Annotated in this window: 198 protein-coding genes, 6 pseudogenes and 2 riboswitches (2 of these 206 only partly in view); of the genes and pseudogenes, 91 read left to right on the forward strand and 113 right to left on the reverse strand. The window is 59.9% G+C overall.

Features of this window, described 5'->3' with window-relative positions; genetic code table 11:
• The 6 genes from K4O48_RS08850 to K4O48_RS08875 all read right to left on the reverse strand — a co-directional run.
• Nucleotides 1-135, reverse strand: the 5' end (the start) of a protein-coding gene (locus K4O48_RS08850; protein WP_222911643.1) for a peptide ABC transporter ATP-binding protein. The gene continues 861 nt to the left of window position 1, outside the view; 135 of the gene's 996 nt are visible here — the first part of the coding sequence; its start codon is at nucleotides 133-135; its stop codon lies beyond the left edge, outside the window.
• Nucleotides 125-1,153, reverse strand: coding sequence for an ABC transporter ATP-binding protein (locus K4O48_RS08855; RefSeq protein ID WP_222911644.1), 1,029 nt, complete (start codon nucleotides 1,151-1,153; stop codon nucleotides 125-127). Before K4O48_RS08855 ends, K4O48_RS08850 begins: the two co-directional genes overlap by 11 nt.
• A 52-nt stretch (nucleotides 1,154-1,205) precedes the next feature.
• Nucleotides 1,206-2,117 (reverse strand): ABC transporter permease subunit, encoded by a 912-nt coding sequence (locus tag K4O48_RS08860; RefSeq protein WP_222911645.1) that lies wholly within the window; start codon nucleotides 2,115-2,117, stop codon nucleotides 1,206-1,208.
• 12 nt (nucleotides 2,118-2,129) lie between these two features.
• Nucleotides 2,130-3,140, reverse strand: coding sequence for an ABC transporter permease subunit (locus K4O48_RS08865; RefSeq protein WP_222911646.1), 1,011 nt, complete (start codon nucleotides 3,138-3,140; stop codon nucleotides 2,130-2,132).
• Between the two features lie 178 nt (nucleotides 3,141-3,318).
• Entirely contained in the window at nucleotides 3,319-4,920 is a 1,602-nt protein-coding gene (locus tag K4O48_RS08870) for an ABC transporter substrate-binding protein (protein ID WP_222911647.1), read from the reverse strand.
• Nucleotides 4,921-5,169: 249 nt separating this feature from the next.
• Entirely contained in the window at nucleotides 5,170-5,733 is a 564-nt protein-coding gene (locus K4O48_RS08875; RefSeq protein WP_222911648.1) for a cupin domain-containing protein, read from the reverse strand.
• Between the two features lie 162 nt (nucleotides 5,734-5,895).
• On the opposite strand from K4O48_RS08875, the gene K4O48_RS08880 reads away from it, so the two are divergent.
• From K4O48_RS08880 to K4O48_RS08890, 3 genes are all read left to right on the forward strand, one after another.
• The gene (locus K4O48_RS08880) at nucleotides 5,896-7,125 is read left to right on the forward strand and encodes a Xaa-Pro peptidase family protein (protein WP_222911649.1); all 1,230 of its coding nucleotides are present in this window, start codon (nucleotides 5,896-5,898) and stop codon (nucleotides 7,123-7,125) included.
• A 115-nt stretch (nucleotides 7,126-7,240) separates the two neighbouring features.
• Nucleotides 7,241-8,146 carry a drug/metabolite exporter YedA gene (gene yedA, locus K4O48_RS08885; protein WP_222911650.1) on the forward strand — a complete coding sequence of 302 codons (906 nt, stop codon included), beginning with the start codon at nucleotides 7,241-7,243 and terminating at the stop codon, nucleotides 8,144-8,146.
• Nucleotides 8,147-8,316: 170 nt separating this feature from the next.
• On the forward strand, nucleotides 8,317-9,504 hold the full coding sequence (locus K4O48_RS08890; protein WP_222911651.1) for an MFS transporter: 1,188 nt from the start codon (nucleotides 8,317-8,319) through the stop codon (nucleotides 9,502-9,504).
• A gap of 39 nt (nucleotides 9,505-9,543) precedes the next feature.
• Here the strand turns inward: K4O48_RS08890 and K4O48_RS08895 are convergent, their stop codons facing one another.
• From K4O48_RS08895 to K4O48_RS08920, 6 genes are all read right to left on the reverse strand, one after another.
• Nucleotides 9,544-10,041: a MarR family winged helix-turn-helix transcriptional regulator gene (locus K4O48_RS08895; protein ID WP_222911652.1), complete on the reverse strand. Its 498-nt coding sequence runs from the start codon at nucleotides 10,039-10,041 to the stop codon at nucleotides 9,544-9,546.
• Nucleotides 10,042-10,082: 41 nt separating this feature from the next.
• Nucleotides 10,083-11,222, reverse strand: coding sequence for a cyclohexanecarboxyl-CoA dehydrogenase (aliB, locus tag K4O48_RS08900; RefSeq protein ID WP_222911653.1), 1,140 nt, complete (start codon nucleotides 11,220-11,222; stop codon nucleotides 10,083-10,085).
• 59 nt (nucleotides 11,223-11,281) lie between these two features.
• Complete coding sequence (locus tag K4O48_RS08905) at nucleotides 11,282-12,064, reverse strand: enoyl-CoA hydratase-related protein (RefSeq protein WP_073299610.1); 783 nt, start codon at nucleotides 12,062-12,064, stop codon at nucleotides 11,282-11,284.
• 13 nt (nucleotides 12,065-12,077) lie between these two features.
• The gene (locus tag K4O48_RS08910; protein WP_222911654.1) at nucleotides 12,078-12,845 is read right to left on the reverse strand and encodes an SDR family NAD(P)-dependent oxidoreductase; all 768 of its coding nucleotides are present in this window, start codon (nucleotides 12,843-12,845) and stop codon (nucleotides 12,078-12,080) included.
• A 35-nt stretch (nucleotides 12,846-12,880) separates the two neighbouring features.
• Entirely contained in the window at nucleotides 12,881-14,548 is a 1,668-nt protein-coding gene (locus K4O48_RS08915; protein WP_222911655.1) for a cyclohexanecarboxylate-CoA ligase, read from the reverse strand.
• A gap of 505 nt (nucleotides 14,549-15,053) precedes the next feature.
• Entirely contained in the window at nucleotides 15,054-15,224 is a 171-nt protein-coding gene (locus tag K4O48_RS08920) for a hypothetical protein (protein ID WP_222911656.1), read from the reverse strand.
• A gap of 440 nt (nucleotides 15,225-15,664) precedes the next feature.
• Here K4O48_RS08920 and K4O48_RS20705 point away from each other — a divergent pair.
• The 3 genes and pseudogenes from K4O48_RS20705 to K4O48_RS08930 form a co-directional block, all read left to right on the forward strand.
• Nucleotides 15,665-15,796 (forward strand): annotated as a pseudogene (locus K4O48_RS20705) (general stress protein); the annotation flags it as partial.
• Between the two features lie 15 nt (nucleotides 15,797-15,811).
• A pseudogene (locus K4O48_RS20710) lies at nucleotides 15,812-15,976 on the forward strand (general stress protein); the annotation flags it as partial.
• A 316-nt stretch (nucleotides 15,977-16,292) separates the two neighbouring features.
• Nucleotides 16,293-16,886 (forward strand): exopolysaccharide biosynthesis protein, encoded by a 594-nt coding sequence (locus K4O48_RS08930; RefSeq protein WP_222911658.1) that lies wholly within the window; start codon nucleotides 16,293-16,295, stop codon nucleotides 16,884-16,886.
• 44 nt (nucleotides 16,887-16,930) lie between these two features.
• Here K4O48_RS08930 and K4O48_RS08935 read toward each other — a convergent pair whose 3' ends face one another.
• Both K4O48_RS08935 and K4O48_RS08940 read right to left on the reverse strand, forming a co-directional pair.
• Nucleotides 16,931-18,199: a cation:proton antiporter gene (locus tag K4O48_RS08935; RefSeq protein ID WP_222911659.1), complete on the reverse strand. Its 1,269-nt coding sequence runs from the start codon at nucleotides 18,197-18,199 to the stop codon at nucleotides 16,931-16,933.
• 62 nt (nucleotides 18,200-18,261) lie between these two features.
• The gene (locus tag K4O48_RS08940) at nucleotides 18,262-19,353 is read right to left on the reverse strand and encodes a DUF1615 domain-containing protein (RefSeq protein ID WP_222911660.1); all 1,092 of its coding nucleotides are present in this window, start codon (nucleotides 19,351-19,353) and stop codon (nucleotides 18,262-18,264) included.
• Nucleotides 19,354-19,631: 278 nt separating this feature from the next.
• Between K4O48_RS08940 and K4O48_RS08945 the strand changes: the two genes are divergently transcribed.
• From K4O48_RS08945 to K4O48_RS08955, 3 genes are all read left to right on the forward strand, one after another.
• Nucleotides 19,632-20,594, forward strand: a complete 963-nt coding sequence (locus tag K4O48_RS08945; RefSeq protein WP_222911661.1) for a hypothetical protein — start codon at nucleotides 19,632-19,634, stop codon at nucleotides 20,592-20,594.
• Between the two features lie 127 nt (nucleotides 20,595-20,721).
• Nucleotides 20,722-20,910 (forward strand): hypothetical protein, encoded by a 189-nt coding sequence (locus K4O48_RS08950; protein ID WP_222912183.1) that lies wholly within the window; start codon nucleotides 20,722-20,724, stop codon nucleotides 20,908-20,910.
• Nucleotides 20,911-21,157: 247 nt separating this feature from the next.
• Nucleotides 21,158-22,003: an AraC family transcriptional regulator gene (locus tag K4O48_RS08955; RefSeq protein ID WP_260523714.1), complete on the forward strand. Its 846-nt coding sequence runs from the start codon at nucleotides 21,158-21,160 to the stop codon at nucleotides 22,001-22,003.
• 33 nt (nucleotides 22,004-22,036) lie between these two features.
• Here K4O48_RS08955 and K4O48_RS08960 read toward each other — a convergent pair whose 3' ends face one another.
• A complete protein-coding gene (locus tag K4O48_RS08960; protein ID WP_222911662.1) occupies nucleotides 22,037-22,624 on the reverse strand; it encodes a LysE family translocator in 588 nt (195 codons plus the stop codon).
• Between the two features lie 227 nt (nucleotides 22,625-22,851).
• Here K4O48_RS08960 and K4O48_RS08965 point away from each other — a divergent pair, with 227 nt between their 5' ends.
• The 6 genes from K4O48_RS08965 (at nucleotide 22,852) to K4O48_RS08990 (ending at nucleotide 32,311) form a co-directional block, all read left to right on the forward strand.
• Nucleotides 22,852-23,523, forward strand: a complete 672-nt coding sequence (locus K4O48_RS08965) for an HAD family hydrolase (protein WP_222911663.1) — start codon at nucleotides 22,852-22,854, stop codon at nucleotides 23,521-23,523.
• Nucleotides 23,524-23,616: 93 nt separating this feature from the next.
• Nucleotides 23,617-24,879 (forward strand): DUF2254 domain-containing protein, encoded by a 1,263-nt coding sequence (locus K4O48_RS08970; RefSeq protein WP_222911664.1) that lies wholly within the window; start codon nucleotides 23,617-23,619, stop codon nucleotides 24,877-24,879.
• Nucleotides 24,880-25,149: 270 nt separating this feature from the next.
• Nucleotides 25,150-26,556 (forward strand): DegQ family serine endoprotease, encoded by a 1,407-nt coding sequence (locus tag K4O48_RS08975; RefSeq protein WP_222911665.1) that lies wholly within the window; start codon nucleotides 25,150-25,152, stop codon nucleotides 26,554-26,556.
• Between the two features lie 142 nt (nucleotides 26,557-26,698).
• Nucleotides 26,699-27,049 (forward strand): hypothetical protein, encoded by a 351-nt coding sequence (locus K4O48_RS08980; protein ID WP_222911666.1) that lies wholly within the window; start codon nucleotides 26,699-26,701, stop codon nucleotides 27,047-27,049.
• Between the two features lie 421 nt (nucleotides 27,050-27,470).
• Nucleotides 27,471-30,590 carry an ATP-binding protein gene (locus K4O48_RS08985; protein WP_222911667.1) on the forward strand — a complete coding sequence of 1,040 codons (3,120 nt, stop codon included), beginning with the start codon at nucleotides 27,471-27,473 and terminating at the stop codon, nucleotides 30,588-30,590.
• A gap of 201 nt (nucleotides 30,591-30,791) precedes the next feature.
• Nucleotides 30,792-30,889, forward strand: a riboswitch (glycine riboswitch).
• Between the two features lies 1 nt (nucleotide 30,890).
• A riboswitch (glycine riboswitch) is annotated at nucleotides 30,891-30,992 on the forward strand.
• Between the two features lie 53 nt (nucleotides 30,993-31,045).
• The gene (locus tag K4O48_RS08990; RefSeq protein ID WP_222911668.1) at nucleotides 31,046-32,311 is read left to right on the forward strand and encodes a D-amino acid dehydrogenase; all 1,266 of its coding nucleotides are present in this window, start codon (nucleotides 31,046-31,048) and stop codon (nucleotides 32,309-32,311) included.
• A gap of 105 nt (nucleotides 32,312-32,416) precedes the next feature.
• On the opposite strand, the gene K4O48_RS08995 is transcribed toward K4O48_RS08990, so the two are convergent.
• From K4O48_RS08995 to K4O48_RS09015, 5 genes are all read right to left on the reverse strand, one after another.
• The gene (locus K4O48_RS08995; RefSeq protein ID WP_260523715.1) at nucleotides 32,417-35,380 is read right to left on the reverse strand and encodes a PAS domain-containing protein; all 2,964 of its coding nucleotides are present in this window, start codon (nucleotides 35,378-35,380) and stop codon (nucleotides 32,417-32,419) included.
• Nucleotides 35,381-35,554: 174 nt separating this feature from the next.
• Entirely contained in the window at nucleotides 35,555-35,896 is a 342-nt protein-coding gene (locus tag K4O48_RS09000) for an FKBP-type peptidyl-prolyl cis-trans isomerase (protein WP_222911669.1), read from the reverse strand.
• A 28-nt stretch (nucleotides 35,897-35,924) separates the two neighbouring features.
• The gene (locus tag K4O48_RS09005) at nucleotides 35,925-36,278 is read right to left on the reverse strand and encodes a YkgJ family cysteine cluster protein (protein ID WP_222911670.1); all 354 of its coding nucleotides are present in this window, start codon (nucleotides 36,276-36,278) and stop codon (nucleotides 35,925-35,927) included.
• A 75-nt stretch (nucleotides 36,279-36,353) separates the two neighbouring features.
• Complete coding sequence (locus K4O48_RS09010) at nucleotides 36,354-36,650, reverse strand: GNAT family N-acetyltransferase (RefSeq protein WP_222911671.1); 297 nt, start codon at nucleotides 36,648-36,650, stop codon at nucleotides 36,354-36,356.
• 57 nt (nucleotides 36,651-36,707) lie between these two features.
• On the reverse strand, nucleotides 36,708-37,019 hold the full coding sequence (locus K4O48_RS09015; protein ID WP_222911672.1) for a hypothetical protein: 312 nt from the start codon (nucleotides 37,017-37,019) through the stop codon (nucleotides 36,708-36,710).
• Between the two features lie 356 nt (nucleotides 37,020-37,375).
• Between K4O48_RS09015 and K4O48_RS09020 the strand changes: the two genes are divergently transcribed.
• The 3 genes from K4O48_RS09020 (at nucleotide 37,376) to K4O48_RS09030 (ending at nucleotide 42,243) form a co-directional block, all read left to right on the forward strand.
• Nucleotides 37,376-38,563, forward strand: coding sequence for an acetyl-CoA C-acyltransferase family protein (locus tag K4O48_RS09020; protein ID WP_222911673.1), 1,188 nt, complete (start codon nucleotides 37,376-37,378; stop codon nucleotides 38,561-38,563).
• A gap of 109 nt (nucleotides 38,564-38,672) precedes the next feature.
• The gene (locus tag K4O48_RS09025) at nucleotides 38,673-39,581 is read left to right on the forward strand and encodes a chemotaxis protein CheV (protein WP_222911674.1); all 909 of its coding nucleotides are present in this window, start codon (nucleotides 38,673-38,675) and stop codon (nucleotides 39,579-39,581) included.
• Between the two features lie 298 nt (nucleotides 39,582-39,879).
• The gene (locus K4O48_RS09030) at nucleotides 39,880-42,243 is read left to right on the forward strand and encodes a DNA polymerase II (RefSeq protein ID WP_222911675.1); all 2,364 of its coding nucleotides are present in this window, start codon (nucleotides 39,880-39,882) and stop codon (nucleotides 42,241-42,243) included.
• A gap of 16 nt (nucleotides 42,244-42,259) precedes the next feature.
• Here the strand turns inward: K4O48_RS09030 and K4O48_RS09035 are convergent, their stop codons facing one another.
• Nucleotides 42,260-42,994, reverse strand: a complete 735-nt coding sequence (locus K4O48_RS09035; RefSeq protein WP_222911676.1) for a hypothetical protein — start codon at nucleotides 42,992-42,994, stop codon at nucleotides 42,260-42,262.
• Nucleotides 42,984-43,664 (reverse strand): DUF2064 domain-containing protein, encoded by a 681-nt coding sequence (locus tag K4O48_RS09040; protein ID WP_222911677.1) that lies wholly within the window; start codon nucleotides 43,662-43,664, stop codon nucleotides 42,984-42,986. The genes K4O48_RS09035 and K4O48_RS09040 overlap by 11 nt, the downstream gene beginning before the upstream one ends.
• Before the next feature lie 136 nt (nucleotides 43,665-43,800).
• On the opposite strand from K4O48_RS09040, the gene arsS reads away from it, so the two are divergent.
• The 4 genes from arsS to K4O48_RS09060 all read left to right on the forward strand — a co-directional run bounded on the left by arsS (nucleotide 43,801) and on the right by K4O48_RS09060 (nucleotide 46,345).
• Nucleotides 43,801-44,778 (forward strand): arsenosugar biosynthesis radical SAM (seleno)protein ArsS, encoded by a 978-nt coding sequence (gene arsS / locus K4O48_RS09045; RefSeq protein WP_222911678.1) that lies wholly within the window; start codon nucleotides 43,801-43,803, stop codon nucleotides 44,776-44,778.
• Nucleotides 44,779-44,964: 186 nt separating this feature from the next.
• A complete protein-coding gene (locus K4O48_RS09050) occupies nucleotides 44,965-45,366 on the forward strand; it encodes an MbcA/ParS/Xre antitoxin family protein (protein WP_222911679.1) in 402 nt (133 codons plus the stop codon).
• On the forward strand, nucleotides 45,366-46,040 hold the full coding sequence (locus tag K4O48_RS09055; RefSeq protein WP_222911680.1) for an RES family NAD+ phosphorylase: 675 nt from the start codon (nucleotides 45,366-45,368) through the stop codon (nucleotides 46,038-46,040). Before K4O48_RS09050 ends, K4O48_RS09055 begins: the two co-directional genes overlap by 1 nt.
• A gap of 95 nt (nucleotides 46,041-46,135) precedes the next feature.
• Nucleotides 46,136-46,345 carry a DUF3079 domain-containing protein gene (locus K4O48_RS09060; RefSeq protein WP_222911681.1) on the forward strand — a complete coding sequence of 70 codons (210 nt, stop codon included), beginning with the start codon at nucleotides 46,136-46,138 and terminating at the stop codon, nucleotides 46,343-46,345.
• A 27-nt stretch (nucleotides 46,346-46,372) separates the two neighbouring features.
• On the opposite strand, the gene K4O48_RS09065 is transcribed toward K4O48_RS09060, so the two are convergent.
• Genes K4O48_RS09065 through K4O48_RS09090 form a run of 6 tightly spaced genes read right to left on the reverse strand, consistent with a single transcriptional unit; the run spans nucleotide 46,373 to nucleotide 51,810 of the window.
• Nucleotides 46,373-48,334 carry a response regulator gene (locus K4O48_RS09065; RefSeq protein ID WP_222911682.1) on the reverse strand — a complete coding sequence of 654 codons (1,962 nt, stop codon included), beginning with the start codon at nucleotides 48,332-48,334 and terminating at the stop codon, nucleotides 46,373-46,375.
• The gene (locus K4O48_RS09070) at nucleotides 48,324-49,196 is read right to left on the reverse strand and encodes a sensor histidine kinase (RefSeq protein WP_409518930.1); all 873 of its coding nucleotides are present in this window, start codon (nucleotides 49,194-49,196) and stop codon (nucleotides 48,324-48,326) included. The genes K4O48_RS09065 and K4O48_RS09070 overlap by 11 nt, the downstream gene beginning before the upstream one ends.
• Nucleotides 49,189-50,199 (reverse strand): ATP-binding protein, encoded by a 1,011-nt coding sequence (locus tag K4O48_RS09075; protein WP_222911683.1) that lies wholly within the window; start codon nucleotides 50,197-50,199, stop codon nucleotides 49,189-49,191. The genes K4O48_RS09070 and K4O48_RS09075 overlap by 8 nt, the downstream gene beginning before the upstream one ends.
• Nucleotides 50,196-50,600 carry an anti-sigma regulatory factor gene (locus K4O48_RS09080; protein WP_222911684.1) on the reverse strand — a complete coding sequence of 135 codons (405 nt, stop codon included), beginning with the start codon at nucleotides 50,598-50,600 and terminating at the stop codon, nucleotides 50,196-50,198. Before K4O48_RS09080 ends, K4O48_RS09075 begins: the two co-directional genes overlap by 4 nt.
• Nucleotides 50,597-50,959, reverse strand: coding sequence for an STAS domain-containing protein (locus K4O48_RS09085; protein ID WP_222911685.1), 363 nt, complete (start codon nucleotides 50,957-50,959; stop codon nucleotides 50,597-50,599). The genes K4O48_RS09080 and K4O48_RS09085 overlap by 4 nt, the downstream gene beginning before the upstream one ends.
• Nucleotides 50,959-51,810 carry an STAS domain-containing protein gene (locus K4O48_RS09090; protein WP_222911686.1) on the reverse strand — a complete coding sequence of 284 codons (852 nt, stop codon included), beginning with the start codon at nucleotides 51,808-51,810 and terminating at the stop codon, nucleotides 50,959-50,961. Before K4O48_RS09090 ends, K4O48_RS09085 begins: the two co-directional genes overlap by 1 nt.
• A 553-nt stretch (nucleotides 51,811-52,363) precedes the next feature.
• Between K4O48_RS09090 and K4O48_RS09095 the strand changes: the two genes are divergently transcribed.
• Nucleotides 52,364-54,481 carry a putative bifunctional diguanylate cyclase/phosphodiesterase gene (locus K4O48_RS09095; protein WP_222911687.1) on the forward strand — a complete coding sequence of 706 codons (2,118 nt, stop codon included), beginning with the start codon at nucleotides 52,364-52,366 and terminating at the stop codon, nucleotides 54,479-54,481.
• Nucleotides 54,482-54,509: 28 nt separating this feature from the next.
• Here K4O48_RS09095 and K4O48_RS09100 read toward each other — a convergent pair whose 3' ends face one another.
• Both K4O48_RS09100 and K4O48_RS09105 read right to left on the reverse strand, forming a co-directional pair.
• Entirely contained in the window at nucleotides 54,510-55,187 is a 678-nt protein-coding gene (locus K4O48_RS09100) for a TIGR04211 family SH3 domain-containing protein (RefSeq protein ID WP_222911688.1), read from the reverse strand.
• A gap of 337 nt (nucleotides 55,188-55,524) precedes the next feature.
• A complete protein-coding gene (locus K4O48_RS09105; protein ID WP_222911689.1) occupies nucleotides 55,525-55,833 on the reverse strand; it encodes a hypothetical protein in 309 nt (102 codons plus the stop codon).
• A 209-nt stretch (nucleotides 55,834-56,042) separates the two neighbouring features.
• Between K4O48_RS09105 and K4O48_RS09110 the strand changes: the two genes are divergently transcribed.
• Nucleotides 56,043-56,369, forward strand: coding sequence for a hypothetical protein (locus K4O48_RS09110; RefSeq protein WP_222911690.1), 327 nt, complete (start codon nucleotides 56,043-56,045; stop codon nucleotides 56,367-56,369).
• 10 nt (nucleotides 56,370-56,379) lie between these two features.
• Here K4O48_RS09110 and K4O48_RS09115 read toward each other — a convergent pair whose 3' ends face one another.
• The 4 genes from K4O48_RS09115 to nirB all read right to left on the reverse strand — a co-directional run bounded on the left by K4O48_RS09115 (nucleotide 56,380) and on the right by nirB (nucleotide 61,993).
• Nucleotides 56,380-58,101 (reverse strand): bifunctional protein-serine/threonine kinase/phosphatase, encoded by a 1,722-nt coding sequence (locus tag K4O48_RS09115; protein WP_222911691.1) that lies wholly within the window; start codon nucleotides 58,099-58,101, stop codon nucleotides 56,380-56,382.
• 42 nt (nucleotides 58,102-58,143) lie between these two features.
• On the reverse strand, nucleotides 58,144-58,962 hold the full coding sequence (locus tag K4O48_RS09120; protein WP_222911692.1) for a formate/nitrite transporter family protein: 819 nt from the start codon (nucleotides 58,960-58,962) through the stop codon (nucleotides 58,144-58,146).
• An 80-nt stretch (nucleotides 58,963-59,042) separates the two neighbouring features.
• Entirely contained in the window at nucleotides 59,043-59,420 is a 378-nt protein-coding gene (gene nirD / locus K4O48_RS09125; RefSeq protein ID WP_222911693.1) for a nitrite reductase small subunit NirD, read from the reverse strand.
• Nucleotides 59,420-61,993 (reverse strand): nitrite reductase large subunit NirB, encoded by a 2,574-nt coding sequence (nirB, locus tag K4O48_RS09130; RefSeq protein ID WP_222911694.1) that lies wholly within the window; start codon nucleotides 61,991-61,993, stop codon nucleotides 59,420-59,422. The genes nirD and nirB overlap by 1 nt, the downstream gene beginning before the upstream one ends.
• A gap of 607 nt (nucleotides 61,994-62,600) precedes the next feature.
• Between nirB and K4O48_RS09135 the strand changes: the two genes are divergently transcribed.
• Nucleotides 62,601-63,425 (forward strand): aldo/keto reductase, encoded by an 825-nt coding sequence (locus tag K4O48_RS09135; RefSeq protein WP_312846504.1) that lies wholly within the window; start codon nucleotides 62,601-62,603, stop codon nucleotides 63,423-63,425.
• Between the two features lie 270 nt (nucleotides 63,426-63,695).
• Complete coding sequence (locus K4O48_RS09140) at nucleotides 63,696-64,952, forward strand: esterase-like activity of phytase family protein (protein WP_260523717.1); 1,257 nt, start codon at nucleotides 63,696-63,698, stop codon at nucleotides 64,950-64,952.
• Between the two features lie 162 nt (nucleotides 64,953-65,114).
• Here the strand turns inward: K4O48_RS09140 and K4O48_RS09145 are convergent, their stop codons facing one another.
• The 3 genes from K4O48_RS09145 to K4O48_RS09155 form a co-directional block, all read right to left on the reverse strand.
• Nucleotides 65,115-66,149, reverse strand: a complete 1,035-nt coding sequence (locus K4O48_RS09145; RefSeq protein ID WP_222911697.1) for an NADP-dependent oxidoreductase — start codon at nucleotides 66,147-66,149, stop codon at nucleotides 65,115-65,117.
• A 193-nt stretch (nucleotides 66,150-66,342) separates the two neighbouring features.
• Entirely contained in the window at nucleotides 66,343-66,663 is a 321-nt protein-coding gene (locus tag K4O48_RS09150) for a hypothetical protein (protein ID WP_260523718.1), read from the reverse strand.
• Between the two features lie 81 nt (nucleotides 66,664-66,744).
• On the reverse strand, nucleotides 66,745-67,098 hold the full coding sequence (locus tag K4O48_RS09155; protein WP_222911698.1) for a hypothetical protein: 354 nt from the start codon (nucleotides 67,096-67,098) through the stop codon (nucleotides 66,745-66,747).
• A gap of 389 nt (nucleotides 67,099-67,487) precedes the next feature.
• On the opposite strand from K4O48_RS09155, the gene rfbD reads away from it, so the two are divergent.
• Together rfbD and K4O48_RS09165 are read left to right on the forward strand one after the other, a co-directional pair.
• Complete coding sequence (gene rfbD, locus K4O48_RS09160; protein WP_222911699.1) at nucleotides 67,488-69,566, forward strand: dTDP-4-dehydrorhamnose reductase; 2,079 nt, start codon at nucleotides 67,488-67,490, stop codon at nucleotides 69,564-69,566.
• A 116-nt stretch (nucleotides 69,567-69,682) separates the two neighbouring features.
• Nucleotides 69,683-70,849 (forward strand): NAD(P)-dependent oxidoreductase, encoded by a 1,167-nt coding sequence (locus K4O48_RS09165; protein WP_222912048.1) that lies wholly within the window; start codon nucleotides 69,683-69,685, stop codon nucleotides 70,847-70,849.
• A gap of 213 nt (nucleotides 70,850-71,062) precedes the next feature.
• Here K4O48_RS09165 and K4O48_RS09170 read toward each other — a convergent pair whose 3' ends face one another.
• Together K4O48_RS09170 and K4O48_RS09175 are read right to left on the reverse strand one after the other, a co-directional pair.
• On the reverse strand, nucleotides 71,063-71,278 hold the full coding sequence (locus tag K4O48_RS09170; RefSeq protein WP_222911700.1) for a hypothetical protein: 216 nt from the start codon (nucleotides 71,276-71,278) through the stop codon (nucleotides 71,063-71,065).
• 252 nt (nucleotides 71,279-71,530) lie between these two features.
• Nucleotides 71,531-71,914: a YgaP-like transmembrane domain gene (locus tag K4O48_RS09175; protein WP_222911701.1), complete on the reverse strand. Its 384-nt coding sequence runs from the start codon at nucleotides 71,912-71,914 to the stop codon at nucleotides 71,531-71,533.
• A gap of 556 nt (nucleotides 71,915-72,470) precedes the next feature.
• On the opposite strand from K4O48_RS09175, the gene hppD reads away from it, so the two are divergent.
• Nucleotides 72,471-73,550 (forward strand): 4-hydroxyphenylpyruvate dioxygenase, encoded by a 1,080-nt coding sequence (gene hppD / locus K4O48_RS09180; protein ID WP_222911702.1) that lies wholly within the window; start codon nucleotides 72,471-72,473, stop codon nucleotides 73,548-73,550.
• A gap of 80 nt (nucleotides 73,551-73,630) precedes the next feature.
• Here hppD and K4O48_RS09185 read toward each other — a convergent pair whose 3' ends face one another.
• A complete protein-coding gene (locus K4O48_RS09185) occupies nucleotides 73,631-74,761 on the reverse strand; it encodes a hypothetical protein (protein WP_222911703.1) in 1,131 nt (376 codons plus the stop codon).
• Nucleotides 74,762-74,829: 68 nt separating this feature from the next.
• Entirely contained in the window at nucleotides 74,830-76,722 is a 1,893-nt protein-coding gene (locus tag K4O48_RS09190) for a pyruvate kinase (protein WP_222911704.1), read from the reverse strand.
• 190 nt (nucleotides 76,723-76,912) lie between these two features.
• Between K4O48_RS09190 and K4O48_RS09195 the strand changes: the two genes are divergently transcribed.
• Complete coding sequence (locus K4O48_RS09195; protein WP_222911705.1) at nucleotides 76,913-77,353, forward strand: GFA family protein; 441 nt, start codon at nucleotides 76,913-76,915, stop codon at nucleotides 77,351-77,353.
• Here K4O48_RS09195 and K4O48_RS09200 read toward each other — a convergent pair.
• On the reverse strand, nucleotides 77,319-78,104 hold the full coding sequence (locus tag K4O48_RS09200; RefSeq protein WP_222911706.1) for an IclR family transcriptional regulator: 786 nt from the start codon (nucleotides 78,102-78,104) through the stop codon (nucleotides 77,319-77,321). The genes K4O48_RS09195 and K4O48_RS09200 overlap by 35 nt on opposite strands.
• A gap of 101 nt (nucleotides 78,105-78,205) precedes the next feature.
• On the opposite strand from K4O48_RS09200, the gene hmgA reads away from it, so the two are divergent.
• Nucleotides 78,206-79,510: a homogentisate 1,2-dioxygenase gene (gene hmgA, locus K4O48_RS09205; RefSeq protein ID WP_222911707.1), complete on the forward strand. Its 1,305-nt coding sequence runs from the start codon at nucleotides 78,206-78,208 to the stop codon at nucleotides 79,508-79,510.
• A gap of 1 nt (nucleotide 79,511) precedes the next feature.
• On the forward strand, nucleotides 79,512-80,813 hold the full coding sequence (fahA, locus tag K4O48_RS09210) for a fumarylacetoacetase (RefSeq protein WP_222911708.1): 1,302 nt from the start codon (nucleotides 79,512-79,514) through the stop codon (nucleotides 80,811-80,813).
• Between the two features lie 71 nt (nucleotides 80,814-80,884).
• Here the strand turns inward: fahA and K4O48_RS09215 are convergent, their stop codons facing one another.
• The 4 genes from K4O48_RS09215 to K4O48_RS09230 are packed head-to-tail and all read right to left on the reverse strand — an operon-like array spanning nucleotide 80,885 to nucleotide 85,688.
• Nucleotides 80,885-81,952 (reverse strand): hypothetical protein, encoded by a 1,068-nt coding sequence (locus tag K4O48_RS09215; protein WP_260523719.1) that lies wholly within the window; start codon nucleotides 81,950-81,952, stop codon nucleotides 80,885-80,887.
• A 3-nt stretch (nucleotides 81,953-81,955) separates the two neighbouring features.
• The gene (locus K4O48_RS09220) at nucleotides 81,956-82,204 is read right to left on the reverse strand and encodes an acyl carrier protein (RefSeq protein ID WP_073299672.1); all 249 of its coding nucleotides are present in this window, start codon (nucleotides 82,202-82,204) and stop codon (nucleotides 81,956-81,958) included.
• Complete coding sequence (locus K4O48_RS09225) at nucleotides 82,201-84,120, reverse strand: HAD-IIIC family phosphatase (RefSeq protein WP_222911709.1); 1,920 nt, start codon at nucleotides 84,118-84,120, stop codon at nucleotides 82,201-82,203. Before K4O48_RS09225 ends, K4O48_RS09220 begins: the two co-directional genes overlap by 4 nt.
• 29 nt (nucleotides 84,121-84,149) lie before the next feature.
• Nucleotides 84,150-85,688 carry an MBOAT family O-acyltransferase gene (locus K4O48_RS09230; RefSeq protein ID WP_222911710.1) on the reverse strand — a complete coding sequence of 513 codons (1,539 nt, stop codon included), beginning with the start codon at nucleotides 85,686-85,688 and terminating at the stop codon, nucleotides 84,150-84,152.
• A gap of 823 nt (nucleotides 85,689-86,511) precedes the next feature.
• Between K4O48_RS09230 and K4O48_RS20715 the strand changes: the two are divergent.
• Both K4O48_RS20715 and K4O48_RS20720 read left to right on the forward strand, forming a co-directional pair.
• Nucleotides 86,512-87,150 (forward strand): annotated as a pseudogene (locus K4O48_RS20715) (cache domain-containing protein); the annotation flags it as partial.
• Between the two features lie 309 nt (nucleotides 87,151-87,459).
• Nucleotides 87,460-88,056: pseudogene (locus K4O48_RS20720) on the forward strand (methyl-accepting chemotaxis protein); the annotation flags it as partial.
• A gap of 365 nt (nucleotides 88,057-88,421) precedes the next feature.
• Here the strand turns inward: K4O48_RS20720 and K4O48_RS09240 are convergent.
• The 4 genes and pseudogenes from K4O48_RS09240 to K4O48_RS09255 form a co-directional block, all read right to left on the reverse strand.
• Nucleotides 88,422-89,761, reverse strand: a pseudogene (locus K4O48_RS09240) (short-chain fatty acid transporter).
• Between the two features lie 134 nt (nucleotides 89,762-89,895).
• Nucleotides 89,896-91,077, reverse strand: coding sequence for an acetyl-CoA C-acetyltransferase (locus K4O48_RS09245; RefSeq protein WP_222912050.1), 1,182 nt, complete (start codon nucleotides 91,075-91,077; stop codon nucleotides 89,896-89,898).
• A 100-nt stretch (nucleotides 91,078-91,177) separates the two neighbouring features.
• Entirely contained in the window at nucleotides 91,178-91,834 is a 657-nt protein-coding gene (locus tag K4O48_RS09250) for a CoA transferase subunit B (RefSeq protein WP_073299678.1), read from the reverse strand.
• Between the two features lie 24 nt (nucleotides 91,835-91,858).
• Complete coding sequence (locus K4O48_RS09255; RefSeq protein ID WP_222911712.1) at nucleotides 91,859-92,557, reverse strand: CoA transferase subunit A; 699 nt, start codon at nucleotides 92,555-92,557, stop codon at nucleotides 91,859-91,861.
• Between the two features lie 165 nt (nucleotides 92,558-92,722).
• Between K4O48_RS09255 and K4O48_RS09260 the strand changes: the two genes are divergently transcribed.
• The 18 genes from K4O48_RS09260 (at nucleotide 92,723) to pcaD (ending at nucleotide 112,089) form a co-directional block, all read left to right on the forward strand.
• Nucleotides 92,723-93,622, forward strand: coding sequence for a LysR family transcriptional regulator (locus K4O48_RS09260; RefSeq protein WP_222911713.1), 900 nt, complete (start codon nucleotides 92,723-92,725; stop codon nucleotides 93,620-93,622).
• 230 nt (nucleotides 93,623-93,852) lie between these two features.
• A complete protein-coding gene (locus K4O48_RS09265; protein ID WP_222911714.1) occupies nucleotides 93,853-94,806 on the forward strand; it encodes an AraC family transcriptional regulator in 954 nt (317 codons plus the stop codon).
• Between the two features lie 146 nt (nucleotides 94,807-94,952).
• Nucleotides 94,953-96,884, forward strand: a complete 1,932-nt coding sequence (locus K4O48_RS09270; protein ID WP_222911715.1) for a PAS domain-containing sensor histidine kinase — start codon at nucleotides 94,953-94,955, stop codon at nucleotides 96,882-96,884.
• Nucleotides 96,885-97,131: 247 nt separating this feature from the next.
• Nucleotides 97,132-98,493 carry a benzoate 1,2-dioxygenase large subunit gene (benA, locus tag K4O48_RS09275; RefSeq protein WP_222911716.1) on the forward strand — a complete coding sequence of 454 codons (1,362 nt, stop codon included), beginning with the start codon at nucleotides 97,132-97,134 and terminating at the stop codon, nucleotides 98,491-98,493.
• Nucleotides 98,493-98,981, forward strand: a complete 489-nt coding sequence (gene benB / locus K4O48_RS09280; protein ID WP_222911717.1) for a benzoate 1,2-dioxygenase small subunit — start codon at nucleotides 98,493-98,495, stop codon at nucleotides 98,979-98,981. Before benA ends, benB begins: the two co-directional genes overlap by 1 nt.
• Nucleotides 98,982-98,991: 10 nt before the next feature.
• Nucleotides 98,992-100,002 carry a benzoate 1,2-dioxygenase electron transfer component BenC gene (gene benC, locus K4O48_RS09285; protein WP_222911718.1) on the forward strand — a complete coding sequence of 337 codons (1,011 nt, stop codon included), beginning with the start codon at nucleotides 98,992-98,994 and terminating at the stop codon, nucleotides 100,000-100,002.
• A 286-nt stretch (nucleotides 100,003-100,288) separates the two neighbouring features.
• The gene (locus tag K4O48_RS09290; protein ID WP_222911719.1) at nucleotides 100,289-101,068 is read left to right on the forward strand and encodes a 1,6-dihydroxycyclohexa-2,4-diene-1-carboxylate dehydrogenase; all 780 of its coding nucleotides are present in this window, start codon (nucleotides 100,289-100,291) and stop codon (nucleotides 101,066-101,068) included.
• 105 nt (nucleotides 101,069-101,173) lie between these two features.
• Nucleotides 101,174-102,517, forward strand: a complete 1,344-nt coding sequence (locus K4O48_RS09295; protein WP_222911720.1) for an MFS transporter — start codon at nucleotides 101,174-101,176, stop codon at nucleotides 102,515-102,517.
• Between the two features lie 29 nt (nucleotides 102,518-102,546).
• Nucleotides 102,547-103,668: a muconate cycloisomerase family protein gene (locus tag K4O48_RS09300; RefSeq protein WP_222911721.1), complete on the forward strand. Its 1,122-nt coding sequence runs from the start codon at nucleotides 102,547-102,549 to the stop codon at nucleotides 103,666-103,668.
• Nucleotides 103,669-103,684: 16 nt separating this feature from the next.
• Nucleotides 103,685-103,975, forward strand: a complete 291-nt coding sequence (gene catC / locus K4O48_RS09305) for a muconolactone Delta-isomerase (RefSeq protein WP_222911722.1) — start codon at nucleotides 103,685-103,687, stop codon at nucleotides 103,973-103,975.
• A gap of 71 nt (nucleotides 103,976-104,046) precedes the next feature.
• Entirely contained in the window at nucleotides 104,047-104,985 is a 939-nt protein-coding gene (gene catA / locus K4O48_RS09310) for a catechol 1,2-dioxygenase (protein WP_222911723.1), read from the forward strand.
• 25 nt (nucleotides 104,986-105,010) lie between these two features.
• Nucleotides 105,011-105,220 (forward strand): hypothetical protein, encoded by a 210-nt coding sequence (locus tag K4O48_RS09315; RefSeq protein WP_222911724.1) that lies wholly within the window; start codon nucleotides 105,011-105,013, stop codon nucleotides 105,218-105,220.
• A 403-nt stretch (nucleotides 105,221-105,623) separates the two neighbouring features.
• Nucleotides 105,624-106,850 carry a benzoate/H(+) symporter BenE family transporter gene (locus K4O48_RS09320; protein WP_222911725.1) on the forward strand — a complete coding sequence of 409 codons (1,227 nt, stop codon included), beginning with the start codon at nucleotides 105,624-105,626 and terminating at the stop codon, nucleotides 106,848-106,850.
• Between the two features lie 135 nt (nucleotides 106,851-106,985).
• Nucleotides 106,986-107,828 carry an IclR family transcriptional regulator C-terminal domain-containing protein gene (locus K4O48_RS09325; RefSeq protein ID WP_073299691.1) on the forward strand — a complete coding sequence of 281 codons (843 nt, stop codon included), beginning with the start codon at nucleotides 106,986-106,988 and terminating at the stop codon, nucleotides 107,826-107,828.
• 162 nt (nucleotides 107,829-107,990) lie between these two features.
• Entirely contained in the window at nucleotides 107,991-108,860 is an 870-nt protein-coding gene (locus tag K4O48_RS09330) for a CoA transferase subunit A (protein WP_222911726.1), read from the forward strand.
• Nucleotides 108,860-109,654 (forward strand): CoA-transferase subunit beta, encoded by a 795-nt coding sequence (locus tag K4O48_RS09335; RefSeq protein ID WP_222911727.1) that lies wholly within the window; start codon nucleotides 108,860-108,862, stop codon nucleotides 109,652-109,654. Before K4O48_RS09330 ends, K4O48_RS09335 begins: the two co-directional genes overlap by 1 nt.
• A complete protein-coding gene (gene pcaF / locus K4O48_RS09340; RefSeq protein WP_222911728.1) occupies nucleotides 109,651-110,856 on the forward strand; it encodes a 3-oxoadipyl-CoA thiolase in 1,206 nt (401 codons plus the stop codon). The genes K4O48_RS09335 and pcaF overlap by 4 nt, the downstream gene beginning before the upstream one ends.
• A 447-nt stretch (nucleotides 110,857-111,303) precedes the next feature.
• The gene (pcaD, locus tag K4O48_RS09345; protein ID WP_222911729.1) at nucleotides 111,304-112,089 is read left to right on the forward strand and encodes a 3-oxoadipate enol-lactonase; all 786 of its coding nucleotides are present in this window, start codon (nucleotides 111,304-111,306) and stop codon (nucleotides 112,087-112,089) included.
• 91 nt (nucleotides 112,090-112,180) lie between these two features.
• On the opposite strand, the gene K4O48_RS09350 is transcribed toward pcaD, so the two are convergent.
• Nucleotides 112,181-113,908, reverse strand: coding sequence for a tannase/feruloyl esterase family alpha/beta hydrolase (locus K4O48_RS09350; RefSeq protein ID WP_222911730.1), 1,728 nt, complete (start codon nucleotides 113,906-113,908; stop codon nucleotides 112,181-112,183).
• A gap of 528 nt (nucleotides 113,909-114,436) precedes the next feature.
• Between K4O48_RS09350 and K4O48_RS09355 the strand changes: the two genes are divergently transcribed.
• Entirely contained in the window at nucleotides 114,437-116,077 is a 1,641-nt protein-coding gene (locus K4O48_RS09355; RefSeq protein WP_222911731.1) for a Na+/H+ antiporter, read from the forward strand.
• 69 nt (nucleotides 116,078-116,146) lie between these two features.
• On the opposite strand, the gene K4O48_RS09360 is transcribed toward K4O48_RS09355, so the two are convergent.
• Both K4O48_RS09360 and K4O48_RS09365 read right to left on the reverse strand, forming a co-directional pair.
• The gene (locus tag K4O48_RS09360) at nucleotides 116,147-116,539 is read right to left on the reverse strand and encodes a hypothetical protein (RefSeq protein WP_260523721.1); all 393 of its coding nucleotides are present in this window, start codon (nucleotides 116,537-116,539) and stop codon (nucleotides 116,147-116,149) included.
• A gap of 373 nt (nucleotides 116,540-116,912) precedes the next feature.
• Nucleotides 116,913-117,809 (reverse strand): alpha/beta hydrolase family protein, encoded by an 897-nt coding sequence (locus tag K4O48_RS09365; RefSeq protein WP_222911733.1) that lies wholly within the window; start codon nucleotides 117,807-117,809, stop codon nucleotides 116,913-116,915.
• 585 nt (nucleotides 117,810-118,394) lie between these two features.
• On the opposite strand from K4O48_RS09365, the gene K4O48_RS09370 reads away from it, so the two are divergent.
• Nucleotides 118,395-119,267, forward strand: coding sequence for a helix-turn-helix domain-containing protein (locus tag K4O48_RS09370; RefSeq protein WP_222911734.1), 873 nt, complete (start codon nucleotides 118,395-118,397; stop codon nucleotides 119,265-119,267).
• A gap of 104 nt (nucleotides 119,268-119,371) precedes the next feature.
• Here K4O48_RS09370 and K4O48_RS09375 read toward each other — a convergent pair whose 3' ends face one another.
• The 3 genes from K4O48_RS09375 to K4O48_RS09385 form a co-directional block, all read right to left on the reverse strand.
• Nucleotides 119,372-121,645, reverse strand: coding sequence for an MHYT domain-containing protein (locus K4O48_RS09375; RefSeq protein ID WP_222911735.1), 2,274 nt, complete (start codon nucleotides 121,643-121,645; stop codon nucleotides 119,372-119,374).
• 140 nt (nucleotides 121,646-121,785) lie between these two features.
• Nucleotides 121,786-123,132, reverse strand: coding sequence for an NTP/NDP exchange transporter (locus K4O48_RS09380; protein ID WP_222911736.1), 1,347 nt, complete (start codon nucleotides 123,130-123,132; stop codon nucleotides 121,786-121,788).
• A gap of 68 nt (nucleotides 123,133-123,200) precedes the next feature.
• Nucleotides 123,201-124,169, reverse strand: a complete 969-nt coding sequence (locus tag K4O48_RS09385) for an oxidoreductase (protein ID WP_404441588.1) — start codon at nucleotides 124,167-124,169, stop codon at nucleotides 123,201-123,203.
• A gap of 248 nt (nucleotides 124,170-124,417) precedes the next feature.
• On the opposite strand from K4O48_RS09385, the gene K4O48_RS09390 reads away from it, so the two are divergent.
• A complete protein-coding gene (locus tag K4O48_RS09390) occupies nucleotides 124,418-125,323 on the forward strand; it encodes a LysR family transcriptional regulator (RefSeq protein ID WP_222911738.1) in 906 nt (301 codons plus the stop codon).
• A 149-nt stretch (nucleotides 125,324-125,472) separates the two neighbouring features.
• Here K4O48_RS09390 and K4O48_RS09395 read toward each other — a convergent pair whose 3' ends face one another.
• From K4O48_RS09395 to K4O48_RS09415, 5 genes are all read right to left on the reverse strand, one after another.
• Nucleotides 125,473-126,768 (reverse strand): TRAP transporter large permease, encoded by a 1,296-nt coding sequence (locus K4O48_RS09395; protein ID WP_222911739.1) that lies wholly within the window; start codon nucleotides 126,766-126,768, stop codon nucleotides 125,473-125,475.
• On the reverse strand, nucleotides 126,758-127,234 hold the full coding sequence (locus K4O48_RS09400) for a TRAP transporter small permease (protein WP_222911740.1): 477 nt from the start codon (nucleotides 127,232-127,234) through the stop codon (nucleotides 126,758-126,760). The genes K4O48_RS09395 and K4O48_RS09400 overlap by 11 nt, the downstream gene beginning before the upstream one ends.
• Before the next feature lie 47 nt (nucleotides 127,235-127,281).
• Nucleotides 127,282-128,277, reverse strand: a complete 996-nt coding sequence (locus tag K4O48_RS09405; protein WP_222911741.1) for a DctP family TRAP transporter solute-binding subunit — start codon at nucleotides 128,275-128,277, stop codon at nucleotides 127,282-127,284.
• Nucleotides 128,278-128,566: 289 nt separating this feature from the next.
• Nucleotides 128,567-128,968, reverse strand: coding sequence for a hypothetical protein (locus K4O48_RS09410; RefSeq protein WP_222911742.1), 402 nt, complete (start codon nucleotides 128,966-128,968; stop codon nucleotides 128,567-128,569).
• A gap of 120 nt (nucleotides 128,969-129,088) precedes the next feature.
• Complete coding sequence (locus tag K4O48_RS09415; RefSeq protein WP_222911743.1) at nucleotides 129,089-129,493, reverse strand: DoxX family protein; 405 nt, start codon at nucleotides 129,491-129,493, stop codon at nucleotides 129,089-129,091.
• Nucleotides 129,494-129,809: 316 nt separating this feature from the next.
• Here K4O48_RS09415 and tig point away from each other — a divergent pair, with 316 nt between their 5' ends.
• From tig to K4O48_RS09445, 6 genes are all read left to right on the forward strand, one after another.
• Nucleotides 129,810-131,120, forward strand: a complete 1,311-nt coding sequence (gene tig / locus K4O48_RS09420; protein WP_222911744.1) for a trigger factor — start codon at nucleotides 129,810-129,812, stop codon at nucleotides 131,118-131,120.
• A gap of 88 nt (nucleotides 131,121-131,208) precedes the next feature.
• Nucleotides 131,209-131,847, forward strand: coding sequence for an ATP-dependent Clp endopeptidase proteolytic subunit ClpP (gene clpP / locus K4O48_RS09425; RefSeq protein ID WP_222911745.1), 639 nt, complete (start codon nucleotides 131,209-131,211; stop codon nucleotides 131,845-131,847).
• A gap of 104 nt (nucleotides 131,848-131,951) precedes the next feature.
• Nucleotides 131,952-133,232 carry an ATP-dependent Clp protease ATP-binding subunit ClpX gene (gene clpX / locus K4O48_RS09430; RefSeq protein ID WP_222911746.1) on the forward strand — a complete coding sequence of 427 codons (1,281 nt, stop codon included), beginning with the start codon at nucleotides 131,952-131,954 and terminating at the stop codon, nucleotides 133,230-133,232.
• A 126-nt stretch (nucleotides 133,233-133,358) separates the two neighbouring features.
• On the forward strand, nucleotides 133,359-135,755 hold the full coding sequence (gene lon, locus K4O48_RS09435) for an endopeptidase La (RefSeq protein WP_222911747.1): 2,397 nt from the start codon (nucleotides 133,359-133,361) through the stop codon (nucleotides 135,753-135,755).
• Between the two features lie 134 nt (nucleotides 135,756-135,889).
• Nucleotides 135,890-136,162, forward strand: a complete 273-nt coding sequence (gene hupB / locus K4O48_RS09440) for a nucleoid-associated protein HU-beta (RefSeq protein ID WP_003282502.1) — start codon at nucleotides 135,890-135,892, stop codon at nucleotides 136,160-136,162.
• 208 nt (nucleotides 136,163-136,370) lie between these two features.
• The gene (locus K4O48_RS09445) at nucleotides 136,371-138,230 is read left to right on the forward strand and encodes a SurA N-terminal domain-containing protein (RefSeq protein WP_222911748.1); all 1,860 of its coding nucleotides are present in this window, start codon (nucleotides 136,371-136,373) and stop codon (nucleotides 138,228-138,230) included.
• A 62-nt stretch (nucleotides 138,231-138,292) separates the two neighbouring features.
• Here K4O48_RS09445 and fabI read toward each other — a convergent pair whose 3' ends face one another.
• From fabI to K4O48_RS09475, 6 genes are read right to left on the reverse strand one after another with little or no spacing between them, the layout of a single operon-like run.
• Nucleotides 138,293-139,087 (reverse strand): enoyl-ACP reductase FabI, encoded by a 795-nt coding sequence (gene fabI, locus K4O48_RS09450; RefSeq protein WP_222911749.1) that lies wholly within the window; start codon nucleotides 139,085-139,087, stop codon nucleotides 138,293-138,295.
• Nucleotides 139,068-140,717 carry an ABC transporter ATP-binding protein gene (locus K4O48_RS09455; RefSeq protein WP_222911750.1) on the reverse strand — a complete coding sequence of 550 codons (1,650 nt, stop codon included), beginning with the start codon at nucleotides 140,715-140,717 and terminating at the stop codon, nucleotides 139,068-139,070. Before K4O48_RS09455 ends, fabI begins: the two co-directional genes overlap by 20 nt.
• A gap of 1 nt (nucleotide 140,718) precedes the next feature.
• Nucleotides 140,719-141,738, reverse strand: coding sequence for an ABC transporter permease (locus K4O48_RS09460; RefSeq protein ID WP_222911751.1), 1,020 nt, complete (start codon nucleotides 141,736-141,738; stop codon nucleotides 140,719-140,721).
• A 1-nt stretch (nucleotide 141,739) separates the two neighbouring features.
• Nucleotides 141,740-142,813, reverse strand: coding sequence for a microcin C ABC transporter permease YejB (locus K4O48_RS09465; protein ID WP_222911752.1), 1,074 nt, complete (start codon nucleotides 142,811-142,813; stop codon nucleotides 141,740-141,742).
• Nucleotides 142,814-142,816: 3 nt separating this feature from the next.
• Entirely contained in the window at nucleotides 142,817-144,697 is a 1,881-nt protein-coding gene (locus K4O48_RS09470; protein ID WP_222911753.1) for an extracellular solute-binding protein, read from the reverse strand.
• Nucleotides 144,687-146,522 carry an extracellular solute-binding protein gene (locus tag K4O48_RS09475; protein ID WP_222912051.1) on the reverse strand — a complete coding sequence of 612 codons (1,836 nt, stop codon included), beginning with the start codon at nucleotides 146,520-146,522 and terminating at the stop codon, nucleotides 144,687-144,689. The genes K4O48_RS09470 and K4O48_RS09475 overlap by 11 nt, the downstream gene beginning before the upstream one ends.
• A 140-nt stretch (nucleotides 146,523-146,662) precedes the next feature.
• Here K4O48_RS09475 and K4O48_RS09480 point away from each other — a divergent pair, with 140 nt between their 5' ends.
• Nucleotides 146,663-148,108, forward strand: a complete 1,446-nt coding sequence (locus tag K4O48_RS09480) for an HDOD domain-containing protein (RefSeq protein ID WP_222911754.1) — start codon at nucleotides 146,663-146,665, stop codon at nucleotides 148,106-148,108.
• 29 nt (nucleotides 148,109-148,137) lie between these two features.
• Here K4O48_RS09480 and K4O48_RS09485 read toward each other — a convergent pair whose 3' ends face one another.
• Both K4O48_RS09485 and gloB read right to left on the reverse strand, forming a co-directional pair.
• Complete coding sequence (locus tag K4O48_RS09485) at nucleotides 148,138-149,688, reverse strand: LysM peptidoglycan-binding domain-containing protein (protein ID WP_222911755.1); 1,551 nt, start codon at nucleotides 149,686-149,688, stop codon at nucleotides 148,138-148,140.
• A 100-nt stretch (nucleotides 149,689-149,788) separates the two neighbouring features.
• On the reverse strand, nucleotides 149,789-150,568 hold the full coding sequence (gene gloB, locus K4O48_RS09490; protein WP_222911756.1) for a hydroxyacylglutathione hydrolase: 780 nt from the start codon (nucleotides 150,566-150,568) through the stop codon (nucleotides 149,789-149,791).
• Between the two features lie 112 nt (nucleotides 150,569-150,680).
• Between gloB and K4O48_RS09495 the strand changes: the two genes are divergently transcribed.
• The 7 genes from K4O48_RS09495 (at nucleotide 150,681) to nudC (ending at nucleotide 158,606) form a co-directional block, all read left to right on the forward strand.
• Nucleotides 150,681-151,436, forward strand: coding sequence for a class I SAM-dependent methyltransferase (locus K4O48_RS09495; RefSeq protein WP_222911757.1), 756 nt, complete (start codon nucleotides 150,681-150,683; stop codon nucleotides 151,434-151,436).
• A 17-nt stretch (nucleotides 151,437-151,453) separates the two neighbouring features.
• Nucleotides 151,454-151,906, forward strand: coding sequence for a ribonuclease HI (gene rnhA / locus K4O48_RS09500; RefSeq protein ID WP_222911758.1), 453 nt, complete (start codon nucleotides 151,454-151,456; stop codon nucleotides 151,904-151,906).
• A gap of 12 nt (nucleotides 151,907-151,918) precedes the next feature.
• Complete coding sequence (gene dnaQ, locus K4O48_RS09505; protein WP_222911759.1) at nucleotides 151,919-152,680, forward strand: DNA polymerase III subunit epsilon; 762 nt, start codon at nucleotides 151,919-151,921, stop codon at nucleotides 152,678-152,680.
• Between the two features lie 113 nt (nucleotides 152,681-152,793).
• A complete protein-coding gene (locus tag K4O48_RS09510; protein ID WP_222911760.1) occupies nucleotides 152,794-155,046 on the forward strand; it encodes an arginine/lysine/ornithine decarboxylase in 2,253 nt (750 codons plus the stop codon).
• 194 nt (nucleotides 155,047-155,240) lie between these two features.
• Nucleotides 155,241-156,053, forward strand: coding sequence for a crotonase/enoyl-CoA hydratase family protein (locus K4O48_RS09515; RefSeq protein WP_222912052.1), 813 nt, complete (start codon nucleotides 155,241-155,243; stop codon nucleotides 156,051-156,053).
• A gap of 37 nt (nucleotides 156,054-156,090) precedes the next feature.
• Entirely contained in the window at nucleotides 156,091-157,773 is a 1,683-nt protein-coding gene (locus K4O48_RS09520; RefSeq protein WP_222911761.1) for a ferrous iron transporter B, read from the forward strand.
• On the forward strand, nucleotides 157,773-158,606 hold the full coding sequence (gene nudC / locus K4O48_RS09525; protein ID WP_222911762.1) for an NAD(+) diphosphatase: 834 nt from the start codon (nucleotides 157,773-157,775) through the stop codon (nucleotides 158,604-158,606). Before K4O48_RS09520 ends, nudC begins: the two co-directional genes overlap by 1 nt.
• Here the strand turns inward: nudC and K4O48_RS09530 are convergent.
• Entirely contained in the window at nucleotides 158,574-159,356 is a 783-nt protein-coding gene (locus K4O48_RS09530; protein WP_222911763.1) for a TSUP family transporter, read from the reverse strand. The two genes, nudC and K4O48_RS09530, sit on opposite strands and share 33 nt — an antisense overlap.
• Nucleotides 159,357-159,581: 225 nt before the next feature.
• On the opposite strand from K4O48_RS09530, the gene K4O48_RS09535 reads away from it, so the two are divergent.
• Nucleotides 159,582-160,229, forward strand: a complete 648-nt coding sequence (locus K4O48_RS09535) for a hypothetical protein (protein WP_222911764.1) — start codon at nucleotides 159,582-159,584, stop codon at nucleotides 160,227-160,229.
• A gap of 54 nt (nucleotides 160,230-160,283) precedes the next feature.
• Here the strand turns inward: K4O48_RS09535 and K4O48_RS09540 are convergent, their stop codons facing one another.
• The 4 genes from K4O48_RS09540 to K4O48_RS09555 all read right to left on the reverse strand — a co-directional run bounded on the left by K4O48_RS09540 (nucleotide 160,284) and on the right by K4O48_RS09555 (nucleotide 163,476).
• Nucleotides 160,284-161,051 carry an SDR family oxidoreductase gene (locus tag K4O48_RS09540; protein ID WP_222911765.1) on the reverse strand — a complete coding sequence of 256 codons (768 nt, stop codon included), beginning with the start codon at nucleotides 161,049-161,051 and terminating at the stop codon, nucleotides 160,284-160,286.
• Nucleotides 161,052-161,079: 28 nt separating this feature from the next.
• A complete protein-coding gene (locus tag K4O48_RS09545; RefSeq protein WP_222911766.1) occupies nucleotides 161,080-162,147 on the reverse strand; it encodes a phosphotransferase family protein in 1,068 nt (355 codons plus the stop codon).
• 242 nt (nucleotides 162,148-162,389) lie between these two features.
• A complete protein-coding gene (locus tag K4O48_RS09550) occupies nucleotides 162,390-162,704 on the reverse strand; it encodes an SCP2 sterol-binding domain-containing protein (RefSeq protein ID WP_222911767.1) in 315 nt (104 codons plus the stop codon).
• A gap of 58 nt (nucleotides 162,705-162,762) precedes the next feature.
• Nucleotides 162,763-163,476 (reverse strand): histidine phosphatase family protein, encoded by a 714-nt coding sequence (locus tag K4O48_RS09555; RefSeq protein WP_222911768.1) that lies wholly within the window; start codon nucleotides 163,474-163,476, stop codon nucleotides 162,763-162,765.
• 177 nt (nucleotides 163,477-163,653) lie between these two features.
• Here K4O48_RS09555 and sohB point away from each other — a divergent pair, with 177 nt between their 5' ends.
• Nucleotides 163,654-164,679, forward strand: coding sequence for a protease SohB (gene sohB, locus K4O48_RS09560; RefSeq protein ID WP_222911769.1), 1,026 nt, complete (start codon nucleotides 163,654-163,656; stop codon nucleotides 164,677-164,679).
• Between the two features lie 11 nt (nucleotides 164,680-164,690).
• The gene (locus tag K4O48_RS09565) at nucleotides 164,691-165,683 is read left to right on the forward strand and encodes a YhdH/YhfP family quinone oxidoreductase (protein ID WP_222911770.1); all 993 of its coding nucleotides are present in this window, start codon (nucleotides 164,691-164,693) and stop codon (nucleotides 165,681-165,683) included.
• A 261-nt stretch (nucleotides 165,684-165,944) separates the two neighbouring features.
• Here K4O48_RS09565 and K4O48_RS09570 read toward each other — a convergent pair whose 3' ends face one another.
• From K4O48_RS09570 to K4O48_RS09625, 12 genes are all read right to left on the reverse strand, one after another.
• Nucleotides 165,945-166,445, reverse strand: coding sequence for a DUF934 domain-containing protein (locus K4O48_RS09570; RefSeq protein ID WP_222911771.1), 501 nt, complete (start codon nucleotides 166,443-166,445; stop codon nucleotides 165,945-165,947).
• On the reverse strand, nucleotides 166,429-168,087 hold the full coding sequence (locus tag K4O48_RS09575; protein WP_222911772.1) for a nitrite/sulfite reductase: 1,659 nt from the start codon (nucleotides 168,085-168,087) through the stop codon (nucleotides 166,429-166,431). The genes K4O48_RS09570 and K4O48_RS09575 overlap by 17 nt, the downstream gene beginning before the upstream one ends.
• Nucleotides 168,088-168,447: 360 nt before the next feature.
• Complete coding sequence (locus tag K4O48_RS09580; protein WP_222911773.1) at nucleotides 168,448-168,666, reverse strand: DUF2970 domain-containing protein; 219 nt, start codon at nucleotides 168,664-168,666, stop codon at nucleotides 168,448-168,450.
• A 403-nt stretch (nucleotides 168,667-169,069) separates the two neighbouring features.
• On the reverse strand, nucleotides 169,070-169,828 hold the full coding sequence (tcyN, locus tag K4O48_RS09585) for an L-cystine ABC transporter ATP-binding protein TcyN (RefSeq protein WP_222911774.1): 759 nt from the start codon (nucleotides 169,826-169,828) through the stop codon (nucleotides 169,070-169,072).
• Nucleotides 169,828-170,496 carry a cystine ABC transporter permease gene (tcyL, locus tag K4O48_RS09590; RefSeq protein ID WP_222911775.1) on the reverse strand — a complete coding sequence of 223 codons (669 nt, stop codon included), beginning with the start codon at nucleotides 170,494-170,496 and terminating at the stop codon, nucleotides 169,828-169,830. The genes tcyN and tcyL overlap by 1 nt, the downstream gene beginning before the upstream one ends.
• The gene (tcyJ, locus tag K4O48_RS09595; protein ID WP_222911776.1) at nucleotides 170,493-171,290 is read right to left on the reverse strand and encodes a cystine ABC transporter substrate-binding protein; all 798 of its coding nucleotides are present in this window, start codon (nucleotides 171,288-171,290) and stop codon (nucleotides 170,493-170,495) included. The genes tcyL and tcyJ overlap by 4 nt, the downstream gene beginning before the upstream one ends.
• A gap of 63 nt (nucleotides 171,291-171,353) precedes the next feature.
• Entirely contained in the window at nucleotides 171,354-172,355 is a 1,002-nt protein-coding gene (locus K4O48_RS09600; protein WP_222911777.1) for a D-cysteine desulfhydrase, read from the reverse strand.
• 229 nt (nucleotides 172,356-172,584) lie between these two features.
• A complete protein-coding gene (locus K4O48_RS09605) occupies nucleotides 172,585-173,061 on the reverse strand; it encodes a hypothetical protein (protein ID WP_222911778.1) in 477 nt (158 codons plus the stop codon).
• A 313-nt stretch (nucleotides 173,062-173,374) separates the two neighbouring features.
• On the reverse strand, nucleotides 173,375-173,827 hold the full coding sequence (locus tag K4O48_RS09610) for a 3-phosphoshikimate 1-carboxyvinyltransferase (protein WP_222911779.1): 453 nt from the start codon (nucleotides 173,825-173,827) through the stop codon (nucleotides 173,375-173,377).
• A gap of 47 nt (nucleotides 173,828-173,874) precedes the next feature.
• Complete coding sequence (locus tag K4O48_RS09615; protein ID WP_222911780.1) at nucleotides 173,875-175,218, reverse strand: leucine-rich repeat-containing protein kinase family protein; 1,344 nt, start codon at nucleotides 175,216-175,218, stop codon at nucleotides 173,875-173,877.
• 76 nt (nucleotides 175,219-175,294) lie between these two features.
• Nucleotides 175,295-176,380: an RNA methyltransferase gene (locus K4O48_RS09620; protein WP_222911781.1), complete on the reverse strand. Its 1,086-nt coding sequence runs from the start codon at nucleotides 176,378-176,380 to the stop codon at nucleotides 175,295-175,297.
• Between the two features lie 65 nt (nucleotides 176,381-176,445).
• Nucleotides 176,446-177,597, reverse strand: a complete 1,152-nt coding sequence (locus tag K4O48_RS09625) for an MFS transporter (protein WP_222911782.1) — start codon at nucleotides 177,595-177,597, stop codon at nucleotides 176,446-176,448.
• Nucleotides 177,598-177,696: 99 nt separating this feature from the next.
• On the opposite strand from K4O48_RS09625, the gene K4O48_RS09630 reads away from it, so the two are divergent.
• Together K4O48_RS09630 and K4O48_RS09635 are read left to right on the forward strand one after the other, a co-directional pair.
• Nucleotides 177,697-178,047 carry a DUF1883 domain-containing protein gene (locus tag K4O48_RS09630; RefSeq protein ID WP_222911783.1) on the forward strand — a complete coding sequence of 117 codons (351 nt, stop codon included), beginning with the start codon at nucleotides 177,697-177,699 and terminating at the stop codon, nucleotides 178,045-178,047.
• Nucleotides 178,048-178,130: 83 nt separating this feature from the next.
• Nucleotides 178,131-178,997, forward strand: coding sequence for a DMT family transporter (locus tag K4O48_RS09635; RefSeq protein ID WP_222912053.1), 867 nt, complete (start codon nucleotides 178,131-178,133; stop codon nucleotides 178,995-178,997).
• Between the two features lie 81 nt (nucleotides 178,998-179,078).
• Here K4O48_RS09635 and K4O48_RS09640 read toward each other — a convergent pair whose 3' ends face one another.
• Genes K4O48_RS09640 through metH form a run of 3 tightly spaced genes read right to left on the reverse strand, consistent with a single transcriptional unit; the run spans nucleotide 179,079 to nucleotide 183,520 of the window.
• Nucleotides 179,079-179,492, reverse strand: coding sequence for a DUF6968 family protein (locus tag K4O48_RS09640; protein WP_222911784.1), 414 nt, complete (start codon nucleotides 179,490-179,492; stop codon nucleotides 179,079-179,081).
• 3 nt (nucleotides 179,493-179,495) lie between these two features.
• Nucleotides 179,496-179,816, reverse strand: a complete 321-nt coding sequence (locus tag K4O48_RS09645; protein WP_222911785.1) for a DUF5629 family protein — start codon at nucleotides 179,814-179,816, stop codon at nucleotides 179,496-179,498.
• An 11-nt stretch (nucleotides 179,817-179,827) separates the two neighbouring features.
• Entirely contained in the window at nucleotides 179,828-183,520 is a 3,693-nt protein-coding gene (gene metH / locus K4O48_RS09650) for a methionine synthase (protein ID WP_222911786.1), read from the reverse strand.
• Nucleotides 183,521-183,784: 264 nt separating this feature from the next.
• Here metH and nfuA point away from each other — a divergent pair, with 264 nt between their 5' ends.
• The 3 genes from nfuA (at nucleotide 183,785) to K4O48_RS09665 (ending at nucleotide 186,449) form a co-directional block, all read left to right on the forward strand.
• A complete protein-coding gene (nfuA, locus tag K4O48_RS09655) occupies nucleotides 183,785-184,369 on the forward strand; it encodes a Fe-S biogenesis protein NfuA (RefSeq protein WP_222911787.1) in 585 nt (194 codons plus the stop codon).
• A 140-nt stretch (nucleotides 184,370-184,509) separates the two neighbouring features.
• Nucleotides 184,510-185,493, forward strand: coding sequence for a response regulator (locus K4O48_RS09660; protein ID WP_222911788.1), 984 nt, complete (start codon nucleotides 184,510-184,512; stop codon nucleotides 185,491-185,493).
• Between the two features lie 2 nt (nucleotides 185,494-185,495).
• Entirely contained in the window at nucleotides 185,496-186,449 is a 954-nt protein-coding gene (locus K4O48_RS09665; RefSeq protein WP_222911789.1) for a sensor domain-containing diguanylate cyclase, read from the forward strand.
• A gap of 18 nt (nucleotides 186,450-186,467) precedes the next feature.
• Here the strand turns inward: K4O48_RS09665 and K4O48_RS09670 are convergent, their stop codons facing one another.
• From K4O48_RS09670 to K4O48_RS20730, 8 genes and pseudogenes are all read right to left on the reverse strand, one after another.
• Nucleotides 186,468-187,571 (reverse strand): DNA topoisomerase IB, encoded by a 1,104-nt coding sequence (locus tag K4O48_RS09670; RefSeq protein ID WP_222911790.1) that lies wholly within the window; start codon nucleotides 187,569-187,571, stop codon nucleotides 186,468-186,470.
• Between the two features lie 106 nt (nucleotides 187,572-187,677).
• Nucleotides 187,678-187,842, reverse strand: a complete 165-nt coding sequence (locus K4O48_RS09675; RefSeq protein ID WP_222911791.1) for a hypothetical protein — start codon at nucleotides 187,840-187,842, stop codon at nucleotides 187,678-187,680.
• Between the two features lie 101 nt (nucleotides 187,843-187,943).
• Nucleotides 187,944-188,636: a DUF421 domain-containing protein gene (locus K4O48_RS09680; protein WP_222911792.1), complete on the reverse strand. Its 693-nt coding sequence runs from the start codon at nucleotides 188,634-188,636 to the stop codon at nucleotides 187,944-187,946.
• 25 nt (nucleotides 188,637-188,661) lie between these two features.
• A complete protein-coding gene (locus tag K4O48_RS09685; RefSeq protein WP_222911793.1) occupies nucleotides 188,662-188,949 on the reverse strand; it encodes a hypothetical protein in 288 nt (95 codons plus the stop codon).
• A 22-nt stretch (nucleotides 188,950-188,971) separates the two neighbouring features.
• Complete coding sequence (locus K4O48_RS09690) at nucleotides 188,972-189,253, reverse strand: hypothetical protein (protein WP_222911794.1); 282 nt, start codon at nucleotides 189,251-189,253, stop codon at nucleotides 188,972-188,974.
• A 166-nt stretch (nucleotides 189,254-189,419) separates the two neighbouring features.
• Nucleotides 189,420-189,689 (reverse strand): hypothetical protein, encoded by a 270-nt coding sequence (locus K4O48_RS09695; protein WP_222911795.1) that lies wholly within the window; start codon nucleotides 189,687-189,689, stop codon nucleotides 189,420-189,422.
• 378 nt (nucleotides 189,690-190,067) lie between these two features.
• Nucleotides 190,068-190,802 (reverse strand): methyl-accepting chemotaxis protein, encoded by a 735-nt coding sequence (locus K4O48_RS20725; RefSeq protein ID WP_409518945.1) that lies wholly within the window; start codon nucleotides 190,800-190,802, stop codon nucleotides 190,068-190,070.
• Between the two features lie 171 nt (nucleotides 190,803-190,973).
• Nucleotides 190,974-191,702, reverse strand: a pseudogene (locus tag K4O48_RS20730) (cache domain-containing protein); the annotation flags it as partial.
• A 280-nt stretch (nucleotides 191,703-191,982) separates the two neighbouring features.
• On the opposite strand from K4O48_RS20730, the gene K4O48_RS09705 reads away from it, so the two are divergent.
• From K4O48_RS09705 to K4O48_RS09715, 3 genes are all read left to right on the forward strand, one after another.
• Nucleotides 191,983-192,813, forward strand: coding sequence for an undecaprenyl-diphosphate phosphatase (locus K4O48_RS09705; protein WP_222911797.1), 831 nt, complete (start codon nucleotides 191,983-191,985; stop codon nucleotides 192,811-192,813).
• Nucleotides 192,814-192,846: 33 nt separating this feature from the next.
• On the forward strand, nucleotides 192,847-193,815 hold the full coding sequence (locus K4O48_RS09710) for an alpha/beta fold hydrolase (protein WP_222911798.1): 969 nt from the start codon (nucleotides 192,847-192,849) through the stop codon (nucleotides 193,813-193,815).
• A 68-nt stretch (nucleotides 193,816-193,883) separates the two neighbouring features.
• Complete coding sequence (locus tag K4O48_RS09715; protein ID WP_222911799.1) at nucleotides 193,884-194,591, forward strand: DUF1294 domain-containing protein; 708 nt, start codon at nucleotides 193,884-193,886, stop codon at nucleotides 194,589-194,591.
• Between the two features lie 83 nt (nucleotides 194,592-194,674).
• Here the strand turns inward: K4O48_RS09715 and K4O48_RS09720 are convergent, their stop codons facing one another.
• The 4 genes from K4O48_RS09720 to K4O48_RS09735 form a co-directional block, all read right to left on the reverse strand.
• A complete protein-coding gene (locus tag K4O48_RS09720) occupies nucleotides 194,675-196,261 on the reverse strand; it encodes an ABC-F family ATPase (protein ID WP_222911800.1) in 1,587 nt (528 codons plus the stop codon).
• A gap of 340 nt (nucleotides 196,262-196,601) precedes the next feature.
• The gene (locus K4O48_RS09725) at nucleotides 196,602-197,573 is read right to left on the reverse strand and encodes a TAXI family TRAP transporter solute-binding subunit (protein WP_222911801.1); all 972 of its coding nucleotides are present in this window, start codon (nucleotides 197,571-197,573) and stop codon (nucleotides 196,602-196,604) included.
• A 123-nt stretch (nucleotides 197,574-197,696) separates the two neighbouring features.
• Nucleotides 197,697-198,050, reverse strand: a complete 354-nt coding sequence (locus tag K4O48_RS09730; RefSeq protein WP_222911802.1) for a RidA family protein — start codon at nucleotides 198,048-198,050, stop codon at nucleotides 197,697-197,699.
• A gap of 28 nt (nucleotides 198,051-198,078) precedes the next feature.
• Nucleotides 198,079-199,323, reverse strand: coding sequence for a D-amino acid dehydrogenase (locus K4O48_RS09735; protein WP_222911803.1), 1,245 nt, complete (start codon nucleotides 199,321-199,323; stop codon nucleotides 198,079-198,081).
• A gap of 122 nt (nucleotides 199,324-199,445) precedes the next feature.
• On the opposite strand from K4O48_RS09735, the gene K4O48_RS09740 reads away from it, so the two are divergent.
• Nucleotides 199,446-200,357 carry a LysR family transcriptional regulator gene (locus K4O48_RS09740; RefSeq protein ID WP_222911804.1) on the forward strand — a complete coding sequence of 304 codons (912 nt, stop codon included), beginning with the start codon at nucleotides 199,446-199,448 and terminating at the stop codon, nucleotides 200,355-200,357.
• Nucleotides 200,358-200,432: 75 nt separating this feature from the next.
• Nucleotides 200,433-201,560, forward strand: a complete 1,128-nt coding sequence (zapE, locus tag K4O48_RS09745; protein WP_222911805.1) for a cell division protein ZapE — start codon at nucleotides 200,433-200,435, stop codon at nucleotides 201,558-201,560.
• A 6-nt stretch (nucleotides 201,561-201,566) separates the two neighbouring features.
• Here zapE and K4O48_RS09750 read toward each other — a convergent pair whose 3' ends face one another.
• Nucleotides 201,567-201,845: a peptidylprolyl isomerase gene (locus K4O48_RS09750; protein WP_222911806.1), complete on the reverse strand. Its 279-nt coding sequence runs from the start codon at nucleotides 201,843-201,845 to the stop codon at nucleotides 201,567-201,569.
• 245 nt (nucleotides 201,846-202,090) lie between these two features.
• Here K4O48_RS09750 and K4O48_RS09755 point away from each other — a divergent pair, with 245 nt between their 5' ends.
• From K4O48_RS09755 to K4O48_RS09770, 4 genes are all read left to right on the forward strand, one after another.
• Nucleotides 202,091-203,179, forward strand: a complete 1,089-nt coding sequence (locus K4O48_RS09755; RefSeq protein ID WP_222912054.1) for a gluconokinase, GntK/IdnK-type — start codon at nucleotides 202,091-202,093, stop codon at nucleotides 203,177-203,179.
• Between the two features lie 40 nt (nucleotides 203,180-203,219).
• Nucleotides 203,220-204,497: a TRAP transporter large permease gene (locus K4O48_RS09760; protein WP_222911807.1), complete on the forward strand. Its 1,278-nt coding sequence runs from the start codon at nucleotides 203,220-203,222 to the stop codon at nucleotides 204,495-204,497.
• A gap of 75 nt (nucleotides 204,498-204,572) precedes the next feature.
• Entirely contained in the window at nucleotides 204,573-205,589 is a 1,017-nt protein-coding gene (locus K4O48_RS09765; RefSeq protein WP_222911808.1) for a TRAP transporter substrate-binding protein, read from the forward strand.
• Nucleotides 205,590-205,653: 64 nt separating this feature from the next.
• Nucleotides 205,654-206,673, forward strand: a complete 1,020-nt coding sequence (locus tag K4O48_RS09770; RefSeq protein WP_222911809.1) for a LacI family DNA-binding transcriptional regulator — start codon at nucleotides 205,654-205,656, stop codon at nucleotides 206,671-206,673.
• A gap of 36 nt (nucleotides 206,674-206,709) precedes the next feature.
• Here the strand turns inward: K4O48_RS09770 and K4O48_RS09775 are convergent, their stop codons facing one another.
• Nucleotides 206,710-207,624: a LysR family transcriptional regulator gene (locus K4O48_RS09775; protein WP_222911810.1), complete on the reverse strand. Its 915-nt coding sequence runs from the start codon at nucleotides 207,622-207,624 to the stop codon at nucleotides 206,710-206,712.
• Between the two features lie 146 nt (nucleotides 207,625-207,770).
• Here K4O48_RS09775 and K4O48_RS09780 point away from each other — a divergent pair, with 146 nt between their 5' ends.
• Nucleotides 207,771-208,997 (forward strand): acyl-CoA dehydrogenase, encoded by a 1,227-nt coding sequence (locus K4O48_RS09780; protein ID WP_222911811.1) that lies wholly within the window; start codon nucleotides 207,771-207,773, stop codon nucleotides 208,995-208,997.
• A 297-nt stretch (nucleotides 208,998-209,294) separates the two neighbouring features.
• On the opposite strand, the gene xylB is transcribed toward K4O48_RS09780, so the two are convergent.
• The 10 genes from xylB to xthA form a co-directional block, all read right to left on the reverse strand.
• Nucleotides 209,295-210,818: a xylulokinase gene (gene xylB, locus K4O48_RS09785; RefSeq protein ID WP_222911812.1), complete on the reverse strand. Its 1,524-nt coding sequence runs from the start codon at nucleotides 210,816-210,818 to the stop codon at nucleotides 209,295-209,297.
• Nucleotides 210,819-210,829: 11 nt separating this feature from the next.
• Nucleotides 210,830-212,308, reverse strand: a complete 1,479-nt coding sequence (locus K4O48_RS09790; RefSeq protein WP_222911813.1) for a mannitol dehydrogenase family protein — start codon at nucleotides 212,306-212,308, stop codon at nucleotides 210,830-210,832.
• Between the two features lie 97 nt (nucleotides 212,309-212,405).
• Nucleotides 212,406-213,509: an ABC transporter ATP-binding protein gene (locus K4O48_RS09795; RefSeq protein WP_222911814.1), complete on the reverse strand. Its 1,104-nt coding sequence runs from the start codon at nucleotides 213,507-213,509 to the stop codon at nucleotides 212,406-212,408.
• Nucleotides 213,510-213,557: 48 nt separating this feature from the next.
• Nucleotides 213,558-214,391, reverse strand: coding sequence for a carbohydrate ABC transporter permease (locus K4O48_RS09800; RefSeq protein WP_216706840.1), 834 nt, complete (start codon nucleotides 214,389-214,391; stop codon nucleotides 213,558-213,560).
• A 10-nt stretch (nucleotides 214,392-214,401) separates the two neighbouring features.
• On the reverse strand, nucleotides 214,402-215,211 hold the full coding sequence (locus tag K4O48_RS09805) for a carbohydrate ABC transporter permease (RefSeq protein WP_409518946.1): 810 nt from the start codon (nucleotides 215,209-215,211) through the stop codon (nucleotides 214,402-214,404).
• A 231-nt stretch (nucleotides 215,212-215,442) separates the two neighbouring features.
• Nucleotides 215,443-216,711 carry a sugar ABC transporter substrate-binding protein gene (locus K4O48_RS09810; protein WP_248497348.1) on the reverse strand — a complete coding sequence of 423 codons (1,269 nt, stop codon included), beginning with the start codon at nucleotides 216,709-216,711 and terminating at the stop codon, nucleotides 215,443-215,445.
• A 351-nt stretch (nucleotides 216,712-217,062) separates the two neighbouring features.
• Entirely contained in the window at nucleotides 217,063-217,968 is a 906-nt protein-coding gene (locus tag K4O48_RS09815; protein WP_222911817.1) for an AraC family transcriptional regulator, read from the reverse strand.
• A gap of 68 nt (nucleotides 217,969-218,036) precedes the next feature.
• Complete coding sequence (locus tag K4O48_RS09820; protein ID WP_222911818.1) at nucleotides 218,037-218,972, reverse strand: carbohydrate kinase family protein; 936 nt, start codon at nucleotides 218,970-218,972, stop codon at nucleotides 218,037-218,039.
• Between the two features lie 107 nt (nucleotides 218,973-219,079).
• On the reverse strand, nucleotides 219,080-220,453 hold the full coding sequence (locus K4O48_RS09825; protein WP_222911819.1) for a substrate-binding domain-containing protein: 1,374 nt from the start codon (nucleotides 220,451-220,453) through the stop codon (nucleotides 219,080-219,082).
• A gap of 128 nt (nucleotides 220,454-220,581) precedes the next feature.
• A complete protein-coding gene (gene xthA, locus K4O48_RS09830; protein WP_222911820.1) occupies nucleotides 220,582-221,394 on the reverse strand; it encodes an exodeoxyribonuclease III in 813 nt (270 codons plus the stop codon).
• 166 nt (nucleotides 221,395-221,560) lie between these two features.
• Here xthA and K4O48_RS09835 point away from each other — a divergent pair, with 166 nt between their 5' ends.
• From K4O48_RS09835 to K4O48_RS09850, 4 genes are all read left to right on the forward strand, one after another.
• Nucleotides 221,561-222,199: a GNAT family N-acetyltransferase gene (locus K4O48_RS09835; protein WP_222911821.1), complete on the forward strand. Its 639-nt coding sequence runs from the start codon at nucleotides 221,561-221,563 to the stop codon at nucleotides 222,197-222,199.
• Nucleotides 222,200-222,401: 202 nt separating this feature from the next.
• The gene (locus K4O48_RS09840; protein ID WP_260523735.1) at nucleotides 222,402-224,072 is read left to right on the forward strand and encodes an autotransporter assembly complex family protein; all 1,671 of its coding nucleotides are present in this window, start codon (nucleotides 222,402-222,404) and stop codon (nucleotides 224,070-224,072) included.
• Nucleotides 224,073-224,080: 8 nt separating this feature from the next.
• Entirely contained in the window at nucleotides 224,081-227,761 is a 3,681-nt protein-coding gene (locus K4O48_RS09845; RefSeq protein ID WP_260523722.1) for a translocation/assembly module TamB domain-containing protein, read from the forward strand.
• A 401-nt stretch (nucleotides 227,762-228,162) separates the two neighbouring features.
• Nucleotides 228,163-229,215, forward strand: the 5' portion of a protein-coding gene (locus K4O48_RS09850) for an alanine/glycine:cation symporter family protein (RefSeq protein WP_222911823.1). It continues 300 nt past the right edge of the window; 1,053 of the gene's 1,353 nt are visible here — the first part of the coding sequence; the start codon lies at nucleotides 228,163-228,165; its stop codon lies beyond the right edge, outside the window.

The following is a 229,215-nucleotide window of genomic DNA, read 5'->3' on the forward strand; positions in this document are numbered from 1 at the left end:
GGCTTGCAGCTCGAACGAGACGCCGTTGAGGGCCCGTACGGTGGCATTTGGTTTGAAAAGTCCGCGCGAGATGTCGTAGTGGCGGGTCAGCTCGCGTGCGGACAGCACACTTCCGCTCGATGACTCAGTAGACATGGCGATCTCCCGGCGGCTGGCTCTTACGTTGCGCTTCCGGCAGCACCTCGGGTGTCTCGCCAGGCAACACGTTGCGTGGAAAAAAGCAGCGCACTTCGCCGCGGTCATAGGGCTCCAGCGCTGGTCGCTCCTGACAACGCGGCTGCGCATAGGGGCAGCGCGGGGATAGCAGACATCCAGCGGGACGGTCGTATCGGCCCGGTACGATGCCAGGCAGTGTCGCCAGCCGACGGCTATTGGAATGCTCAGGGATCGACGCCAGCAGCGCCTCGGTGTAGGGATGCGCGGGCGTGTCGAACAGCTGTGGCACTCGCCCGGTTTCGACCGCCTGGCCCGCATACATCACGCAGACGCGCTGAGCCGTTTCAGCCACTACGGCCAGGTCGTGGGTGATCAGGATGAGCGCCATGTTCTGGTCGCGCTGCAAGCTCAGCAGCAGATCCATGATCTGCGCCTGGATGGTCACGTCGAGTGCCGTGGTCGGCTCGTCGGCGATCAACAGCTGTGGCTCGCCTGCGATAGCCATGGCGATGGCCACCCGCTGGCTCATGCCGCCGGAAAGCTGATGAGGGAAGGCGTCCAGACGGCTGGCGGCACCGGGGATTTCCACCCGTTCGAGCAGCTCGAGCGCGCGCTGCCGAGCGGCTTTGCCCTTGAGGCCCAGATGCTGGCGCAGCACTTCCTCGATCTGAAAGCCCACGGTGTAGCTGGGATTGAGCGCCGTCATCGGGTCCTGGAAGACCATAGCCAAGTCCTTGCCGATCAGCCGCCGCCGTTGGCGCCCCTTGAGTGTCAGCAAGTCCTGACCAGCAAACTGAAGGCGGTCGGCCGTCACTTTTCCCGGAGCATCGACCAGCCCCATCAGCGCCATCATGGTGACCGATTTGCCGGAGCCCGACTCACCGACGATTGCCAGCACTTCACCTTTGTCTACATTGAGATCGAGCCCGTCGACCACGGGCGGTGCGCCATCGTCTCCGAAACGTACCGACAGGTTCTGAATTTCGAGGAGGCTCATGAGCGATTGTCCCTCGCTTGGGTAAAGCGTTGATCTGGCATCGATGGGTTCCTCATGCGGCGTTCTTCAATTTCGGGTCAAGCGCGTCGCGCAGGCCGTCGCCGAACAGGTTGATCGCCAGAACGCTGAGCAGAATCGCCAAGCCAGGAAGGGATACGACCCACCAGGCGCGCTCGATGTAATCGCGTGCCGAGGCCAGCATCGTGCCCCACTCGGGTGTAGGCGGCTGCACGCCAAGGCCGAGAAAACCCAGCGCGGCGGCATCGAGAATCGCCGAGGAAAAACTCAGCGTGGCCTGGACGATCAGCGGCGCCATGCAGTTCGGCAGTACGCTGATGAACATCAAGCGCAAGGTGCCGGCGCCGGCCAGTTTCGAGGCTGTCACGTAGTCGCGGTTGAGCTCGGTCATCACCGCTGCGCGGGTCAGCCGCACGTAGGAGGGCAGGGAGACGATGGCGATGGCGAAGATGGTATTGATCAGGCCTGGGCCGAGAATCGCCACGATCGCCACCGCCAACAGCAACGAAGGCAGCGCCAGCATGATGTCCATCAGGCGCATGATGAACGGGCCGAGCCGCGTCGGGGAGAAGCCTGCAAGCAGACCGAGCAGGATCCCAGGCACCAGGGAGAAGACCACCGAGGCCAGGCCGATCAGGAGGGAAAGACGGGCGCCGTGGATCAGGCGCGAGAGCATGTCCCTACCCAATTCATCGGTGCCCAGTAGGAATTGCGAGGTTCCGTCGTCCTGCCAGGCAGGAGGCGTAAGCAGGAAGTCACGGAACTGTTCGGTAGGGTTGTACGGCGCCAATGCCGGAGCGAACACCGCGCAGGCGATCAGCAGCAGCATGAAGATCAGGCCGCCCAGCGCGCCCTTATTGCGGCGAAAAGCCGTCCAGAATTCACCCAGCGGCGACGGGTAATAGGTTGCTGGCTCAGCGGCCGGCAGGGTCTCGATGCTGTTCATGCCTCGACCTCCTTAACGCTGGTGGCGAATACGGGGATTGGCCAGGCCGTAGAGAATGTCCACGGTGAAATTGACCAGGATGACCAGGCAGGCGACCAGCAGGATGCCGTTCTGCACCACTGGATAATCGCGTGCGCCAATGGATTCAATCAGCCACTTGCCGATGCCCGGCCAGGAAAAGATGGTTTCGGTCAGCACGGCCCCGGCCAGCAGGGTGCCAATCTGCAGACCAAATACCGTCAGTACCGGGATCAACGCATTGCGCAGGCCATGCACGAATACCACGCGATTGGGGGAAAGGCCCTTTGCCCGCGCGGTACGTACATAATCTTCGCGCAATACCTCGAGCATGGCTGAGCGCGTCATGCGCGCGATAACCGCCAGAGGAATCGTCGCCAGCACAACCGCAGGGAGGATCATGTGGTGAAGGGCATCCAGAAAGGCGCCTTCTTCACCGCTTAGCAGGGTGTCGATCAGCATGAAGCCGGTCACCGGCGGGACGTCGTAGAGCAGGTCGATACGTCCCGAAACGGGCGTCCAGCCGAGGCCGACCGAAAAGAACATGATGAGGATCAGACCCCACCAGAAGATCGGCATCGAATACCCGACCAGCGACACGCCCATGACGCCATGGTCGAACAACGAGCCGCGTTTCAATGCCGCCACTACACCCGCGAGCACCCCGAGCACGCCGGCGATGATGAGCGCAGCGAGTGCGAGCTCCAGTGTGGCGGGAAACAGGGTGGTGAATTCTTTCCAGACGCTGGTGCGGGTACGCAGCGACTCGCCAAGATCGCCTTGCACCAGATTGCCGATATAGTCGAAATACTGCAGGTAGAGCGGCTTGTTCAAACCCAGCCGCTCCATGGCCTGCGCATGCATTTCCGGATCGACTTTGCGCTCTCCCATCATCACTTCCACCGGGTCACCCGGAATCATGCGAATCAGGGCAAAGGTGAGCAGCGTGATTCCAAAAAAGGTCGGAATCAGCAGACCCACTCGGCGGGCTATGAAGCTGAACATGGTGGCAAAACTCCTGGTCAAGCCGCGGCTGCACCGTGCGCGCAGCCACTTGGAACGGCGTACACAACCTGGTAACTGACCGCCTTATATCGACGTCGGGTTGTGCAAAATTTGCGCATTGGAAGCGTCTGATGCCGACGTGCCAGGCGAGCGTGATGCTCGCCTGGCGTCGTCTGCATCAGCGCTTGTTTTCTACGCCGTAGAAGGAGTTGCGGCCGAACGGACTGATTTCGAAGCCCTCGACGCTATTGCGCATTGGCTGGTAGACGGTTGAGTGCGCGATGGGTGTGATCGGCAGCTGCTGCTGGATGATCGCCTGGGCCTTTTTGTAAAGCTCGGTGCGCTCACCCTGATCGGTGATGCGCTTAGCGTCCTTGACCACCTTGTCGTATTCAGCGTCGCACCATCTGGACCAGTTGTTGCCATTTACCGCATCGCAGCCATACAGGGTGTTCATCCAGTTGTCCGGGTCGCCATTGTCCCCGGTCCAGCCGATCAGCATGGCGTCGTGTTCGCCCGCATGGCCACGCTTGATGTACTCGCCCCATTCGTAACTGACGATGCGGGCCTTGATCCCGATCTTGGCCCAGTCGGACTGGATCATCTGAGCCATCAGCTTGGCGTTGGGGTTGTACGGGCGCTGCACCGGCATTGCCCATAGGGTGATTTCGGTGCCTTCCTCAATGCCAGCCTGTTTAAGCAGCTCGCGCGCTTTTTCCGGGTTGTGCTCAGTGCCCTTGATGCTTTCGTCGTAAGACCACTGAGTGGGAGGAAGGGCGTTCACAGCCAATTGGCCGGCTCCCTGATAGACGGCCTCGATGATGGACTTCTTGTCGATCGCCATGTCCAACGCCTTGCGCACCTCAAGCTTGCCCAGTGGCTCATGCTCAACGTTGTAGGCGATATAACCGAGGTTAAAGCCGGGTTGGCTCGGTACGTCGATGTTGGGATCTTTCTGCAGCGCTTCAATATCCGCCGGGCGCGGGTTGAGCGTGATCTGGCACTCACCGGCGCGCAGCTTCTGCGCACGTACCGACGCATCGGTGGTGATCGCGAAGATCAGGTTGTCGATCTTCACATCCTCTGGATTCCAGTAGTCCTTGTTGCCTTTGAAGCGGATCTGCGCGTCCTTCTGATAGCGACTGAAGACGAACGGGCCGGTGCCGATCGGCTTCTGGTTGATCTGGTCGGCTTGCCCAGCTTGGAGCAACTGATCCGCGTACTCAGCAGAATGGATCGCCGCGAAGTTCATTGCCAGGTTTTGAATGAACGCCGCGTCCACATGATTCAGGGTGAAGCGCACGGTCAGATCATCAAGCTTCTCGACCTTGGTGATGTTCTTGTCCATGCCCATATCAACGAAGTAGGGGAATTCGCTGGGGTACGCCTTGCGGAAAGGATGCCCTTTGTCGAGCATTCGTTCGAAGGTAAAAAGCACATCGTCGGCATTAAACTCACGGCTGGGCGTGAAGTAATCAGTGGTGTGGAACTGAACACCGGGGCGCAGATGAAAGGTATAGGTGAGGCCGTCATCGCTGACGTCCCACTTGGTCGCCAACGCGGGGAGGGCGCGGGTGCCGCCTCGCTCGAATTGGGCAAGACGGTTGAAGACGGTTTCCGAAGCAGCGTCGAAGTCGGTGCCGGTGGTGTACTGGCCGGGATCGAAACCGGCGGGGCTGCCTTCGGAGCAATAGACCAGGTTGCTGGCGGCGAAGCTGAGGGGGGAGCCGAGGATCAAGCCCGCGGCGAGCAGCGCTCTAATGGATGTGTTGTTTCGCATGCAAACCTCATTCTTTTTTATGTTCATCGAGGGTTGGTCTCGTGGACCGAACAGTGGCTCACTGCACGCCGGTGTCGCCGTCAGGGGTTGCCCGCTCGGCGCAGAACACTGTTGGCAGCCGGCTCCGTAGAGACCAGCCTAGCCTGCCTCGAAATTAAGTCATGCTGAAAACACGGTCAACCGAAATTAAGCGCTGCTAAATTCGGAAGAAGTGCTTCAACTGACGAGGCCAAGCAATAGAGGTGCCAGCTAGCGAGTGGCCAGATCGTCGAACAGGCCCATGGTTGTCACGGTAAGGACTTCAGCGATCTGGTCGCCTACATTTGCCAGGTGATGCGGTTTGCCCGCATCGAAATGGATGGAATCTCCGCTCGATAGCGGATAGTCGCGACCGTCCACGGTGTAGACGATTCTGCCGGAGAGTACATAGGCGAATTCAGCCCCCTCATGGGCGATGAGCTCGGACTGGTATCCCACTGGCATTGTCACCTTGACAGCGTTGAGCAGATTGCCGGGAAAGCTCGTGGACAAGCGCTCGTAGGCCAATGGCTGGCCCTCGATGGTATAGCGCACTCGCTCGCCCTGATGAGAATCGGGTTGAGCCTGGCTGGGTTGGTCAAACAGGGAATTGAGCGGTACGCCGAGCGATTTTGCGATGTTTGCCAAGGACGAAATCGAGATGCCCGTGAGGTTGCGCTCGGCCTGGGAGAGAAAGCTCGCCGTCAGTCCCGATTCCTGTGCCACCTGGCTTAGGGTCTTGTTCGCAGCACGCCTGTGGCGGCGCAAACGTTCGCCGATGCGATCAACTGTCATGGATGTCTGCCTCGTCAAATGAAGGCCAGTATACGGCCAGCTCTGTAGCGTCACGCCAGCCTCGCCTCTGGCATTTCACGGTGACTTTGAAAAAAAAGTTTTGCTTGAGAAATTAAGCTGTACTTAAATTCGGCTGGGTTTTCGTTCAACAGGGGAACAGGCATGACCATCGGCGTCGGCGGTAGCAGTCAGGAAGAGGCGTTGGGACGTCTGAGCAACATGCTGAATGGTGTCGAGCCGATATCCCTTGCTGAATACACCGCGCGTATCGAGAAAGCCCAACGGCGCATGGCGCAACTGGGGCTCGATGCGATGTTCCTCAGTGCGGGCGCCAATCTGGAGTACTTCACGGGGGTACGTTGGAACCCGAGTGAGCGCATGGTTGGTGCAATCCTGCCCGCAAAGGGTGCGCTCGAATACCTGGCGCCGGCGTTCGAGGAGGGCACCATTCGCGATTTCATGGTCGTGGAAGGTCCCGTCAACGGCTGGCAGGAGCACGAGAGTCCCTATCGTCTGCTGTTGGACTGCCTGCGCCGTATGGGCATCAAACCCAACACCAGCTTGCGCCCGTGTATTGGCCTGTGCCCGTCGTTGCCATTTTTTATGTTCGATGGCTTGCGTCTGCTCAACACCGGTTACGCGTTCACTGATGCGAGTGCAGTGACGAGCCACTGCCGTCAGCGTAAATCCACGGCCGAAATTGCCCTGATGCAGCGGGCGAAAAACCTGACGTTGGAAGTGCACAAAGCGGCTGCGAGCATTCTGCAAGAGGGCATCAGCACGACCGAAGTAGTCCAGTTCATCGAGAAAGCGCATCGGGTGGTCGGCGCGTCAGGGTCGACGTTCTGCATCGTTCTGTTCGGCCAGGCGAGCGCGTTTCCCCATGGGGTGAAGTACCCTCAGACGCTTAAACGTGGCGACATGGTGCTGATCGACACCGGCTGCCGCGTTCATAGCTACCTGTCGGACATCACGCGCAGTTATGTCTTTGGCGAACCGAACGAGCATCAGCGAGCCATCTGGAATTTCGAGAAGGAGGCTCAGCTCGCCGCCTTTGCAGCTGCGCAATTGGGTGCCCGTTGCGAAGAAGTGGATGAAGCCGCACGAAGCTCGCTCGAGGCGTGTGGCCTTGGTCCCGGCTATCAGCTGCCGGGCCTGCCGCACCGCACCGGTCACGGGATTGGACTGGAGATACACGAGGGCCCCTACCTGGTACGAGGTGATCAAACACCACTGGACGTGGGGATGTGTTTCAGCAACGAACCGATGATCTGTGTGCCCGGCGAATTCGGCGTGCGTCTGGAAGATCATTTCTACATGACCGAGGGCGGCCCGCGCTGGTTTACCCAACCAAGCCACAGTATTGACGACCCCTTTGGTCTGGATGCGTGATTAACGGAGACGATGCGAAGAACTGCACCGGCGAACAAATCGCCGACTGTGCTTATCGCCGCTTTCGCGGCCTGCCTAGAATGACTGATCCATTTCCTGCTTTCGGGCTTGTCTCATGTCTTCGCGCCGCTTTCCGTTGCTGCTCGTTGGCGCTTTTCTTGCGCTCTATTTGATCTGGGGTTCAACCTACTTCGTGATCAAGCTTGGCGTCCAGGCGTGGCCGCCTATGCTGCTGGCAGGGCTGCGGTTTCTCATTGCCGGTAGCCTGATGTTTGCCTGGCTGCGCTTGCGCGGTGTGCCAATGCCCACCGCAGAGGAATGGCGATCGTGCGCCATCGTAGGTTTTCTTCTGCTCAGTTGTGGGAATGGCGGGGTGACCGTCGCCGAGCACCTCGGGGTTGCGTCGGCGGTGGCGGCGTTGGCGATTGCAACGGTGCCGCTTTTTGCGTTGCTGTTCGGCTTGATCTGGGGCCAGCGAACCGCGGGGCTGGAGTGGGGCGGAATCCTGTTGGGACTGGCCGGCATCGGCTTGCTCAACCTCGGGCATAACCTGCAGGCCAGCCCGCTGGGCGCGGTGATCGTATTGCTCGCGGCCGCAAGTTGGGCACTCGGATCGATGTGGAGTCGCCAGCTCAGGTTGCCCGACGGCGCAATGGCGAGCGCAGCGCAAATGCTTGTCGGCGGCGCCGTGCTTCTATTGGGTAGCGTGATCAGCGGAGAACGGCTGCAGCAGATGCCGAACTTGGCAGGCTGGCTTGCGTTGCTCTATCTGACATTGCTCGGCTCCATTGTTGCCTTCAGCGCCTATCTCTACTTGCTCAAACACGTGCGCCCGGCCGCGGCCACCAGCTACGCCTACGTGAATCCTGTAGTGGCCGTACTGCTGGGCATTACCTGCGCAGGCGAGCGCATTGGCGCCGAGGAATGGCTGGCGATGACGGTGATCGTCAGTGCGGTGGTATTGATCGGGTTGCCACAATGGCGCCGGCCAAAAGCGCCTGCCGCAGCGAAGCCGGTCTGAGCCGCTGTTCTGAACTGCCGTGTAGCTACTTTCGGTTGTATGATGACTTGCCTTGGGGTGATCAAACCAGTCGGCTCGAGGTCTGAATGCTAGTCAGTCCATGCCACGCGCTGGACGCCACGCTCGGTTAACGCATCTCCCTTACCGTTCCCCACTCCACAGGCGACCCGATGTCTGCTGCGAAACAACCGGCTTCAAACGACACTTTTTTCATCCTGTCGCTGGTGGTGTTCAACTTCATTTCGTTCATCTCCATCGGAATTCCCCTGGCTTCGTTGCCGGGGTTTATTCATGAAAATCTCGGGTTCACCACTGCTGTTGCTGGGATCGTAATCGGCGCTCAGTACCTCATTACCTTGCTGTGTCGCCCGCTTGCCGGAAGGCTTGCGGATGAGCGGGGCGCAAAGAAGACTGTGTTGATCGGGATGGTGTCCGGCTTGCTAAGCGGGCTGTTGCTACTCGCTTCAGCGCTGTTGGAATCCTGGCCGATGGCGAGTATCGCCGTGATGGTGGGCAGCCGGGTGATTCTCGGCTTCGCTCAGAGCCTGATCGGCATTTCCGCAATCAGCTGGGGCATCAGCCGGTTAGGCGCGGAAAGCACGGCGCGCATGATTTCCTGGAATGGCGTGGCGGCGTATGGCGGCGTCGGTATTGGCGCACCGCTGGGCGTGTTTCTGACCCAATCTTTGGGGCTGTGGAGTCTGGGTGTCGTGACGATGGCGCTTGCTGCGACAGGCCTGGCATTGGCCTGGCGGCGCGGTGATGCACCGCTGAATCCGGGCAAGCGCTTACCGTTCGGCAAGGTGCTGTGGAAGGTCGCACCACCCGGCATCAGCCTGGCCTTAGCGACGATCGGTTACGGCACGCTGACGGCTTTTATCGCGCTGTATTACAACGCTCGCGGCTGGGATGGTGCGGCCTGGTGCCTGACAGCGTTCGCCTTTGCCTTTATCGCGACGCGCTTGTTGTTCCCTAATCTGATCAATCGCGTGGGCGGTTATTCAGTGGCGATGGTGTGCCTGGTGGTCGAGATATTCGGGCTGCTGTTGCTCTGGTTGGCAGAGGCGCCGAGCTTCGCTCTGGCTGGTTCGGCGTTGACTGGCTGCGGCCTTTCTTTGCTTTATCCAGCGCTGGGGGTTGGGGTCGTGTCACGCGTAGGCGTCGCCAACCGCAGCTCGGGCCTCAGCGTCTTCGCGATGTTCTTCGACCTGTCGTTGGGCCTGTCGGGCGCAATCATGGGGCTATTGGCCGCTTATATCGGCATGCAGAGCATTTTCCTTGGTGCTGCGGCTGTAGCGGTCGGCGCACTCGGGATCGTCTGGCTGTTGCTCCGCCAGGAGCGCGCGACTCAGCTGTGAGCAGTGACGCAACTGCGGCACACTCCCGTTCAGGCCAGCTCACTCCGGCGCTACAGGCTCCATTGACGACCCGGTGGGTTCTGCCTGCCCAAGCGAAATATTGCCAAGATCAGCCTGCAGCTTGCTCAGGTAGTGCAGGAAATTGACGCTGTCATCGAAGCTGAAGCCTTTCATGCCCTGCTGATAAAAATCCTGGATCCGCTGCTGCAGCGCTTCCCAGTAAGTGCGTCCCGGCGCGGTCAGCCTGACCAGCCGCGCACGCCCGTCGTCGGGATGCGGCACGCGCTCGACATGGCCGTCGCGCTCCATGCGTTTCAGAACGCCGTCCAGGCTCTGGCGGCTGACCACCAGATACTCGGTCAGCTGATTAAAGGAGATTCCCTCGTCGTAGCCTGGACGGGACAACGCGCCGAGCACCGCCCACTGCACGGTACTGATGCCCATCTCTTTCTGCACTTGCCGCTGCAACACGTTGCCGGTCTGAAACAACCGGAAGAAAAGCCGGTTGGGAATGCTCTTGGTTTCAATCGCGGACATCGGAATTCCTAGCAGGATGGCGGTAAGTCAGTCGGAACGCGCTACCTGGGTATGCATTCACGGGCGATGATATTTTTCATGATCTGCGCCGTGCCGTCACCAATCTGCAGCCCCAGCACGTCCCGCATGCGCTGCGAGAAGGGCAGATCCTCGCCCCAGCCTGTATGACCGTGGGCAAGCATGCACTGCTTCACGACATCGAACGCGAGTTTTGGTCCCCACCATTTATTCATTGCCGCTTCAGCGTTGTGGCGCTGCCCTGAATCCTTTAACCAGAGTGCGTAATAGCATTGCAGCCGCGCGGCCTGCACGTAGGTCTGGTACTCGGCCAGCGGATGCGTAAGGCCTTGAAAGGCGGAGAGCTTTTGCCCGAAGGCATCGCGCTCGGTCAGCCATTGCCAGGTTTCGTCCAGCGATTGCTGGGCCGTGGCCAGGCACTGCAGGCCGATCAGCGCGCGGCTGTAGTCGAACCCCTGCATGACCTGCTTGAAGCCCTGGCCCTCATCACCCAGGCGATGGCTGGCCGGCACCCGGACGTTGTCGAAGAAGATCGAGCCACGACCGATGCAGCGCTGGCCGGCATCATCGAAACGGGTGGTGCTGATGCCGGGCGAGTCCATCGGGACGAGGAAGGCGCTGATGCCGTTGGCGCGCGATTCCTGCGTGCCCGTGCGGGCAAACACCACCGCCACGTCCGCCTGGTCAGCCATAGAAATCGAGGTCTTTTCGCCGTTGAGGATGTAACCGTCGACGCTGTGTTCGGCCTTGAGGCGTAGGTTCGCCGCATCCGAGCCGCCGCTGGGTTCGGTCAGGGCAATGCACACGACCTTGCGGCCGGCGGTGATTTCGCCGAGCCACTCGCGCGCCAGTTCAGGCGCGGCATGCTGCGCGATGATCTGGCCATTGAGTGAAGCCAGTAACGGGATGTAGCCCACGTTGAAGTCGCCGCGGGAGATCTCTTCGATGATGATGCCGGCCGTGACGCAATCCAGACCGCTGCCGCCGAACGCCTCCGGCAGTTCGCCACCCAGCAGGCCCATTCCCCCCATCTGCTCGATCAGCGACCGCTCGATACATCCTTCGCGTTCACGACGTCGGTAGCCGGGCATGAGCACATCGGCACTGAAGCGTGCCACGCTGTCGCGAATGGCGGTTTGATGCTCGTTGAAACCGAAATTCATGGGGTTCTCCAGCCAGAAGCCTGTGGCAGGAGCCGGTCTCCCGGCTCCGTGCGGATGCGTTACTTGTAGAACTGACGGAAGTTCGGCTTGCGCTTTTCCTTGAACGCCGCGGTCCCTTCCTTGGCTTCGTCGGTGTCGTAGTACAGGCTCAGCGCCTGCATCCCGAGCCCGCCGATCCCGCCAATATTGGCGCTGTCGGCATTGAACGAGCGCTTGGCGATGGAGAGGGCGGTCGGGCTCTTTTCCAGAATTTCGTCGCACCACTTACTCACTTCGGCATCGAGTTCAGCGTGGGGCACCACGGCGTTGACCAGGCCCCAGTCATACGCTTGCTGCGCGCTGTATTTACGGCACAGGTACCAAATCTCCCGGGCGCGTTTCTCGCCGATCACCCGGCTGAGGTATGCGGTGCCATAGCCGGGATCGACCGAGCCGACCTTTGGGCCGACCTGGCCGAAGATGGCGTTTTCAGAGGCGATGCTCAGGTCGCAGACCACATGGAGTACGTGCCCGCCGCCAATGGCGAATCCATTGACCCGCGCGATGACGGGCTTGGGCACTTCGCGAATCAGATTCTGCAACTCTTCGACAGGCAGTCCGATCAGGCCGCGACCGTCGTATTGGCCCTCATGCGCACCTTGATCCCCGCCCGTGCAGAAGGCTTTGTCGCCGGCGCCGGTGAATACGATGACGCCAATGGCCTTGTTCCAACCGGCCCGGTTGAAGGCGTCGAGCAGCTCCATGCAGGTCTGGCCGCGAAACGCGTTGTAGCGCTCCGGGCGGTTGATGGTGATGGTCGCGACGCCGTCGGCTTCGCTGTAGAGGATGTCTTCGTAGTTCATGTTGAGCTCCTGTTCAGCCAGCCATGGTCAGTCCGCCGGACACGCTGATGACCTGTCCAGTAATGAAGTCGGCATCGTCGCTAGCAAGCAAACAGACGATGCCGGGATAGTCTTCCGGTTGGCCAAGACGACGCTTGGGAACGGCGTTCTTGAACGCTTCAAGCAGCTTCTCCGGATTGTTCGACGTGGCCGCCACGCTTTTCAGCAGCGCGGTATCGGTGGGGCCGGGGCAGACGACGTTGAAATTGATGTTCTTGCTGGCCAGCTCCCGCGCCAAGGTCTTCGACAGCCCGATCAAGCCCGCTTTGCATGCGGCGTAGACCGCTTCCCCCGAGGAGCCGACGCGCGCGGCATCGGAGGCAATGTTGATGACCTTGCCGCCGCCGGCTTCGAGCATTTTCGGCAGCACCACGTGGTGCATGTTGAGCGCGCCGGTCAGGTTGATATCGATCAGCTGCTGCCACATGCCTGGCTCGGTCTTGAGAAACGGCATGAAGCGGTCGAAGCCCGCATTGTTGACGAGCACGGTTGGCACACCCAGGTCGCGTCCAATCTTTTCTACCGTTTCGACGATAGCGGCGTAGTCGGTAATGTCCGCGGCATAGGCCACTGCGTTGCCGCCGGCTTCGGTGACAAGCTCGGCTGTGCTCTGCGCAGCTGCTTCGTCACGATCGAGCACCGCGACTCGGCTGCCCTCGGCGGCAAAGCGCAGGCAGAGCGCGCGGCCAATGCCACCGCCACCGCCCGTGATGATCACGGTTTTTCCAGATAGGCCTTTCATATCGGATCTCCAGCGAATGCAAAGGGAAGGGGTGTTCAGGCGGGCTTGGCGGCCGGGAGGCTGATGCCTTTGGCCTGCTCACGCAGTTTGAATTTCTGGATCTTCCCGGACGGTGTGCGTGGCAATGCAGGCAGCACTTCGAGGTATTCCGGTAAGTAGTTGCGGGTCAGGCGCTGCTCCGTGAGGAAGCGGACTACATCCTGCAGGCTGAGCGACTGATGCCCGTCATGGAGGGTGACGTACGCGCAAAGCCGCTCGCCCAGACGGTCATCAGGGCAGCCCACCAGCGCGACTGCAGAAATCGCGGGGTGTTTGTAGAGCAGGTTTTCGATTTCCACGACCGGTACGTTTTCGCCACCGCGGATTACCACGTCTTTCGTGCGACCCGTGATTCGGATGTAGCCTTCAGCGTCCATCCGCGCCAGGTCGCCGGTGGGAAACCAGCCGTCGTCATCGACGTTGTACAGATCCGGGCGCTTGAGGTAACCGATGAACAGGCTGGCGCCCCGAACGAGCAGGTTGCCTTCGGTGCCGCGCAGTACGTCTTCGCCCGTCTCATCGACCACGCGCACTTCCATATGGGGCACTGCGACGCCGTCGCTGTTGATCGCGCGCTCCGGCTCGTCTTCGGGCCGGGTCATGGTTACGGCGCCGTTCTCGGTCATCCCCCACGCGGAGACAATCTTGGCCTGGATGGCGGCAGCCGCACGCTCCACCAGCGCGCCCGGTATTGGCGCGCCGGCGGAGACGAAGACACGCAACGAGGACAATTCTTCTGGGTGCTGTGGCGCAATCTCGATCAGGTCCGCCAGAAAGGGTGTCGACGCCATGGTGAAGGTTGGTCGTTCGGCCTTGGCGACCTTGACGGCAAACGCTGGGTCCCATACGTCCTGCAGTACAGACGCGCTTTTCAGGTAGATGGGCATCATCAGGCCGTAGAGGTAGCCGGTCTGATGAGCCAGCGGTGACGCCATGAACATGATGTCGTCGCTGCCCAGATGCAGGCGTTCGGCGTAGGGACGGATATTGCTGAACAGCGTATTGCTGCTGTGCAGAACGCCCTTGGGCTCGCCCGTAGTACCGGATGTGTAAAGCAGCTGGACGACGTCATCGCCGTGCGGCTTCCGCTCGGCGAATAGCACTTGGGTGTCGGTTTCCTCTTCCCACGCGCGATCCAGCAGCACCCGCTGGAAGGAACGACTCTCATCGTCGCTGTCGATTACCAGTACATGCTCGAGCGCCGGTAGTTCGGTGCGTAGCCCGTCCACCATCGCGGCGTAATCGAAGCCGCGGAATGTCTGCGGTACAACCAATACGCGGCTCTGCGCATAGCCCAGCATGAAGCGCAGCTCGTGCTCGCGAAAAATCGGCATCAACGGATTGAGCACCGCGCCGATGCGTACACACGCCAGGTGCAGGGCGGTCATTTCCCACCAATTGGGCAACTGGCAGGACACCACCGCACCTTTGCTGACACCGAGCGCCGCCAGGCCGGCGGCCATGCGCCGAACCACGTGATCAAGTTCGGCATAGCTGAACGCGCGTCGCACATTCTGGTTTACGCGGTACGCGATGAGGGCTGGAGCGTCGGCCCTGCTTGCTACCGCCAAATCCAGATAGTCAGTAATGATCATGTCATTCCAGGCGCCGGCTTTGATCATTGATGCGCGACGTTCGGATGGCACCGTTGCGGTGATATTCATGAACTATTCCACCTATATCGTTCGATTACGTTGTTCTTATAGTGGGCGAAGGAAACGTCTGATCGCTGGAACAGAAAATAGGCCTGACTTATCGATATGTCAACATGTTGTCCTTTGTAGCTAGGTCAGGCTTGGTGTTGATGTTCAGATGCTTGAGCGCAGGGCGGTCCGGCACGCTTCCGCAAGAAAAGCGCGTCTGATCCGTGCGAGAAAATTGAGGGCGAAGGGTGACAAGCCTAGGTCGATGGCAACATAGCGGAGCCGGCTGACTAGGTTTCAAATGATCGAATAGCCAGTCGCTTACTCATGCTGAACGCGATGCAGGGCCGTACTGGGATTTCGAGTAAATCGGAGTCGAACGGCCTCTCGCCGGCTGTTCTAAAGCTGCGCCTGGCTGAGGGGGAGGGAGGGTGATGGCGTGGGGGCACCGAACGTTGAGCCCGCAGGTGCGGCACGTCCGTGGGGGCGGCGGGTTAGTGTTTAGGCCCCCGGGGTGTCTCGATCGTTACCGCCCGGCTGCGCAGAACCCGAGGTCCATCGACGCCCGTCTCGCCAATGCAGCTGCGCTCGGGCGAGAGTCGTCTCTACTGCGCCGTAGCTGCCGCCAGAACTCCAGCGGCTGCTTCGCACTGAGGTCTGTTTGCTTCACCAGGCTTTCCAGGGTTTTGCTGCTCATACGGCCTCCAATATCTCGGTCGAGTGGTTGGTGGTCCTTGGATAAGTCGCATCCTTGCGCCAGCCGTCGCGGCTTTCCATGGAGCTGAGACTGCCCGGAATGGATTACAGAATGTTGACAAGCAGTATAAAATCTCACAGTGGAGACGAACGGTTAGATGAGCGTCGCCGTGCCATGTTTATAACTCCCTAGTGCGTGCCGGCCTATAAGCGGCGCCAATACTGATGTTGCCGATTCGTTGCTATTGAAGTGCAATCATGTGCTGCGCTACATAGTTATAACCAGTGTTACTGGATGGCCTTTGGCGGCAATTAACCGTTCATCGTAGAACTCAAGATTTTTCGAACTATCCGCCGGTTGATGGCCTCGGAGATAGTGAGGCGGTTGTAATGCATCCGCCGCTTTGTTCAATAGTAAAACCAAGTAACTGGAGAGATCTCATGTCGAATGATAAGAGCGGAAATCCGGGTAACTTTGCCAACGATCGCGAGAAGGCTTCCGAAGCTGGGCAAAAGGGCGGCCATAACAGCGGCGGCAACTTTGCCAACGATCCGCAGCGCGCCTCTGAAGCTGGCCAGAAAGGCGGTCAGAACAGTGGTGGCAACTTCGCCAACGATCCACAGCGTGCATCCGAAGCTGGGCAGAAAGGCGGCCAGAATAGCGGCGGCAACTTTGCCAATGATCGCGAAAAGGCCTCCGAAGCCGGTAAGAAAGGTGGCCAGAACAGCCACGGCGGTGGCCGTAGCTCTTGATGAGCTAGCGGTTCGTTAGCACCGATAAGACGGGGCCCATTTATATGGGCTCCGTCTTTTTATTGCCTGGTTAGTAGTGTGCCTTATTTCACGTCTTTTATTCTTTTCTTATATATAGATATAACGTCGATATTATATCCAAGCTGCGTTGCGTTAATTATATCGAGCGTACTGCTATTATTTTCCTCTTATAGAGGCAGTGTGCCCGTTCTGATATAAGTCACTGGTAGAGGCAGCGCCCGGCTTCGAAAGTGCCGAGGTTCGTATTCATAAATATCGAGACAATTAACTCAGGCACCCGCAATGGAGGATGTCTATGGCTGAAGGTAGCCAGCCTGGCGATCTGGAGCAGGTGATCGACGAGATCATCAGTCTCGGCGATGACCGCGACACGGTCGCCGTCAGTGATATGCAGGATTGCCTCGGCCAACGAAGTTTCGGCCCTTTCCTGTTCGTTCCAGCGATCATCGAAATCAGCCCGATTGGTGGCGTGCCCGGTGTCCCGACGTTACTCGCATTGATCGTCGCGCTATTTGCCATCCAGATGCTGTTTGGACGCGAGCATTTCTGGGTCCCGGGGTTTTTGAGCCACCGCGCGGTCAGCGCCAAGAAGCTCGAGAAGGGCCTGAACAAAATTCGGCCGGTAATTCGGTGGCTGGACAAAATCAGCCGTGAGCGATTCAGCTGGGCTATCAGCAAAGGGTTTCTTCGCGTATTGGCCGTGCTCTGCGTGATGCTGGCCACGTCCGTCCCGCCGCTTGAGCTGCTGCCATTCGCCAGCACGGCGCCGTTCTCAGCGATCGCATTGTTCGGCCTTGGCATCACCACGCGCGACGGACTGTTGGTCGTTCTGGGCCTGGTCGTTACCCTGGGAGCGTTTGTGCTGGTCGGGACGGGATTGACCGGCTAACGGACCGCGCCCGCTGGCCCCAAACGGGGCCGCTTCTCACGCCGCTAGCGTTCTTCTTTCGGTTGATCCAGGTGCGCCGTGCGCGTGGGCGTCGGCCCGGGCCCGCGAGCATAAAGGCGCGTCAGCGGCGCCGCGGTGACGCCGTGCAGCAGGATCGAGGCAAAGATCACCGCACTGGCGGCGTGCCAGAAGAGAGGGTCCTGCAGATGGCTATGTGCGAGCGCGGCGTAGTAAATGGCGGCGATACCCACCGGGCCGAACCAGCCGAGGAACGCGGTATCTTGCCTGTTAAGCAGCGGTTGCCAGGTGGGCGCCAGCGCCATCAGGACCGGTAAGCGTCGCAAGAGCAGGATCAGCAGAGTCAGCCAGAACAATGGCCAGCCCAGCGAGGCCCATTCGGTCAGCGGCAGGGCGATTCCGAAGATGACGAACATGGGAAGCGTGAACAGCTTGGCGACCGCTTCCTGAATGTTCTCTTCCTCGTGCTCTTCTTCCCGGTCGCTGAACAGGTTGAACAACAAGCCCGCCGCGAACACGGCCATCACGCCATCGGTATGCAGCAGCTCGGCCAGCCCCAGCGTAAGAAGTGAGAACGCAACGGTGTAGCCGAGAAGCGAGGTTCCGTCGACCAGACCGTGGCGCTCGGCCAAGGCCAGCAGCTTCGCCGCGAGCAAGCCGATCACGGCGCCCAGCACAACCGCGCCGATCACGCCGATGAGTACGGATTCCACCAGCCAGCGCGACATTGCCTGGTCTGGTGCATGGCTGATCATCAGGATCGGCAGCATGACGAACATATAGGCGAGCCCGTCATTACTTCCCGATTCGGCCGACAGCGTGTCCCGCAGGCGCAGCGGTAAATGCTGTTTGGCAAACTTGCCGGTAACGATAGAGCTCGCGACGACAGGGTCGGTAGGCGTCACGATGGCGCCCAGTAGGAGTGCAGCCCAAACCGACAAACCAAGCAGCCAGCCGGCCAACGCCGACGACACGATCCACATGCCGAGCATGCCCAACGTCACCAATACGGCTATGGGGCGCAGCAAGGCCCTGATCGCGGCGCGTTTGAGCCGGAGCGCCACGCCCATCAGGCCAATGGCCAAGGTGAGGCGGGCGGCTTGTTCGAGAATACTGTGGGGGTCGCCCCAGCGTGCCAGATCCAGCCAGGCCAACCCATACGGGCCGACACCAAGACCGATCAGCACGGCAATGACCGACTCGGAGACCGGGCTGCGCTTGATGAGCGCTGAGAACAGCGCCACACCGACCGCGACGCTGCCCATGATGGCAAGGGCAAGGTTCAACTGGTTCATGACCGGTCCTGTGTTGCCTATGAACCTACTGCGAGCCATGCCGCACGGATTCGTTCCGCCAATCAGCCCCGAGCGCGTTTCATGCAGGCCAGGTGCCGGTCATTGACCCGGTTGGCAAACCAGGCGGTGGTCAGGTTGCGCGTGATCTTAGGGCTTTCCAGACGGATACCGGGAAGCACCGCCCGAGGCAGCGGTTTGCCCACGCGCTTTTCGGCCAGTGCAAAAACGCGCTCATAGAGCGAGGTCTTCTCGAAGCCGTGGGTATCGCCGCGCTCCAGCGCGTTGCGAATCGCGGTTTCACTCATATCCAGTTTGCCGGCCAGTGAACGCACCGCCCGCTCGGTTTGCCCAGCCTTGCTGCTGCCATGAATGATCAGATCGCCGTCGAGCGCCAGCTTCGTGCCGCTGGCACGCGCCACTGCGTTCTGAAACGCCGCGTTGCGACTGGCATACCAGCCCGCGTTGAAGTCGGCGAAGCGATACAGCGGTTGGGTATAGCTGGCGGGATAGTCCAGCAGGTGGGCGATGCCGAAATACATTCCGCCGCGGCGGGTGAATACTTCGTCGCGGATCGAGCCCTGGTACTCAAACGGATAGTCCCACCGGCGGTCTTCGGCGAACTTGATGCTGACCTGCATCGGCCCGCCGGTCTTCACCGGATTGAGCGTACCGAACAGCTGTTTGCCGAGCGGCATGATGCTGAGGAAGTCATCGAAGATCGCGCTCAGCTGTTCCTCGGTGCGCACCGCATTCAGCCGTTCGCTATAGGTCTTGCCGTTGGGCGAGCGAACGTCCAGCGCGGCGTTGACCACAAAGCGGGGAACATGCAGCCGCGAGGCGCGCCGGTAGATTTCTTCACGGGCGATCTTGGCCAGGCCAGGCACGGGAGGTGTCGCCTGGAAGGTGGACTCCTGAACCGTGACGGCAAGCACCGAGCAGATGTTCTCGTTGTTAGGCGTGATCTCGAGTGCATCGAATGCGGCGTAGATGTCGCCCGCCCAGCCTTTGCGGTCGGGAATGCTGGATGGGATCAGCTGAACAATCTTGGCTTTGACCTCGTCCGGTCGGGGCGCTGGCGTCTCGGGTTGCTGCGTACCGCAACCAGCCAACCCCAGCAGCACGAGCGCGCTGGTGCACGCAAGCGTACGGCGCATGACGCGCCGGACGATCGCCCGCTGCGACGATTCGTTTGGTGAGAGAACCCTGGCCGAAGCCTGTTGGTGATGGAAATGAAAGGTCATGCCGTCCCGTTTGCCTTGAGCTGTGGGGGTTGGACAATAAAACAAACGAAGCTGCTGCGCAGACTGCGCGATTGCGAACGCCCAGCTAAAGCGGCTCGATGACTGAACTCGCTCGGCATGCGCTGGCCGAATTCAAACCAATCCATCGGTGCGCGGCTTTTGCTGGCGGCGCCTGCAATCGAGACCGATTCATGACCGACAAAAACTTCGATATTCGGCGACTGGAACGCTACGACAACAGTACCAACGAGTACCTGCTGGCCATCATCACGGATGAAGACCATGCCTCCCAGGTTGAGCTGGGCGATGGTCAGGTTACCTGGCAGTCGACGTTGCGCCATGATCGGCTCTATCGCCATGTGGACGCCGAAACCGGCAAGCCTCGTTATCGTTTCGAGGATATTCCGGAGGAGCATGGCGGTGAGTTCCGGCTGATCAGCCTGTTCGCCGAGGGCGGGCGAGGTGCCGAGTTTTCTGAGTTGGTAATGTTCGGCAAACGCCTCGTGACCTTCGATGATCGAACCGGGCTGGTCTGCGAGATTCGCGATCAGCATCAGCTGGTGCCGCGTCAGATCCTCATGACGGGCAGCGGTGACGAAGCCTTCAAAGGCTTCAAGAGCGAATGGGCGACGCTGTGGGACGATCAGCTGCTGATCGGCAGTCACGGCAAGCGGCCAACCGAGGAGTGGGTGAAGCTCATCGACCGTCACTACGGCGTGCGCAGCGTCAATTGGGCAGATCGTTATCAGCGTATCCGCGACGCGCTGGGCATCGGGCCGGACGGCTATGTCATACACGAGGCGGTTGAATGGCACCCATATCGCCGTGAATGGCTGTTCTTCCCACGAAAGATATCTACCTTGCCGTTCGATGTGGCGGTGGACGAGCGCGAGCGCGGCGCCAACACCCTGATCATTGCCAGCGAAGATTTCAGCGAGATTCGAACCCTGCAGGTCGGCGACCGTACTCCCGAGCGGGGCATCTCCTCGTTCAAAATCCTGCCGGGCCATCCGGACGAATGTATCGGCCTGAAGAGTGTTGAGATCGGCAATCGCACCGAAAGCTACCTGTTCTGCTTCAACCTGGATGGAGAAGTTCTGCAGGACGACATTTTCATCGGCGACTACAAATGCGAGGGGCTGGAAATTCTCTGATGCGCATATGTCGTTTTATGGCAGATGGGGCGGGCACTCCGACGCTCTTCAGGGGTCAATCGAGCTGCCTGATGTTCAACCTGACATAGCGCTGGGCTGAGGCGGCCCGCGCGCTCTAGGAGGTTCCATGCGTCTTGCTTATTTAGCGCCTGCGGTGCTTGGTTTGTTTTTGGTGGGCTGCGGCCCTGATGAACCGGACGATGTCGATCCGCCGCCGGCGACGACTGAACAACCGCAGGCGCCGGTCACACCGCCTGTCGGCACCACGCCACCGGCTAGCAACGGCGCTGGCGGCGACGTCGAACCGACCCGTTAAGCGACCCGTATTCCCAGCTGCACGTAAAGGAAACACGTGAATAGTCAGCTGATGAGTAAACACGGATTTATCGTTAGCCTTGAGTTGTTTCGCGCCTGAGCGGGTAGAGCCCATCAGGCGCCTTTCTATTCTCGTTCCTTTGCAGGAACAACCGCGCCACACAAGACTAAGCCCGTCATTCGGCACCATGACCCGGCTTGTTTTCGGCTACGCTGAGACGTCTTGAAATAGCCGCGACGAACCCTCCATGCACCCGCAGAACATGACACAACGGCACGCTGATTCGGGCTCCGCTTTCTGGCGGGACTCGGCGCTGCCGTTCATCGAGGCGCGTACCGTCGCGGATGGGCGTCGCGTCTGTTACGCCAGACACAGTCACGAAACCTTCTCAGTGGGGCTGATCGACAGCGGCTCAAGCAGCTATATCAACGGTTGTCATGAAACTCGTATCGACGCAGGGACGCTGGTGCTGATGAATCCCGGTGATGTACATGCCTGCAATCCGATCGAGGACCAGCCTTGGGCGTATCGCATGCTGTACGTGGATGCCGAATGGCTTGGCGAACTGCAGGCCGAGCTAGGCGTGGGCTGGGCTGGGTTTCGGCGCTTCACACCGGTCATGACGCGCGATCCGCAGTTGCGCGAAGGGTTCAAGCGCTTCCATGCCGTTCTGATCGATGACCAGGCGGAGCCGCTAGAAAAATCCGGCGCGGCGATCGAGTTCTTCAGCGCCATGCACCGACGGTTAGGGATGGAGCCGGCCGCGCCTGTAAGTGAGCCAAAGCTAGGTTGCGCGGCGGAGTTCATTGCCACGAACTATCAGCGACCGATCAAGCTGGAGGAGATCTGTGCGACGGTCGGGGTGTCGCCGTCCAGCCTGATTCGAGCCTTCAAGAAGCATTACGGCATGACACCTCACGCCTATCTCACCAACCGCCGGGTGCAGTTCGCGCGCGCTGAACTGCGTCGCGGGCTGCCTATTGCGGACGTGGCGCTGGCCGCGGGTTTTGCCGATCAGGCGCATCTGCAGCGGGCGTTCAAACAGTTGCTGGCGGCGACGCCCGGCCATTACCGTGGCCAGCGCCGCGCCTAGCGCGAGCCCGATCCGAGAGGGCGCCCAATCCTCTTAGGGCAGCACGAGATAGGCCGCACAGGCAGCCAGCAGCGCCGCCATTGCCCGGTTGAACAACCGCATCCGCCCAGGGTTGTTCAGGTACTGCTGGAGAAACGTACCGGCGTAGGCCCAGCAGGCCAGCGAGACGTAACAGATCACGAAATAAATCACGGCGAAACGCCCTACCGATAGCGCATCGCCCGCAGCGGCGAACAACCCCATGCCAGCCACCGAGGCTAGCCAGGCCTTCGGGTTCAGCCACTGCATCATTGCCCCGTACAGCATCGTCGGCGGCAGGGTCGGTTTGTCGGTGCTCAGCCGGCCATCGTCCCGTGCAAGCCGATAGGCCATGTACAGCAGGAACAGCACGCCGGCGAGACGGATGGATTGGGTCAGCCAGGGCCAGCGGTTCAGCAGCTCACTGAGCCCAAGACCGATCAGCAGCAACAGCAGGGTGAAGCCGAGGGTTGCACCGCTGACGTGGCGCATGGCGGCGCGCAGGCCGAATTGCGCGCCCGCAGTAAGCGCAACGATGTTCACCGGGCCGGGTGTGATGGAGGAGGCCAGCGCAAAGGCGGCCATGGACAGCAACAGGCTCATCGAAAGCCCTTGTTTCACGCAGGGATGACTGCGCGACGATAGGCGCGGACGTTGTGCCCGGTATTGAAGAAAATGCGCACCCGTGCGTATCAAGCCCGTGGGTAGCAGTAGCGCGTGTCATGCGGTGGTAGGGCCGGTAAAACTCGTTGGGCTCGCCGCAGTCCAAGGCCTGTCTCCACATTTGGAGGCGCCGCGCGCCAACCTCGCAACTTACCTAAGGAGACCCGATGGCCACTATTGACCTGCTGATCAGCGACTGCGATGGCGTGATCGTCGACAGCGAAATCATCAGCCACCGTGTGCTGTTCGAGGCGTTGAGCCTGCATGTCCCGTCCGACAGGCTGAGCGCCGCTTTGGAAGGAACGTTCGGTCTGACGGTGCCCTGCATCATTGACCTCATCGAGAAGCGCTTCGACTTGAAGATGCCCGAGACATTCGATGCCGACTTACGGCGACAAAGCGAGAAGGTGGTGGCGGAAGAGGTCCAGGCGATCCCAGGAGTACGGGAGGCGCTGTGTGCCATCGACTTGCCGCTGGCAGTGGCGTCGAACAGCCGCCTGCACAATGTCGAGTCGTCACTGCGCCGGGCCGGCCTGACCGAGCGGGTTGCGGGCCATATTTTCTGTGCAGAGATGGTGGCTTCGCCGAAGCCTGCCCCTGACGTTTACCTGCTGGCCGCCGAACGCATGGGCGTGGCGCCCGGGCACTGCCTGGTGATTGAAGACAGCCCGACCGGTGTATTGGCCGCCCGTACCGCCGGGATGCAGGTGATTGGTTTCACCGGCGCGAGCCACATTCCGGCCGGGCATGACCAGGCGCTGCGCGAGCTGGGTGTTTCGGCAGTCATCAACGACATGCGCGACCTGCCGGCGACGGTCGCCCGATTCATGGAGGCGTAGATCGCCGGCCTGGATGAGATCAATCTGCTTGCCTTGCGCAACGGTCATCGCCTGGTCTTGTCTGTACTGAATCGGACGAATCGGCGAATACAGATGGTCAAGCGTTGGAAATGGTTTCTCATCCGCATCAGCAAGCGGCCCTGGTTCAGGGCCAGCCTGTATTCGGTGCTCGGCATTGCAACCGCGTTACTGGCCTTGGCGGTGGCGCCCTATATTCCTGATGACGTGCCGACCAAAATTGGTTCGGATGCGGTCGATAACATCCTGGGTGTGCTGGCGTCGAGCATGCTTGCGGTGACCACGTTTTCCTTAAGCATTATGGTGGCGGCTTACGGCTCGGCGACCAGCAACGTGACCCCGCGGGCCATCTCGCTACTGGTCGAAGACCCCACGACACAGAACACCCTGTCAACATTCATCGGGTCGTTTATCTTCAGCCTGGTCGGCATCATTGCGTTAAGTACCGGGCTGTACGGGGAGAAAGGCCGGGTCGTATTGTTCGCAGCGACCATCGCCGTGGTCGTTCTGGTCGTCTATGCGCTCTTGCGCTGGATTGACCAGCTGTCGGGACTGGGTAGGGTTGCCGAAACCACTGCGCGCGTGGAAAAGGCAGCCACCGGCGCGCTGTGCCAACGAATGAACCAGCCTTTTCTCGGCGGCTGCCCGCTTGAGGTTGACCCGATTGCACTGCCGGGCGCACGCCCGTTATACGCGGAGAAGGTTGGCTTCGTGCAGCACATCGATATGCCCGCGTTGGGCGAGCTGACGAAGTCGGAAAACAGCGCGGTGTACATCTGCGTACTACCAGGCGTCTTTGTCGAGCCGACCCAGCCGATCGCCTGGTCCATCGGAATCGAAGCCGAGTGTGACGACGCACTTCGCAATGCCTTCGTTATTGGCGCGCAGCGCACCTTCGAGCGCGACCCGCGCTTCGGTATCACCGTTATGGCGGAGGTTGCCTCGCGGGCGCTGTCGCCGGGTATCAACGACCAGGGCACGGCCGTCGACGTCATCGGGCGGGGCGTCCGGGTGCTGTCGCATCTGTCCAGGCCAGTGCCGCCCGAGGAGCCGAAGTATGACCGGGTTTATGCGCCAGGGCTGAGCGTGGCGGACATGTTGGATGACTTCTTTACGCCCATTGCGCGTGACGGCGCGGCGATCGTCGAAGTGGGGATCCGGATTCAGGAAGCGTTGGCTTCGTTGGGTCGCCTCGGCGACGCGGCCGTCACAGTCGCCGCACAGCGACAGGCGGAGCTGGCGCTCAAACGAGCTGAAGCCGCCTTGACCTTGTCCGAAGACTGGCAGCGCGTGCGACAGGCTGGCGCCGCGGGTGGTCTGGCAGGGCCAGCGGTTTAGCCGATGCCGCACGGTGGTCTTGCGTTGCGAGCGCATAGTGCCAAACCTTACTTTTCCTTTACGTCCGCTTCACACGAAGCTGACCGTCGTCAGCGTAGAGTCTCCTCCAGGCTGACGGAACAGCCAGCTCCATTGGGTGGGTTTGCCGCGGCGGTCTGTTGGTTCGTGAAACAGCCGTACTGAAGCGGCAGCCCGCTGTTTTTTTTGACCTAGACTTTTGCATCGCGCCAGAGCGGGTCGGTGCTAATCATTCGTGGGAGAGCAGTCACCATGATCGTTCCTAAAAACTGCCTGGCTGTCGTGGCCGGCGTCGCTTTATTTGCCCAAGCGCTGGTGGTACAGGCCGCGCTACCCGATTTCACACCGTTGGTTGAGGACGCCTCGCCGGCGGTGGTCAACATCAGTACCAAGCAGAACAAGCCCGTGCGTGGCGGACCGGTGCAAATGCCGGATCTGGAAGGCATTCCACCAATGTTCCGGGAGTTCTTCGAGCGCGGCATGCCTCAGCAGCCCGATCGCCGTCGAGAAGCGCAATCGCTGGGCTCTGGCTTCATCATTTCTGAAGATGGCTACGTGCTGACGAACAACCACGTTGTTGCCGACGCCGACGAAATCATGGTTCGCCTGCCTGACCGTAGCGAGCTGCAAGCCAAGCTGGTGGGGGCCGACCCGCGCAGTGATGTCGCCCTGCTGAAAATCGATGGCGATGATCTGCCCACAGTGAAGATCGGTAACTCTGAGGAGTTGAAGGCGGGCGAGTGGGTCGTTGCCATCGGCTCGCCGTTCGGCTTCGATCACACCGTGACAGCCGGTGTGGTCAGCGCGACCGGTCGTAGCCTGCCCAACGAGAGCTATGTGCCCTTCATTCAGACCGATGTGGCGATCAATCCGGGTAATTCCGGAGGGCCGCTGTTCAATCTGGACGGCGAAGTGGTTGGCATCAACTCGCAGATTTTCACCCGTTCGGGCGGTTTCATGGGCTTGTCGTTCGCGATTCCGATCGACGTCGCCATGGATGTCGCCAATCAACTACGTGAAGATGGAAAAGTGAGCCGCGGCTGGCTTGGGGTGGTCATCCAGGAGGTAAACAAGGATCTGGCTGAATCGTTTGGTCTCGACCGTCCGGCCGGCGCGCTTGTCGCCCAGGTCATGGATGGAGGTCCGGCCGCTAAAGGGGGCCTCAAGGTCGGTGATGTGATCTTGAGCTTGAACGGCAAATCCATCGACATGTCCGGCGACCTTCCGCATTTGGTGGGTGCGCTCAAGCCAGGCTCGACGGCAAAGCTGGAGGTTGTTCGTGATGGCGACCGCAAGAATCTGAGCATTGAAATTGGCGCATTGCCTGAAGAGGGCGATCTCCTGGCCTCGGCCGGTGGTTCGGGCGGCGCCATGAGCAGTGATAACCGGCTGGGTGTGTCTGTGGCTGAACTGACCGAGGCGCAGCGTCAGGCGCTTGAAATCAGCGGAGGCGTGGTGATTCGTGAGATCAGCCAAGGCCCTGCGGCAATGATTGGGCTACGCCCGGGTGATGTCATCACGCACCTGAACAACGAAGCCATTGACTCGGTTAAGACCTTCACCCGCGTGGTCAAGGCGTTGCCGAAAAACCGTTCAGTATCGATGCGCGTGCTGCGTGAAGGCCGGGCGAGCTTCATCACCTTCAAACTGCCCAAATAGCACTCCACCCTCCGCCAAAAAGCCCGCCTCGCGCGGGCTTTTTTTCGTCTGGGCTGAACATTCTTCCGCGGCGCTGTGCAGTCCGCGAACTCGCCGCCAACCAATAGCTCCATATGGATTGACTACATTCGAGGATGCTTCGATGAAATTTCCTGTGACGCTGGGCCTGTTGATGCTGCCTGCGCTGGCTGCGGCGGCTCCACTGGAGCTCGAACGTGAACTGAACGACTTGAACGTCAACGTCGAGGTCAGCGATCTGGCCACCGACACCGAGGCGGGTATCGAGTCCGGCCGGGTCCAAGTGACTATCACTAACCGTGAGCAGTTCAAGGTTGCATGCCAGCTGCTCCCCGGCGAGACCGAAGCGTCGCCGGGGCTGAATAGCAGCCCCATCACCATCGTCGCGCCCGAGGAGCGTCGCGCGCTTACGATGAGCGGCGAGTACGGTGATTCGACCTTGAACGCCGTCCTGAGCTGCATTCGGGATGAATGACAGCGTCAGCGGTGTCGTCGCTAAGACTGGATCACCATGAAACGCTCAGACGCGGTGCCTCACGGCCTGCACCACCGGAACGGCAGGCGCATGCCCTTGCATGAATGGTGAACGACGCACAAAAACGTTCGTGCAAAGGAACCGACTGAGACCGCGAGGTATCCGAGCCAGGTCGGATGTCGCGACGCTCAAATTCATGGTTGGCTGGTATCTCTGGATTTTGCCCCACGTACGGTTTTGCTCGCTCACTGATGAGCGACGTGTGGCTTCGAGGGAGCGGGGCTGGGCGATGCTCCGGTTCTCTATGAAGCCATGCTGACCGCGAGCAGATCGCTTAAGCTAGTGCGTCCCATCCGTTGCTGCACCGCTTCGCAAATCGTTCCTGCCCAGGTCCAACCGGACCGTTAGAGGTGAAGTTATCTTGAATCCGTTAGGTGGAGCCAAGCCGCGGCGTACCGTGCCGTTGCGTAGTCGTCTGTTGACGATTGCCCTGGCTGGGATTTTGCCGCTAGCACTGGTCGCCGGGCTGGGCATGCTCTCGATTGTCGGTGAGCAGAAGGAATTGGCGAAGCAGCGCAGTCTGGAGGCCACGCGCCTGGCCGCGACGGCCGTCGAGGTAGAGCTCAGCCGGTCACTCAATGTCCTGCAGGCGCTATCGCAATCCCCTTTGCTTGATAGTGACGACATCGACGGGTTTGCCGACATGGTGCGTCGCGTGTTGCCGTCCGTGCCCAGCTGGTACGCCGTGCTGGTAGTCGGGACCAAAGGTGAAGTCATTCGGCGTGTGTCCATGCACGATGCCCCTGAGTCAGAAATGATCGGTGAACGGCGCAGTTTCGATGAGCTGATCCGAACCGGTGAACCCCAGGTTGGCAGTATGACCCAGGGACCGGGCGGCGTTTGGGGCATTCCGTTGCGTGTTCCGGTGCACGACGATCACGGCTTGCGTTACGTATTGACGGCGGTGCTCAAGCCGCAGGCGATCGCCGATGTTATCGCCAACCGAAGGCTACCGACCGGTTGGGTCAATACCGTATTGGATGCCAACGGTGTGCGTATCGCCCGCGCATTGCGTCACCAGGAAACGATGGGGCAACCTGCCTCTCCATCGCTTGTCGCCCTGCTGGGCAGCAATGCGAGGACGGAAGGGATCGGGTTGTCCAAAACAGTAGAAGGCATTCCCACGTTCACCTCGTTTGTCCGTCTGGAGCGGTCCGATTGGGTCGTGGCGACCGGCGTGCCGTCCGATGTGGTGGAAGCCGGCGCGACACGCGCGTATACGCTGTACGGCGGGGGGTTGCTGCTGTCCCTTGGATTGGCGGTGGCGGCTGCGCTTTTCGCTACGCGGCGAATCAATGTGCCCATGAGGCACCTGCGGCGGGCCGCGCAGGCGATCGGCGAAGGAGCAAATGTCGACGCCCCAGACAGCGAAATCGAAGAGATTCGAGAAGTTGGCCGCGCGCTTGCCATGGCGGCACAGGCCCGCAAGGCGAGCGAAGCTGAGCGAGACAGCATGTTGTCCCGCCTTGAGCTGGCGCAGCAGGATCTGACCCAGCAGGTCAGTGATCTGGAGCTGGTACAGGAACTGAGCAACCGGTTACTGCAGATGCCGTCGCTCGACGAGCAGCTGCAAGCCATCATCGAAACCCTGTGCAAGCTCCACGGCGCCGCCCATGGCTTGCTGGCGCTCAGCGATGGGAGATCACCGCTTCGCATCCATGCGTCGAAAGGGTTTTCGCTCGACTCGCTGGCGTTCATGGATAACGTACAACCCGGCCTTGGGGCGTGCGGCATCGCTGTTCAGCAGGGCAGCCGGGTAGTGGTAACCGACACCGAGACGGATCCGCGCTTCAGCGAGTTCGTCTCGGTGGCACGCCGTGAAGGCTTCCGCTCGGTGCACAGCACGCCCATTCGGCACAGCGACGACAGCGTATTCGGCACCTTGACGGTACAGCTCAGGGAATCGCGCTCGCCGACTGAACGGGAGATCCGGCTGGCCGATCTCGCGGCAGGGATGGCAGCGGTTTTCATCGATCGCGCACGGGCGCAATCGAAAGTTGGCATGCTCGAACAGCGATTACAGGTCGCATTGGACTCGTCCACTGTGCCGTTTTCCATCGTGACGCCGGTCATGAGTCCAGGCGGAAGTCCGGATGATTTCGTTCTCGAGTTCATCAATCCGACCGGCGCGACCAACCTGCGCGGGACGGTGTCCAGCCTGACGGGGCGGCGCCTGCGCGAGGTGCTCGGCGCGGATGCCAACCCGCAAGCGCTGCTGACCCTGCAAGATGTTGTTCGTTTCAAAGAGCCACGGGACGTGGAGTTGCAGAGCACCGCGTTTGAAGCCGATCGCTGGGTTCGGCTGGTCGCCACGCCATTCGATAACAGCATCGCCGTGTGGTTTGCCGATGTGACCCAGGCCAAGCACCAGGAGCAGGCCATCCTCGAATCGGACCGGCGCAAGGATGAGTTCCTTGCCACCCTGGCGCACGAGCTGCGCAATCCGCTCGCACCGATCAGGTTGGCCGCCGGAATCTTTGGTTCCCCGAGCGCCTCGGGCGCCCAAAAAGCACGCAGCCAGGAGATCATCGAGCGACAGGTGCGGCACATGGCGCTGTTGCTCGATGATCTGTTCGATATATCTCGCATTACCCTTGGAAAGCTGGTGCTGCGCAAGGAGCAACTGGATCTGCGTATGGTCGTCGAGGCGGCCATCGAGACGGCGCGAGCGAAGATCGAGTCCAAGCAGCACGAGCTGGTCGTGACGATGCCGACGGAACCGATTTTGCTGGACGCCGATCCGCTTCGGCTCGAACAGATCCTGACCAATCTGCTCAATAACGCCGCGAAATTCACCCCAAATGGCGGCTCGATTCGCGTCACCGCCGTGCATGAAGGGGAAACCGCCACGGTATCGGTCGCCGATAACGGCCTGGGGATCGCACGGGAACATCTCAGGCTGATCTTCGAGCGCTTCGCCCAAGTTCCGGTTGCCGGCACACACATCAATACAGGGCTTGGGATTGGCTTGGCGCTGGCCAAGGGCCTGGCGAAACTGCACGGTGCGGACATTCGCGTGCGCAGTGAAGGGCTGGGACAGGGCGCCGAATTCAGTCTGATACTGCCGGTGCAGCCTGCTGTTCCTAAAGCTGAGCGCAGCAGCACCATTGAAGCCGGCACACAGCGCAAGCGCCGCATACTGGTTGCCGACGACAATCATGATATTGCCGAAACCATGGCTGAGATTCTTCGCCTGGAAGGGCATGAGGTGCATCTGGCGTTTGACGGCAACGAGGCGTTTGAACGCTATCAGCAGCTCCGGCCAGAGGTCGTGTTGTTGGACATCGGTATGCCAGGCCTGCGAGGCGATCAGGTTGCTCGGAAGATTCGCGCCGAGCCCACGACGTTCCCGGTGCAGCTAATAGCCATTACCGGCTGGGGACAGCCGAGCGACAGAGAGAACGCGTTCGAAGCCGGCTTCGATGTTCACCTGACCAAGCCCGTCGACATCGCCCGGCTGATAGCCGTCGTCGGGGTGTGAACGATTGTTCAGAGAGAGTCGATCCAGCGCTTGCGGTCTCAGCGCCACAACTGTGCCGGGTGTGCCGGTAATCTGCTCGCCGGCATACCCCCTCTGGTTTTTTCGCGGACAGCAAAAATAGCGGGTGCCGTAACCGGTTTTTTCTGGCACCTTTGCGGCTATGTTGTAGCTGCCAGCGCCTCTCCGGCCTGGCGCAGCAATGATGTGGTATCGGGAGAGACTGCAGCGGCCTGGCCGGCTGCGGCGCCGAAGGAGCAACCGCCCCGGAAACTCTCAGGCAAAAGGACCGTTACCACAGGTTTGCAACTCTGAAGAGCCGTCGGGCCGTCGTCGCCCGCCGCACCGAAGGAGCAAGCGAGTCTCCACTCGTGAAACTCTCAGGTCCAGAACAGAGGGGGCGTTCGATCCGCTTGATGCGGACGAGCTCTAACCCCTGACGTCTGGAGCTTTGCATAATGAAAAATATTGCTGTTGTAGGTGGCGGTATCACCGGTATCACCACCGCCTACGCGCTGGCCAAGCGCGGTTTCGCCGTGACGCTGTTCGAAAAACATCGCTACGCGGCGATGGAAACGTCATTTGCCAACGGTGGTCAGCTATCAGCGTCCAATGCTGAAGTCTGGACGCACTGGTCGACCATCCTCAAAGGCATCAAATGGATGCTCAAGAGCGACGCGCCGCTGCTGGTCAATCCCAAACCCAGCTGGCACAAGCTCTCCTGGTTCGCTGAGTTCATCGGCTCAATCCCGCAGTACCGTCACAACACCGTCGAAACCGCACGCATGGCGATTGCCGCGCGGGAACACTTGTTCGCCTGGGCCGAGGAAGAGGGTATCGACTTCGATCTGAAGAAGGCCGGCATTCTCCATATTTACCGCGACAAGGCTGGCTTCGACCATGCTGGTAAAGTCTCGACCATGCTGGCGGAAGGGGGGCTACCACGGCGCAGCGTGACGCCAGACGAGATGCGCGCCATCGAGCCGACCTTGGCCGGGCAGTATTACGGCGGCTACTACACCGAGTGCGATTCGACTGGCGATATCCATAAATTCACCAATGGTCTGGCTTCGGCAGCGATCCGTCTTGGTGTGGAGTGTCGCTATGGGCAGGACGTTCGACGCGTGGCGACGGATGGCAAAGGCGCGAGCGTAACCCTCGCGGCTCCAACCGGCGAAGAGACGCTGCACTTCGACGGCATCGTCATCTGCGCGGGCACTGCCAGCCGGGCGCTGGCGTCGCAGCTGGGTGATCGCGTGAACATCTACCCTGTGAAGGGCTATTCCATCACGGTGAACCTGAACGACGAGGCCAGTCGCGCTGGCGCACCTACGGTAAGTCTGCTGGACGACGAGACCAAGCTGGTGACCAGTCGCCTGGGGGATAGCCGCTTGCGCGTTGCCGGAACGGCCGAGTTCAACGGCTACAACCGTGACATTCGGGCTGATCGAATTCGCCCGCTGGTGGAGTGGGTCGCCGAGTGTTTCCCAGGCGTCAGCACGCAGAGCGTGGTGCCTTGGGCCGGGCTGCGACCGATGATGCCAAACATGATGCCTAAGGTTGGTCGCGGCAGTTCGCCATGCGTGTTCTACAACACGGGCCACGGCCACCTTGGCTGGACGCTTTGCGCCATCACCGCTGACATGGTGGGTGACGTAGTACGCGACTCGTTGGGGACCACTGCTTCAGCAACTCCAAGCGGAGCGCAGCCCGTCCACGCGTGATGATCGATAACGGTGGCTGTGGCAGCAGCCGCAGCCGTCGTTTTCGGCGTGGGAATAAGGTTTCAGAGCGCCCACGCATCGCCGCGTAAGCGCTTGGCGCATTGATCACTCGCTAGAAATGACTTCCGTGATCGCTTGCATCAGCGCTGCCTGGGAAAACGGCTTCGCCAGCAGAGGAAGCTCTCCTGCAGCTGTACCGGCCGGTATTTCGGCATAGCCACTCACCAGCAGTACGGGCAGGCTCGGTTGTTCATTTCGCACCTCGAGAGCCAGCTGCGCGCCGGTCATCTTTGGCATCGCGTGGTCCGTGATCAACAGATCGAACCGCGACTCGCGCAAGCGCTCCAGCGCCTGCGCAGCGGAATGAGCGGTAACGACGTGATGCCCTTCATCGCGCAACATTTCCGCTGTATTGAAGAGCACCAGCACGTCATCGTCGACGGCGAGAATGTTCAGGCGATCCAGACCGGTCTCGCTGCTACCGAGCTCGACACTGACGTCAATCGACCGCGTAGCTTCTCCTTGTATTGCCGGCAGCCAGATCTGCGCGGTGGTGCCGATGCCGACCTCGCTGGACAATACCAAGGCGCCGCCAGATTGTTCGGCGAAACCGTGCGCAATGGACAGCCCGAGCCCCGTGCCTTTACCCACCCCCTTGGTGGTATAGAAGGGCTCTGTGGCGCGCTGCAGGGTGGCTTCGTCCATGCCGTGGCCCTGGTCTGTGACCGACAGGCATAGGTACAAACCGGGCATCAGGCCGTGCTGACCTTTCGATCGCTCGCAGTGTGCCCTGATCAGAATCCGACCCTGACCTCCTATGGCATCACGCGCATTCAGCGCCAGATTGAGCACGGCCGTCTGTAGTTGATTGGGGTCGGCTTCAATCTCGGGCAGGTCGGGGTCGACGCGGGTGTCGATGATCACGGTCGGATCGAGTGAACGCTCCAATAACTCTGTCATCTCGGCGATGAGCTGACCCGGTTGTATCCGCTCGGCCAATAGGTCCTGCTTGCGGGCGAAGGCCAGCATCCGACGGGTCAATGAAGCGCCCCGCTCAGCACCGATGCGCGCATTATCGATCAGCCGTAACAGTGGAGAGTCCGAAGGGACCCGCTTGCGCAACAGCTCGAGGTTGCCCATCACTGCCGTTAACAGGTTATTGAAGTCGTGGGCGATGCCTCCCGTCAGGTTACCCAGCGCTTCCATTTTCTGAGCTTGCTGAAGCGCTTGCTCCGCTTCCACCCGTGCGGTGCTGTCCACGGCCTCCGGCACGAGTCCGGCCACCTCGCCGTTCTCGTCGAGAACCGGGCGTATGGAAAAATCGAACGAGCGTGTTCCGCCCGGCAGTTCGAGCTGCATGCTCAGGTAGTCGCTTCCGCCGCTCGCAGCGGTCGCGACACACGCCATGACAATTGATTTCATGCCCGGTGTCCTGGCGAACCAGGGCGCTTCCCAGAACGGCAGGCCAATCACGTCCGCAGGTTGGGCGCTTGCCCCGGCAAGCGAGGTCGGGTTGGCGTAGACGATGGTACCGTCGTTGTTCAGCAGCCACTGATACAGGTGCGAGCTGGCCGCTACGGTGCGGATTTGCGCCTCGCTCTGGGCCAGCGCGGCGGTTCGTTCAGCCACCTGACGCTCGAGCTCCTGTCGAAAGCGCTGTTCAGCAAGTCGCGCAGCCGCTTCGGAGCGCACCCGCTCGATGTGCGCCCAGGAGCGCTCCGTCACTTCGGACAGCAGGGCCAGCTCCTCGGGCTTCCAGACGCGTGGTGCCTTGTCGTGGATCGCCATGAGCGCCGTCAGCTTGCCTTCTTTGATCAGCGGCAGGCAGATCGTCGCGGCCAGCTCGATGTCGAGAAAGGTGGCAGCTTCGTGCGGCGGTAATTGCTTGGCGTTGTCGTTGAGAATCAGCGGTTGGCCGGCCTGCAGCCTGGTCACGGCCAGCTGACCGAACGCGGCGAGACTGTAATGACCGACGATCCCCTGTGCGCCGGGTGCCGCCCAGTTGCCGCGGATCGTAAAGCCGTCCTCGTCCGGGTCCATATCCGCGTAGGCGCAGACGGACACACCGAGGTGCTCGCCGAGCAGCCGCGTCGTCACCGTAAGAATGGTGTCGGCATCGTTGCTGACTGCGATGGCTTTGCCCAACCCATCGAGGAAGTGCATCCGTCGCTCCGCCAGCGCCCGCTGCGTGACGTCGTGGCCCTGCATGAAGATGCCACTGACCGCGCCTTCACGATTGATCACCGGCTGAAAGACAAAATCGAGAACAAAGGTTTCTTCGGCGTCTCCTGGGGTGCGTTGGATCGTCAGCTCAACGGCGTTCCCCACGTAGGCGATACCAGTCCGGTACACCTGATCGAGCAACTTGATGAAGCCTTGCCGCGCTATCTCGGGAAGCGCGTCGCGAACTGACAAACCGAGCAGCGTTCGATTGCCGACAAGGTTGCAATAGGCCGGGTTGGCCATCTCGAAACGATGATCCGGGCCGCTCAACATCGCCATGATCCCGGGTGCCTGGACGAACAGCTGCGTCAGGCGCTGTTTTTCCGCTAGCAGATGACGCTCAGCCCGGACGCGCTCCGTGGTTTCCACGACGAACGCGATGACGCCAGCCGGACGCCCCGTCTCATCCAATACGGGTGAGTAATCGAGGTTCATCCAGACTTGCTCTGGCCGCCCGTTGCGATGCAGCGTGAGCTCTTGGTCTTTGTAAGCCAGGATGCCCCCAGCAAGGCAGACACGCATGACCCGGTCATTGAAGTCAGCGACCTCCGGCCAGCCTTTGCGTACCTCTGACCCGAGTAAGGTTGGGTGCCGGCCCGCAGCGAATACCGAGTAGGCATCGTTGTAGAGCATGATGCCCTGTTCGCCCCACAGCACCACGATAGGCACCGGCGACAACAACATCATGGCGGTCACGGTCTTCAGGCTTTGCGGCCACTGCGCCGGTGGGCCCAGTCCCGCGTCGCTCCAATCATGGGCGCGAATGAGCTCACCTAGCTCGCCGCCGGCCGCAGGAAACACGGCGGGGTGAACAGGTTGGGGCGCCATGCTTGTGTCGAGTGTCATCGGAAGGCTCGTTTCAACGGAGAGAAAACGCAGTGGTGGCAAAAGGCCTTTATGGTATGCCGTTAACAGGTCGTCCGGGTGGCTAATTGTTGCCAAGCTCGCTGTCGAGAGCTTTGATCACAGGGCTGTCACAAAGTTGGCATGAATTATCGACAATGTGCGCTCGGTCATAAATCAGTCATCCCGCATGAGCACTTCAAGTAATTCGATTTCGAACAGCAGGTTCGAATTGGGCCGGATGTGCTCGCCGATCTGGCGATCGCCGTAGGCGAGGTGGGCGGGTACGAAGAGTTTGCGCTTACCGCCAACCCTCATTCCCATGACGCCGATGTCCCACCCCTTGATCACGCGTCCGGTGCCGATCACGCATTGGAACGGCTTGCCACGTTCATACGACGAGTCGAACGGCGTTCCATCTTCCAATTGGCCACGGTAGTGCGTGGTGATGAGGGCACCTTTGACCACGGCCTTGCCGTCGCCAAGCTGAAGATCGTCGATCTGCAGTTCATTGTTCATTCAGATTTACTCTCGTAGAAGGGCCGCGTTACACCAAGACCTGGCGAGTGCTGGCGATAAGCTCATGCACCTGTTGCTCCACATCCGGTGCGGTGGCGTGTTCCGGGCCGCGGCCGCGTGGACACGGCAAGCTAGCGGTGGTGCCGAATAATCGGCAGATCAGCGGGCGCTCGGCGTAGGCTTCGCAGCCATGTGGGCCGAGGTGCACGCAATCCCAATTCGCCAAAGCGGCGTCGTGTTTGGCGTCGCTGCGGTGCGGCAATCGCGCCATCTCCTCGGACGACGCTGTCACTGGTCCGCAGCAGTCGTGGCAGCCGGGCTCGCAGGCAAACCCGGGGATCTGTCGGCGCAGCTGATCGATCTTGCGATTGGCACAACTCATGCGAGGGCGTCTTAGAAAAAAGGGGCGCGCATGGTAGTCCCCAAACGTTGGCGATTCGTAGCGCGCGCGTTTTTTTTACACGGGCGAGTCGATGATGTCGTCCCAGTCGTGATGCTTCTTTACGTAGTCGGCAACGAACCCGCAGACCGGTACGACGCGTTTGCCACGCCGGCGGGCATCGTCGAGTGACTCGCGAACCAGCTTACTGCCCATGCCTTGCCCAGACAGGCTCTGGTCGACCTCGGTGTGTGTGAACACCCGACGCAGGCCATCGTCTTGATATTCCGCGAAACCGAGGGCCTGGCCGCCGATCTCCAGCACGTAGCGGTGAGCATTCTCGTCGTGACGTACAGTGGCGTTGTTGTCATTCATTGCGTTACCTCTGGCTAGTGGGTGAGCGAAAGCTGTGTTCGAACCACATGATTTGGGCTAGAGACGATCGACCAGATCCCTCCCCATGTCGCATCCGCGCTCGAGCGCCTCGTCGAAACTCCGGTAATGCTGCGTTTGGTCGACGCTGACCGGGACGATGATCTCGCGATCCTTCACCACTTCGGCACCGACGGCCCAGAGTGTCTCGCCAAAGGTTTCGTACTCGTAGCCGGTGATGTGCACGATCACGTCGTGGTCTCTATAGACCAACCGATGGCTATGCGGGATCTGGTGGTCGCTGCCGCTCGGGATGTGAGCTGGCGTCTCGAAGTAGGGCTGCTCGGCGTCTGGTTTAACGGCCTTGCTCATGCTGGACCTCCTTGGGTTATCTGAGTTGGTCCCGAGGCGGCAGCCGATCGTTCCCGTTGCGGTCCCGGTTGCGATGAGCGTGCGGCGGTCAGGGTCGACCTGGACGGAGCTGTTTCACGCTGCAGGTGGCATGGCGTATTGGAAGCTAACCATTGGAAGCGGGTCTTCGTCGGTAGCCGGAACGGCTACTGAACCGCTGACGCGCCTGGCGAACTCGAAGGGATGACCCATAAGTTCTGCAAATCTGCAGATCGGGTCTGCGGGTTTTCCTTGTTGTGCTCCTGTGTCATCTGGCTAGGATCGGCCGAAACCTCGCGCCGATGACCGGCGCACCTGAAAATCTGAGAGAGAGTCCCATGTCAGAACGCGAAATCGTCATTGTCGGCGCTGTCCGAACCGCTATCGGCTCCTTTGGTGGCGCGCTGAAAGACGTCGACCTGACCACTCTTGCCACCACAGCCTGCCGCGGCGCGCTTGAGCGCTCGGGTACGCCACCGGATGCCGTTGGCCACGTGGTGATGGGTAACGTGATACCCACCGAACCGCGCGATGGCTATCTGGCGCGCGTTGCAGCAGTCGATGCCGGCATCCCGTTGGAAACGCCTGCGTTCAACGTCAACCGGTTGTGTGGTTCTGGCTTGCAAGCGGTGATTTCAGCCGCGCAATCCATCCTCCTGGGTGACACCGACGTCGCCATTGGTGGCGGTGCCGAGAGTATGAGCCGCGGCCCCTTCATCCTGCCAAACATGCGCTGGGGCGCGCGCCTCGGCGATAGCCAGGCCATCGATTACATGAACACGCTGCTGCATGATCCCTGGGGCAAGTTCCATATGGGCGTGACAGCAGAGAATGTCGCCGAGCGTTATGGCATCAGCCGTGAGCAACAAGACGCGCTGGCGCTCGAGAGTCAGCAGCGAGCGGCCCGTGCACTCGAAAATGGCTATTTCCGCGAACAGATCGTTCCGGTCGAAATCCGCGGCCGCAAGGGTTCCAGTCAGTTCGACACGGACGAGCATCTGCGGCCAGACCTGACGGCCGAACGTCTCGCTGCGCTAAAACCAGTTTTCAAGAAAGAAATTGGCACCGTGACCGCGGGCAACGCTTCGGGCCTCAACGATGGTGCTGCTGCCCTGGTGCTGGCCGAGGCGGGGCGCGCTCGGTCGCTTGGGTTGACGCCGATGGCCCGGCTGGTCGGCTACGCCCACGCGGGTGTTGAGCCTGCGTATATGGGAATCGGTCCGGTTCCCGCGGTGCGCATACTGCTCGAACGGACCGGGATCCGCCTGGACCAGATCGACGTGATCGAAGCCAACGAAGCGTTCGCCGCCCAGGCCTGTGCCGTGATGCAGGAGCTGGACATGGATCCGGCTCGGGTCAATCCCAACGGCTCGGGAATTTCCCTAGGCCATCCGGTGGGTGCGACGGGTGCAATTATCAGCGTCAAAGCCATTCATGAACTGCAGCGGATCCAGGGTCGCTATGCGCTCGTGACGATGTGCATTGGCGGTGGGCAGGGGATCGCGGCACTTTTCGAACGCTGTTGAACGGCTCGTCAGGCGCAGCGATTTCGATTGAAGATTCCGGCGGGGCGGCCGACAAGCTCAGGCGAGGGTGATATCTACGCACGAGACCGGCTTTCCCACAGGACTATTCATGAACAACGCATCCGCCACCAACGCCTTATCGCTTCTGCTGTTCACGCTGCGCAGTGGCAAGCAGATGGCGATCAATCTGTTGAAGGTCAGCGAGATCATTCCGACCCCCGCGCTGACCCGGCTGCCAGAATCACACCCCCATGTGCGCGGCGTCGCCACCCTTCGTGGCCAGCCGTTGTCGGTGATCGACTTGAGTATGGCCATTGGCATGGCGCCCCTGCAGGACCCCAAAGGAGGCTGCCTGATCGTCACCGAGATCAGCCGTTCGAAGCAGGGATTGCACGTGCAGGCAGTGGTGAAGATCGTGCATATCCAATCGTCGAAAATTCTGCCGCCGCCCTACGGTGCGCGGCACAACTCGTTTATCACCGGCACGGCTGAGGTGGACGGCGAGCTGATTCAGATCCTCGACGTGGAGAAGGTCATCCACAATATCGCCCCGGTTCCAGGCGAGGCGGACATTTCCCACCTCGATGATCAGGATGCCCAACTGCTTACTGAAACTCGCGCCTTGATCGTGGATGACAGCCAGGTGGCCATTCACATGTCGGTTTCAGCGCTGACGAAAATGGGCGTCACCTGTCATGCGGTCCGCAGCGCCCGCGAAGGATTCGCCAAGCTCGACAGCCTGAAGGACAGCTACGAGGCGATCAACGTCGTGGTCTCGGATATCGAAATGCCAGAAATGGACGGCTATTCGTTCACCCAAGCGCTGCGGAACCACCCGGACTACGCGTCGATTTACGTGCTGTTGCACACGTCGCTGGACAGCACCATCAGCACCGACAAAGCCAAGGCCGCCGGCGCCAACGACATCCTCACCAAGTTTTCACCCCCGGAAATGGCCAAGTGCATGCTGCGCGCCGCTCGGGTAGTGCACCTGGGCGAAGACAGCTCGGTGGCTTGAGCCCGGCGCCGCACTTATCGTGATAATGGCCCCAGCGACCTCGGGGCCGTCGGAGCATAACGTCATACCACCAAGCGGCTGACAGCCAAGCCCGTTGTCCCCGTACCCCGCTTCAGCCAGCGGTGGCCGTGGTGCCAGTATGCACTTGGCAAACTGCCGGTCGCCGCTTACCGCTCAGTTGGTCGTCTCCCTCCGTCGTTGCCACGACTTCTCGAAACGCTCCCCGTCGAGCGCGCCGTGGGACTGCGCCTCAATGGCACGTAGAATGAGCGCTTCAAAACGGTAAGGACGGCGAACGGTGGACCTGCAGCAGGGCTTTGTCCTCACCCGACACTGGCGCGACACGGCGGCCGGTACCGAGGTGGAGTTCTGGTTGGCGACCGATGCCGGGCCGCGTCGCCTACGCGTACCGAATCAACCGTCGGTGGCTTTTGTCCCGGCGGAGCAACGGCGCAAGGTTGAGATGCTGCTCAAGGGCGAGCGAGACGTCGAACTGCGCCCGTTGAATCTGACCGATTTCCGTCACCGTTCAGTGGTCGGTTTGTATTGCAAGCAGCACCGTCAACTAATGGGGCTCGACAAGCGCCTCCGCAGTGCCGGGCTTGATGTATACGAGGGCGACATCCGACCGCCCGAGCGCTATCTGATGGAGCGCTTCATCACTGCGCCTGTGAGTTTTACCGGGCAACCGAATGCTGACGGCGTGCTGCTGGACGCGCAAATAAAGCCGGCACCGGGCTATCGTCCGCAGCTCCGGCTCGTCTCGCTGGACATCGAAACCACCATGCGCGGCGAACTGTATTCCATTGCGCTGGAAGGCTGCGGGCAGCGCCAGGTCTACATGCTCGGCCCAGCGAACGGCAACAGCTCCGCCGTGGATTTTGAACTGGAATATTGCGACAGCCGTAAACGGCTCATCGAGCGGCTCAATGAGTGGATGGCGCTGCACGATCCGGACGCCATTATCGGTTGGAATCTGGTGCAGTTCGATCTGCGCGTATTGCGCGACCAGGCGCAGCGCTACCAGGTTCCGCTGCGCCTGGGGCGGGGCGGTGAAGAGATGGCCTGGCGCGAGCACGGCAGCCGGGGCAATCACTTCTTCGCAGCCGCCGCAGGCCGGCTGATCATTGATGGTATCGAGGCGCTTCGTTCGGCGACCTGGAGCTTTTCCTCGTTCAGCCTGGAAAATGTCGCGCAGACACTGCTCGGCGAAGGCAAGGCCATCGACACGCCGTATCAGCGCATGGATGAAATCAACCGCATGTTCGCCGAGGACAAGCCCGCGCTCGCGCGCTACAACCTCAAGGATTGCGAGCTGGTCACGCGGATTTTCGACAGGACCGAGCTGCTGACCTTTCTGCTCGAACGTGCAACGGTCACTGGGCTGCCGGCCGACCGTAGCGGCGGATCGGTGGCGGCGTTCGAGCATCTCTACATCCCGCTGATGCATCGCCAGGGCTTCGTTGCGCCGAACCTTGGTGAGCGACCGCCGGAGGCCAGCCCCGGCGGTTTCGTGATGAACTCGCAGCCAGGCCTGTATGAATCGGTGCTGGTGCTGGATTACAAGAGTCTGTACCCCTCGATCATTCGCACGTTTCTCATCGATCCGGTGGGGCTGGTCGAAGGCATGCGGCGGCCGGAGGATAACGACTCAGTGCCAGGCTTTCGCGGTGCACGGTTCTCCCGTACGCGACATTGCCTGCCGGCGATTGTCGAGCGCGTCTGGGAAGGCCGTGAGACGGCCAAGCGCGAAGGCAACAAGCCGTTGTCCCAAGCGTTGAAGATCATCATGAATGCCTTTTACGGGGTGCTCGGCTCCAGCGGCTGTCGGTTCTTCGACCCGCGCCTGGCCTCGTCGATTACGCTGCGCGGCCACGAGATCATGCGGCGCACCCGCGAACTGATCGAGGCTGAAGGCTACAGCGTGATCTACGGCGATACCGACTCCACGTTCGTATGGCTCAAACGCGCGCACAGTGACGAGGAGGCGGTGCGTATCGGCACGCATCTGGTGCAGCAGATCAACCGATGGTGGCGCGAGCACCTACGACAGCAATATGGCTTGCAGAGCGCGCTGGAGCTGCAGTACGAGAGCCACTTCAAGCGTTTCCTGATGCCCACCATTCGCGGGGCGGAGGAGGGCAGCAAGAAGCGCTATGCGGGGTTGGTGTCACGTCCCGATGGCACCGATGGCCTGGTTTTCAAGGGGCTGGAAACGGTGCGTACCGACTGGTCGCCGCTGGCCCAGCAGTTCCAGCAGGAGCTGTACCGCCGCATTTTCAACCGCGAGCCTTACCAGGACTACGTGCGCAACTATGTCCAGCGCACCCTGGCCGGTGAGCTGGACGAGCTGTTGATCTTCCGCAAGCGCCTGCGCCGACGCCTGGATGACTACGAGCGCAACGTGCCGCCGCATGTGCGCGCCGCCCGGATCGCCGACGAATACAACCTGCAGCACGGCCGCCAACGGCAGTATCAGAACGGCGGCTGGATCAGCTATCTAATGACGGTGGCCGGCCCGGAACCGCTCGAAGTGCGGCGGGCGCCGATCGATTATGGGCACTATGTTGACCGCCAGCTGCAGCCCATTGCCGACGCCATCCTGCCGTTCGTGAATGACAGTTTCTCAGCGCTGATTGACGATCAGCTTGGGCTTTTCTGAACGGTGACGGTCCTGGTCAACGCTCGGTATCGGTATCGGTCCGGTCCGGCCGTCGCGCCGTATAACGCTCAGCGAGACGTTCTGCGGGCACGCCACAGGCGAATTGAAACGCCAGCCATCGATTGCGCAGTGAGCGGCGCCACCAGCCGTCGCGGTGCCATCGTCGTGGATCGACGCGGACGCCGTCCTCCAGCCGCGTAAATCGCCCTTCGCTGCGAAGGCTTTTCACCAGTTCGACTTCTTCGAACAACGGCCAGGGACTGTGCTGACCACAGCGTCGGTAGGCCTGCGCCGTCACAAACAAGCCCTGATCCCCGTAGGGCACGCCGACATGATTGCGGAGGGTAATCAGCCGCTCGAGCAGAGAGCCCTGCCAGCCGGGCTTCCCGGCGAAACGAAACCTGAAATAGCCACCACTCACACCCGAGCCGAGAGCCGCCTGAATCGAGGACAGTGGATTGCCGTGTAGATGGGCGTCGGCGTGCAGGAACCACAGGATCGGAAAGTGCGCCTGGCTGGCACCTAGCCGGAGCTGCTTGCCGCGACAGGGCTCGGTCGGCAGCCAGGCCGCGTTGTGGCGCAGGCAGAGCGCCCTACAGGTTTCACTGCTCGCGCCGTCCACGACGACGATTTCGCCACCCAAACCAGGCGTCTGGAATAGCGAGGCCAGGTGCGGGAGCAGCTGCGCAAGAGGCAGCTCGTCACGCCAGCACGGAATGATCACGCTGATACCGATGGGTTCAGACATCATTGCGGATTCCGAGACGTTCAAGCGTGGCGAGCAATGCCTGACGCGCGGGACGACAGTCGTCGCGAAGCGCCTCGGCCAGGTCGTTGAGGTCTTCGGCATGGTCGATATCGAACGTCTCTCCGGCAACGGCAACGCTGTACCCGGCCGCGCGGCACAGCTGCGCGAGGGAACTGCCGAGTCGCTCCGTGCTCCAGGGCAGGTCGCGGAGGTCCGGCCAGGGACGAGAGGAGGCCATCAGCACGACGCCGCCGTCGCGGGCTGACATCAGCACCGTGTCGAAGCGCTGCAGCAGCGCAGCGACGTGCAGGTAGTCGCATTGGCGCAGGGCAGGGCAGTCACTGCCGATGTACATCAGCCGGTGCTGGCCAGCGCTGCGCAGGGTACGGTCGAGCGCATTCAAACGCTCCCCGAGATTACCGTCCCCTTGTGCCACACAAGTCGCGTGGCGATTCAGCGTTTGCGACCAGCCTAGATGCTGCGGATTATCTGGTGCGATCGCTGTTGGGCCAGGCCATTGCTGCAAGTCTTCCAGTGCGCAGGCGAGCAGGGCCTGCGCCGCCTGCAGTGCAGCCTGCTGCCCCAACGTAGCGGCCAGTCGCTGTTTCGCATGGCCCGGCGCTGGGCGCTTACACACCAGAATCAGGCAGGGCTCGGCCGGATCGAACGTCACGTCGCTCTCCTTTCGCTAAAAGTACGCATCAGCTTTGACTATTCTGAATGTGTGCTGCCGGTTTTTCGCGGTTATGCGGGCGTAACCTTGAGACGCTGGGGAATCGAAACAACTGACCACAGGAGTCGCGATTGCCATGCGTAACACCTTGCCGTTGCTCGATGCGCTGAACTTTCCCCCCCTCCAGCGGGGGCGGCTGGAGGCGTTACAGGTCAATCTAACCTACCGCTGCAATCAGCGTTGCCTGCACTGCCACGTCAATGCCGGGCCGACACGCGAGGAGGCGATGACCGACGAAAGCCTGACGTTGCTGCATCAGGTCATTGATGCACATCCGGTGCAGACGCTTGATTTGACCGGTGGTGCGCCAGAGATGCACCCGCGCTTTCGAGAGCTCGTCACCCATGCCCGCGGCGAAGGGCTGCGCGTGATTGACCGTTGCAACCTGACCATTCTGAGCGAGCCAGGTTATGAAAACCTAGCCGAATTCCTGGCCGATCAGCGCGTGGAAGTAACCGCCTCGTTGCCCTGTTACTCCCAGGAAAATGTCGATCGGCAGCGTGGTGATGGGGTGTTCGAAGCCAGTATCAGCGGGCTACGCAGGCTCAATGCATTGGGCTATGGAGACGACGCGAGCGGGCTGATATTGAACCTGGTCTACAACCCGCAGGGACCATCACTGCCTCCAGCGCAAGGTCCGCTGGAAAACGACTACAAGACGCATCTCGCCGACGCGTTCGGCATTCGCTTCAATCATTTGCTGACCATCACCAATCAACCAATTGCTCGATTCGGCAGCACGCTGGTGAGCAAGGGGCAGTTCAACGGTTATATGCAACTGCTGCGTGACAGTTATCGGCCAGAAAATCTGGACGCCGTCATGTGCCGCACGCTGGTGAGTGTGGACTGGCAAGGCTACTTGTACGACTGTGATTTCAATCAGATGCTGAACTTGCCGATGGCGTTTCCCCGGATCATCAGCCGGGAACGTGCGCACCTGCGCGATTTGCTCGCGATGCCGGCCCTGGATGGCAATCCGATTGTCACTCGCGACCACTGTTACGCCTGCACGGCGGGACAGGGATCTAGTTGTGGCGGTGCGTTGCGCGACTGATCGGCGCAAGAAGGCGTTAAAGCGAACTATTCATCTCCTATCCGCCAAGCACGTATGTATGGGACAGCAGTTGTTGCGCTCCAGTACCGCCAAGTCCGATGAATATCCGCATGCGTATTTTAGTATTGAAAGTATTCATATGTGGAGTATCCTGTTCGTAGTGGAATTCAACAGGCGGAGCTGAAGATGAAACTCGAACAGGCGGTCACCAAGCCGGACATTACCTCTCCGGATGCGGGGCGAGTTGCGCTGACGTTCTTCTTCAACCTGATGCGGTTGTGGAATTGCAGCGCCGAGCAGCAACGCGTTCTGCTTGGCTCGGTGGGCAACACGACCTATTTCAAATACAAGAAGCTTCCGGAAGTTCGTTTGCCGAGGGATACGCTGGAGCGTATTTCCTATCTGATGGGCATCCATAAAGCGCTGCGCATCCTGTTCAGCAATCAGGCGGAGCGGGCATACGAATGGGTGCACAAGCCTAACGATACCGCTCCCTTCAACGGTATGAGCGCGCTCGAGTACATGCTGGGTGGGCAAGTGGTGGATCTGGCCGATGTGCGTCGTTACCTCGATTGGGTGCGGGGCTGATGCAGGCGATCTTGCCCTCGTGGCGGCGGGCTTACCGCATCATCAATAGCTCGTTTCCGCCCCTGGATGTTTACGAGGACACGCTCAGCCCGGACGATCTTGAGATTGCCTTTGCCCTTGAGGCGATGACTAACGACCGTCTGCGAGAGGAGGCCGGCTTGCTGCAACGCGTCTCGCCGGGTGATCGCGTAAGCGGGCCGGGCTCGACGCCAGTAATGGCCGCGTTTACCCATATCGGCAATGCCAGCCGCTTCAGCGATGGCAGCTACGGTGTTTATTACTGCGCCAGTTCAATCGATGCGGCTATCGCGGAAACCAAGTTTCATCAGGAACGTTTTCTTGCAGCCACGCGGGAGGCCAGCGCTGAAATCACCATGCGCGCCTACGTGAACAAGGTCATCAAACCGCTCATAGACGTGCGGAAAATGCCCGAACTGCATCAGCCTGACCCAGCGGCATACGGCAACAGCCAGGCGTTCGCCCGCGAGCATCGAGACGGCAAAACCTGGGGGCTGCTGTATCGAAGTGTCCGGCTGGAAGGGCATGAATGCGTTGCAGCTTTCCGCCCCCAAGCTGTCTCTCTACCGGTACAGGGGCCGCATTTCCGCTACGTATGGGACGGCCGCGCGGGCGCAATTACGCATATTCTGCAGATCAGCGAAATACGGGTCTGAACCCTAGCGGGATGCGTTCTTGAGTCTGGTCAAGTCTTTGCAGGAGTCGGCTCATTAACCTGAGCACTCAGGTGACGCCACGCGAGGCCCCGAAAATGGCCAAGAAATTTCCGATGAACCCACCCCATCCCGAGCGTATCTGCTGGGGGTGTGATCGCTACTGTCCAGCCGACTCGCTCGCCTGCGGCAACGGGGCGGGCCGCACACAACATCCCGCTGAGATGATGGGTGACGACTGGTACCTGTACGGCGACTGGGGGTTCGATTTGATTGCGACCGACAAGCCGGCAGAAAAAGCCGAGTAACGTCCGGATCGAACCGTTCGGGCTCGTTCAGAGCGACGACCGGCCCGGCTTGGAGAGATCAAGCATTCTGCGTACTTTGGCCAGCAGCTCGCCGATCTCGAAGGGCTTGATCACCATGTCCATGCCTTCGGCGAGAAAACGATCACGACGTACCGCGTTCTCCGCGTAGCCCGTCATGAACAGCACCGGCAGCAATGGGCGATGCGCTCGAGCCGCGTCGGCCAGTTCGCGACCAGAAAGTTTTGGAAGACCAACATCGGTCAGCAGCAGATCCACGCTCGGGTCGTTTTGCAGCACGGACAGCGCCGTCCCGACGTCACCCGCCTCGCTGCAGCGATAGCCTGCTTCGCTGAGCATTTCTGCTACCAGCATGCGCACCGCTGGCATGTCCTCGACGATCAGCACATGCTCATTGTTGCCTTTCGGTGTTTCACCCATTGGCACCACAATTTCGCAATGTTCAGTGGCTGCTGGTAACAACAGCGTCACCTCGGTCCCACGGTCCACGGTACTGTCGATCCGTGCTTCGCCGCCAGATTGCCGGGCGAAGCCATAAATCGAAGACAGGCCAAGGCCGGTGCCCTGGCCGAGCGGTTTAGTCGTAAAGAAGGGCTCGAAAACCTTGGCGATGACGTCCGGGGCGATGCCGGTGCCGTCATCCGTCACGCTTAGCGCGACGTAGCCGCCGTCGACAAGCTCTGCGTTGCCGGTGGACTGCAGCGAACGCGTACGGATGATGATATTGCCGCCCTTGGGCAATGCGTCACGGGCGTTGATCACCAGATTCAGCACTGCACTTTCGAGCTGGTTGGCGTCTACCTGCGCGACCGCGCCGTTCTCGCACAGGTCGAGGGTCAGCACAATGTGCTCGCCAATGGTTCGCTGAAGAAGCTCTTCCAGCGAGCGAATCAGGTCGTTGAGATCAGCGGGACGGGCATCCAGGGGTTGCTGGCGGGCAAACGCCAGCAAGCGGTTGGTCATCGAAGCGGCACTGCGGGCGGAGCCCAATGCGGTATCGGCAAAGCGCAGCACCGCATCATGGCGTCCTTCTTGAAATCGCTGCTTGAGCAATTCGATGCCGGTGATGATGCCAGTCAGCAAATTATTGAAGTCGTGGGCTATGCCGCCGGTCAGCTTGCCCAGAGAATCCATTTTCTGGGCCTGCATCAGCTGTGCTTCGGTGCGTACGCGCTCGGCCACTTCACGTGCCAGCTCGCTGTTCACACTGTCAAGCTGCCGTAATTGCGAGCGCTCGCGCTGGCGTTGCTCGGTGATGTCTTCGACAAAAACGAGGCCCAGGTCGACGGTGCGATAGGGCGAGACTTGCCACTTCGTCTCCCGCAATTCACCGGCCACCTGCATGGTTAGTGTTCCCTGCCAACGGCTGCCACTGGCAAGACCGTCCCGGAGTTGTTGCAGCTTGTCTTCCTGATTGCCGGCCAGACACGTGAGCAACGCAGTAGGCCCGTGCCGGTCGCCGAGCAGCTCTTCGAATGCCTGGTTGCGCTCACGCACCTGCAGCTGCGCATCGATCACTGCAATCGGCGCGGCCACATGGGTGAAGATCTCACGGAAGCGTGCTTCGCTTTCACGCAGTGCGTACTCGGTGTCGCGCACCCGCAGCAACGTGCGCAGGGTAGCGAGAAGCACGTCCGGGTCGACCGGATGAATAAGATAGGCGTCCGCACCCGCATCCAGACCGGTAATGATGTCGCCGGTCTGGATGGATGCAGCGGATACGTGAATGACTGGCAGCAGCTGGGTCTGCTCGTCCGCGCGCAACTGGCGAACCACGTCGAAGCCGCTCATGTCCGGCAGATTGACATCCAGGATCAGCGCGTCGATTTCATCGCTGGCGATAAGCGCCAGCCCCTCAGTACCGGTCCCTGCTTCGAATACGGCGTAGCCATGCCGCTCAAGTACTCGGCGTATGGCGTAACGCGTTGCGGCGTTGTCGTCGACAACCAACAGATTGCTCTTACGCTCCATCGTCCGGCTCCGTCGTGACCGACAAGGGGATGATCACGAAGAATGTCGAGCCAACCCCCGGCGTGCTTTCGACGCCAACACGCCCGCCAAGCAGCTCGGCGAAGCGTTTGCATAATGAAAGCCCGAGGCCCGTTCCACGCAGACGCTTCTGCAGTGGCGTGTCGATCTGGACGAAGTCTTCGAACAGATTGCCGTGCAGCTCCTCGGGTATTCCGATGCCGCTGTCGGTTACCGCGAAGCGGACCTCCTGTTCGCCTTCACGCCGGGCCGAAATGCGCACCTCGCCGTGCTGGGTGAATTTCAGCGCGTTTGAAATGAAGTTGCGCAGGATCTGCGCCAGCTTCTTGTCATCGGTGAAGAGACGCGGGAGGCCTTGCGGCTCCTCGAAAATGAGGTCCACGGTGCTGCCGTCGACAATCGGACGAAACATGCCGCGCAATGCTGCAAACAGGTCGAGCATGTCGAACCATGCGGGCGAGACGCTGATGCGGCCGGCTTCGATTTTCGCCAGATCGAGAAGATCATCCACCATGTCAGTCAGCTCGGACGCCGCGCTACTGATGAACAGAACCTGTTTGTGCTGCTCATCGCTCAGCGGGCCGTCAAGTTCATCGCTCAGCAAACGGGTAATGCTGCGGATGGACCCGAGCGGCGTGCGGAATTCATGGCTCATATAGGACAGGAAGCGGCTTTTGAGATCTGACGCCTGGCGCAATTGCTCCGCCTGAGTGTCCAGTTCGGCATACAGTGCGAGCACGCCCTGATTGGTATCCTCAAGCTCCGCACGCAGCGATTCGATCTCGCTACGCAGTCGTTCCACCTGGCTGGGATCGGGCTCGTTACAGCCGGTCGGATCAATCACGCATCGCCTCCAAAGCAATCACCATAACGGTCACATCGTCGCGTCCGCGACAGTAGTCACGGTGCAGCACCGTAGCAATTACAGCCGGGTGGCGATACACCAGCCCAGCGTAATCACGCAGGTTCCACCGTGACTGCAGCCCGTCGCTGTACATGATTAATAAATGGTCACCTTCAACCGGATAGTCGAACGCTCTCGCCTTGCGGAACTGCGAGCCGACGATCCCGGGATGAGAAGCAAGCCCTCGACTGTTCTCGGCGGTGAGCAGGCTGGCGCCGATGTTGCCAATGCCGGCGAAACGCAGATTTCCAACGCGCGCGTCGTACAGGGCGACCGCTACGGCACCCCCGCGAGTCCCGCACATGGCCTGATGCATATCATTGATGCTGCTCTCAGGCTCTGCGAAGGGCGCGACAGCGAAGGCCCGCGCGCCCGCGAAGCCGGCCTCCTGCGCATCCTCACCGTGACCGATTCCATCGATGACCAGCGCGCTGATCCGCTGGTCGTCAACCGCCAGGTGCCATACATCACCGCATGCCGGATCGTCATTGAGCGAGTGCTGGCTGATGCCGACCCGCACGGACGACGCCGAATCACCGCGCCGGAACAGTTGCACGAGCACAACCGAACCCCGGTGATCGCAGTGCGCGTCGAACACCTGCGCCTGCCGCATCAGCGCACCCAGCCCGGTCCCCTGGGTACCGCCGGTGGAGAATCCATCGGCCAGGCATTCATTGATGTTGAAGCCTGGGCCGCGATCCACTGCGACGATCTCGACGCCGGTCCCGCTTTGCGTAGCGGTTGAGCGCAGGTGCAAGGCACCTTGGTGAGCATGCTTGAGCAGATTGGTTGCCAGCTCGGTTGCGGCCAGCGCCACGCGCCCGGCGTCCGTTTCATCGAACCCGAGTTCCACTGCGAAACGCTGGGCGAAGCGGCGCGCGTGGCCAATCTGGCTGCTTTCGTCGATGGGTAAAACGTGAGTCAGCGAGCCGTGCTGGTTCATGACCACCTGAGCACACTGATACGCGTACCGATACCCGGCGTGCTGTCGAGTTCGAATTCATCCACCAGCCGTTTCGCGCCGGTAAGCCCCAGCCCAAGTCCGCTGCCGGACGTCCAACCATCGGTCATGGCCAGCTTGATGTCGGGGATACCGGGACCCTCGTCGCGGAACGTCAGGCGGATTCCGGTACGGGCGCCATCCTCGACGACCTCCCAATCCATGTCGCCGCCCCCGCCGTACACCACGGTATTACGAGCCAGCTCGCTGACCGCGGTGACGAGTTTGGTGAGGTCGATCAATCGCATGCCGCACTCTTGGGCGAGCTTGCGGACAGCCTGACGCGCAAGCACTACGTCCTGCTCGATGCGTACCGGCAGGCTTCCGCTGTCGCGTATGTTCATTTGTCGGCCATCCGCTTGCGCAGCAACTGCATGCCTCGCTCAACGTTCAACGCCGTACTGACGCCTTCCAGCGTCAAGCCCAGTTCCACCAGCGTAATCGCGACAGCGGGCTGCATGCCGACGACCACGGTCTCGGCATCCATGATGCGAGAGAGCCCAGAGATGGAACTGATCATGCGCCCGATGAACGAGTCGACCATGTCGAGCGCGGAAATGTCGATCAGAACGGCACGGGCCGATGTTGCGCTAATGCGTTCGGCGAGGTCGTCCTGCAGCGTCATGGCCAGTTGGTCGTACATGTCGACCTGAATGGTAACGAGCAGGAAGTCGCCCATTCGCAGTATTGGGATGCGTTCCATTAGACCGCCTTGGTTACGGTCAGACCGGAACGGCGAAGGGCCAGCGCCAGCGCGTCGGCGAGGGAAGCCTTGGTGACGATGCCCTGCAGATCAAGACCCAGGTGAACGATCGTTTGGGCGATCTGCGGACGCACGCCGCTGATGATGCAATCTGCGCCCATCAGGCGGATCGCTGTGACCGTCTTGAGCAAATGCTGCGCCACCAGTGTGTCGACCGTGGGAACGCCGGTGATGTCGATGATGGCAATTTCCGCACCGGTATCGACGATGCGCTGCAGCAGCGATTCCATCACGACCTGAGTACGCTGCGAATCAAGGGTGCCAATCATTGGTAGCGCCAACACGCCATCCCACAATTTGACGACCGGGGTCGAGAGCTCCAGCAGTTCTTCCTGCTGACGCTTGATGACCGCCTCGCGCGATTTCTGGAATGCGCGCACGGTCTGCAACCCCAGATCGTCGATCAGTTCGGACAATGCCCACAATTGTTCAGCCAGCATCGCCGACTCTTCAGAGTATTCACCCTGCAACAACGGCATCAGTGGTCGCTTGAACGAGAAGATAAAGCCCGCTGTTTGCTGAGAATCGAAGCCCTGCTGCACACGGCTATACGAAAGCTTCTCAAGGTACTGACGCATTTCGTCCCAGCTTGCTTCGCGCAGGTCGCCCGATTCGGTTCTGCCCGCGCCCGCAATCAACAGGCGAACAAACTCCGCAGTCTGCTGACGGAACTCCTCCGGCTTGATGTTCCGGTACAGGCCAGTTGATTCCAGCTCCGCGGTCCAGTTACTGAGCAGATCTGTCTGCTTGCTGGCAATGACGTTCAACGTGCGTTGTTGCAAAAGAGCCATTAGTGCTGATTCCTGAGTGGGTGAGCATGCTGGAGGATGCCGGACATGCGGATATGATTCGAAAGGACTGCTGGTGTTCCGCTTGGAAGCAGCTGGGGTGCTACATCGACCAAGGCGATGAACGTTGATTGACTGACAGCACATCCCAAAACAGCTGGACGGATGGGCCTGGTTAAGCAGCCCTGGCCCGCGAACCGTTGACGGTAAGTGCTTGAGAAGGCCAGCGGCGCTTGTCTCGCCTGTGCCAATGTTGAGTGGATGGCATTTCGCCTTAACTTACTGACTTGGTCAAGGATTAACCACGGCCCAGACGCGCAATGAGTCGACGCGTTTGCCACCAATGACGTGCTCTCGTGGTCGTGCATGAGGGCGGCTGACCACCACTCGGCAGATAATCGCACCGGATCCCTTCAGCCGTTATCGCCCGTGCCGACACTTGGTACGAGTAACCGCAACTCGTGTATCGGAAGAAGCGCCAGGGGTCATGTAATAGCACTTCGCCTTTGCCTGCTGTTGGGTCAATATCCGCGCCTTTTTGCAGGAAGACAGGCCAATGCTGGTCGGTAGTTATAACCACATCCTCGTATTCTTTTCCTTCGTTGTTGCCGTGCTGGCGTCTTACACCGCGTTGGATATGGCGGGCAGGGTGGCGCTTTCCGAAGGCCGCGCGGCGCGGCTATGGCTGGTTGGCGGAGCCTTTTCAATGGGGCTGGGCATCTGGTCGATGCACTTTATCGGCATGCTCGCGTTCAGCCTTCCGATCCCGCTGGGTTACGACCCGCTAATGACCGCGGGGTCGCTTGCCGTCTCCATTGGGGCGTCCGCATTGGCGTTGTGGTTGGTATGCCAGCGCGATCTGCCGTGGAACCGTCTGGTCCAGGGTGCCGTGTTGATCGGTGCTGGCATCGCGGTGATGCATTACAGCGGCATGGCGGCGTTGCGGATGCAGCCGGGAATTGCCTATGACCTGGGATGGCTGATTGCGTCGGTGGTCATCGCAGTTCTGGCGTCGGGCGCCGCGCTGTCGCTGGCGTTTCGTCTGCGCGCCGATTTGAATCACGTGCGGGCCTGGCGTGGTGGGGCGGCACTGGTCATGGGCCTGGCGATTGTCGGCATGCACTACACCGGCATGGCAGCGGCCAGCTTCCCGGAAGGCAGCTATTGCGGCGCGGCTAATGGCGTGGACGCCAACTGGCTGGCTTTGCTGATCATCGTGCTGACGCTGGCGGTGCTGGCGATCACCTTGATCGTCTCCGTCCTTGATGCGCGTCTGCAGGCACGGACCTCGGTGTTGGCGAGTTCGCTGGAAAAAGCCAATTCCGAACTCGTCCAATTGGCGCTGCATGACAACCTGACACGCCTGCCCAACCGTCTGCTATTGGAAGATCGCTTGGGCCAGGCGCTGAAGGTCGCGCAGCGCGAACAGTCCTGCTTTGCCGTGATGTTCATGGACCTGGACGGCTTCAAGGCAGTGAATGATGCGTTTGGGCACCACATCGGCGACCAGTTGCTGGTCAGCGTAACCGAACGTCTGCGCACTTGTGTGCGTGCGCAGGACACGCTGGCCCGCCTGGGCGGCGATGAGTTCGTCCTGCTGGCTTCGATCTCTGGCCCGGATGATGCCGCAACCCTGGCGGCGAAACTGGTGCAATGCGTCGACGCGCCCTTTGCGTTGTCGCGCTACGAACTGAGCGTGTCGCTGAGCATCGGCATCGCCGTTTTCCCGGGCGACGGCGAGACCGAGCGGGACCTGCTACTGCATGCCGACGCTGCGATGTACCACACCAAACGTGCCGGGCGAAACGGTTACAGCTTCTTCGAGGCATCGATGAACGCCAACGCCGCTGAGCAGCTGCAGCTGCTTCATGATCTGAGGTTGGCTGAGTTACACGGCGAGTTGAGGCTCCATTACCAGCCGAAGTTCGAGGCGCCAGTCGGGCCGGTCAGAGGCTTCGAGGCACTGCTGCGCTGGCAGCATCCTCAGCGTGGGTTGCTCTCGCCGGATGTGTTTCTGCCGCTTGCTGAGAAAACCGGGCTGATCATTCCCATAGGCAGATGGGTACTCAACGAAGCGTGTCGCCAACTGCGTGAATGGCATCTTCAGGGCTCCAGTCACTGGACCGTCGCGGTCAACCTTTCAGCTGTTCAGTTCGAGCAGCAGGATTTGCTGGGATCGGTCACGTCGGCGCTTGAGCGCCATTGCATTGCGCCGGAAAAGCTGACGATCGAGGTCACCGAATCCACGGCGATGCGCAGCCCGGAAACGACTATCGAGACACTGGAAAAGCTCACTGCGCTGGGTATCAAAGCGTCCATTGACGATTTCGGTACCGGCTATTCGAGCCTGCTTTACCTGAAACGTCTCCCGGCGAGCGAAGTGAAGATTGACCGCGCGTTCGTCAAGGAAATGAGTGCCGGCAATGAAGATTCGGTCATCGTTTCGGCGATCATTGCGCTGGCCAAGGCGCTGGGCCTTGAAGTAGTGGCGGAAGGTGTGGAAACAGCGGAACAACAGGATTTTCTGACCGGGCTTGGTTGCGAAACGCTACAGGGCTATCTGCTGGATCGACCGATGACATCCGAGCAGATTCGTCAACGTCTCGCGGCGCCGAAGCCTGGGCAGTCCGTATTCACTCTGCCGGTGGAAGACGAGGTGATGGAGCCGGGCTGAACGCATTCAGCTCGGCCCCGGTACGGCCTTAGAACCAGCGGTCGTTGCGCTTGCGGCCGCGGGTCATGGCGGGAAGGATCAGTCCAGCAAGCAGACCGGCACCGGCGATGCTGCCGCCGTAAACCATGTAGCGCATCAGCACCTGATTGTTCTCGTCGCCCAGGCGCGCTTCCGCGTCGCGCAGGTCCGATTCGGTAGCCGTAAGGGCTTCGTCCAACGCCTTGCGCCGTGCCTCCAGTTCATCGATCAACGCTTTGCGTGAGTCCAGCGTCTCCTGCATGCCCTGGACGCGTGCCTTCCAGCTGTCGTCGATGGTTTTCAATTCTTCGCTGAGTTCAGCGACCTGTTGCTCGAGCTGTGGCAGGCGTTCGGCTTGGCCCGGAACGTCCTGCAGGTCGCTGCTGCGGATCCATACGCGATCGCCGTTCTCGCCGCGTACCTGGCTGTAGTCGCCCTGGGTTTCGAGTAGCTCGACTTTCTGTCCGGACGTCAGGCTGCCGACAATGCGATAGCCATCGGTGGGGCCGCTGCGGACGTAGGTGCTCAAGGTGTCACTGACCCAGCGATCAGTGGTCGCCTGCTGCGCGTGGGCGGGAATGACGAAGGCCAGCAGGGTGCCGACCAGGCCCGCACGAAAAGCGCGGCGCTGAGAGCTTGACCAGGCAAAACGGGAGAGCAGGGCAACGAGGTGTCGAGATAGGAGCATGGTGATCTTCGCGCTGAAAAAAAAGAAGGTACCCGGTGTACGGGCCAAAACTGTAAGCGACCCCGGCGCTGGCATCTGGCCAGGAACCTGCCGCGATGAGTGCTAGCAGGTGTGCAGGGACTGCCGATCATGAATGGGAGGATACATTCTCCCAGCGTTGGGCCTGCGGCCCATGCAATGCTGCAGCCTGGACTGACAACCAAATGCTCGGCAGGTTCATAAATATTTCACGATTTTATGATGGCGGTTGAGGCGGTTTCCGACCTGCCGCTCCGATCCTGGCAGGACCTTAGCACTCTGGAAAAGCCCTGCATCGCAGCATCAGCGACAGGGTGCGCTACAGCACGTCGATCACTTGTGCGCGGATCAACACCTGGTCCTGACGAAAGCGGGTTTCGAGCGATGCGCGATAGGTTCGCCACCAGGTGCGGTCGAGTTCTGGCGCCATCACTTCGTAGATGACCAGATCGTCGCGCACCGCATGGTTGTCATCGTCCTGCCAAAGGCCATTGGCCGGGGCTCGGGTGTGCGCCGTCAGGCCTCCGAACTGCTGCATCAGTTCGTTTCTCACCTCGGCAAATAGCGCCTTCGGCAAGGGCTCACAATCGTTGTCATACAGCGGCAGCAAGAGATGGATGAGGTGCATGGGATGGCTCCAATGGTAATGACGTCCATGTAGATGCGACCGCCGGCCCACCACCATTGCGCGACGGGGCAGATCAACGGCGACACGGTACCAACGGTGGCTAAGCGACCCGCACGCCACGCGGGCTGCGGTTGGCTGATAGGCGGGGTCGAATTTGCCAGCGCAGCCCGACTCCAACGTAGATAAGAACCCACTGGAGGTAGTCAGAGATGGAAACGTCGAACCCCTCAGTCAGCGCGCTGCAAAAGGCCCAGGACGTTACGTCACGCTGGGCGGATGGCGAGTTGGGCGCTGAAGAAGCGCAGCATGCTCTCAAGTCCGTTTTCGATCACTGGCAGCCGGGCGACCCCACCACCGAGGCTGAGCAGATCGCCGAACAATCGCTAAGTGCGGCTCGCATTGCCTTTCAGGATTGGCAACAGCGCGGCGAAAATTGCGAGGAACTGGTCACGCAGCTGCGTTGGATTCTCGATCCTTCGAAAGATGGCATCACCGATCCGGCGCTCAACGTCTACGCGCCGCAGCGCCCGGAATAGTCACCGCCGCTCAGCGCAGCATCAACACAACCACCGCCACGGCCAGCAGCAGAGACGTGCCTTTCCAGAACAGCACCGGGTTGCGCTCCATGAGCGGAGGCCTGGCCTTGTTCAGAAAGGCCTGGTTGGGCTGGCGCAGTTCAAAGACAAACTCCGACAGGTCCTCGTAGCGCTTGTACGGGTCGGGATGAAGTGCCTTGCGCAGCACATCATCGATCCACGCTGGCATGCCGCGCTCATGCTCGCGGATTGGTTGATAGCTGAGTTTGTTTTGCGCCGCCCGGGTGCGGCATCGGGCAACCCCAGCGCCGTAAGGCAGCTCGGCAGTGAGCATCTGGTAGGTAATGACGGCCAGCGAAAACTGATCCGATCGCGTGCTACCGCTTTCCCCCAGAAAATATTCCGGCGCGGTGTATTGCGCGGTGCCGAGCAGATCGCTGCGCTCGATGGGCGAGGACATTTCCATGAGGCCTGCCACGCGGGTCGAGCCAAAGTCGATGATCTTCACCGTGCCCGTGGCGTCGATCATGATGTTGGCCGGGCGCAAATCCTGGTGCAGCATCTCCAGGCGGTGAAAGGCGCGCACACCCTTAGCGACCTGCTCGATGATGCCGCGCACCGTTTCAAGATCCGGACGGGGATTGTCGATCATCCATTGCGCCAGCGTCTGGCCGTCGATGTATTCGCTGACGCTGTACAGGTAGTTGCGCTTGCGTGTCTGTGTGCACGGCTTGACCACATGGGCGCTGTTGATGCGCCGGGCGACCCATTCCTCGGTCAGGAAGCGCTCAAGGTATTGCACGTCATGCTGCAGGTCGATGGACGGCGTCTTGATGATCACCGGCGTCTGGCTGACGTTGTCGGTGGCGAGATACACATGGCTTCGGCTGCTGGCGTGCACCCCGCGAACGATGGTGTAACCGTCGAATGCGGCCCGCGCCTCAAGGATGGGCGGAAAGGGCCGCTCCGTCAGCTGCTGGTAGAGCTCGTCGGGCTGCTGCAACGGCAGCGCATCGATGCGCAGAATCTGCACCGTGAGGTTGTCGTCGCTGCCCTGCCGCAGGGCTTGTTTGACGATGGCTCGCGCAGCGGCGTCCAGGTCGTCGGGGTGATGGGCGATCACGCCGAGCATCGACGATGCGCTGACGTACTCATACACCCCATCAGTGGCGAAGATGAAGGTATCGCCCACCTCAACCGGCTCGGCGCGGTAGTCCAGATCCAACTGCGGATGAATCCCAAGCGCTCGGCTCAGATAGCTCTTGTCTTCGGATATCCACATTCGGTGGTCGTTGGTCAGCTGCTCCAGGGCGTTGCCCTGAACACGATAGATGCGCGAGTCGCCGGCATGAAAAAGGTGCGCGGTGGTCGACTTGATGACCAGCGCACTGAAGGTGCAAACGTAGCCGCGGTCAGGATCGAATCGATAAGGGCTTTGCTGGCTTTGTGAATGCAGCCATGAATTGGTCGCCATCAGCACCCGCTGCGCCGAGGTTTTCACCGACCAGGCGTCGGACGTGCAGTAGTAGTCGGCGAAGAATCCGGTGACCGCCGACTCGCTGGCGATGTGGCTGACGGCGCTGCTGCTGATGCCATCGGCCAGGGCAATGGCGATGCCCTTGCTGCTCAGCTGTGGTTCTTTTGGAATGTAGACGCCGTGGAAATCCTGATTGCTTTCCTTGCGGCCTTTGTCGGTGTGTTGGCCCACCGAAACCTTGAGTTGACTGCTCATGAGATGCGGCAAACCCCGGTCGCGCCGGGGTTTTCCAGTGCTCTATCCGCGTACCAGCGCGCGCTTGGCGCCCGTCTTGATGTGCGTGGTGTACAGCGTGAGGCCGGTGAAGGCGAGGCCGCCGACCAGGTTGCCCAGGGCTGTGGGGATTTCGTTCCAGATCATGTAATCCATGATCGAAAAATCGCCGCCCATGATCATCGCGGAGGGGAACAGAAACATGTTCACCACCGAGTGCTCGAAGCCCATGAAGAAGAACAGCATGATCGGCATCCACATCGCGAGGGCTTTGCCGCCTACGGTGGTGGAAATCATCGCGCCGACCACACCCATCGAGACCATCCAATTGCACAGCATCCCGCGCAGAAAGATGGTGAACCAGCCGGCTGCGCCGAATTCGGCGTAACCCAGTGTGCGTGCTTCGCCGATGGTGGAGATCTTCTCGCCGATCGGGCCCGGATCGGTGGAGAAGCCAGTGGTGAACATGAAGGCCATCATGAACGCGACCAGCAGTGCCCCGGCGAAGTTACCGACGAACACCAGCCCCCAGTTGCGCAGCACGCCGTTGACGGTGACGCCCGGACGCTTGTCCAGCAGGGCCAACGGCGTCAGGACGAAGACACCGGTGAGCAGATCGAACCCCATCAGGTAAAGCATGATGAAGCCGACTGGGAACAGCATCGCGCCCACCAGCGGCGAGCCAGTCTGGACCGTGACGGTTACGGCGAAGACGGCGGCCAGCGCGAGAATCGCACCGGCCATGAACGCCCGGATCAAGGTGTCACGGGTAGACATAAAAATCTTGGACTCACCCGAGTCCACCATCTTGGTTACGAATTCTGAAGGAACGAGATAGGACATTTTTCGATTCTCTAGGTGTGTTGGCAAAGCAGGCCCGGGCCTGCCGTTGGCGTATCGCTACTCGTTGCTCGCAGCCGCGGTCAGGCAGCGGCAATTTCCACCGCATCGCCATTCAGGCGCACGGGCCAGACCTGCAAGTGCTGTTCCGGGTATTCAAGACAGCTGCCGTCAGCCAGGCGGAAATGCTGCTTGTACAGCGGTGAGGCGATCACCAGGTCGCCCTTGAGCTGCCCCAGAATGCCGCGGCCGATGACATTGGCGCCCGATTTCGGATCCTTGTTGGCGACGGCGAAGACCTGCTCGCCCGTCTCGGTTTCGGGCAGGTGGAACAGCGCGACCTGTTCGCCGTCCAGCCAGGCGACCACGCCTGAATTGGCGACCAGATCACGGCGGCTGCACAGCGCCCGCCAGCTGATGTTTTCACTCGGTTGCATGCGTACGGCGTTGGACTGGCTCATCAGAGCACCTCCTCGGTGACAGGAATCAGGTGAAGTTCGTGTGCATGTACTGGACGGCGCTGGCCGCGTTCCCTGACGAAGTGAACGTCCGGATCGCCGCGTTGGTCGTTGACGAAGGTGCGGAAGCGCTTGAGTTTTTCTGGATCCTTGATGGCGTTGGCCCACTCGCATTCGTAGCGATCGACCACCAGCTGCATCTGCGCTTCCAGCTCGGCGGCGAGGTTCAGGCTGTCGGCGATGACGACCTCCTTGAGGTAATCGAGGCCGCCGTCCAGGGATTCGCGCCACACGGAGGTGCGTTGGAGCTTGTCCGCGGTGCGGATGTAGAACATCAGGAAGCGGTCGATGTAGCGGATCAGCGTTTCGTCATCGAGGTCAGTGGCGAACAGCTCGGCGTGACGCGGACGCATGCCGCCGTTGCCAGCCACATAGAGGTTCCAGCCATTCTCGGTAGCGATTACGCCGATGTCCTTGCTCTGCGCCTCGGCACATTCGCGGGTGCAGCCGGAGACGCCGAACTTGATCTTGTGTGGCGAGCGCAGGCCCTTGTAGCGATCTTCCAGGCGCAGCGCCATGCCGACGCTGTCCTGCACCCCGTAGCGGCACCAGGTACTGCCGACGCAGGATTTCACCGTGCGCAGGGATTTGCCGTAGGCGTGACCTGTCTCGAAGCCGGCCTCGATCAGCTCACCCCAGATATCCGGCAGCTCGTGCAACTGAGCACCGAACAGGTCGATGCGCTGACCGCCGGTGATCTTGGTGTAAAGGTCATATTTCTTGGCGACGGCACCGAGGGCGATCAGCTTGTCCGGCGTGATCTCACCGCCGGCGATGCGCGGCACCACCGAATAAGTGCCGTTCTTTTGCATGTTCGCCATGAAGGTGTCGTTGGTGTCCTGCAGCGGGATCAGGCCTGGATCGGTGATCGGCTGGTTCCAGCAGGACGCGAGGATCGAGCCTACCGCCGGCTTGCAAATGTCGCAGCCAGTGTGGCCGCGGCCGTGTTTGGCCAGCAGCTCATTGAAACTGATGATGCCCTCGACGCGGACGATGCCGTACAGCTCCTGGCGGGTGTGGGCGAAGTGCTCGCACAGGCTCTTGTCGACCTCCACGCCACGGGCGGTCAGCTCATGTTCGAAGACCTGCTTGAGCAGCGCGCTGCAACCGCCGCAGCCGGTGCCGGCCTTGGTCGCGGCTTTCAGCTCACCGAGGTCGGTGATTCCGGCGTCGACCTGGCAGCACACCGCGCCTTTAGTAACGTTGTGGCATGAGCAAATGGTGGCGGTGTCGGGTAGGGCGTCGGCGCCCAGCGTCGGTGCGCCATCGGACAGCGGCAGGATCAGGCTGGACGGATCGGCCGGCAGCTTGATGCCGTTTTGCGCGTACTGCAGCAGGGTGTCGTAATAACTGTTGTCGCCAATCAGCACAGCACCGATGACGCGCTTGCCGTCCTCGGACAGCACCAGACGGCGGTAGCTCGCATTCGCTTCATCAATGAAACGGTAGCTCTTGGCGCCTGACGTGGCGGCGTGTGCATCGCCGATGGAGCCGACATCGACGCCGAGCAGCTTGAGCTTGGTGGACATGTCGGCGCCGCTGAAAGGCTGATGTGGCTCGCCGGTGAGCAGGGCTGCGACGTTACGCGCCATGGTGTAGCCGGGCGCAACCAGGCCGAAGACCATGCCGTTCCAGGATGCGCACTCGCCGATGGCGAAAATCGACGGATCGCTGGTGCGGTAGTCGTTATCGATGACCACGCCGCCGCGCGGTGCTATTTCCAGCTCGGCGCTGCGGGCCAGTGCATCCTGCGGGCGGATACCGGCGGAGAAGACGATCAGGTCGGTTTCCAGATACTCACATCTACCATCAGCGCCCTCGTTGAAGTTCATCCGGTACGCGTATTCCTCACCGATGACGATTTCCTGCGTAGCGCGGGACAGATGCACGCCGACACCCAGCGCCTCGATACGGGCCTTGAGCGCCTTACCGCCTTCCTCGTCCAGCTGCACCGGCATCAGGCGTGGAGCGAACTCCACGACATGGGCTTCCAGGCCAAGCGACTTGAGTGCGTTGGCCGCTTCCAGACCAAGCAGGCCGCCGCCGACCACCACGCCGCGCTTGGCATTGCTGGCGGCGGCGCGAATGGCGTCAAGGTCATCCAGGGTGCGGTAGACCAGACGCGAGTTGCCTTCGGCGCCTGGAATCGGCGGTACGAACGGGTAGGAACCGGTGGCCAGGATCAGCTTGTCGTACGGCTGGCGGCCTTCGCGGGTGACCACTTCCTTGCGCTCACGGTCGATTTCCAGCACCTGCACGCCGAGGTGCATATGCACGCCGTGAGTGGCGTAATAGTCCGCTTCGCACATGGCCAGCGAGTCGGCATCGCGGCCACCGAAGTACTCGGACAGGTGAACGCGATCGTAGGCACGCTGGCGCTCTTCGCCGTACACGTGCAACTGATACTGGCTCAGCGCACCGCGCTCGATCAGCTGCTCGACACAGTGGTGTCCCACCATGCCGTTGCCGATCACGATCAATGTTTCACTCTTGATCGGGGTGATGATTGCGTTCATGCCTGGTCCTCCGTCGATGCCGCGCTACGGCGTCGTCGTACAAAAACAAAAAAGGCGCCTGGAGCTGTCGGGCAGCTCCAGGCGCCTTTGCCTGGTATTCATGGAATGTGGGGGTGATGTGCGAGCGACGTTGCCCGTTGCACCCGTCCCGTGCCATGTGTGGCTGATGGTCTTCGTTGACCGCGGGAAGCTCTGCCGAATCGGTCGGCAGGTGTTGAAGGTGACATAGCAGGTTGCATGCCAGTGGTGGGTGCAGGTGGCAGCGTCCAGGGAACCGCTGCTAGGAACTGGTGGGCTGAAGCCCACCCTACGCAACCTCCGTCTACCGTAGGGTGGGCTTCAGCCCACCAATGATTCCCACAGCCCTCACATCCGTTTCCGCTTGCTGAGGCGCGGCACCGACCCAGAAGGGTGCGGTGCAAGAGACCGGTTCCCCTATTTGGGGCGATATGGCAAACGTTTCGGCCCGAGCCGAACGTTGCGCCCCGGTAGTCGGTCAGTACACGACTTGCCGATGGCAGCGTGCCTATCCTGCTGCTGGCTTTATCAACTGACGAATCGCGGAGATCACGTGAACAAGGTCATCGAACAACCCCTGTTGCTTGGCATGATGCGGCTGATGCAATACCCCGAGCTGGCACAACCGCAGGACTTGCTGAGCTTTATCGAGCGTTGTGTCGAGCGCGGCCTGAGCGGCTTCGACCATGCCGACATCTACGGTGGCGGTGAGTGCGAAGCGCATTTTGGGGCTGCGTTGAAACTGAGCCCGGCGTTGCGTCAACAGATCCAGTTGATCGGCAAGGCCGATATCGTGCCTGCCGATCAGGATCGCTCGCGGTGGAAGGTCAAGCATTACAACACCGAGGCGACCCATCTCGTCGAAGCGGTCGAAGGCACACTCAAGCGGCTCGGCGTCGAGCGTCTGGACGGCTTTCTGCTGCACCGGCCCGACCCCTTGTTGCGCATTCACGAAGTTGCCCGGACGCTGGATGACCTGGTCAGCAGCGGAAAGGTCGGCTGGCTGGGCGTCTCCAATGCGGAGCTGCTGCAGTGTCAGGTCCTGGCGCGCGAGCTGCCGCTACGCTGCAATCAGATCGAGCTGTCCTTGCAGGCTCAAGATTATGCGTGGGATGGCCGTTTGCACGGCCTTGAGGCAGAGGGGTTACAGGTCTTGGCCTGGTCGCCGATGGCGGGTGGCCGTTTCGTGCCAGCGCTGCAGACCGTGCTGGAGGAGGCGGGTGATGCGCTCGGCGCCACGGCCAATCAGGTCGCGCTTGCCTGGGTGCGCAAGTTGCCGGGTTGTCCGGTCCCGATTCTCGGCAGTCTGCGCTGGGAAAGGATTGAAGAAGCCCTTAACGGTGTGCACCTGCAATTGGATACGCCCACCTGGTTTCACCTTGCCGAAGCAGCCCGCGGCCATGCGGTAGCCTGAGCACGTTCCGATACCGCCCAGGCAGTACCAGCGGATACAGCCTTCTGTCGGTTCGCCTGGCCAAGGCCATATTCCTGACACAGTCTCTTCCTAGGGTATCCGCCTGACGCCGCAGTACCCCGCACACCGCGTGGTGCCGGCTCCACTGGATGGAGATTTTTGCTTATGCGAAACCCGAAGCCGCTCGTCTTGGCGCTTGCCGCTGCACTCTGTTCACCCGTTTTTGCCGCACCTGTGTGGGCTGCTGACAACACGCTGGTTGGATGGGCCATGATGCCCGCCGACACCTTTTCAGACGGCCCGACCTCGGGTCAGATGGCCAGCGGTAACCCTTACGGCACATTCCAGCCACCCTATGAGGGGCTGCAGCCGGTGCAGGGTTTCTCCGCGGTACTGCCGGGCGCGGATGAGAACAGCTTCGTGTTCATGACCGACAACGGCTTCGGTGGGCAAACGAACTCTGCCGATACGCTGTTGCGGCTTTACAGCGTTCGGCCGGATTTCCGTACCGCCAACGGCGGCAGCGGCAAGGTCAGTGCCAGTGACTATCTCAGCGGCGCGCCGCTGGCGCGCTTCACCCATCCCTCGCGCCTGACGCTCAACGACATTAATCAAAAGCTGGAACTGCCGATTCAGGCCGACTACCGCTTCTACTACAACGACGGATCGAAGCCGCACGTGGACAGTGCCATCGACTTTGGTCGCCTGCTGACGGGCGCCGACCTCGACATCGAATCGGTGCGCCGCGACAAGAACTGCGCCATGTGGTTTGGCGATGAGTTTGGGCCTTACCTGGTCAAAACCGATGCGTCCGGTACCGTCACCCGCAGTGCCATTTCGCTGCCCGGCGTCTACGCGCCGCAGCACAACGACGTCGTAGCCGGGCGGGCCAAGGCGAATCTGGATGGTTCCGGTGGCTTTGAAGGCATGGCAATCAACCCGCGCGGTGATCGCCTGTACGCGCTGTTGGAAAAAACCGTCAGCGGCGATCCGGCCGGTACGTTGCGCATCAATGAATTCGACATCGAGCAGGAGCGTTATACCGGCAAGGTGTTCTTCTATCGCCTGCAGGCGCCGGAGCACGCCATCGGTGACATGACCGCCATCGACGAGACACGCTTTCTGGTCATCGAGCGCAATGGCGCTACCGCAACCAACGGCACCCCGTTCAAGAAGATCTACCTGATCGACATCCGTGGCGTCGCCAGTGGTGGTGCCGTGCATAAAACCGAAGTGGTCGACCTCATGCAGCTGGCCGACCCCGATGACCTGAACGGCGACGGCCTGCGCACGTTCACCTTCCCCTACGTGACCATCGAAAGCGTACTGCCGCTGGATGCACGCACGTTGCTGGTAACCAACGACAACAACTTCCCCGGTGGCGGTGGACGCGCACTGGCGGCGGATGTCACGGAGTTCCTGAAGATTCGTCTGGCCAAGCCCATCCCCGGCGTCCGCCCACCCCACCAGCAACAAACCAGGGATGCGCGTCGTTGCGATGTAACGGCAGGAGTGGGGCAGGGTTGAAGCCCTGAAGCTCACCCCGCAGGTGCGCCCAACACGCACCCTATGTAGGGTGCGCTTCAGCCCACCGATGGCGGCTCCGCCAGGTGGGCGCTAACCCTGTAGGGTGGGCTTCGGCCCACCCATAACGACACAGTCATGAGCTTCTGACCGACCGGGATGGCCTCACGCCTCGCCCACCTGCACCACCAGCTTGCCGAAGTTCTTCCCCTCAAGCAGGCCAATGAATGCCTCGGGTGCGTTTTCCAGGCCCTGCACGATCTGCTCGCGGTACTTGATCTTGCCCTCGGCATACCAAGCGCTCATGTCGCGGGCGAACTCGTCGTAGCGGTGGCCGTAGTCGTTGAAGATGATGAACCCCTGCATGCGCATACGCTTTTTCAGGATGGTATCGAGCAACAGCGGCAGCCGATCTGGGCCGTCGGGCAGCCCCGTGCTGTTGTACTGCGCAACTACGCCACAGACCGGGATCCGAGCGCTGGTATTGAGCAGCGGCAACACGGCATCGAACACCTTGCCGCCGACGTTCTCGTAGTAGATGTCGATGCCGTCCGGGCAGTGCTTGGCCAGCTGTTCCGGGAAGTCCTCGGCACGGTGGTCAATACAGGCATCGAAGCCAAGCGTTTCGACCGCATGACGGCACTTCTCCGAACCACCGGCGATGCCTACTACACGGCAGCCTTTCAGCTTGCCAATCTGGCCGACGGTGGCGCCGACCGGTCCGGTGGCTGCCGCGACCACCAGCGTTTCCCCGGCCTTGGGCTGGCCGATATCGAGCAGTCCCATGTAGGCGGTAAAGCCCGGCATGCCCAGTACACCCAGCGCGTGCGAGGGGTGTTGCATCTCCTGGCCGAGCTTCAGCAGCCCTTCACCGTCGGAGACCGCATAGTCCTGCCAGCCATTTCCGCTGAGCACCCAGTCGCCTTCTTTATAGTTCGCATGACGGGACTCCATCACGCGACACACCGTGCCGCCCACCATGACATCGCCCACTTCCATCGGCGGTGCGTAAGACGGCCCGGCACTCATGCGTCCGCGCATGTACGGGTCCAGCGAGAGGTAGACGGTGCGCAGCAACAACTGGCCATCCTCAGGCTTGGGCACCGGACTGGTATCGAGCCGGAAATTGTCAGGTGTAGGCGCGCCGTTCGGGCGTGAGGCGAGGTGAATGCTGCGGTTGTGTTGCGACTGCTGTGTCATTGAGATCTCCCGTCTATCAATTCGATCGGATAGAGATGGGAGCGCATCGGGCGCGGGGCGTTCAATCAGATCAGAACGCCGGCAAGCTTCGACTGATACCGTCCTGCTGGCCGATCACGTCGGTCAGCAGGTGGGCTCATGGAGGCGTTGTAAAAAGCATCGAGGGCGCGGCGGGTGCGCTAAGCCGAACTGTCTATTCCAGCTCGCCCGGGCTCGCCGATTCATGTGGCGGGTCTGCGGTGATCGTGTCTTGCTCCGTGCGGTGCATGTTTCGGTTGGGCACTGTTTCTTCGTCCTGCATGCCCTTAACGACACGACCATCCTCGGTCACGATCTGGCCTTGCTCGTTGCGGTGGGTTTCGAGCTTCTCCATTGGCGTGGGGTTGCCCATCGGGCTTGGACGCGCCCCCGTATCGTCTCGCGGCGTGCCGGCTGGCCATTGGGCAATTGCGGGTTGGGCGGCGGTAACCAATAGCGTGGCCATCGCCAGTGAGGTGAGAAGGGGTCTGTTCATGACGTTCTCCTGCTTTCGAGTGGCCGACGAGTCGGCGAGTGAGTGGCTGGGATCGCACTCACGGTGCGGAGCAGCCAAGCGTCAAGCGCCCTCGGGTTTGCACACCAGCAAGGCAATGGGCCCACCACTGGAATATTTACCGGGTACTCGCATCACGGCTTGCTCGTTGGGGTTGATTGAGGCCGCCGGCGTCGCTGTCATCACCGTCTCCTCGGGCAACGCGTGGAACTGGCACGACGCGATTTCCTGGCTTCGGTTGGTGACCTTGATGGCGGGAACGCCTTTCAGATCCACCTGACTGGACGAGGCTTCTGGCACGCCCAGCTCTTCTATTTCCAGATTCATGCCGTTCAGGCGCGTTGCAACCAACGGCTCCTGGCCGAGGGCAGGAAGGACGAACGCCACGCCGAACAGCGCCAATAAAGTTCTCTTCATGCTGCGTCTCCGTTTTTGGCTCACTAAAGATGTGAACAGGACAAGCGCGCTGAGTTCGGTACGTCTACTGCGTGCTCTGTACGCACGCGGGGTTCGCCCGCGCGTTTGAGCGCTGCGCAATCACCATGACGCGAGCCGGTGCAGAAATAGGCATTTTCGCGGGAGTTTGCGTTTCTTTGGAGTTGTGGCGACGCACGACGGCGTCGGGACAGGTCGGGTCACATTTGGTTTCAAAACAGTGAACCCCGTTCGTCTTCCTGTGTCAGAGCTGAGCGTTATGGCTCAACCCATGAAGCCCCGCAGCGCACCTTGCCGGCAGCCCAGCCAGGTCGGTTCGTTTGCGGGTAGTTCTTCCTTCATTTCCTCTTGCACAGTTGCCGAGCGCCTCAATGGATCAGATATACGCAGTCGTACTGTCGTACAAACGCAAGGATTTGCTTAAACGCTGCCTGGACGGAATAAACGCCCAAAGCCGACGATGCGACGGCATCATCGTGGTCGATAACGCTAGCAATGACGGGACCGAAGAGATGCTACTCGCGTCCGGGATCCCGAATCTCAAGGTCTACATCCTGTCTCACAACACCGGCGCATCGGGCGGCTTCAGCGCCGGGTTCCGAATTGCCTATCAGCAGGGTGCCGACTTTGTCTGGATGATGGATGACGATGTCATACCGGAGCCGGACGCCCTGCAAAAGCTAGTAGACGCCGATGAGGCACTGCGAGCGAAAGCCAAACCACATTCGTTCCTGATCTCGATGGCCTATACCGAGGAAGGGTTGCTAACCAACGTGCCTCGGATCGACGAGCGTCCCAATACGATCGACTATGAAAATTGGCCGGCGCTGTTGGACATCGGCGTGATTCCGGTGCGACCAGCGACGTTCGTCTCGATCCTGGTGCCCAGGGCGTCGCTGCAGCGTTACGGTTTGCCTATCGCGTCAATGTTCATGTGGGGCGACGACACCGAGTTCACCTTGCGCATCAGCCAGGACACGCCGGGGTACCTGGTGGCGGCGAGCAAGGTCCTGCATATGCGCCGGGTCAGCGGTGTGATTGACATCCTTCGAGAGACCGATCCGAACCGCGTCGCGCTGCATCGACATCTGGTGCGCAACGAGCTGTTCGTAGCGCGTCGTTACTTCCGCAAGCGCCGCGTGCTGGGCTTGCTCATCTCGCGGCTCGGGCTGGTGGTGCAGATGCTGCACCGCCGTCAGTTCGCCAAGGCCCGCATTGTGATGAATGGCCTGCTCGAAAGCGTTCGCTTTTTCCCCGAACCGGAAGCCGCTGACGCGCCGGTTGAGGCGCTGGGTGTCACCGTGCGCGAGGCGATCCCGAAAACGCCAAGCGGAACGTCGCCGGGCCCTGGCACACCGTGCGTTGATGATCGTGCGGCACCGACCACCGCAGGGGCGAAACCCGCGGGGCCGGACAACATTTCATCGCAACGATCCAGCTTAGGTCGATCGAACATGCGGGTTCTGGTCTGCGGTGCGGGCGGCCAGGTGGGTCATTGTCTGGTAAATCAGGCCGCCAGCTTTGGGCTGGATGCGATCGGGCTGCTGCATAAAGAGCTGGATATCACCTCGCCGGACCAGATACGTCAGGCCATCGAGCGGTACCGGCCGGCAGTGATCATCAATGCCGCGGCGTACACTAACCTCGATCACGCCGAAGCGGAGGTGGCACATGCTCGGGCGGTGAATCGCGACGGCGCAGCCAATCTGGCACAGGCGGCCAATCACTTTGGTATTCCACTGTTTCACCTTTCCAGCGAATACGTATTTGCGGGTGACAGCTCGGTGCCCTACCGCGAAACGGACCCGGCCCTGCCAATCTGCGTGTATGGCGAGACCCGACGGGCAGGGGAGGTCGCCATCACCGAAACCCTGGATCGCTACCTGATACTGCGCACCAGCTGGATCTACGGCGAGCACGGCAACAATTTCGTCAAATCGATGCTCAACCTCGGCAGCAAGACGGATGAGGTGTCGGTCGTCAGTGATCAGATCGGCTGCCCGACCCGGTCACGCAGCGTCGCCCGGGTACTGATCGAACTTGCGCTGCGGTACTGCCGCGACGGTGATCTCGAGTGGGGTCTTTACCATTACAGCGGGTCCTCACCGTGCTCATGGGCTGAATTTGCCGTTGAGATCTTTAAGGAAGCCGAGCAGGCCGGCCTCATCGCTCAGGCACCACGGGTGCTTCCCGTCACGAGCGGCAGCTTACCTCGGGCGGCGGCGCGGCCCGCGTGGTCCGTGCTCGACTGCAACCGGATGGAACAGGTGTTCGGCATCAAGCCCAAACCATGGCGTGAGGAATTGCGTCATGTCATTCGACAGATGAACGACCGACCCTGGGCGCCTGTGGGACCGGCGCATAGCCGTGTGCCGTTCCGGAGCTATCCGCAAGGCGAAGAGCGAGGCTTGGGCTGTTTCGAGGTAACGCAAGCAGCAAGCCAACAATGAGTCCGATCAGGCGGAAACCTTTTCCAAATGTTACGGTCTGATTTCACGTCAAAAATGAATGGAATTCTGTGATGGACGATTCGGCTGTTAGACGAGTGGGTGTTTCAGGCACAGGGATGATCTCGCATTGTTTCGTTCGCTTGATCATGAATCACTACAAGGATGTTCAGATCACGCGGGTTCTGACCCGGAGGAAGCTCGAAACGCTAAGTGATTTCCCGCTACCGGGCGCACTTACCAACTCCATCGATGAGCTCATCGCACACGCCGACATCATCGTCGAGTGCACTGGCGACGTGTTCTTCGGTACGGAGGTGATCGAGCGCGCGTTTGAAGCCGGGCTGCCTGTCGTGACAGTCAACGCGGAGCTGCAGGTCACCACAGGGTCCTACTTGGCGGGGAAGGGCTTGCTGACCGAAGCCGAAGGCGATCAGCCTGGCTCACTGGCGGCACTGCGTGAGGATGCGCTGCACATGGGCTTTCAGCCGCTTGTGTACGGCAACATGAAGGGTTACCTGAACCACAACCCGAGCCGTGAAGACATGGCCTATTGGTCAAAACGCCAGGGCATCAGCATCGATCAAACCACCTCATTCACCGATGGGACCAAGGTGCAGATCGAGCAGGTGGTGGTAGGGAACGGATTCGGCGCCACCATTTCACGACGTGGCCTGGAAGGCATCGCGTCGACCGACCTGAACCGCAGCGGCAATATCCTCGGTTTGATTGCCGACGGTATTGGCCAGCCCATCGTGGATTACGTGATACCTGATGGCTATCCGGCGGGTGGGGTTTTTCTGGTGTGTCGCCACGACGAGGTTCAAGCGCCAGCGATCGACTATTTCAAACTGGGAGCCGGACCGTATTACGTGCTGACGCGTCCGTTCCACCTGTGCTCGCTTGAAGTCGGCAAGACGGTGCGACGGGTGCTGGCGGGTGGCGGGGTTCTGCTGAATAACTCGGTCGAACCCACGCTGGGTGTCGCGGCGATCGCCAAGCGTGACCTGAAAGCCGGAGAGGTGGTCGAACGGGGTATTGGCGGCTTCGATGTTCGCGGAGAAGCGGTGCGTCTCGCCGACGAGCTCGATCATGTGCCCATCGGGCTGCTGCGGCACACAGTGCTCAAGCGGGCGGTCACCCCAGGTCAGATGATTACGTTCGACGATATCGAGATACAGCCTAGCCGGGTCCTGGATATCGTGCTCCAACAGCGCGAGAAAGTAAGACACCAAGTCACGGCATGCACCCAATCACATCCAGTTCTGCAGCGAGCAGTCAAATGAAGAAAATACGGGACGAGGCGGAAGTCTGGGCCGACGGTTACGGTTTCGTTGAGTTCCGGCGAACCGGCACTGGTCTCGTACCGTATCACCACGAAACACGGTCACCTTCACCACCCACGGATTCTGTCGTTTCGAGAAACGACAAGCTGACTGCCCGGAAGGCGCGGTACCTGTTCCTGGCTTGACGCACAGCGGCGGTAGCGCCTCCCTGCTTTAACGGGGTAACGGCTCGCCAGGGATGGAGGCGGTTACACCCGTTTCACAGAGCGCTGTCCAGATATTGCGTGCGATCCGAACAACCGCACCGCCAAAGCTGGCGGCTTCGTTCTGGGCATCCTGCTCGTTTTCAAACATCGCCAATACGCTGCCGTAGGAGTAAACGACGCCCCATTGGCCAGCGTCTTCGCTGTCTATTTTCATTGTGTCCATCGATGTTCTTTCCTGAGCTGAGCTGAGCTGCGCTGCGATGTGGCGGGATTTCGACGCATAGATAGCACGACGTCAAAATAACGACAATCGCCGTTCGGCGGCTATCACGGCCCGTCCACGCCAACGCTGGCGCCTACGGCTCTGCGGTGAAGCTTGATCGTTGTAAAGCCGACAAGCTGTTGTCTTCCGATGCCGCAGGCTCGCGTCAGCAACGCCATCAGCGCGCCGCTTCGGCTGCCTGGTCAGCTCGGCTCAGACCTTCGTGTTCGTTTCGCTCGGGTGCTGTTCATGCCCCATAGGCGTGGAATCGGGGAGGGTAACCTCTGGCTCGGCAAAGTCGGGGCTATGGACTTCAGAGTCGAGCGGCATATGGCTGTAGCGCTGCTTGTCTTGAAGGTTCTGCTGTGCGTGCGAACGCGAGTGCGATGGCTCGGTCTCGGTCAGGATGCGCTTGGCTTCACAGCGACCACTGATGCCGCGAGCCAAGGCCATGCCACCCATGGCCAGCTGTAGCAGCCCGCTCACGCCGCCGCGGCGCAAGCCCTTGCCCAGCAGCACTAGCCCGCCGGCGACAGAGGCGGTGCGCTCCCAGCCGTGGACATTCTGAGGAGTGGTGTTATTGAAAAGTCTGTTCATGGTGCTTTCCTTCAGCTCAGCGTCGTAGAGATCAATTTCGGAGCACAACGCAGGGCGCGTCTCGTTGCGCATAGGTTTCGGCACCATTGCGCAGTGATTCGTTCTAACGGAAGGATGAATGGCAACGGCGTCAATGGATTCGGCTGCACGCCAGTTATTGGGCTTGACAGTCGGACAGGGCTCCCGCAGATTTCGCTAAACGTAATTTGATTACGCAAAAAAATAATAGAGCGCTTCGAAGACGGAGCGCGACCTTGCACCAGCTCTGGCAATGACTATGGATCTTCCTACCGACTACCGCTTCATCTCATCTGGCCGCACCCGAAGCGCATCGCTGCGCCAGGTGCTGAAAGGGCGAGTCTCGGTAAAGCGGGATCCCTGCTTCCACGGAGCGTTCCAACACCGTAGCGAGTGGCTGGGATGAAAATTCTCGGCTTTCGCCTGACCCTCGGCGATCACCTGGGACGCAGTGTCCGGGGAATTTCCTGTGCGCCGCCGAGTTGACAGCTACCCACGTCAATCTCATCAACGCACCGTTATTTCCAAGGAGCCGATCATGGCCGACCTATTTGAAAACCCCATGGGCCTCATGGGCTTTGAATTCATCGAATTCGCCTCGCCAACGCCAAACGTCATCGAGCCTGTGCTCGAGAGCATGGGCTTCACACATGTTGCCAACCACCGGTCCAAAGACGTCGCGCTCTACCGCCAGGGCGAAATCAACGCCATCGTCAATCGCGAGACGAGCGGCATCCCGGCGTACTTCGCGGCTGAGCATGGTCCGTCGGTGTGCGGCATGGCGTTTCGTGTCAAAGACGCGCAGAAAGCCTACGCCCGGGCACTGGAGCTCGGCGCGCAAGCGATGGAGCTTCCCACTGGGCCCATGGAGTTGCGTCTGCCAGCGATCAAGGGCATTGGCGGCGCACCGCTGTATCTGATTGACCGTTTCGGCGAAGGCAGCTCGATCTACGACATCGACTTCGTGTTCCTGGAGGGCGTCGACCGCCATCCAGTCGGAGCCGGCCTCAAAATCATCGACCACCTGACGCACAACGTGTATCGCGGCCGCATGGCGTACTGGGCGGACTTCTACGAGAAGCTGTTCAACTTCCGCGAGATCCGCTACTTCGACATTAAGGGCGAATACACCGGCCTGACCTCGAAAGCCATGACTGCGCCGGACGGCATGATCCGCATCCCGCTCAACGAAGAGTCCTCGAAGGGTGCCGGGCAGATCGAGGAATTCCTCATGCAGTTCAACGGCGAGGGCATTCAGCACGTCGCGTTCCTCACCGACAACCTGATCGAAACCTGGGACAAGCTGAAGGCGAGCGGCACGGTATTCATGACCGCACCGCCGGAGACCTATTACGAAATGCTCGAAGGTCGGCTGCCCAACCATGGTGAGCCAGTCGAAGAATTGAAGTCGCGGGGCATTCTGCTGGACGGTGCGGTAGAAGATGGCGAGCAACGCCTGCTGTTGCAGATCTTCTCCGGCACGCTACTGGGGCCCGTGTTCTTCGAGTTCATCCAGCGCAAGGGCGACAGTGGCTTCGGCGAGGGCAACTTCAAGGCGCTGTTCGAATCCATCGAGCGCGATCAGATCCAGCGTGGGGTGTTGAGCACCGCTGAGTGATCGGCCGGAAGTCAGCCGGGCCTGGCTCGGCTGACTTCCAACCTCGCTGCGAATCCGCAGTGTTGGACTCCCAATCCCGGCTACTGGCCTTGAACGACCGTTGCGCTGTTGTTCATTCCGTTCTGCAAGATCGTCGCAACGTTTGTTGGAGAGCCTTGGGTGGTGAGGTTCTGGGTGAGCGACGCGAAGTTAGCGGTCCCGATCTGTGAGATGGTGCCGATGTCGCCTTCTCCCCACCAGCCGCCCTGGCGGGCTTCAATCACGTTATCCGAGCCGTCTTGGACAAGCTCCAGGACATTGACATCACCGGTTTGATCGATGTCCACCCGGTTGTTGTCCCCATTGGACGTGCCCGTAATCGACGTATTGCGTCCACTTTGATCGACCGTGAGCTGGTTGCCTGTTCCGCTCTGCGCAAAGTCCAGCACGCTCCATGCGCCTGTCGCGTCGATTTCCGCCTCGTTCGCGGCGCCACTCTGAGTCAGGTTCACGTCACCGCCGGAATAGCGACCTGCGTCGGTTTGACGAACATCCGCTACGTTCGCGTCCCCTGTCTGGGTGATTGAGGTGCTGGCACCGAATGGCCATGCGGTTTGATGCAGGTTCAGCGTGTTATTTGTGCCTGTCTGACTTATCTCAGCGCTCGCGCCGCCTTCCTGAATGACGGCCGCCTGATTACCCGTACCGCTTTGAGAACCCAGGAAGCTATTCACACGCACTGATTGCTCGAGCGTGAGTGTGTTTCGGTCGCCGTCCTGGGTGATCGAAGCCGCGTGCCAGGCATCATCGCCCTGAAGCACTACCGCGGTGTTGTAGCCTCCAACCTGGTCGATCGTGGCGCTATGGTTGCCGCTGTATTCCTCGTAGCTGTTGTACTGATAGACCCTCTGGTAGTTACCTTCGCCTTGTTGATTCGAGCGGATGGTGCTGCCTTGTCCCGATTGATCGATGCTGATCTCGTTATCGGAACCCCCCTGGGAAACGGTGATGCCGAGCGAGTCACCCGCCTGACTGGCCGTTAGCGTGTTTGCCGTTCCGAACTGTTCGGTCGTGATGTAGCTGTCAGCAGCCTGTGTTTGCCCGATGGCTACAAGCGAAACGGCGATGGCGAGAAACGAGCGAATGAACATGGCGATGAGTCCTTTCAGTGAAGAAGGAACCGAGTTTTCGCCAAATGGCTGCGCTGGGAATGCATCGAACGATTGATTCACCGCCTTACGGACTACCGCTCGGCGGCTAGCTGAGCGGTGCGCTTCGTCGCCTCGCTGGGATGTGGCGATCACCCATCCGCGTCGGTTGGTTTGAAGGGTTCTCGCGCGACGCTCAACTTGCGCATGAGCCCCCGATTTTTGTTGTGATGACCCTGCATGCGCCTGAGCAGGTCGCTGAGGGTGCGGATCGTTTCCAGAATGTGTGGTCCTTTGTTGAGCATGACGCATTCGGCGCGAACGCCCATGGCGGCATCGGTGATCTCGGCACGCGAGGGGGCACCTTTCTTGGCGAGGGTTTCCAGCACTTGCGTAGCCCACACGACTGGAACATGGGCGGCTTCGCACAGGCAGAGAATCTCTTCCTGAACCTCTGCCAGCCGCTCGAAGCCGGTTTCCACCGCCAGGTCGCCACGCGCGATCATCACGCCGAAGCGCTGGAACCTCATGCCGGCTAGAAGCATCGCGGGCAGGTTTTCGAACCCTTTGCGCGTTTCGATCTTGAGCACAACGCCTATGTCGTCCGCGCCAAGCTGCGTGAGATGGTCGGCCAAGGCGTTTACGTCTTCGACTGTATTCGCGAACGACAACTCGATGACGTCGGCGTGGGCCACGGCGACCCGGATGGCATCCCGATCTTCGTCAGTCAGTGCAGCAAGCTGTAGATCCGTTTCCGGCACGTTGATGCCCTTGGCGCTGCGTAGCTTGGCGCGTCCGCTGGCATGCGCAACATGCTCGATGAGGATCTGCAGGTGATCGTCTGCCACCGCTTCGATACGACCGCCGATCTTTCCGTCATCGAACCAGATGGGTTGCTCGCTTCGCGCGTCCCGGAACAGTTCAGGGACGTCACAGGCAATCGATGCGGGCGTCGTGACTGTGCCGCTGGCGTCGCGCTGAGCGGGTCGTCCCATACCGTGTCGTTCAAGGATGAGGGTTTCGCCTTCCGCCAGCTCCAGGTAAGGCTCGCCAGGCGGCACAGCGATGATTCGCGCTTTCGAGGTCTTTTTGCCCCTGGCTTTGATCTTGGTTCCGGGTGTCAGGTAAGCGGTTTTTTCAAGCTCTGCCCAACAGCCATCGGCGGCGCATTCAATAACCCTGAGTGTTCGCTTGGCCCCGCGGGCATCACGGAGCCGCAGCTTGGTTCCTTTGCCCAGTGTCGAGAACCATTCCTCAGGTAATTCAATCCATGGTGATTGTTCCTCCGCCGGTGCGTGCTTGCTCGATGTCAACCACAGACGCGCCGGCTGCGTCACGCAGCCGAATTCGTCTCGCTCCGGTTTGACTTTCAGCACCGCTGGCCCCGAGTCGATGTCGCCTGTCCGCAACTTCGGTCCCGCCAGGTCCATGACGACTTTGCAGTGGCGACCCAGCTCGGCGGAGCCGCGGCGAACGTGCTCGACCATCCGCCGCCAGCTGTCCGCATCATCATGGGCGCAATTGATCCTCGCGCAATCCATGCCCTGGGCAATCAGGTCTCGAACGAAGGGTGCATCACTCGCAGCCTGTTCAGGCAGCGTGACCATGATCCTCACCGGGCGCTCTTCCGGCTTCGGTCCGAGCAGCGCTTCTGTATGTACCCGGAGCAACTCGCGGCCGCGGGCCAGATCAGGGAGTCCTTCCGGCTGGGGCGGCTGTTTCTGGTCAACCAGGCTGCTCAAGGCAGCCATCACGCGTGTAACGGCACTCAGCGTATGTGCTTCGCAACCGGCAAGAGAAGACAGGCCCAGTTCAGCCAGTTTTGGCTGCAACGGCCGCAACTCGTGGCGTCTCAGGCACAGGTAGGCGAGTAGATTTTCAGCGCTTTCACGGTAGGAAGGGTGCAACTGCAAGCCGTCCGGCAGGCTTGTGCAATTGCCTTCCAGCATCTGATGTTGTAGATCCTGCAGCGCCCGCAAGAGGGCTGCTGCATCGGGAACAGGTTCGAGATCGGATGGTGGCGTTTGAATGTCGGTACGAGGCATGGTGGTCTCCAGAAGTCAGCGCGCCGTCCCTAAGCAGGCAGATCAGAGACCGATGGCAGAGCGCGCGGTTTCGGTGACCTGACCGAAGGCGTCGGCGTTCGGCGATAAACAGCGCCGGCACCTCCCGGGCAGCCGCTTTTTCGACTATGACTGGTAATCACGCATCAGACGCCGATAGGGGGCATTCAGCATGGAGCGATACACGGGCGGCTGCCTGTGCGGCGCCATCCGACTCGTCGCAACGGGTCATCCTTACCGGGTCGGTCTTTGCCACTGCCTGGACTGTCGCAAGCACCATGGGGCTGTGTTCTACGCGGCGGCGGTGTTCCCTCAGGAGGCGGTGGCCGTCACGGGTGAAACGCGCGACTACGCCGGCCGGTTCTTCTGCCCGTGCTGTGGCTCGTCAGTTTTTGCACGCAGCGCAGACGAAATCGAAGTACACCTTGGCGCACTGGATGCGCCCGACCAGCTGACGCCTACCTATGAATGTTGGACCGAACGACGCGAGGGCTGGCTGCCACCCTTTGCGCTTAGTCAGTACAGACATGACCGCGACGCCACGGGACGGTCCGAGGATTTGGCCCCGGACGGTCTGCCTAGGACGGAACCTCCGCCCCCATCCGCGCGCTGATGCGGCGTGTCACCTGCAGTAAGCGTTGCGCTTCGGCGCCGTCGGGGTCGGCCATGAAGCCGGGCTCAGCGCCAACCACCGTGATGACGCCCATCAAGCCTTGCTGAGCGCCGAAAAGCGGTGCGGACAAGGCATTGACGCCCGCCATCAGCAGGCCATGCACGGGTTGGATATGGGTGCGCTGCAGCTCGCTCATCGTCGCGAGCAAGCGCTCAGAGGAGGGGGCCGATGGCAGCTGCATTTCGGCTTCACGCAGCTGGGCGGTTTCGGCGTTGGGCATGAAGGCGTTGAACACCAGTCCGGTAGACGAGCCCAGCAACGGCAGCACCGAGCCCACTTGCGTGACCAGCGTGACGGCCCGTACGGCCTGCTCCACATGCACGACTGCCGGGCCTTTGTTACCCCAGACCGCGAGAAAACAGGTCTCGTTGAGTTCGTCGCGCAGTTGCGCCAGATGGGGCGTCGCCAGCTTGACCACATCCAGCCGCCCGAGCGCTGCCAGCCCCACGAACAGTGCGGCGCGACCGAGACCGTAGTGGTTGGTCAGCGGGTCCTGTTCGGCGAAGCCGCTGGCCATCAATGCCTGCAGATAGCGATGCACCTTGCTGGCCGGCATGCCGACGTGCTCGGCCAGGCGTGACAGCGAGGTGGCGGGTGCCAGTTCGGCCAGCGCTGTGAGGATGTCCGTTCCCACTTCGGCCGCTTGTACCTTCTGCCGCCGAGGCGCTGTGTCCGCGTTGCTGTCTGTCATGAGTACGACTGCCTGCCAATGAGGCGCTGTTTATAACTTGACGCTGGTAGGAGTTCAAATTACTTTTTGCGTAACGAGATTACGCAAATCGAGAGACGGCCATGCTCATCCAAGAACAAGATTCCCAGGCTTATCGATACCAATCCGGCTTCGGCAATGAATTCAGCAGCGAGGCGCTCCCCGGCGCATTGCCGGTGGGGCAGAACTCACCGCAAAAGGTGCCCTATGGCCTGTATACGGAGCTGCTGTCGGGCACTGCGTTTACCGTTGCCCGTAGCGAAGCGCGACGGACCTGGCTGTACCGCATTCGACCATCAGCCAGTCATGGCCAATACCAGAGGATGGACCGTCAGCTGGCCAGCCAGTTGGGTGCCGTCACGCCGAATCGTTTGCGCTGGAATCCAATGCCGATACCCCAGGTCGCGACCGATTTCGTGGATGGCCTGATGTGCGTGGCAGCCAACAGCGAGCCAGGCCAGCCGGGCGGCGCGAGCATTTACCGCTATGCGGCGAACCAGTCGATGGAGCGGGTGTTCTTCAATGCCGATGGTGAGCTGTTGGTCGTGCCGCAGCAGGGCACGTTGAAGCTGGTCACTGAATTGGGCGTGCTAGTGGTCGCGCCGTTGGAGATCGCGGTCATCCCGCGCGGCATGCGGTTTCGTGTCGAACTGATCGGTGAAAACGCCAGCGGGTACGTCTGCGAGAACCATGGTTGTGCGCTGCGCCTGCCGGACCTGGGTCCAATCGGCAGTAATGGGCTGGCCAATCCGCGGGACTTTCTGGCCCCGGTCGCGCAGTTCGAGGAGCGCGACGAGCCGGTGCAGTTAGTGCAGAAATTTCTTGGCGAGTTGTGGGCGACCGAACTGGATCATTCACCGCTCGACGTCGTTGCCTGGCACGGTAATAACGTCCCGTACAAATACGACCTGCGCCGCTTCAACACCATCGGCACCGTCAGTTTCGATCATCCCGATCCGTCGATTTTCACCGTGCTGACGTCGCCCAGCGCGGTTCACGGGATGGCCAATATCGACTTCGTGATCTTCCCGCCACGCTGGATGGTGGCGGAAAACACCTTCCGTCCGCCGTGGTTCCACCGCAACCTGATGAACGAATTCATGGGGCTCATTGCCGGCGCCTACGACGCCAAGGCCGACGGCTTCTCGCCGGGGGGCGCCTCGCTGCACAACTGCATGAGCGCTCACGGACCGGATCACGTGTCGACTGAACAGGCGATCAACGCCGAACTCAAACCGCACAAGATCGAGAACACCATGGCCTTCATGTTCGAAACCGGCCAGGTGCTCCGTCCAACGCGCCAGGCGCTGGAAAGCTCGCAGCTGCAGGCCGACTACGACGCCTGCTGGGCCGGCCTGACCAAGACATTCGACAAGAACGAGAAATGACATGACCGTACAACAAGAGCAACGCAGCTGGGTCGAGTCGGCCAATGGCCACTCGGATTTTTCCCTCGCCAATTTGCCGCTGGGCGTGTTCAGCCGTGACGGCGACCAGCCACGCGGTGGCGTCGCCATTGGCGATTACATTCTGGACTTGCGCGCCGCCTGCGAAGCCGGCGTGTTCGACGGCCAGGCGCTGGAAGCGGCGAAAGCGGCCAGCGTCAGCAGCCTCAACAGCTTCTTTGCTCTCGGAGCGCCTGCGCGCAAAGCGCTGCGCGGCGCGCTGATAGATTTGCTTGCCGAGGGCAGCGCGCAGCGTGAGCGGCTGCAAGGCATGGGTGAGTCGTTGCTGCAGCCCATGGACCGCTGCCAGATGCATCTGCCAGCCAAGGTGGGCGACTACACCGACTTTTATGTTGGCATCCATCACGCCAACAACGTCGGCAAGCTGTTCCGTCCGGATAATCCGCTGCTGCCGAACTACAAGTACGTGCCCATCGGTTATCACGGACGTGCGTCGACGGTCGATGTTTCGGGTGCGACAGTGAAGCGTCCCAACGGCCAGACCATGCCGCCGGGCGCGACCGAGCCGAGCTTTGGCCCGAGCAAGCGGCTCGACCATGAACTCGAACTGGGCATCTGGATCGGGCCAGGCAACGCGCGTGGCGAGTCGATCCCAATCCGTGAAGCCAGCAGCCATGTCGCCGGTTTCTGCCTGCTCAACGATTGGTCTGCACGTGATCTGCAAGCCTGGGAATATCAGCCGCTTGGCCCGTTTCTCTCGAAGAGCTTCGCCACCAGCGTCTCGCCATGGGTGGTAACGCCGGAAGCACTGGAGCCGTTCCGTTGCGCGCAGCCCGCGCGTGCCGAAGGCGATCCGCAGCCGCTGCCGTATCTCTTCGATCAGCAGGACCAGCAGCAGGGCGCGCTGGATATCGAACTTGAAGTGCTGCTGTTGACTGCGGCCATGCGCGACAAGGGCCAGCCCGAGCAGCGCATCGCCTTGAGTAGCACGAAGAACATGTACTGGACCGTGGCGCAGATGGTCGCGCACCACAGCGTCAACGGCTGCAGCCTGCAACCCGGCGATCTGTTCGGCTCCGGCACCCTGTCTGGTAACAGCGCTGACAGCCTCGGTAGCCTGCTGGAAATCACCCAGGGCGGGAAGCTGCCTTTGGAACTGCCCAGCGGCGAGACCCGCACCTTTCTGCAAGATGGAGACGAGATCATTCTCAAGGCGCGTTGCCGTCGGGACGGGCAGGCGTCCATCGGCTTTGGCGAGTGTCGCGGACGCGTGATGCCGGCTTAGCGGCGAGCGTGGTGAGCAAAAAGCCCGGGCATGTGCAGACAGCCCGGGCTTTTCCTTTCATGGACCATCAATCAGGGCACCTTGGCGGTTTCCAGCGACGGTGACGGTACAGGCGCGATTGCCGTGTCACGCATCTGTTCGGCCAGGGCTGCGGTGAATTCCCGGACCACGGACCACCGCATGTGTACCGCGTCGACAAAGGAGGTCACCGGCGTGCTCCAGTCTTTGTCGGCGTTCCAGTAGGTGCCACCAGTGGCGTTGAGGGTTTCCATGATTCGCTTATCGAAGTCGGCCAGGAAGGTACCGTCCGGATCGTACCTTTCCTTCCACTCTGGATGCAGCGGCGTGGAGACGACCATCAGCTCCCGACCTTCCTGCGCCAGGCGCGCGCTCATGCCGCGCAATGCCTCAAAGCAGCTGGCATCCAACGGGTCCGGGCGGCCATACAGCAGCTCACGGGTATTGGCGGTATCCAGCGGGCCATCGCCGAAGCGATTGAACACCAGTGGGTCCCACTCGATTTCTCCGGCGCGCTGAGCTTTGACCGTCAGGGCGTTGCGTGCCAACGACTTCGGCGAGAAGTAACGCATGTAGTGGCCCCACGGCGAGGCGTTTTCGTAAACGTAGGGATCGACGTGCTCACGGTTGAACACGGCGGAGGGCACACGCCAGCAACCGGCGAAATCCTGCGGATCGGCAATCATCACCACGCTCTGAATGCTCGGCTGGCGGTCGAGCAGCCAGTGCGCTACGTAGGTCGACTGATTGGCGAACAACCCGCAGAACGCGCCGTTCATAGGGCGCACCTCTGGCAATGCCTCGGTCAGCACGTTGCCATCCACGTGGCGCCAGGCCACGGATGAGCCGATGATCAGCAGATTCGGCGAATGGATCGGGTTGTCGCGCATGAAGCTCAGCTTTTCATCGGCGCAGGAGATATTGGAGAACGCCGGTGGCGGCAGGTTGCCGGTTCGGTCCAGCGCGAACAGCGTCAGGCAGAATATCGCCAGCGCACCGAACAGCCCGGCAAACAGCGACAGCAGATACCGCGAACGCACCCGGCCTGGCACGCTGGCCGCGCTGGTTGCTTCCTTATCGGCATGGCTCCCGTCCCTGGGTACATCTGCTGTCTGGATCATGATTTATTTTCCCTCCAGCTTGGCGCTGATGACCTGGGCGAAATGGCCGACGTTGCGCAGCGACTCGAGCTCCGCCGTCCGAAACTTGATGCCGAAGCGCTGTTCGGCGGCGACCGTGAGCATGACGTGGGTCTGGCTATCCCAGCCCTCGATGTCGTTGGCGGTCATGTCCGGGGAAAGCACGATGCTGTCGTCGTCGAACACATCGTGGAAAACCGGGGTGAGCTGCTTGAGTACTTCTGCTTCGGTCATGCCAATACCTCGATGAAGTGGCGGGGCGTGCGGGGGGAGCTGAGTTCGTAGCGCCAGAAGGTCGCGTCTGGTTCACCGTCAGAGAGCGCCGGATGCTGAACGAAGCCCAGCCGCGGGTAATGCTCGGCCACCATGCTGTTACGTTCGGTTGGCCGGTACTCACCGATCAGTGCGCGGTAGCCGGCAGCGGTGGCCGCGGCTGCCAGCACCTCGAGTACAGCGTCTTCGACCTGACGACCCAGCACGCGGCAGCTCATTAGCCAGCTGTCGATCAGCAGCTCGTCCTTGGCGACGGCTGAATCCGGGCGCGCCAGGACGACGCTGATCAGGCCGTTGTCACCAAACTTGTCGGCCAGTCGGATTGCCAGTGCCACCGCCGCCGGGTCGCTGGCGATGCGCTCGACTTCCGCCTCGCTGTAACGGCGCGTGGTGAGGTTGAACTGGTTGGTCTTGTTGATCAGCTGCGTGCTGCGGGCCAGTTCGGCGGCGCCGATCGGGGTGGCGGTCAGTACCATCTCCAGACCGCGCAAATAGCCTTCCATGTCGGTAGCCTGGGTCATCGCCGCTTTGCGCTCGGCATTCAAGGCGTAGTTGCGCCCGCGGGTGGCGTCGTCGGAGGTGAAGGAGACGGCTTCGAAGTAGCCGGCGGCGGCAACGCGTGCCGGGTAGTCGGCCACGTCATCTGGCAGTTCCGGCACCGCGACTTCCGGCAGCTCGCGCCGCACGATGTCGCGTTCGGCCGGGTTGTCATCGACGAACACCAGGCTGTCGAGGCCGATGTCCAGCATCGAGGCGATACGCCGCAGGTTGCCGGCCTTGTCTTCCCAGTTGGCCACGAAGGCGGCAATGTCGCTGCGCTTGAGCGCCATTTCGGGATGATTGAATGCCGCTTCGGCCACGCTTAGGTCATTCTTGCTGCACACCGCGAGGATGATGCCGCGGCGCGCCAGCTGTGCGGCGTAGCGCTGGAAGGCGAGGAAGGCTTCGCCACTGGGCGAGCCCTGGCCGAGGTGGATGCCGTCGACGCCATCGTCACCGACTACGCCGCCCCACAGCGTGTTGTCCAGATCCAGCACCAGGCATTTGCGCGACAGACCGATGCTGGCGGCGGCGATGCGAGCCAGTTGGTCGCCATACAGCGGCGCCAGGTTCGGGCTGACCAATTGCTTGGCCTGATGCCAGCGCACCGGTTCGGCCAGACCGTCGCCATAATTGCCTCGGGCGGCTTCCCAGGCTAGGTCCATCAGCAGCACGCCGTCTTCACGGGCTGCGGCACGAATGGCCGCATTGAGACGATCGATGAGTGCGTAGGGTGAAGCCGGAACCAGCGCTTCGAATGAACCAAAAATCGGTGGGTCGGCGGGCACGATGGTTTGCTGGACGACTTGGGCCGCGTAGCGCTCGCGCGCCCGGCGCCACAGCAGGCGCAATTCCTCGACCCGTTCGGCGACTGCGGCATCCACGTCTGCCTGCGATGCCTCGAGCGGCAGCTGCAGAGGCGCATCGCGTGCATCCAGCGCCAGGACGATCAGTTGCGGGGCGAAGCTAGCGAGTTCGGGATCATCCATTAGCAAGGCCTGGCGGTACATGCCATAGGGCGCGACGTGCACCGAGAGCGCCAGCCGGCGTTGCAGGCCCGCGACGCGAATGGCCGGCACCAGATGATCCACGGTATGCGACGACAGCAGGGCGATGCGCAACGGCCGCAGCCCGCTGCGGTTAGTTTCGCCGTTTGCCAGCGCGCGTAAGCCTTCGCTTGCAAGCCGGTCCAGCCGGGTCGTGAGTGTAAAGTCGCGGCGGTAGCCGGCCAGCATCGCCGCCAAATCCAGACGAGCGAAGGGGTCGGCTTCGCGCTTGGCCTCGCCGATGGCGCTGCCAAGATCAGGGTGTTGCGCTAACCAGAGAAGCTGATCCATTTAGCATGTCACTCCTTGTTATTGAACGGTTAGAACTGGAAGTAGAGAAACTCGGTAGGCGCCACGGAGAACGCCACGGCCAGGGCGAAGAAGCCCAGCACGCCGATGGCCAGGCCGATGACCGGCGTCGGGCTCCACACGGCAATCGGGAACCAGCGCAGCAGCCAGTTTTCGCGTGGCTGGGCGTCCAGGGCCGTACGGAAGCCCGCCATCCATTGCTGCACGTTGGGCATCATCCAGACGAAGGCGAGCAGTATGGCGACGGTGAGGTAGTCGGATTTATCGAAGTCGGTGTGCAACTCGCTCAAGCCTGCCATGCCCGTCAGCATGGCCATTGCCGCCGTCAGACTGTTGGCACGGAAGAACACCATTGCCACGACTACACAGAGGAAGGTCAACAGGACCGCGCCGGCGTGGTGCCAGAGCTTGTCGCTGTCCAACGGCAACCCTCGTCGCGCCTTGTAGGCACGGAAGCCGTGGGCGACGACCAGATAGAACCCGTGCAACAGACCGAACGCCACGAACTGCCAGCCTGCACCGTGCCAGACGCCCGAGATGAACATGGTCAATACCGTGGGGTAGGCGATCAGCACGACAAAGGTCCCGAGGCTCATCTTGCCTCGCCGAGGCAACGGCTTGCCGGCGGCCATCCGCTTGCGGGTGATGCGCATGACGATGGGGTTGTAGATGTAAGCGGTGAGAAAGCGCGTGAGCGTCATGTGCCAGCGCGACCAATAGTCGATGACGTTGTGCGCCTTGAACGGGCTGTTGAAGTTCACCGGCAAGCGCAGGCCGAACAGCAATCCCAGGCCGATTGCCATGTCGCTGTAGCCGGAGAAATCGAAGTAGATCTGCAGCGTATAGCTGAGCGCGCCGTACCAGGCGTCGTACAGCGACGGCACCGTTCCACTGGCGGCGACCGCGAAGATCGGCGAGGCGTTTTCTCCCAGCGGGTCGGCGAGGATCACCTTCTTGAACAGGCCCAGCACGAAGACGGTCAGGCCCAGCGAGATATTGTCGATCCGCGGGCGGAAGGTGCTGCTGTCGTTGAACTGCTTGAGCATCTCGCCGTGGTGGGTGATGGGGCCGGCAATCAACTGTGGGAAGAAACTGATGAACAGGCAGTAATTGACGAAGTCATGCTCGTCGACCTCGCCGTCGTGCGCGTCGACCAGATAAGCGATCTGCTGGAATGTGAAAAACGAAATCGCCAGCGGCAGGATGATGTCGTCCACGGACCAACCCAGGCCGAAGGCGTTATCGAGCGTGCCGAAGAGAAAGCCGGTGTACTTGTAATAAGCGAGCAGTCCGACGTTCGCAGCGACGCCGAGCACCAACACCGATCGAGAAGGCCGACGCATCAAGTAACCGCCGACCAGGTAGTTGCCGACCATGCTGCCGATCAGAAGCGGAACGTAAGCGGGGTTCCACCAACCGTAGAACACCAGTGACGCCAACGTTAGCCAGATGGCCGCGTAGCGTTGTCTGCCGGTACCTGCGAGAAGAATGAAGCCAAGAAGAACGACCGGGAGAAACCCGGCGATAAACACCATGGAGTTGAAGAGCATCGTCCTTTTCCCTATCCCTGACCATCCACCGCCGTTCTGCGACCAGAACCGCCGCTTCCCGGAAAACCGCGGCGTCCCGATAACTATCAATCGGTGCGTTCGCGGAAAACTCCTCAAGTGTTCACTGCATGCCTAAATGAGTGAGGCAGCCAGATACTGCCGTTGCCCATCACAGATGCGTGCCACCGTCTGTTAACTGCGACTCAAGTGTGTAAGAAAAAGTTGCTGCAGGGATATGGCTGTGATCTCCATTCGGACGAATGGAATTGACGCGAAAACAAGCGAAACGGTCGTGATAGAGCTGTTCGTCGATCTTTGAAATTCTTTGGGATGACCCTATGCCGCATGTGGCCATGAGATGGATACCGTGTGGCCGAGCGTCGTGATCACCGTTACCTGTGCGTCAGCTCATCGAACGCGGATGTGATTTTTCGCGGGGCGTGATCCTGGTGGGCTGGAGGCATTCATCCCGAATCAGCGGCCGGCTGGCGTTTATTTCGGCCGCGTACGGCGCCTTCTGGCGCGCAGGGGGCGCCACAGCTGTGATTCGGGTTTCATAAATGCGGTCACGAACCACCATAGGCTCTAATCCGGGGGTTTCGAACACGATTATTTTTAAAGAAGGACTGAAGTATCCGATGAGTCAGCCGATGACTAGCGGGTACTGTTCAACTCGAGAATGTCCATGCGTCTGACCCTGAAACTGAAAGTTCTTCTTCTCGCACTGATACCCGTGGCCTTGTTCGCGTTGGTGCTTAGCGGTGCCGCCGCGCAGATCCTGCATGGCCTGGCGGATGAGGAAGTGGCCGAAACCCGTGAACGGATGATCCAGGACAGCCGTGCCCGGCTCGAGGATTACGTACGCATCGGCGTCAGCAGTGTGGCTCACCTTTATGAACCCGCCGCGCACGGTGATATGGCCAGTCGTGCTGAGGCGATAGCCATCCTGTCGAAGATCAAGTTCGGCAAGGGCGGCTACTTCTTCGGCCACGACTCGGAAGTCCGTCGGCTATTCAAGGGCGACGACCCCGCTGATATCGGCGTGAGCCTAAAGGACAAGCGTGACCCGAACGGCGTGTACCTCAACCGCGAGCTGGTTGACGTCGCCAAGAATGGCACCTACTACGCGAGCTACTCCTCAGCGCTGCCAGGTAATGCCAATGTGCTGGTACCGAAGCTTGCGTACAGCTTCTATCTACCCAAGTGGGACATGGCTTTGGGCACGGCCGTAAACCTGGACAATATCGATCATGCGCTGGATGAAGTGCGGGTGGAGATCGATGACCGAGTCAATTCGATCCTCACCAGCATTCTCGCCATCGCCGGTGTGATGCTGGCGGCGCTGGGCATCGCTGGCGTGGTGCTCAGCAACTCGATTGTTCGTCCGATTCAGGTCATCAAGGATCAGCTGGACGAAATCGCTGCGGGCGATGGCAACCTGACGCATCGTCTGCCGGAGCATGGCAAAGATGAGCTGGGCCAGCTCGCCGGTTCCTTCAACCGCTTCGTTGGCAAGATCCACACCATGGTCAGCCAGGTGGCGGAGATGACCGGCCAGCTGACCGGCATGGTGGCGGAGGTGGCCGCTCAGGCGCAGCGCTCCGAGAAAGCCATGGAGACCCAGCGCCAGGAGACCGACCAGGTCGCAACGGCCATCAACGAGATGTCGGCTGCCGCGCAGGAAGTCGCCCATAGCGCCCAAGGCGCGGCCGAAGCGGCTCAGAAAACCGATCAGGAAGGGCAGCAGGCGAAAGCGGTGGTGGATTCGAGCATCCGCCAGATTCACGCATTGGTGGATGAAATCCGTACCAGCGGCACGTCGCTGGATTCCCTGCAGCAGGACGTGCGCGCCATTGTCGGTGTGCTCGATGTCATCCGCTCGATTGCCGAGCAGACGAACCTGTTGGCGCTCAACGCAGCCATCGAAGCTGCCCGAGCCGGTGAAGCAGGTCGCGGGTTTGCGGTAGTGGCTGACGAGGTCCGTGCGCTTGCCAGCCGTACCCAGCAGAGCACCCAGGAAATTCAGGGCATGATCGACCGCTTGCAGACTGGCACCCAGCAGGCTGTCGCCGCCATGAGCCGTTCCAGTGAAGCGGGTGACGCGAGCAGCTCGCAGGCCAACCAGGCCGGGGCGTCACTCGATGCGATCTCGCAGCTGATCGCGACCATCAACGGGATGAACGCGCAAATCGCCAGCGCTGCCGAAGAGCAAACCGCAGTGGCTGAAGAAATCAACCGCAGCGTTCACCAGATCGCCAATGCGGTAGAAAACGTCGCGGAGGAAACCCAGCATGGCGCCCAAACCGCGCGCAACCTGGCCAATGTAGGCGAGCGCCTCGGCGCGCTGGTTCGCCAGTTCCGTATCTGACGCGGCCTGATCTCCCCAGACGCTCAAATTGGTCTCATGGCAAACCCCGCATTTGCGGGGTTTTTCATTAGTGCAGGCCAGCTTTTGAAGTGCTGGCCTTCATCAGGCACAGTCAGCATGCTCACGTAGGGTGGATCGCGCTTCATCGATCCGCCGGGTGGCGGCCCACCGAGCGGAGTAACAGTGGATGTAAAAAGCGACATCCACCCTACGGACTTAGCGTCAGCCTAAGAAGTACAGACAGCCAGCTCGCGTAGGGTGGATCACGCTTCACCGATCCACCGGGTGGCGATCCACCGGGTGGCGCCCCACCGAGCGGAGTCACGGTGGATGTAAAAAGCGACATCCACCCTACGGACTTTGCGTCAGCCGAAGACGTACAGGCAGCCCGAGATGACGATCCCCGAATACACCAGCATCAGCAGGCAATAGCCCATGATGTCGCGCGCACCAAGGCCGACAATACCGAGGATGGGCAGCGCCCAGAATGGCTGGATCATGTTGGTCCAGGCATCGCCCCAGGCGATCGCCATGGCGGTTACTGCCGGGGAAACGCCAAGTGCTTGGCCTGCGGGCAGCATGATCGGCCCCTGTACCGCCCACTGACCGCCACCCGACGGTACGAAGACGTTGACCAACCCGGCGCTGAGGAACGCCAGCACGGGGAAGGTATCGGCCGACGACCAGGCGATGAAGGTATCGGTGACTTGCTTGCCTAACGACAGCCCCTCGGCGTTGGCGCCAACCATCATCCCCATGATCCCGGCGTAGAACGGGAACTGAATGACGATGCCGCTGATGCCGCCGATGCCGTCCTGCACCGCGCGCATGTAGCGCTCCGGCGAGCCGTGCAGCGCCAGACCGGTGAAGAGGAACAGGCCGATGACGATGTTCAGCGTCAGGGCGAAGCCGTTCTCGGCGAAGTAATAGCCGAAATACACCACGCCCAGCGCAACGATGATCAGGTTAAGAATACGGCTGTCGTCCATGCGCTGCGCCAGGGTGTTGCGGGGCAGCGGTTCGTGTTCCGGGTCGACCAGCAGCGCCGGGTCCGCGACCTTAGGTTCTTTCGGGTGCATCGCCCAGTTGAGGATTGGCAGGCCGATCACCAGCAGCGCGATGATGGTCAGGTTCATGGTGGTGAACAGCGTGTCGCCAACGCCGATGGCGGCAGTCACGACACCGCCGGTCATGCGCTCCAGATCGGCGCCGCCGGTAGCCAATGACAGCGGGATCGAGCCGGACAGCCCGCCGTGCCAGATCAGAAAACCGGAATAGGCCGCGGCGACCAGCAGCGGGTAGTCGACGCCTTTCACTTCACGGGCCAAGGCGCGGGCGAACACCGCACCGATCACCAGCCCAAAGCCCCAGTTGATCCAGGAACCGGCCAGTGCGACCAATGTCACCAAGACCACAGCGCGACCCGGCGTACGCGCGGTGCGGGCCAAACCGGCCAATAGACGATGGATAGCCGGCGCGCTGGCCAGGGCGTGGCCGGTCACCAGAATCAGTGCCATCTGCATGGCAAAGGTGAGCAGGTTCCAGAAGCCTGAGCCCCAATGCTTCGCCATGGCGGGCACGCCCTGGCCGGTCACGAGCATGCTGGCGACCAGCACGATAAGGCTGAGAAGAATCGCAAAAACGAAAGGAGAAGTAGGTATCGCTGAATGAGCTTGACGCTCAAAGCGGTGACAGAGCTGAGCATGGTCGTTGATCCTGTGTTGTTCTTCTTTTTAGTCGGCGGCGCACGTGCGTGGCGTGTGCCGCGGTTTCCCAGTGGTTCGAAGGTGTGTTGCGCTAGCGGTGTTGTCGATCCCCCTTATGAATCGGCGGAGCCTTTCAGCTGCGCTCGATGGCCAGCGCCACGCCCTGACCGCCACCGATGCACAGCGTCGCCAGGCCTTTCTTCGCATCGCGGCGAATCATTTCGTGGAGGAGGGTGACCAGCACACGGCAACCCGACGCGCCGATGGGGTGGCCGAGCGCAATGGCGCCGCCGTTGACGTTGACTTTCTCGGCATTCCAACCCAGCTCCTGACCGACAGACAGCGCTTGCGCGGCGAACGCTTCATTGGCCTCGATCAGATCCAGTTCGTCCAGCGTCCAGCCGGCTTTGTCCAGGCAGCGGCGGGTGGCTGAAACCGGCGCAATGCCCATGATCGCCGGGTCGACGCCGGCATTGGCGTAGGCCTTGATTGTCGCCAGCACCGGCAAGCCGAGTGCTTTGGCCTTGTCCGCGCTCATCAGCAGCACCGCAGCCGCGCCATCGTTGAGGCTGGAGGCGTTGCCAGCGGTGACTGAACCATCTTTCTTGAACGCCGGTTTGAGTTTCGCCAGAGACTCGGCAGTGGTGCCGGCCCGTGGTTGCTCGTCGGTGTCGAAACGCAGGGGCTCGCCTTTGCGCTGCGGAATCTCGATGGGCGTGATCTCGTCCTTGAAGCGCCCGGCCTCGATGGCCGCGACGGCTTTCTGCTGCGATGTCGCGGCGAAGGCATCCTGGGCCTCGCGGCTGATCACGTACTTGTCCACCAGATTCTCGGCGGTGATGCCCATGTGGAAATCATTGAAGGCATCCCAGAGGCCGTCGCTGATCATGCTGTCGACCAGCTCGGCGTGGCCCATGCGTAGCCCGGTGCGCGCTTTCGGCAGTACGTAGGGTGCGAGGCTCATATTCTCCTGACCGCCCGCGATGATTACCTCCGCATCGCCGCAGCGAATTGCCTGGGTCGCCAGGTGCAAAGCCTTGAGGCCCGAGCCGCAGACCTTGTTCAGAGTGAAGGAGGGCACTGCATGGGGCAGCCCGGCCTTGATCGACGCCTGCCGCGCGGGGTTCTGCCCGGAGCCGGCCGTCAGGACCTGGCCGAGAATGACTTCATCCACGTCGGCCGGGTTTAGCCCGGTTTGTTCAAGCAGACGTTTGATGACCGCTGCGCCCAGATCAGGCGCGGCGATATTGGCCAGCGCGCCCTGAAAGGAGCCGATGGCGGTTCGGGTGGCGGCAACGATAACGACGTCTTGCATGTTCTTACTCCGGTTGAGTCGGGTGGTGTAGCGAGCGGTGGTCGCCGGGCTCTGTAGAGTCTTCGCGAGCAAGCTCGCTCCTACAAGGAAGCGTGTGCGCTCAGAACGTCATTTCCGGTACGTGATCCGGCACCACCAGCTCCCCGGCGGTCTTGGCGATGATCTCTTCGACACTCACGCCGGGCGCGCGCTCCTTGAGGACGAAGGCGCCGTTCTCGATTTCCAGGTATGCCAGGTCAGTCAGCACGCGCTTGATGCAGCCGGCGCCGGTCAGCGGCAGGGTGCACTTGGGCAGCAGCTTGGATTCGCCATCCTTGGAAGCGTGCGTCATCAGCACGATGATGTTCTCGGCGCCGGCGACCAGGTCCATCGCACCGCCCATGCCTTTGATCAGTTTGCCCGGGATCATCCAGGAGGCAATGTTGCCCTGCACGTCGACCTCGAAGGCGCCGAGCACGGTGAGGTCGATATGCCCACCGCGGATCATCGCGAAGGATTCGGCCGAGTTGAAAATGGAGGCGCCAACGCGTGCGGTGACGGTCTGCTTGCCGGCATTGATCATGTCGGCATCGAGTTCGGCCTCGGTGGGAAAGGCGCCCATGCCGAGCAGGCCGTTCTCCGATTGCAGCATCACTTCCATGCCTTCAGGCACGTAGTTGGCGACCAGGGTCGGGATGCCGATACCGAGGTTCACGTAAAAGCCGTCCTGCAGTTCACGGGCGACACGCTGGGCCATTTGTTCGCGGGAAAGTGCCATCGTCGATTCCTCTTATTCTTTTGTTTAGGTGCGGACGGTGCGCTTTTCGATGCGCTTCTCGAAGGTGCCGCAGATGATCCGGTCGACGTAGATGCCGGGCGTGTGGATCTGGGTGGGATCGATCTCACCAGGCTCGACGATTTCCTCGACCTCGACCACGGTGACCTTTCCTGCAGCGGCGGCCAGCGGATTGAAGTTCTGCGCTGTGTGGCGGTAGATGACGTTGCCGTAGCGGTCGGCCTTCCAGCCTTTGACGATGGCGAAGTCGCCGGTGATGGCGTGTTCGAGGATGTGCGGGCGGCCGTTGAATTCACGCACGTCCTTGCCCTCGGCGATGGGCGTGCCGTAGCCGGTGGCGGTGTAGAAGGCTGGAATGCCAGCGCCACCGGCGCGCATTTTTTCCGCCAGGGTGCCCTGAGGCGTCAGCTCGACTTCCAGCTCACCATTGAGCAACTGCTTTTCGAACAGCGCATTTTCGCCCACATAAGAGGCAATCATCTTGCGGATCTGCCGGTCTTCCAGCAGCACGCCGAGGCCAAAGCCATCCACGCCGCAGTTGTTGGAAACCACCGTCAGGTCGCGGGTGCCTTTGCGTTTGATCTCAGCGATGAGGTTTTCGGGGATGCCACACAAACCGAAGCCTCCGGCGAGAACGGTCATGCCGTCCTGCAACCCATCGAGCGCCTCGGCATACGAATTTACGCGCTTGTCGAAACCAGCCATAACCTTTTCCTTCTTGTTATTGAAGACTTGATCGTTCGGAGAAGAAGTCGTGGGCTGGAGTGTTCCCATGGCGTTCGGATTTGTTAAGTTGATTTTTAAGCACTATTGATTGATAAAACAAAACAAAGCGCGTGGTTGCGCCATCGTTTAGCTCGGATATTTCAAATGACTGCCAAGCAACTTCGTGCATTTCTGGCGGTTGCTCACACGCTGAGTTTTGCCCAGGCCTGTGAGCGGCTGCACCTGTCGCAATCGGCGCTGAGCCTGACCATCAAGGCGTTGGAAGATGGTTTGGGAGGACGATTGTTCAGCCGAACGACGCGTGCCGTCAGCCTGACGCCTGAAGGCGAGGCGCTGTTGCCCTTGGCACGGCGGCTACTGGCAGATTGGGACAATGCAGAAGACGAATTGCGCCAGCGCTTCACGCTGCAACAAGGCCGGGTGGCGTTGGCGTCGATGCCGTCCTTCGCAGGCAATCTGTTGCCATCGGTCCTGCGCGCGTTCCGTGATCGGTATCCGTCAATCAGCGTGACCGTGCATGACGTGATCAACGAGCAGGTAATGGAGATGGTGCGCGATCGGCACGTGGAGCTCGGCATCGCCTTCGAGCCTGAGCCGAGCACGCCCTTGAGTTTCACGCCGCTCTACATGGATCGGTTCGTAGGCGTGGTGCCTGCGGATTCTCCCTTGGCCGCGAAGAACGAAGTGATCTGGGATGAGCTGCTTCAGCAACCTTTCATCACACTGCAACGCCCGTCCACGGTGCGTTTCATGCTTGAAGACCACCTGCGCTTGCGCGGCCGCAACCTGCCGGTGCAGTTCGAGAGCCACCAGTTGGCGACCGTGGGTCGCATGGTTGCCTGTGGGTTGGGGGTCAGCGCAGTGCCGGCGCTGTGCTGCATGCAGATGCTGGAAGTCGGGGCCCAATGCGTCGCCCTCAGCGATCCGGTGATCGAACGGCCGGTGGGCATCCTTACCAAGCCGGGTCACGAGCTGTCGGTCGCGGCGCAGGCGATTGCCGATGCGTTGCGAGCAGAGACGGGTTACCCGCAGGACTCACGCTAGACGTCCTGGTAGTAAGGAGAGGTTGGCTCCGCTGGTCAGGAGTGAACGAAAGCGTGCGGTTACCGAACGTCATCGATGTTGTCCTTTGGTCCGATCTCCTATGCTCGGACTCAGCGTTATGCTTCGCACCTCGGCAGTGTGGCCATGGCCCCGGTTCGGGTTGACGATAGGCGAGTGACCGCCTCGCTGCGGTTTCAGCCTCACTATAAAAAAGACAAGAGTGCCTTGTGATGGACAGTCTGCTGAATACGAAAAGCAGGATTTTTGATCGTGCTGACCCGCATGCGGTGTCGGAGTACGTCAATCAGCATGTCGGTGCCCACTGCATTCAGCTGCCACGCACGGGGCATCCGCAAGCCAGCCTGAGCCACTGCACCTTCGGCAAGCTCGATCTGTGCAAGCTGAGTTACGGCGGCAGCGTCCACGTGACGTCGCCCGCCCTGGAAACCATCTATCACCTTCAACTGCTGCAGCGCGGGCATTGCCTCTGGCGAGGCCGTGGGCAGGAGCACTATTTCACGCCGGGCGAACTGTTGTTGATCAACCCGGACGATCCGGTGGATCTGACCTATTCGGACGATTGCGAGAAGCTGATCGTCAAGCTACCGGCGTCCTTTCTGAAAAAGGCCTGCGCCGAGAACCAGTGGCATGCGCCTGGGGAAGGGATTCGGTTCACAGCCAGCCGCTATGACCTCAAGCAGCTCGACGGGATCGAAAGCCTGCTTGGGCTGATTTGCCAGGAAGCCGAAGCCGAGCATTGCGTGCCGCAATTGCAGGATCAGTACAGCCGCATCATCGCCTCGAAGCTTTTGTGCACGCTGGCCAACAATATCCATCGCGAGCCGTTGAGCGAGAGTTGCCCGTCGTTCGGGCGCATCACTGATTACATCGACGAGCACCTGAAAAAGGACATCTCGGTCGAACAGCTGGCGCAACTGGCAAACATGAGCCAACGGTCGCTCTACACGTTGTTCGAACGCCGGGTCGGCACCACGCCCAAGACCTACATCCGCCAGCGTAAGCTGGAGCAGATCCACGGTCGGCTGAGTGATCCCTCGGCCAAGGTCCGTAACATCACCGAGATCGCCATGGATTATGGATTCCTGCATCTTGGTCGCTTTTCAGAGACCTACAAGAGCACCTTCGGCGAACTGCCGTCCGATACGCTGCGCAAACATCACTGACGACACGGCCGCAGTGCTGGTTCGCTGAGCAAGCGCGCAGGCACAGGTACGTCTGCGCATTTGCCAGCAATGGGCTCACTAACCTTTCATTTCGGCGTTTCGCTAACCATAATCCTGACCTGGATCAATTGGGTGTTGGAGATTCCATGCAAGACGTGACACTGCCCGACGTGTCATTGATCGCGCAGGATCGATATCGACTACTCGTCGATGCGGTGACTGACTACGCCATCTATATGCTCGACCCCAATGGCCATATCGCCAGCTGGAACGCGGGTGCGAGGCGCTTCAAAGGGTACGAAGAGGCCGAAATCATCGGTCAGCATTTCTCCCGCTTCTACACGGACGACGACCGTGCCGCAGGCTTGCCCCAGCGGGCATTGGCAACCGCTGCCTCCGACGGCCGTTTCGAGGGCGAAGGCTGGCGAGTGCGCAAGGATGGCGAGCGGTTCTGGTGCCACGTAGTGATCGACCCGATCTGGTCGACGTCGGGCGGTTTGCTTGGGTTCGCCAAGATCACACGTGACCTGACCGAGCGCAAACTGGCTGAGGACTCGCTGAAGCAGAGTGAGCAGCAGTTTCGCTTGTTGGTCCAAAGCGTCACCGATTACGCCATTTATATGCTCGACCCGACCGGGCTGGTGAGCAACTGGAACCTCGGCGCCGAACGCATCAAAGGCTACCGTCCGGATGAGATCATCGGTCAGCACTACGGCGTCTTTTTCACCAAGGAAGATCGGCTGAACGGCGTTCCGCAGCGTGGTCTGGAGACGGCCTTGAGGGAAGGGCGGTTTGAGAGTCAGGGCTGGCGGGTGCGCAAGGATGGCTCCCGCTTCTGGGCAAGCGTGGTGGTTGACCCTATCCGCAGTGACATTGGCACCCTGATCGGGTTCGCCAAGGTGACGCGTGATATCACCGAGAGCGTTGAGGCCCAGCGCGAGTTGGAAAAGGCGCGCGAGGCGCTGTTTCAGTCACAGAAAATGGAATCGCTCGGCCGACTCACCGGCGGCATCGCCCACGATTTCAACAACCTGCTCATGGCGGTGGTCGGCGGGTTGGAGATCGTACGCCGGCGCGTTCCGGATGATCCCCGCATCGTTCCGCTGTTGGATAACGCGATTCAGGGTGCTCAGCGGGGCATTTCGCTTTCCCAGCGCATGCTGGCGTTCGCGCGGCGCCAGGAGCTGCACCTCGCGCTGGTTGATGTCTCCGCGCTGGTGCGCGGCATGGCGGACCTGCTCAGACAGTCGCTTGGGCCGCGGATCGGCATCGAAACGCGCTTTCCACTTTCGCTCAAGCCCGTTCTCGCGGACGCCAACCAGATTGAGCTGGCGTTATTGAATCTTGCCGTCAACGCTCGGGATGCAATGCCCGACGGCGGCACCGTGACCATCTCAGCACGCGAGCACCGGTTCGATACGAGGGAGGGGGCGTTGGAACCCGGCGACTATGTCTGCCTGGCGTTGGCCGATGAAGGTACCGGGATGGACGCGGCGACGCTCGAGCAGGCAATGGAGCCGTTCTTCACCACCAAGGGCGTTGGCAAGGGCACTGGCCTTGGCCTCTCGATGGTTCATGGCTTGGCCGCGCAATCGGGGGGACGCCTGTTGCTCAAGAGCGAGAAGGGCCGGGGCACAACCGCCGAGCTGTGGCTGCCCCTTGCGGTCAATGTCTCTGTACCGGCGGAAACCGAACGTGTCCAGCAGTCAGCGTCGCAGTGCCTCATGGCGCTGAAGGTGCTCGCGGTCGATGATGACCCGCTCGTACTGATGACGACCGCCGCAATGCTCGAAGAGCTTGGCTGCGAGGTGATCGAGGTAGGGTCGGCCGAGCAGGCGCTTGATGTGCTGGCGCAACAACGCGTCGATCTGGTGCTGACCGATCAGGCCATGCCGCATATGACCGGCGCGCAACTGGCCGACTTCATCCGACACCGCTACCCACAATTGCCGGTCGTCCTCGCCACCGGTTATGCCGACAAGCTTGGCGGACGCGCAGGCAGCCTTCCCAGGCTCGGCAAGCCTTTCGATATGGACGCCTTGGCTGAGAAAATCACAGCGGTCATGAGCCAGCCCTGACGGCTGGCGCGTCTGAGACGTCCTCCGCAACCCACGCCAACACCAACACCAACGCGCTCGCCGGCGTCTGGTTGATCCCGGTTCATCGAATACCGTAACGCCCCGCAGGGTCGCCCGACCTTGCCGGGCCGCGCCGCCCATTGTTTTGCAGAAAACGGATAGAGGTCCCGCAGGAAACGGATATTGATGCCGTCTTCCGCGCCGTAGCCTTCATCACGTAGACACAATAACAATGGAGGCCCCGGCCATGTCCCTGGGATTCGACTACCTTGATTCGCTGCTAGAAGAAGATAAAGAGAAGGGCGTCTTTCGCTGCAAGCGCGAGATGTTCACCGACCCTCGGTTGTTCGATCTGGAGATGAAACACATCTTCGAGGGCAACTGGCTGTACCTCGCTCACGAGAGCCAGATCCCCGAGAAGAACGACTACTACACGACCCAGATGGGGCGTCAGCCGATCTTCATCGCGCGCAACAAGGATGGCGAACTCAACGCCTTCATCAATGCCTGCAGCCATCGCGGCGCCATGCTTTGCCGCTTCAAAAGCGGAAACAAGGCGACCTATACCTGCCCGTTCCATGGCTGGACCTTCAACAACTCCGGCAAGCTGCTGAAGGTCAAGGACCCGAAGGAAGCCGGTTACCCGGACAGCTTCAACTGCGACGGCTCCCATGACCTGAAGAAGATCGCCTGTTTCGAGTCCTACCGCGGCTTCCTGTTTGGCAGCCTGCGCGAGGACGTGGCGCCGCTGGAAGAATTTCTCGGCGAGTCGAAGAAGATCATCGACATGGTCGTCGACCAGTCTCCGGACGGCATCGAAGTGCTGCGCGGCTCGTCCACCTACGTGTATGAAGGCAACTGGAAGCTGCAGGCCGAAAACGGCGCCGACGGCTACCACGTCACTGCGGTTCACTGGAACTACGCCGCCACCCAGCAGCAGCGCAAGCTGAAAGAGGCCGGCGACGACATCCGCGCCATGAGCGCCGGCGGTTGGGGCAAGAAGGGCGGTGGTTTCTACTCGTTCGAGAACGGCCACCTGCTGCTCTGGACCCGCTGGGACAACCCGGAAGACCGCCCGCTCTATGCCCGTCGTGACGAGATGATCACCGAGTTCGGCCAGGCGCGGACCGACTGGATGATCGAGAACTCGCGCAACCTCTGCCTCTACCCGAACCTGTACCTGATGGACCAGTTCGGCTCGCAGCTGCGCATCGCCAAGCCGATCTCCGTCGACAAGACCGAAGTCACCATCTACTGCATCGCCCCCAAGGGCGAAAGCGCTGAAGCCCGTGCCCGCCGCATCCGCCAGTACGAAGACTTCTTCAACGTCAGCGGCATGGCCACGCCGGATGATCTGGAAGAATTCCGCGCCTGCCAGCAGGGCTTTGCCGGTAGGGCGATGGAATGGAACGACATGTCCCGCGGAGCCAAGCACTGGATCGACGGCGCCGATGAAGGTGCGCAGGAGATCGACCTGCACCCGCAGATGAGCGGCATGCGCACGGAGGATGAAGGCCTGTTCGTGCTGCAACACCATTATTGGCAGCAGCAGATGATCAAGGGGCTCAAGGAAGAGCAGGACCAACTGATCCACGTGGAGGGTGCGTGATGACGCTTTCCTACGAAACCGCGCGCGACTTCCTCTACCGCGAAGCGCGCTATCTGGATGACAAGGACTGGGACGCCTGGCTCGAACTCTATGCGCCGGACGCCACCTTCTGGATGCCGGCCTGGGATGACCGCGACCAGCTGACCCAGGACCCGATGAGCGAAATTTCGCTGATCTGGTACGGCAACCGCAGCGGCCTCGAAGACCGGGTGTTCCGCATCCGCACCGAGCGCTCCAGCGCGACCATTCCGGACACTCGCACGAGCCACAACATCAGCAACCTTGAGTTGCTCGAGCAAGACGACGGCGTCTGCAAGCTGCGCTTCAACTGGCACACGATGAGCTTTCGCTACAAGACGGTCGACCACTTCTACGGCACCAGCTTCTACACCCTCGATACGCGCGGCGAGAACCCGCTGATCAAGGCCAAGAAGGTCGTGCTGAAGAACGACTACATCCGCCAGATGATCGACGTTTACCACCTTTGAGGGCGCCGCCATGGCTCACAAGATCGCATTGAACTTCGAAGACGGTGTCACTCGTTTCATCGACGCCGCTATCGGCGAAACCGTCGCCGACGCCGCCTATCGCCAGGGCATCAACGTCCCGCTGGATTGCCGGGACGGTGCCTGCGGCGCCTGCAAGTGCTTCGCCGAAAGCGGTCGCTACGACCTCGGCGAGGAATATATCGAGGATGCGCTGAGCGAAGCCGAAGCCGAGCAGGGTTACGTGCTGACCTGCCAGATGCTCGCCGAAAGCGACTGTGTGATTCGCGTGCCGGCCGCCTCGGACATCTGCAAGACCCAGCAGGCTAACTACCAGGCCGCCATCAGTAACGTTCGCCAGTTGTCGGAGAGCACCATTGCGCTGTCGATCAAGGGCGAATCGCTGAACCAGCTGGCGTTCCTGCCGGGGCAGTACGTCAATCTGCAGGTGCCCGGCAGCGATCAGACCCGCGCCTATTCCTTCAGCTCGCTGCAGAAGGACGGTGAGGTCAGCTTCCTGATCCGCAACGTGCCGGGCGGGTTGATGAGCAGCTTTCTGACCAACCTCGCCAAGGCTGGCGACAGCGTCAATCTGGCCGGCCCGCTGGGCGCCTTCTACCTGCGCGAGATCAAGCGGCCATTGTTATTGCTGGCCGGCGGCACCGGCCTCGCGCCATTCACCGCAATGCTGGAGAAGATCGCCGAGCAGGGTAGCGAACATCCGCTGCACCTGATCTACGGCGTCACCCACGACCACGACCTGGTGGAAATGGAGAAGCTCGAGGCCTTCGCCGCGCGCATCCCCAACTTCAGCTACAGCGCCTGCGTCGCCAGCCCGGACAGTGCTTACCCGCACAAGGGCTATGTGACCCAGCACATCGAGCCCAAACACCTGAATGACGGTGAAGTGGACATCTACCTCTGCGGCCCGCCGCCGATGGTCGAGGCAGTCAGCGGCTTCATCCGTGAGCAAGGGTTGGAACCGGCGAACTTCTACTACGAGAAGTTTGCGGCCAGCGCCTAGTTCCCACGCTCCAGCGTGGGAGCCCTGGTTGTGACGCACTGCGGGGACGTGGAGCGTCCAGGGCGGCATTCCACGCGGAGCGTTGGAACGACCAACGCCGCAGTTCAAATTTGTAGGGTGGGCTTTAGCCCACCAATGGGGTCCTGGCGGTGGGCTAAAGCCACCCTAGGGTACTTGCTCGCGAAAAGGCCAGCAGGTTCGCCTGGATCAACGTCCCAAAAAGCTTCGCGAGCAAGCTCGCTCCTACAGGGGTTTGCGCGTGGCTTCGACTATCGAGGACAGGTAGATGCGCAATCGTTTTGAAAACAAAGTCGCGGTTATCACCGGCGCCGCCCAGGGCATTGGTCGCCGTGTAGCCGAGCGTATGGGCGAAGAGGGTGGACGGCTGATTCTGGTCGACCGCTCCGAGTTGGTCCACGAACTGGCCGATGAGCTGGGTGCGACGGGCGTCGAGGTGCTGACGCTGACCGCCGATCTCGAGCAATTTGCCGACTGCCATCGCGTCATGAACGCGGCGAAGGCGCGCTTCGGCCGCCTCGATATCTTGGTCAACAACGTCGGCGGCACTATCTGGGCCAAGCCCTTCGAGCATTATCTGGAGCATGAGATCGAGGCCGAAGTGCGTCGCTCGCTGTTCCCCACGCTGTGGTGCTGTCACGCCGCGCTGCCGCACATGCTGGAGCAGGGCACGGGCGCCATCGTCAACGTCTCCTCCATCGCTACCCGCAGCCTCAACCGCGTGCCCTATGGCGCGGCGAAGGGCGGGGTGAATGCGCTGACTGCGTGCCTGGCGTTCGAGAACGCCCAGCGCGGCATTCGCGTCAACGCCACCGCACCGGGCGGCACTGAAGCGCCGCCCCGCCGAATCCCGCGCAACGCCGCGGAGCAGAGTGAAAAGGAAAAGATCTGGTACCAGCAGATCGTCGAACAGACCGTCGATTCAACCCTGATGAAGCGCTACGGGACGGTCGACGAGCAGGCCGGCGCCATCCTGTTTCTCGCCTCGGATGACGCCTCTTACATCACCGGCGTGACCCTGCCGGTGGGCGGTGGCGATCTCGGTTAAATGAAACGGACCGGCCGGACCGGACTACGCCAAGGCACCTCAGCTGCGCGGTGACTCACCCCCGCGCCCGACCCGCGACTAACAAAAACAATAGAGAGTCTTGCCATGCGAAACGTAGATGTTCACGAAATCATCGATAACGCGCGCTTCAGCCGCTTTCACTGGCTCGTCGTGTGCCTCTGCGCACTGCTGCTGATCTTCGACGGCTACGACCTGTTCATCTATGGCGTGGTGCTGCCGGTGATCATGAAGGAGTGGGGGCTGAGCCCGCTGGAAGCCGGTGCCCTCGGCAGCTATGCGCTGTTCGGCATGATGTTCGGCGCGCTGGTCTTCGGGACCCTGGCCGACCGCATCGGCCGCAAGAAAGGCATCGCCATCTGCTTTGTGCTGTTCAGCGGCGCCACGGTGCTCAACGGTTTCGCCAGCACACCGACCGAGTTCGGCATCTTCCGCTTTCTCGCCGGCCTCGGCTGCGGCGGGTTGATGCCCAATGTGGTGGCACTGATGAATGAATACGCGCCGAAGAAACTGCGCAGCACGCTGGTGGCCCTGATGTTCAGCGGCTACTCGCTGGGCGGCATGTTGTCGGCCGGCCTCGGAATCTACATGCTGCCGCGCTTCGGCTGGGAAGCGATGTTCTTCGCCGCTGCCGTGCCGCTGCTGCTGTTGCCGGCGATTCTCTGGTACCTGCCGGAATCCGTCGGCTTTCTGGTTCGTCAGGGAAAGGCTGATCAGGCCCGGGCGTTGCTGAACAAGGTTGACCCGAGCCGCCAACTGACCGCAGCCGATGAACTGGTGATGACCGATGTGAAGGGCAAGAGCGCTTCGGTGCTGGAGCTGTTTCGCGACGGCCGTGGCGTGCGCACCTTCTCCCTGTGGCTGGCGTTCTTCTGCTGCCTGCTGATGGTATACGCGCTGGGCTCCTGGCTGCCGAAGCTGATGGCCAACGCCGGTTACAGCCTGGGCTCCAGCCTGTCGTTCCTGCTGGCGCTGAATTTCGGTGGAATGGCCGGCGCGATTCTCGGTGGGTGGCTGGGCGATCGCTACAACCTGGCCAAGGTGGTGGTGGTGTTCTTCGCGGTGTCCGTGGCCTCGATCAGCCTACTTGGCTTCAAGACCCCGATGCCGGTGCTCTATACCCTGATCTTCATCGCCGGCGCCACGGTGATCGGCACGCAGATCCTGCTGTACGCGACCGCCGCGCAATGCTACGGCCTGTCGATCCGCTCCACCGGTCTTGGCTGGGCCTCGGGTATCGGCCGCAACGGCGCCATTGTTGGTCCGCTGCTGGGTGGCGCGCTGCTGGGCATCAACCTGCCGCTGCAACTCAACTTCATGGCCTTTGCCGTCCCGGGCATCGTCGCTGCACTGGCCATGACCGCCTTCGCCATCTCCAGCAAGCGCAGCCCAGAAGCCGCGCCGATCGTGCTGTCGGCGGCCAAGGCGTGACTCCTGACATTGGTAAATCGGAAATCGATATGAGCCCCATCCTGATCGAAAGCATCCAGGCAATCATCGTCGACCTGCCGACCATCCGTCCGCATAAGCTGGCGATGCACACCATGCAGCAACAGACGCTGGTGATCATCCGTGTGCAGTGCAGCGACGGTATCGAAGGCATCGGCGAAGCCACCACCATCGGTGGCCTGGCCTACGGCAACGAGAGCCCGGAGAGCATCAAGCAAAACATCGACAGCCACCTCGGCCCACTGCTGGTGGGGCAGGACGCGGCGAATATCAACGCCGCCATGCTGCGGCTGGACAAGGCGGCGAAGGGCAACACCTTCGCCAAGTCCGGCCTGGAAAGCGCGCTGCTGGATGCCCAGGGCAAGCGCCTCGGGCTGCCGGTCAGCGAGCTGCTCGGCGGCCGTGTGCGTGACAGTCTGGAAGTCGCCTGGACCCTTGCCAGCGGCAACACGGCGAAGGACATCGAGGAGGCCGAGCGCATGCTGGATATCCGCCGCCATCGCATCTTCAAGCTGAAGATCGGCGCCGGTGAGGTGAATGCCGACCTCAAGCATGTCATCGCCATCAAGCAGGCCCTCGGCGAGCGCGCCAGCGTGCGCGTCGACGTCAACCAGGCGTGGGACGAGTCGGTGGCCCTGCGTGCCTGCCAGGTGCTGGGCGACAACGGCATCGACCTGATCGAACAGCCGATCTCGCGGATCAACCGCGGCGGGCAGATTCGCCTGAACCAGCGTAGCCCGGCACCGATCATGGCCGACGAGTCCATCGAAAGCGTCGAGGATGCCTTCAGCCTGGCCGCCGATGGCGCGGCCAGCATATTCGCCTTAAAGATTGCAAAGAACGGCGGCCCGCGTGCCGTGCTGCGTACCGCGCAGATCGCCGAGGCAGCCGGTATTGCGCTGTATGGCGGCACCATGCTCGAAGGCGCCATCGGCACCCTGGCTTCGGCGCATGCCTTCGTCACCCTCAACAAGCTGACCTGGGGCACCGAGCTATTCGGGCCGCTGTTGCTCACCGAAGAAATCGTCACCGAGGCGCCGGTTTACCGCGACTTCCAGCTGGAAGTGCCGCGCACGCCGGGCCTGGGTCTGACCCTCGATGAAGAGCGCCTGGCGTTCTTCAGCCGCACGTAAAACGGAGGCTGAACCGATGCTGTTCCACGTAAAGATGATCGTAAAACTGCCCGTCGATATGGACCCCGGCAAGGCGTTCAAGCTGAAGGCTGACGAGAAGGAATTGGCGCAAAGCCTGATGCGCGAAGGCAAGTGGCGCCACCTGTGGCGCATCGCCGGCCAGTACGCCAACTACAGCGTGTTCGACGTCGCCAGCGTGCAGGAACTGCACGACACCCTGATGCAGCTGCCGCTGTTCCCCTACATGGAGATCGAGGTCAATCCGCTGTGCCGGCACCCGTCCTCGATTCGTGAAGACGACAGCTGATCGACTTTCCAAGGCCGGCGTGCGCCGGCCAGCTAATCGCGTCACCACAACTACAAGATGAGGCCTGAGCCATGACTGTGAAAATTTCCCACTCCCCGGAAGTCCAGCAATTCTTCAAGGAAGCCAGCGGCTTTCAAAACGACCAGGGCAGCAGCCGCATGAAGACTGTGACCCACCGCATTCTGTCCGATGCGGCACGGATCATTGAAGACCTGGAAATCACTCAGGATGAGTTCTGGAAAGCGGTGGATTACATCAACCGCCTCGGCGGCCGCAATGAAGCTGGTCTGCTGGTGGCCGGGCTCGGCCTCGAGCATTTTCTCGATTTGCTCGAAGACGCTAAGGACGCTGAAGTCGGCCTGACTGGCGGCACCCCGCGCACGATCGAAGGCCCGCTGTATGTCGCAGGCGCGCCGATCGTGGAAGGCGAAGCGCGTATGGATGACGGCAGCGAAGATGGCGTCGCCACGGTGATGTTCCTTCACGGCCAGGTCACCGGGCCGGATGGCAAACCACTGGCCGGTGCTACGGTGGACCTGTGGCACGCCAACACCCAGGGCAACTACTCGTACTTCGACAAGAGCCAATCGGATTACAACCTGCGTCGCCGAATCATCACCGATGCCGAAGGCCGCTACCGCGCTCGCAGCATCGTGCCGTCCGGCTACGGCTGTTCGCCGGATGGTCCGACCCAGGAAATGCTGAACCAGCTGGGCCGCCACGGTCAGCGCCCGGCGCACATTCATTTCTTCATCTCAGCGCCTGGTCATCGCCACCTGACCACGCAGATCAACCTGTCGGGTGACAAATATCTCTGGGACGACTTCGCCTACGCCACCCGCGACGGGCTCATTGGTGACATTCACTTCAACGATGATCCGGAAGCGTCGCATGCCCGCGGTGTGGAAGGGCGATTTGCTGAAGTCGAGTTCGACTTCCAGTTGCAGCAGGCGCCTGCTCCAACGGCCGAGCAGCGCAGCCGCCGACCTAGGGCGCTGCAGGAGGCGTAACCAATCGTCGGCCGAAGTAGGGTGGATGACGCTGTTTTCATCCACCGGCTTTTTTTGCGGTGCCGGTGGTGGATGGGTGGAGCGTCATCCACCCTACGCAAGGGATTGCCTGATAGGGTCGATGGGTGCGCTGTTCGGCACAGTGGAAGAAACGACGCTACACCCAAGGCAACATCGGGTGGATGACGCTGTTTTCATCCACCGGCTTTTTGCGGTGCCGGCGGTGGATGGGTGAAGCGTCATCCACCCTACGTAAGGGAATTGCCTGATAGGGACGATGGGTGCGCTGGTCGGCACAGTGGAAGAAACGACACCGTGCCCAAGGCAACGTAGGGTGGATGACGCCGTTTTCATCCACCGGCTTTTTTTGCGGTGCCGGTGGTGGATGGGTGAAGCGTCATCCACCCTACGCAAGGGAACAGGCTGGGAGCGCGATGGGTGCGCTGTTCGGCACAGTGGAAGAAACGACACCGTGCCCAAGTTAACGTAGGGTGGATGACGCCGTTTTCATCCACCTGCTTTTTGCGGTGCCGGCGGTGGATGGGTGAAGCGTCATCCACCCTACGCTCAGAAGCACACCCACAATACGAGCGATCCGGACGTTGTCACGGACCGCCAGGCATGACTTGCGAGGCGTCATGAACAGGCTTTTGAGAGACATCTCCCTCTCCGCCGTGATCGCGGGCTTTATTGCGACGGTGATTTCCTATGCAGGCCCACTGGTCATCATCTTCCAGGCGGCAGAAGCGGGCGGTCTGCCGCGTGAGGTGGTGTCGTCCTGGGTCTGGACTGTCTCCATCGGCAGCGGTGTGCTCGGCATTGTGCTGAGTCTGCGTTACAAGGTGCCGATCATCATTGCCTGGTCCGCACCGGGTTCGGCGTTGCTGGTCACCATGTTGCCGGACATCAGCATGAACCAGGCGGTTGGCGCCTATCTGGTATCCAGCGTGATTATTCTGCTGGTCGGGCTTTCTGGGGCGTTCGACAAGATCATCCGCCGAGTCCCTGCGGCGATTTCGGCCGCCATGCTCGCCGGCATTCTGTTTCGCTTCGGCACGGGATTGTTCGTTTCGGTGAAGGAGCAACCCTGGTTGGTGTTGGCGATGCTCGGCACCTACCTGCTGTTCAAACGAGTGATGCCTCGCTACGCCGTCATGGCAGTGCTGATCGTCGGCGTGGCCATCGCGGCCGGTAGCGGCGAGCTGCACAGCGAGGCGCTGGTGATCGGGCTCGCGACGCCAGTCTGGATCACACCCGAGTTCAGTTGGCATGTCATCCTTGGCGTCGCGTTTCCGTTGGTGATGGTGTCGCTGACCGGCCAGTTCGTACCGGGCATGGCGGTGCTGCGTAATGACGGTTATCAGACGCCCGCGAGTCCGCTGATCAGCAGCAGCGCGCTGGGCAGTTTGCTGCTTGCACCGTTTGGCTGCCACGGTCTGAACCTTGCGGCAATCACGGCTGCGATCTGCACCGGCAAGGAATCTCACGAAGACCCCGACAAACGCTACGTTGCTGGAATCTCCGGTGGGCTGTTCTATCTGCTGCTGGGCATCTTTGGCGCCACGCTGGTTTCGATCTTCACCGCCTTTCCCGCTGCGCTGATTGCGGCGCTGGCGGGGCTGGCGCTCCTCGCGGCCATTGGCGGGGCATTGAGTACCGCGATGTCGGTGCCGGAAGATCGCGAAGCTGCGTTGATTACCTTCCTTGTCACGGCGTCTGGCATGTCATTGCTCGGTCTGTCCGCTGCGTTCTGGGGGCTGATCTTTGGCATCGCTGCCCACGTGCTGCTCACGCCCCGGCGTTCTCGAGCGCCTTCGCCTATCAGCACGCCAGCACCGCTAGAAAAGGAGCAGCCAGCGCGCTGAGTCAATCAATGACCTGCCCTGAACCAAGCAGGTATATGGGCGCGACCGAAGTCCACATCTGAGTATGGGGTGGTTTTGCGATTATCGACCTGCCGGACGATAATCGCCCATCGTTCCTAGCCGAAGCTGCCGCTCATGACCGACGAATCTCGCCCCAACCTTGCCCCTATGGCGCCGGCCATCATCGCCTCGCCCGCCAAGCGAATCGAGGCGCTGACCGGCGACCCGAATTTCATGACGTCGCTGGCGCGAGGGCTAGCAGTGATCCATGCGTTCCAGGAGCGCAAACGTCATCTGACTATCGCGCAGATCAGCCACCGCACGGAGATTCCACGGGCGGCCGTGCGGCGCTGCCTGCACACATTGATCAAGCTCGGTTACGCCACGACCGATGGGCGCACCTATTCGTTGTTGCCAAAAGTCCTCACGCTCGGGCACGCCTATCTGTCGTCCACACCGCTGGCGGTGACGGCGCAGCCGATCCTCGATCGGCTCAGCGATGAGCTACACGAAGCCTGTTCGATGGCCACGCTGGAAGGCGACGAAGTGCTGTATGTGGCGCGATCGGCCACGCCCCAGCGGTTGATCTCGGTGGATCTCAGCGTGGGCAGCCGTTTGCCTGCCTACTGCACCTCGATGGGTCGGATTCTGCTGGCTGCGCTGGACGACGCGGCACTGACGGAGTACCTCGAGCACGCGAATCTTCAGGTCAAGACCAGCCGCACGCTGCATACGCCTGAAGCGATTCGTGCGTCGGTTGAGGAAATAAGGCAGAAGGGTTGGGTCATCATCGATCAGGAGCTTGAGGTCGGCTTGCGCTCGCTGGCCGTGCCGCTGAAGGACTCTGCCGGGCAGGTGCTGGCCGCGCTCAACGTTGGCACCCATGCGAGCCGGGTGACCAAGCAGGAGCTGGAGTCCCGCTTCCTGCCGGTTTTGCTGGAGGCGAGCAGGGAACTGAGCACGCGACTCTTCCACTGATTGACCACGCCGGTGCTCATTCAAACTTGCCGGGACGGGTACGCTTCTGTTCGATAATCGCACAATGAATCGATTATCGGATTGTTCTGGTTTCATTCGGTGGTTAGTGTTGATGGCACGCGCTTCTCTCTGCGCACCCAGACACCAACATGAGACCGACCCATGGCTGAACTCCTATCCCTTCGCGAAGCAGTGGATCGCTTCGTCAGCAGCGGGGATACCGTTGCCCTTGAAGGCTTCACGCACCTGATTCCAACGGCCGCTGCGCACGAGATCATTCGCCAGGACAAAAAGGACCTGACACTGGTGCGGATGACGCCCGACCTCGTCTATGACCTGCTGATCGGTGCCGGCTGCGCGAAAAAGCTGGTGTTTTCCTGGGGCGGCAATCCGGGCGTCGGCTCCCTTCATCGCCTCCGTGACGCTGTAGAAAAACAGTGGCCGCAGCCGCTGGAGATCGAAGAGCACAGCCATGCTGACCTGGCTAATGCCTATGTCGCTGGCGCTTCGGGTCTGCCGTTCGCCGTGCTGCGGGCCTATCTGGGCTCGGACCTTCCAAAGGTCAATCCGATGATCAAGTTCATCGATTGCCCCTTCACCGGTGAAAAACTGGCTGCCGTGCCGAGCGTGCGCCCGGATGTCACCGTGATCCATGCGCAGAAAGCCGACCGCAAAGGCAACGTGCTGATTGCCGGGATTCTTGGCGTGCAGAAGGAAGCGGCGCTGGCGGCCAAGCGCTGCATCGTTACCGTCGAAGAAATCGTCGATGACCTTCAGGCCCCGATGAATGCCTGCGTCCTGCCGACCTGGGCGTTGAGCGCCGTTTGTCTGGTGCCGGGAGGGGCGCATCCGTCCTACGCGCATGGCTATTACGAGCGCGACAACCGCTTCTACCAGCAGTGGGACCCGGTTGCTCGCGACCGCGACAGCTTCACCGCCTGGATCGACGAGTTCATTCGCGGTACCGAAGATTTTTCAGCCTTTCAAGAAAAGATAGGGGCCAAGCTGGCCGCGCAGCAGGAGGCCAACTGATGAACGCTCACGCCAATGACTACAGCACAAACGAAATGATGACGGTTGCAGCGTCCCGTCGCCTGGGTAATGGGAGTGTCTGTTTTGTCGGCATCGGCCTGCCGTCCAAGGCGGCCAACTTGGCTCGCCTGGCCCATGCGCCTGAAGTGGTGCTGATCTATGAGTCCGGTCCGATCGGTGCCAAGCCGTCCGTATTGCCCTTGTCCATCGGTGATGGCGAGCTGGCGGAGACGGCCGACACCGTGGTGCCGACCGCCGAGATATTCCGATACTGGCTGCAGGGCGGGCGGATCGACGTCGGTTTCCTCGGCGCGGCGCAGGTCGACAAGTACGGCAACATCAACACCACGGTGATTGGCGACTATCACCAACCGAAAGTTCGCTTGCCAGGGGCGGGCGGCGCGCCAGAAATTGCCGGCTCGGCGAAGCAGGTGCTGATCATCCTCAAGCAATCGCATCGCACCTTCGTCGACAAGCTGGCGTTCATCACGTCGGTCGGTTTTGGTGAAGGCGGGGAGCATCGCAAGCAGCTCGGTTTGCCAGGCAATGGGCCGGTGGGAATCATCACCGACCTGTGCATCATGGAGCCCGAAGCGGGGTCCAACGAATTCGTGGTGACCTCGCTGCATCCGGGTGTGACCCGTGAACAGGTGGTCGAAAACACCGGGTGGGCGATTCGGTTCGCTGATGATCTGGGCGAAACCGCGCCACCAACCGAACACGAGCTGGGAGCGCTGCGTGCCCTTGAAGCCCGCACCGCTGCCGCCCACGGACAATCTGGAGGTGACGAGTGACACGCGAAGTCTTTATCTGCGACGCCGTACGGACGCCCATCGGCCGCTTCGGCGGGGCTTTGGCTGCCGTGCGTACCGACGACCTGGCGGCCACGCCGATCAAAGCCCTGCTGGAACGCAATCCCGGACTCGATCCTGCAGCGATCGAAGAGGTCTTCATGGGTAGCGCCAACCAGGCCGGCGAGGACAACCGTAACGTGGCGCGCATGGCCGCACTGCTGGCCGGCCTGCCGGAAACCGTGCCGGGTGTGACCCTTAACCGCCTCTGCGCCTCGGGGATGGATGCCGTGGGCAGCGCCTTCCGCGCCATTGCCTGTGGTGAGATGGAGTTGGCCATCGCCGGCGGGGTCGAGTCCATGACCCGCGCGCCTTACGTGATGGGCAAGGCCGACACCGCCTTCGGCAGAACCCAGAAGATCGAGGACACCACCATCGGGTGGCGCTTCATCAACCCGAAGATGAAAGAAATGTACGGCGTCGATGCCATGCCGCAGACCGCTGACAACGTTGCGGAAGCGCACAAAATCAGCCGCGAGGATCAGGACGCTTTCGCCCTGCGCAGCCAGCAGCGCACCGGCAAGGCGCAGGCCGCGGGGTTCTTCGCTGAGGAAATCGTTCCGGTGGTGATCAAGGGCCGCAAGGGTGACACCGTCGTGGATACCGACGAGCACCCGCGTCCGGACACCACGGCCGAGGCGCTGGCAAAGCTCAAACCTGTCAACGGACCGGACAAGACCGTCACTGCGGGTAATGCGTCGGGCGTTAACGATGGCGCCGCCGCGCTGATTCTCGCCAGTGCTGAAGCGGTACAGAAGTACGGTCTCACGCCGCGCGCCAGGGTGCTCGGTATGGCCAGCGCTGGCGTCGCGCCACGCGTAATGGGCTACGGTCCGGTGCCGGCGGTGCGCAAACTGTGCGAGCGACTGAACCTTGCAGTAAGCGACTTCGACGTAATCGAACTCAATGAAGCCTTCGCCGCACAAGCGCTAGCGGTGACTCGCGATCTTGGTCTCGAAGACGACAGCCCAAAAGTCAACCCGCAGGGTGGCGCCATTGCCCTCGGCCATCCGTTGGGTATGAGCGGCGCGCGGCTGGTACTGACGACGGTGCACGCGCTGGAAAAGAGCGGCGGCAAGCTCGGCCTGGCGACCATGTGTGTGGGTGTAGGGCAGGGACTGGCGTTAGCGGTTGAGAAAGTCTAGGAGGCGCGCCGTGGTGGGCTGAAGCCCACCCTACAAGAACTGCTGCACGCTGGTAGGGTGGGCTTCAGCCCACCAATATTTCACAGCTGTGATGGGCTCAGCCGCTCATGGCTAGTGCAGCGCCGGCTCATTCCTCAGCACAAACTTTAAATTTTTCGACTCCAGCATTTGCGCGGAGGATGGTGAAGCCCACCCTACGGCCGTGCTGAGCCTTTACGCAGTGGGGGTGAAGCAGAGCGCCCCCCGGGCCCACTCTACGAAGCCAACCTTTGTGTGGAGGTCCGCTCCCGTAGGGTGGGCTTCAGCCCACCGTTGTGACCGCCATCGCGGCATACGGCTTTTGATGGGCTTCGCGCCATGATGGATTACACATTGCGGCACGCCGCAAGCCCGTCGTTTTCGCTCGTTTTTGGCTAATTTTAGATCAATTTCCCAGAGAGATTTGCCATGCCCACCGTCAAACTCGCCGATGGCGAACTGAACTACCGTCTCGAAGGCCCGGTCGATGCGCCGGTGCTGGTGCTGTCCAACTCGCTGGGCACCACGCACGAGATGTGGGATGCCCAGGTGCCTGCCTTCAGCGAGCAGTTCCGGGTGCTGCGCTACGACACACGCGGCCACGGCAGCTCGTCCGTCACGCCGGGGCCCTACAGCATCGAGCAACTTGGCCGCGATGTGCTGGGCCTGGCAGACGCGCTGGGTATCGACCGCTTCGCCTTCTGTGGTCTGTCCATGGGCGGCCTGATTGGTCAATGGCTCGGCATCCATGCAGGCGAGCGTCTGACGCGGCTGGTGGTCTGCAATACCGGCGCGAAAATCGGCACCGATGAGGTCTGGAATGAGCGCATCGACACCGTGCTAGAAGGCGGCGAACAGACCATGCGCGACATGCGCGATGCGTCCGTCTCTCGTTGGTTTACCCCGGCATTTGCTGAGCAGCAGCTGGCCAAAGTCGCGCGCATTACCCAGATGATTGCCAGCACCTCACCCGCCGGTTATGCCGCCAATTGCGCTGCGGTGCGTGACGCCGATTACCGTGAGCAGCTCGGCGCTATCAAAGTGCCGACGCTGATCGTCTGTGGCAGCCAGGACCCTGTGACGACACCCGACCATGGTCGTTTTATACAGGCGCGGGTGGAGGGCGCGGAACTCGTCGAATTCGAGGCTGCACACCTTTCCAACGTGGAGGCCGGTGACGCCTTCACTCAGCGCGTGCTGGCTTTCCTGCGCTGATGGCGTACCTGGGCCACCCAAGGCCCAGGATTTAGCACTGCCGGATGTGCGTCGCGGCGTCCCGTTGGTGTTGGCTGAGGACGCGACCACGTCAGTACCGTGTGTTGCGGGTCTTCACGCAGACGAACCTCGACGCATCGTTCACGTCGCCGCGACCTTTGTATTTCGGCCAAGCGGGATACTCGCAGAGTGGCCGCGTGCGACCCGGAACCGCGACAGTGTCGGTAACGACCTGTCGACGTGGGGCGACACCCATCTCCACCCAGTTCTCCAGCGCCGTCAGCGAATCCCAGGCGGCGTTGAAGACGGTACTCGCCGCGTGGGCATAGCCCGGTATCTCGTAGTAGCGCATGAAATGCCGAGTGCGGCCCATCCCCATGTCCCGTTGCACACGGCGATAGTATTCAGCGGTCGCGCGCGTGCTGACCAACTGATCCGATGTACCGTGAGCCATCAGGATCTTGCCACCGTTGGCCGCGAAGGCGGACAGGTCAGTCTCGTTAACGTCCTGGCGCAGCGACAGCGCATCGACACGTGCCTGCCAAGGTCCGAGGTTGGCTGGGTCCAGCGTCAGCGAGTTGAACGAGGGGTTACGGGTGACGAAGTAGCGTACCCACTCATCCCAGAATCCTGAATGGTACGGCGCACCGTCGGCGAAACCGGTGCCATGGACCGGCATTGGGTAGTCCGGTTGCAACGTGTTCAAGCCCAGACGGTTGACCACCAATTGCAAGCCGGCGCCGGGACGTCCCAGATCGGTTCCCCAGGTATTGAAACCGGGGTAGCCGCGCTCGCCGCTTGCCAGAGGCTGGCTGAAGCGAATGGGGGTATCGAACACCTTGAGCGCGGTGATCTGTGCGTCGGACAGGCAGCTGTTTCCCGTGTCGACGCCGCCGCGGCAGCGTAGCGGACGGCCGTTGAGCTTTGCTTTGGACGGGTCAAACCAGGCGTTGCAGGCGCCCTGATTGCTGATGACACGGTCCTGCGCACCATCTAGCCCGTCACAGGCCTGCATGGCGGCTTGCAACAGCGCTGCTCGCTTTTCCAGGTTCGGAAACGCCCCCGGCTCCGCCAGTGCGCGGGTGATGCGACCGAACTGCAGATCCAGCGCCGCGGCGTTATAGGCCGGATAGAGAACGATGGCTCCGTGGAAATCGTCCGGCCACTGCTGGACGACGGCGAGCGCTTCACGGCCGCCGGTCGAGCCGCCGGCAAAGTAGCTGCGTACAGGCTGTTGTCCATAGCGCTGCTCGATCAGGTACATCGCCGTATCGCGTGTTTTTTTCAGCGCGTCGTGGGCGTAATTGGCCAACGCTTCATCGTTCCAGGCGAAATCTCCGGGGTTGACCGGGTTGGCCACATGGCCCGAGTCACTGCCGAATACGGCATAGCCACGCCCGAGTGGCGTAGGCTGGTCGACAGGGCCTGCCGGGACATTGCCGGCGACATTGGGAATGGTGCCGTTGTAGCCGCCACCGCCGAACATCATTGCTTTTTGGTTCCAGGCGTCCGGCAAGGCGATCTTCATCTTGATCGTCGGAGCGCTTGGGTCTACCGGGGCGATTGCCACGTCCAGCTCGCAATAAGGACCGAACGTCTGTGGCGCCGCGCCGCCGCCCGGTACGGCTGCCGCGGCGGTCACTGTCGCACCTGACGTAGGCAACATGATCGCTGCGGCCGGGATCCGTGCGCCGTTCAGCTCGCTACACGAGGCGGCTAGGGTTGGCTGCGCGATGGCCAACGCCAGCAAGGCGGGCACGGCCACGCGCAGAGGCGTTGATCGGATGTTGAGTAGACGGGTTCTGCGAGGTGCTTTCATTGATGACGTCCTTCTTCTTTTTGTTGTTGTCGTATCGCTAGCAATCGGTGCCAGGTGCTTCTGGCAGGACTGCACGTCAGCGACTAGGGCACCGTGGAGAGAGCCAAAGCCGTGCCACCACGAGCCCGTGCCGGTAAGCCGCCGATAGCCGGTATCGAATGCGTGCTAACCCGCTTTAGCTCAACGATAGAAGTCGCGAAGCAGTTGCGCGTGTGGATGGGCACCGTCCAGCGAGCGAGACATTCGACGCCTGAGTGTCATGTTCACCGGACACTCTGTCTCACCACCCGGACGATTCGACAGGCGGCGTACATGGCCTCCGATTATGTGCGGGGCACGTGTGACGGCGGCAAGTGAGGTGTCGTCTTCGCTGTCTCCGGGTTACGTAAGGGTGCGGGCTCCGGATCGGTTAGTACGAACCGATCTGACGAACGAGCCCGGCTATTCCCAAAACCCCTGACTATACTTTTGTCGCATGTGCGCAACGGTCGCATGCCTTCCCAAATTCCGTAGAGAATCGCCCGCCCCATGGAAACGCTTTACCTGATCTTCCTGCTGTTGCTCGCGGTAGGTGTAAGCCGCGTATTGGCTAATGTCGTCGCGCTGCCGCTGCCCATCCTGCAGATCATCATGGGTAGCCTTTTAGCGCTTCCGCCGTTCGGAATGGGTGTCGAGTTGCGGCCGGAAATTTTCATGCTGCTCTTTATCCCGCCGCTGCTGTTTTATGACGGTTGGAAAATTCCAAAGCGCGAGTTCACCGAGCACGGCGCGGAAATGACCGCCATGGCGTTGGTGCTGGTCCTGATCATTCTGGTGGTGGTCGGGTACTTCATTCATTGGCTGCTGCCCGCCATTCCGCTTGGCGCGGCCTTTGCGCTGGCTGCGATTCTTTCGCCGACCGACGCGCTGGCGGTCATCGCCATTGGACAGGGTCGACTGCCGCGGCATATGGCACACCAGCTCGAAGGCGAGGCGATGATGAACGACGCCACCGGCCTCGTTTCGTTCAAGTTCGCGCTGGCGGCGGCAATCACTGGCAGCTTTTCGCTGGTTTCGGTTACTGGTGAGTTTTTTGTCATTGCGCTCGGCGGTTTGCTGATCGGCGCGGCGCTGAGCTGGGTGGTAGGCAAGGGCAAACAGTGGATGACGGCACGCGGGCTCTTCGATCCCTCGACATACGTCGTGATGATTCTGCTACTGCCGTTTGCGGCGTTCTTCCTCGCCGAGCATGCGGGAATGTCCGGCATCCTCTCGGCGGTAGCGGCGGGCATGGTGCAGAGCCGCATCGACATGCTGCCGGTGAAGACCAGTACCCGAATTCTCAACCGAAGCATCTGGGAAATGCTCGACTTCAGCTTCAACGGTCTGGTGTTTCTGTTGCTGGGTCTGCAGTTTCCGCGGATCGTCGAGCGCGTATGGGAAGCCGCGGGGCAGGGCACCTACAGCATGCCCATGCTGATATTCAGCGCCTTGGCGATCATGGCGCTGTTGCTGATCATCCGTTTTGCCTTCGTTTATGGCTATCACTGGAGCGAAGCTCGCGTACGGCGCTTGCTCGGAAAGACCGTGCAACCGAAACCGCTTCGCCTTTTTTCAGCGCTGAGTGCGGTGGCGGGTGTCCGGGGCGCCATAACACTGGCTGGCGTGCTCTCGATCCCGTTGATGATTGGCGATACGCCGTTTCCGGGGCGGGACCTGATGATTTTCCTGGCGGCGGCGGTAATCATCCTTTCACTACTGGTCGGCGCGCTGGGCATTCCCTATTTCCTCAAACAGTTGCCGAACAACGACTTCGAGGAACATCGGGAAGAACTCAAGAAAGCCCGCCGAATCGCTGCGCAAGCGGCGGTCAGCTGGCTTGAGAACTGGAAACAGGCCAACCCGGTCGAGGATCCGGACGATGCGCTACTGCGCAGCGAAGTCACCGCGCGGGTAACTGAGTCCTACCGGCACGACATCGAGGCCTTGATGGATCACCATGATCGAGCCAATCAGGCAAGGGAAACGCTGGCGTTAGAGCGCGATATACGCGTGCAGGCCATTGCCGTGCAGCGCAAGGAAATGTACCGGATGAGGAAGCGACACCTGATCGATGAACAAATGCTTCAGACCCTGCTGCGTGATCTCGATTATGAAGAGGCCGCGCTGGGTGCCGGCGAGACCGCTTAGGTCAGGTCTCGCTGGGTCAATTGGGCGCCTGGTGCGCTCTCATCACGCATCGCACGAGCGCGTCCGGGTTTAGCGGCCCGCCTGGTCTTGCTGCGGCTCCGGTTCGAGCACGGCGATCGTATGGTCGCTGTGCTTGAACGACACCAGTTCGGCCAGCCATGCCTGTAGCACGACCGAGTTGGATTTCTGGTTGCGCATCGCCATGGAGAGGATTTCGCGGGCGATCGTGACCATCGCGCTTTTGCTACCCAAGAAATGCCAGTTGAACCAACCGTCGCCGTAGGTGAGGGGCACATTCTGCCCGGGCGTCAGCGGGATATAGACCTTTACCGATAGATCGAAGAGCACCTCCGGCTTGGAGATGATCAGAAGCTTCACGTCCGCCACCTTACTCAACCAATAGCGATGATCAAAACGACCTCCGGTCAGCGCTGCAGATTGGCTCAGGGCATCGTTGATCAAGGCTCGGTTATCGATGAGTTGCACGGTGAGGCTCCGCTCGCGGATGGACAATACCGAACTCGGAACCTCATGCGACACGTGAAGCAGGAGGTGGCGAAACCGGCCGGGAAGCGCCGCGCGGCACAGTAAAAGGGTGTGCGTCTCGCTTGGCGTACCGGGTTATCGGTCCATGGCGGGTATTGTTTAGGCAGACGGAGCAGTTTTCTGGACGCTGGAATGAAGCGTTAGGCGCTCGACTGCCCGTTGCGGGGCGGGGAAGTGCGATCAAGGAGTGAGGGCAGCCGTTGAGCAGTTGGTGGATGGGTCAGTCACAAACGAAAAGGGGCAGTTCTCCAGGAACGGCCCCTTTTGCTTTACGAGTAGATCAGGTTGCTCAGTAATTGCAGTTCTCGCGGTACTCGGAGATGCTCAGGTCCGCCTCGTGATTTGGGCCGCAGAGGAACTGGTCGTAGCGGCGATCGAAGTCGATGAAGCGCTTCATCCAGGAGATGCCGTACATGCCTAGCAGGTCTTCGTTGGGGTAGTCGGTGTTAGCGCAAAAGTGTGATCCGCCATATATCTCCAGAAAGGCCTTCGGGGTGGCGTTGGGGATTTCGTTGTAGAACGGGGAGGCGTGCGATCGCACAGGCGCAACCACGTCTGCACCACACGCCAGAATCATCGTAGGCGTCTTGATCGTGTCGAAGCTGTTAAAGCCGGCGTAATAGGGTGCTTGAGGAATGATTGCGTTAAGTGAACGTTCCGTAGAGAGTTTCAGCGAACCACCACCCCCCATTGACCAGCCGATCGCGCCTAGTCGCGTGCTGTCGACCTTTCCGGCAATCGGGCTGTAACGGCTATTGCTTTGTTCAATGACGTAATCCAGTGCACGGCTGAGCTGGTTGGCGCGGCTGTCCGGTTGGTCGTAGATGGTGTTGGTGTTCATGGTAATGACCACGAAACCGTGCGACGCCAAACGCGGTCCCCACCATTCGATACTGCTTTCATACGACAGATAGCCTGGAATCACGGCAATGGCGCCCATCTTCCCTGTTGCATTGGTGGGGTAATGCACAGTGCTATCCCCAAAGCCTTTAAGGTAACCCGAGACCGAAAACTCACTCACGTTGAACGGACCTGAATTACTTTTCAACGAGGCAACAGTGGGCGTCGGCCCGCGCGTGCAGTCTGTGCATGGGGCAGATGGGCCTGGTGCGGAAAACGCATAGGTGGTTACCAGTAATGACGTGGCAAGTAGCGCTGTCTTTGCTATCGACATATTGATCTTCATGTTGTTCTCTCTTGTTATTGTTGTGACCGGACAATCATCAGCGTCGCCGCGCAATGTCCTGCGGCTGCCGGACGAAATTATCAAGGGGGTGCATAGGCGACAATCGAAGATGTCGCTCATTTCATACAAGTAACTGCCGGCCTTAATAAGCGGCTACCGCTGTATCCGAAAGGGGGAGTTGGTAATAAGCGAGGCGGTCATGTGCCCGAGCGCCAGGTGTTCACAGCTCGTAGATCTATAAAAAGCAGGCAGGAGGGCGCGAGTTTGTTGCCGTCGGCGGCGATGCGAAAGGATGCACTGGCTGTTTTAAGTTAGTTCAATAGTACGTGGGTTTATATGTGCCATGAATGATCATTTATTAGATGGACCGGTCATGAAGTGGCGCGCGTCGTTTATGTAAGTGAGGCTTCCTCAAACTTGCTAGCGCTGAGCGTCTCTAGGCCGGGAAGTCCCTGCTGTAATGTGGTTCGTCTTTTTTGACAGTTAGGGCGTGGTGGCTAGACTCGGCTCAACGGTTAAGCGTTCGGGATGTCGGCGCTAATATTAAAGTGCGATCACAATGTGCAACTACAATAATAAACAATCATGGCCGATGACCTCATTATCAAACCCGCAACGCCGCCTGCGCTGGTCTACGTTTCCAATAAGAGATATCTCTATCTTGGACGCACGCAGCTACGGATCAGGGACCTGCATTCCGCAGCGTCTTCGTTGCTGATATGCCTCGAAGGCGCGGTGCGATTCCAGGTTCTCGGCGATAACAGATGGATAGGCGCGAAGAGCCTGCTCATCCCAGCCGGTAGCCGGATCAGCATCGAAAACCAGGGCGGTGTGATGTCAGCCTGTTATCTGGATGCCGGCAGGTCGGACTTTCAGTTGTTGAAGAAAAAGATGGAGTCGGTCGCCGCTGGGGTCTATTACAACCTGGAAGACGAAGACCAATTTGCTGGGGATCTGGTCCAGCTACGTGATGACGCCCCGGATTTTGCAGAAGCGCAGCGCCGATTGGAGCACCTCATCAGTCGATATGCAGGCGCTGATACGGCGCTCAGCACTGACCCTCGGATTACGCATGTTATTGCGCGTCTCAGGGACACCGCTTCGCTCAACATTTCGGTTAGATCGCTGGCGCACGAGGTAGGGTTGTCAGAGTCAGGGCTGATACGGTTGTTCAGTGTTCATGTTGGCGCGCCTCTGCGCAGGCATCGTCTCTGGTACAGGTTGATAGAGTTCGTCACATTGACCGTGTCCGGCGTGCCTACCGCGACGGCGATCAAGCGGTCCGGCTTCACCGACACCGCCCATCTGTCACGCTGTTATAGCGGCTTTTTTGGGGTGAACTTTTCGTATGCGTTCTCCCGAAATACCCATGCGAAGTTCATCGTCGAAGAACGCTATGCACCGCAACCGCACCTATCGGTTCAAGCCGGAACGGACGACGAAATCATCTACCGCTAACCCATGAAGCTGCCCTTGGGCTTCGCAATACGGCGATTGTTGAATGACGCTGCCTAAAGGCCTCGCCAGCTTGTTAGCTGTGCCCAAAGACGGGAATTGCCCGATCAGCGTCGGGTATGAAGCGGGACTACCACGCCTGAACTGGTGCGCCCGAGCGTCTCGCTGATGGCGCTGATCAATGACTGTTGCGTAAAGGGTTTGGCGAGCACACGCCGAGCATGGCTGCCGGCTGGCAACTCGGCATAGCCGCTTACAAGCAGAATCGGTAACTCCGGTCGTTCGGCGGCGACGATATCCGCTAGTTGCGTCCCTGTCAGGCCCGGCATCATCTGGTCGGTGACAAGAATATCGACCGCGCCGTGCTTGCGCAGCGAGGCGAGTGCGGCCTGGCCATCTGCTACCGCCACTACGTGATGACCCTGGTCTTCGAGCAGAGCACTGGTATTTGCCAGGACGAGGGGGTCGTCGTCGACCACAAGGATGGAAAGCGCCGCCATGCCTGGCTCAGCCGGGTGGTCGTTTTTGTTTCGCGGCGGTTCGGTCGCCGTCGCCGCAACACCAATCGGCAGCCATAATTCGACCGTTGTGCCCTTGCCGGGGCTGCTTTCAATTACCAGGCGCCCCCCTGACTGCTCTGCCAGACCCTGCGCCATCGAAAGGCCGAGCCCTGTTCCCTTGCCCGTTCCTTTAGTCGTGAAGAACGGCTCCGTCGCGCGTGCGACCGTCTCGGGGCTCATACCACAGCCGTCATCACGTACGGTTAGCGCCACGAAATCCTTGAACGGTTGGCCAGGGGAGTCAGAAGAGGAACGAAGCTGACCCTCGATGCAGATCGTGCCGCCGTTGGGCATGGCGTCGCGTGCGTTGACGACCAGGTTAAGCAGCGCCATCTCGAGCTGGTTCTCATCGACATAGGCAAGGGGCAAATTAAGCGGGAATCGGGTGTCGATCTCGACATTCGCCTCGACCAGCCGCTGCAATATTTCCCGCATATTCAACACGACGTCTGGCATGGAAACTGAGGTGGGGCGCAGCTCCTGCTTTCGTGCGAAGGCAAGCATGCGTTGAGTCAGGCTAACGCCACGTTGAGTTGCTTGCAGCGCGTTGTCGATCAATGTGCCGACACGCGCCTCGGCCCCCGGCAGCCGTTTACGGAGCAATTCCAGATTGCCAAGCACGACCGCGAGCAGATTGTTGAAATCATGGGCGATGCCGCCCGTCAGCCTTCCAATCGCTTCCATCTTGTGGGCTTGGCGAAGTGCGGCTTCGGCTTGACGACGTTCGGTTACGTTGACCAGGCCACCGAAGATAAACGGGCGCTGCGCCAGCTGCTCAAGACGTGCTGATGCGAGCACGTCGATGAATTCACCCGTTTTGCTAACGAAACGGTAGTCAGCATCAACGTAACTGCCCGTCTTTAGCAGATGGGGCCAGTCATGGCTGAGCAACTGGCGGGCGGACGCTTCCGTCATGAAATTAACCAGCGGTCTGCCGATCACATCCTCGCGACGATAACCCAGAAGGCCAAGCCAGGCATCGCTGACCGATTCCAATCGGCCGTCCTGATCGAGTGCGTGGAGCGGTAGCGGTGTCTTCATGTAGAGCTCACGGAAGCGCTCTTCACTTTGACGTAGCGCAGCCGCTTCCCTTTCGTTAACGGCCGCCAGGCGACGGTCATACATTGAAGAGGAGAGCCCCAGGAACAGAACCAGAAAGGTCGAGCCCGCGACGGCAAGCGCAAGTGTCAGCAGATCCAGATTGTTGCTCGGCATCGCCGGTATCGCATCATCCAACGGTGTGAAGCGCGCGCCGGCCATTGCCGTGTAGTGCATCCCGGCGATTGCAAATCCCATCGCTATCGCCGCTATGCCCTGTAGCCAGAGCCGCCGACCGCGAGCCGACAGCCAGAGCGCCGTGGTTGCTGCACCAATCGAGATGGCGAAGGACGCCAGGACCCAGAGCGGGTCGTAAGACAGCTCAGCATGCATGGTCATGGCGGCCATGCCCATGTAGTGCATGGCGCCGATTCCGAGCCCCATGAACATGCCGCCGATCAGGAGTGTTCTAAGGGAGAGGCCGTGCGCATTGACGGCAAAAAAACTGATGGCGGTGACCGCTATCGGCACGATCAACGACCAGAGCGTGAGCGTCAGATCGTAGTGAATTTCCATGCCTGGCATACCAAACGCCAGCATCCCCACGAAGTGCATCGACCATATGCTGCCACCCATGCATACAGCCGCAGCGCCTAGCCAGGTATGCCTGACCCATGCCGCCGAAGCGCGCGCTCTGTTGGCGAGGTCCAACGCCGTGAACGAGCCGGTGATGGCGATCATGATGGACAGGCAGACCAGCGCGAAATTGTACGTCGTGGGCATAGGGCTTCCATTAGGTAGCAACAGGGCCGTTTTTCAACAGTTTGGCAGGCTTGCGCTTGGCCGCCAGGCTTTGCGACCAAACGGCCCTCCATTGAATCTTGATTGGCCGTGCGTAGCGCTTTCAATTTTCAGCGGGAGCGCTACCCGCCAGATGCCACAGGCGCTTTTGTTTGCAGTGTGCCCGGCTGGCCGCTCGGACCTGTCTGGCTTCGTCGGTCTGCCTGTTGACCAAGCGTCCATCCGACATAGGCCCATAGCAAGGCGCAGCCGGCCCCGATTACCGCTGCCAGCCCTACACCCTGACTGATCATATCCAAAGCGCTTTTGGCCCAGCCGCTAACGGCGTCACCGGCTCGATAGACCACGGTGTCGATGACATTCTTTGCCTTGTATTTGCTTTCAGCATCGAGTGGTGCGAACAGCATCTCCCGTCCCGGCCTGACGAACGCATATTCGCCGATGCGACGTACGATCATCAGCGCCGCCAGCACGGCGAAGCTGGGGGCTAGGGCAAGCCCCAGAAAACCAACGCTCACTAGTAGCGGCACGATTACCAGAAGCGTGCGGACACCCAGCTTATGCGCGACGCGCCCGGTAATGAAAACCTGAGACAGTAGGGCGCCGGCCTGAACGACTAGATCAATCATGCCGAACACGCGGATTTGCTCATCACGCTCAGGAAATAGCTCGGCCACCAGACGTGCCTGCTCGAAATACAGAAATGTGTTTACGGTCGCCAGCAGAAGGACGAAACCAGCAATGCCGAGCAGATAGGGCGACTGCAGTACGCGCGTCATGCCGCTGAAAGGATTTCCGGGCAAAGGCCTGCGCGTGCTTTCAGTTGGCGCGGCACCCGGGCGACCCGCACCGCCAATCTCACGCCAACGCATCAGCGAGTGCTTGAGCGCCAAGGCGACGCCCAGTAGAAGCCCGGCCAGGAGCATCAAACCGGCCTCACCCAAATGCTCGACCAACAATGCACTCAGCGCAGGCCCAACCAGCCCCCCCACGCTGGCGCCCGCAGCGATGAATGCGAACAGGCGTTTGGCCTGCGCGCCGTCGAACACGTCCGCCATCAGACTCCAGGCGACGGACACGACAAACAGGTTGTAGACCGATATCCACACAAAGAAGACCCGCGCCATCCAGGGGCCGTTATCGCGGAGATAAAACAGGGCTGCGAAGACCATCAGGTTGACGCAGAAAAACCCGAATACCCAGTCGACAAAATGCAGGCGCACCACTCGGGCGCTGAGCCATGCGAACAGCGGAACCGCGACAAGCATGACGACGAAAGTCGCCGTGAACAGCCATTGGAGGTTGTCTACACCGGCCGACACACCCATGGCCTCGCGTATGGGGCGCAACATGAAATACCCGCTGAACAGGCAGAAAAACAACGTAAAGCCGGACAGCGCCGGGGCTAGCTCGTGGTCGTCGGCATTGATTGCAACACTCAAGCGATACGACAGGGACGATATGTTCATAGCAGCTGCTCCTGAGAGAGGATGCATCGGGCGCCTGGCACGGCCCCGATGGGCCGTGCCAGGCGCATTCAGGGATAAGTCACGCCCGAGAGTCGTTCCGACAGGCTCCACAACCTGGCAGCATCGGCGCGGCGCTCAGCCGTCTCTGGCGTTCTGGCAAAGCCAAGCGGTCCACGTTTTTCTTCGTCGCCGGTCGGCCCGTAATAGGCGCCGCCGGCAGCGTCCGGCGATGTCGCGGCGTACAACGTGGAGAGTGCCCCTTGCGCCGCCGAGTGATAGTCATCTCGGTCCTGTGCCCACGTGGCGCCAAATTGGCTATCGAGCCCTGGGCCTCGCTCCACCAATTCGGTCACAGCGACGCCTGGGTGCGCGGCGATACTCCTGATGCCCCAGCCAGACGCTTTGCTACGTCGCTGAAGTTCGAACGCCCACATCAGCATCGCCAGTTTTGATTGGGCGTAGGTTGCGTAAGGGTCGTAGCGCTGTTCGGCCTGTAGGTCGTCGAAGTTGAATTGGCCGCGGGCGGCAGCGATGCTCGACAGACTCACCACGCGGGCGTCATCGCTTTCACCCAACAGCGGCATGAGCAGACCGGTGAGCGCGAAGTGACCGAGATAGTTGGTTGCGAACTGCAGCTCGAAGCCATCGGCGGAAATGCCACGCTCGGGCGGGGCCATGATGGCTGCGTTGTTGATCAGCACATCGAGTCGCGGCAGGCGGGTTGTGAGGCGGGTCGCCAACTCGTGCACCGACGCCAGGTTGGCCAGATCCACGCGTTCGAACGTCACGTTCGCATCGGGTACCTGTTGGTGTATCCGATTGACCGCTTGCTGGCCTCGTTCCGTATTGCGCGCCGCAATGATGACCTGCGCACCGGCTCTGGAAAGGGCTAGGGCGTCCTCATAGCCCATCCCGCTGGTGCCTCCGGTAATCAGCACGATGCGGCCCTCCTGGGACGGCATATCCGTTGCGGTCCAGTCCGGGTCCGGCGAGACCCGGTCGGCGGCTTCAGCCGTGAAAGCGGCCGCCAGTGCCATTCCGGCGAGCAGGGCTCTCGTTATCTTTAACACTCCGTGGACGGGGTTGGCAGCGCCCCGGTCGGATGCGTGGAATATGGTCCACATGGCAGTTTCCTCCATCGTCGTTAAATGACCGCGACTCTGGTTGAGCGCGAGGTCGACGCGAGGAGTATTACGCTCGGGCTATGGCTTGATAATCCGGGTAAATGTGGACGGGTTGTACGCTGTCTCGTACAGTTTTTGGCACGGTCAAGAAGGTGATTCCGATGCGCCAGCCTAATCTGAGCGATGTGGCTCTGTTTGCCGCTGTGGTCGACGCAGGAGGTTTTAGGTCCGCGGCTCAGACGCGGGGAATGTCGGCGTCTTCGCTTAGCGACTGCATACGCCGCCTGGAGCGGGATCTGGGCGTGCGGTTGCTTAACCGCACCACGCGTAGCGTCACGCCAACCAGTGCGGGGACGCGGTTGCTCGAACGTCTACGCCCGGCGCTCGAAGAGATCAGAGCGGCGTTCAACGATCTGGATGATGAAGCCCAACGCCCGGTAGGCACGCTGAAGCTGAACGTGCCTGTACCGGTGGCGCGCTACCTTCTCCCTGACCTGTTGAGCCGCTTCATCACGCTTCATCCAGGCGTCAACGTTGAAGTGGTGATGGAGAACACGTTCATCGATGTCATCGGTGCCGGCTATGACGCGGGCGTGCGATACGAGGAAAGTCTCGCCAAAGACATGATTGCGGTGCCAATCGGGCCCAGAAGGCAGCGTTTCGTCGCAGCTGCTGCGCCAGCGTATTTGAAAGCGTGTGGTACGCCCGAGCACCCCGCACAGCTAACCGAACATCAGCTACTCGGTCACCGTTTCGAAAACGGCAAGGTGGGCATCTTCGAATTTGAGAAGGACGGCCGAATTCTGCGAGTTCCGCCGCGAGGCCAGCTTGTAACCTCTTCGCATGACCTCAAGACCAGCGCCGCCATCAACGGGCTAGGCATCATCTACACGTTCGAAGACTTTCTCCGCGAACCCCTGGCGGACGGCCGCCTGACTCCCATTCTCAAGGATTGGTGGCAGGCGTTTGACGGACCCTACCTCTACTACCATGGGCGCCGTCATATGCCATCGCCACTTCGAGCCTTCATCGACTTCATAAAGGCCGAAGCGATCCGAGCAACGTAATGGATGCCTGTGCTGAGCTCGCCTCGGCCCGCTAACCCGGCAGGCTTGGGTATGCCAGCGTCTGGCTAGTCTGTCCCCAGCGACTGGGGCCAAAGAGGGGATCAGACGAGCCGAAACGGCGGGCGCGCACGCGCAGCAACGGTGTGCGTTCACACGGCGTACCCCAGCACCCTCGGCAGCCACAGCGCAATTTCCGGAAATATCGCCACCAGTACCAGTGCGCTTCCCATCACCACCACAAACAGCATCGCCCAGCCAACCGTTTGTTCCAGGCGTATCTTGGCTACTTCAGCAGTGACCATGAGGTTGATGGCCACCGGCGGGGTGAACTGGCCGATGGCGATGTTCATCGCCAACAGGATGCCGAACCAGACCGGGTTCCAGCCGAAGTGCTGCATAACCGGAATGAGGATCGGCATGAGGATTAGATAAATGGAGATTGCGTCCAATAGCATGCCGGCCAGCAGCACGGCGATCATGACCAGAATCAACAGCACGGCGCTGTTGTCCGACAGGGAAATCAGCCATTCAGCCAGATGCCTGAACGTGCCGAGCATGGTTCCGGCCCAGGCGAATATCCCGGCCAGCGCGATGATCAGCATAACCACGCCGGAGATGACCGCAGCCTCACCGCAAAGACGCCACAGGTTGCGCCAATCAAGCTCACGGGTAATGAACAAGCCGACCACGACACCGTAGGTGACGCCGGCTACCGCCGCTTCGGTCGGTGTGAACAGGCCGCTACGCAGGCCGCCGAGGATCAGCACCGGTGCGAACAGTGCAGGTAAGGCCTGGCGAAAGCTTTCACCCAATGGGGGCCGCTCGGCGCCCTCCGGCTTCTCCCAGCCATAACGACGAGCCAGTAGCCAGGCCGGCAGCAGCAGGACCAACCCTGCAATGATTCCCGGAAACAGGCCGGCCGCGAATAGCGCCCGCAAATCAACGCCCGGTACGACAATGGAGTAGAGGATCAACGCGATGGACGGAGGGATAAGAATGGCGGTGGAGGCCGACGCTGCGATCAGCGTGGCCGAAAATGGCTTGGGGTAACCCGCGCGAGTCATGCTCGGCAACATGACCATCGCCACGGCGGCAGCGTCGGCGGGCCCCGATCCGCTCATGCCGCCCATGATCAGGCATACGAGAATGGCGACCATTGCCAGCCCACCGTGACGGGGGCCGATCAATGCCTGGGCGAATCGCACCAGACGCAATGCAACGCCGGATTTCTCGAACACCAAGCCGGTGAGGATGAACAGCGGAATGGCGATCAGCGGATACTTGGCGACGCCGTTATAAGTGTTGGTGCCAAGTGTCGCGAGCATGTCCGGTGAGAGCCCGGCGAGGATCCCGACGGCGCCAGACAATGCCAGCGAAAAAGCGACCGGCACGCCTATCAGAAGCAACAGCAAAAAGCTGGCGAGCATCCAGTAGTCAGGGCTCATCGGAAAGCCTCCCGCGCAGCCGGTCGAGCGTCATCTGAGTCAGGCGCACGACCATCGCCACCGCCAGCAAGGGCAGCCATACGACATACCACCAGTTCGGCAAGCCGAGCCCCGGGGATTCCGACTCCCACTGGTATTCTTCCAGGGCGAATTGCCCGCTATACCAGACCACGAGGCCTAGCACTGTCACGCTGGCAAGCCATTGCAGGATAATCAGTGGGGTGCGCAGGCGTGGGAAAAGGCGTTCGAACAAGCCAATTCGGATGTGCCGGTTGCTGCGCATTGCCACTGAGGCACCCGCAAAGGTCAGGATGACAAGCAAAAATACGGAGAGCTCTTCGGTAAAGGCGAAGGAAGCGTCAGTGAAATAGCGCACCACGACGTTGGCCAGGCTGATCAAGCTGATAATGACGAGCGCCAGTGTGGCCAGCACGCGCTCCAGGCGCGCGTCCTGTCGATTGTTCATGGGTTTCCTCAATCCCGACGGCGAAACGCCGCCGGGTAAAACGGTCTTTACTCAGTGATAGCTGCCCGTGCGGCGTCCACCAATTCGGCGCCAATTTTTGGCGTCCATTTTTCATGAACGCTACGGGTCGCCTCAACGAAGGCCTGATGTTCCTGTTCGGTCAGTTCGACGACTTCAACACCGCGCGAACGGATGTCTTCCAGACGCTTGGCTTCCCCGCTCCGCGAGAGCTCGATTTCCCATTTTCCCGCATCGATGGCCGCTTGGCGTAGCAGCTCACGGTCGGCTTCCGGCAGTTGCTTCCAGACACGCTGGTTGACGGCAAAAATCAGCGGGTCAGCCATGTAGTGCCAGAGCGTCAGATACTTCTGGCCGACCTGGTCGACCCGTGCAACGTCGAACACGGAAAGCGGATTTTCCTGGCCATCGACCGCGCCGGTCGTAAGCGCGGGCTTCGCGTCGGCCCAGCTCATCTGGGTTGGGTTTGCGCCAAGGGCGGTGAAGGTGTCCTGGAACAGCGGCGAGCCGACGACACGAATCTTCAGGCCAGCCAGGTCGGCAGGGGTTCGTACCGGCTTGGCTGAATTAGAGAGCTCACGGAAGCCGTTTTCGCCCCATGCGAGCGGGACGATGCCGCGCTTCTCAATTGCATCGAAAGCTCGTTCACCGGCCTCGCCTTGGGTAATGGCGTCGAGGTCGGCGCTGTCTGTCATCAGAAACGGCAGGGAAAACAGATTCAGCTCTGGCACCTGCGGTGACCAGTTGATGGTCGAGCCGACAGCCATGTCGATCAGCCCAGAGCGCATGGCGGAGAACTCTTTGGTTTGGTCACCGGCGACCAATTGCGCGTTGGGGTATACGCGGAGGGTGATTTCGCCTTTCGATCGCTCCTCGACCAGGTCAGCCCATTTCTGCGCGGCCTGGCCCCACGGAAAGGCATCGGAGAGCACGGTTGAGACGGAGTATTCGCGGGCAACGGCAGAGAAGCTGGCGGACAACGCCGCAGCGGCGGCCAGCGCGGTAAAGCAACGGGTCAGTTTCATGAGGCGTCCTTGTTCGGATCGGCTTTTGGTTTTTATCGGCGAACAGCCCGACGCTGGTTATCAGCGGAGGGCGACAACGATGACGGATTGGTCACCGGGACGCGCGGGTCGCGCGATGTCGACGCGGCAGGCTGCGGAAGGATAGTTGCAGCGAAGCAAATGAGTGCGTCATCCGCACCGACGTCTTATGGACGAGGGGCGCACCAACCGGATAATCGGTCGGTCGGGCAACTATCGCAGAAGGCGTCAGTGAGCGCTATTGCTGGACCATGCGCAGGAACCTTGGACGTCATGCGTCACGCAACAGATCGTGCGCATTGAGCAGGCTGTAGGCGATTAATGGGCGTTTCTCCAATGCCCGCCGAATCGCCGCGGGAATGGATTGGCGGGTCTTCCGACAGAGTCCGGGTAGCTCGGCTATCTCGATTCGAATGCCACGCATGCTCCGGACTTCGTTCGATCCGGGTGCCACTTGAAGCTGAATACCCAACTGCTGGTACATCCGCTGCTGCATATGTTGGAGATCAGCCAGGCTGGTCAGGTTTTCCAACCGCTCTATCAGACGATTCTCCTCATGGCGCGTCAGTCGCAGGACTCGAAGGTCGCCACCGGGATTGTCCAGCGCTCGTTCGCGTCCGCAAACGCAGGCAGCTGGCGGGCAGGGCTGGCGGATCGGGGCCGAAGTTGTCATGGCGAGATCTTGGCTAAGGTAGCTTTGCTGCTCAATGGGTGTTCGGCCCAGCTGCGCCAACTGATAGAAAGAAACGGCCGTTCTACGTAAGCCTCTTGATCAACGTCAGCTGATCTCAGCCTAGTTGAATTTCCCGTTGAGTCCTCCGGCGCTGAAGCGACCGGCTCCGAGCAGGAGTATGGCGATCGAGCCGAAGAGGAACATACCTTGAAGCTCAAGAGCCCAGCCACCCATTTGACCAAGTGAGAACAGCTCCTGCGTGTGCGCCAAGCCAAAAGCGGCGAGCATATTGCCGACCATGAGAAGGGCGCCTATGCGAGTGAACAATCCGATGATCACCAGAAGCGGTCCAACCACTTCGCCGAAATACACGCCGTACGCAAGAAAAGGCGGCAGTCCGAGGGACCCTAGCATCCCGATTATCCCGTCGATTCCATTCTGCAGTTTAGAGATTCCATGCAGAAGGATCAGCGCACCGACTGATACCCTCAGGACCAACTTTCCGATGTCGTCAGTCGCGGTCATTTCATTCTCCCGGCTCGAGGGCTCTGGCGTAAGCGCTCCACAACGATAGACCAGCGGTGCCGCTCCTGCTCGGCGTACGAACCGCGCCGTTATCGCTTAATCTCGCCTGCGTGGTACGCACTCTGTTCGCCGCCGACCATTCTCCCGCTGGGAATGATCGGGGCCCAACGGCTCTCAATGACGCTCTGAATAACGTCTGAAACTGCCATTGAGCTGGTTCTGATGCGCGGGGTGACTTCTGTGGTACGACCCACTAGAATGCTTGCCCATTCTGGGGCCGGAACGCCGGCTTATGTCTGTGCAACGAGGAAAATCCATGCAAGTTTCTGTTGAAAGCACCTCCGCTCTTGAGCGCCGCATGACCATTGGCGTGCCGGTCGAGCGCATCGAGACCGAAGTCAACAAGCGTCTGCAACAGACCGCCAGCCGTGCAAAGATCCCAGGTTTCCGTCCCGGTAAAGTGCCGATGAGCGTCATTCGTCAGCGTTACGAAGCTGCCGCACGCCAGGAAGCCTTGGGCGATCTGATCCAGTCGACCTTCTATGAGGCCGTTGTTGCCGAAAAGCTCAATCCAGCAGGTGCGCCGTCGGTTGAGCCGAAAGTGTTCGAGAAAGGAAAGGACCTGGAATACGTTGCAACGTTTGAAGTGTTCCCCGAATTCAAAGTAGCCGGCTTCGAAGGTATCGAAGTTGAGCGTCTGCAAGCCGAAGTGGGTGAAGCAGACGTCGACAACATGCTGGACATTCTCCGCAAGCAGAACACTCGCTACGAAAAAGCCGACCGTGCTGCCGAGGACGGCGATCAGCTGAACATCGATTTCGTCGGCAAGATTGACGGCGAAGCCTTCGCGGGCGGTTCGGCACAAGGTACACAGCTGGTCCTGGGCTCGGGTCGTATGATTCCCGGCTTCGAATCTGCACTGGTTGGTGCCAAGGCTGGCGAAGAGCGGGTTATCAATCCGACGTTCCCAGAGGATTATCAGAACCTCGATCTGGCCGGCAAGACTGCTGAATTCACCGTGACAGTGAACAGCGTTGAGGCTCCCCAGCTTCCCGAGCTGAACGAAGAATTTTTTGCGCAGTTCGGCGTTCAGGAAGGCGGTCTCGAAGGCTTCCGCGCCGAAGTCAAAAAGAACATGGAGCGCGAGCTGCGTCAGGCCATCAAGACCAAGGTCAAGAACCAGGTCATGGAAGGTCTGGTCAGCGCCAACCCGATCGAAGTGCCGAAAGCCCTGATCGACAACGAAGTGAACCGCTTGCGTGTCCAGGCTGTCCAGCAGTTCGGTGGCAACATTAAGCCTGATCAGCTGCCGGCGGAACTGTTCGAAGAGCAGGCCAAGCGCCGTGTCGTGCTGGGGCTGATTGTCGCCGAAGTGGTCAAGCAGTACGAGCTCAAGCCTGACGATGCGCGCGTTCGCGAGCTGATCGAAGAAATGGCTTCTGCTTACCAAGAGCCGGAACAGGTCGTGTCCTGGTACTACAAGAACGACGAGCAACTGAACGAAGTCCGCTCTGTTGTGCTCGAAGAACAAGTTGTAGATACTGTCCTGCAGCAGGCTAAAGTGACCGACAAATCGGTCTCCTACGAAGAAGCAGTGAAGCCTGCGGAAGCTCCGCAAGCTGCCTGAGTCTCTTCAACCGTTTATATGCATATTCATAAGCCAGCCTCGTGCTGGCTTATGTCTTTGCGGCATGACATAGGGAGTTTCGTTGGAAATGTCCGGCAATCCATTTATGCAAGCACCCGACATCCAGGCGGCTGGCGGCCTGGTGCCAATGGTTATCGAGCAGTCTGCTCGTGGCGAGCGCGCGTATGACATTTATTCCCGTCTCCTGAAAGAGCGGGTGATTTTCATGGTGGGTCAGGTCGAAGACTACATGGCCAATCTGATCGTCGCGCAAATGCTATTCCTCGAGGCGGAAAACCCCGAGAAGGATATTCACCTGTACATCAATTCACCAGGCGGCTCCGTTACCGCCGGCATGGCGATATACGACACCATGCAGTTCATCAAGGCCGATGTGTCCACTACCTGTATCGGTCAGGCCTGCAGCATGGGCGCGTTCTTGCTTGCGGGTGGGGCGAAGGGCAAGCGCTTCTGCCTTCCGAACGCCCGGGTGATGATTCATCAGCCTTTGGGTGGTTTCCAGGGGCAGGCGTCCGACATTGATATCCACGCGCGTGAGATTCTTTATATTCGTGAGCGGCTGAATCAGTTGTTGGCCCACCACACAGGCCAGGATCTTGAAACGATCGAGCGTGACACCAATCGAGACTACTTCATGAGCGCTTCGCGTGCGTTGGAGTATGGGGTTGTCGACGCTGTTCACGACAAACGGCAATTGCCCGTCTAAAGGTATCGTTAGCGGGCATCCGTCATGTGCGCTCCTTGTGCCCTTGAAAATGCCCGCATTTGCCTTCATCTTGTATTTCAAGCCTTCCCGATTGGATCGATCGAATGACTGACACCCGCAACGGCGAGGATTCCGGCAAGCTGCTTTATTGCTCTTTCTGCGGCAAAAGCCAGCACGAAGTACGCAAGTTGATTGCTGGGCCCTCGGTCTTTATCTGCGACGAGTGCGTCGACCTGTGCAATGACATCATCCGTGAGGAGGTGCAAGAAGCACAGGCCGAGAGCACCGCGCAAAAACTGCCTGCGCCAAAGGAGATCAGCGGCATTCTCGACCAATACGTCATTGGTCAGGAGCGTGCAAAGAAGATCCTGGCGGTAGCTGTTTATAACCATTACAAGCGACTCAACCAGCGCGACAAGAAAGAAGAAGTCGAACTGGGTAAGAGCAACATTCTATTGATCGGTCCGACCGGTTCGGGCAAGACGCTCCTCGCCGAGACGCTTGCACGGCTGCTGAATGTTCCGTTCACTATCGCTGACGCTACCACGCTCACTGAGGCTGGTTACGTGGGCGAGGATGTCGAAAATATCATCCAGAAGCTCCTTCAAAAATGCGATTACGATGTAGAGAAGGCCCAGATGGGCATCGTTTACATCGACGAAATCGATAAGATTTCTCGCAAGTCCGATAATCCGTCGATCACCCGTGACGTTTCGGGCGAGGGTGTGCAGCAGGCGCTGCTCAAGTTGGTCGAAGGCACGGTTGCATCAGTACCCCCTCAAGGCGGTCGTAAACACCCGCAGCAAGAATTCCTGCAGGTTGATACGCGGAATATTCTGTTCATCTGTGGCGGGGCGTTTGCGGGTCTCGAAAAGGTTATCCAGGGACGTTCAACTCAGGGTGGCATCGGTTTCAACGCCGAGGTTCGCAGTAAGGACCCGGGTAAGAAGATTGGAGAGTCGCTGCGCGCGGTTGAGCCTGATGATTTGGTGAAGTTTGGTTTGATCCCAGAATTCGTTGGGCGACTGCCTGTCATTGCAACCCTCGACGAGCTGGATGAGGCTGCGCTGATTCAGATTCTGACCGAGCCTAAAAATGCGTTGACCAAGCAGTATGCCAAGCTGTTCGAGCTCGAAGGTGTTGATCTTGAGTTCCGTACCGATGCGCTTAAGGCCGTTGCCAGCCGCGCATTGGAGCGCAAGACCGGGGCGCGGGGGCTGCGCTCGATTCTTGAAGGCGTTCTGTTGGACACGATGTATGAAATCCCTTCGCAGAAGGATGTAAGCAAGGTGGTCATCGACGAGAGTGTCATTGAGGGCACATCGCAGCCGCTGCTCATTTACGAGAATAGCGAGCCGCCCGCCAAGGCTGCGCCTGACGCGTAACAGAACAAGGGGCCTCCGGGCCCCTTTGCTTTTTACCGCATCCTTGTTTTTTGCCCTGTGTGCCCTCATCTTGATTGCCAGGGTGTTTCCCGTTCATTGCCGTATGGCCGTCGTAGAGCTGAATTTATGAAGACAACCATCGAATTGCCCCTTTTGCCGCTGCGCGACGTAGTGGTCTACCCGCACATGGTGATTCCGCTGTTCGTTGGCCGGGAAAAGTCCATCGAGGCGCTTGAATCTGCCATGGCTGGCGACAAGCAGATCCTGCTCTTGGCTCAAAGGAATCCAGCCGATGATGACCCCGCTGAAGAGGGGCTTTACCGGGTGGGTACCGTGGCCACCGTTCTGCAGCTGCTCAAATTGCCGGATGGCACCGTTAAGGTGCTTGTCGAGGGCGAACAGCGTGGCGTGATAGATCGGTTCTTCGACGTGGATGACCATTGCCGTGCCGAGGTGTCTTTGATTGATGAATCGGACATCGACGAGCGCGAAGCGGAAGTCTTCACCCGCAGTCTGCTGAGTCAGTTTGAACAATACGTTCAGCTCGGTAAGAAAGTACCTACCGAGGTGCTCTCATCGCTTGCGAGCATTGATGAACCAGCGCGCCTGGTCGATACCATGGCTGCGCATATGGCGCTCAAGATCGAGCAAAAGCAGGCAATTCTTGAGATCACCGATCTGCCTGCCAGAGTGGAGCATGTACTGGCACTGCTTGACGCCGAAATCGATCTTCTGCAAGTGGAGAAGCGCATTCGCGGCCGGGTCAAGAAGCAGATGGAGCGCAGCCAGCGAGAGTACTATCTGAACGAGCAGATGAAGGCTATTCAGAAGGAGCTCGGCGATATCGACGAGGGCCATAATGAAATCGATGATCTGAAGAAGCGCATTGAAAATGCTGGGCTGAGCAAGGACGCCTATACAAAGGCGACGGCTGAACTGAACAAGCTCAAGCAGATGTCGCCGATGTCAGCTGAAGCGACTGTGGTCAGGACCTACATCGATTGGTTGGTTAATGTGCCATGGAAAGCGGCTAGCAAGGTGCGTCTCGATCTGGCCAAGGCCGAGGAAGTGCTCGATACCGATCACTACGGTCTTGAGGAAGTTAAAGACCGGATTCTTGAATACCTCGCGGTTCAAAAACGAGTAAAGAAGCTCAAGGGGCCAGTGTTGTGCTTGGTCGGCCCGCCCGGGGTCGGCAAGACTTCGTTGGCCGAATCCATCGCGCGCTCGACTAACCGAAAGTTTGTCCGCATGGCGTTGGGCGGCGTGCGCGACGAGGCTGAGATACGTGGTCACCGCCGTACCTATATCGGGTCGATGCCGGGTCGGTTGATTCAGAAAATGAGCAAGGTGGGTGTCCGCAACCCGTTATTCTTGCTCGATGAGATCGACAAGATGGGTAACGACATGCGGGGCGATCCTGCTTCGGCGCTACTCGAGGTGCTTGATCCCGAGCAAAACCATAATTTCAACGACCATTACCTCGAGGTTGATTACGACCTGTCTGACGTAATGTTTCTTTGTACCGCTAACTCCATGAATATTCCGGCGCCCTTGCTGGACCGTATGGAGATCATCCGCCTTCCCGGCTACACCGAAGACGAGAAGATCAATATCGCGATTCGCTACCTCGTTCCGAAGCAGGTGCAGGCCAACGGACTGAAGAAGACCGAGCTCTTGTTTGAAGAAGACGCCATTCGGGACATTATTCGCTATTACACCCGGGAGGCGGGTGTCCGCAGTTTGGAACGTCAGGTGGCGAAGGTTTGCCGTAAGGTCGTCAAGGAGCATGCGGCAGAGAAAAGCTTCGAAGTGAAAATTTCCGCCGAGTCCCTTGAACACTACCTTGGCGTACGCAAGTTCCGATACGGATTGGCCGAGCAGCAAGATCAGGTCGGTCAGGTGACAGGCTTGGCTTGGACGCAAGTGGGCGGTGAGTTGCTGACTATTGAAGCCGCAGTAGTTCCAGGTAAGGGTCGATTGACCAAGACCGGTTCGTTGGGCGATGTGATGGGCGAATCGATTACGGCAGCACTAACAGTCGTACGCAGTCGAGCAAAAAGCCTGGGTATCGCTGTCGACTTCCACGAGAAACAGGACATTCATATCCATGTGCCAGAGGGTGCCACGCCCAAGGATGGACCGAGTGCCGGCGTCGGAATGTGCACCGCGCTGGTATCAGCGCTGACACAGATTCCCGTCCGTGCTGAAGTGGCGATGACTGGCGAGATCACCTTGCGTGGACAAGTGTTGGCAATCGGTGGTTTGAAAGAAAAATTGCTTGCTGCGCATCGTGGCGGTATCAAAACGGTGATCATCCCGGAAGAGAACCAGCGTGATCTGAAAGAGATTCCTGAGAATATTAAGCAGGACCTGCAGATTAAACCGGTGAAGTGGATTGACGAAGTCCTCCAAATTGCGCTGCAATACGCGCCGGAGCCCTTGCCCGATGCGGCTCCCGATATTGTTGCAAAGGACGACAAGCGCGAGTCTGATTCCAAGGAGCGAATTAGCACGCATTAGTCTGAAAGGCTTTGTTGACACATTTTCGGTGGCCTTGATATAAGCCGGCCCTCTGTGTTGCTGCTATTTTCGGCACCGCTTTGCTTAACACCAAAAATTAAAGATACGACTCAACAGAAATAAGGGGACTTAGAGTGAACAAGTCGGAACTGATCGATGCCATCGCTGCATCTGCTGATATCCCGAAAGCTGTTGCTGGCCGCGCGCTGGATGCAGTGATTGAATCTGTCACTGGCGCTCTGAAGGCTGGTGATTCCGTGGTGCTGGTTGGTTTCGGTACTTTCGCTGTCAAGGAACGCGCCGCTCGCACTGGCCGTAACCCGCAAACTGGCAAGCCGATCAACATTGCGGCTGCCAAGATCCCGGGCTTCAAAGCTGGCAAGGCTCTGAAAGACGCTGTCAACTAAGCGTTTTCGATCCGGCCAGATGTCGGCTTGCGCTGGCGCTGGCTTGGAGCGGTTATTCGAACAGGCGTCGCCTGTTGCGTTCGGGCTTGGGGGATAAGGCCCAACCGCTCCAAAAGCTCCGAGAAGGCGCATCCCTGGATGCGCCTTTCTTTTATCCGGATTCCACCCGCGCTGCGGTGACCATCCGCAGTTGACTCCTGGGGGACGCATGCTTCAGAACATCAGGGACAATTCACAAGGCTGGATTGCCAAAACCATTATCGGCATCATCGTGATGCTGCTGGCGCTGACTGGCTTCGATGCCATTTTCAATGCCGCCAGCAACAGCCGAAACGCCGCAGAGGTCAACGGTGAGGAAATCTCACTGGATGAACTCAATCAGGCGATGAACATGCAGCGTCGTCAGTTGGCGCAGCAGCTGGGTGGCGATTTTGATCCTTCGCTGCTGGATGACAAACTGGTACGTGAATCTTCACTGCGTGCGCTTATCGATCGAGCGTTGTTGTTGCAAGGGGCGCAAAACGCGGAGTTCGCTTTCTCTGAAAGCGCACTCGATCAGCTAATTTTGCAGACGCCGGAGTTCACTGTCGACGGTGCCTTCAACGCCGCGCGGTTTGATCAAGTTATTCAGCAGATGGGCTACACGCGTCTTCAATTCCGCGAGCTGCTCAAGCAAGAGATGCTGATTGGCCAGCTGCGAGCCGGTATATCCGGATCCGGTTTCGTCACGGATGAGCAGATTGAAGCCTTTGCTCGTCTGGAACAGCAAACGCGCGATTTCGCCACCATAACCCTGCCAGCCGATGCCGCTGCGGTTGAGGTTAGCGATGACGAGGCGCGTAAATACTATGAAGAGAACACTGGTCGCTTTCGGTCGCCGGAGCAGGTTGTTCTTGAATACGTCGAGCTGACCAAGGACTCGTTCTTCGATCAGGTTGAGGCGTCGGACGAGGAGGTGGAGCAGCTCTATCAACAGCGGATCGCTAATCTCGCGGAGCAGCGGCGCGCGGCGCATATCCTAGTGGAAGCGGATGGCTCCGGTGATGCCGATGCCAAGGCGAAGATTGAAGGCATCGCTAAGCGATTGACTGAAGGCGAGGACTTTGCAGCCTTAGCCAAGGAAATGTCTGAGGATCCGGGTTCGGCTAGTGAAGGCGGCGATCTTGGCTTTGCAGGTCCTGGTGTGTATGACCCGGCTTTTGAAGAGGCCCTATACGAGTTGAAGAAGGGCCAGGTATCAGCGCCTGTACGCTCCGATTTTGGCTGGCACCTTATCAAGTTGCTTGGCGTGCAGTCACCGGAAGTTCCGACATTGGAGAGCATGAAGCCAGAGCTGATCCGGGAGTTGAAAGCTGAGCAGGTCGAACAGCGCTTTGTCGAGGCAAGTAAACAATTGGAGGACACCGCATTCGAGTCGTCCGATCTTGTCCAACCAGCCCAAGAGTTAGGGCTTTCCGTTCAAACAACTGAAGCGTTTGGGCGCGAGGGTGGCGCGGACGGCATCGCAGCAAACAGGCAAGTTATCCAGGCGGCATTCAGCGACGAGGTGCTAATTGACGGCGCCAACAGTAGCGTGATCGAGCTCGACCCAGACACTGTGGTTGCGGTGCGTGTAAAAGAACATCTGCAACCGGAAGTGCTTCCTTTCGATGAGGTGAAAGATGACATCATTGCTCAGCTGAAGCGCAGTAAGGCAACAGAGCAGGCGCAAGAGGCTGGTGAGCAGTTGATCGCTTCGCTGCGTGAGGCTGGCGGTGAAACCGACCGGGAGTGGCAGGCAGTCGAAGCGGCTGCACGAAATCAAGAGGGCGTGGAGCCCGCTGTGCTTCAGCAGGTGTTCCGGATGGCGAAACCTCAGGCGAGTGAAGCGCCGACTTACGGAAGCGTGACTCTTCCTGGTGGTGATTTCGTTATTGTTCGTCTTACCGGCGTCAGCGAACCGAAAGCTGACCTGTCGGAGGAAGATAAGCAGAACTACCGGCGCTTCCTCGCTTCGCGCAGCGGGCAGCAGGATTTCGCGGCGTACCGTCAGATGCTGCAGGCTGACGCTGAGATCGAGACGTTCTGACTGAAGGCAGTCGGCAATAAAAAACCCGCATTCGATGCGGGTTTTTTATTGTTGTGGTGAGATCAGTCTTCGATAGCGCCCATCGCAGTGGTGTTGAATCCGCCGTCGACATAGAGGATCTCGCCACTGATGCCAGAAGCGAGGTCGGAGCAAAGGAACGCACCGGCGTTGCCAACTTCTTCGATCGTGACGTTGCGGCGCAGTGGAGTCTGCTTCTCGTTGGCCGCCAACATCTTGCGGAAGCTCTTGATGCCGGACGCTGCGAGCGTGCGGATGGGGCCCGCCGAGACGGCGTTGACTCGAGTGCCCTCTGGGCCTAGGCTGCCGGCGAGGTAACGAACGCCTGCCTCAAGACTCGCTTTGGCCATGCCCATCACATTGTAGTTGGGCATGGTGCGCTCGGCGCCCAGATAGGTAAGCGTGAGGATGCTGCCATTGCGGCCCTTCATCATCGGGCGCCCGGCTTTGGCGAGCGCAACCAAGCTGAACGCGCTGATGTCATGTGCGATTCGGAAACCTTCGCGGGTGGTGACGTCGGTAAAGTCTCCGTCAAGCTGATCGCCCGGAGCGAAGCCTACCGAGTGGACAATACCGTCCAATCCGTCCCACTTTTTGCCCAGCTCTTCGAACACTTTGACGATTTCGTCATCGCTTGCAACATCACACGGGAAGCACAGCTCCGGGCCCGAGCCCCAGCCGGCGGCGAACTCTTCGACACGACCCTTGAGTTTTTCGTTCTGATAGGTGAATGCCAGTTCAGCGCCCTCGCGGTGCATGGCCGCGGCGATGCCTGATGCAATAGACAGTTTGCTGGCAACGCCGACGATCAGTACGCGCTTACCGGTTAGAAAACCCATGTGCTTGTCCCTCTTCTGGTTGTTCATCAGTGGCTGGGGTCATAAATGCAGACTCCAGCAACTGCTTTGTATATTGATGTTGAGGGGCGGCAAAGATAGATCCGGCTACCCCCTGTTCTACGACCTTACCTTGCTTGACCACCATCATCTGGTGGCTCAGCGCCCGCACTACCGCCAGATCGTGGCTGATGAACAGGTACGTCAGGTTGTATTTGGCCTGTAGCGAGCGTAGTAGCTCAACCACTTGCCGTTGTACGGTTCGGTCCAGTGCCGAGGTTGGTTCATCAAGCAGGATTAAATCAGGCTTGAGTACCAATGCCCTAGCTATGGCAATCCGTTGCCGCTGTCCCCCGGAAAACTCATGGGGGTAGCGATGACGGCTTTCCGGGTCGAGCCCAACCTCGACCAGCGCATCGATAATCGCCTGCGCTTGTTCCGTGGCAGACCCCTTTGCATGAATGCTGAGCCCTTCTCCGACTATCTGGCCTACCGACATGCGAGGGCTCAGGCTGCCGAATGGGTCCTGAAACACCACCTGCATCTGCCGTCGAAGCGGGCGTACGGCACGCTGCGACATTTGTTCTAGTGCCTTTCCGTCAAAGCGGATCTCGCCATCGCTGGCAAGCAACCGAAGAATCGCCAACCCTAGCGTGGATTTTCCAGAGCCGCTTTCGCCGACGATGCCTAACGTTTGCCCCTTCGGAAGGCTGAAGCTGACACCATCAACCGCTTTGATGTGGTCGACGGTATGCCTAAACAGACCTTTCTTGATCGGAAACCAAACCCTCAAATCTTTCACTTCCAGTAGTGGCTCGGATGAACCCTCAACCGGCACCGGATCGCCGCTAGGCTCCGCTGCGAGCAGCTCCTGCGTGTAAGGATGTTGCGGCGAGCGAAACAACTGTTCGCAAGGTGCTTGTTCGACGACGCGTCCGCTCTGCATGACACATACGTGATGAGCAATACGGCGAACGAGATTGAGGTCATGGCTGATCAGCAGCAACGCCATGCCCAGGCGAGCCTGAAGCTCCTTGAGAAGCTCCAGTATTTTCAGCTGGACCGTTACGTCGAGTGCAGTGGTCGGTTCGTCAGCGATGAGCAGTTCGGGTTCGTTTGCCAACGCCATGGCAATCACCACGCGCTGTCGCTGACCACCGGACAGTTCATGGGGATAGGCCCGGATACGCTTGGCGGGTTCGGGAATACCAACCAATTCGAGAAGCTCAAGGGTGCGTGCGGTGGCGGCCTTCCCGTTAAGCCCTTTGTGTATTTCCAGCACTTCGTTGATCTGTTTACCGATGGTATGCAGCGGGTTGAGCGATGTCATCGGTTCTTGAAAAACCATCGCGATACGGTTGCCGCGTATGCCACGCATGCGTTTTTCGGTTGCCTTGAGGAGGTCTTCACCCGCGTAATGAATGGTACCGGCCGGGTGTTGCGCGAGCGGATAGGGCAGCAAGCGCAGGATCGAATGGGCCGTGACGGATTTACCTGACCCGCTTTCGCCAACCAGCGCCAGCGTTTCGCCCTTACGGATATCAAAACTCACCGCTTCAACGACCCGCTGATGTTGACTGCCGGTGACGAACTCAACAGCGAGGTCGCGTACCTCTATTAGGTTTTCAGCCATGCTATTTCCTTGGGTCGAAGGCGTCGCGGGCAGCCTCACCGATGAACACCAGCAGAGTCAGCATGACGGCGAGGACCATGAATGCGCTGATACCCAGCCATGGCGCCTGAAGGTTGGCCTTACCTTGCGCTACCAGCTCACCCAGCGACGGAGCGCCCGGAGGCAAGCCGAAGCCAAGGAAGTCCAACGCAGTCAGCGTGCCGATTGCGCCTGTCAGGATGAATGGCATGAAGGTCATGGTCGATACCATGGCGTTGGGCAGGATGTGGCGGAACATAATGGCACCGTTACGCATGCCCAGCGCCCGAGCTGCTCGGACGTACTCTAGGTTGCGTCCTCGGAGGAATTCGGCGCGGACCACATCGACCAGGCTCATCCAGGAGAACAGCAGCATGATGCCGAGGAGCCACCAGAAGTTCGGCTGCACGAAGCTGGCAAGAATGATGAGAAGGTAGAGCACCGGTAGGCCTGACCAGATCTCCAGCACACGCTGCCCTACGAGGTCGACCCAGCCTCCATAGAATCCTTGCAACGCACCGGCGATGACACCGATGACCGAGCTGATGAGCGTCAAGGTCAGCGCAAACAAAACCGAAATACGAAAGCCGTAGATGATGCGGGCAAATACGTCGCGACCCTGATCATCGGTGCCAAGCCAGTTGTCCCAAGAGGGGGGGGCGGGAGCCGGAACCTGAAGATCGTAATTGATGCTGGAATGATGAAACGGAATCGGCGGCCAGATCATCCAGCCGTCTTTCTTTTCGATCAGCTCCTGGATGTAGGGCCCCTTGTAATTGGCTTGCAGTGGAAACTCACCGCCGAACACCGTTTCAGGGTACCGCTTCAATACTGGGAAGTACCAGCCGCCATCGAAACGAACAACGATCGGCTTGTCGTTGGCAATCAGCTCGGCGCCTAGGCTCAGAATGAACAGCGTCAGGAATATCCAAAGTGACCACCAGCCGCGCTTATGAGCTTTGAACAGGGCGAAGCGACGCTGATTCAGCGGTGACAGCGTCATCTCAAGCCTCCCTGCTTTCAAAATCGATACGTGGGTCCACGAGTGTGTACGTCAGATCACCAATCAGCTTGACGACCAGGCCGAGCAGGGTGAACAGGAAGAGGGTGCCGAACACGACCGGATAGTCCCGATTGATGGCCGCTTCAAAACTGAGCAACCCCAGCCCATCGAGCGAGAAGATCACTTCGATCAGCAGCGAGCCGGTGAAGAACATGCCGATGAACGCCGACGGGAAGCCCGCAATGATGATAAGCATCGCGTTGCGGAAGACGTGGCCATACAGCACACGATTTTTGCTCAGGCCTTTTGCCCGTGCTGTGATCACGTACTGTTTGTTGATCTCGTCAAGGAAGCTATTTTTTGTCAGCAAGGTCAGTGTTGCAAAATTCCCGATCACCAGCGCGGTGACCGGCAGCGCCAAATGCCAGAAATAGTCGATGATCTTGCCGGTCAGTGTCAGCTCGTCAAAGTTGCCGGAGGTCAGTCCCCTCAGCGGAAACCAGTTCCAGTAGCTGCCACCCGCGAACAACACGATTAGAAGGATGGCGAATAGAAACGCCGGAATTGCGTAACCGACGATGATCGCGGAACTGGTCCAGACGTCGAAAGGGGTGCCGTGCCGGGTGGCTTTGGCAATGCCCAGTGGTATCGAGGCCAGATACATGATTAGCGTGCTCCACAGCCCCAACGAGATCGACACCGGCATCTTTTCGATGATCAGTTCGGTCACGGTGGCGTCACGGAAGAAGCTTTCCCCGAAGTCCAGACGCAAGTAGTTGCTCAGCATGATCCAGAACCGCTCCGGTGCTGGCTTATCGAAGCCGTACAGGCGCTCGATCTCTGCGATCAGGTCCGGATCCAGGCCTTGTGCGCCCCGATAGCTGTTACTGCCAGTGGCCACTTCGGAGCCACCTCCGGCGATGCGACTTGTCGCCCCTTCGAAACCTTCAAGCTTCGCGATTGCTTGCTCAACCGGGCCGCCTGGTGCCGCCTGAATGATGATGAAGTTGATCAGCAAGATGCCAAACAGCGTCGGAATGATCAGCAGCAGTCGCCGGAAAACATACGCGAGCATGCGTTATCGCTCCGACGCAGGAGTGGCGTTGGCGTTGTCAGCTTCAGCAGTTTCTCCGTTCTGAATCGGCTCTGGATCAGGGGTGTCCACGTTTGGCTTATGCCACCAGGTCATCAGGCCGATATCGTGAAGGGGCGTGGTTGTCGGGTGGGCCAGATGATTCCAGTAGGCCACACGCCACGTCTTGATGTGCCAGTTCGGAATTACGTAGTGACCGGCGAGCAGCACGCGATCCAGCGCTCGTGTGCGGGTGATCAGCTCTTCGCGTGAATCAGCGGCGATAAGCTTCTCTACCAGCGTATCGATGGCGGGGTCCTTCAGTCCGATGAAATTTCGGCTCCCGGGATTGTCCGCACTCGAAGAATGCCAATATTCGCGCTGCTCATTACCCGGCGAGCTGGACTGGGCGAAACCGCTGACAATCATGTCGTAATCGCGCGACCGCAGCCGATTGATGTATTGGGAGACGTCGACCCGGCGTATTTCCAGATCGATGCCTAGCCCGGCAAGGTTGCGCTTGTAGGGCAAGAGCACCCGTTCGAAATCCGCTTGAACCAGCAAAAACTCAAGTTTGATTGGTTTGCCATCCGCACCCACCATACGATCGTTCTCAATCTTCCACCCCGCTGCGGTGAGCAGTTCGTAGGCGCGCCGTTGCTGCTCACGGATCATGCCGTCGGCATTGGTCCGAGGCAGGGTGAAGGGCTTGTCGAATACCTCGTTTGGTATCTGGTCGCGCAGGGGTTCGAGAATGGACAGTTCATCCTTGCTCGGCAATCCCGACGAGGCGAGCTCCGAGTTATCGAAATAGCTCGTGGTGCGGGTATAGGCGCCATTGAACAGCTGGCGATTGGTCCATTCGAAATCGAAGAGCAGCGCAAGGGCTTCCCGAACCCGCGCGTCCTGTAGATGCCGCTTGCGGGTGTTGAAAATAAAACCCTGCATGCCCTGCGGGTTATGGTTGGCGATCTCTTCTTTGATGATCCTTCCGTCTTTAACCGCCTCGGTATCGTAGGCGGTAGCCCAGTTCTTCGCGCTGGTCTCGAGCCAGTAATCAAAGTGTCCCGCCTTGAAGGCTTGCAGCGCCACCGTGTTGTCGCGGTAGTAGTCGAAATGCACGTGATCGAAGTTGTAGAACCCACGATTGACTGCTAGGTCCTTGCCCCAATAATCGTCGAAGCGGGTATAGCGCACCGAGCGGCCAGCTTCCGCACGCTCTATTCGGTAGGGGCCGCTGCCCAGCGGCGGCTCCATGTTGCCGGCGGTAAACTCTCTGTCGGTCCACCAATGCTTTGGCAGCACTGGCAGTTGCCCAAGAATCAGAGGGAGTTCTCGATTGCCTGGGTGCTTGAAATCGAAACGAACGCGACGCGGCCCCTCCATCACTGCCTTTTCGACATCGGCGTAATACGCACGGTAATGTGGCATTCCTTTGCTTATTAGTGTTTCGAAAGTGAACACGACGTCTTCGGCCTCAACTGGCTCGCCGTCGTGAAAACGCGCCTCGGGGTGCAGATAGAAACGTACCCATTCGTTGTTTGGACCCTTTTCTATTTTCTCCGCCAGCAGGCCGTATACCGTAAAGGGCTCATCCAGACTTTGAGTCATCAGGGTGTCGTAGACGAGACCGACATCCTCCGCGGGTACGCCTTTGTTAATGAAGGGGTTGAATGAATCAAAACTGCCGAAACCTGCTTGTCGAAGGGTCCCGCCCTTGGGCGCGTCAGGGTTGGCATAGTCAAAATGTGTGAAATCCGCTGGGTACTTAGGCTTTTCGCCGTACAGCGTCATGGCGTGCTGTGGCGCCGATTCCGCGATGCCTGCGGCGCAAAGAAGAACTACAGCGCTCGAAAAAAGTACTGAGAGTCGTACGTTACTTGTCATTTGCCTTCTCCAGATCCTTCAGCCACCACGCACGTAACCCCAGCGTATACGGCGGTGTGGTGACGTGGGCGAACCGATTACGGTATGCCAGACGGTGGTAACTGATGAACCAGTTGGGGATGGTGTAGTGGTTCCAGAGCAGCACGCGGTCGATGGCTCGCGCTGCGGCAATCTGCTCTTCACGGGTCTTGGCTATGAGTAGCTGTTCAATCAGCTGATCGATGATGGGGTTGGCAATACCCGCGTAATTGCGGCCACCCTTGACGCTCACCTGGCTGGAATGGAAATACAACCACTGTTCGAGCCCAGGACTCAGGCTCTGCCCCAGCGTGGTGAGGATCACGTCGTAGTCGTACTGGTCCAGTCGCTGCTTATATTGCGCACCATCTACGCTACGCAAGCGGGCCTGTATGCCAACCCGCGCCAAATTCTCTACATAGGGCTGAAGAATACGTTCGAGGCGGGGATTCACGAGCAGTATCTCGAATTCAAACGCTCGGCCTGCCTTGTTGCGAAGACCTTCCGGCGTGAGCTTCCAACCTGCATCCTTGAGCAAACCCAGCGCCTTGCGCAGGGTGTCGCGCGGGATGCCGCGTCCGTCGGTCTTCGGTAGCTCAAAGGATTCGGTGAACAGCTGTGGCGGAAGCTGGTCACGATACGGCGACAGCAGCAACCACTCGCCGCCTTCCGGGGTGCCCGTCGCCGCAAACTCACTGTTCGGATAGTAACTCTCGCTGCGCTGGTAGGCGCCGTAGAACAATGCACGATTCGTCCATTCGAAATCGAACAGCATGCCCAATGCCTGTCGCACCTTTATATCGGCAAAGGTTGGCCGCCGACCGTTCATGAACAACGCCTGCGTCTGCGTTGGGATCTGGTGCGGTATTTCCGCGCGGATCACATCACCGCGCAGAACCGCCGGAAATTGATAGCCGTTGGCCCAGTTTTTCGCCTGATGCTCAATATAGAAGTCGAATTCTCCAACCTTGAAGGCTTCAAATGCGACGGTGCTGTCGCGGTAGAATTCGACCTCGACTCGGTTGAAGTTGTATTTGCCACGGTTGGCTGGGAGGGCTCTGCCCCAATAGTTCTTCACACGTTCGAACGTGATTCGACGGCCTGGTTGGACTTGCGTTATTCGATAGGGGCCGCTGCCCAGAGGCGCCTCGAACGTCGTTGCGCGAAAATCACGATCCTTCCAATAGTGTTGCGGCAATACCGGCAGCTCGCCCAGACGCATGATTAACAATGGATTGTTGGGTTTGTCGAAGACGAAGCGGATCCGATGGCGATTAAGAATGTCGACGCGCTTGATGCCCTGAAGGTCGGTGCGATAGCGGGGATGACCATCTTTGATGAGTAGTCGATACGAAAAGGCTACGTCATAAGCGGTAATTGGCTGACCATCGTGAAAGTGTGCCGAGTCGCGCAGATTGAAGACGACCCAGCTATGGTTGTCGCTGTACTCGATGGTTTCTGCGATAAGTCCGTACGCTGACGCCGGCTCGTCGCCAGACGGGTCGTATACGCCCGTGCCAACCATAAGAGGTTCGTTCAACTCGCTAATGCCATACTGAAAAAAACCGGGCGTCGCGGTTGGGCTGGTTCCCTTGAAAGTGTAGGGATTGAGCGTGTCGAATGTGCCAGACGCCATGAGTCGTACGCGACCGCCTTTAGGCGCATCGGGATTCACCCAGTCAAAATGAGCAAAGTCTTCTGCGTATTTGAGGGTGCCAAACTGCGCATAACCGTGGCTTTCGCTGATGGTCGCGAACGACGGAAAGCTCAGCCCCAGGCAGCTCAATAACAATAGGATGGGTCGCATCAAACGGTGAATCCGATCCATGGCGCTTTCGGTCTTTTCGGCGGAGTACAGTAACAGCTTGTATCCGCTGGAAAAAGGCCGGTTATCTGGGCAAACTGCCTTCCTTTCTGTCGCCCACTCGTTGGGTGAGGTCAGCGATTTTGAACGAAACCAGCTATGGTTTGCAGTCATGGATAGACCGCTTGAACCAATCAGAGTTACCTGCCTTGGCGGCGGTCGTGCAGGATCTGCAGCGGATCACAGAGCAAGAGCACGCCTCCGTGCAGCAACTCGCGGATGTCTTGTTGCGAGACGCTGCCCTGACCTCCAAGGTGCTTCGGGTTGGCAACAGCAGCTATTACAACCCTTCGCAGGAAACCATCAAGACCATTTCGCGGGCCATCGTCATGATTGGCTTCGACAACGTTCGCCTGATCAGTCTGTCGGTTAGCCTGATCGATGGTCTTCTCGACCGTGCACCTCGTCAGCAGCTTCAAGATCTTCTGGCACGCTCATTTCACGCAGCGGTTCAGGCGCGCAATATCGCCGGCTATGTGCTAACGAAACACGAGGAGGAAGTGTTCATTGCTGCACTTCTTCATGAAGTGGGGGAGCTCGCGTTTTGGGGTTGCGGTGGAGAAAAAGCTGACGAACTTGGCGAGGCCTTGGCGGCCAGCGATGCCGATCAGGTTCAGACGGTTGAGAGGGTGCTCGGCACCAGTTTTCGGCAGCTGAATCTGGGTTTGATCAAAAGCTGGAATATCGGCGAGCTGGCCAGCTTGGCTCATGGTTCTGCCAACCTGCGTGACCCTGCAGTGCATTCGGTCAGCCTGGGCGTTCGCATAGGTGCCGCCGCTTTAAAGGGTTGGGGCTGTCCAGAGATGGAATTGCTGGTTGGGGAACTCGCGGCCTTCAGTGGTATTTCCGAAGCGGATGCGATGCAGCAGATACTGGCCAGCGCTGACGAGGCGGTCAATGTCGCCGCCACGTTCGGCGCCAGTAGATTATGCAAACTGATCCCCTCGACCGACCCTGAACAAGTCCAGTTGCAACAGGCGCAGCGCAAGGCAAGCCTCTTGCAGCCGAACCTTCTCGTGATGCAGCAGGCGATGCAGGACCTTGGGATGATGGCCGGCAGCCGTGGGGACGTCGGGTTGATTCTCGATGCCTTGCTGAGGGGCTTGCACGAAGGTGCAGGGCTGGAGCGTGTGATGCTGACGGTGCTGGCCGATCAGCAGACTACGTTTCGCGCAAAGTGCGTGGCGGGAGAAAACACTCAGACCTGGGTCGATAGCTTCGTCTTGCCTGTCGACCCGTCGGGTCAGGCGCACATCTTCAGTTACGTGCTCCGTCAGCGTCAGCCGCTTTGGATGGGCGTACCAGCTAGCTACAACCTAGACGAGCTGGTGACGTTGCCGCTTCGACAGCAGCTGGGTAAGGGGATGTTCTTTATAGGCCCGCTGATGGCAGGGGCGCGCGAGATTGGCGTGCTTTACGCAGACAATCGGCTATCGGGTCGCGCACTGAAACATGAGCAATTCGTCGCTTTCCAGCGATTCACCCAACTGGCCGGGCGTTGTCTCGATGCGCTGAGCAAGCGCAGCTAAAAGATGCACTTGCCCGGCTTGCTGCAAATTTAGCGCGGGAGGTAAAGCGTGAGTGTCTGGCCTGGCTTGAGCATGGCGCTGTCCCTCGGGTTCCACGTCTTCAGATTATTGATCTGAACATTAAAGCGCTTGGCTATCTGATACAAAGAATCGCCTTTCTTGACCTTGTAATAAGTCGGTGTGGACTTGGCGCGCTTATCGCTGCCGGCTGCCTGCAGAAATAGCGCTTGGCCCACCTTAAGATTGCTGCCAGACAGGTTGTTCCAGCGCTGCAAGTCTCCTACGGAGACCTTCTGCGTCTTGGCGATCTCCCAAAGATTATCGCCCTTTCGAACCCTATAGCTTCGCGGTGCAGGCTGACTGCGTGCCACCGCATGCAGGAGCTCACGCGATTGTCCCGTTTCGGTGGATTGAGGGATGCTGAGCACCTGCCCGATCTGCAACCGATCGCCGCGAAGACGGTTGATGTCGCGAATGATGTTGATTGATATCCGGTGCCTGTTGGCGATGGTTCCGAGCGTGTCGCCCGGCCGTACTGTGTATTGCTGCCAGTCGACTAGATCTTGCGGCTTCATAAGGGCGAGGTTGGCGGCAAACATCTCGGCCTTTGCGCTCGGCACGAGCAGATGCTGCGGGCCGTCCAGCGTGATGCGTCTTGTGAACGCCGGGTTCAGCCGATAAATCTCATCTTCGTCGAGATCTGCCAATTCGGCGACCCTGGCCAGATCCATTCGCTGCTTTAGTGCCACTACGTCGAAGTAGGGCTCGTTGGCGATGGGATTCAGGTCCAGACCGTACGCCTCCGGGCTCTGCACCATTTGCGAGAGGGCAAGAAGTTTCGGCACGTAATCGCGTGTTTCCCGGGGCAGTGGGAGATTCCAGTAATCAGTGGGCAAGCCACGCTTCTGGTTGCGCTCGATGGCCCGGCTGACGGTGCCTTCACCCGCGTTATAAGCTGCTAGCGCAAGAAGCCAGTCATCGTTGAACAGCCCGTGCAGATAGGTCAGGTAGCGCAGCGCAGCGGCCGTGGAAGCTGTAATATCGCGTCTGCCGTCGTACCAGCTGGTCTGCTGAAGGTTGAAGTGCCGGCCCGTTGACGGAATGAACTGCCAAAGGCCCATGGCCTGGGCGGGGGAATACGCAAAAGGGTTGTACGAACTCTCGATAATGGGCAGCAGCGCCAGTTCGAGTGGCATCTCGCGCTCTTCCAGCTGCTCGACAATATAGTGAATGTACGGACTGCCTCGCTCGCTGGCCATTTCGATGGAGTTCGGCCGGCTGGAGAAAAGCAGACGCTGCTGTTCAATGCGTGGGTTACTGCCCAAATGATCCTGCAGCTTGAATCCATGCCTGATGCGATCCCAGACATCCGTATGGGTCGTGGTGGCAGGTTTATGTTCACTGACCCAGAGGGTTTCCTGCACGAGCGGTGCGGGTTTCGCCTGAGCGTAGTCGACCGAAGGTTCACGCGAAGTGGTGCTTTGGCAGCCAGTGATGGCGAGACAAACTGCCAGCGCCAGGGCCCGACCGGAGGCTGCCAAGGCGTCCGGATGAGGGCTGTTTGAAGTGTCGGACGGCATTGGCTGAAGGGTTCCCTTGCGCGCAAATTCGAGGGAGTGTAGGAATGCCGTTCTGATGGGTCAACCCGACGGCTTGGTTTTGGGGACTGGTCGACCTTCGTCAGAAGCTGTCTTTCCACGCACGCAGCGCAGCGAACACGTCTTCTGGTGTATGCAGTGCGTGACCTGCGCGCTGACTGGCCGCAGCCGCCACAGCGGGTTCGGCACTGCGCAGGAAGGGGTTGGTCGCGCGTTCGGTCAGCAGGTCTGAAGGCAGTGTTATCTTGCCGGCCTCGCGTAAACGGACTACCCGTTCAAGCCTTTGTAAAACGTCCGGATTGTCCGGCTCCACTGCCTGCGCAAAGCGCAGGTTGCTCTGGGTATATTCATGTGCGCAATACACCCGCGTATCCGTCGGCAACGATGCGAGCCGTTGTAGCGAGGCGTACATCTGCGTGGCGGTACCTTCGAATAGGCGACCGCAGCCAGCAGCGAACAGCGTGTCGCCGCAAAGCAACCAAGCGTCATGCGGGGCTTCGTGAAAGTAAGCAATGTGGCCGCTGGTATGTCCGGGAACGTCAATGACAACCAGCTCGTGGTTGAGCACACGAATACGCTGCCCGTCTATCAAGGCGCTGTCTCTAGCCGGAATGTTTTCGGCAGCCGGGCCATGAACCGTTGCGCCATGCCGATCCTTCAGCTGCTGCACGCCTCCGACGTGATCGTGATGGTGATGGGTAATCAGAATATCGCTCAAACGCCAGTCGGGATGGGCATCCAGCCATGCCTGAACAGGGCCCGCTTCTCCTGGGTCCACGGCCGCGCAGAGAAGGCGCTCATGATCTTGAAGCAGCCATATGTAGTTGTCGGTAAAGGCGGGCAGAGCGTCTATCTTCAACATAGGTACGGGTCGCCAAGTGATAAGCAAAAGCGCATCCTAACAGCCGAAGTAGGGTGTCGGGCCGACCGGCAGCGTCAATCGGGTCGGCTAAACCGATAAGCGGAGGCTAGCCATGAGTGAGTCTTGTACCAAATCGGATGAGCGTTGGCTGACGTTGATGAACGAGGCCAGCGCGTGGTTCGATGGGCCAACCGGCCGGCAACTACTCGAGCAGGAGCAGCGCGCGATCGGTCACGAATTGTCGCGGTGTTTCGGCAGCTATCTGGTGCATTACGGGCCTTTCGCTAACACACCGATTGAGCCCCAGAAGATCAAGCGTAGTGTCAGGCTAGGGCCGCCGTTGGCAGGTGTCGAGATTGTTTGCGAAGAACAGAGTTGGCCGATTGGGGAGCACGCCGCTGATGTCGTCGTGGTTCAGCATGGCCTGGATTTCAGTCTGTCACCCCACGCCTTGCTGCGGGAAGCCGCGCGTAGCGTAAGGCCAGGCGGCCACCTACTCATCGTAGGCGTCAATCCCTGGAGCGCCTGGGGGGCGACACGCCTGGTGTCACGTAAAGCCTTTCGCCACGCCCGTTGCATACGACCCACACGGGTCAGCGATTGGCTTAACCTGCTCGGATTCGCTCTGGAGAAACGTCGGTTCGGGTGCTATTGTCCGCCGCTTTCTTCCAGCCAGTGGCAGGCGCGGTTGTCGGGGCTTGAGCTCGCCGGCCAACGGTTGCAGCTACCAGCGGGTGGTTTCTATCTACTTGTCGCGCGCAAGCTTATGGTCGGCTTGCGCCCACTGCGACAGAGTCGTCGGGAGCGTATGGGGCAGTTGCTACCAATGCCGGTGGCGAAGGTCAGCCGCCGCGATGCCGAACAGTAACGGGCAGCTAATTTCTCATGAGCGATGAAACGGTCGAGATCTATACGGATGGCGCCTGTAAAGGCAATCCCGGGCCCGGTGGCTGGGGTGCCCTTCTAGTCTACAAAGGGGTGGAGCGTGAACTGTGGGGCGGTGAGGCGGAAACCACCAACAACCGCATGGAGCTGATGGCAGCGATCCGGGCGCTCGAAGAGCTGAAAAGGCCTTGCCAAGTGAAGTTGGTGACTGACTCTCAGTATGTCATGCAAGGCATAAACGACTGGATGCCGAACTGGAAAAAGCGGGGCTGGAAGACGGCTGCCAAGCAGCCTGTAAAGAATGCGGACCTGTGGCGTTTGCTGGACGAACAGGTCAACCGGCATCAGGTGAGCTGGGAGTGGGTTCGCGGTCACACCGGCCATCCGGGCAACGAGCGCGCCGACCTCCTGGCCAATCGCGGTGTAGTACAAGCCAAACGACAACCTGCTTGAGTGAGTTGAAACATGCGTAGCGTAGTGCTCGATACCGAAACCACTGGCATGCCCGTGACGGATGGCCACCGAATCATCGAAATCGGGTGCGTCGAGGTCATCGGACGGCGCCTGACGGGCAGGCATTATCACGTATACCTGCAGCCAGATCGTGAAGTGGACGAAGGCGCTATCGCTGTCCACGGAATTACCAACGAGTTCCTGACTGACAAACCGAGATTCAAAGACGTCGCCGATGAGTTCTTCGAGTTCATCAAAGGCGCCCAGTTGATCATCCACAACGCGGCATTCGACGTCGGCTTCATTAATAACGAATTCGCACTGCTCGGCCAGCAGGAGCGTGCCGAACTCGCTGATCACTGCGGCATCCTCGATACGCTGTTGATGGCTCGTGAGCGTCATCCAGGGCAACGCAATAGTCTCGATGCACTATGCAAGCGCTACGGCGTGGACAACTCAGGGCGTGATCTGCACGGCGCTTTGCTCGATGCCGAGATTCTCGCCGACGTTTACCTGACCATGACCGGCGGACAGACCAATCTGTCCTTGGCGGGCGATGGGGCCGATTCCGAGAACGGCGGCCGACAGCAAGCGACCCCGATCCGTCGGTTGCCGGCTGATCGACCCAGCACTTTGGTTATTCGCGCCAGCGCCGAAGAAATCGAAGCGCATAGCGCGCGCATGCAGGCCATTGAAAAGGCCGCAGGGAGCGTTCCGCTCTGGGTCCAGCTAGAGCAGCCCAGTGATATCGAGGCGGAAGCGCTACCGTCTTGAGCCGTCGCCCCTGACGCGTTCTGTTTGCGTCAGCGAGGCGCAATCTCATTTTCCCCCTTGGTGCTTGGGTGCGGAGCTTCTACGCTGGAGAGGATTGTTTCCAGGAAGCTCCCATGTACAAAGACCTCAAATTCCCCATCCTGATCGTTCATCGTGACATCAAGGCCGACACCGTTGCCGGCGAGCGAGTCCGCGAGATCGCGGCCGAGCTTGAGCGAGACGGCTTTCATATTCTCCCGACTGGGAGCGCCGCCGAGGGGCGCATCGTGGCGTCGACCCACCATGGACTGGCCTGCATCATGGTGGCCGCCGAAGGCGCGGGCGAGAACCAGCGCTTGTTGCAGGATGTCGTTGGGCTGATCCGTGTTGCACGACGGCGAGCATCGCAGCTGCCGATATTTGCGCTCGGAGAACAGATCACCATCGAGAACGCACCAGCCGAGGCGATGGCAGATTTGAACGAGCTGAGGGGACTACTGTATCTGTTCGAAGATACCGTTCCGTTCTTGGCGCGGCAGGTGGCGCGGGCAGCGCGCGCTTATCTGGACGGGCTGTTACCGCCTTTTTTTCGGGCGTTGGTGCAGCATACCGGCGACTCTAATTATTCATGGCATACGCCGGGTCACGGCGGTGGGGTAGCGTTTCGCAAGAGCCCAGTAGGGCAGGCATTCCACCAGTTCTTCGGTGAAAACACGCTGCGTTCCGATTTGTCGGTCTCGGTGCCTGAGCTTGGCTCGCTGCTGGATCACACAGGGCCTCTGGCAGCCGCGGAAGCCCGCGCGGCGCGCAACTTCGGTGCGGACCATACGTTTTTCGTGATTAACGGAACCTCTACCGCGAACAAGATCGTCTGGCATTCGATGGTTGCGCGAGATGACTTGGTATTGGTCGATCGCAACTGCCACAAGTCGATACTGCACTCAATTATCATGACGGGCGCGATTCCTCTTTATCTAACGCCTTCGCGTAACGAGCTCGGCATTATCGGTCCGATTCCCCTCGAAGAATTCTCCCCGGCGTCGATTAAAGCCAAGATCGACGCCAATCCGCTGGCGCATGGACGGCCCCCCAGGGTAAAGCTCGCGGTGGTGACCAACTCCACCTACGACGGCCTCTGCTACAACGCCAATTTGATCAAGCGAACCCTAGGCGACAGTGTCGACGTGTTGCATTTCGATGAGGCCTGGTACGCCTACGCGGCCTTTCACGAATTTTATGATGGCCGGTACGGCATGGATACGCGCGAGCAGGGCCCTCTTGTTTTTACTACCCACTCGACGCACAAGGTGTTGGCGGCCTTTAGTCAGGCTTCAATGATCCATGTGCTGGACAGTCAACAGCGGCAGTTGGACAGAGATCGCTTCAACGAAGCGTTCATGATGCATATTTCTACTTCGCCGCAGTATGGAATCCTTGCCTCGCTCGATGTCGCCTCGGCAATGATGGAAGGTCCCGCTGGACGCTCGTTAATACAGGAAACTTTCGATGAGGCGCTGAGTTTTCGTCGGGCGCTGGCAAACCTCCGACAACATTTGGCACCGGACGACTGGTGGTTCAGTATCTGGCAGCCGACCACGGCGGACGGCGCCGAGACCCTCGCTACGGGCGATTGGCTGCTGGCTCCCGAGGCGGATTGGCATGGTTTCGGCGATGTGGCGGATGACTACGTGTTGCTTGATCCCATCAAGGTCACGTTGGTTACCCCAGGGTTAACTGCGGGTGGCAAACTGGGGCAAAGAGGAATTCCTGCTGCGGTTGTCAGCAAGTTTCTGTGGGAGCGTGGGCTGGTCGTGGAAAAAACCGGTCTGTATTCAATCCTGGTGCTGTTCTCCATGGGTATCACTAAGGGAAAGTGGAGCACGCTGTTAACCGAGTTGCTGGAATTCAAAAGGCATTACGACAACAACGTGCCGCTATGTGATGCTGTGCCGACCGTTACCCAGGCTGGTGGTAGCCAGTACGCCGGAATGGGATTGCGAGATCTGTGCGATGCGCTGCACGACTGCTATCGCGAGAATGCCACCGCGAAAGCCATGCGGCGGATGTACACCGCGTTACCAGCCCTCGCGATGAAGCCGGCCGATGCCTATGACAAGCTTGTCCGGGGTGAGGTGGAAGCAGTGCCTGTCGATGCACTTGAAGGGCGGATCGCCGCTGTGATGCTGGTTCCTTATCCGCCAGGGATTCCGTTGATCATGCCAGGGGAGCGATTCACGGCGGAGACGCGCTCTATCCTCGATTATCTCGACTTTGCGCAACGTTTCGCTACGCGTTTTCCCGGGTTCGATGCGGATGTGCACGGACTGCAACGCGAGGACCGTCCTCAGGGGACCGTGTATACGGTTGATTGCATACTTGAGGGATAACACGAGGCGAGGCGATTCGGTCGTTGAGCCCGGATGTCAAAGCCGATGTTGTGCAAGGGCGTGGGCTGCATCACAACGTCCCGCATCGACTTTGGCTCGGCTGTTGTTATAGTTGCTCGGATGAAAACAGTCCCACTTGTGGGGCGGTCTACCTGTTTCGGGCACTTAGTGCCACGGCTGTCGAGGATGATAGCGTGACTGAATACCAAGCCTTCCGTGTCGAGCTGAAGGAAAAGGTCGCCCATGTAGCGATCAACCGGCCTGACAAAGTCAATGCTATGAACGCTGCGTTTTGGAGCGAGATTGTCGATATTTTTCAATGGATCGATGATACCGACGAGGTCAGGGTCGTGGTTCTGTCTGGCGAAGGGAAGCACTTTTCGGCCGGCATTGATTTGCAACTGCTGGCCCAGGCTGCAAACCAGCTGGGCAGCGATATTGGACGCAATGCAGAGCGACTGCGCCGTCAAATTCTCACGCTTCAGGCCTCGTTCAATGCAGTGGACAATTGCCGTAAGCCTGTCATCGCAGCGATTCAGGGCTACTGCATCGGTGGCGCCATCGATCTGATCGCAGCATGCGACATGCGTTACAGCACGCTTGATGCTCATTTTTCCATTAAGGAAATCGATATGGGTATGGCGGCCGATGTTGGCACTCTGCAGCGGTTGCCACGCATCATCGGCGACGGAATGATGCGTGAACTTGCCTACACCGGGCGCAGCGTTGACGGTCAGGAAGCTCAGGCCATCGGATTAGTGAACCGGACATATAGCGACCAGTCGGCATTAATGGCGGCGGTATTCAGCTTGGCTGCCGACATTGCCGCCAAATCACCGGTGGCGATTCGTGGCACCAAGGAAATGATCCGCTACATGCGCGATCACCGGGTTGATGACGGCCTTGAGTACATCGCCACCTGGAACGCAGCGATGCTTCAGTCGGCAGACCTCAGGGTGGCCATGACTGCTCATATGAGCAAACAGAAACCGGATTTCGCCGACTGATGCGTCATTCATACGTTGCGCGGGAGGCGCGCTAGGCATGGTTACCGGAGCTACGTCACTCAGCCTGGTCCGCGATGAGTTATTCGCTACCATGGAAGAAGCCGAGCAGAGCCTCGAGCATTTCATTATCGATCGGAACAATGGCAGCCTGTTGCAGCAGGCGGTCGAGAACCTGAAACAGGTACGCGGCACGCTCAAACTCATCGAGTTGACTGGCGCCGAGCTGCTTGCGCAGGAGGTCCTGCAACTTGCCACCGACATTCCTGTGGGCGCCGGCGAGGAGCGCGACACCCAGTTGGCGGCGTTGAGTAATGCGCTTTATGTCCTTGGGCGTTATCTGGAAAGTGTCGATGCCAGCCGGCAGGAAATGCCCGAACTGCTCTTGCCACCCATCAACGCACTGCGGCTTGTCAGTGCGCAGTCACCGTTACCAGAGAGCTTTTTCTTCAGCGCTCGACTCGACCACCCACGGCCGCCAGTGGTGGCCGCGGTGCGTGAGCCGGCAGCGCGCGCGGTCGAAGCGCGACGACTGAGGCAGATGTATCAGGTCGGCTTACTTGGTTTCATCCGCGAAGATAATGCCTCGGCTAGCCTTAGACTGATGGCGCGAGCGCTCGGCCGGTTGGATCTTCTATTCGCCAACACCCAGGCTGGTCGTCTTTGCTGGCTGGGAAGCGCTGCCCTGGAGGCTCAGCTTGATGGCCAGCTCTTGCCGCGCCAATCACGCAAGCAACTATTCTCCAGATTGGATCGGGAACTGCGACAGCTTAGCAGTAATACTGCCTACGAGCCGCCACGTGTCCTGCTAAAGGAGCTGCTGTATCTCGTAGCACTTGCCGAAAGCAGCGGACCTCTGGCAACTCAGGTTCGTGAAACGTTTTCTCTCGGCTCGCTGCCGTTTACAGACCATTTGCTCGAGGATGAATCCCAGCGTCTTGCTGGTCCCGGCCAGGCGGTCATGCGGTCATTATCATCGGCGATCCGAGAAGAACTGGCTGGACTCAAGGATCTGCTGGACTTGATCGAACGCCAGGCGGCGCCGGCCGAATCGTTCGCTAACCTGCACAGCCTGTTGGGCAAGCTGGCGAAGACGCTAGGAATGGTTGGGCTTTCTTCCGCCTCGAGTACGCTGCATTCCCAGCTCGCGATCGTTTCAGGCTGGAGCGCTGAGCACGCACCCGATCCGCAGGCGTTGTTGAAACTGGCCGACGCGGTGCTCTACGTTGAAAGTATGGTGGCGAGTTTGGAGCGTGGCGAGCGGCGTGACTCCCGTCCGCAAGTCGCACAACCTGGCCAGGAGGCTCAAGCATTTGCCAATCACCAGCTTACTGAAGCGTGCATAGTCGTCCTGGGTGAGGCGACTGCAGGCTTGGCGCTGGCGAAGCGTGCGATAACGGCGTATCTCGAATCAAACGGGGAGAAGCTTCATCTGGCGAACGTCCCTTTCAGTCTATTGGCAGTGAGGGGAGGGTTGCGTTTCCTCGAGCAAGATCGCGCAGCCGAGTTGATCGGTTCGTGCGCTGACTTCATCCAGAAGCAGATGCTAGAGGGCATGCAGATGCCCCCTGAGCAAATGCTGGAAACGCTGGCGGATGCGCTGACCAGCCTCGAGTATTACCTCGACGGTGGCGCAATACTACGGCGTGATGATTCGCGTGCCAGTGTTCTGGATCTTGCGACCGAGAGCGTTCGGGCGCTGGGCATGCCGGTCGCGGCCTGATGAGTTTGCGCTGGCAGCCGGCATTGCTGGATCCTGCGGGGGAGGGCGGTTGGGCCGTTGTGCACTGTCAGCAAGGTTTTCTTTTCGACAGTAATGGCGTGCTGTTTCCGAGAGCGTGGCTCAAGCGCCTCGAGTTGCCCCTGCTCAGTGAACAGGGGCTTGGCTACTTCGACGGCGAACAGGTGTTTCTGCTAGAGCTGGCCAATCCGGTCGAGGTGCCGGGTGCGGCCTGGCAGGGGCTGAGACAATTCATGATGCAGGATGACGACGCCGACAGGTTCCGTATGCTCGGCTTCGCGGCGCAGATTGGAACATGGGCCAATCACCACCGCTTTTGTGGAAGCTGCGGTAACTCAATGCGTCAGCATCCTACGGAGCGGGCAATGCAATGCGAGCGTTGCGGCGTTCACCACTATCCTCGAATCTCTCCGAGCATGATTGTTTTGGTAACGCGGGGCGACGAGTTGCTTTTGGCCCGCTCGCCGCGTTTCGCTCCTGGCGTTTACAGCACACTAGCCGGCTTTGTCGAGCCTGGTGAGTCGGTAGAGCAATGTGTTCGGCGCGAGGTCATGGAGGAAGTTGGCGTCTCGGTACACGAGCCGAAATACATCTGCAGCCAGGGCTGGCCTTTTCCACACTCGTTGATGCTTGGCTTTCACGCTGAATATGCCTCGGGCGACATCGTCATGCAGCCTGAGGAGATCGAAGATGCGGGCTGGTTTTCGATTCACGACCTACCTGCACTACCTGCTTCGAAATCCATCGCGCGCTATTTGATCGAGTTGTATCTCGCCCAGCGTCTAGGTTGCCCCGATCCAGTGCTGCCAGGCTAGCCGCAAACTCAACGCCAGTACGACTGATATGAAAATCGGTCTTATAAACCGCGACCCACCGTGTATGGCGGTGCGCGCTCCAATATAAGCGCCGATCATCAAGGCAATCCCCATTCCAATTCCCAACGCCCAGGCAACTTGACCGCTGATAATAAAGATTGCCAGTGCTGCACTGTTGCTGACGCAATTCATGCTGCGCGCCACACCGCTGGCTCTGAGTAAGTCGAGTGGGTAGAGCAGCATGCTGCTAACGGTCCAGAACGCCCCAGTGCCGGGGCCAGCCACACCGTCATAAAATCCCAATAGCAATCCCTGCGGTAGTTGTCGACACGTCGAAATCGGCGTTGCGTCACTCTGCGGTGCGCTGGGCGTTCGGACGAGCAGCAGATACAGCCCGCACGCGCATACCACCAAGGGCAGCATAAGATTCAGCCAACGGGCCGGGAGTAGGTGCGCCAGTCCGGCTCCGAGCCCTGCGCCGATTGCAGTGGCAATAAGTGCAAGTCGCCACTGCCCTGGATCGAACAGCTTCCGGCGATAGAACGTGAAGCTCGCCGTAGCTGAGCCGAACGTTGCGCAAAGCTTGTTGGTACCAAGCACCAGATGAGGTGGTAGGCCAGCGGTGAGCAACGCTGGAATCGTCAGAAGGCCCCCGCCGCCGGCTATCGCATCGATAAATCCAGCAATAAAGGCGACGGCGATCAACGCGACTAATACCAACGGTTCCGCAGCAAATTCAAGCACTGGCATGCATGTCGCTCGTTAATAACACTTAAGAATGCAAAGTCTCGCATCATGCCGGTTACGCTGCCTTAAGCCAATCGAGGTTTCGCGGGTCAAGGGCATGGAGCGCGAGCGTTGAACGCGAAGAAGCGGCTGCGAAATGTCGACTTGTCGCCACTGTTCCGATCCTCCGCTGGCTGCCCTGAGAGGTGCTGTCGATAATGCCTCGTCAATTTAGGTGGAAGGTCGACGATGCAATATCTGGGGCTTGCCGTGGTTGTCGGGTTTATCGCACTGCTTACGGCTCTGATCGCGGCACGCATGCTCGCCGCTGGGCATTGGTTGTTGGGGTGGTTGCGCGGGACCTTGGGTATGCTGGTTCTCGCACTGGCTGGTCTGGTTGGGCTAATCGCTTGGGATGTCACGACCTACCAGCCCCTGACTCTAGGCGCGCCGTTGGCCTCACTAACCTTTCAGGCCGATGGGAAGCAGCGTTATCAGGTGAGGGTAGAGGAGGGTCGACAGGTCCGCTTCGTCACACTTGAAGGTGACCTTTGGCAACTCGATGTACGAGCCCTTCACTGGAGAGGTATCGCAAATCTTATTGGTTTGGAGCCAGGCTATAGACTAGAGAAGCTATCTGGACGTTACCTGGCCGTCGAGCAGCAAGATAAAGCGCATCACCCCCAAGTCGCACTTGGGCGTAGCTGGGGTGACGTCGATTTCTGGGCGTGGCTGCAGCACTGCCAGTGCGCACCGCTAGTGCTTGAGACGCAACCTCGACGGGTAAGCTATTTGCCGATTTCTGATGGAGCAAAGTATTCCATTGAAATGGCGCCGACGGGCTTGTTGGCGAAGCCGGCAAACGCCGCCGCCGAGCAGGCGCTGAAAGACTGGTAGTGCCTCTACGGTCTTGCTAAGAGGGAACCCGAGGGTTCCCTTCTTTTCATATGATTAGGCGAGATAGCCGCCGTCAACGTTGAGAGACAGGCCTGTGGTGTAGCTCGATGCATCGCTGGCGAGATACAACACGGCGCCCGCCATTTCGCTTGGGTCCGCGACACGATGCAGCGGGATATGACGCAGCGCTTCTTCACGTATGGAGTCATTCTTGACCAGCGCCGAGGCGAACTTCGTATCGGTCAAGCCCGGCAATAGCGCGTTGCAGCGGATTCCTTGCGGCGCGCATTCCTTGGCAAAAGCCTTGGTCATGTTGATCACCGCAGCCTTCGTAACCGAATAAATTCCCTGGAAATTTCCCGGGGTCACACCGTTAATGGACGCAACGTTGATGATGCTACCGCCGCCGTTCTCGCGCATCAGTTTGCCGGCCTCGACCGACATGAAGAAATAGCCGCGGATATTCACATCTACCGTTTTCTGGAAGGCCGAAACATCGGTGTCGAGGATATGGCAGAACTGGGGGTTGGTGGCCGCGTTGTTAACCAGAATGTCCAGCCGCCCGAACTGTTCGCGGATTTGGGCGAAAACCGCCTGGATCTGCTCCAGTTCGCCAATATGACAGGCAACGGGAGTAGCTTTGCCGCCAGCCGCAACGATCGCATCCGCGACCGCCTGGCAGCCTTCGATTTTGCGACTGGAAACAATAACGTGGGCGCCTTGCTGGGCTAATAGCTTCGCAATAGCTTCGCCAATACCGCGGCTGGCACCGGATACAAAAGCGATTTTGCCGTCCAGATCGAACAGGGTGGTTTTGCTCATGGACTAATTTCCTTCTTGGTGAGCTGCGTTACAGCTTCGATTTGTTAATGACCTGCAGACTCACTTGCTCTAGCAGGGCGTTCATTTGCACGAATTTCGCGAACCGCTTGTCTTGGGTCTGACCGTGAAAATAACGGTAGTAGATCTGCTGTACGATACCTGCCAATCGGAACAGGCCGTAGGTGTAGTAATAGTCGACGTTATCGATGCGAATGCCGGCTCGCTCAGCGTAATGCTCGACAAACTGCTGGCGCGTCAGCATGCCGGGAGCATTGCTCGGCTGCTTCCGGATGAGCTGCATAGGCTGCGGGTCCGTCGCTTCGATCCAATAGGCAAGCGTATTACCCAGATCCATCAGCGGATCGCCAAGCGTGGTCATTTCCCAATCCAGTACACCGATAATTTCCATCGGATTGTCGGGGCCGAGGATGACGTTATCGAAACGGTAGTCGTTGTGGATGATGCCGGGCTTGTGATGATCTGCCGGCATCTTGTCCTGGAGCCATGCTTTGACCGGCTCCCAGCCAGGCGCATCGGGGGTGATAGCGCGTTCGTAGCGATCAATCCAGCCGGTAATCTGACGCTGAACATAGCCCTCGGGCTTGCCGAGGTCGGCCAGGCCGCAGGCGTTGTAGTCGACATTGTGTAAGTCGACAAGCTTGTCGATGAAGCTCTTGCACAAGCTGGCCGTCTGCGTTGGCGTGAATCCGAGCTCAGCAGGTATGTCCTCACGCAAAATGATGCCTTTGACGCGCTCCATTACGTAGAACTCGGCGCCAATCAACGTCTCGTCAGTGCAGTGTGCGTAAGCCTTCGGGCAGTAAGGGAATTCATCATTAAGCTGATTGAGGATTCGGTACTCGCGCCCCATGTCATGCGCGGATTTAGCCTTCTGGCCGAACGGCGGTCTGCGAAGTACGAACTCTCGGCTTGGATATTCCAACAAGTAGGTCAAGTTGGAAGCGCCACCGGGAAACTGTGAGATGTACGGTGTGCCTTCCAGTCCGGGGATATGTGCTTTCAGGTATTGGTCGATGACCTCCGTCGGCAGTTCTTCGCCTTCACGAATGCGGCTGGTCTGGTCTGTGAGCGCCATTCTTATCCCTTTCTTATAAACAATGCCTCGTTAAGCCTCATTGCAGCTGTACGTTTGAGTGCCAGCTGACTCACCGAGCAGGCTGTAATCTAATGCGCTTGCCCGGGCATCACAAAGCAAACTCGTCGTTATTGGTAAGGGTGTTGCTGCGTAATCAAGCTGCCTAATTCCCGAAAAAGCATGAAAAAAGCGCAAAAAAAACCGAAGTCACAAAACTTCGGTTTTCCGCCGCATCATCCAAGTTAAGCCGGGAACAACTCACTCAGCTTCAGCGCAAGCATCATGTCGCCTTCTGCTCGCAGTTTTCCTGCCATGAATGCCTGCATGCCGTCAGTCTCTCCGCTCATCACACCCTGCATGGTTTCGCTGTCCATGATGAGTGTTACGTTTGCATCGGCTGATTCACCCTTTTGCACATCGCAAGTGCCGTCTTTTACGACCAGGTAGAAATTTTCCGCATCGGTGATATTGAACTGAAAAACCAGGTCCAGGCCGGCCGCAGCGCTGGGGTTGAACTTAGCCTTCATGCCCTGGATGGTTTCGTCGACGTTGCTCATCGGATATATCCCTTTGTTCTCGTGGAAAAACCTGCGGCACTGCCGCAGCGGCTGGAGCCTATCGATAAGTGATGAGCTCCGGATTCTTTAACAGATCTAGATGTACGTGACTATTGAACGAAGCCAGCGCGACGTCTTGATTGCGAAACTTCAGTCGGCTCACGGAGGTGTTAACGATTTGCCAGTTCAATTCAAACGCCTTGATGGGCGGCACACCAATGACCAATTGAAGCAGCGCAGTGATAGTCCCGCCAGACGTAAAAATCGCAATATTGTCTTTCGTGCCCCCTGACGTGAGTACTCGCCTCAAGCCCGCTTGCACCTGGTCGACGAAGCTTTGCCAGCTTTGCAATCCTTTTTTCTCATGTTCGCCGGACACCCAGCGCTGGATGACATACCTGAACAATCGCTGAAATTCCGCACGATGATCGGCAGCATTGCGGAATATCTGCAGGGCCTCGGGTTCAACCGCCAGCAAGTCGTCCATGTGAGCGCGGATAACTTCGTCAGCGAGGAACTCGTTGAAGGCGGCATCTATCTCCACTGGCAGCTCTTTACTTGGCTGGCCCGCCCGCATCCTTTGCACGGTCGCGCTAGCCGTGTCCCTCTGTCGACTCAACTCTCCAGCTATACAGCGGTCGAAGCGGATACCCAGCTGATCTAAATAATCGCCCAGCGCGGCTGACTGTTGAAAACCGATCGGTGATAGCACGTCATAGTTTTCCGCGCCGAACGACGCCTGACCATGCCTGATCAGGTAGATACTGCCCATGGCCAGCTCCATACCTTTTTTTCGAGGTTAGGGGGATCGCCATGGGGTGTCAACGATAAATCATACGTTTGTTTGAATGGGCTGCCGCTGGCTCACATAGCAGTGTAGTCGGTATGCTTCGCCGGTTTACGCCGTGGCGAGTAGCTGCCGGCGCCGTGAGTTAACCGAGGAGGGTATGTGGAATTTCTTGCTGACTATGCAAGCTTTCTGGCGAAGACCGTAACGCTGGTCGTCGCTGTGCTGGTGGTACTCATCGGACTGGCTTCGCTTAGGCGTGGGCGTGCGAAACAGTCTGGCGGCCACTTGGAAGTGCACAAACTAAATGATTTCTACAAATCGATGCGCGAGCGCCTCGAACAGTCGTTGATCGATAAAGAACAGTTGAAGCTACAGCGCAAGCGCGAAGCCAAGGCCGTCAAACTGGCGAAGAAGAATCCGGGGAATCGTCCACGAGTATTTGTTTTGGACTTTGACGGGGACATAAAGGCATCTGCAGTCGAGAGTCTTCGCCATGAGATAACCGCGCTTCTGACCCTGGCAACGCCACAAGACGAGGTTGTTCTGCGTCTGGAGAGCGGCGGCGGAATGGTGCATGGGTACGGGCTTGCCGCGTCGCAGCTGGTCCGCATTCGGGATGCGGGTGTGCCGTTGACGGTATGTGTCGACAAGGTCGCGGCGAGCGGTGGTTACATGATGGCCTGTATCGGCCAGAAGATTCTAAGCGCACCCTTCGCGATCCTCGGTTCAATTGGCGTCGTTGCTCAGTTGCCTAATCTTCATCGGCTACTGAAGAAGCATGATGTGGATGTTGAGGTGCTGACGGCAGGCGAGTACAAGCGAACCTTGACGATTTTCGGCGAGAACACTGAGAAGGGCCGGGAAAAATTTCAGGATGATCTCGAAACGACCCATGAACTGTTCAAGAACTTCGTTGCTCGCTATCGCCAGCAGCTTCAGATCGACGAGGTTGCAACAGGAGAAGTTTGGCTGGGCACTGCGGCATTGGGTAAGCAACTCGTCGATGAGCTGAAAACAAGTGATGAATATCTAGCTTCCCGCGCTGCAGACGCTGATCTCTTCCAGCTGCACTACATGGAGAAGAAAAGTCTTCCAGAACGATTCGGCATCGCGGCTACCGCCACTTTGGAACAGGGGCTGCTCAAAGGCTGGACGCGGCTCAATGAACAACGATTCTGGCAATAAGGGGTAATCGAATGGCTAGTTTCAAGGCACTACAGGCTGGCGAGACTGCGAATGGCGATTTCGAAACGCGCGTCGTGGCACGGGATATAAGCGAACTTCCCGCTGGGGACGTGCTGATTCGTGTCCGCTATTCGTCGCTGAACTACAAAGATGCTCTGTCTGCCAGCGGTAATCGCGGTGTCACTCGCAGCTACCCGCATACGCCGGGCATCGACGCGGCTGGTACGGTCGTCGAGTCGAGTGTCGCTGACTTCTCTGAAGACGACGAAGTCATCGTGACGGGTTACGATCTGGGCATGAACACGGCGGGTGGTTTCGGGCAGTTCATTCGAGTACCGGCCAGCTGGATTATCAAGCGCCCAGCAGGGCTGTCGCTCCGCGAGGCGATGGCCCTCGGCACGGCTGGGCTTACCGCGGCCCTTTGCGTGGATAAGTTGGAGCAGGCAGGCCTTGAGCCGGTGGCCGCGCCGATCCTTGTTACGGGCGCTACCGGTGGCGTTGGCAGCATCGCGGTCGCCTTGTTGTCCCGCCTTGGTTACAACGTCCATGCTGTCACCGGCAAGGTTGATCAAGCCGATTTTCTCTCCCGACTGGGAGCGAAACAGATCGTTGAGCGCAGCGCGCTTCAGGCTGGTAGTGAGAAGCCGCTGTTGAAGGAGCAGTGGGCAGGGGCGATTGATACGGTCGGCGGCGATATTCTTTTCAATGTGGTGAAGTCACTGCAACGAGGCGCCAGCGTGTCGTGTTGTGGGCTGACGGCCGGAACGGGTTTCCAGGGAAGTGTGCTGCCATTCATTCTCCGCGGTGTGAACCTACTAGGGGTCGACTCGGTAGAAATTCCGCTAGTGGTCAAAGCGTCGATGTGGGACAAGTTGTCCGTTCAGTGGAAACTGCCGAACCTGGATGACTTCGTGCAGGAGATTTCGCTTGAAGAGCTCCCGGCGGCCATCGCGCGAATGCTGGCCGGGAAGCAGGCAGGACGGCTGCTGGTACGGCTTGACTGAGCCTGCTACTGAAGTCTTGGCCGTTTGGCTTGCTATCAGTGTTATAGCGACAACCGATTTCGCTGAAGCGTTTGATTAGGTGAAGCTAACACCAACGTCAAACACAGCAGGAGTCGTTCGTGAAAGCACTGGCAGAGAAACTACGGAAAACCTTCGGCATTAAGGCCTCGGCCGAAGTTGACTACAATGAGCATCCAAACTTCTGGATGTATCAGTGATAAAAAAACCCGCCGAACGGCGGGTTTTTTTGTGGGAGTCGAATCAGCTCTGTCGCCGACGGAAAAGCGGAAGCGGCTCGTCGGCCGCCGATTGGTAAGCGACGGAGAAGTCCTTCAGGCTTTCCAATGCGTCATAAGGGTCGCGATCGGGGCGAATGGCAAAGGCGTCGAAACCGCAGCGGCGCATATAAAACAACTGGTCGCGCAGCACGTCGCCGATTGCCCGTATTTCGCCCGTATAACCGTAACGCTCGCGGAGCAGGCGGGCGCTGGAATAATGACGGCCATCGGTAAACGCCGGGAAATTAAGCGCGATAACCTGAAAATGCTCGAGGTCGTCAGCGATTTCTTCGACGGCTTCGTCAGAATCTAGCCAGATACCAAGACCACCATCGCGTGCTTTCAACGCGTGGGCATGATCGAGCCACAGCTGAAACGGCACGATCAAATCATCACAGTTGGACAAACCGTCGAGCGTCACGTCCTTGGGCAGCAGGTGCCAGGTCTCATCGATGACCTGGCCGTCCTTAATGATTCGCTGCATAGACGCGCTCCTTAAAGGGGTCGATGCCGATACGGCGGAAGGTGTCGAGAAACTGTTCATCTTCTGTACGCTGCTCCACATAGACGCTGATGACCTTTTCGATCACGTCGGGCATGACGTCCTGCGCGAATGACGGGCCGAGTATCTGGCCGAGGCTCGCGTTGCGGCCCGAGCTGCCACCGAGCGAAACCTGGTAAAACTCCGCCCCCTTCTTATCCACCCCGAGAATGCCGATATTGCCTACGTGGTGATGCCCGCACGCGTTCATGCAGCCAGAGATATTCAGGTCGACATCGCCAATGTCAAACAGGTAGTCCATGTCATCGAAGCGGCGTTGAATGGCTTCGGCGATCGGGATCGATTTGGCGTTTGCCAGTGAGCAAAAGTCGCCCCCGGGGCAGCAGATGATGTCGGTCAGAAGACCGATGTTCGGTGTTGCAACGCCCAGTTCGCGAAGCTCGTTCCACAATTCGAACAGACGAGACTGCTCAACGTCGGCGAGGATCATGTTCTGCTCGTGAGAGTTACGCACTTCACCGAAACTGTAGCGATCAGCAAGATCAGCGATCGTGTCGAGCTGCTTGTCTGTCACATCGCCTGGCGCCACGCCTGTGCTTTTCAGCGACAACGTGACGGCGGCATAGCCCGGCTTCTTGTGAGCGACGACGTTACGCTGTCGCCAGCGAGCGAAGCCGGGATGCTCGGCATCAAGCTGGGCGAGGGCAGCAGTCTGGTCTTCAAGGGCCTGGTAGGTCGGGTCGACGAAGAATTTGCTGATGCGGTCTACTTCAGCTTCGGTCAGCGTGTTAAGCCCGTCTTTCAGATAGGACCATTCGGCTTCGACGCGTTCGGCGAACACTTCTGGCGTGAGGGCCTTCACCAGGATTTTGATCCGAGCCTTGAACTTGTTGTCGCGACGGCCATAGCGGTTGTACACCCGAAGGATGGCGTCGAGGTAGGTCAGCAAATGCTGCCAAGGCAGAAATTCATTGATGAAACTGCCTACGATCGGGGTGCGGCCCAGACCACCACCAACCGACACGCGGAAGCCGAGCTCGCCGGCGTCATTCTTCACTGCTTCAAGACCGATGTCGTGCACCTCAATGGCGGCGCGATCGCTCACTGCCCCGTTAACAGCAATCTTGAACTTGCGCGGCAGAAAGGCAAATTCAGGATGGAATGTCGACCATTGGCGGATGATTTCACACCATGGCCGCGGATCGATCAACTCGTCTTTGGCGACGCCGGCAAACTGGTCGGTGGTCGTATTGCGGATGCAGTTGCCGCTCGTCTGGATGGCGTGCATCTGAACCGTGGCGAGCTCGGCGAGTATGTCGGGTACGTCTTCCAATTCGGGCCAGTTGAGTTGCACGTTGGTCCGGGTACTGATGTGGGCGTAGCCCTTGTCGTACTTGCGTGTGATGTCGGCCAGCTTACGGATCTGGGTCGATGACAACAGGCCATAGGGCACGGCGATGCGCAGCATTGGCGCGTAGCGCTGGATATACAGGCCGTTCTGCAGGCGAAGGGGCAGCAGTTCCGCGTCGGTCAGTTCGCCGGCAAGGTAGCGGCGAATCTGATCACGGAACTGACGCACGCGATCCTCGATGATGTGTTGGTCATACTGGTCGTATACGTACATAAATGTCCTGTTTTTCAGGCTGTCTACAGCTTTTTGCGCGCACGGCCGCGCACCCGTTTAGGGAGGGCGGCAAGATACCAGTTAGCGTTTATGCGTAAAAGTGATGTTTGGGAATATGTTTAGAACCAAAGGCTGAGTTTAAGCCATTTAATTTCCCGGCCTTGAGCGCTTTGCCCGGATAGTCTTAACTCCAGGCAACGCGAGCTTCAATAACAAGGAGAACAGCCGTGTCCGAACATTACAAACACCGCAGTACCGACAGCGCGGCGGATGCGACCGCCATCTTCGTATTGATACTTCTGGTGGTTGCGACAGCGGTATTTTGGGTCAGCCAGCAATAAAGTGGTGAAGTGGGGCTGCCTAAAGCCCCACGAGGTACAGCACCAGCTTGACCACCCCCAGAATTACCAGCACAAACACTACAGTGAAGCCGACACCCAGCAGGATAAAATGGCTGGGTTTGCCGTGGCTGAAGTCACGGGCTCGGTTCTTCCCACTTTGAACCCCCAGCGCACCGGCCAGAACACTTTGCAACATTTGCCGCAGGGTAAGTGTTTTTGGCTCTCGCTCATCGCTCATAGGCACCTCGAGACGGTGTTCTGGTTGAAGTCTAGACAGTATTCGGCGATGCGGGGGGCCGGACACGGCGAATCGCGTCAGCAGCGTTAAACAGCATCGTCACGTCCCGGGGACGTCTGCACCCGGCGGAGGCTTCGTAGCGTTAGTTGCAGCGGGTTTCACAGGCCTGCGTCTAAATCACGGCAATTGGGGTTCAACGACGTGGGAGAAATCTCTCAACCCACGAAGCTACGCCTTGCGCAAAGAGTGCGAAACAGCGACGAACAAGGCGTCACTCGTGCTCTGGCATGCGCTATACGGCGAGTTCGAACTTCAATCGGCCAGCTGCTATAGTTAAATTCGACAAAACTAGGGACAGGTGCTGCTGTGCTGCTGAGCGAGATGAAGGCCGGCGGCTGCCGGTTTAGTGTGCTTGATGGTCGCCTATAAATTTGCTCAGGAACTGCCTCGTGCGTTCGTGCTTCGGGGCGCTAAGCAACTGCCTCGCGTCGCCCTGTTCGACGATTACCCCGTCATCGATGAAGATCGCCCTGTCGGCCACGTCGCGGGCGAAGCTCATCTCGTGGGTGACGATGACCATGGTGCGCTTTTCCTCGGCCAGGCCGCGGATAGTCGCGAGCACTTCACCGACCAGTTCCGGATCAAGCGCAGAGGTCGGTTCGTCGAACAGGATTACGTCCGGCTGCATGGCCAGCGCGCGGGCAATCGCCACGCGCTGTTGCTGGCCCCCGGAGAGGCGTTTGGGGTAGGCGTCTTCCTTGCCACCCAGGCCGACCTTGGCCAGCAAGGCGCGGCCGCGCTCGAGCGCCTCGGTCCGTGGCTCTTTCTTCACGTGCACCGGGCCTTCGATTACATTCTCAAGAGCGGTGCGATGGGGGAACAGGTTGAAGCTCTGAAATACGAAGCCGACGTGTTGGCGCAGCTCGCGGATCAGCCCTTGCTGCGCTTTGAGCGGTTGATCGGCGTCAATGTGGATCGCACCGACGCTAATCTGCCCGCCGCTGGGTTGCTCCAGCAGATTGAGGCAGCGCAGCAGGGTGGTCTTGCCCGAACCGCTGGGGCCGATGATCACCAGCACCTCACCGGGGGCTATGTCGAGGTCGATGCCCTTGAGCACCTCTTGGCCCTTGAAAGATTTTCTCAGGTTGCGCACGGAAATCATCAGGCGTCCTGCTCGTGACGGTTGACCCTGTCTTCCAGGCGTCCCTGGAAGTAGGCCAGCACGCTGGCCAGCAACCAGTAGATCAGCGCGGCGGCCAGGTACATCGTGAAAATTTCGAATGTGCGTGCGGTGATCAGCTGAGCCTGGCGAAACAGCTCCGGCACTTGGATAGTGGCGGCCAAAGCGGTGTCCTTGACCAGCGAGATGAAGCTATTGCCCAGCGGGGGCAGGGCGGTACGCGCCGCTTGCGGCAGGATGGCCCGGTACAGGGTCTGCGCGCGGCTCATGCCGATACTGGCGGCCGCTTCCCACTGGCCATGGTCAATGGACGCGATAGCGGCGCGCAGGATCTCAGCGGTATAGGCCGCCATGTTCAGCGAGAAACCGATCAGCGCGGCAGGCAGCGGATCGAGCTGAATGCCCAGTTGCGGCAGGCCGTAATAAATCATGAACAACTGCACCAGCAACGGCGTGCCTCGGAAGAACGATACATAGACACGCGCCAGCCACTGCAGCGGCCAGAAACCGTACAGCCGCAGCAGGGCCAAGCCAAAGCCCAGCAGCAGGCCAAAGAACATCCCGCCCAGACTTAGCACCACGGTCCACCACGCGCCTTTGAGCAAGAAGGGCAGCGAGTCCAGCACCAACTGCAGGCTGTCGTCGATCATTGCGTGACGTCAGCTCCGAACCATTTCTCGGACAGCTTTTTCAGGGTGCCGTCGGCGCGCAGCTTGGCAATAGCGGCGTCGATAGCGGCGAGCAGTTGCGGGTTGCCCTTGCGCAGCGCGATGCCGGATTCCTGGCGGGAGAAGGCGTCGCCGGCTACAGCAAGGCGATCGCCGGTTTTTTCAACCATTTCGAAGGCAGCCAGACGGTCGACCAGGATCACGTCAATGCGACCGACGTTGAGGTCTTGAAACTTGGTCGGGTCATCGTCGTAGGTGCGGATATCGGCTTGTGGCACGTTCTCTTTGAGCCACTGTTCGTAGTTGGTGCCGAGACCCACCCCGACCTTCTTGCCAGCGAGGTCAGCGGCACTCTTGATCCGGTCGGCATCGGCCTTGCGCGTGAGGGCCTGGATGCCGGAGAGGGTGTATGGGGTAGAGAAATCGTACTTTTGTTTGCGTTCCTCGGAGATGGTCACTTGGTTGATCACCACATCCAGGCGTTTGGATTCCAAGGCGGCGAGGATACCGTCCCACTTGGTTGGCTGGAACTCGGCCTTAACCCCCAATTCCTCGGCAAGCGCGTTGGCGAGATCCACCTCGAAGCCGGTCAACTGGCCTTTTTCGTCCTGAAAATTGAAAGGCGGGTAGGTGCCTTCCAGGCCGACTTTGAGGGAGCCGTTGGCCTTGACCTCCTCCAGCAGATCGGCGGCGAACACCGGGGTGAACAGGCTGGACCCGAGCAGCAGGCTCAGCGTGCCGAGCAGGAAACGACGACGCAGCGTGGTAAATGTCATGGCAGGCCTCTAGGTGGGGTGGAGTCGGGCAACGCTAAGGACGAATGTTTAGTCGATAAATGCTTAGTACTTTGTCCATGAATGATAGGCGAACAACGCCGGGGCACCGCCGGTATGCAGGAACAGCAGTGGACCCCGACCGGGGAACGCTCCGCGGACAATGCCGTCGAGCAGGCCGGCGAAGGCCTTGCCGGTGTACACCGGATCGAGCAGCACACCTTCCTGCTCGGCCAGCAGGCGGATTGCGGCCAGGGTGCCGGCATTCGGCTCGCCATAGCGCGGGGCGAAGTACTCGTCCCACAGTTCGACCTGCAGCCCCGTCGGCACCGCGACACCGAGCAGCTCGGCAGTGCGTTGCACCAGGCCTTCGACCTTGGGCCGTTGGGCCGTTTTTGATCGCGATACAGTAACCCCGACTACACGGCTGCCAGGCCGTGCATGTTCCAACGCCAGGGCCAGGCCGCAGTGGGTTCCGGCGCTTCCTGAAGCAAGCAGCACGGCGTCAAAGTCGTCGCCAACGCTGTGCATCTGCTCGGCCAGCTCAAGGCCGGCGCGCACATAACCGAGGGCTCCAAGTGCATTGGAGCCGCCGATGGGCACCACGTAGGGATTACGCCCGGCGCTGCGTAGGCGGTCGGCCGCGGCCTCTAGTAACTCGTCGGCGTTATCCAGATGGGCGACTGTATCGATCTCGCAGCCGAACAGATCAAGCAGCAGGCGGTTACCGTTGCTCAGGTAATTATCCTCAGAAGTATCCAGCGGATTCTCCAGCAGCGCCAGGCAGCCCAGGCCGAGCCTTGCCGCCAGCGCTGCTGTCTGGCGTACGTGGTTGGACTGGATGGCGCCGGCAGTGACTAGCACGTCAGTGCCTTGGGCTAGGGCGTCGGCCCCCAGGTATTCGAGCTTGCGTGCCTTGTTGCCGCCGAGGGCAAGCGGGGTGAGGTCGTCGCGCTTGATCCAGATGTCCCGGTCAACATGGCGTGACAGGCGCGGCAGGTGTTCCAGCGGCGTGGCGGCGGGAACCAAGTCAAGGCGAGGGAAGCGGGCGAGGGCGTCGGTGAACATGTGAGCTAGCTTCTGCGCAGGGATGAGTAATCACTGTAGAAGGCAATCTAGCGCTGCGGGGTCGCCGGTGTCGATAATTGAATTGTCGTAAAACTCGAGGGTACTCAGTACAGCCAACCAATTGGCAGCAGCCACAGGCGTGAAACGCGCCACCGTATATAGAGCGGGTTCCGAATCATCGTGTTGGGTTGGGGAGCAGGAGGCGGCGTGCGCCGCTAGTCCCGGGTTGCTATGTGCGGCGAGCGTGCTTCTTCTGCAAAATTATAGACGCTTCGTTGTAGGCACTTTGGAAGGCGTCGCCGCCGACCCAATTCAATGCAGCGTCCTCGTCTTCACCATGGTGTATTCCGCGATAGACGATCAGCAAGCCCATCATGAAGTCGACGGCAGCGTCTTCTGCTTCCTCCGCGACCACCAATTCCAGCACCGGGTATTGCAGGAATACCAAGCACATCGCCAACAGGCTAATGTCTTCACTGGCTTTCATCGCCTGGAACAGATCGTCGAAGTGCGCCGGGTCGAAACCGTTCTCTTCGATGTCGCTGAAGTCGAAGGTGCTAAGGTCGATGTCGACATCATCGAAAGGCTCATTGATCAGCGGATTAGCCAGCAGCGGGTGTAGGGCATTGGCCTTACCCGAGCGGTTCTGTCGGGCCTTGGTTTTAGCTCGCTGGGCACGCTTTTGCTGTTTGTTCGGGGACGCCATCGTGGTGAATTCCTTGATCGACGCAGCCTTCGGCATGGCTCAGCGTAGGTGGGCGTAGATTGTACTCAGTCTGGGCGGGCCCCGTCGCCGAGGGTTAAATGGTTTGTGCTCGATGCGGCTGTTGGCATTGCTAATCTTCTACTCGTAGCTGAAGTCAGCTCGATTGGCGCCTGCTTAAAAGTGGAGCTGATGTTGCTCACCGGAGCGCGAAGGGCGAGCCCGTCACGCACCTTATGAGCAGTTCAAGCTCGAAGCCCAGGCTGTCGGGTCTCAGCTGATTGCTTGATGAGGCCCGAAAATCGATGCGCTGCGGTCAACGCCCTTTGAACCAGTCCCAAAGGCCAAGGGAATGATTCGGCAGCAGGTTGATGCCAAGGGCTGACTTGAGCAGATACAGCACGACCAATCCCACCAGCACGGAAAAAAACAGAAATAACGTGATCGCACTGGCTTTCGCCGCCAGCGAAAGGTTGCGCTGTCCGCGAGACAGATTGCGCTTGTTGCGCCCGCCGACGAGCACGAAGTAATACTGGTTGCTCCAGAGATTAAAAGTGCCGCGCACGTCGAGCTTATGTCGGCCCCAGGAGCGAGTGGCGAATGCGCTGCGAAGGCCCGCCAGCTGATGGTCGGTAAAACTTTCTCGAAGCGCTTCGGGCAATCGTTGCTTCAGGCCGATGATGAAAGGGTCGTGCTCGAGGGCGCCGTCCACCTCAACGACCGAAGGGCGTAAGGAGGTCTCGCTGGAATCAGATTCGGAAGGGAGCATAGCGTCAGGTTGCCGTCAGTGCTGAAGATGGGTACCGGCTCATGCAACTAACCGGCCGGAATTGTGCTCGCCTCGCAGATGGCTTCCAGTATCCGCTTCAACTCGTGGAAGTTGGGCCGTTCGGCTGGGGACTCGAGAAGGCATTGTTGCTGCAGCGCCCGGAGCCGCTGAAGGCTTGTATGTTCGCCCGCGACGCTGCAGCGGTCCAACAGCTCCTCCAACAAACAGCCGAACGCCCGCGCCTCGAGTCGTTGAAGCGCCAGACCTTGCTCGCTTTGAGGCCGATAGAAGGATGCGGCGCCGAAGTCGCTGAGCAAGGTGTTGCCCACCGGATCGACTAATAAGTTATGGCCGTAAAGATCGCCATGGAGAATCCCCCGTTGGTGCAGATGACTGACTACCGAGGCCACGCGCGTCGCGACGCGTAGAACATATTCCGCTGTGAATCGGCGGTCCGCCGGGTAACAGTCACGGGTGCAGCTGGCGAACGACGGCGGACCCGCCAAGGGCTGGTAGGACGCATCGATAAGCTCCATCAACAATCCAGGTAGCGCCTCGGCCCTGTCGTTCAGGGGGCCGGCGATACGGATCAGCCCCGGATGTTCGCCCGCAGCAATGCAGGCGGCCATTTCGCTGTGGGGTAGGCCATCACTGGTGAGCGCACCTTTGAACAGCTTGGCAGCCATGGCCTTAGGTTCTTGTCCATCGCGCCGCCAGGTTGCATGACGAATAATCCCGGACGCGCCCTGGCCAAGCACACCCCCGAACGTAATGTGATCGCGATGGATGGGAGGCCGTGGATGCTGCGCCAAGGTGTCCGCTTCGATAGCGTCGCTGAAGGGATTACCGGCGAACGCCAGCCAGGTCAATCGAGGCATCGTTAGCAGCCAGCTGGGCAGGGCATGCAAGCGGTTCGCCGCAATGCGCAGCAGCTCCAGGCGGGTGCAAAGCGACAGCGATTCAGGCAACGCACGCAGCTGGTTGCCGGCTAGCATCAGTTTCTGCAGGCGGGAGCAACGCCCTATCTCCTCGGGTACGGATTCGAGCTGATTGTCAGAGAGGATCAACCAGCGCAGCGCGGAAGGCAGCGCCTCGGCTGGTAACCGACGGATCTGGTTGGCTTTGAATCCGACCATCTCCAGATTGGAGCACCGGCCTAGCGCCGTCGGGACTTCAGTGAAGGCGTTGTCCGAGCAGAACAGGATACGCAGCTTGCGGAGTCGCCATAGATCCGGCGGCAAACTGCTGAGACGATTGCCCGAGAGGTTGAGCACTTCAAGACTGTCGGCTAAATCAAAAATTTCACTGGGGAACGTCTCGAGCTGTTCCGACAAATCCAACCGCGTGGCGCCGGCCAGTTCCCCGTTTCTCAGTTGTGCCAATGTGTTCATGCCGTTCTCTTGAATGCCTTGGTCAGGCTTGCGCAAGCGGTGGTCGCTTCGGTGGCGTGCGCCGTGTGTCAAAGCGCTACGACTCTATAGCGGCGTTAGTGTTCAATCCGCCGGTGTGGGTGCTGTCTGTTCCGCTGATTTGTCGGCGCGTACGGATTACCCGCTCTGCACGGGCGCGCAACTGTCCGCAGCCACCGTCGATGTCCTGGCCAGCTGAGTTGCGCACCTTGGTCAACACGCCGTTCTGGTGCAGGTAGCGCATGATCTGCCGAATGCGGTCAGCGGCGGGACGTTGATAGGCGTCATCGTCGAGACTGTTGTAGGGGATTACGTTCATGATCGCGTACTTGCCCCTAAGCAGACGGATGATGCCGTCCATCTCGTCCTGGCTGTCATTGATGCCTTTGAGTAGCGTCCACTGGTACTGGATCGGATAGTCAACCAGCCGTGCGTAGCGTTCGCCAAGCTCGACCAGTTCTGCAGGATCGAGCTGGGGCGCTCTGGGCAGCAGTTCTCGACGCAGCGCCGCGTTGGTGGTGTGCAGGGAGAGCGCCAGCGCGGGGCGCACCTGTTGCTGAGGCAAGCGCTCAAAAACCCGCACGTCACCGACGGTTGAAAACACCAGATTCTTATGGCCGATACCGCCATCGGTCCCGAGCAAGTCGATGGCTTCGAGCACGTTTTCGAGGTTGTGCGCCGGCTCGCCCATGCCCATGAAGACCACCTTCTTCACCGGACGGTAGCGCCGCGCGAGGGCAACCTGGGCGACGATTTCGGCGCTGCCGAGTTGGCGCAGCAGGCCGCTCTTGCCCGTCATGCAGAACACGCAACCCACGGCACAACCTACCTGACTCGATACGCACAGGCCGCCCCGAGGCAGGAGCACGCTTTCGACCATCTGACCGTCCGCTAACGCTACAAGCAGACGAGCGGAGCCGTCCTCGCCGGGGTGCTCCGAGCGTAACTGGATGAGCTTTTCCAAGGCCTCGCTTACCGCCGGTAAGCCGTTGCGCATCGACAGAGGAAGAAAGTCTTCTGATTTCTGATGGCGCGTACCCGCGTTCAGTGGCTGCCCCTGAAGCCAGGCGCGCGTTACCCGTCCGATATGGATCGGCTTGGCGCCAATCTCGGCGAGTTGCTGATGAAGATCTTGGATGCGCATAGGGCGCGCATTCTAGCCAAACACCGCGACGGGGTCTGTAGTGAGGTGAAGCAGGAAAACGCTGCCTAATCATCCCCGAAGTGGCGGCTGCCCAATGCCAGGCTGAGCAACAGAACCGCAAGCATGCCGAATGCGATCGTCAATGAGCCAAAGTGGGCAATCACACCTATCAAGGCCGGCCCGGCCAGGACACCGGCGAAGCCGATGGTGGTTGCCGCAGTGATGGCTTGGTGTACCGGCATGATTTGTTGACGGCTGAGCGAGGAAATCAATACCGGGGAGACATTGGCGCAGCCAAGGCCACACAAACCGTAACCGAGAAGCGCCAGCGCCCAGTGTTCAGTGACGATGGTCAAGCCCACGCCGATCCCGGCCAACAATCCTCCGAAGCCAATGATCCGCGCCGTGCCCAGGCTATTAACCACAGGCGATCCCGCAAAACGCCCGACAGTGACCATCAGCGCGAAGCTTGCGTACCCCAGTCCGCCTTTGGCGGTTTCCAATGCCTTTTGCTCGGTCAGGTACAGCGCGCTCCAGTCGAGCACCGCACCCTCGGCCAGGTAGACCACGAAACACAGGGCGCCAACCAGTAGCACCATGCCGGTCGGGCGTATGAACGCAACTCCGCCGGTTGGGGCTCTGTCCCGCAGAAAGCCGGGCGCCACGGCGAAGATAGCCAGCGCAATGAGCGCAATCATTAACAGTGTGCCGGTGGCCGGAGCAAGGCCCAGAGTCAGCGCGAGAGTGAGCGCCAGCGCGCCGCAAATCGAGCCCAGGCTAAACATGCCGTGAAAGTTGGACATGTGCCGCTTGCCGGTGTCGCGCTCGATCAGCACGCCCTGAATATTAAGCACCACGTCTATAACCCCAAGACTGCCACCGAAGCAGAACAACGCGAGCGCCAAGATCCAGATCGATTCGGTCAGGGCCATTCCCAACAAGGCGAAAAGCAACAGCACCGCGCTGGAGAGCACCACGGGGCGGATGCCGCAGCGGGTTACCAGCAGCCCCGAAAGGGGCATCCACGTCAGGGAGCCGATGCCAATGCACAGCAGCAGCGAACCGAACAATGCGTCGCTCATCTCGATGCGTTCACGCACATATGGAACCAGGGGCGCCCAGACGGATAGACCGAACCCAGCCATGAAAAAACCAACGCGGGTCGCGCGCCGTGCCAGCGGGGAAGCGGCAGTGACAGAAAGAGTCGCCGCGGGCATGCGGAGGGTCCTTGATCAGCGTGAGTCGGGGCGTGCGCTAGGCGCCGGGCAGGCCGGCACACGCTATTGTGGCAAAGATTGGCGCAGCCAGTCGCGCGCATGCGCATGGTAATCTTCGCCTTTGCCAAGCGTGGTACGGAGCGGTACATGAAGTTCATTCACCAACGTGAACACCTCAATGAAGATGATTTCGTGATCATCGAGTGTTCGCAGCCCTGCAACATTCGTCTGATGAACGATAAGAATTTCCGCAGTTTCAAGAACGGCGGTCGCCATGCCTATCACGGCGGCGCGTTCGACAAGTTCCCGGCGAAGATAAAAGTGCCCAACACGGGGTTCTGGAACATCACCATCGACACGGTGACACGCAAGGCGATTAGCGTTACGCGTAGACCTTCGCTCACTCACAGCATCAAGATCGTCCGCAATTCACCTTCGCAGTTGAAATGACATTCGCCGCCTCGCAATGACGTGTTGAAGGAGCCGGGTTGAAGCCAGTCGAGAATCCACGGACCCTACAGGCCCACTTCGGCATGCTGCTGTGGGCATTATTCGTGGGGTTATCGTTTCCTGCCGTCGGGTTGCTTAGCGATGATTTGCCGCCGCTTTTGCTGACGGCGATGCGTTTCAGTGTCGCGGCGCTGGTCCTCGCACCGCTGGCCTGGCGGCAAAGTGAGGGTCGACCAGGCCTGGCTACGGTGTTGCTCTATGCGCTGATGGGGCTGTGCCTGGCGGCTTTCTTCGGCACGATGTTCTGGGCGGCGCACCGTGTCAGTGCGCTGTCGATGGCGACGTTATTCGTCAGCGTGCCGCTACTGGCTTATTGCCTCGGAAGGGGGTTTGGTGTCGAACACCGGGCCGGGCGCCTGCTAGGGATACTTGCGCTTGGAGCGAGTGGAGCACTGGGGCTGGCTTGGGCTGAGAACGGTGGCAGTTTCGCAGGGATGCAGATGGGGCTGGGCGAGCTGGGCTTTTTCCTCGGCTGCGTGGCCTCGGCGATGTATCCGGTGCTCAGCAAGTGGGGGCTGGCGCGCGCGATATTGCCAAAGCAGGCCGGGCTGCGCACGTTCTGGAGTCTGGTCCTTGGCGCTGTTCTGATTGGTCTGATGGGCGTGATAGGGGAAGCGCCACGGGCACTACTGCGGATGAATCTGCTCGACGTGCTGCTTGTGATCTACTTGGGCGTCTTTTCCAGCGCCATGACATTCTTCCTGCAGCAACGCGCGACCTCGGTGCTTACGCCAGGCGCGGTCACCGCCTACAGTTATCTGGTGCCCTTCGTCTCGATGTTGCTGTTGTTTTATGACCAGCCGGCACGCGTCGGATGGCACTGGGCTCCAGGTGCCTTGCTGGTCGTTCTGGCGATTGCGCTGCTGTTGCGGCGATCGGCCGTTCGTTAGTCCAGCATCGTTTGCGAAGCGCTGCGGCGACATTGGCCGGAGCGAGGCGATCGCGAGCTGGAAAACGCGCGGCAACCTTTATCAATCTGATGAGCGGGTAAAGGTTTGCTCTAGGACCTTCAGGAGTTTTTCCTCGATCTGCCGGTTGCCATGAGACTGCAGCAGCATGGGGAAACCGGCTTGCCAGAAGTCATCGTCAAGCCAGGTCAAAGGCTCTCCGCACTCTTCGAGCTCGGATCGAATGGAAACCGAGACCAGCTGTAACGTCTGAAGCGCGTCGATGCCGAAAACCCGATGCTGTATGGGCGACTTCAGACCATCAACCTGATACGGGCACGCCCAGTCCCAGCCGTCACCGAGAAACACTGGCTGGCCTATCGAGATCGTCACGCGCCCCCCGGCCTCTGTAGTCATGGTGCGCTGGGCAATAACGGTTCCCAGTGGGACGGGCGGGGGTGATTCGTACTCTTCATGCATGCTGCTTTCCTCGCTCATGCCTCAGTCGTCGCCTTCGGCTCCGATTGCCGCGAAACACCTGATCAGGTGGCCGCCTTCGAGTTGCCAGCTGTCATCGTCGGCCTGGTGTAGCGCTTCCATCACCTGGTTGTAGCTGAACTGCCACTGACGTCGGGTTCGGCCATCCAAGGCCTCGATGCGCAGGACTACTGCCTCGCTCGCAAAGGGCTGGTTGTTTTCCGCTGCAGCATCAGCCTCGTCGAGTAGGCGTTCGTCGAGACTGAAATCGCTGGCATGCAGCCCATCGACTTCCAGCATGTCAGCGCTTTCCAGTTGGTCCAGTAGATAGTCCGTATCGGTCATGTGCGCTCCGGTCATACGTCGTAGCCCAAGTTCGGCATCAGCCAACGCTCGCTGACGTCGAGGCTCTGACCCTTGCGCTTGCTGTAGCTCTCGACTTGGTCTTTGTCGATCTTGCCTACTGCAAAATACTGCGCCTTCGGATGAGCGAAGTACCAGCCGCTGACGGCGGCCGTAGGCAGCATGGCGAAGTGCTCGGTGAGGGTCACCTGGCTGGCGCCGTCGGAATCCAATAGTTTAAATAGCGTCGCTTTCTCCGTGTGGTCGGGGCAGGCCGGGTAGCCGGGGGCAGGGCGGATGCCCTTGTATTGCTCGCGGATCAGATCTTCGTTGCTCAACTGCTCCTCCGGATCGTAGCCCCACCAGGTTTTGCGGACCTGCTGATGCAACCACTCGGCGCAGGCTTCGGCTAAGCGGTCCGCCAGCGCCTTGACCATGATCGAATTGTAGTCATCGCCGGCGTTCTGATAGGCCTTGGCGACTTCTTCGGCGCCGATGCCTGCCGTTGTGATGAAGCCGCCCACGTAATCGGTGATTCCGCTGTCCTTCGGTGCGACGAAGTCTGCCAGCGAGAAGTTCGGCTTGCCGTCGGTCTTAACGGTCTGCTGGCGCAGATGATGGAGCGTGGCGAGCGGCGCCCCGTCGTCTGCGTACACTTCAAGGTCGTCTTCATCGACCTGGTTAGCCGGCCAGAAGCCGAACACGGCACGCGCTTTTATCAGCTTTTCATCGATCAGCTTGTTCAGCATCGCCTGGGCATCGCTGAACAGCGAGGTAGCGGCTTCACCGACCACTTCGTCTTCGAGGATCCGGGGATACTTGCCAGCCAGATCCCAGGCAATGAAAAACGGGGTCCAGTCGATGTAATCGACCAACGTGCGCAGGTCGATATCGTCCAGTATCTTGCGGCCGGTGAAGGTCGGTTTGACCGGCGTGTAGTCAGCCCAGTCGAATTTAGGTTTAGCGGCGATGGCGTTGGGGTAGCTGAGGCGCTCGGTACGGGCGCTGCGGTTGGCAGTGCGCTCGCGGATCATTGCGTATTCTTCGCGAGTTCTCTGCGCAAATGCCGGCTTGAGCTCCTTCGAGAGCAGCGTTGTGGCGACGCCGACTGCACGCGAAGCATCGGTCACATAGACCACTGCATCGTTCTTGTAATGCGGATCGATCTTGACCGCCGTATGCGCTTTGGATGTGGTCGCACCGCCGATCATCAGCGGGAGATGAAAGTCTTGGCGCTGCATTTCGCGCGCCACGTGAACCATCTCATCGAGGGACGGTGTAATCAGGCCGGACAGGCCGATGATGTCGCACTTCTCGGCGATGGCCGTCTGCAGGATTTTCTCGGCGGGAACCATGACGCCCATATCGACCACGTCATAGCCGTTGCAACCGAGCACTACACCGACAATGTTCTTGCCGATGTCATGCACGTCGCCCTTCACCGTGGCCATGAGAATTTTGCCTTTGGCTTCCGGCTTGTCGCCTTTTTCGGCTTCGATAAAGGGAATCAGGTGCGCCACGGCCTGTTTCATCACCCGCGCCGACTTGACTACCTGCGGCAGGAACATCTTGCCCGACCCGAACAGGTCGCCGACCACGTTCATCCCGGCCATCAGCGGACCTTCGATAACCTCGATGGGCCGAGCGCACTGCTGACGGAACTCCTCGGTGTCCTGAACGATGTGCGTGGTGATGCCCTTGACCAGCGCGTGTTCCAGACGCTTCTCGACCGTAAAGCCACGCCACTCCTCGGTCTCTGCTTCCTTGACGCTGCCGTCGCCTTTGAACTCATCGGCGATGGCGAGCAGCGCTTCGGTGCCGTTGGGCGTGCGGTTGAGCACGACGTCCTCGACGGCATCGCGCAGCTTCTTCGGGATTTCATCATAGATTTCCAGCTGTCCGGCGTTGACGATGCCCATCGTCAAGCCGTTCTGGATCGCGTAGTAGAGGAAGACCGAGTGGATCGCCTCGCGCACCGGGTTGTTGCCGCGGAACGAGAAGGACACGTTGGACACGCCGCCCGAGGTCAAGGCGTAGGGGAGGTGATCGCGGATAAAGGCACAGGCTTCGATGAAGTCCACGGCGTAGTTGTTGTGCTCTTCGATACCGGTCGCGACCGCAAAAATGTTCGGGTCGAAGATGATGTCTTCCGGCGGGAAGCCCACTTCATTAACCAGGATGTCGTAAGAGCGCTGGCAGATCTCGCGCTTGCGAGCCGCGGTGTCGGCCTGGCCGGCTTCGTCGAAGGCCATCACCACTACGGCGGCACCGTAGCGCTTGCACAGGCGGGCATGGTGCTTGAACGCGTCGACGCCTTCCTTCATGGAGATCGAGTTGACGATGCCCTTGCCCTGGATGCACTTGAGACCGGCCTCGATCACCTCCCACTTGGAGGAGTCGATCATGATCGGTACCCGGGAGATGTCGGGCTCGCCAGCGATCAGATTGAGGAAGGTCACCATGGCCTTCTTCGAATCCAGCATGCCCTCGTCCATGTTGATGTCGATCACCTGAGCGCCGGCTTCCACCTGCTGCAGGGCGACTTCCAGGGCCTCGGTGTAATTGTCTTCGCGGATCAGGCGGGCAAAGCGGGCAGAACCGGTAATATTGGTGCGTTCGCCCACGTTGACGAACAGCGAGCTGCGATCGATGGTGAAGGGCTCGAGGCCCGACAGGCGGCAGGCCCTGGGAATGTCAGGTATAGAGCGCGGCGCGTAGTTCGCAACGGCTTTGGCAATCGCCTCGATGTGCGCGGGCGTCGTACCACAGCAGCCACCAACAATGTTGAGGAAACCACTCGCAGCGAATTCCTCGACGACTGAGGCCATTTCCGCAGGGCTCTCATCGTACTCACCGAACGCATTCGGCAAGCCGGCGTTGGGGTGCGCTGACACATGGGTTCCGGCCTTGTTCGACAGCTCTTCCAGGTAGGGGCGCAGCTCTTTCGCGCCCAGCGCGCAGTTGAGCCCGACGGAGATTGGATTGGCGTGGCGAACGGAGTTCCAGAAGGCTTCGGTCGTCTGGCCGGACAAGGTGCGGCCCGACGCGTCGGTAATGGTCCCGGAAATCATGATCGGCAGTTCGAAACCGATCTCCTCGAAGACTTCCTGAACGGCAAAAATCGCCGCTTTGGCGTTGAGGGTGTCGAAAATGGTCTCGATAAGGATCAGGTCAGCGCCGCCCTCGATGAGGCCGCGAGTGGCTTCGGTGTAGTTCTCCACCAGCTCATCGAAGGTGACGTTGCGGTAGCCCGGATTATTCACGTCAGGTGACAGCGAGCAGGTGCGGCTGGTCGGGCCGAGCACGCCTGCGACGAAGCGCGGACGGTCTGGCGTCTCGTCGGTCTTGGCATCAGCAGCCTCGCGGGCGAGGCGAGCGCCCTCGACGTTGAGCTCGTATACGAGTTCTTCCATGCCGTAATCAGCCTGGGAAACGCGGGTGGCATTGAAGGTGTTGGTCTCGACGATATCTGCACCGGCATCGAAATATGCTTTTTCGATGGCGCTGATGGCGTCCGGCCGGGTGAGAATCAACAGGTCGTTGTTGCCTTTAAGGTCCTGCGGCCAATCGGCAAAGCGTTCGCCGCGGTAGTCGGACTCTTCCAGCTTGTAGCTCTGGATCATTGTCCCCATGCCGCCGTCGAGAATCAGAATGCGCTCCTTGAGCGCCTGCTGGAGTGCCTGGAGACGAGCGTTGCGGTCGAGCATGGGGGACTACCTGAAACTGGTTACGAAGACTGCGAATGATAGCAAAGCTGCACGCTTTTTGATCAGTGAGGATTTTTCATGAATTAGATTCATGTTTGGCGCGGCGCGCTGTTTAGCAATTGAAGCGGTCTTTAGCAGATAAGCTGCATAGCGCATCGGCATACGGGGCACGGCGTATCTGCCGCTATGTCCTACTAAAACACTAGGACTTTATCCAGCGCGGTGGTTGGCGTACACTGCCGTCCATGTCTGAGAGGAGTTCCCATGAGCGCCATTACCATCACTGAAGCTGCACACGATTACCTGGCCGATCTGCTCGAAAAGCAGAACACCAAGGGCATCGGTATCCGGGTCTTCATCACTCAGCCCGGTACGCCTTACGCCGAAACCTGTATCGCTTATTGCAAGCCAGGCGAAGAAAAGCCGGATGACATTGCAATTGCTCTGAAGAGCTTTACTGCCTGGATCGATGGAGTCAGCGAGCCCTTTCTGGAAGACGCGTTGGTCGATTACGCGACCGACCGTATGGGCGGCCAGCTGACCATCAAGGCACCGAACGCGAAAGTGCCAATGGTCAACGAAGACAGTCCGTTGAACGAGCGCATCAACTATTACCTGCAGACCGAAATCAACCCGGGGCTCGCCAGCCACGGTGGCCAGGTCACGCTGATCGATGTGGTCGATGAAGGTGTCGCGGTGTTGCAGTTCGGGGGCGGTTGCCAAGGCTGCGGCCAGGCTGACGTTACGCTCAAGGAAGGCATTGAAAAGACCCTGCTGGAGCGAATTCCGGAGCTCAAAGGCGTGCGTGACGTGACTGACCACACCAACCGCGATAACGCTTATTACTAAGCGGAAGCAGCAAACCAAGGCTGCAAAATTGCCAAATTTGGGCAAAACGCCACTATTGTTTCTGCGTCACCCCCACGGCGCTCGTTTGCTGAGATAAGCTGTTCAGGTTCCGAAGGCCTGGCCAAGTGAGCGAGCGCTACATGTCTGCCGTTTCCCTGTTGATCTGCGACGATTCGAGCCTGGCGCGCAAGCAATTGCTGCGTTCGCTGCCGGCTGCCTGGCCGTTGGATATTTCTCAGGCGGCGAGTGGTTGCGAGGCGCTCGAGAGGATTCGCGAGGGCGGCATCGATGTGCTGTTGCTCGATCTGACCATGCCCGACATGGATGGCTACGAGTTGCTCGCTGCGCTGCGTGATGAACACCTTCATTGCAAGGTGATCGTGATATCCGCGGACGTCCAGGAAGAAGCCGTCCGGCGTGTGCTGGCGTTGGGCGCGCTGGCTTTCATCCGCAAGCCGGCCGATCCGGTTCAGTTACAGAAAACCTTGGCCGGCCTTGGGGTAATAGGCGGCGAGTTGCCCGAGCTTGGCTCGAGAAGCGCGGGGCCCATCTCGTTTCGTGACACTTTTCGAGAAGTCGTGAACGTGGCGATGGGCCGCGCAGCCGCGCTGCTTGCAAAAGTACTCGGGGTGTTTGTGCAGCTGCCGATCCCCAACGTAAACATCCTCGAAGTCGGGGAGTTGCACATGGCCCTTGCGGATGCTGCGCAGGGCGACAGGCTAACTGCGGTCTGCCAGGGCTACATCGGTGGCGGTATCGCCGGTGAGGCACTGTTGATCTTTCATGATTCAGAAGTGGCCGACATGGCTCGGCTGATGCGCACCGAGGACTATCTCGAGCTGGAGATGCTACTTGATCTGTCCAGCCTGCTGATCAGCGCATGCCTCAGCGGCATCGCCGATCAAATCGACGTGGTGTTTTCCCAGGGGCATCCTCAACTGCTTGGGCAGCACGCTTCGATCGACGAGCTTATCCGGCTCAATCAGCAACGCTGGAAAAACACCCTCGCCGTGGAAATCAGCTATAGCCTGGAAGGCCACGATGTCCACTTCGATTTGCTGTTGCTATTCACCGAGGATTCGGTTGAGCTGCTATCACGAAAACTCGCCCACTTGATGAACTGAGCATGCCGGAATCCAAAGGTCTGAGCGAACTGCATTGGTTGCTGGCAATCGTCCAGAGCATCGACGTTGGCGTAGTCGTGCTCGATCGTGAATACCGCATCGATGTATGGAACACGTTCATGGAGAATCGCTCCGGACGATTACCTGAAGAGGCACGAAAGAAGACATTCTTCGAACTGTTTCCGGAAGTCGACGAACAGTGGTTTCGGCGCAAGGTTGAGAACGTTGCAACGTTGGGTACGCCGTCGTTCACGATATGGGAGCAGCGGCCTTATCTGTTGCGATTCAAGAATTACCAGCCTATTACCGGGCTGGAAGATTTCATGTACCAGAACACCACCCTGATGCCGCTGAAAGGGATCAGCGGCAACATTGATCAGATCTGCCTGATCATCTACGACGTAACGGACGTCGCAACCAACCGCCAACAACTCCAGGCGGCAAACAAAGAGCTGCAACGTTTATCCAGCACTGACCGTCTGACCGGTCTGTTCAACCGCGGCCATTGGGAGGAAATGCTACGTCAGGAGTATGCTCGGCATCGGCGGTACGACCGCAACGCCGCGTTGGTCATGTTCGACATTGATCACTTCAAGAAGATAAACGACAGCTACGGTCACCAGGCAGGCGATGCGGTCATCCAGGCGACCGCCGAGCTTATTCGCCAAAGCATTCGAGATGCTGATGTTGCCGGGCGGTACGGCGGAGAGGAATTCGTTGTGCTGCTACCGGATACCGACAATGGGGGCGCGGTGACCTTTGCTGAAAGGTTGCGCCGGTCTATCGAGGCGCATGAGGTCGCATACGAAGGCCAACGCATCCGGTTTACCGTCAGTCTCGGCATTGCCGATCTCAGTCAGCCCACCAGCGGTTATGCTCAGCTGATCGAACGGGCAGACAACGCGCTCTACAAGTCCAAGTCCGGCGGCCGCAACCAGGTATCGCTCTACCAGTGACGATGCTCTCACGTGCAATTACGTGCAATTACGTGCAGTCAGAAAGTTCAGCAAAGCCACTTCTTCGCTGCTCAGCCATTTACGCTTTCGTGCCCTTGGCAACGTGGCAAGCTCGCCCGAAGTGAAAGCCTCAAGCACGTCCGGATGGATGTAGCACTGGCGACACACCGCGGGGGTATTGCCGAGCTGCCGGGACACTTCCTTTACTGTTTCGACGACGTTGTGGCGCGCAGTTGACTCCGGTTGATGTTCACGCTTGCGCAAATAATCCAGCGCCAGGGCACTGCCTGCCCAGGTCCGGTAATCCTTGGCCGTGAAGTCGCCACCTGTCATCTGTTGGATGAACAGATTCACATCGCTGGAGCTCACCGGATGGCGTACGCCGTCGTCGTCCAGATACTGAAAGAGATGTTGCCCGGGCAGCTCCATACAGCGGCGCATGATGCGCGCCAGGCGCTGATTTCTCAGCGTCACTTGATGATTCACACCACTCTTTCCCCGAAACTGAAAGCGGATCGCCGCACCCTGTACGGCCACGTGGCGAGTCCGAAGTGTGGTCAGCCCGTAGGAGCGGTTCTCCCGCGCATAACGTGAATTTCCAATTCGAATCAGTGTGGACTCGAGCAGTTGAACGACCAATGCCATGACTTTTTCGCGAGGCATTCCACGCAAGGCCAAATGCTTCTCCAGCCCTGCCCGTAACCTCGGCAGCGCTGCGCCGAAGGCGAGGATGCGCTCGTACTTATTGCTGTCTCTAATTTCCCGCCAGCGCGCGTGGTAGCGGTATTGCTTGCGCCCCCGTGCATCACGCCCCGTGGCTTGCATATGACCCTGGGGATCGGGGCAAATCCACACATCCGTATAAGCTGGAGGGATGGCCAGTTTGTTTATGCGCGTGATTTCCGCTGCGTCCCTGATGCGTTCACCGGTGGGCAGAAAGTAGGCGTACTTGCCTCTCAATAGGCGTCGACTGATACCGGGGCTGCGGTCATCGACGTAATGCAAGTCAGGTGGGAGAGGTGGGCAGAACGCCGTACCCGTATCAGCGCGCTCATCGGCCGGTACCGGTCGAACACCCTCTGCCAACGGTGGAGGAGCTTCACTGCTTTGGTCAATCAGCATCTAAAACACCTCGTGAACCGCCGTCTGACGCTGCGCAGCATGGCTGCGCAGGCGACATGTCCTGCTTCCTCCAGTCGAGGTTCCGAGCAGGCGGGACGGACTGCTGTCAGTTCTCGCTCTCTGGGTTATTGCGCATCAGCAGTCGTATCGCGGCGACGAGCTCATCGATCGCCTCCCGGTAGATGGCTGGGTCAGCCTTGGTTTCAGCGCTGTCCGCAAGCTTTCGTGCAGTGTCCAGATGGTCATTTATCGAGGAATAGTCGCCAATCATGTGATCGCTCCTGATTTCAGAATGAAAGGGCAGCACGGTTGGTTCTGCGCTGCCGTCTCTATACATGACCGACGCAAGCGGAGGGGGTTCGCGCCGCCCGATCAGTGCAAACGTGGATTCTTCAACGCGGTGGTCCATTGGTCGTTGCTGCAGCGCGGACAGGTCGCCTGTTGCTGCGCTTCGATGATGTGCGGATATCCGCAGCGTGTGCAGGCGTACAGACTGGAAACGGGTACATGACGATACGTCGGGCGATACTCCTGCGGCAGCACGGAGAGCCCCGGGCGTACCGATTCGGCATCGTTGAAATAGAGGCTAACGTCGCCGTCGGTCTCAAGAATGCCCAGACGGACCTGGCCCAGGTGTTCGACGCCGCGCTGGCGCAGCTCCATGAAGAACTCATCAGAAGAAATATTCAGCCGTTCCAGGCTGTTCAGCTCGTACAGCCCATCCTTGATGATGGTCACCGGCTTGCCTTCCAGCCAGTTTGAGAAGCGCTCGCTGCGCGTCATCCCCCATACCGTTAGCCTGTAGAGCAATAACAGTGTGGCGAAAACCGCGGCTACCGGTAACAGCGGCACATCCTCATAGAACGATACGTCGCCGGCGGCGGACCCTAGAGTCAGAATGACCACCATCTCGAACAACGACAGTTGCCGAATCCCGCGACGTCCGCTGACTTTGAGAAATAGGAAAACCGCAACGAAGGCGAAGAGCGCACGAAGCGCCACTTCGGCCAGAAACAGCAGCGGAAAATCATCCAGCAGCATCCGCTGCATATCGAACGGTGCCATTAAATGCCTCGACGACAGGGGCGATTCACTCGCGGATTCCAGGCTGTGCGGGCATCGACCAAGGGCTGAGCAGCAGCCCATCCTTGCTGAGCTCTAGCCGCGCGCTCTCAAGCAGACCTGCCAGATGAACAGGGTTGGTGTACTGGGACCGAGCGATATGAGAAATCGAAAGCAGTTCATCTCCGGTCTCGTTGACCACCTTGAGCGAAAAGCTTGCGTCGTCTGTATCGGCGTTGGCCGTGGCATGGCAGGGCAGGAAGGCCATCTCGCTGATCCGCATGGCTTCATCGAGTTCAAGACGTTGGGCTGTCATGATTTACTCCGGTGGCGATTTTTCATTCTGCAGGGGCGACATCGAAAACGAGCTCTATGCCATCGCCGCTGCCATCTCCTACGACCGAGCCCGCCACTGGCCTGGGCGTCACCTGGCGACCCTTGTAGAAATCGCTCAGACGCTGCTGCGCCACCTCACAGACATGGTTGATCAGCCCGGTAAATTGAGTATCGCGAGGGATAATGAATTTAAGCGTAATGCAATGGCGCTCGGGACCTTCCGGCAGGTCGGCAAGGCCACTGCTGTGCCACTGATCATTGACGTAGGCTACTGCACCTTTCATTGCTCGCTCCTCATGATTCACATATTGCTGGGACCGTGAAACAAGCGAATGGATCAGTCGAGTAAGCGGAACCGTGAAAGGGCCGAACGACAGTGCAATAAATCAGAGCAATCAAAAAAGGCCCTGTGCTTCCGCATTAGGGCCTTTGGTAATTCGGAATCGTCTCTTACTCGGGCATATGCCACGGCGCAAGGTTCACGCCCTGGCGGCTTAAATCGGCGCGGGCCTGCTCGAGCGATTGGCCAAGTTTGACCGGGTCGGAATAGACGCTGCTGGCCAGCTTGCAATGACCGACAGCGCGAGACTCGCTGCGGTCCACGACTGTGATGCTGAGTTCGCCGTTGCCTTCGAGCATGGTCCAGGCGACGCACTGGAACGGCTTGAACGCGCGGTCAGTGATGAGAAGGGCGTCGTTGAAACGAAGGGGGCTATTCATTAGGGCGTGTCTCTCTGTGTGATAACCAAGATCGGATGAGCCTCGCCGCAGGCTGCTGGCGTCGGCCTTACATATCCATTGATGTACACAGAGGACTGATAAGTCACATCGAGAGTTCGTAGTTGTGGATGATTTATGCAATTAGCCGAAAGTCTAGGATTAGTTACGGGGATCCAGCTCGGCTTAGCCCTTTCACTAAGCCTTTGATTTAACGCCTTTCTTTCCCAATAAGCGTCGAATATCAGGGTTGGCTCAACTGCCAAAGACAGCGACCCCTGTGGCGAAAAGACGCAACGTCCGAACAAGAAAAAAAGGCCAGCCTCCGTGTGGAGGCTGGCCTTCTTGTATACAGAGCGGGCGACTTTTGCGCCTGTCTGGTTAGACCTTGAACTGTTTGAGCAGGCGATTCAGTTGCTCTGCCAGCTCACCAAGCTGCTTGCCCGCCGCACTCGACTGCTCAGCGGCACGGGTGCTTTCGTGGGCCAGCCCAGCCGCCTGCGTGACGTTCTGGTTGATGTCTTCGACGACATGAGTCTGCTGCAGAGTAGCGCTTGCAATCGAAGCATTGAGCCCGGAAAGGTTGCGCAGTGATTGAGCGATCTGGCCTAGACTCTCGCCGGCTTGGCTGGCCTGCTCGACGGTGGCCTGAGAGGCACGGTTGCTCTCCATGATCACAGTCACGGCTGCACCGGAATTTTTCTGTAGCCGCTCGATCATGGTGTGGATCTCTGCGGTCGAGGTCTGGGTACGCTGTGCAAGCAGCCGAACCTCGTCAGCCACTACGGCAAAGCCTCGGCCCTGCTCACCGGCACGAGCCGCCTCGATCGCGGCGTTCAACGCCAGCAGGTTGGTCTGATCGGCAATCGAGCCGATCACTTCCAGTACCGATCCGATCTTGGTGGTCTCATCGGCGAGCGATTGAATAACCCCAACCGCCTCGCCAATGGTGGTCGACAGTTGATCGATCTGTTGCAGGCTGGCTTCGATATTGTGCTGTCCGCGACCGGCCTGCCTCTCTGCTTCGCCGACCTCGGTAGAGGCATGCTCGGCATTCTTTGCGACTTCCTGAACCGCATAGGTCACTTCGTTTATCGCTGTCGCGACAAGCTCCATCTGTTGCGATTGCTGCTGGCTCTGGGTATGCGCCAGGCTGGCGAGCCCGCCGAGGGAGGTTGAGGAGTGCTCCAGTGAGCCAGCTGTTTCCAGCAAATGGGCAACGACCGTCCGTAATTTCTGCGTGAAGGTGTTGAAGTCGCGGCCGAGCGTCGTCAGTTCGTCATTGCCGGATACATCGAGGCTTCTGGTGAGATCGGCTTCGCCGCTCGCGATATTCGCCATCGCCTGCATCGAACGGCGGAGCGGCTGGGTAATGCTGCGGATGAGAATAGCGACCAGAACCGCCATCAACGCGGCGATTGCAAGCCCAATGAGCGAGAAGCGCACGAGATAGTTCTGAAACTCGGCTTCCACATCGTCGACGTAGATGCCAGACCCGATGATCCAGCCCCACGGCTTGAACAGCTCGACGTAGGAGATCTTCGGCACCGGGTCCTTCTCGCCGGGTTTCGCCCATTGATAATCCACCAGGCCGGCCCCGTTAAGCTGGGCTACCTTGACCATTTCGTTGAACAGGGCCTTGCCGTTCGGATCTTTCACCTTGGATAGATCCTGCCCCTCGAGTTCGGGTTTCATGGGATGCATGACCATGACCGGGTGCATATCGTTGATCCAGAAATAATCGTTCTGCCCGTAGCGGATCAGGCGAATCTGGTCCATCGCCGCGCGTTGTGCCTCGGCGGTGCTCAGGCTTCCGTTGGCTTCGAGCTGCTGGTAGTAGGTGAGCACGCCGCGCGCCGTTTCGACGATGTTCTGGGTCATGACCTGTTTACCTTTGTACAGGTCCGTCCGGACCTGCTGGATCATCAGCAAGCCGAGAACAAAGAGCATGACAACTGCAACCAGCGGAATCAGCCAGAGGCGTTTGCTAATCGGGAAATTTCGTAGCAGATTCATAAGTTTGTGTGCTCCTGTTAAGGCTACTTCTTCGTTATTATTTGAATCGAATGGAGCGCGGCGACTGGACCATCTACCGAAAGTAGGTACGGCGGTGGTTGATTGTCATGGCTCATCAGATAGCGTTTCGGCTGCTATCGATAAAAGATGAGGGTCGTACACGTCTGCCAGTGAATTTAATCGTGTCGATCGAGTCAGAACAGCGCTCAGATGGCTATCTGACATATACCTTCGTCGCATACATCAGGCGCGGTGACCTGCACCGTTATTGAGGAACTGGATGGACCTTTGGATTGCCTTTCAGGCGTTGCTTCTCGGGGTGGTGGAAGGCATCACGGAATTTCTGCCCATATCAAGCACTGGGCACCAGATCATCGTTGCTGATCTGATCGGGTTTGGCGGCGAGCGGGCATTGGCGTTCAACATCATCATCCAGCTCGGCGCGATCCTCGCGGTTGTTTGGGAATACCGCCGCAAGATTATTGATGTGGTGGTGGGGCTGCCTAAAGAGCCGCAGGCTCAGAAGTTCACGGCAAATTTGCTGGTAGCGTTTTTGCCAGCCGTCGTGCTGGGCGTGACCTTTGCGGATCTGATTCACGAATACCTGTTCAACCCGATCACCGTAGCTACCGCCTTGGTCATCGGCGGCGTGGTCATGCTGTGGGCGGAAAAGCGCAATCATGATATCCAGGCTGAAACGGTTGACGATATGCACTGGACACAGGCGCTCAAGGTCGGCTTTGCTCAGTGCCTGGCGCTTATCCCCGGCACGTCACGTTCCGGCGCGACAATCATCGGTGGGTTACTGTTCGGCTTATCGCGTAAAGCGGCTACCGAGTTTTCCTTCTTTCTGGCCATGCCGACCATGGTTGGTGCTGCGGTTTATTCCGGTTACAAGTACCGGGACCTTTTCCAGCCCGCTGACTTGCCGATTTTTGCGATTGGCTTCGTCACGTCGTTCATTTTTGCCATGCTTGCCGTAAGGGCCTTGCTGAAATTTATAGGCAACCATAGCTACGCGGCATTTGCCTGGTACCGCATCATCTTCGGGATCATCATCCTCGCTACTTGGCAGTTCAGCCTGATCGACTGGAGTACCGCGGCGGGCTGAACACACTGTAAGCAGATGGTTGAGGAGCGCACCGTGCAACCAGCCGAACACCGACTCTTATCTGTCAACGGCATCACTCTCAGTATTCATTGCGCCGGCCCTGAGCAAGGGCCTGTTGTGTGGTTGCTGCACGGCTTCCCGGAAAGTTGGTACTCATGGCGCCACCAAATGCGGGCACTGGCCGAGGAGGGCTATCGTGTGGTGGTGCCGGAGATGCGCGGCTATGGACAAAGCAGCGCGCCGGAAGATGTTGCCAGCTATGACCTGATAACCGTATGCGGTGATATCCAGGGAGCAATGGACCTGCTTGGGCACGATTCGGTAGCGGTGGTGGGGCACGATTGGGGCGCGCCTGTCGCCTGGCATCTGGCGCTGCTTGAGCCGGAGCGAGTCAAGGCGGTCGCGGCCATGGCCGTTCCCTACGGAGGACGTCCGAAGAAACCTGCAATCGAGATTATTCGTAGTCAGTTTGCGGATCGCTTCAACTACATCCTCTACTTTCAGCAACCGGGTCTCGCCGAGGCTGAGCTGGATCAGGACATTCCGCGTACCTTGCGGCTGATGATGCATAACACCTCGGCAGCGGTTCCGAAGAACTTCTTCCTGCAAGAAAAACCGGTCGGTAGCACGCTTCAGCAGGGCATGGTGGACCCGCGTTCACCGCCGAGCTGGTGCAGTCCGGAAGCCTTTTCCGTTTATGTCGCGACGTTCGAGGGGCGAGGGTTCCGTGGCGCGCTCAACTGGTACCGGAATTTCGAACGCACCTGGCAGCGAACAGCACCACTGGCCGAGCGAAAGGTCGAGCAGCCTGCGCTTTTTCTGCTCGGAGACAAAGATCCGGTAGGTACGTTGGAAGCGCATACGCTGAAGAAAATGCCCGAATGGGTACCCGATCTTGAGCAGCACCTGCTGATTGATTGCGGGCACTGGGTGCAGAGCGAGCAACCCGAGCGCGTCAGCGACCTGCTGCTGAGCTTCCTCAGGCGCCGATACGCGCGGTGATGAGAAGGACGTGCTCGTAGGTAGCCAGGCAGGGCATTACAATCGGGCTTTGCCATCGGACGCCAGTCATGGAGTTTCGCGGTCAGCTGAAAAGCTGGAACGATCAAAAGGGATTCGGCTTTATCAGCCCGGAGCAGGGGACAGAGGATATCTTCGCCCACATCTCGGCCATGCGTGGCGCTCGCCGGCCGGTGCAAGGCGATGACGTTCTGTATCAAAGTGAGCGCGACCCGGGAGGTCGCTTGCGTGCCACGCATATTCGGCTGGCTGGCGGGCTCTCCCTTGACGAGCCGGCTATTCGTGACAAACCGCACCAGTACGCCGCGGCGTCTGGTCAACGGAACAACGCACGGGCGCGCACCCAAGCCAAACAACAGGCACAACGCAACTCGCCGATTCGGCAGCCACTGTTAAAGCTGCTGGCGCTTATTCTGCTGTGTTTGTTACCCGCGCTCGGCGTTCTCCGATTGGGCGGGCAGGGTAATCATTGGCCGCTCTTCGCCTATCTGCTTGGTAGCGTGTTGGCGTTCGGATTTTATATGCATGACAAACGCAGCGCGCTGCGTAGCGGTTGGCGAACGCCAGAAGCGCGCTTGCATCTGGTCGAGCTGCTCGGCGGCTGGCCCGGCGCCTTGATCGCTCAACAGGCGCTTCGACACAAGACACGCAAGCTGTCGTTCCAAATGGTGTTCTGGCTGATCGTTATCGCGCATCAGGTCGTGTGGCTTGACTATCTGTACATCCACCGTCTCTACCAACTGCTGCGTGTACTCTGAGCGCACCAGAGGCTGATGGCTTTTCCGTCGATACAAAAACGCCCCGCTTTGCGGGGCGTTTTTATTTCTTACCGCGACAGCCGTTAAATCACCCCGAGGCTGCGCAGGTAGTCGTCGTAGGTGCCGCTGAAATCGGTCACGCCCGAGTCGGACAACTCAATGATGCGCGTCGCCAAAGAGCCAACGAATTCGCGGTCGTGGCTGACAAAAATCAGAGTGCCGGGGTAGTTCTCCAGCGCCAGGTTCAGTGCCTCGATGGATTCCATGTCGAGGTGGTTGGTGGGTTCATCCATCACCAGAACGTTTGGCTTCTTCAGGATCAGCTTGCCAAACAGCATCCGGCCTTGCTCACCACCTGAAATCACCCGAACGGACTTCAGGATTTCATCGTTGGAGAACAGCATCCGGCCCAGCGTGCCTCGCACGACCTGCTCGCCGCCTTGGGTCCATTGCCCCATCCAGTCGAACAACGACACGTCGTCTTCGAAATCATCGGCATGGTCCTGGGCGTAGTACCCGATCTCTGCGCTTTCTGTCCACTTCACCGAGCCTGCATCGGGCTGCAATTCACCGACCAGGGTGCGGAGCAGGGTGGTCTTGCCGATACCGTTCGGCCCGATGATGGCGACGCGCTCTCCGGCTTCGACGGTGAAGCTGAAGTTCTTGAACAGTGTCTTGCCGTCGAAGCCCTTGGCCATGTGTTCCACGGTTACGGCTTGGCGGTGCAGTTTCTTGGTTTGCTCGAAGCGAATAAAAGGACTGACGCGGCTGGAGGGTTTGACCTCGGACAGCTGGATCTTGTCGATCTGCTTGGCGCGCGACGTCGCCTGCTTGGCCTTCGAGGCGTTGGCCGAGAAGCGGCTCACGAAGGTTTGCAGCTCGGCTATCTGCGCTTTCTTTTTGGCATTGTCGGCCAGCAGTTGCTCGCGAGATTGGGTCGCAGCCGTCATGTACTCGTCGTAGTTGCCGGGGAACAGACGCAGCTCGCCGTAATCGAGATCGGCCATGTGCGTGCAAACGCTGTTTAGGAAGTGCCGGTCGTGGGAAATGATGATCATGGTGCTGTTACGCGCCGTGAGGATGTTTTCCAGCCAGCGAATGGTGTTGATATCCAGGTGGTTGGTTGGCTCGTCGAGCAATAGGACTTCCGGATCGGAGAACAATGCCTGGGCCAGGAGAACGCGCAACTTCCAGCCCGGCGCTACTTCGCTCATCGGGCCGAAGTGCTGTTCCAGCGGGATACCCAGGCCCAGTAGCAGTTCGCCGGCGCGGGATTCAGCGGTGTAGCCGTCCATCTCGGCGAACTCGGTTTCCAGCTCGGCGACCGCCATGCCGTCCTCTTCGCTCATTTCCGGCAGGGAGTAGATGCGCTCGCGCTCGGCCTTGACCTTCCACAGCTCCTCGTGACCCATGATCACCGTGTCGATGACGTTAAACTCTTCGTAGGCGAACTGATCCTGGCGCAGCTTACCCAGGCGTACGTTGGGCTCGAGCATGACCTGGCCCGCGGACGGTTCCAGATCGCCCCCGAGAATTTTCATGAGCGTAGATTTGCCGCAGCCGTTGGCGCCGATCAGGCCGTAGCGATTGCCGTTGCCGAACTTGACGGAGACGTTTTCGAACAGCGGCTTGGCGCCGAACTGGATTGCGAGGTTTGCAGTGGAGATCAAAGCGGTGTCCTGGGGTTTCGAAGCGGATCGCAAAGCGATCCAGGCGCGACCAAGCCCGGTAAGTAGACCGGTACAAGAGGCGGTTGCGTAAAAAGGGCGTGCATTGTAGTGCGGTTGGCGCCGATTCGACAGGGCTTCGGGTCGTCTTCGCGTTTTGGACGATGAACCGCGCCCGGTGAGCCTAGCGTGCGAGGCCACCGAATGCGTAATGGCGAGGCAGTTCAACGAGGTGTGCTGCGGGCCAGCAGGTGGGGCGGTCCACCCGCGACTGCCAACAGTGCGCCGACGGAACTATGCGTTAACGAAAAGCTGCACCGCCAAACAGGGCGGTGCGATCCGGTTACAGCCAGCCTTTTTCTTTATAAAACCGCTCAGCGCCCGGGTGTAGCGGCGCGGTAAGACCGACGCGAATCATGTCCTTGGCGTCCAGGTCGCTGAACGCTGGATGCAGGCGCTTGAACCGGTCGAGGTTGTCGAACACGGCTTTGACCAGCTGATAAACGAGTTCGGGATCCGTTTTCGCGGTGGTGGCCAGCACCGCTTTCCCGCCGATAGATGGCACCGCTTTATCGACGCCGGGGTAAAGCCGGGCCGGAATCTCTGCCGCGGTGAAGTAATTCGCATCCTGCAGGAGTGTCTCGATTTCCGGGCCGCTAACCGGTATCAGTTCCGCGTCGACATTGGTCAATGCCTCCTGAATGGCGCCGCTGGGATGACCGACCACGTAGGTGATCACGTCAAGGTTGTTGTCGCCCAGAGCAGAAGCCATTTCCGCAGGTTTGAGCTCAGCGGCTAATGCCAAGTCGGCATGGGTCCAGCCTTTGGCCTTCATTACTTCATCAAACGTGTCCCGGCTGCCTGATCCAGGCACTCCGACATTCACGCGCTTGCCTTTGAGGTCATCGAACGACGCGATGCCACTGTCGCTTCGCGCAACCACGGTGAGGATCTCGGTCTGCAATGAAAACACGGCGCGTAGCTCTTCGATCGGACCGTCCTTGTCGAACGGGGCGAGACCGTTCAATGCTTTGTGCTGGTGATCGGATTGAATAAAGCCGAATTCATATTCGCCGTTTTCAAGCGACACGATGTTGGTCACGCTGCCGGCCGTGGACGGCGCGTTGCACTTGATTGCCGGCTGCACCTCGGCGCGGTTCAGGAATCGGCAGACGGATTGCCCCGCCGTGTAATACACGCCGGTTTGGCCGCCAGTTCCGATAGTGACGAAACGCTCCTGCGCGATTGCCGTGGCTGCGCCCAGCGAACCTGCTAAGGCGCACCCCAGCAGGCTCATACGGATGGTCTGATTCATAGCAAGTCCCTCTTTTGTTTTTGTTGGTTGGGTAGTCAAGCTCATACAGCGATACAGCGATACAGCGATACAGCGATACAGCGATACAGCGAGATAGCACGGCGCGGCCGTCCAGCGAAGCCGCTAGGTGCTGGCGGCAATCACCATGATTTCGACAAGCACGTTGGGCGAGGCGAGCCGCGCCTCCACCGTTGCACGTGCTGGCGCGCAGCCGTCGGGTAACCACTCGCTCCAGACCGAGTTCATCGCGGCGAAGTCGGCGTCGATGTCCTTCAGCCAGATTTGCGCGCTCAGGATCCGCGAGCGGTGAGAATCTGCTTCGGTCAGCAGGCGATCAATTTTCGCCAGCACCTGACGAGTCTGTCCTGCAGCGTCTTCGCCACGATCATCCGGCACCTGGCCGGCGAGAAACACCAGATTGGCGAAAGTCACGGCGGCCGACATACGTTCATTGGGAGCCATACGCTTGATGTTCATGTGAATCTCCTCCTCTCGAGTCGCGGAATCAGTGCGTAAATGTCAGGCCGTCCATCGCCACGGCCGGGCGCCGGTCGGTAACCAGATCGCCCAGTACTTCGGCGCTACCGCAGGCGAGGGTAAAGCCGAGACTGCCATGGCCAACGTTGAGCCAGAGATTGTCGAGCGCAGTCGTGCCGAGTAGCGGGGTGCCTTCTGGAGTCGCCGGGCGTAGTCCGGCCCATTGCGTGGCATTGCGATAGTTACCCGCACCTGGAAAGGTCTCGCCGGCGAGACGCTGCAGCATGGCGATCCGTCCTTGGTCTACATTCGCGTCCCAGCCGCCAATATCGACCATCGCGGCGACTCGCAGTTGATCGCCGAGACGTGCATAGACCACCTTGTTGTCGTAGTCGGTCACGTTGGTCTCGGGAATGCCGACATGGCTGCTCAGCGCCAGCGTCAGGCTGTAGCCCTTGAGCGGATAGATCGGCAGTTCGATGCCAAGCGGCTGTAACAGCCTAACGCTGGCGGCGCCGGCGGCGATTACCAGATGATCGACTTCCAGCGACTCCTTGCCAAAGCTCAGCGAACGTATGCGACGGTCTTCTCTGTTAAGCGCAGTGACGGCTTGCCCACTGCGCAATTGAAAGTTCGGTGACCTAACCAGCCGCTCAAGCAAACGCCGACAGAACAGGTGGCAATCGGCGACCTCATCGCCAGGCGAATAGATGCCTCCTTTCAGCCTCTCAACCAGCGGAAACAGCGCGGGTTCAATCTCGGCACACTGCCGAGCATCGAGCACTCGCTGACCTGCAGCCGGATCAAGCGCCGCAGCCGCGTTTTCGAAACTGGCTCGGTCACGATGGATCACCAGCTTGCCGTTGGCGCGCCATGCGAAATCACTCAGCCCATCTTCTTCCCGCCAATCGCGCAGTACCCGCTGGCTGTGCAGGGCGAGGCGTAGCAAATGCGCTGCGTTGCGGCGATTGGTCGAGCGACGGCAGGCCTGCAGAAAACGCAGACACCACCGCCATTGGTGTCGGCTGATTGCCGGCCGGAAACGCAGCGGAGCGTTGTCACCGCGTAGCATCCATCCCAGTGCTTGCAACGGAACGCCAGCATCGGCAAGCGGCGACACGTAACGGTAGCTGAGCTGGCCGCCATTGGCGAAGCTGGTCTCCAGCGCGACCTGGTTCTGCTTTTCGATCAGCTCAACGTGATGGCCTCGGCGTACCAACGCATACGCCGTGGTTAGGCCAATCACGCCGCCCCCGATAACCGCAAATCGCATCGTGCCGCTCCATGAGAATTCAAACGTCAGCGTAGAGCGATTGCCAACGAAGCGGCCAATGAAAGGATGGAGGCATCCCATAACCGGAGGTTATGCTCGGCCAGTCGACCGAGGGGCTTTCCATGCGTCTGCGCCATATCGAACTTTTTCAGGCCATCCTGCAGACCGGCAGTCTGACGGCGGCCGCCCAGCTGCTGCATATATCGCAACCAGCAGCGAGCAAGATCCTCAAACACGCCGAGCAGCAGCTTGGTTTCGCGCTGTTCAACCGCGTGCGTGGAAAGCTTCAGCCGACCGCCGAAGCGCGCATCCTCCAGCAGGAAACCGAGCGCCTCGCCGCTGACTTGCAAAGCCTCCGGCGTCTCGCCGACAACCTGGGACGAGGCGAGGAGCGCGCGCTGCGCCTGATCTGTACACCCGCGCTGGCGCAGACGCTGGTGCCTGAGGCGTTGCGTCACTGGCGCCGCCGCTTCGCCAGCACGCAATGCCATTTAGCGACCCAGCACACCGGTGAAATCGTCGAGGCATTGCTGCTCCGGGACGCTGATCTCGGGCTGACATTGCAGGCGGTGGAACATCCGGGCATCAGCAGCGAGATCCTTGCGTGCGGACAACTGATGGCGATTGCGCCGGCGGGCTGGTGGCCTGAAGCCGTATGCTCGAGCCCCTTTGCGCTGGAGCATCTGGCCGATGCGCCGCTGATCGGTCTGCACACCCGTGATGCGCTCGGAAGCCTATTGCGCGGTCATCTTGAAGGGCTCGAACCACCCCCGCGCATCCATACCTGGGTGCAAACCTATCAGCTGGCACGCAGCCTGGTCGCAGCAGGGCAAGGGCTGGCGTTGGTCGACCCGCTCACGGCCCAGCCTGGCGATGGTCCAGCCATCCAGGCCCGTCCTCTGGAACCTTCGATTCCGGTGCCTTTATATGCATTGGTGAGAGCGCACGACACAGCGAGTGAAGCGCAACTGCAGCTGCTCGAAGAGGTACGCCGCCAAGCAGAAAGCCTGATGAGCGTGCCACACAGAGTCTGACCCATAGCCGTTGGGTCCGCAGTCGGCTCGCGCCTGCGCTACCATCGTCGCTCACCTCGACGTTGGCCGGCTCACATGAAATTTGCGTCTCCGCGTGCCTTGTATCAGCAGGCCATTGCCCGTCTCGGCTTCGTCAGCGATACGGCGCAGCTGACGGCTGTCGAGCAACTACAGCTCTGTCATGAAGCACTACACGATGAGGCCGGCGCGGACGCTCCTCGCGGTGTTTATCTCTGGGGCCCGGTCGGACGCGGGAAGACCTGGCTGATGGACATGTTTCACGACAGCCTGCGTGTCACCTCACGTCGGCAGCACTTTCATCACTTCATGCGTTGGGTGCATATCCGCCTGTTCCAGCTAAACGGCACCGCCGACCCGCTACAGGCGGTTGCCAAGGAGCTCAGCGACGACGTCCGCGTGCTGTGTTTCGACGAGCTCTTCGTCAGTGATATCGGCGACGCAATCATCCTGGGCCGCCTATTTCAGGCGATGTTCGAACATGGAATGACCATCGTCGCCACCTCTAACCAGCCGCCCGACCAGCTCTATGCGGATGGCTTCAACCGCGACCGTTTCATGCCCGCCATTGCGGCTATCGAACTGCACATGAAGGTGGTTGGCGTCGATGGCGGTGAGGATCACCGACTACGTCCCGGAGACGCGCTGCCGCGCTATTGGCTCGCAACGTCGGGTGAAGCGGGCGCCCTGGACTCAGTCTTTCACGACCTGATTGGCGATGAGCGCGTGAGTGCGGCTTCGGTGGGCGTCGGCCGGCGCCGGCTACAGTCTGAGCGTCACAGCCAATCGGTCCTGTGGTGCAACTTTGCCGATCTATGCGAACAGCCGTTTTCCGCACTCGACTACATTGAGCTATGCGATCGGTTTTCGGCGATTCTCATCAGCGCGGTGCCCCGGCTCGGCAGCGAGCCGCGAGAAGGGCGCATTGCACGGGGAACCGAAGACGCCGCTACAAGGGTGGCCGCGGGCGACCGAGAATTACCAAAACTTGCCGCCCGTGACGATGCGGTCAGACGCTTCATCGCGCTCGTGGATGAATGCTATGACCGTGGTGTGCCGTTGTACCTCGAAGCGGAGGTGCCGCTGGATGAGCTGTATACGGAGGGGTATCTGTCGTTTGCATTTCGTCGCACGCTGAGTCGACTGCGGGAAATGCAACTGCAACGCTTTGGCAGGTCGAGCTGATCGAACTCAGTCGCGGTAGAACACCTGGACCAAGTGATAACCGAACTGACTTTTCACCGGACCGTGCACGTCTCGCAGCGCTTTCTTGAAAATGACTTGATCGATGCTGCGCACCATCTGCCCGGGGCGAACCTCGCCCAGATCGCCCCCTTTCTTGCCGGACGGGCAGGTTGAATATTTTTTGGCCAATACGTCGAAGGCCTCGCCGTTCGCAATGCGCTTTTTCAGCTGCGTGGCTTCAGCTTCGGTTTTGACCAGAATATGGCGGGCCATGGCTTTGGGCATTGGGCAATCTCCGGAAATGCGGCGGCGATTGTAGTCAGCGATGTGGAAAATCCAAAATGGCTGAGACGAACGCTTTGCCGTTTGGCGCAACACGGAGCCGACGAACGGTAGTTATGGTTATGCCATGTTAGCGCTACCATTCTGGCCAACAAACATAATCGCAGCACATTGATGCTGCCGGAGACCAAGCAGTGGCTTCCCACCCCCACAGCGATTTCCCAGCGGTCAGTCGTGCATTGGTTGTGATGGGCGTCAGCGGTTCAGGTAAGACTGAAACCAGCCACGCCGTCGCCGATGCGCTGGGCTTCCGACATATCGAAGCCGATCATTTCCATCCTGAAGAGAACGTAGCGCGCATGCGCGCCGGTACGCCGTTGTCGGACGCTGACCGCGTCGAGTGGCTGCAGAAGCTCATCGTCGAAATGCAACGAGCCATCGATGATGGCGTCGGCTTCGTGCTTGCGTGCTCCGCCCTGAAGCGTCACTACCGAGACCTTTTGCGCGATGCGGTCGCTGAGGTGCGGTTCGCTCACCTGTCGATCGACTACGACACCGCGGTGCAGCGTGTGGGCGGTCGTGAAGGGCATTTCATGCCCATTTCGCTGGTGGACAGCCAGTTCGCCACGCTCGAATCTCCGGAAGGCGAACCCGGTGTGCTCGTGGTGGATGCCGCACAGCCTCGCGAGCAGGTCCTGGAGGAAATAGTCGACTGGATGCAGCGCGCGCCGGGCCTGGAGATCGCAGACCGCGAGGGTTATTCAGCGGCTCCGCTTGATAGCGCTACCAGCGATGCCGGGAAAGGCGCCGAACTGACCGGCGCACCGATTTACACCGGCAAGCTCGCCCAGGGGTTTGACCGGATCACCGATTGGCTGATGGCCGCGCTGCTTGCCTTCATGGTGATCGTCGTCTTCAGCAGCGTTGTGTTGCGTTACGCCTTCGGCACGGGCTGGACCGGTGCTGAAGAGCTGTCGCGGCTGGCGTTTGTCTGGCTGGTGTTTGTTGGCGTCGCGTCCAGCATGCGACGCGGTGAGCTGATGGCGTTCAGCATGATTCGCGACCGGTTTCCGACATTCTTTCGCCGTGTGGTCGATTCGATCAGCTGGCTGATGGTGGCAGTCGCCAGCGGCATGGCCGCGATGGGTGGATGGAACCAGATGCAGTTTGGCTGGACGATCAACAGTCCAGTGGTGGGCTACCCGTTGGCGGTCGCGATGCTGCCGGTCATGGTCAGCATGATTGCGCTGGCAGTGCTGGCCCTCGTGCAGTTGGTCAATGTCTGGCGCGGTCAACCGCAGCCACATGCTGCCGATGCCAACGTAACGGCTGACTGACCCCCGATAACAACAGGGCAACGCCCGCCGAGGTTCTTGCATGACTGTCGTCGTTTTTCTTTCTTCTCTGTTTGGCTTCATGGCCTTCGGCATGCCAATCGCATTCGCGCTGATACTCACTGGCGCAGTGCTGATGTGGTACCTGGACTTTTGGGACGTGCAGCTGCTGGCACAGAACCTCCAAGCGGGTGCCGATAGCTTTCCATTGCTGGCGGTGCCTTTTTTCATTCTCGCCGGAGAGCTGATGAATGCCGGCGGTATTTCCCGTCGCATCATCAACATGGCCCAAGCCTATTTTGGCCACAAGCGGGGCGGCCTCGGCTATGTCGCCATTGCCGCCTCGGTGCTCCTGGCCAGCATGTCCGGCTCGGCACTGGCGGACACCGCCGCGCTGGCGACGCTGTTGTTGCCGATGATGCGCGAACGTGGCTATCCGCTGAGTTCGTCGTCGGGTCTGGTCGCCGCCGGTGGAATCATCGCACCGATCATTCCGCCCTCCATGCCGTTCGTTATCTATGGCGTAGTGACCAACACGTCCATCAGCCAGTTGTTTCTCGCCGGTATGGTGCCGGGGCTGATCATGGGGGTTGGGCTCGTCGTTGCCTGGACGCTGATTGCACGCAAAATTGATGAGCCGCCACAGGAGAAGGCCAGCGGCGCTGAGCGCCGCAAGGCACTCGTCGATGGGGCTGCTGCGCTGATGTTGCCGGTGATCATTGTTGGCGGATTGCGTGGCGGTTTGTTCACACCCACCGAGGCCGCGGTGGTAGCCGCGGTCTATGCATTGGGCGTCTCGACCCTGCTATACCGCGAGCTCAGCTGGAACGGTGTAGTCGAGGTGCTGACCCGTGCCAGCCGCACTACTGCTTCGGTGATGTTTCTCTGCGCCGCGGCGATCGTGTCGGCGTACATGATCACGCTGGCGCAGCTTCCGGACGAGATCGCGTCAATGCTTGGCCCATTGGCCGAAGATCCGAAGCTGCTGATGGTTGCCATCATGGTGCTGATGATCGCCATCGGCATGGTGCTCGACCTGACACCAACCATCCTCATTCTCGGTCCCGTGTTGGCGCCCATTGCGGTCAAGGCGGGCATCGATCCGGTGTACTTCGGAGTGATGTTCGTGCTGATCGGCTCGATTGGTCTCATCACACCACCGGTCGGCACCGTGCTCAACGTCGTCGGTGGGATAGGGCGGCTGCGCATGGAAACACTGGTGCGCGGCGTGACCCCGTTCTTCTGCATTTACCTGGTCATCGTCGCATTGCTTATCGCCGTGCCGTCGATCATCACCGTGCCGCTGCAATGGTTACGTTGATCGCGACCGGCGCGCTGCTGAACTCATTCTGATCAAGACGCTTCATCCACCCACAACAACAAAAGGTACGACAGCATGAAACGATTTCTGATAGCCGCCCTGGCGGCCACCACGCTTGGCAGCGCAATCACCGCGGTCAGCGCCCAAGCGGCCGACGATATTCGCCCACGCATGATTCGCTTCGGCTACGGGCTTAACGAGGACAGCAACCAGGGTCGTGCGGCCAAGGTCCTCGCTGAGGAAATTGCCAAGGCCTCTGACGGCAAGCTCAAGGTGCGCACCTTCGCGTCGGCCAGCCTGGGATCGGACGATCAGATGCAGAACGCGCTGATGGGCGGGGCGCAGGAAATGATGGTTGGCTCGACCGCTACGCTGGTTGGGATTGCAGAGGAAATGGCCGTCTGGGATACGCCGTTCCTGTTCGAGAGCGAGAAGCAAGCGGATTATGTGCTCGACGGTCCGGTCGGGCAGAAGGTCATGGACGCCTTGGAGGAGAAAGGCCTGGTAGGGCTGGTGTACTGGGAAAATGGCTTCCGCAACCTGACCAACAACGTCCGTCCTGTTGAAAAAATGGAAGACTTCAACGGCATTAAGCTGCGTGTGATGCCCAACCCCGTGTTCATCGATACGTTCAAGCAGATGGGCGCCAACGCCGTCCCGCTGCCGTTCTCTGAACTGTTCACCGCGCTGGAAACCAAGGCGGTCGATGGGCAGGAAAACCCATACAACACCATTCTGTCCTCGAAATTCTATGAGGTGCAGAAGTACCTCAGCGTGACCAATCACGTTTACAGCCCATGGATCGTCACAGCCTCCAAGCGCTGGTGGGATGGCCTGTCCGAGACGGAGCAGAACATCATCATGGAAGCGGCGAAGACGTCACGCGACTCAGAGCGCGCCGACACGCGTGCCGAAGCTCAGGAAGCGCTCGCCAAGATCAAGGAGCAGGGCATGGAGCTCAACAAGGTCAGCCCGGAGGAGATCCAGCGCATGCGTGAGCAGGCCAAGCCGGCGATACAGACCGTAGTCGATACGGTCGGCGAGCCGCTGTTCAATGAGGTTCAGGCCGAGATTGCCAAAGCGCCGAAGTAATCGGGCGCGCCCCTGCGGGGGCGCCGCCTCTTATAGAATTCCCCACCGTTCGCTGGATGCTGCCATGAGTTCTCGCCGTCGCCGTTCGCTGGAACGGGCCACGCTTTCCGACGTTGCCCGCAGTGCCGGCTGCTCATTGATGTCGGCTTCTCGGGCGTTGTCGCAACCGGAACGTGTGTCCGATGCGCTGCGCGAACGGGTGATGGAAGCGGTCAAGACGCTAGGCTACGTACCGCATACCGCGGCGCGCAACCTCGCCAGCGCGCGCTCGAATCTGGTGGCAGTCATCATTCCGTCGCTGTCCAACGCCGTTTTCGTCGACACCGTAGAGGCTATTCAGCGAGTGCTGATGCCGGCCGGTTACGAGTTGATGATCGGCGTCAGCCACTACCATCCCGAAGAAGATGAACGCCTGCTACGTGCCTATCTGGCACACCAGCCGGCAGGCCTTCTGATCACAGGCTTCGAACGCAGTGATGCCGCGCGGGAGGTGCTCGGCAGCTACACCAGCCCGATTGTCACGCTGATGGAATTGAGCGATGCCGAGGAAGAGTATTGCGTCGGTTTTTCCCAGTACGAAGCCGGCGCGGCGATGACGCGAAAGCTGCTCGAACGTGGCTACCGGAACATCGCCTTCGCCGCCGCTCAGTTGGACCCGCGCACCCTGCAACGGGCCGACGGTTATCGCCAGGTGATGCGTGAGGCGTCGCGCTACAACGCTGCGCTGGAGTTGCTTACGCCCCAGGTATCGTCCATCGGCCTGGGCGCTGAGCTGCTCGATCGTTTGCTGGCGCAGCATCCGCAAATCGATGCCATCTTCTTCAACAACGACGACTTGGCGTTGGGCGCGCTGTTTCGCGCTCGCCAATTGGAACTGCCGGTGCCGGAAAGACTGGCAATCGCCGGGTTCAACGATTTACCTGCGGCCGCCTGGATGCATCCCGCATTGACGACGGTGCGTACCATTCGCGGCGAAATCGGCAAGTTAGCGGGGCAGATGCTGCTTAGCCTGATGCGCGGCGAGTCGCCTCCGAAACGGCGAATCGACGTGGGCTTTGAGGTGGTGATGCGCGAAAGCGCGTGAAGCCAGCCGGCAAGCGTTGCGCTCACCGGCGCCTAATCATTCGGCTTGCTGCGCCGCCGTCACTTGTTGAGCGATCTCGATCATCTGCTCGCGCATCCAGCGGTTGGCCGGATCCTGGTCAGTGCTTTCGTGCCAGTAGATATGGGTTTCAAGCGGGGGGATCTCGACGGGAAGCGGCACCTGATGGAGGTCGTGACGGCGGGCGAAACGCTCCGGTACGGTGACCGCCATGTCAGTCTGCTGAATGACCTGAGTTGCCATCATGTAGTGCTGCGAGCGCAGGCCGATCTTGCGCTGCTGTCCCATCTTGCCGAGCGCCAGATCGACCATGCCCAGACCGCTACGGCGACTGGAAATATGGATGTGCGACAACGACAGGTATTCCTCGACGCTGAGCTTGTCCTTGGCCATGGGATGGCCGCGGCGCATCGCGCAGACGTATCGATCTTCGAGCAGTTTGACGTGTCGCACCTGCGGATCGGTATTCAGCGGCGCGTCCATGGCGAAATCCAGGCGACCGGCAGCCAGTTCCTTTGTGGTTTCGCGGCGCTTGGCGAGCATGCTCTCGATCTTCACGTTCGGGGCCAGACGGCGAAGGCGTTGGAAGAGCGGCGGTAGCACGACGGCCTCGGTAAGGTCGGTCATGCTGATACGGAACGTCTTGTTCGCCTGCAGCGGATTGAAGGTCCGGCTTTCCTGGACCGAAACGCGCAGCAGCTGAAGTGCATTACGCACCGGGCCGATGATGTTCTGCGCCATCGGCGTCGGCACCATGCCTTGCGCAGTGCGTACGAACAGCGGGTCGTTGAAGGTCTCGCGCAGGCGGGCCAGCGCGTTAGATACCGCAGGCTGGGTGATGCCGACGATCTGCCCGGCACGGGTCAAATTCGCTTCGGTGTAGATGGCGTCGAAGACGATGAAAAGATTCAGATCGACCTTGTTCAGGTTCATTGTTGTGCTCTCCGGCGTGTATCAGAATTCGCCGATCATATATCGGTGATGAATGTTTATACACGAGGAAAATAGCTTAGATAAATCACCAGGCCTCCTCTAGCATTCAAAACTACAAAACATTACCTGCCAGAAGGTTGTCGCCCATGGATTTCGCCTACTCCCCGAAGGTTCAAGAGCTGAGAGAGCGCGTCCAAGCGTTCATGGATGCTCATGTCTATCCCGCTGAAAAGGTTTTCTACCAGCAGGTTGCCGAGGGCGATCGCTGGCAGCCGACCGCCATCGTCGAGGAGCTCAAGGCCAAGGCAAAGGCGGAAGGACTGTGGAACCTGTTTCTGCCGGACTCGGAACTGGGCGCCGGGCTGACCAACACCGAATACGCGCCACTCGCTGAAATCATGGGCAGCTCGGGACTGGGGCCTGAGGCATTCAACTGCTCAGCGCCGGACACCGGCAACATGGAAGTCCTGGTGCGCTATGGCAGCGACGCGCACAAGAAACAATGGCTAGAGCCTTTGCTGCGCGGCGAAATTCGCTCGGCGTTCGGCATGACCGAGCCGGGCGTAGCCTCATCGGACGCGACCAATATGGAGGCCCGCGCGGTACGTGAAGGTGATGAGTGGGTCATCAACGGGCGCAAGTGGTGGACGTCTGGTGCCTGCGATCCGCGTTGCAAGGTGATGATCTTCATGGGCCTGACCAACCCGGATGCGCCGCGTCACCAGCAGCATTCGATGATCCTCGTGCCGATGGATGCGCCCGGTCTTAAAGTCCTGCGTCCGCTGCCCGTGTTTGGCTACGACGATGCGCCGCACGGGCACGCCGAAGTTCTGCTTGAGAACGTTCGGGTCCCGTATGAGAACGTTCTGCTGGGTGAAGGCCGTGGCTTTGAAATCGCTCAGGGCCGCTTGGGCCCAGGCCGCATTCACCACTGCATGCGCTCCGTGGGTGTTGCCGAGCGCGCGCTGAGGCTGATGTGCGAGCGTTCGGTGAACCGTACGGCATTCGGCAAGCCGCTGGCGCGGCTGGGTGCCAACCTCGACCACATCGCTGAGTGCCGGATCGAGATCAATATGGCGCGGCTGCTGACCCTTAATGCCGCGTACATGATGGATACCGTGGGTAACAAGATTGCAGCGAGTGAAATCGCGCAGATCAAGGTCGTGGCGCCAAACGTGGCGTTGAAGGTGATCGACCGCGCCATTCAGATTCACGGCGGCGCTGGTGTTTCCGAAGACTTCCCACTGGCGCACTGGTGGGCGATGCAGCGCACGCTACGCCTGGCTGACGGACCGGACGAGGTGCACCGCGCGTCGATCGCCAAGCATGAGCTGGGCAAGTACTTCCCACGGGAAATGCTGCGTAGCCGCTAAGCAACGGTAGCTCCGAGCAAAAGGTAGAAGCAAAGCCACTCAGGTGGCTTTGCTTTTTTTATGCACCGACAGTTGGGAATGAGCTGCGAGCTGGTGAAGGTGACTGCGCCAGTCCCCTTAATGCCTCAGAGTGACCGTAGGGTGGGCTTCAGCCCACCAGTGAGGTGATTGGTGGGCTGAAGCCCACCCTACATACGGCGCGTTGCCGCAATCACGGAGAGCAAGCTGGGCCCTTATCACAAGTGATTCCGCGCCCTGGGCTTGCTCAACGCCAAGCTCGACAGCAGAGCCGGTTCATCACTGCGCGACTGTCATCAGATCCGGTGGCGCTTGCTGACCATAGGTGCTGCTGACCAGGTCCCGGTAGCGCCGGTAGGCCTGTTCATAGGCGTGAACGGCGTTGGGTTCAGGTTCGACCGCGGTTGTTTCGTCAAGACTGACGCAACGGTCGCAAAGCTCGATAAGGCTGGCTTGAGAATCGCTTTCTCTGGCGTGACACCAAGCGGCTTGGATCGCACCCCCGAGCGCTGCAGCCTCGCTATGAGACGTGCAGACCACGGGCGTGGCCATCATGTCGGCGACGATTTGCCGCCACAGCGGATTGTTCGCACCGCCGCCGATCAGCTGTATCCGCTCGCTACGTATCCCACTCTCACGCAGCAAATCCAATCCGTAGCGTAGGCCGAAGGTGACGCCCTCGACGACGGCGCGGCAGAGGTTGGCTCGGGTCAGGTTGTCGGCGGTCAGGCCGTGCAGGCTGGCCGTGGCCTGGGGCAGGGCGGGGACGCGTTCGCCATTCAGAAATGGCAGCATGGTTACGCCTTTGGCCCCGATCGGAGATTGCGCCACCAATGCATTGAACTGATCGAGGTCGAGCTGTAGCAGATCGCGGATAGCACCGTTCGCATTGGTCAGGTTCATCGTGCAGATCAGCGGCAGCCAGCCGCCGCTGGATGAACAGAACGTCGCGACTGAGGGCTGCGGGCTGATACGGGCTTCGTCAGCAAACGCATAGAGAGTGCCGGATGTCCCGAGGCTCATGGTGATCGCGCCGGGGGAAATATTGCCTGTGCCGATCGCGCCCATCATGTTGTCGCCGCCACCGCTCGCGACGAGTGCGTGGGGATTCAGCCCTAACGTGGCGGCCAATTCAGGACGGATCCGCCCGACCGGCTGATGAGGCTCGATCAGCTCGGGCAGCGCCGCTTCGAGCCGGCCCGTGGGATCGATATGGCGCAGTATGGCATTGTCCCATTGGCGGGACCGGACGTTGAAATAGCCCGTCCCTGAGGCATCGCCATACTCACTTGCACAGCGTCCGGTCAGCCAGTAGTTGAGGTAGTCATGGGGCAACAGGATGTGAGCGATGCGCTCGAAGCGCTCAGCATGCTGCTCCTTCATCCACAGCAGTTTTGACACCGTGTAGCCAGGCGCAATGACCACGCCGAGGCGTTGCAGCGAGCCCTGTTCGCCGCCCAACCAATCGAGCAGCCGTTGATTTTCAGCGGCGGATTCCGTGTCGCACCACAATTTGGCCGGACGAAGCACCTGTCCTTTGTCGTCGAGTGTCACGAGGCCATGCTGTTGCCCCGAAACACCAATGCCCAGCACGCCGCTGCCATCGACACCGGCGGCATTCAGCGCGGCTGCAGTCGCGGCGACGAAAGCGGCGGTCCACTGCTCGGTATCCTGCTCGCGGCGTCCGTTTGGGCCGCTTAGAAGCGTATGGCTCGCCGAGCCCTGGCCCAGGACACGCCCGCTAGAGGCGTCGAGTAGCAATGCTTTGGTGCCCTGGGTGCCGCAATCGATACCAAGAAACATGACCGCCTCCGTTAGCGGGTCAGCAGGAGATCAAGCGTGCCGCTCACGCCCAGTGTGCGCAAGCGCAGAAGGTTTCGCTCGAACGCGTCGCGGAATGCCGAGGAGCGTGGGATCTGCGCGCCGAAAATTTCCTCTCGGCCCAGCAATCGCTCGGCGAGCCCGTCGTCTTCCGCGACCAGGGACTGGCAGAACGAAGCGCGAGGGTCCGGAATACGGTAGGTGACTTTGTTCTCGTCGACACCACGCAGGTACAGCGCCCACGCCGCCACTACCAGCGCGGCGCGTTCAAGCTCGGCCTTGTCCGCGATGAGGCGGTTGATGGTTGGCACCGTGAACTTCGGGAATTTCGAGGAGCCATCGGAGCAGACGCGCTCCAGTTGATCGGCGATAGCGCAATTGGAGAAGCGGTCGATTAGCGTCTGCTTGTAGAGCGTCAAGTCGATGCCGGGCACGGCGGCCAGCTGCGGCGTGACGTCCTTATCCATGTACTGGCGGATGTACTCGACGAACAGCGGATCGGCCATGGTTTCATGCACGAACCGATAGCCGCGCAGGAATCCCAGATAGGTCAGCGCGAGGTGGCTGCCGTTGAGGAGTTTGATCTTCATCTCCTCGTAGGGCGATACGTCATCGGTGAACTGCACGCCAACCTTCTCCCAGGCGGGGCGTCCCGCGACGAACTTGTCCTCCAGCACCCACTGCACGAAGGGTTCGCAAACCACGGGCCAAGCGTCATCCACGCCATGTTCCTGCCTGAGGGCCTTGCGGTGCGCGGCGCTGGTCATCGGTGTAATGCGGTCGACCATCGCGTTGGGGAAGCTGACGTTCTGGGCGATCCAGTTTGCCAGGTCCGCATCGACCAGATTGGCGAACGCCAGGGTTGCCGTGCGGGTAACGTCGCCGTTATGGGGCAAGTTATCGCAGGACATGATGGTGAATGGGCCGATACCTTCGCCGCGGCGCTTGGCAAGCGCCGCGCATAGCAGGCCGAACACGCTGATGGGCGTTCGCGGGTGCTCCAGATCATGCTGAATCTGCGGCAGTTGCGCATTGAACTGGCCGGTGCTGTCGTCGAGGCAGTAGCCCCCTTCGGTGATGGTCAGCGAGACAATGCGGATCACCGGATCGGCCAGTCGGGCGACGACCGCTTCGGAGCCGTGCTCGCCGACCAGCATCATGTCCCGAATGCTGGCAAGAACGCGCACTTCGGTGTCCGGTCTATCGTCCAGTTCTATCAGCGTATACAGGTAGTCCTGGGAGGCGAGCGCGTCACGCATGGCCACTTCATCGGCGCGTGTGCCGACGCCACAGATGCCCCAGTCAAGCCCCTCGCCGGTGTTCATGAGGGCATCGGTATACGCTGCCTGGTGAGCGCGATGAAATCCGCCAACCCCTATGTGCGCGATGCCGGCCGTAACCTCGTCTATCGCGTAGGCCGGGCGGGAAATGTGGGCCGGCAGCTGTGGCAGATTCTGTTGCTTCAACTTCATGTCAGGCCTCGCTGGGCTAAGTTTCGAAAAGCCGACGGCGTCATCGCCGCCGTAGGGAGCAGCGATTCGCCGGGATTGAATCGGGACGGGTTACCCGTCAAGCGGCCTGTTGCAGAGATTGGCCGACGGCCAGCCCATCGCCGTCGAACAGGTGGCAATGCGCGGCATCGAGAGTCAGCTTCAGTGATTCGCCATAACGAGGCGTGAAATCGCCACGGATGCGCATGGTCAACGGCTCGTTCGCCTGAGTGATGACATGGCAGTAGGTGTCGCTGCCCAGTCGTTCGCTGACGTCGGCTTTGACCTCAAGCTGACAGTTGCCATCGGTACTGCGGTTGAGATGCTCGGGGCGGATACCCAGAGTGACGACGTCCCCCACCGCGAGTGATGGGCCGCTGCGCGGCAGGTACAGCCGGCAGCCTGCATCCAGTTCCACTTCGCATCCGGTGGCGTCGACCTGGCTGATGCGGCCCTTCAAGAAGCCCATCTTTGGCGTGCCGAGGAAACCTGCGACGAACAGGTTGGCGGGGTTGTGGTAGAGCTCCATGGGCGAACCGACCTGCTCGATACGCCCACCGTTGAGCACCACCACTTTGTCAGCCAGCGTCATGGCCTCAACCTGGTCATGGGTCACGTAGATCATGGTCGCCTGCAATTCCTGATGCAGACGTGACAGCTCAAGGCGCATCTGCACGCGTAGCGCGGCGTCGAGGTTCGACAGCGGTTCGTCGAAGAGGAACACCTTGGGGTTGCGCACGATCGCGCGGCCAATCGCGACACGCTGCCGTTGCCCGCCGGAGAGCTGCCGAGGTTTGCGTTCGAGCAGTGGCTCGAGTTCGAGCGTACGGGCGGCGGCTTCGATCTTGCGGGCGACGTCCTGCTTGTCGGCCCCGGCCAGGTCGAGGGCGAAGGACATGTTCTTGCGCACCGTCATGTGGGGGTAGAGCGCGTAGGTCTGGAACACCATGGCCAGGTCGCGCTTGGCGGGGCTGACATCGGTGATGTCGCGGCCGTCCAGTTCGATTCGGCCGCTGCTGACTTCCTCAAGGCCGGCGATCAGCCGGAGCAGGGTCGACTTGCCACAGCCGGACGGGCCGACGAATACCACGAACTCGCGATCGCGAATGTCCAGGTCGATGCCCTTGATGATGTCGTTGCCGTCGAAGCTTTTCTTCAAGTTGCGGACTTTAAGGTCTGCCATGTTCGAATCCTTTTATTCTTGTCGATCTTGTTAATACCGCGGCGACGGTTACTTCACGGCGCCGAACGACAGGCCACGGACCAGCTGCTTCTGGCTGATCCAGCCGAAGATCAGGATGGGTGCGCAGGCGAGGGTGGATACGGCCGAAAGCTTGGCCCAGAACAGCCCCTCAGGACTGGAGTACGAGGCGATCAGCGCGGTCAGCGGGGCGGCATTGGATGACGTAAGGTTCAATGACCAGAACGCCTCGTTCCAGCACAGGATCAACGACAGCAGCATGGTCGAGGCGAGGCCGCCTTTGCTGATCGGCAAGAGCACGCGAACCATTTCCTGCATCAGGGTGGCGCCGTCCATCCGGGCCGCTTCGAGAATGTCGCGGGGAATGTCCTTGAAGTAGGTGTAGATCATCCACACCAGGATCGGCAGGTTGATGAGGGTGTAGATGATGATCAGCACCGTGCGGCTGTCGAGCAGGCCGAACTGCTTGGCCAGCAAATAGATAGGCACCAGCACACCCACCGGCGGCAGCATTTTGGTGGAGAGCATCCAGAGCAGTGTGCCCTTGGTCCGCTTGGTCTCGTAGAACGCCATCGAGTAGGCCGCCGGAATGGCGATCAGCATGCCCAGCGCGGTCGCGCCAAACGAGATGGTCACCGAGTTCCAGGCGTACTTGAAGTAGCCGCTGCGATCCTGGATCTGCAGGTAGTTCTCCAGCGTCGGCGTGAAGATGAACTGCGGCGGCGTGGCGAACGCGTCGATCTCGGTCTTCAGGCTGGTCATCAGCATCCAGAAGATCGGGAAGAACAGCAGCAGGGCCACGGCCCAGGCAAACAGCCCGACCACTAGCGTATTGAGGCGGCGACTTTGTTTGAGCGTCAGCATCGGTCTGTCCTCAGTATTTTTCGGTGAGATTCTTGCCGAGCATCCGCACCAGGATGATCGCCGCGATATTGGCGATGACCACCGCGATCAGGCCGCCGGCTGAGGCCATGCCGACGTCGAACTGCAGCAGCGCCTGGTTGTAGATCAGGTAGGCAAGGTTGGTCGATGCGTAGCCGGGACCACCGCTGGTGGTGGTGAAGATTTCGGCAAAGACCGAGAGGAGGAAGATGGTCTCGATCATCACCACCACGGCAATGGGACGTGCCAGGTGCGGCAAGGTCAGGTGCCAGAAGATCGCGATTGGGCCGGCGCCATCGAGGCGGGCGGCTTCCTTCTGCTCCTGATCGAGGGACTGCATGGCGGTCATCAGGATCAGGATCGCGAAGGGCAGCCATTGCCAGGACACGATAATGATGATCGAGAACAGCGGGTGCTGCGCCAGCCAGTCCACTGGCTGTGCATTGAAGAACTTCCAGACAGCGGCAAGGATTCCCGAGACAGGGTGATAGATCAGGTTCTTCCAGACCAGCGCGCTGACGGTCGGCATGATGAAAAACGGCGAGATCAGCATGACCCGAACGATGCCGCGCCCGGCGAAGTCCGCCGCCTCTAACAAAGCCGAGATCAAAACACCGAGCACGACGCTGATCAGCAGCACGCTGCCAACCAGCAGCAAGGTGTTGGTCATGCCCGGCATGAAGCCGGCGTCGGTCAGGAAGTAGTGGAAATTCTCCAATCCGACGAAATCATTCTCGCCGGGGTAGAGCAGGTTGTAGCGAATCACCGAAAAGTAGACGGTCATCGACAGCGGAACCAGCATCCACAGCAGCAACAGCGCAACGGAAGGGCTGACGAGGAACCAGCTGGGACCGAACCGGCGTGGCTTGCGCTCGCTCGGCTCGCTTGCCGCATCGGTAATGGGCGCCTTGGGCAAGGCTGTGGTCGTAGTGGCCATGGGCGTGCTCCGACAGAAAGAAGGCCATAAGGGCTCGGGCGAGCCCTGTCCGGTGTTCACCTTCCGCTAGGGAAGGGACATTGCATGCTTGGACGCTTACTTGGGATAGCCGGCGCGCTTCATTTCCCGTGTGGTCGACTGCTGCACGGCGGTGAGCATCTGCTCGACCGGCATCTGACCAGTGAGCGCCGCTGAGAACATCTTGCCGACCTGGGTGCCGATGGCCTGGAACTCCGGAATGGTCACGAGCTGAATGCCGACGTAGGGCACTGGCTTGGCTGAGGGTGAGGCTGGATCCGCCTGTTTCAGCGACTCGAGGGTGATCTTGGCGAACGGGGCAGCGGCCATGTATTCGTCGCTGTAGGTAGACTCGCGAGTACCCGGCGGTACGTTGGTCACGCCATCGGTTTCTGCAACCAGTTCGGCGTAATCCTGAGAGGTCGCCCAGGCCGCGAAGGTTTTGGCCGCTTCCTGCTTCTTGGAGCTGGCCGGGATGGCAAGGGCCCAGGAGTAGAGCCAAGCGGAGCCTTTGTCAGTGGTTTGCTGCGGGGCAAAGGTGAAGCCGACTTTGTCTGCGACCTTGCTCTGGGAGGTATCAGTGACGAAGGAGCCCGCCACGGTGGCATCGACCCACATGGCGCACTTACCGCTATTGAACAACGCCAGGTTTTCGTTGAAGCCGTTGCTGGACGCGCCCGGCGGGCCGTACTTGCCCAGCAGGTCCACGTAGAAATTGGCGGCTTTAGTCCACTCTGGTCCGTTGAATTCCGGCTGCCATTTTTCATCGAACCAGCGCGCACCGAACGAGTTGGCAACGGTGGTGACCAGCGCCATGTTTTCGCCCCAACCAGCCTTGCCGCGCAGGCACATGCCGTACTGCTCTTCACCTGGTTTGTGCAGCTTTTCGGCGAACTCGGCCATTTGGGTCCAGGTCGGGTGCTCTGGCATGTCCAGCCCGGCCTGTTCGAACAGGTCGGTGCGGTAGTACGTCATCGAGCTTTCTGCATAGAACGGCAGCGCATACAAGGTGCCATCGACCGACAAGCCTTCACGCACCGAGGGGAAGACGTCATCGAGGTTGTAGTCATCAGGCAAATTGGTCATGGGGGCGAGCCAGCCTTTATCGCCCCAGAGTGACGCTTCGTACATGCCGATGGTGAGCACGTCGAACTGGCCGCCCTGGGTGGCGATGTCCGTGGTCAGGCGCTGGCGCAGGACGTTCTCTTCCAGAACGACCCAATTGAGGTCGATGTCGGGGTGCTGTTCTTCGAAGGTTTGCGAGAGGCGTTGCATGCGGATCATGTCCGCGTTGTTCACCGTGGCAACCGTGACGGTTTCGGCGGTTGCATGCGTCGCGCCGATCATTGCAATACAGGTGGGACCAAGCAGCAGTTTGGCGAATTTCATTTGGGACTCCTCTTCCGCAGCCAGACGGCGGAAGCGCTTATTGTTTTTGTTGTTGCTCGCGTACTGCGGTACGAGCGTCTCGCATGTATTACAACCCTGAGGCGACAGGCTCACAAAGCCCTGGCTGCACAAAATTAGGTACTTTTTTGCACTTGCTAAGGACGTGAGTCCCGCTAGCGGATGGCCGTCGCGGCGAAACGAGACCCGCTAGTAACGCCTTATCAGCGGGGGCTTTGATCCGTTTGATTGGTGTCAGAGCTGAGTCTTAGACGGGAGGACGGCGGCGGTTTAGTCGCGCAAGAAAGCGTATTAGCCAGCGAGGTTCTGCTCGGTTAGCCGTTGTTCGACCAGCCGCCGGTAGCAAGACGGTGTCATGCCTTTGAGTTGCTGGAAGCGACGGTTGAAGTTGGACAGATTATTGAAGCCCGATTCGAAACAGATGTCCGTCACCGGCTTGTCCTGATCGAGCAACAATTCGCACGACTTGCTGATCCGTAGACTGTTGACGAATTCGACGTAGCAGCGGCCGGTCGCACGCTTGAAGAATCGGGAGAAATACGTTGGCTTCATGCCGAGGTGGCTGGCGACCTCTTCGAGCGGTAGCTCGCGCATGTAATTGTCGAAGATGTAATTCACCGCCATGTTGGTTCGATCGGCGTGATGCTCGTCGCTCAGCTGCGCAGAGGTTGCTCCTGACAGGAGCTGGTAATCGTCGCAGCGAGCAAGCAGCTCGAGCATGATCAGGAAGTAGCCGAGGCGAGTGGCGCCACTGCTGTCGGCGATCTGCTGCATCAGTTGGCGCGCCTGCAGGATGGTGTGTGGGCAGCGAAACTCGATGCCATAGCGAGAGCGCTCAAGCATCGGTGTAAAGCTGCGAAGCTCCGAAAAGACGCTATGACCCGCCTCGAAAATTTCGTCAGTGAAGTTCACCAGCATGTCGCGCTTGGCGACCACTTCGCCTTCCTCCATCTGGCTGATCCAGTTGTGCGGCAGGTTGGGGCCGGTCAGAAACAAGCTGTTTGGTACGAAATTACCGACGTAGTCGCCGACGAATACCTTTCCAGAACTCGCGATGATCAGGTGCAGCTCATATTCCTTGTGGTTGTGCCACCGCACCAGTGGGCATGGGAAGCCATGCTCCCGATAGATCAACGAGTTGCCGTGATGATCGTCCATCAGTTCGTATGAGGGGTCGGCGATCTTTAGCGTTTTCATGCCTGGTTCCGTCGTCCTTATTGTTGTCCCCATGGGTTATAGACGCTCATGACCAAGAGGCCAACCGTTCAGGCAATTTCGTATCGGTAGGGTAGGTCTGGACCCCGCCGGGAACAGGTGATCGCGGCGGCCCGGGTTGCAAACAGTAACAGCGCCTGCAGCTGCTCGCGGCCGATGGTTGCCAGTGTTGAAGCGGTATCCAGCCCGTGCGTGTGGAGATAACTCAGCAAGGCGGCCTGGAAGGTGTCACCCGCTCCCACGGTATCGAGCACCGTAACGGCACTTGCGTCAGCGTGGAGCGCGCCATGACGTCTGCTGAACAGGTCGGCACCGTCGCCGCCACGCGTCAGAACAACCAGCTCGCAAGACCCGTTCAGCCAGCGTTGAGCCACGTCTTCCGGTGCTTCGTCGGGGTAAAGCAGCGTCAGGTCTTCATCACTCACCTTGATCAAGTGAGCAAGCTCGGCGAATGCCTCGATCCGTTCGCGCCAGCGGGCCAGATCCGGCTCGACGTTGAGGCGGATATTCGGGTCGAGGGAGATCAGCCGACGTCCTTGTTCGCGGCGTATCAATGCCAGCAATGTGTCAGCGATTGGCGCAACCACCAGCGCGTAGGAGCCGACGTGTATGCCGCGGATTTCATCAGTGAGCGGGGCGAGATGCGCATCCTGAGGGAGGCGATCAGCGCAGCCTTCTCCCCGGAAGCTATAGACAGGGGAGCCGTTAGCGCCGAGGGCGACCATTGCAAGCGTTGTGGGGGCATCGAAGTCGACCAGAAAGCGCCTGTCCACATGTTCCTCTTCGAGCACCCTGCGCAGCTGCTGGCCGAAAGGGTCGCGCGATATGCCGGTGAACAGGGCTGACGGCGTTCCCAACCGGGCGAGCCCCACCGCGACATTGAACGGAGAGCCGCCTGCTACGGCTTCCAGGCTCAGTCGATTGAGATGGCTGCCAGCCGGTGATGCAAAAACGTCAAACAAGGCTTCGCCGCATACGAGATACATGGTCGTGTCCACTGGGGGAGATGCCTTGAGCTTAATCGCGGGCAATGCGACACAACAGTACACAGGGCGCTACCGACCGATACGATATTGCACAGCGCGTGACTCAGTCAGTAGACCCAGACTTCAACGCGGCGATTCTTGACGCGGCCGCTTAAAGTATTCGAAGCGACTGGAAGTTCGTCGCCTAATCCGTTGATTTCCTTTACAAGAATTCCGCCGCGCGCGAGCTCACGGCGTACCGCCATTGCACGAAGCTTGGAGAGCAAGGCCGTACGGGCCGGATCGCCTCGTGCATCGCCGAAGCCCACCAGCACTGCCGAATGCATCGTCTTGTCAGTGTGCTGCAGGTAGTCGATCAGACGGCTGAGATCCCGCAGGGCTTTGTTGTCCAGACGGGCGCTGCCCTCGTCAAACCGAAAGTTGACGGTCAGGCGCTGTGCCTGGCTGGCGAGCGCCTGGTATGACGGCGGCATGCTTGGGCCTGCGGTCATCCCTATCGCCTCGATTGCCTGGCCGATGTAGCCTGACTTGGCCACGATGGCTTGCCCGGCCGTGCTGTGAACAAACGCGAGGAACGCTTGGGTCCAATCAGACTGCTGCGTGGGATTGGCATAGAAAAACAGGCGCCGTGACAGGGGGTAATCTTCGGTCGCGACCAGCGCGGTAGAGGGCAGCATCGGGTTGGAGTCACCATCAGCAATGGCCAATGCCTTCGAGCCCCCAACCGAGGCGAGGCCAACAAAGCCGAGCGCGCCGGGACGGGCGCTGATCATCTTCGACAATTGGTCATTGGACTCGTAGCGTGCAGCGCTCGCGGCGAGCGTCTTGCTTTGTGCGGCGAGCACCAGTTCCTTGAACGTATCGTAGGTGCCGGACTGATCATCACGCGCGTGTATCTCGACCGCGAGATCGTCGCCGCCCAGCTCTCGCCAATTTGTAATCTCGCCGGCAAACAGGCCGGCAACCTGCTCGACGCTGAGCGAAGTGATCCGGTTGCCGGGGTGAACAATGATCGCCAACCCATCGATGGCGATGATTTGCTCAGCCGTTGCGCTACGAAGATCGCCCAGTCCGGCAAGGCCATCCAACTCGCTGCTCTTGATTGGGCGCGAGGCAGCCGCTAGATCGGCAGAACCGTCTTGCAGTCCGGAGAAGCCAGTACCGGTGCCGTGAGCCGCGATCAGGGCACGCAGCGTGTGTCCGGACGTGTCGATGGCGCTGACGACTTGCTCGTTCGCGCGACCAGCCGGCGCAATGCGTACCGACCGCAGCCCCTGTGCTTCAAAGAGTCCGGCAACCAGCATCGGGGCCAACTTTGCGCCTACGGTGTTCGAACCCTGTATGCGCAGCACCGGGCCGTCATCCGCAGGCAGTGCCGGCATGGCGCTGAATGCCGGAGCCGCACCGATCCAGAACAGGCCAAGCAATGCCGAGCGCAGCACCCGTTTCCCTAAGGTGTCTGCAGACGCAGAAAATGCCATGCGGTGAATCTCCCTTTCAAAGAAGCGGGGAGATTAAGACGCTTTGTTTACGGTTATGTGACGACGGGCCGGTGCCACGCGGATATCGGCGTGAATTCTCGAATTGGCAGGCGGCCCGAGCCATGGTCTCAACTCAGCGCGATCCAGACCGGGCAATGGTCCGACGGTTTCTCCATGCCCCGGATGTCATAGTCGACCCCGCAATCCACGACGCGCTGATGCAAGCCGGGCGTGGTCAGGATCAGATCGATACGCAGGCCTCGACGCGGCTCATCCTCGAAGCCGCGGCTGCGATAGTCAAACCAGCTGAAGCGATCAGCGACCTCCGGGTTGAGCGTACGGAAGCTGTCCTGCAGGCCCCAGTTCTTCAGCCGCGCCAGCCACTCTCGTTCTTCGGGTAGAAAGCTGCACTTGCCGGTGCGTAACCAGCGCTTGGCGTTCACCTCGCCGATACCGATGTCGCAATCTTCAGGCGAGATATTGAAGTCCCCCATTACCGCAACCGACTGATCGGGCGTGAAGCGTTCTTCGAGCAAGGCCTGCAGATCGGCATAGAACTTGGTCTTGGCGGGAAACTTGGTGGGGTGAATGCGGCTTTCGCCCTGCGGGAAATAGCCATTCATGACAGTCACCGGGTGGCCGTTGCCATCGGCGAAGCGGCCCCAGATGAAGCGTTTCTGCGACTCTTCACCATCGCCTGGGAAGCCTTTGTGGATTTCCAGAGGGGCCTGCTTCGAGAGCAGTGCGACGCCGTAGTGACCTTTTTGACCATGAAAGTGGACGTGGTAGCCGAGGGCTTCGATCTCGGCCTGAGGAAACTGCTCGTCGGCGACTTTGGTTTCCTGCAGCCCGATAACGTCCGGTTGGTGCTTTTCAATAATCGCAGATAATTGATGAGGTCTCGCTCGCAACCCATTGATATTGAATGAAACAAGCTTCATGGATTCAGGCTCCGGCAAAAGCGCAATTCTAAGCGCTCCCTGGGGGTGGGCGCGAGCCGTGTACCCCCGCCGCGGCTAACGCTGTGTTCATGCGGCGCGACCGCGATACGGGTGCTAACGTGAAACCAGCCTTGCTTGAGAAAACAAACAATAAAAGAGAACCACCATGCCGATGCCTGCCGAAGTACGAATGCTGGACAATGGTTACGCCCGGGAAGCGCGATCACTGCTGTATAACGCCTACCGGCACGAACCCACCTTTGCCTATCTGTTCGAAGCCGACCGGCCCGGGTACGACCAACGGGTGCGCGCCACCGTTCGCGAGCTGGTCAATCAGCACTTGTTCCAGGATCAGCCCGCGCTGGGGTTGCTGGTCGAGGATCGACTTATCGCGGTCGCTCTGATCGCACCACCCCAGCGCCGGCTTGATGTGACAGAGAGTTGGGCCTGGCGGATGCGCATGTTGCTGACCGCGGGCTTTCGCTGCACGCGGCGCTACCTTGATTATCACGCTGCGGTTCTTGGATGCCTTCCACCCGGGGCTTTTCATGTACTTCCGCTGATGGCTGTCCACCCGAAATTTCAAGGGCAGCACTATGGTGAGCAGCTGCTTGAAGCACTGCATAACTGGTGCGCTGCGGACACCACTTCGCAGGGTCTGGTAATCGATACGGGCAACGCTCGTTACCTGCAGTTCTATGCGCGGCAGGGCTATGAGGAAGTCGGTCAGGTGGCTATCGGGCCGGTGGTCGAGCATGTGTTCTTCCATCCCTCGCCGCAGCACGTCGAAGCCAATAGCGGTTAACGGGCGAATTTTGCCTGCCACCGACAGTCCAATCGGTGGATGTCTGAAGAAGTGCTCCAATGCCCTGCCTGATGCTGTATGTACCGCGCAACGCGCCCCGATGCCAACCCGAGCGTCGGTGGCTGCCGTGCTAGCATCGCTCGCCATGCGCCTATCATTTTCAGGTCGGATTGTTCCGGCCGGCCTTGCCGTGTTTGCCTCAATGCACGTTTGCTCAGCGGAACTCGATGTCACTGTCGAGCCGTCCAACCGGGCATTGCGTGAGAACGTCGAAAACTACATCGGCGACTTGGGTGATCGTAACGAGCAGGAGTTGCTGCGCTATAGCCGTATCGCCCAGGAACAGGCGGAAAAGGCGCTGCAGGCGCTGGGTTATTACAACGGTGAAATCGAATCGCAAGTCAGCGGGGGTGAAGACCCGCGGCTGACGCTGCGTATCGAACCTGGAGAACCGGTTCGGCTGGCTGACATCACGGTGCGGGTGGACGGTCCGGCCGCTGAGTTGAGCGCGTTTCGTGTGCCGCGTAACAGGCTGAAAACCGGTGACGTGCTCAACCATGGCCAGTACGAAGACGTGAAGCAGCAGATCCTTAATCAGGCTTCGCGCTACGGCTTTTTCGATGGCCGATTCACGCGGCAGCGGCTGGCTATCGATCCCGCCGCCAATACCGCGGATGTCGAACTGGTATTCGAAAGTGGCCCGCGGTACAGGTTAGGCGATGTGGGATTCGACGGTGATTCACCCTTCGATCCGGATCTGCTGGATCGCATGGTGCCGTTCGACGCCGGCACGCCGTATGACTCAGAGCTGGTGGCTGACCTTAACCAGGCGATGCAATCCAGCGGCTATTTTGAGGGTGTCCGGGTCGACGCCAACCCGGCTAACGCCGAGCAGCTGAGCATCCCGGTCACGGTGCAGCTGACCACACGCGACCCAAGAACGCTGGGGCTAGGCCTCGGTTATTCCACTGATGTCGGGCCGCGCGTGCGCCTTGATTTTCTTCGGCATTGGGTGAACCCGCAGGGGCACAGCTACGGTATCGAGTCAGAGCTTTCGGCGCCGCGGCAGAACATCGGGCTATGGTACGACGTGCCGTTGGATCCACCGCTCACCGAAAAACTTCGGTATGCCGCCGGCTATCAATACGAAGAGTTGGGCGACAAGGACAGCCTGAGCCGATTGCTCACGGTCGGCCCCGAATGGCATCGCAAGTTACCCAGTGGCTGGAATCGGGTATGGGCGCTGAAGTGGCGGCATGAGCAGTACGAGCTCGGCGATGATACGGGTGTTAGCACGCTGCTGATGCCGGGGGTCGCCTATAGCTATCTGCGCAGCGACAACCGCATTGATCCCAGCCGCGGGTATCGCCTGGAGTTCGAGTTGGCAGGCGCGAAGGAGGGCCTGTTGTCTGATGCGAACCTGATCCATGCGAACACCACGGTCAAGGGTTTGATCACCCTCGCTGGGCGCCACCGTTTCCTGGGGCGCGTTGAGGTGGGGGGCAACTGGACTAACGAATACACCAACGTCCCGCCGTCGCTTCGCTATTTCGCAGGTGGCGACCAGAGCGTGCGTGGCTACGACTACCAAAGCCTGTCGCCGACTAACTCTGACGGCGACAAGATCGGTGGCCGCTATCAGTTGGCGGTCAGTGCGGAGTACCAGTATTCGCTCACCGACAAATGGCGCGTGGCGACCTTCGTCGATCAGGGCAACGCCTTCAACTCGCTTGAGCTGCCTTCTCTGAAAAGCAGCGTCGGGTTGGGGGTGCGCTGGGTTTCGCCGGTGGGGCCGATACGTGTGGACTTGGCTCACCCCCTGGACAGTGAAGGTGGTGTACGGCTCCATTTCTCCATGGGGCCGGAGCTTTGAAGCGAACGGTGAAGATCTTGGGTTGGCTGCTGTTGGGCCTGCTGACTCTGACGCTTCTGGCTATCCTGGCCGTTGCGGCGGTACTGGGCACAACCTCGGGCAGTCGCTGGGTTCTTGGGATGGTTCCTGGTGTGCAGGTCGATCAGTTCGAGGGAAACCTCGGTAGCACGTGGCAGGCGCAGCGATTGACCTGGGCGCAGGAGGATCGTCGAGTCGAGGTCAGTTCGCCGCGAATGACATGGTCGCCGTTCTGCCTGCTGCGCATGACGCTTTGTATAGAAGAGCTCGCTGCTGAACGCATTGATCTGCAGTTCCCGCCGACACCTGACGATGCCAAACCAAGCGAGCCGTTCAGCCTGCCCGACGTCAACCTGCCGCTCGAACTGCAAGTCGAGCGAGTCGAGATCGGCCAACTCCGGCTAAACGATGTAGAGCAGCTACAGCACCTGGCCTTACGCGCGGATTGGCGCAAGGAGGGGCTCGACATCAAGACTTTCGAACTGCGCCGTGATGACGTCTCGCTGGAGATGACCGGACGCTTGCAGCCGAGCGGCGACTGGCCGCTGAAGCTGGCCGGCAACGCAGCGCTACGATCTCCTGATGAACAGCCCTGGGCGCTTAGGATCGCGGTCGACGGAGAACTGCGCGAGCACCTGATGCTGAACGTCGAGAGCCAGGGCTATCTCGATGCCACCCTTGGCGGCCGGATACGCCCGCTGGAGCCGGAGCTGCCAGCCAACCTCGTGCTGGTCGTGGAGCGTTTCAAGGCAGCTGCAGCGCTGCCGGATGCACTGCGCCTCGATACGCTTGAATTGAAAGCAGAGGGTGACCTCGAGCGCGGCTACGCGCTGAGGGGTAACGGCAGCCTGCAAGGCGAGGGCGGGGCAGTCGGCATTGTCTTGGAGGGGGCGGTCGATGCCGAGCAAGCACAGGTTGACTTACTGCAGCTAGATGCAGGCGAGGGGCAACGCATCAGTGTTAACGGACAGGTCGGCTGGCAGGACGGTTTGCGGGGCGAGGCAGACCTGGCCTGGCGAGAATTCCCCTGGCGGCGGCTGTATCCAGAGGTAGACGAACCGCCTGTAGCGCTGCGGACGCTGGATGCCCAGGTGCAATACGACGACGGCAACTATCTCGGTAATTTCGACGCAGCGCTGACCGGGCCCTCTGGCTATTTCACACTGCAGAGCCCGGTCAGCGGCGATCTGGAGGTGGTGCATCTGCCGCAGTTGGAGCTGCGTGCGGGACAAGGCAGCGCAGCGGGCAACCTGAGTGTCGGTTTTGCCGATGGCATCGATTGGAACACCACGCTGAATCTGAGCGATTTTGATCCATCGTATTGGGTCGCGGAATTGCCTGGCCAACTCGGCGGCACGCTCAGCAGCCGCGGTGACATGCGCAATGAGCAACTGCGCGCCGAGACGCGCCTGGCGCTTAACGGCACATTACGCAAGCAACCGCTGAATCTGGAGCTGGAGGCGAGCGGGCAGGACACTACCTGGGATGTACCGCGAATTGACCTGCGGCTAGGCGACAATCGCGTCCAGGGCAACGGGCGCTGGGCCGAATCGCTGCGGGCCAGCCTGCAGCTCGACCTGCCTCGTCTGGCGCAACTCTGGCCTAACCTGCGCGGCCGACTGGCCGGCGACCTCAGCCTGGCGGGCACACCGCAAGCGCCTCAGGGCGAGCTGTCGCTTGAAGGCAGTGGACTCGAATTGCAGGACAACCGCTTGGCGAATGTACAACTCGCGGCGAGCCTGGAAGACGGCGAGCGTGGCCAGCTGCAGCTCACAGCTGACGGCCTGCAGGCAGGTGAAACCGAGCTGGGCCAATTGCAAGTACGTGCCAACGGGACTCAACAGACGCATCAGGCCACTATGAGCGTGCAAGGCCCTTTGCTGGACTTATCCCTGGCGCTGAACGGTGGGTTGGATAACGGAGATTGGCGGGGACGCTTGCTAAGCGCAGCGTTCGAAGCCAAGGAACAACAGTGGTCGCTTCAACAACCCGCAACGCTTGAGCGGCTGGACAGCGGCCGGATCAACGTGGGTGCGCATTGCTGGGGATCAGGACCTGCCACGCTTTGTGCAGAGGACCAGCGGCTTCTCCCGGACCCGCGGCTGCGCTATCGACTGCGAGATTTTCCTCTGGAATCACTGGCTGCTTATCTACCCGACAATCTTGTGTGGCAAGGCGAGGTCGATGCTGATCTGTCGCTCGATTTGCCCAGCGCCGGCCCCAGCGGGCGCATACGGGTCGATGCAGGGCCTGGCACATTGCGTATGCGTGACGGTGAACAGTGGCTGGACTTCCCTTACGCAACACTGGCGTTGAATAGTGAGCTGACACCGCAACAGGTTGACAGCCATTTGCGCTTCGAGGGTGGTGAGCTGGGCGAGCTGGACGTGCGCCTTCAGGTCGATCCCAGCACTGAGGCAAAGGCCATCACGGGTGCGTTCCGCTTGACCGATTTCGATCTATCCGTCGTCAGGCCCTTCGTTCCTCAGATCGAGCGGCTGGACGGGCAGCTGAGTGGACGGGGCGAACTGTCGGGCAGCTTGCAGCAGCCACTTATCAATGGCGAGCTGGTGCTGAGCGATGCCGAGATCGCGGGGAGCGAGCTGCCCGTGAGCTTCGAGCAGCTTCAGGTTCGCGCCGTTATCGAAGGCGAGCGCATGCAGATCGAGGGTGACTGGCGCAGTGGTGAGTACGGGCGAGGCGAGATTGACGGCACGCTCGCTTGGCGTGATGCGCTGGACCTGAACCTGCGTGTGAAGGGCAGTCGGCTGCCGGTCATCGTCGAGCCTTACGCTGAGCTGGAAGTCGAGCCGGATCTGAGACTGGCGCTGGCGGACGACCAGTTGGCGGTGAGCGGCAAGGTGCGGGTACCGCGCGGCGACATCACCGTTCGCGAGCTGCCACCGTCGACCGTCAGGGTGTCCGACGATGCTGTGATCGTTGGTGAAGAGGCCGACGAAGCACAGACACCATTGGTCATTCGCATGGATATAGATGTCGAGGTGGGGCAGGACCGGCTTCGGTTCTCTGGCTTTGGCCTCACCGCGGACCTGGCGGGCTATCTTCATATCGGTGATGACCTAGACACCCGAGGTGAGCTCAATCTGAACAATGGCCGATACCGGGCGTACGGCCAGCGCCTGACTATTCGGCGTGCCCAGCTGTTGTTCACCGGTGTGCTGTCGCAGCCATTTCTGAATATTGAAGCCATACGGCGGATCGAAGCCGACAACGTAATTGCAGGCCTGCGCATCACCGGCAGTGCTGAACAACCGAGGGTCGACGTGTTCGCCGAACCGGCGATGAGCCAAGAGCAGGCGCTGTCGTATCTGGTGTTGGGTCGGCCGCTCGGCGCCGATACCGGTGACAACAACATGTTGGCGCAGGCTGCCCTGGGGCTCGGGCTCGCCAGCAGTTCGTCGGTTACCGGCAACGTTGCGCAGCGCCTGGGTATTCAGGATTTTCAGCTCGACACCGAGGGCCGTGGTACCGAAACCAGCGTCGTCGCCAGCGGACGGCTGACTGACCGCCTGACGCTTCGCTACGGCGTTGGGGTGTTCGAGTCGGCTAACACCGTCGCGCTGCGTTATCAGCTTACCAAACGAATTTTCCTCGAAGCGGCGAGCGGGCTCGCCAGTTCGCTGGACATTTTCTACCGACGAAATTTCTAAGCTGACCGCTCTGCTGAGTTCTCCTTAAACAATTTCTTCAAAGCGCTGGCGCAGATACAACGCTGGGCTACGCTGATGGCCTTACGTAACCGGCAATCGAGGCACAACCAACAGTGGCTGGCGAGTCATTTTCGGGGCGCACAGACGTCATGCAAACCGGGTCGCGCCAACGGCTTTCGGTGGTGGTAGGATCGCCCGGTCGCTCCTTGCGCGGCGGCTGACGCAAGGCTCTAGCATGAGTTTTGCAAGTGGTCGGTGGTGCCCAGCACATTGAAGTCGGGGGTCACGAACCGAGTCGTTCCGGTGTGGTGAAACAGGCGGTGCTGACACGCTGCGTTTACACCACCCGGCACGGGCTGCTAGGGCAAGGATGTCTAACATAATTAATAAGGGTGCCTTGAATGGAATTCCTGCAAAACCTAGTCAATAGCGTCAACGGTCTCGTTTGGGGACCGCCCATGCTGGTGCTGATTCTCGGCACTGGCCTGTTCCTGATGGTGATGCTCAAGTTCATGCCGCTTTTGCGCATAGGCACCGGTTTCGCACTGATTTGGCGCGGACGTGCAAAAGGCGACGAAGCAACGGGCGAAATTAGCCCGTTCCAAGCGCTGATGACCTGTCTGGCTGCGACGGTCGGTACGGGCAACATCGCGGGTGTGGCCACAGCGATCTTTCTCGGTGGTCCGGGTGCGCTGTTCTGGATGTGGTGTACGGCTCTGGTGGGGATGGCCACGAAGTACTGTGAAGTCGTCCTGGCAGTGCACTACCGCGAAAAGGATGACCGTGGCGAACACGTCGGCGGGCCGATGTACGCGATCAAGAACGGTCTGAGCAAACGCTGGATATGGCTCGGCGGCGCGTTTGCCATTTTCGGCGGTCTGGCTGGATTCGGCATCGGTAACATGGTCCAAGTGAACAGCATGGCGCTTGCGCTTGAGACCACCTTTTCCGTACCGCTATGGCTGACCGGCCTGGTCACCATGTTCTTCGTTGGCTTGGTGGTGCTTGGCGGTATCAAGCGAATCGGCGCAGTGGCCGCGGCACTCGTGCCCTTTATGTGCGTGGCCTACATCATTGCTGGCGTCACGGTATTGGTGGTGCATGCCGAGCAGATTCCTGCCGCGTTTGATCTGATCTTCACCCACGCCTTTACGCCCATTGCTGCCACCGGCGGCTTTGCTGGTGCGGCGGTGATGGCTGCGATTCGCTTCGGCGTTGCGCGCGGGATCTTCTCCAACGAGGCGGGTTTGGGCACGGCTGGTATCGCTCAGGCAGCCGGCACCACCCAGAGCTCGGTTCGCTCGGGCATGATCGGCATGATGGGTACCTTCATCGATACCATCATCATCTGTTCCATCACTGGCCTGGCAATCATCTGCTCTGGCGTCTGGACGGGCGGCGAAAGTGGTGCCGCGTTGTCTGCTGCGGCTTTTGAATCAGCGATGCCCGGTTTC

The sequence above is a fragment of the Pseudomonas sp. DNDY-54 genome (assembly GCF_019880365.1).
Classification (GTDB): domain Bacteria; phylum Pseudomonadota; class Gammaproteobacteria; order Pseudomonadales; family Pseudomonadaceae; genus Stutzerimonas; species Stutzerimonas stutzeri_P.

Bases quoted from the DNA above. Each gene is read 5' to 3' on its own strand.
- K4O48_RS08910 (WP_222911654.1), bottom strand. From the start codon at position 12,845: ATGAAAGGCCTATCTGGAAAAACCGTGATCATCACGGGCGGTGGCGGT.
- xylB (WP_222911812.1), bottom strand. From the start codon at position 210,818: ATGTTTCTTGGTATCGATTGCGGCACCCAGGGCACCAAAGCATTGCTA.
- K4O48_RS08875 (WP_222911648.1), bottom strand. From the start codon at position 5,733: ATGACAGTTGATCGCATCGGCGAACGTTTGCGCCGCCACAGGCGTGCT.
- K4O48_RS08915 (WP_222911655.1), bottom strand. From the start codon at position 14,548: ATGAATATCACCGCAACGGTGCCATCCGAACGTCGCGCATCAATGATC.
- tcyJ (WP_222911776.1), bottom strand. From the start codon at position 171,290: ATGACATTTACCACGCTGCGTCGTCGTTTCCTGCTCGGCACGCTGAGC.
- K4O48_RS09540 (WP_222911765.1), bottom strand. From the start codon at position 161,051: ATGAGCAAAACCACCCTGTTCGATCTGGACGGCAAAATCGCTTTTGTA.
- hppD (WP_222911702.1), top strand. From the start codon at position 72,471: ATGGCCGACCTATTTGAAAACCCCATGGGCCTCATGGGCTTTGAATTC.
- K4O48_RS09365 (WP_222911733.1), bottom strand. From the start codon at position 117,809: ATGAAGATCAATATGTCGATAGCAAAGACAGCGCTACTTGCCACGTCA.
- K4O48_RS09325 (WP_073299691.1), top strand. From the start codon at position 106,986: ATGACCGACGAATCTCGCCCCAACCTTGCCCCTATGGCGCCGGCCATC.
- K4O48_RS09220 (WP_073299672.1), bottom strand. From the start codon at position 82,204: ATGACCGAAGCAGAAGTACTCAAGCAGCTCACCCCGGTTTTCCACGAT.
- K4O48_RS09625 (WP_222911782.1), bottom strand. From the start codon at position 177,597: ATGCCCGCGGCGACTCTTTCTGTCACTGCCGCTTCCCCGCTGGCACGG.
- K4O48_RS08945 (WP_222911661.1), top strand. From the start codon at position 19,632: ATGACCGACAAAAACTTCGATATTCGGCGACTGGAACGCTACGACAAC.
- K4O48_RS09800 (WP_216706840.1), bottom strand. From the start codon at position 214,391: ATGCTGACGCTCAAACAAAGTCGCCGCCTCAATACGCTAGTGGTCGGG.
- K4O48_RS09610 (WP_222911779.1), bottom strand. From the start codon at position 173,827: ATGCTCCCTTCCGAATCTGATTCCAGCGAGACCTCCTTACGCCCTTCG.
- K4O48_RS08890 (WP_222911651.1), top strand. From the start codon at position 8,317: ATGTCTGCTGCGAAACAACCGGCTTCAAACGACACTTTTTTCATCCTG.
- K4O48_RS09060 (WP_222911681.1), top strand. From the start codon at position 46,136: ATGGCCAAGAAATTTCCGATGAACCCACCCCATCCCGAGCGTATCTGC.
- K4O48_RS09550 (WP_222911767.1), bottom strand. From the start codon at position 162,704: ATGAGCAACGTCGACGAAACCATCCAGGGCATGAAGGCTAAGTTCAAC.
- K4O48_RS09100 (WP_222911688.1), bottom strand. From the start codon at position 55,187: ATGCTCCTATCTCGACACCTCGTTGCCCTGCTCTCCCGTTTTGCCTGG.
- K4O48_RS09675 (WP_222911791.1), bottom strand. From the start codon at position 187,842: ATGATTGGCGACTATTCCTCGATAAATGACCATCTGGACACTGCACGA.
- K4O48_RS09085 (WP_222911685.1), bottom strand. From the start codon at position 50,959: ATGGAACGCATCCCAATACTGCGAATGGGCGACTTCCTGCTCGTTACC.
- K4O48_RS09075 (WP_222911683.1), bottom strand. From the start codon at position 50,199: ATGAACCAGCACGGCTCGCTGACTCACGTTTTACCCATCGACGAAAGC.
- K4O48_RS09510 (WP_222911760.1), top strand. From the start codon at position 152,794: ATGTACAAAGACCTCAAATTCCCCATCCTGATCGTTCATCGTGACATC.
- K4O48_RS09760 (WP_222911807.1), top strand. From the start codon at position 203,220: ATGACTGTCGTCGTTTTTCTTTCTTCTCTGTTTGGCTTCATGGCCTTC.
- K4O48_RS09685 (WP_222911793.1), bottom strand. From the start codon at position 188,949: ATGACAGCCCAACGTCTTGAACTCGATGAAGCCATGCGGATCAGCGAG.
- K4O48_RS09495 (WP_222911757.1), top strand. From the start codon at position 150,681: ATGAGTGAGTCTTGTACCAAATCGGATGAGCGTTGGCTGACGTTGATG.
- arsS (WP_222911678.1), top strand. From the start codon at position 43,801: ATGCGTAACACCTTGCCGTTGCTCGATGCGCTGAACTTTCCCCCCCTC.
- K4O48_RS08950 (WP_222912183.1), top strand. From the start codon at position 20,722: ATGCGTCTTGCTTATTTAGCGCCTGCGGTGCTTGGTTTGTTTTTGGTG.
- K4O48_RS09535 (WP_222911764.1), top strand. From the start codon at position 159,582: ATGCAATATCTGGGGCTTGCCGTGGTTGTCGGGTTTATCGCACTGCTT.
- K4O48_RS09330 (WP_222911726.1), top strand. From the start codon at position 107,991: ATGGCTGAACTCCTATCCCTTCGCGAAGCAGTGGATCGCTTCGTCAGC.
- K4O48_RS09465 (WP_222911752.1), bottom strand. From the start codon at position 142,813: ATGCTCGCGTATGTTTTCCGGCGACTGCTGCTGATCATTCCGACGCTG.
- K4O48_RS09635 (WP_222912053.1), top strand. From the start codon at position 178,131: ATGCTGCTGTGGGCATTATTCGTGGGGTTATCGTTTCCTGCCGTCGGG.
- K4O48_RS09015 (WP_222911672.1), bottom strand. From the start codon at position 37,019: ATGAGCAAGGCCGTTAAACCAGACGCCGAGCAGCCCTACTTCGAGACG.
- K4O48_RS09405 (WP_222911741.1), bottom strand. From the start codon at position 128,277: ATGAAACTGACCCGTTGCTTTACCGCGCTGGCCGCCGCTGCGGCGTTG.
- gloB (WP_222911756.1), bottom strand. From the start codon at position 150,568: ATGTTGAAGATAGACGCTCTGCCCGCCTTTACCGACAACTACATATGG.
- K4O48_RS09090 (WP_222911686.1), bottom strand. From the start codon at position 51,810: ATGGCTCTTTTGCAACAACGCACGTTGAACGTCATTGCCAGCAAGCAG.
- K4O48_RS09680 (WP_222911792.1), bottom strand. From the start codon at position 188,636: ATGGCACCGTTCGATATGCAGCGGATGCTGCTGGATGATTTTCCGCTG.
- K4O48_RS08895 (WP_222911652.1), bottom strand. From the start codon at position 10,041: ATGTCCGCGATTGAAACCAAGAGCATTCCCAACCGGCTTTTCTTCCGG.
- K4O48_RS09640 (WP_222911784.1), bottom strand. From the start codon at position 179,492: ATGAGCGAGGAAAGCAGCATGCATGAAGAGTACGAATCACCCCCGCCC.
- K4O48_RS09735 (WP_222911803.1), bottom strand. From the start codon at position 199,323: ATGCGATTTGCGGTTATCGGGGGCGGCGTGATTGGCCTAACCACGGCG.
- K4O48_RS09695 (WP_222911795.1), bottom strand. From the start codon at position 189,689: ATGAATAGCCCCCTTCGTTTCAACGACGCCCTTCTCATCACTGACCGC.
- K4O48_RS09600 (WP_222911777.1), bottom strand. From the start codon at position 172,355: ATGTTCACCGACGCCCTCGCCCGCTTCCCTCGCCTTGACTTGGTTCCC.
- K4O48_RS09010 (WP_222911671.1), bottom strand. From the start codon at position 36,650: ATGAATGACAACAACGCCACTGTACGTCACGACGAGAATGCTCACCGC.
- hmgA (WP_222911707.1), top strand. From the start codon at position 78,206: ATGCTCATCCAAGAACAAGATTCCCAGGCTTATCGATACCAATCCGGC.
- K4O48_RS09395 (WP_222911739.1), bottom strand. From the start codon at position 126,768: ATGAGCCCTGACTACTGGATGCTCGCCAGCTTTTTGCTGTTGCTTCTG.
- K4O48_RS08865 (WP_222911646.1), bottom strand. From the start codon at position 3,140: ATGTTCAGCTTCATAGCCCGCCGAGTGGGTCTGCTGATTCCGACCTTT.
- K4O48_RS09485 (WP_222911755.1), bottom strand. From the start codon at position 149,688: ATGCCGTCCGACACTTCAAACAGCCCTCATCCGGACGCCTTGGCAGCC.
- K4O48_RS09810 (WP_248497348.1), bottom strand. From the start codon at position 216,711: ATGATCGGCGCGACGCATGCAACCGCCGAAACCGTCACGGTTGCCACG.
- K4O48_RS09025 (WP_222911674.1), top strand. From the start codon at position 38,673: ATGAACAACGCATCCGCCACCAACGCCTTATCGCTTCTGCTGTTCACG.
- K4O48_RS09705 (WP_222911797.1), top strand. From the start codon at position 191,983: ATGGACCTTTGGATTGCCTTTCAGGCGTTGCTTCTCGGGGTGGTGGAA.
- K4O48_RS09520 (WP_222911761.1), top strand. From the start codon at position 156,091: ATGGTTACCGGAGCTACGTCACTCAGCCTGGTCCGCGATGAGTTATTC.
- K4O48_RS09630 (WP_222911783.1), top strand. From the start codon at position 177,697: ATGCGCATGGTAATCTTCGCCTTTGCCAAGCGTGGTACGGAGCGGTAC.
- K4O48_RS09805 (WP_409518946.1), bottom strand. From the start codon at position 215,211: ATGCTGGTTCCGCTGTCGATGACCGTCTACTTTTCGGTGATTCGCTAC.
- benB (WP_222911717.1), top strand. From the start codon at position 98,493: ATGACGCTTTCCTACGAAACCGCGCGCGACTTCCTCTACCGCGAAGCG.
- K4O48_RS08880 (WP_222911649.1), top strand. From the start codon at position 5,896: ATGACCATCGGCGTCGGCGGTAGCAGTCAGGAAGAGGCGTTGGGACGT.
- zapE (WP_222911805.1), top strand. From the start codon at position 200,433: ATGAAATTTGCGTCTCCGCGTGCCTTGTATCAGCAGGCCATTGCCCGT.
- K4O48_RS09660 (WP_222911788.1), top strand. From the start codon at position 184,510: ATGTCTGCCGTTTCCCTGTTGATCTGCGACGATTCGAGCCTGGCGCGC.
- K4O48_RS09270 (WP_222911715.1), top strand. From the start codon at position 94,953: ATGCAAGACGTGACACTGCCCGACGTGTCATTGATCGCGCAGGATCGA.
- K4O48_RS09390 (WP_222911738.1), top strand. From the start codon at position 124,418: ATGCGCCAGCCTAATCTGAGCGATGTGGCTCTGTTTGCCGCTGTGGTC.
- K4O48_RS09750 (WP_222911806.1), bottom strand. From the start codon at position 201,845: ATGCCCAAAGCCATGGCCCGCCATATTCTGGTCAAAACCGAAGCTGAA.
- K4O48_RS09190 (WP_222911704.1), bottom strand. From the start codon at position 76,722: ATGCCTCGTACCGACATTCAAACGCCACCATCCGATCTCGAACCTGTT.
- K4O48_RS09730 (WP_222911802.1), bottom strand. From the start codon at position 198,050: ATGAACATCAAGCGTATGGCTCCCAATGAACGTATGTCGGCCGCCGTG.
- K4O48_RS09445 (WP_222911748.1), top strand. From the start codon at position 136,371: ATGCTTCAGAACATCAGGGACAATTCACAAGGCTGGATTGCCAAAACC.
- K4O48_RS09570 (WP_222911771.1), bottom strand. From the start codon at position 166,445: ATGCAGCGAATCATTAAGGACGGCCAGGTCATCGATGAGACCTGGCAC.
- K4O48_RS09175 (WP_222911701.1), bottom strand. From the start codon at position 71,914: ATGAACAGACTTTTCAATAACACCACTCCTCAGAATGTCCACGGCTGG.
- K4O48_RS09195 (WP_222911705.1), top strand. From the start codon at position 76,913: ATGGAGCGATACACGGGCGGCTGCCTGTGCGGCGCCATCCGACTCGTC.
- K4O48_RS08965 (WP_222911663.1), top strand. From the start codon at position 22,852: ATGGCCACTATTGACCTGCTGATCAGCGACTGCGATGGCGTGATCGTC.
- K4O48_RS09725 (WP_222911801.1), bottom strand. From the start codon at position 197,573: ATGAATCAGACCATCCGTATGAGCCTGCTGGGGTGCGCCTTAGCAGGT.
- K4O48_RS20725 (WP_409518945.1), bottom strand. From the start codon at position 190,802: ATGGAGCTTGTCGCGACAGCGATAAACGAAGTGACCTATGCGGTTCAG.
- K4O48_RS09135 (WP_312846504.1), top strand. From the start codon at position 62,601: ATGATGCGGCTGATGCAATACCCCGAGCTGGCACAACCGCAGGACTTG.
- K4O48_RS09265 (WP_222911714.1), top strand. From the start codon at position 93,853: ATGGACAGTCTGCTGAATACGAAAAGCAGGATTTTTGATCGTGCTGAC.
- K4O48_RS09035 (WP_222911676.1), bottom strand. From the start codon at position 42,994: ATGATGTCTGAACCCATCGGTATCAGCGTGATCATTCCGTGCTGGCGT.
- tcyL (WP_222911775.1), bottom strand. From the start codon at position 170,496: ATGATCGACGACAGCCTGCAGTTGGTGCTGGACTCGCTGCCCTTCTTG.
- K4O48_RS09820 (WP_222911818.1), bottom strand. From the start codon at position 218,972: ATGTATCTCGTATGCGGCGAAGCCTTGTTTGACGTTTTTGCATCACCG.
- K4O48_RS08960 (WP_222911662.1), bottom strand. From the start codon at position 22,624: ATGAGCCTGTTGCTGTCCATGGCCGCCTTTGCGCTGGCCTCCTCCATC.
- K4O48_RS09320 (WP_222911725.1), top strand. From the start codon at position 105,624: ATGAACAGGCTTTTGAGAGACATCTCCCTCTCCGCCGTGATCGCGGGC.
- aliB (WP_222911653.1), bottom strand. From the start codon at position 11,222: ATGAATTTCGGTTTCAACGAGCATCAAACCGCCATTCGCGACAGCGTG.
- K4O48_RS09055 (WP_222911680.1), top strand. From the start codon at position 45,366: ATGCAGGCGATCTTGCCCTCGTGGCGGCGGGCTTACCGCATCATCAAT.
- K4O48_RS09170 (WP_222911700.1), bottom strand. From the start codon at position 71,278: ATGGACACAATGAAAATAGACAGCGAAGACGCTGGCCAATGGGGCGTC.
- K4O48_RS09605 (WP_222911778.1), bottom strand. From the start codon at position 173,061: ATGGCGTCCCCGAACAAACAGCAAAAGCGTGCCCAGCGAGCTAAAACC.
- K4O48_RS09545 (WP_222911766.1), bottom strand. From the start codon at position 162,147: ATGGCGCTCACAGACCAGACCAGCCGCATTCGTGAAGGCGAAGAACTG.
- K4O48_RS09080 (WP_222911684.1), bottom strand. From the start codon at position 50,600: ATGAACATACGCGACAGCGGAAGCCTGCCGGTACGCATCGAGCAGGAC.
- clpP (WP_222911745.1), top strand. From the start codon at position 131,209: ATGTCCGGCAATCCATTTATGCAAGCACCCGACATCCAGGCGGCTGGC.
- K4O48_RS09665 (WP_222911789.1), top strand. From the start codon at position 185,496: ATGCCGGAATCCAAAGGTCTGAGCGAACTGCATTGGTTGCTGGCAATC.
- K4O48_RS09530 (WP_222911763.1), bottom strand. From the start codon at position 159,356: ATGCCAGTGCTTGAATTTGCTGCGGAACCGTTGGTATTAGTCGCGTTG.
- K4O48_RS08970 (WP_222911664.1), top strand. From the start codon at position 23,617: ATGGTCAAGCGTTGGAAATGGTTTCTCATCCGCATCAGCAAGCGGCCC.
- tig (WP_222911744.1), top strand. From the start codon at position 129,810: ATGCAAGTTTCTGTTGAAAGCACCTCCGCTCTTGAGCGCCGCATGACC.
- K4O48_RS09715 (WP_222911799.1), top strand. From the start codon at position 193,884: ATGGAGTTTCGCGGTCAGCTGAAAAGCTGGAACGATCAAAAGGGATTC.
- K4O48_RS09690 (WP_222911794.1), bottom strand. From the start codon at position 189,253: ATGAAAGGTGCAGTAGCCTACGTCAATGATCAGTGGCACAGCAGTGGC.
- K4O48_RS09580 (WP_222911773.1), bottom strand. From the start codon at position 168,666: ATGAGCGATGAGCGAGAGCCAAAAACACTTACCCTGCGGCAAATGTTG.
- K4O48_RS09385 (WP_404441588.1), bottom strand. From the start codon at position 124,169: ATGGCACTGGCGGCCGCTTTCACGGCTGAAGCCGCCGACCGGGTCTCG.
- K4O48_RS09255 (WP_222911712.1), bottom strand. From the start codon at position 92,557: ATGGCTGGTTTCGACAAGCGCGTAAATTCGTATGCCGAGGCGCTCGAT.
- K4O48_RS09415 (WP_222911743.1), bottom strand. From the start codon at position 129,493: ATGACCGCGACTGACGACATCGGAAAGTTGGTCCTGAGGGTATCAGTC.
- K4O48_RS09795 (WP_222911814.1), bottom strand. From the start codon at position 213,509: ATGGCAGACCTTAAAGTCCGCAACTTGAAGAAAAGCTTCGACGGCAAC.
- K4O48_RS09165 (WP_222912048.1), top strand. From the start codon at position 69,683: ATGATCTCGCATTGTTTCGTTCGCTTGATCATGAATCACTACAAGGAT.
- K4O48_RS08940 (WP_222911660.1), bottom strand. From the start codon at position 19,353: ATGCGCCGTACGCTTGCGTGCACCAGCGCGCTCGTGCTGCTGGGGTTG.
- fabI (WP_222911749.1), bottom strand. From the start codon at position 139,087: ATGGGTTTTCTAACCGGTAAGCGCGTACTGATCGTCGGCGTTGCCAGC.
- nirB (WP_222911694.1), bottom strand. From the start codon at position 61,993: ATGAACGCAATCATCACCCCGATCAAGAGTGAAACATTGATCGTGATC.
- metH (WP_222911786.1), bottom strand. From the start codon at position 183,520: ATGCTCGACCGCAACGCTCGTCTCCAGGCACTCCAGCAGGCGCTCAAG.
- K4O48_RS09765 (WP_222911808.1), top strand. From the start codon at position 204,573: ATGAAACGATTTCTGATAGCCGCCCTGGCGGCCACCACGCTTGGCAGC.
- pcaD (WP_222911729.1), top strand. From the start codon at position 111,304: ATGCCCACCGTCAAACTCGCCGATGGCGAACTGAACTACCGTCTCGAA.
- K4O48_RS09575 (WP_222911772.1), bottom strand. From the start codon at position 168,087: ATGTACGTATACGACCAGTATGACCAACACATCATCGAGGATCGCGTG.
- K4O48_RS09455 (WP_222911750.1), bottom strand. From the start codon at position 140,717: ATGGCTGAAAACCTAATAGAGGTACGCGACCTCGCTGTTGAGTTCGTC.
- K4O48_RS09475 (WP_222912051.1), bottom strand. From the start codon at position 146,522: ATGCGACCCATCCTATTGTTATTGAGCTGCCTGGGGCTGAGCTTTCCG.
- K4O48_RS08955 (WP_260523714.1), top strand. From the start codon at position 21,158: ATGCACCCGCAGAACATGACACAACGGCACGCTGATTCGGGCTCCGCT.
- K4O48_RS09230 (WP_222911710.1), bottom strand. From the start codon at position 85,688: ATGCTCTTCAACTCCATGGTGTTTATCGCCGGGTTTCTCCCGGTCGTT.
- K4O48_RS09120 (WP_222911692.1), bottom strand. From the start codon at position 58,962: ATGTCCTATCTCGTTCCTTCAGAATTCGTAACCAAGATGGTGGACTCG.
- catA (WP_222911723.1), top strand. From the start codon at position 104,047: ATGACTGTGAAAATTTCCCACTCCCCGGAAGTCCAGCAATTCTTCAAG.
- K4O48_RS09150 (WP_260523718.1), bottom strand. From the start codon at position 66,663: ATGAACAGACCCCTTCTCACCTCACTGGCGATGGCCACGCTATTGGTT.
- K4O48_RS09155 (WP_222911698.1), bottom strand. From the start codon at position 67,098: ATGAAGAGAACTTTATTGGCGCTGTTCGGCGTGGCGTTCGTCCTTCCT.
- catC (WP_222911722.1), top strand. From the start codon at position 103,685: ATGCTGTTCCACGTAAAGATGATCGTAAAACTGCCCGTCGATATGGAC.
- K4O48_RS09400 (WP_222911740.1), bottom strand. From the start codon at position 127,234: ATGAACAATCGACAGGACGCGCGCCTGGAGCGCGTGCTGGCCACACTG.
- K4O48_RS09470 (WP_222911753.1), bottom strand. From the start codon at position 144,697: ATGACAAGTAACGTACGACTCTCAGTACTTTTTTCGAGCGCTGTAGTT.
- K4O48_RS09295 (WP_222911720.1), top strand. From the start codon at position 101,174: ATGCGAAACGTAGATGTTCACGAAATCATCGATAACGCGCGCTTCAGC.
- K4O48_RS09460 (WP_222911751.1), bottom strand. From the start codon at position 141,738: ATGACGCTGTCACCGCTGAATCAGCGTCGCTTCGCCCTGTTCAAAGCT.
- K4O48_RS08855 (WP_222911644.1), bottom strand. From the start codon at position 1,153: ATGAGCCTCCTCGAAATTCAGAACCTGTCGGTACGTTTCGGAGACGAT.
- fahA (WP_222911708.1), top strand. From the start codon at position 79,512: ATGACCGTACAACAAGAGCAACGCAGCTGGGTCGAGTCGGCCAATGGC.
- K4O48_RS09755 (WP_222912054.1), top strand. From the start codon at position 202,091: ATGGGCGTCAGCGGTTCAGGTAAGACTGAAACCAGCCACGCCGTCGCC.
- K4O48_RS09645 (WP_222911785.1), bottom strand. From the start codon at position 179,816: ATGACCGATACGGACTATCTACTGGACCAACTGGAAAGCGCTGACATG.
- K4O48_RS09140 (WP_260523717.1), top strand. From the start codon at position 63,696: ATGATGCCCGCCGACACCTTTTCAGACGGCCCGACCTCGGGTCAGATG.
- K4O48_RS09005 (WP_222911670.1), bottom strand. From the start codon at position 36,278: ATGAGTTGTGCCAATCGCAAGATCGATCAGCTGCGCCGACAGATCCCC.
- K4O48_RS09300 (WP_222911721.1), top strand. From the start codon at position 102,547: ATGAGCCCCATCCTGATCGAAAGCATCCAGGCAATCATCGTCGACCTG.
- rnhA (WP_222911758.1), top strand. From the start codon at position 151,454: ATGAGCGATGAAACGGTCGAGATCTATACGGATGGCGCCTGTAAAGGC.
- K4O48_RS09380 (WP_222911736.1), bottom strand. From the start codon at position 123,132: ATGAACATATCGTCCCTGTCGTATCGCTTGAGTGTTGCAATCAATGCC.
- K4O48_RS09290 (WP_222911719.1), top strand. From the start codon at position 100,289: ATGCGCAATCGTTTTGAAAACAAAGTCGCGGTTATCACCGGCGCCGCC.
- K4O48_RS09375 (WP_222911735.1), bottom strand. From the start codon at position 121,645: ATGCCCACGACGTACAATTTCGCGCTGGTCTGCCTGTCCATCATGATC.
- K4O48_RS09335 (WP_222911727.1), top strand. From the start codon at position 108,860: ATGAACGCTCACGCCAATGACTACAGCACAAACGAAATGATGACGGTT.
- K4O48_RS09050 (WP_222911679.1), top strand. From the start codon at position 44,965: ATGAAACTCGAACAGGCGGTCACCAAGCCGGACATTACCTCTCCGGAT.
- K4O48_RS09670 (WP_222911790.1), bottom strand. From the start codon at position 187,571: ATGCTGATTGACCAAAGCAGTGAAGCTCCTCCACCGTTGGCAGAGGGT.
- K4O48_RS09200 (WP_222911706.1), bottom strand. From the start codon at position 78,104: ATGACAGACAGCAACGCGGACACAGCGCCTCGGCGGCAGAAGGTACAA.
- dnaQ (WP_222911759.1), top strand. From the start codon at position 151,919: ATGCGTAGCGTAGTGCTCGATACCGAAACCACTGGCATGCCCGTGACG.
- K4O48_RS08975 (WP_222911665.1), top strand. From the start codon at position 25,150: ATGATCGTTCCTAAAAACTGCCTGGCTGTCGTGGCCGGCGTCGCTTTA.
- K4O48_RS09095 (WP_222911687.1), top strand. From the start codon at position 52,364: ATGCTGGTCGGTAGTTATAACCACATCCTCGTATTCTTTTCCTTCGTT.
- K4O48_RS09245 (WP_222912050.1), bottom strand. From the start codon at position 91,077: ATGCAAGACGTCGTTATCGTTGCCGCCACCCGAACCGCCATCGGCTCC.
- K4O48_RS09355 (WP_222911731.1), top strand. From the start codon at position 114,437: ATGGAAACGCTTTACCTGATCTTCCTGCTGTTGCTCGCGGTAGGTGTA.
- K4O48_RS09370 (WP_222911734.1), top strand. From the start codon at position 118,395: ATGGCCGATGACCTCATTATCAAACCCGCAACGCCGCCTGCGCTGGTC.
- nirD (WP_222911693.1), bottom strand. From the start codon at position 59,420: ATGAGCCAGTCCAACGCCGTACGCATGCAACCGAGTGAAAACATCAGC.
- yedA (WP_222911650.1), top strand. From the start codon at position 7,241: ATGTCTTCGCGCCGCTTTCCGTTGCTGCTCGTTGGCGCTTTTCTTGCG.
- K4O48_RS09350 (WP_222911730.1), bottom strand. From the start codon at position 113,908: ATGAAAGCACCTCGCAGAACCCGTCTACTCAACATCCGATCAACGCCT.
- K4O48_RS08935 (WP_222911659.1), bottom strand. From the start codon at position 18,199: ATGAACCAGTTGAACCTTGCCCTTGCCATCATGGGCAGCGTCGCGGTC.
- K4O48_RS08980 (WP_222911666.1), top strand. From the start codon at position 26,699: ATGAAATTTCCTGTGACGCTGGGCCTGTTGATGCTGCCTGCGCTGGCT.
- K4O48_RS09565 (WP_222911770.1), top strand. From the start codon at position 164,691: ATGGCTAGTTTCAAGGCACTACAGGCTGGCGAGACTGCGAATGGCGAT.
- K4O48_RS08860 (WP_222911645.1), bottom strand. From the start codon at position 2,117: ATGAACAGCATCGAGACCCTGCCGGCCGCTGAGCCAGCAACCTATTAC.
- K4O48_RS09260 (WP_222911713.1), top strand. From the start codon at position 92,723: ATGACTGCCAAGCAACTTCGTGCATTTCTGGCGGTTGCTCACACGCTG.
- xthA (WP_222911820.1), bottom strand. From the start codon at position 221,394: ATGAAGCTTGTTTCATTCAATATCAATGGGTTGCGAGCGAGACCTCAT.
- K4O48_RS09145 (WP_222911697.1), bottom strand. From the start codon at position 66,149: ATGACACAGCAGTCGCAACACAACCGCAGCATTCACCTCGCCTCACGC.
- lon (WP_222911747.1), top strand. From the start codon at position 133,359: ATGAAGACAACCATCGAATTGCCCCTTTTGCCGCTGCGCGACGTAGTG.
- K4O48_RS09780 (WP_222911811.1), top strand. From the start codon at position 207,771: ATGGATTTCGCCTACTCCCCGAAGGTTCAAGAGCTGAGAGAGCGCGTC.
- nfuA (WP_222911787.1), top strand. From the start codon at position 183,785: ATGAGCGCCATTACCATCACTGAAGCTGCACACGATTACCTGGCCGAT.
- K4O48_RS08995 (WP_260523715.1), bottom strand. From the start codon at position 35,380: ATGACACTCGACACAAGCATGGCGCCCCAACCTGTTCACCCCGCCGTG.
- K4O48_RS09770 (WP_222911809.1), top strand. From the start codon at position 205,654: ATGAGTTCTCGCCGTCGCCGTTCGCTGGAACGGGCCACGCTTTCCGAC.
- K4O48_RS09115 (WP_222911691.1), bottom strand. From the start codon at position 58,101: ATGAGCAGTCAACTCAAGGTTTCGGTGGGCCAACACACCGACAAAGGC.
- K4O48_RS09740 (WP_222911804.1), top strand. From the start codon at position 199,446: ATGCGTCTGCGCCATATCGAACTTTTTCAGGCCATCCTGCAGACCGGC.
- K4O48_RS09315 (WP_222911724.1), top strand. From the start codon at position 105,011: ATGACGCTGTTTTCATCCACCGGCTTTTTTTGCGGTGCCGGTGGTGGA.
- tcyN (WP_222911774.1), bottom strand. From the start codon at position 169,828: ATGATTTCCGTGCGCAACCTGAGAAAATCTTTCAAGGGCCAAGAGGTG.
- K4O48_RS09620 (WP_222911781.1), bottom strand. From the start codon at position 176,380: ATGCGCATCCAAGATCTTCATCAGCAACTCGCCGAGATTGGCGCCAAG.
- K4O48_RS09020 (WP_222911673.1), top strand. From the start codon at position 37,376: ATGTCAGAACGCGAAATCGTCATTGTCGGCGCTGTCCGAACCGCTATC.
- K4O48_RS09835 (WP_222911821.1), top strand. From the start codon at position 221,561: ATGCCGATGCCTGCCGAAGTACGAATGCTGGACAATGGTTACGCCCGG.
- K4O48_RS09105 (WP_222911689.1), bottom strand. From the start codon at position 55,833: ATGCACCTCATCCATCTCTTGCTGCCGCTGTATGACAACGATTGTGAG.
- K4O48_RS09000 (WP_222911669.1), bottom strand. From the start codon at position 35,896: ATGAACAATGAACTGCAGATCGACGATCTTCAGCTTGGCGACGGCAAG.
- K4O48_RS09555 (WP_222911768.1), bottom strand. From the start codon at position 163,476: ATGGGCAGTATCTACCTGATCAGGCATGGTCAGGCGTCGTTCGGCGCG.
- rfbD (WP_222911699.1), top strand. From the start codon at position 67,488: ATGGATCAGATATACGCAGTCGTACTGTCGTACAAACGCAAGGATTTG.
- K4O48_RS09790 (WP_222911813.1), bottom strand. From the start codon at position 212,308: ATGAAGTTGAAGCAACAGAATCTGCCACAGCTGCCGGCCCACATTTCC.
- K4O48_RS08920 (WP_222911656.1), bottom strand. From the start codon at position 15,224: ATGAGCAGCAAAACCCTGGAAAGCCTGGTGAAGCAAACAGACCTCAGT.
- benA (WP_222911716.1), top strand. From the start codon at position 97,132: ATGTCCCTGGGATTCGACTACCTTGATTCGCTGCTAGAAGAAGATAAA.
- K4O48_RS08870 (WP_222911647.1), bottom strand. From the start codon at position 4,920: ATGCGAAACAACACATCCATTAGAGCGCTGCTCGCCGCGGGCTTGATC.
- K4O48_RS09615 (WP_222911780.1), bottom strand. From the start codon at position 175,218: ATGAACACATTGGCACAACTGAGAAACGGGGAACTGGCCGGCGCCACG.
- K4O48_RS09215 (WP_260523719.1), bottom strand. From the start codon at position 81,952: ATGATCCAGACAGCAGATGTACCCAGGGACGGGAGCCATGCCGATAAG.
- K4O48_RS08905 (WP_073299610.1), bottom strand. From the start codon at position 12,064: ATGAACTACGAAGACATCCTCTACAGCGAAGCCGACGGCGTCGCGACC.
- K4O48_RS09815 (WP_222911817.1), bottom strand. From the start codon at position 217,968: ATGAAAACGCTAAAGATCGCCGACCCCTCATACGAACTGATGGACGAT.
- K4O48_RS09775 (WP_222911810.1), bottom strand. From the start codon at position 207,624: ATGAACCTGAACAAGGTCGATCTGAATCTTTTCATCGTCTTCGACGCC.
- K4O48_RS09110 (WP_222911690.1), top strand. From the start codon at position 56,043: ATGGAAACGTCGAACCCCTCAGTCAGCGCGCTGCAAAAGGCCCAGGAC.
- benC (WP_222911718.1), top strand. From the start codon at position 98,992: ATGGCTCACAAGATCGCATTGAACTTCGAAGACGGTGTCACTCGTTTC.
- K4O48_RS09065 (WP_222911682.1), bottom strand. From the start codon at position 48,334: ATGGAGCGTAAGAGCAATCTGTTGGTTGTCGACGACAACGCCGCAACG.
- nudC (WP_222911762.1), top strand. From the start codon at position 157,773: ATGAGTTTGCGCTGGCAGCCGGCATTGCTGGATCCTGCGGGGGAGGGC.
- K4O48_RS08990 (WP_222911668.1), top strand. From the start codon at position 31,046: ATGAAAAATATTGCTGTTGTAGGTGGCGGTATCACCGGTATCACCACC.
- K4O48_RS08930 (WP_222911658.1), top strand. From the start codon at position 16,293: ATGGCTGAAGGTAGCCAGCCTGGCGATCTGGAGCAGGTGATCGACGAG.
- K4O48_RS09225 (WP_222911709.1), bottom strand. From the start codon at position 84,120: ATGGATCAGCTTCTCTGGTTAGCGCAACACCCTGATCTTGGCAGCGCC.
- K4O48_RS09410 (WP_222911742.1), bottom strand. From the start codon at position 128,968: ATGACAACTTCGGCCCCGATCCGCCAGCCCTGCCCGCCAGCTGCCTGC.
- K4O48_RS09250 (WP_073299678.1), bottom strand. From the start codon at position 91,834: ATGGCACTTTCCCGCGAACAAATGGCCCAGCGTGTCGCCCGTGAACTG.
- clpX (WP_222911746.1), top strand. From the start codon at position 131,952: ATGACTGACACCCGCAACGGCGAGGATTCCGGCAAGCTGCTTTATTGC.
- K4O48_RS09840 (WP_260523735.1), top strand. From the start codon at position 222,402: ATGCACGTTTGCTCAGCGGAACTCGATGTCACTGTCGAGCCGTCCAAC.
- K4O48_RS09825 (WP_222911819.1), bottom strand. From the start codon at position 220,453: ATGGCATTTTCTGCGTCTGCAGACACCTTAGGGAAACGGGTGCTGCGC.